Below are 229,696 nucleotides of genomic sequence, written 5' to 3'. Positions count from 1 at the left end.
AGGCGTCGGGCGTCACGGCTTCGAAAGTTACCGCGCGCGAGAAGTGTTCGGCGAATGCCTCGGCCAGTTCGATGCCGGTGATCGCCGGAATCTGTCCGATGTCGACCGCGTCCGGTGCTACGTCGAGAGTCAGGGCCGCAACGGCTGCATCAGCGACGTCGAGATGTGAACTCCATGCGACCGCGAGATCGGCACGTAGTGGGTAACGCAGGACCCCTTCGTCTTTCACCCCCGACAGCACGGTGGGCAGAAGAAGATTCTCGAGGAACAAACGCGGGGTCAGGACGGTCACCGCGATACCTTCGGCGCGGAGTCCGTCGACGAGCTCGGAGAGAACGGGTGTGTTGGGACCGGCAAGCGGCGAAGTAGCGTCGCGGGTCACCGTGCCGCTGGTAGAGATCACGAACCGCGAAGGACCTGTCACTCTTGCTGCTGCCAGAACGTTGTGGGCGTAACCAGCTAGCGTCTCGGTGTCACCGGCGAGTGGCAGGTGGAAGAACACCCCGTCTACCCCGCGATAAGCGTCGGCGAGAGAGTCGACTGACGCATTGTCCGCGACGACGGTGTTCGCACCCTCGAACGTCTGGTCGGGGTTGCGGGTGATTGCTCGGACTTCGGCACCTGTCGATCCGGCGAGAACCGCGACCAATCCCGCGAGAACGGGAGAACCCTGTGCGCCGGTGGCGCCATGCACTGTGTAAGTCATGACGCCTATAGTTCAGATTGGGAACCAGTTACTTCAAGTGAACTAATGGGGAATCGATGAGTGAATCAGGTCACGTGCTTCCGGAGTGCGGCGTCGCGCGCTTTCTGCTGGTTCTGGACGGACCGTGGGCAACGCTGATCGTTCGTGAGCTCACGCACGGCCCGATGCGCTTCACGGAACTACGACGCGCATTGCCCGGCATCAGTCCCAGGACACTGTCCGCCAGGCTCAAGCGATTCGAGGAGTTCGATCTGGTGACCCGGACTGCCTACGCCGAGGTGCCGCCGCGAGTGGAGTACGAACTCACCGCGACGGGGATGGAACTGCGCTCCGTGCTCGAAGCGATGGTCGAGTGGGCGGATCTGGCACTCCCCGTTTCGTGACCCTGCCCTCAGTGCGGGCCCGAAAGTCCAACCCGCAGAGCGCCGCAGGCCTCGAACATCGCATCTTGACCGGTATGGCCGACACCGGTGGTGTTGACGAAGGCATGGATCAATCCACTGTGACGCCTGAGTGCAACCGGGACTCCGGCCTCTCGCAGCCGGTTCGCGTATTCCTCACCCTCGTCGCGTAGTGGGTCGAAACCGGCGACGGCAACGTACGCGGGCGGTAGGCCGGCCAGGTCCGGAGTGAGCAGCGGGGAGACTCGCGGGTCGAGGGCCGAAGCGCCGCCCGACAGGTAATGGGCTGCATACCAGTCGAGTTGGGCGTCGGTGAGAAAGAAGTCGGTGCCGAACATCTTGTGCGAAGGGCGCTTCGACGAAAGGTCCACCCAGGGGAAGAAGAGCAGTTGGAATACTGGTTTGACGTCGTCTTCGGTCGTGGACTGCGCGACGACGGCAGCCAGGTTCCCACCCGCGCTGTCTCCGCCTACCGCAATGGATTTCGGATCTGCACCCAGATCTGTGGCATGCTCGACGCAGTACCGGAATGCGGCGACGGCGTCATCGACCCCGGCGGGGAACGGGAACTCCGGCGCTAACCGGTAGTCCACCGACAACACACTGACCTCGCCGTGGCGGGCCAGGAAGCGGCACACACTGTCGCCGCTCTCGAGGCTGCCGAGGACGAACCCGCCGCCGTGGAAGTACACCAAAAGTGGAGCGGGCGTTGAGACTCCGGCCGGGCGATACAGCCGAGCCGGAATCGCGTGATCCCCGGCCGGGATCTCGAGGTCACGTACCGTCTCGATGTCGATGGGCGTACCGCCGAACAGTCGCGACTCGGCGTCGATCTGAGCCCGTCCCTCTTCGACCGGAAGATGCTCGAAGCTCGTACCTTCGACCGCTGAGAGCAATCTCAGCGCAAGCTGGATCTCGGGGTGCAGAGTCTGCCCGTCGATCTCCTTCGGCTTGCCACCGAGAATGCGCTGCGCGCCGGTCGGTAAGGCGCCGACGACATCGAGCACCACCCGCGCAACACGATCTTGGACAGACATCTTCTCCGTGGACATACTCGCCTTCCGTCGGCCGATCACCCGTCGCTTGTACGTTACGAAAGAACCGGACAAATATCCAGGAATCTCGGCGCTCGCGGTCAGCTTGCCGGCGTCACCGTGACTGTGACGGGGCCCGCGTCGTCCGCGGTTTCCACTGTGAGAAGACGGCTTTGGGGGTTCCAGTTCACGATGTCGGCGCCCGCGACGTCGACGCCGCCGGGAAAGCCGCTCTCGGGTAGATAGATCTCGGTCGGTGCCGTTACCGCGGGGTTCGGGGTGAACGTCAGCTGAAGGCGGTCAACGGTCGAGGACCATTCGGTGGGTGTGCCCGCGACGGCACGCGGATACGGCTTGTTCAGGGTGTCGACGAGGAGTGTCTGCGATCCGTCCGGCAGGTACGGGCCCCAAGGACCTGGATCACTGGACCAGTAGGAGACACCCGCGCCGAGTTCTCGGGCGGTCGTGTAGACGCGGTCGATGTAGTCGGTTGCGCCGGGCAGTGTTGTGTCGAGCCCGAATTCGCCGAGAATGATCGGAACGCCGCCGAGTACGTTGCCTGCGATGTGTTCGACGCTGTCGCGCCAGGTGTCGATGGTCGCGTCGGTGAGTGTGCGTGAGAGGCCGGAGTATCCGTCACCGAGGTCGAGGGGCAGCGGGTACAGGTGTGGGCAGTAGGCGATTCGCTGTTCGCCGGCTCGTGGGTCGTTGATCTTCGTGAGCCCGCTGGGGACACCTTGGTTGACGCCGACGGCCTGCGGGGCCACACACACCCAGCTGTCCTGATCAACTTCCCTGATGGCGTTGGTGGTTCGCTGATACAGGGCAGCGAGGGGCCCACCTTCGAAGGCGGGGCCTTGGAGGGAACCGCCCCACGGCTCGTTCATGAGGTCGTATGCCACGACGGTGTCATTGCCTGCAAAACGTTCGGCCACCGCCTGCCAGGCGTTCGCGTAGTGCTCGACCAGTTCGGGATGTTGGCCGGTGGTGTTCCAGAAGTTGTCGAATGCACGCATCACACCGGGTTGGACGTAGTACAGCTCCCACCGGTCTTGAGGGGTGACCGGAAGGCCGTCCATGTAGGTCGCCCAGGCCGGCGCGCCGTTGCCGATGTTGCCGGCGCCGTTGCCGCTGTTGCCCTCTGGTGTGATCGCGCCGGAGTAGACGTCCTGATGCATGTCGAGCATGACCTTGTACCCGCGTTCGGCGTACCAGCTGACCCGGTCCTCGACGCGGTCCAGATATTCCTGGTCGTACTGTCCCGGCTCTGGCTCCACCGAACGCCAGGAGATCAGGAAACGCACGAAATTTGTTCCCATGTCGGCATGTTCGCGCTCGAGATCGGCTTCGGTGAACTTCGGCATGCCGTCGGGTGCGCTTTTTGCGCTCGACGCCGTGTTGAACCCTCGCAGGATCAAGGAGCGCCCGGCGTCGTCGGTCAGGTACGACGGTGGCACCGACGTGCCATCGGCGCTCCCCGACGTGGGCAGGCTGCCCTGAGCCGCGGCAATTCCGCCGCCCAGTATCAGTGAGCCCGCGACTATCAGTGCTGAGAGCGGGATACGACGCACGGAAACTCCTTCTGGGTGTGTGGATGGATTGACTTGTCCGAATGGGGATTCGGCCCTGGGCTTGAACGCTCGGTGTCGATTCACGTCGGTTGGCTTACGCTGGTCCGCCCGTTTTCGATGTGTCCGACGAGCACGCGCTTGAATTCAGGATCTTCGTCGACCGTCACGGCGGCCTGATACCAGCCGTCCACCGAACGCACCGTCCACTGAGAGTGTGCACCGGCAGCGAGTTTGCGTCGGTTTCCGTCCACATTGACCGTCAGTGCACGACTTCCGGAATTGGTCGCCGTCAGTACAAGCGTGCGCGTCCCTGCGTCGACAGTTGTCGAGACCTCGAGCGAAGCTGCCGCACTGTCGGTAGCTCCGCTGAACTCGCGCCTGAAACCGTTGGGACCCAACAGGGTCAGGCTGTAGACGCGATCACTGAGCGCAACGGTGTCGTCGACCTCGCCGACGACGTCGTAATGCCGTGGCTCGTCGAACTCACCTGCGTACGGGTACATGGCCAGGTGCGTTGATGCGGCGCCGGTATTGGCCAGATGGACCGCCAACGAGCCGGTTTCCGGGTTCACCGTCGTGTAGGCGTCGGGCTGATAGGGAAGTGCCCGTGCTGGTCTAGTGCCGTTCTCCTGCAGAGGCATTCTCTGTTCGGTGGGCGGGGTCGGTGTCCACCGCGGTTCCAGCGGCGGAATGGGTTGCGGGCGCGCCAAAGTCGGTCGACTACGCGGGTTGGCGAAGTCGAACGCCGACGTCAGGTCGCCACTCACCGTGCGTCGCCACGGGTCGATTTCCGGTTGCGTGATTCCGAACCGCTTCTCCAGGAACTGCGTGACGGACGTGTGGTCGAACACTTGTGAACAAACGAAACCGCCAACAGTCCACGGCGAGATGATCGTCATCGGCACCCGCGGGCCGAGACCGAGCGGCTGATTGCCGACCCATTCGGCTTCGACCGAGCGCGGCGGTCGAGGTGGCGGTACATGGTCGAAGTACCCGTCGTTCTCGTCGAAGTTGACGATCACGGCCGTCTTCGCCCACAGATCCGGATCGGACGCGATGGCGTCGAGTACTTGATAGAGCAGTGTTGCGCTCGCTGCCGGTGACGAACCCGATGGGTGCTCCGAATCCACCTCGGACGGAACGAGATAGCTGACTTGCGGCAGTCGACCGGACTCGACGTCTTTCCTGAACTCGGCGGCCAGTGTGCCGGGCCGGGATCGGTACAGCGCGCGATCGTAGAGTTGGCGATCAGCAGGCGACAGTTGGTCTGCGGCATTCGCGAGGGCCAGTACCGCTGCGTCCTGGACCGGCGCCGGCATCGACGGCAGGGCGAGATAGAACCCGGCCAAGGTCTGGAGTTCGTAGGGGAGCAGGCTCGGCCGGCCAAGCAGCCCTGCCGCCACTTTCTTGAAGGCGGTGAAGTATTCGAGGTTGTTGTCTCCGAAGTTGTCCCACTCCTGGTAGGTCTTCCAGGAAATGCCGGCGGACTGCAACCGCTCGGGGACCGTCGTCCATCCGTAACCGGCGTGCCAGGGGTTGTAGGCCGCGTTGGTTACAGCTCGTCCCCCGGGACCGGGTGGATCCGAAGGCAGGACCGACTCGGTTGGATTCGGCGAAAGTGGCTCGTATCCCGTGTATCCAGAGACCCAATAGTTCCGGTTGGGGCTCGTGGACGTCGGAACGGAGCAGTGGTAGGCGTCGCAGATCGTGAACGCGTCCGCCAGTTCGTAGTGAAAGGGAATGTCTTGCCGGTCGTAGTAGGCCATCGTCGTGCCGGTTTTTGCCGCGATCCAACCGTCGTGCCAGCCGTCGGCGAGTGCGGCATGTCCGCCCGCCCAGCTGTGGTCGAGTCCGGTCACGTTCTGGGTGTCCATGCGTTGCGCCGCAGCCGAATCGCGGATAGGGAAGGGGAGCACAGGACCGGTAGGCCCGGGTTGTTCGAAGACGCTGTGGCCGCCGCGCAGACGCAGCGCATTCGGATCCCCGAATCCGCGAACACCCCTCAGTGCGCCGTAGTAGTGATCGAAAGATCGGTTCTCCTGCATGACGAGGACAACATGCTCGATCGAATCGAGCCCGCCGGAGCTGACGGGTGTCGCCAGTGCACGCTGAAGCGACGGCGGGAGAAGGGAAGTAGCGGCGACTGCAGTTGCACCGACCCCGGCGGCGAGAAACGACCGTCGGGAGAGAGGATTCCTAGACACTTGTGCTCCATCGATAAATCAATCGGTTCTGTGACTGCGGCCGTGACATGCTGTTGCCGCTGCTCCGAATCGGTGCAGCGGCAACAGTGTCGAGCGAATTGCGATCAGGATCCGAAGAGACCACTCAGCGAGCCGAGGCTGCCCGAGCCGCCGTCGTCAGGCGCAGCAGAAACCTTGACGACGGATTCGTCCGACGCGGACTGTGTGAATCCACTTCGCCCGGCGTATGACGCCTTGATCCGATGATCGCCCGTCGATGCGAAAGTGTGCGTCAGTCGCGCCACTCCATCGACTCCGACGACAACGGGCTGTCCGATGGGTTGGTCGCCGTCGTAGAACTGAACCGAGCCCCCGCCGGGGTTGGGGGTGACCGTCGCGGACAGTTCTGCCGCGACATTCTGCTTGGTCGTCGCGGGAGCTGCCAGTGAGGTCGAGGTGGTGACATCGGACGGTGCGGGATCAGACACGGTGACCGTTTGAGCGGATGCCATCGACGGCATGAATCCTGTTGCGCCGGAGTAGTAGGCCGAGACGGCATGAGATCCAGCCGAGGTGAAGGCATGTTCCAAGGTGGCTTTGCCGTCAGCGCCCACCGGGATCGGAGCGCCGATATCTGCAGCGCCGTCCTTGAACTGGAGAGTGCCACCGGCGGGTGTCGGCGTGACCTGCGCCCTCAGCGACACCGATATGCCCGTCTTCGCATCGGTAGGAACGTTCACGGCAGTGTCGGTCTGCTTGACGACAGGTGCGGCAGTCACCGTGACCATTGCCTCGGTCGAGTTGGAACTCTGGAATCCGTTGACTCCCTGGAACGTTGCGGAGACCCGCGCGGTTCCGGCGGTGAAGAAGGTATGCGGTAGCCGGGCAGTGCCGTCGGCGCCCGGAGTGACCGGTGTACCGACGTCGGCGCCGTCCACCCTGAACTGCACGTTTCCGTTGACCGGAGCCGGATCCACCTTTGCGACAAGCTCGGTCGGTGTGCTGGCTTGGATCGAGCCGGGCATCTGGATTGTGGTGGTTGTCGGTTGGCTGACGTAGATGGTGGTCAGGGCCTGCCCACCGGCGTTGAGGCCGGAGTTCCTGTTGTCCCGCGGGGAGCAGTTGTAGCGCTCCCAGTAGTTGACTGTGAAGACATCCTTTTCGCGCTGGACGAATGTGAGCGCATTTCGGTCGTCGTCGTAGTTGGCGGAACCGGGATCGGAAACCCTCAGCGAAGGCTTGATCTCGGTACCGGCCGCACCGGCTTTGACCGTGACGTCGACTGCGGGGAGTCGGAACTTGGTGTTGGCACCGACGATGATGCCGTCACTCGATCGAACTGCGGAGGACGGACCGTTTCCGGTGGTTCGATTCGATCCGGAGATACGCAGGTGCGTACCGGATGCCGATGGATTACCGCCGTCGTCGATCCGTGTGACTGTCGGAGTGGCACTGTCGGATCCGAGGCCGTACGCACTGTCCGCCACAAGCTGGGAACTCACGAATTCGACGCCGGACGGGATGTCGAAGTCGTACTTGATACGGGCCCAATGCACGACTCCACGGCTGGCATGGCCGCCGCTGTTTGCCTTCATCTCGTTCGGCTGCACGCGGTAGGTGATGGTCTCACCTGGTGCCGCGGTGGTCGGCGCGGTGATGGTGACTCCCGAGCCGAGTGTCTCGTTGAACGTGATCGGGCTTGCCACACCGTCCATCTCGCGCACATGGCATGCAGTTGTGAAGGCCACGCTCTTGGTCTCGGGGGCAGCCGAGGCGATCCCGCCGCCGGCGATCGAAAACAGGCCGCCGGCCAGTACCGAGACGGTTGCAATCGCAGAGCCGCGCAACAGTTTCGAGTTCATCGAGGAAACCTGGTTTCTGCTCACAGTTTTCACGACCCGAATCCGGGGGTGCCGAGGCTACCGAGGCTCCCGGTGCCAGGCTCGGGCTCGGAAGGTTCGACGACGTTGATCGTCACGGCACCCGACATCGACTCCATGAAGCCGGCAGATCCCGTGTAGTACGCCGTGATGTTGTGGTCGCCCGCTGTTGTCATCGTGCGGTTGGCCTTCGCGACGCCGTTGACGACGGCCACCGGAGCGCCGAGGTCAACCCCTCCGTCGCGGAACTGCACTGTTCCTCCCGACGGCCACGGAGTGACCGTTGCCGTCAACTCCACGGAGTCACCGACGACGGCCTTACCGGGTGCGTCGATTCGCGTCTGTGTCTGAGCGAGGCTGGAGTCGACGTTGATCACGGCGAGCGGCCGGCCGCCGGCGTTCAATCCGGCCGAACGATTGTCGCGTGGTGAGCAATTGGTGGTCAGCCAGTATTTGACGCCGCCGAGCAAGGTCTCCTGCTGCAGGAAGGTCAGGTAGTTGGCGGCACTGTCGTAGGAACCCGAGTTGGAATCGGACACGCGCAGCGTGGGCTTGATCTGGGTGCCGACAGCCCCTGACGTGACGGTGACGTCGACTGCCGGGAGCTGGAACGTCTTTCCTCCACCGACCTCGATTCCGCCGCCGCCGTTGTCGTCGGTGTTGGGTCCGTTGCCCGCCGTGATGTTGTTGCCGGAGATACGAAGATGCGTCCCACTCGGATCGGGTGAACCGGCATCGTTCACCCGCGTGATCGTCGGGGCGACCCCACCCAGATTCGAGCTGGTGCCGGCCACGATCTGCGCCCCCACGTAGGAGGTGCCTGCAGGGATGTCGAAATCGAACTTGAGACGCGTCCAGTTCACGACGGACCTGAGGTCGTAACCGTCCTTGGGGACCGTCATCGGCTTGGGCGCGAGGCGGTATGTGAAGGTGGAGTTCGGCGGGACCACGGCCGGCGCACTGATCGTGACGCCGGAATCACGCGTCTCGTTGTGTGTGATCGGTCCGGGGAACTGCCACCCGTGGCACGATGCCGTGAACGGAAGGTCCACATCAGCGGCGGACGAGGCTCCGGCTCCGCCGATCACGAGGGCAACGCATCCGGTCATCGACGCGGCCACCCCCACTCCTCGGCGCATCAACGTCGACACCATTCACATTCTCCTTGAGTAGCGCTCGACAAGATCGAGCTCTCGGCTTGAAGCCGGGTCCGGGAACCGGCCTCGAGCTGACAGAGAATCGAATACGTCTCGTCGTTTGCTCATCACCAGCTCAAACCCTGGAGAGGAGTAGAACACAGAGCGAGCCGGAGAATATGCGATTCGGACAAATTGTTGGACAAACGTCCAACCGGTGAAATTTCTCCACTTCTCCGACCGCTCTGCACTGCTTTAACGTGGTGTGAAGGGGGCCCGGTAAACGGTCAGGCGATCGCGCGGCGCATCAGGTCTGCCGTCTCCTTGTTGAATGCGACCAGTGTGACCGTCTCGACCTCGGTCTTCGCCGCGCGAATCGCTGAAACGGCCTGTCGGACGGCATCTTCCTTCGGCCAGCCGTAGACCCCTGCCGAGATCAACGGAAAGGCGACGGTTCGCGCGCCGATCGAGTCGGCCACGGCGAGGCTGCGGGTGTACGCCGACCGAAGCAATCCGGATCGGTCCTCGGAGCGCGAATACCTCGGGCCGACGGTGTGAATCACGGCCTTGGCGTGCAGCTTTCCCGCGGTGGTGGCCACGGCCGCACCCACCGGCAGGCCGTCGGGAAGGCTGGTGTTGCGCAATACCTCGCAGGCCTTCAGGATCTCCGGTCCTCCGGCTCGGTGGATCGCGCCGTCGACACCGCCACCACCGAGGAGCCTGGAGTTGGCCGCATTGACGATGGCGTCGACCGTCAGCGTCGTGATGTCACCTTCGACGACTGTAATAGCGGGCATGGATCCTCCTGGGTACCCGACGGCTGTGTGTCCGACGGCCGCGTTTCCGACTGCCGTGTTCCAGAGTTCACGCTTCGGGCGAGCCCACGGCATAGCCGAGCGTACGTCGTAGGGATCACGTCCGATCAACATCGAGTATCGCGCTGCAACCGACGGCGTGCGACTGTGCGCCTGAACGCAATGGAGGAGTACGCGCTTTCCCTCGGCCCGCAACGCCTGGACGGTGCGCGCTGCGTCGTCGAGAACGAACTCGAGGTTGGCGTTGGAATCGTGACCGTCGTCGACCAACCAGAACTCGACGTGATCAGGCGCGACCTGTCGTGTTCCCATGCGGCACAGGCTGACCACGGCGTCGTAGTCTGCAGTGGACACCGCATCGACGCCGCCGAGCGTGACGCCGTCGTCGTGCGGGTGCGTCGTCAGGTGGTGGGTTCCGCGAAACCTCGAGTAGTCGAGTTCTGCCGTCGACGGCCATCCGTTCTTGTCGTCGGTACCGCCGCGAGCAGTCTTTATTGCCAGGCGAATCAGATCGGAGGAACGGTATCCCGGCCAGCCATGCATGATTCGGCGCCAACGGGCGGGAACCGCCGACGCTCCCCAGCGGGCGCCGAGGAGGCCACCCGCGATGGCCGCCGTCGTGTCGGTGTCCCCGCCGGCTCTTACTGCTGCTTCCAATGCGTACTGGAGGTGGCGAGCATCGCCATTGTCCGTGGAAGTGATTGCCCACCAAGCAGTCTGAAGTGCATGCACCACCCAACCGTTCTTGGAGAAGTCCTGCGGGTTCCCGGTTTCGGCCTGATCGAGCAGCGGGCCCCAGTATTCGGCGACGTCCTGATCGGCAACGGAGAGGAAGCCGCGAACACCGTCGAAGTTGCCGGAGACAACGGCATGGCGGATGGCATGGGTCCACAACTCGCACGCCTGTCCGGCACGCGGGTCGTCGTGCGTGAGTGAACTGATCCGGTGCGCTGCCGACCTGGCACCTTCTGCATCGTCCAAGTAGGAGAGGGCGACGGGAGCAGTCCGCATGAGCGAGCCGTTGCCGGCTTTGCGGCCGCTGATCGCCCGCGCACGATCCGCCATCGCCGCTGCGCTTTCGGAGCGGACGGACAACACTGCTCGCGTCTGGTTGCCGATGTCCGCGGGCTTCGAGTCGTACCACCGGATGAACTGTGCTGCAATGGCATCGAGACCGTCAGCGCTTCCGATGTCGATTCCGGTAGCGGCCACCTCGGCGATCGCAACTGCTATCGAGGCGTCGTCGGTCCATTCTCCCGGCGCCCAGTCGAACGGGCCGCCACCGATCATGTCGATCGTGACCTCGGCCTTCGGGTAGGTGAATTCGTAGCCGGCGCCGAGCGCGTCTCCTGCTGCGGTGCCGAGCAGAACGCCGGCCGCTCGATCGGACTGCTGTGCGGTGAGTTTCATAGCCACCTCTTCGGTTCGCGATGATCGTTTGATCAACTTTGCGCTAACCATAGATCATGTTTGAGATAACATGCAAGGGTGAATAAATGGACAGACACGAGCGGCAAGGGATTGACGGACTATCCGCGTCCGTCTGTGGCAGTGGACGTCGCGGTGCTGACGTACAGCGGTGGATCTCTGAAAGTTCTGGTGGTTCGGCACCGTCTCGGTGCGCTGGCGCTACCGGGAACATTTCTGCACGAACGCGAATTGCTCACGGCCGCAGCCGATCGTGCCCTGTCGGTCAAGGCAGAGTTGGCCCAGACGAGCTTCCACCAGTTGGCGATCTTCGACCGACCGGACCGCGACGACCGTGGATGGGTTTTGTCGGTCGCACACACGGCTTGCCTACCGGAATCGGCACTGCCCGATTCGGCGCTTCTCGTCGATGTGTACGACGACGAGGCAGTGAGCGGACTCGCATTCGATCACGCCGACATGGTGCGACTCGCGGTCACGGACCTACGCACGAGGTATGCGTCGTACGTGGATCCGGACGGATTGTCGGGCGGGACGTTCACCGTCGCCGAACTTCGGGGACTCTACGAGGTGATCTTCGATCGTCCGTTCCAGAAGGACAGCTTCCGCCGGCAGGTGTTCGACGCGCTCGAAAGTACCGGCGAGATGAGCAGACCAGGTAACGGCCGACCCGCCGAGACGTACCGGAGGCGGGGTGACGGCGCACTGACTGCGCAGGCAATGGCATTTTTGACCGGATGAAGTGAAACGAATTCTTGCAGTTCTGCTGACCTGACGCGCTGAGCTGGGTAATGTCCGATTGATGGGTGCAGTTTCGAATGAAGCCGAGTCCAAGATTCCGACTGTCGTGTGGGGTACCGGCAACGTCGGGCGTGCATCGATTCGCGCTGTGACAGCCAATCCGGCCCTCGAACTTGTCGGCGTCATCGTTGCGAACCCCGAGAAGGTCGGGCGAGACGCCGGTGACCTCGCCGATCTGGGAGTGCACCTGGGCGTCGCGGCTACCGACGACGCCGATGCCGTGCTCGCAGCGTCTCCCGGCGCGGTGGTCTACGCGGCGTCCGGCGACATTCGGCCCGACGACGCGGTTGCCGACATCACGCGGGCACTGGCCGCCGGAGCTGTGGTGGTCACGCCGTCCGTATATGCGCTGTACGACCCGAAATCTGCGCCTCCCGAACTTCGTGATCCCGTCGAAGCTGCTGCCAAGGCGGGCGGCGGCGCTCTGTTCGTCTCCGGTATCGACCCAGGCTGGGGCAACGACATCCTGCCGATTCTCGTCAGCGGGCTCGCGGGGACAATCGACCAGATCCGGTGTCAGGAAATCTTCGACTACACGACCTACGAACAGCCGGATTCTGTCCGCTACCTGATCGGGATGGGTCAGCCGATGGACTACGAACCTCCCATGGTCGCGCCGACCGTACCCACCATGGTCTGGGGCGGGCAGATTCGGCTCATCGCCCGGGCACTCGGGGTGGAACTCGACGAGATCCGCGAGACCTTGCTGCGCCGCCCGCTCGAGGAAACCGTGTCGACCGAACATATGGGGGAGTTCGCGGCCGGCACCCAAGGCGCACTGCGATTCGAGGTTCAGGGAATCGTCGGCGGGGAACCACTGATCGTGATCGAACACGTCACGCGTATTCATCCGTCCTGTGCCCGCGACTGGCCGCTCCCGCCCGACGGCGGCGACGGCGCGCACAAGGTGATCGTCGAAGGACGACCACGAATCGAGATCAACGTCGAAGCCACCGATGAAGGTGGAAATCGCGCGGCCGGTGGAAATGCCACGGCCGTAGGACGTCTCGTCAACGCAATTCCCTGGCTACGTCAGGCTGAACCCGGTCTCTACGACGCGCTGGACGTTCCGCTCACACCCGGCGTCGGCAAGCTCGGTGCCCGAAACTCGGAGGTACTCACATGAATATCGACATACCCGAAGGCAAGAATCCGATCGGCTACGTGTGGGGAGAGATGGTCCCCGGCATCGGACCCGCGGCCGCCGGGTTCTCCCAAAAGGTCTACACGGACGGCACTCTCGGACTCCGCGAGTTCGAGGCGGCCAGGCTTCGGATCGCTCAGATCAACGGGTGCATCTTCTGTCAGGACTGGCGCACCGAGCGTGACGGCGAGACTGTGGAGTCGACGTTCGATCAGTCTGTCACCGACTGGCGCACCACCGATGCCTTCGACGACAGGACGCGCCTCGCTGCCGAATACGCCGAGAGATACGCCCTCGACCACCACGGACTCGACGACGAGTTCTGGGAACGCATGACCGCTCACTATTCCCAGCGAGAAATCGTCGAGTTGAGCATGTGCCTCGGATCGTGGTTGGCCTTCGGCCGGCTCAACCACGTCCTCGGCCTCGATACTCAATGTGTGTTGCCCGGTAACTGAACTAGTTGCCCAGCGTCGTCAGATCCGGGTAGTTCGAGACCTCCCAGCCGCCGTCGACGACCAGACTGGTTCCGGTGATGTACGAGGCGTCGTCGCTGGCGAGATAGAGGCAGGGGCCCGCGATCTCGTCGGGAGTTGCCGCTCGGGACATGGGGATTCGGCTGAGAAACATGTCGCGGGCGGGTTCGTAGTTCATGACCGGCGCGACCAGTGGCGTGTCGACCAGGCCGGGTAGAACGGCATTGACCCGGATCCCCGACGCAGCCAGTTCGATCGCGGCATTCTTGCTGAACATCTCGACTCCGGCTTTGCCTGTCGCGTATGCGCTCCCGTAGGGGCTCGGCACGTGCGCGTTCAATGAGGACACGTTGACTATCGCACCACCGCGACCGTGCTCTCGGATATGCCGCGCTTCATGTTTGGTGCAGAGGAAGACGCCCTTCTGCACCAGGTCGATGGTGAAGTCCCAGTCGGCCTCGTCGAGGTCGACGATCTGCCCCACCCTCGACGCACCGGCAACGTTGAAAGCCAGATCGATACCGCCGAATTCCGCCGCCGCCGCGGCAAGGGCCTCGGCAACATCGGATTCCTTGGTGACGTCAGTGGGAACGGCGAGGAAGGCCCCGCCGTGCTGGGAGGCTATCTCTTTCAAACCCTCTGCAGCGATGTCGATTCCAGCTACCTGTGCGCCTTCGTCGATAAGCCTTAGTGCGATGGCTGCACCGATACCTGATGCTGCTCCAGTGACGACTGCTGTTTTCCCGGCAAATCTGGACGTGTTAATGGGCACCTGCTTTCAAGAACTTTCCGGTTCGGCGGTTGCCGAGAACGGGTGCTGCTTCTCCGTCGCCGAAGACGTACTCGCCGCCGACGAACACTGCGGTGACGGTCTGGTCGTTGCGATTGACCATGCGGGAGAGGTTGTCGTACTCCACAACCGGGCTTTCCGCGTACGCGTCGAGCGAATCGTCGAGATGAGCGGGATCGATCACAACCAGGTCGGCGCGATCACCTAATCGAAGGTGCCCGGCATCGATGTCGTACCACTCGGCGAGTTCACCGGTGAGACGATGCACCGCTGCCTCGACGGTCATGAACGGACGGCCGACCTTTTGGGCATCGTAGACACGTCGTAGTAGGCGTAAGCCGAAGTTGTAGAACGCCATGTTGCGCAAATGCGCTCCGGCGTCGGAGAACCCGAGTTGGACGCCATTTTCCTGGGCGAACTTGTCCAAAACCTCCGGCCGGTGGTTCGAGATGGTTGTGCGCCAACGCACTTTCGTGCCGTGTTCGAGGACCAGATCCAGGAATGCATCGACAGGGTGGAGGCCGCCACGTTCGACGCCGACCTGCCCGAAGCTCTTGCCGACCAGGGATTCGTCGGGGCAGGAGACGATCTCGGCGTCGAAGAAATCGCGATGCCAAACTTTGACACCGAACTTCTGGTCGTAGTCCTTGCGGAATTGTCGACGGTAATCCTCGCTCTGCATGAGGACGTTGCGTTCCATCTCGTCGGTCAGATGCAGTGCTGCAGCGCCAGATCCGAACTCCTCGAAGACAACCAGGTCGATGCCGTCGGCATATACCTCGAAGGGAACTGGCAGGTGCTGCCAGCGCAGGTCGCCGCCGAGTTGATTGACCAAGTGTGCCAGTGGGCCGAGTATCACCACGGCCAACTTGTTGGACTTGATGTCGGCCGCCGAAAGCATGCTCGTCTTGAGTCGCTTACGCCAGATACCCGCGCTGGAGAACGCCATCGCTCCGGTACTCATCGGGTTGGAGAGGTCAGGTCCGGCCTGAAATACCCGTCCCCGACGGCGCAGGATCGCATTGAGTCGGCGTCGTTCTTTCGTGGTTGCATACGTCGACGGCAGCGTGCGTGAGCGGCAGGTCTCGCCGTCGAGTTTGTCGAACAACAATTGCTGACTGGACATCCCGACGAATCCTGCGGCGAGAGCTTCGGTCAACTGTGCTTCCATCGACGCGAGTTCGGCGTCTGTGGGATGGACGTCCTTCCTGGTAGCACGATCCAGTCCCATCTCGGTGGCCCGCATATCGGAGTGTCCGATGAAGGCTGCAACATTGGGACCTAGCGGAAGCGCCTCTAGTGCAGCAACATACTCGCTCGCAGAGTTCCAGGTCTTGGCACGGTTGAGTGCGTCGACGACGTGCTTACGCGGAATTGCCTCTACTCTGCCGAAGAGATCACCCGCGTCGGAGGGGCTGGCGTGAATGGTGGACAGGGAACACGATCCGACAAAGATCGACGTGACCCCGTGTCTGAGCGATTCGCTCAGTGCCGGGCCTTCGAGGATCTCGACGTCGTAGTGGGTGTGGATGTCCACGATGCCCGGGATCACCCACTTGCGTCTCGCGTCGATGACACGGGGACAGTCGGTTTCGTCGAGTGGATCGAGGGAGATGGCAGTAACCAACCCATCGCGGATACCCAGATTGCGGACAGCTGGTTTGGCCCCGGTGCCGTCGAACCACAGACCGTTGTTGATCACGGCGTCGTAGGTCATGAGAGAACCACCTTTGCACGTATCGTTTTTCCGGTTGCATTGCGGGGCAGAGGAGTTGTGCTCAGTTTCCACTTCACCGGCACCTTGAAGTAAGCCAGTCGTTCGGCGACGTAGTCGCGTAGTTCTTCTTCGCCGGCGGCTCCCTCACTCCGCAAAACGACGACGGCTGCAACTTCTTGGCCGAGGTCTGCCGAATCAATGCCGATCACAGCGCATTCGAGTACGGCGGGATGCTCGTCGATGGTCTGCTCGATTTCGAGAGGGTAGACGTTCTCGCCGCCGCGCAGGATCAGATCGGACCGGCGACCCGTCAGACGGAGCCGGCCGTCCTCGAACACTCCGAAGTCGCCGGTTCGGAGCCATCGATCAGGACCGATAGCGGCTGCAGTCGCGGTCTCGTCGTTCCAGTACCCCAACATCACATAGGCGCTGCGCGCACAGATCTCACCTTCCTCGCCGTCGGGGACTGCAACACCGAAGGGGTCGCGCACCTCCACGCTCACCCCGATGATCGGCCGGCCGAGAGTTCCGGGGAACGCGGCAAGTTCCGGTGGTGTGGCAACTGAAATGCCGGTGGAGGATTCGGTGAGCCCGTAGCTGTCGACCAAGGTGTGCTGCGCAAAAGGCAGTCGTGCGCGCAGTCGGTCCTGCAAGGCCGGAGATGACGGCGCAGACGCGAGCGCAAAGGCGCTCAGTGAGGTCAGGTCGTACTTCTCGAGACTGCCGTACTCGAGGAGACGGGTTGCCATGGTGGGGACCACCGCCCAGTTTGTGACCTTCTCGCGTTCGACGAGGGAAAGGACTTCGTCGACGTCGAAGGCGCCCTGATGGATGACCACCGCTCCGCCCGTCGCGAGTCGTGGGATCGCCAGGTTATGCAGGCTTGCAATGTGAAACAGCGGCGCGGTCAGCAGATACCGCAAGTCACTCGGTCGGCCGTCGCTGGGTTTGCCGGTGAACGCCGCAGCGAGGCGATCGCTGTAGCGGTGGTAGTCGATGACGGCCAACACGTTTCGGTGACTGTGAACAGCCCCCTTGGGGCGGCCACTGGTTCCGCTCGTGTACAGGATGACGGCCGGATCGTCCTCGTTGACGGAAGTACGGGGCAGTGTCGATCCCGAATACTTCTCCATCAAGGTAGGTAGATCTTCTTCCATCGTGAGTACGGGAACATCGGTGTTCAGTTCGGAAAGAATCTGCGCGCGTTTGGCGTCGGCGATCACCACTGTGGGGGTGGTGTGATCGATGCCGTACGCCACCTCGCGGGCCACCCACCACGAGTTGAATCCGACGGCGATGGCACCGAGGGACTGAGCCGCCCAGAAGGTCATCACCCATTCCGGCGTATTGGCAGCAAGTATGCCGACCCGATCACCCTTGCGGACGCCGTACCGCTCGCGGAGCGCCGTCGCCAATGCTGCTACGGCCTCGCCGTGCTCGAGGTAGCTGAAGCGTCGGTCCTTGGTCACCAGATAGTCGCGTGATCCGTAGTCGAAGGATGCAGCGAGCACGTCGCCGAGTGCCTTGTCACGGTTCTTCATGACGGGCATCGAACTGCCCAGTACATCCTCGACTTGCATCTCGAAAGGACCACCGGGGCCGGTCAGCCCGGCCATGACGGACGCGATGAATGCTTGTGTATCAGCGGAAGTAGTCACGTGAAGTGCCTTTCGAAGATTAGGGTACGAGCACTGCGCGTCCGGTGACCTTGCCGTGTTCGAGACGGTCGAGTGCGTCGCGGGCATCAGCGAGGTCGAAGCGGGCTACTTCTACCGTTACCAGACCGGCCTGTGCCAGGGCGATGGAATCGACGAGGTCGTTTCTGGTGCCGCCGTACGACTTCCGGATCGATGCGCCCCACGGCCAGCCTGGTCCGCCGGCAGCTTCGGCAGTGATTCCGGGGTTTCCGCCTCCGAGACCTACCATGCGATACGCGCCGTTCGGCGCAACCGCTTGAACGGACATCTGTGCAGTTGCGTCGATACCGACGAAGTCGAAGATGACTTCTGCGCCTCTGGCCGATGTGAGGTCGAGGATGTGCTGCGCGGTGTCCGGTCCCGATTCGAGCGTGATGTCGGCGCCGCAACGTTTGGCGAGATCGAGTTGATCCTGTCCGACATCGACGGCGATGATGCGCACGGCACTGATTGCGCGAAGTATCTGTACTGCAACGTGACCGAGTCCGCCGACGCCGATCACGACGGCGGTGGCACCGGGCTGGAGATGTTCGCGGGCACCGCGAATGGCGTGGTAGCTCGTCAGTGCCGCATCGGCGAGAGGTGCGGCCTGCAGGAAGTCGAGGTCTCCGATGGGTACGAATGAGCGAGCCGGGATCTTGACGTACTCGGCCATCCCGCCTTCGGGACCAAGCCCGGGGCAGGGCGGCATCGCGGTGCGTCCAGCGGCGAGGCACATATTCTCGTTGCCGCTCATGCATTCTCGGCACTGTCCACATGACCAACAGAGGTAGACGACGCCACGCTCTCCGACGGAACGGCCGTCGACGCCACTCCCGACGGCTTCGATCGTTCCGGCAATTTCGTGGCCGATAGTCAGCGGTTCTTCGCGCATCTTGTACGGAAAGTGCAGGAGATGGAGATCGGAGTGGCAGATTCCAGCTGCGCCCACCCGAATCAGTAGTTCCGACGGGCCGATCTCCGGGACCGGCACGTCGTTGATTTCCAGGAGCCCGGGCCCCATGAGCTGGGCTGCCTTCATGAGCTGACCTCGCTGACCTCGGAGTTGTATGCGGCGCTCAGGTACGCGTTGCTGCGGTCGGATCCGATCAGGCCCGGTGCCATCTTGTTCATGACGTAGGCGAAGGTCATCCGTCGGTCCAGATCGTTGACCAGCATCGAGCCGCCGATACCTGCCCACCAGCAGGTGCGTCCGTCGGGAATCAGTGGCGCGGTAACCGGATGTGGCAGTCCGTAGCCGATGCCGAACTTGAGTGGTGTCATGATCCCGAGATCGATACCGTCGGCTTGGATCTCGAAGATCAGGTCGATGGTGCTCTGCGAGAGCAGCTTCCGGCCGTCGAGCACACCACCGTTCGAGATCAGGGATTGGACCCGAGCGATAGAACGTGCGTTGCCGTGGCCGTTGACTGCGCCGATCTCGGCTTCCCGCCAGGGTGCGGTGTTGACCTCGGGGTAGTCGAGCAGTGGGCAGGTCAGGGTCTTGATGAAGATGCTGTCCTGGTCGAGCGTGGACAGGTCGAACTCCAACGCGGGCGGCGGAACCATGGTGGCGATTCGACCGAAATGCTCTGCGGACGTGCCGATATGGAAGTCGGCTCCCAGTGGACCGGAAAGCTCTTCGGCAAAGAACCTGCCGAGAGTTCGCCCGTCGATGCGACGAATGACCTCACCGACGAGATGGCCGTAGTTGATCGCGTGATAGCCCGACGCCGTACCCGGGGTCCACCAAGGCTTCTGGGTAGCGAGGCGAGCGGTGGACGCCTCGAGGTCGTAGATGTCCGTCAGTTCGATCGGGCGCTCCCAACCGGAGACGCCAGACGTATGCGACAGGAGGTGGCGAACTTCGATGTCTTCCTTACCGTTTGCCGCAAATTCGGGCCAGTAGTGAGCAACTTTCTGGTACACGTCCAATTGGCCGCGTTCGACCAGCAGGAGCGCACACAGGGCCGTCATGGTCTTGGTGATGGAGAACGTGTTGACGATGGTGTCGCTGCCCCATGGAGTGGTACGGGATTCGTCGGCGTACCCGCCCCAGAGATCGACCACGGATTCTCCGGCGACGGTGATGGCAACAGAGCCGCCGAGTTCTTCACCGGATTCGAGTTGAGCCTCGAAGGCGGTGCGGACGGCGTCGAACTCGTTGTCGCAGTGACCGTTCACCAGACTCATGCGCGATCCGCCTTCTCGAGTTCGTGTGCTGCTGCACGCGCGGCAACAGGTAGCTTGTTTCCGGAGGCCGCAGCACGCTTGGTGCCCTTGGCGATTTCCTTGTTCATGTTGCGGACGTAGGGATCGAACTCGAGCTGAATCGTGTGGCGTGGTGACTTGTAATAGGGGGCGAGGAAGTACGCCTCGTCGGCTTTGGTGATCTCCTGCATCTCGTTCGAGGACGGCAGTTGGTATTTACCGGTGAGGTAGGCCGCGACGAGCTTGCTCTGCTGCTCGGCGAAGTTGACGAGCGTCGGCATGGGCTGCGCGAGTCCCATGAAGAAGAGGTTGTCGATTCCGGGCTTCATCATTCGTTTGAACAGTGGGAATCGGTTGTCCTTGTCCGGCAGCAGATTCGGATCACTGAAGAAGGGGAAGCTGATGTTGTAGCCGGTGGCGCAGATGACCACGTCGACGTCCTCGGCGGTGCCGTCCGCGAAGTGAACCTGCTTTCCGTCGAGTTTGGTGATGGCAGGCTTGAAGGTTATGTCGCCTGACCCGGCGCGTCCGAGGAACTCGCCGCTGGCCGACGGGTGGGCCTCGAAGGGGCGGTGGTCCGGCTTCGGCAGACCGTAGCCTTCCATCGTTCCCAGATTCTTGCCGAGGAATCGACGACTCAGGAACAGTCGTAGACCACGCGGCATCCAGGGCGGGGTGATCAGTTTGTCGCCGGGTACACCGCCGAGATATTTCGGCAGTACCCAGACTCCACGGCGAGCCGACACGATGAGCTTGTCGGCGAGGTATCTCTGGCCCAGTTCGGAGGCAATATCCAAGCCGGAGTTGCCCATTCCGACCACGACTACCTTTTTGCCGCGCATGTCGACCGGGTCGAACGGGTCGTTGTAGCTGTGGCTGTGCATGAGGACCCCGTCGAACTCACCGGGGTAGTCCGGGATGTTGGGATCCCAATGATGTCCGTTGCAGACCATCAGGACGTCGTAGGTGCGAACTTCGCCGTCCGAGCGCGTGATGGTCCACAGCCCGTCTGTATCACGTTCTGCTGCAACAACACTGGTGTTGAAGATGATCGACTCACGCAGTCCGAAGTGCTCGACGTAGTCCTTGAAGTACTGGAAGAGTTCGGAGTGGTGCGGGAAGTCGGGAAGGTCAGCGGAGACCGGGAAGTCCTCGAATGCCAAGCGCCACTTCGACGTGTCGATATGCAGGCTCTGGTAGCAGGCCGACATCCCGTTGGGATTCTTGTAGTACCAGTTTCCGCCGACCTCGTCGGACGCTTCGTAGCAGTCGAAGGGTATTCCGAATTCCTTCATTCGCTTGGCCGTCGTGATTCCGGTAGGCCCGGCGCCGATGATGCACACGCTCGGCAAGGGGGAGGGGCTCATTCGCCATCGCTTTCTGTTCTGTCTCGGGCGTGCGAGAAGAAGAATCGAATCCCGAGAAGTGACTTGAGTCATAGTGCGCCACTCGCTGACATTGTGTCAATGAATGACGCAATGTTTTTTGGTGACGGCGAGTCGGTGATTTGCCAGGAGGTTGAAATGCGAGCAAGGTGGGCGACGTGAGCACGACTACGGACGGCCCGAAGAACAGGCGGGGAACACTTCGCGACGAGCAGAAACGCGCGACGCGGGCCAAACTCGTGGACGCCGCACGCACTCTGTTCGAGGAGCGGGGATACGCGGCCGTGACGGTCGATGACATCGCCTCGGTCGTCGGATGCAGTAGAGCCACGTTCTACGTGCATTTCGCCAGCAAAGTGGAGATGCTCAAGACGATCGGCGCGGCCGGGATGGCGGCGAGTGCGTTCGCTTTCTACATCGATCTCGATCGGGTCCTCGACACGAACTCTCGCGTGGAATTCACGGCTTGGCTGGAGCGTGCCTTCGACTGGTTCGACGAGAACAAACGCCTGCTGCCGGCGTGGGACGAGGCCGTGGCACTCGAACCGGAGTTCCGCGAGACAGCGCGAGACGGTATGACCCAACTACCGAATGCCATGCCCAAGTACCTGGGCCGTTGGCCGGAGGAACAGCACGACGAGGCACGGTTGCGCGTCGAACTGCTCGTGAGTCAGTTGGAGCGATTCTTCACACGCTGGGCCGTGCAGGGGACAATCGATGTGACGCGGATTCAGGCCGCCGAAGTTCTGACCGACATCTGGTTCCCGGCTCTGTCTCCGGAATCGAAGGGCGTCGGCGAGCGGTAGAGGCTAGCTCGGATCGATCTCCACACTGATCGCGCCGGTGAGCAGTTCTCGGGCTCGTTCGATGGGGATCGAGCCGCTCAGCCAGCGTTCGCTCAGACCCTCGACCAGGGCGGTGAGTCGTTCGGCGGCGTCGGCCGGGCTTGCCTTCGGATCAGCGAGCCCGGCATCCTGCGCTTGGCGTATCAAGGATTCGACGTCGTCGGCCCACTCTTGCGTCGTGGTGCGTAGCGGTTCGCGCAGCTCGTCGGCGAAGACTGCGCTTGCTCGGAGTTCACCCCAGGCGATGCTGTTCTCTCGAATCTTCGGGGCATTCTGAAACTCCAGCAGGAGCATCTGCTCGAGCTGCGCACGAGGGTCTGTCTCCGTGAAGGCGCTTTCGGTGTACAGCGCGGCGCGATCGTTGATGTGATCGAGGGCCCGGCGCAGCACACCTGCACGGTTCTGGAAGTGGTAGTAGATGAGTGCCGTCGACACTCCGGCCTCGGCAGCGAGCGTCTCCACCCTCAGCCCGCGTACGCCGTGTTGGGCAATGACGCGGACTGCTGCTTCCAAGATTTGCGTTTGGCGGTTCGACACGAGTCCGAATTCTACGAGGGTGGTCGGGACAGGTTTCTAGTCCGCGGGTTCCTGCTGGGTGGTGCAGTGAATGCCGCCACCACCCGCGGCGATGGCGTCGATGTTGATCTGCACGACACGGCGGTCGGGGAAGAGGCGCTCCAATTCACTTCTGGCGGCCTGGTCGGCCTCGGGGTCACCGAACTCGGGTGCGATGACCGCCCCATTGCATACGTAGAAGTTGATATATCCGGCTGCGAAATCGTCCGATTCGAAGTCGGGCCTGATCGCGACCGGCGCCTCGAGGACCACCACTTCCAGCTTCCGTCCCTGTGCGTCGGTCGCGTTCTGGAGAATCTCGAGGTGACGTGCGGTCACGTCGTGGTCGAACGACTCCGGGTCTGTGTCGAGGCCTGCGACCACGACACCTGGGCGTGCGAAACGGGCGTAGAAGTCCGTGTGGCCGTCCGTGATGTCCTTGCCGGCGATTCCCGGTAGCCAGATGATCTTGTCGAGACCGAGCAGGGGGCCGAGTTCGGCCTCGACGTCCGACTTCGACCATCCCGGGTTGCGGTTGTTGTTGAGTACACAGCTTTCGGTGATGATGGCTGTGCCTTCGCCGTCGACCTCGATGCCGCCGCCTTCGAGGATCAGGTCGGTAGGCAATGATTCGACTCCCGCACGGGCGGCAACGAAAGCTGCGACCTGGCCGTCCTTATCAAAATCCTGCTTCTCGCCCCAACCGTTGAAGTTGAAATCGATACCCGCTTTGGTCCCGTTGCCTTTCACGAATACAGGGCCGGTGTCGCGCATCCAGAGGTCGTCGAGAGGCGCGGCGATCAGTTCGACCGATGGGCCGACGAGGGAGCGAGCCAAGTCCAGTTCCTCGGAACGAACAAGCATCGAGACGGGCTCGAACTGCGCGATGGTCTGCGCGATAGTCGCGAGGTTGCGCTGGACTTCGGGCAGGAGGGCTGCTCCCCAGATCGCTTCGCTGGCACCGAACGCCATCCAGGTGCGCTTGTGCGGATCCCCCTCTTCCGGCATCACCCACTCGCGAAGATCGTCGTCTCCATTGCTCCCGCCCGAGGCTGAGTCGGAATCGCCGCAGCCTGCCAAAAAGAGGCCACTGAGCGCAGCGGCGCCTGCCTGAATGAACCGACGTCTTTGCATTGCGGTGACTCCTTGTGCTGTGTGCGTGCGCGCCCGGTCCGCGTCCTGCTTGCATGGAGCGTAAACCTTGACTGAAAATTTAGTCAAGGAAGTAGTGCCAGTTCGAGACCGTTTCGGCGGGCGACACGACGGATCGAAGGACTCATCCGTCGGAAGGTCACGAGTCGATGAGTCCTTCGACCGTTCCCCGCCATCCGCGGCGCTGGTAGTCCCGGGGCGACATGCCGTGGGCACCGATGAAGACCTTGGTGAATCCGGACGCGTGCGCGTAGCCGAGTCGACGGGCGGTATCTCCGGCCGAGAAGCCCTCCTCGAGATAAGCGCGGGCGAGGGTCATCCGCAACTGACCGCGCCAGCGCGGGAAGCTCTGGCCGGTGGCCGCTACGAAGCGTTTGTGGAGCAGGCCCTCGTCGACGCCGAGTCGAGCGCTCCACTCCGGCAGCGTGCGCGAATCGGTGGGGTCCGCGCGGAGTGCGGTAAGGATCGTTTCGACAGGATCGGTTCGGCCGCCGGGTGTCCGCGTCGCCGCGCTGTTTCGGATCAGCCTCGAGATCCTCGCTGGGTCATGGATTTCGGGGCGCAGAAGGGTGTAATTCGCAACGACCGTGTGTAACAGATACGCCTCCGCTTCGCGCGCGAAGTGCAGCACTCGTGGCGGCGGTGCAGTGACGGGAGAGTCGCCAGGCTGGGATCCGAGCGGAAGTAGAAGCGAACCCTCCGCGATCTCGACGCTGTTGCGTACTCCCGCGGGAAGCCACATCGCGTCGCCCCGCCTCAGATTCCAGGTTCGGTCGCCGAAAGTGACCCGGGCGGAGCCTCGGTAGATCCAGACGATGACGTGAAAGTTGTTGACCCTGGCCCACGTTCCGCTTGCGGGAATCGTCGGCGGTATCGGCGCCGAGCCTGAGTGGGCGCCTTCCTCGGACAAGAGTACGACGCTCTGTGCCAAGGTCTCGTTCTCATGGATCGGCGCTGAGCCTTGGTTTGCACGTGTGTAGTCACTGGGTGTCACACCGGTGTGTTCACGGAAGGCACGGGTGAATCCCGCGGGCGTCGCGAATCCGACCTGCCCACCCGTCCATCCGATTTCGCGGCCGGAGTTCAGGTATGCGATTGCTGCCGCGATCCGGGCCGAGGTGCGCCAACGCGCGAAAGGCAACCCCGTCTCCTCCGTGAATCGGCGCTGCAGGGTGCGGACGCCGATCTTGAGTTGCCGGGCGAACTGGGAAAGCTCCGTGTCGTCGGCTGGCGTCCGTAGAAGCGTGCGAGCGATCTCGAGGGTCTCGGCCGAGCGTGGCAAATTCGGTGGGGCGTACGACACCGAAGCGTCGGCGTCGTTGGAATGGGCCCCCGCGACAAGCTCGAGTAGTCCGGCCCCCACAGTCGCCCCACCGCGCAGAAATCCCAAGTTGTGCGCGAACTGGTGGACGAGCCAGTCCTGCCAGGCTGCCGGGATCTCGAAATCGATGATCCGGTTCAACGTGGGCGGCAGGTCGGCAGCGGGCATCGGAATGGGAAACGCGACCGCTCCCGGGTCGACTCGGATGCTGTAGGCGATTCCCGCGGGCACCCAGGTTGCCGCCCCAGCGGTCACGCTGCGGGTGCGGTCGCCGATCTGTAGTTCCGCGTGTCCGGTGTGTACCCAGAAGAGCAGTGGCTCACGTGCATTCGCGATCGAGGAGAGTCGGGACGCGGGGATCTCGGGGACTTCGCCCGCGGAGAACACCAACCGTGGTCCCACGTATGCCCTCCCGATTCAGATGCTTTCTCACGCAGCCACCGATGAGTGTAAGAAGTCGGCACGCACGGATAACCGTAACCGATTAGGGCAGGCTAGCTTTATTCAATGGCCCTCCCGCCGTGATCGAGCGTGGGTCGAACCCCCCGTCTGTGCGCTTCCGAGGAGTCTTTCCGTGCCCCGAAACACCCGTCCGACAACGGCGTACTCAGTCACCTTGCGTGAACTCGAGGTACGTCGGGTGACAGACGTGACGCCGGGCATGCGGAGAGTGACGCTCACCGGAGCGCAGCTCGACACCTTCACAAACGCCGACGGCTTTGCCGAGCCCGCCTTCGTCAGCACCGGCTTCGACGACGACCTCCGATTGTTGTTCGCCTATCCTGGCGAAACCGATCCGGTCTTGCCGGTGATAGTCGACGGCACTGTGACTTTCGCAGCGGGACGCCGTCCACTTGCCCGCGCGTACACCGTGCGCCGTTACGATCCGCGAACAAGGGAACTCGACGTCGATTTCGTCGTTCACGGCGGTGGAGTTGCTACCACCTGGGCGCGCGACGCCGGCCCGGGCGACCGAATGCACATCGCGGGTCCCTCTGTATCGCAGGGACTCCCGGAAGATTGCGAGTATCTGCTCGTCGTCGGTGACGAGACGGCGCTACCTGCGATCGCACGTCTGCTCGAGGAATTGCCTGCCGATGTCAGGGGGCATGTGTTCGTCGAAATTGCGGACTCGGCTCACATTCAATCGGTGCGCGAGTTGCCCGGGGTGAGTGTCACGTGGTTGCCACGCGAGGGGGCGGAGCCCGGCACTAATTCTTTGTTGCTCGACGCGGTCAGTGCAGTCGAATGGCCTGACGGACGCGTATTCGCTTGGCTTGCAGGCGAACAGGCGACGATTCGCTCGCTTCGGCGTCATTTGATTCGTGATCGAGGAATTGCGAAGACCGACATCGATTTCACCGGCTACTGGAAACGCAGCGACACAGTGCGCACAGATTCCTGACCCGGCTCCATCGCTCGGTAAGACCGAAGCGCTCGATAACACCGAAAGGCAGAAATGACAGTCCTGCGCACCAGACGATCACGGATCATCGGACTGATCGGGGCCGCGCTCGCCGCAGCGCTCCTTGTGTCCGGGTGCTCGGCCTCGGCCGAAAACTCGAAAACGGCGTCCACTCCCGGTTCGGAGGGGAACGCCCTTCCCGCTGCGGAAGGAACGACTACTTACCCGCTGACCCTGGAATCGCCATATGGTACAGGTATTCTCGAGAAGCGCCCGGAGCGGGTTGCCGCAATCGTCCCCAATGCCGTCGACACGGAAATGCTCCTCGCGCTCGGCGTCAAACCCGTTCTCTCCTCGTCGATGGTCAAGGAGTCGGCTTCCCAGTCGTACTTGCTGCCTTACGGCGCAGAGGATCTCGACACCTTCGAGTTCGCGATGGGCGGCACACTTCCCGTCGAAGCGATCGCCGCGAGCGAACCTGACCTCATCGTCGCCGTCGGCTGGGCCGACGGCCTGGGTGGTTTGTCGATGGGCGATTACTACGAACGTTTGTCCTCAATCGCACCGGTGGTGACGAGCCCCGACACGAAGTCGCGGATGCTCGTGCCGTGGAAGGAATCGATCCGCGTACTCGGCGAGACACTCGACCTCTCGAAGGCAGCCGAAAAGATCGTGGCGGACCATGATCGGTATTTTGCGAAGGTGCGTCAGGAGAACCCTGAACTCACCGGCCTGACCGCAACCTGGGCGATCTTCTACGGAACCGGCAATGGGCTGCAGTACCTTTCAGCGCCCGATTCGGCTCCGGCAACTTTCTTGGGCGAGCTCGGTTTTGCCGAGAACCCGCGTGCACAGGAGTTCGTCACCCAAAGCACTGTCGGCGAGGAACTTCTCGAGAACATCGATGCGGACTTCCTGCTGATCGGCCGCAGTGCCGCCGGCAGCGAGGAGGATTTCGACAAGCTGACCGGCGGGAAGCTCTTCCAAGCGCTGGGAGCGGTGTCCTCCGGTCGTTGGGTCGCTCTGCCTCCTCGCACCGCCGACGGTGGCGACGTTCTGTGGGCAATCACGAGCGGTGGCCCGATCGGAACGATGTGGGCGGCTGAACATATCGTGCCGCTCATCAGCGCGAAGCTGTAGGCGTACAACTGGAGAACGGAAAGCCCTCACCCGTCGCCACACGATTGTGTGGCGACGGGTCGTTCGTACAGCAGGTGTCCCGGGTTTGGGGGTTGCCTATGCGACGAAGAAGGTTGCGAAACCCGGGGTGACAGGTCCGGCGGCAGGCAATATGGCGACGGCAACTTGCCCGGCTCCAGTCTGCAGGGTTGCCTCTCCCGGGGTTCCTTGGTTGTCGCCAGAAAGCCGACCGGAGCCGGAGGCTCCTGTCGAGAGGTTCATCCAGCGCACTTCCGTCGAAAGCATGCAACCCCACCGCTCGTCTTTGGCGCCGGTGATCGTCACCGTGCCAGGTTGTTCGCCGACTACCGCCACACAGTGGACAGGGGGTGCATCGAAGCTGCCGTTTGGGTTCCCGAAAGGCGCCGGGTTGATTTGGAACGGAACGGTGACCGCCGCGGAGGCAACGGCTGCGGGCGCGAGAACCGAAACGGCCACTATGGATACGCAGGCAGATAATCGGCGTACGAGATTCGTCACGGTAACCTCCGGTAATCGAAGACGGTGTGGTGCCCATGCTCTACCCGGAGCGCAATTACCGCAAGGGGATCCAGTTTTCGAGCCAGCGGCGGTTCATGAATCGCTGAGTGCGTGACCGTTTGTAGAATCGTTGTCCTGCAACGCGTATCGGTTTACGAAGCCTGTATTGGGCGGTGAATAGCCCAATCGTGCTGGGCTCCACCGAAAGTACTAACTTTCCAGCCATCGGCCAGCCGGCTTGCGGTGTAGCTCGACAAAGCTGGTGTTGTTCGCAAGGCGGGCTGAACGATTTCTCAGGGAAGGCAATGGATATGGATGATGCGCTCGTTCCGCTCGAAGATGCACTCCCGCAGCTGTTCTCGCATCTTTCGCGGTTTCACGCTGGCGTGAGGGGTCTGCGGCGTGGGCAGCCAAGCCGCGTTTGGGGGTCGAGCCTCGAACTGTCGAATGATTGCGACAGCAGTGGATTTCGTTGGATAGAAGTGCGGAGACCAATCCTGTGGTGGTGGCTGCGGGTCTCGAAATCACGTTTCATCTACCAAACAAATGCTTGATCGCTAGAGTGTGTGCGACATCGAAAGCCCGACAAAGCTCGATTTCGAAGGAGTTCGTATGGTTGCACCTCAGGCTTATGTCGTCGATGCGCTCCGCACTCCGGTGGGTAAACGGCACGGCTCGCTCGCAGGAGAGCACCCAGCGGACATGGGGGCCCACGTGATCACATCGATTCTCGACCGCACTCGACTGGACCCGATGGCCGTCGACGATGTGATCTTCGGTTGTGTCGACGCTATCGGGCCGCAATCGGGCAACATTGCCCGCACCGCCTGGCTTTCAGCAGGCCTACCGTTGGACATCCCAGGAACGACAGTCGACAGACAATGCGGATCTTCACAGCAAGCCGTCCACTTCGCAGCGCAAGCGGTCATGAGCGGGACCCAAGATGTGGTGCTTGTCGGCGGTGTGCAGAACATGTCCTCGATTCCTATCTCGGCGGCAATGCGTGCCGGCAACGAGTACGGATTCGACACGCCCTTCAGCAAGTCCCGGGGGTGGGCAGCACGATTCGGCGAGGCCGAAATCTCACAGTTCGTCGGCGCCGACCTGATTGCCAAGAAATGGGGTATCAGCCGTGAAGACATGGAGGAGTGGGCACTGCAATCGCATCAGCGTGCCCGTGCTGCCATCACAGACGGCCGATTCGAGCGTGAGACAGTGTCATTGGGCCAATGCGTCGTTGACGAATGCCCACGAGAGACATCCATGGAGCAGATGGCTGCACTGCCCGCATTGAGGGATGGCTCGTTGCTGACGGCTGCTGTGGCTTCGCAGATCTGTGACGGCGCATCAGCGGCCCTGATCGTCTCCGAGAAGGCGCTCGAGGTTCATGGATTGAAGCCACGTGCGCGCATTCATCATATGAGCGTGCGCGGCGACGATCCGATGCTGCAGCTCTCGGCGCCGATACCCGCGACGAAGTATGCACTGGCGAAATCCGGCATGGCGATCGGCCAGATGGATACCGTAGAAATGAACGAGGCATTCGCTTCGGTAGTTCTGAGCTGGTTGATCGAGACGGGTGCAGATCCCTCCCGGGTCAATCCCAACGGTGGTGGAATCGCACTGGGCCACCCTCTTGGGGCCACTGGCACCAAGTTGTTCGCCACGATGTTGCACGAGTTGGACCGCATTGATGGACGGTACGGACTCCAAACCATGTGTGAGGGTGGTGGGACCGCGAACGTCACCATCATCGAGCGGCTGAGCTGAAATCGCCGACTGCGGTCATCACCTGGGTACGACGGGACCGGCAATGTATCCACGCGTGTAAGACAAGCGATGTCAGAGGGTGATCGTGCGGGTGGGCTCCCAGATGGCGGGGTCGCGGTGGGTGACGACGAAGACGGTGGCCGCCAATTCCCGCACGGCGCCGGCGATACGGCGCTCGGTGGCCTCGTCGAGGGCCGAGGTGGCTTCGTCGAGAACCAGGACGGGAGCGTCTTTGAGGAAGGCGCGAGCGATCGCCACCCGCTGACGTTCGCCACCGGAGAGAGCGGCACCCTGGTGTCCGATGTCCTGATGAATGCCGAGCGTCGAGCGGTCGAGAACGGCGCCGAGGGCAGCGCGCCTTGCGGCGTCCTCGATCTCGGTTTCGGTAGCGCCCGGTCTTCCAAGTCCGATGTTCTCCCCGAGGGTGCCAGAGAACACGAGTGGGTCCTGCGGCACGTAGCCGATATGTGCCGCCAGAGCGTCGTAGGGCAAGTCGCGCAATGAAACTCCGCCCAGAGTGACGCCGCCTTGGTCAGGATCGTCGAAGCGCATGAGCAGCCCGAGAAGTGTGCTTTTCCCCGTACCCGAGCGTCCTGTGACGAGAACTCGCTCACCCGCGGGGATCTCAGCGGTGATGCCGCGCAGAACCGGAGCGTGGTCTACCCCGGCGACCTCGATGTCAGTTCCAACAGGGCGCGCGGCGTCCCGGGGTGCTGGCTCGGCCAGTGCGGGAGCCGAAGTCGCTGTGCGGTAGTCGCGAACCGTTGCGCGCAGCTCGTTGACTCCGATTCCGGCCAGGGCGAGTTCGTCGAGCGGCGCAGCGGCGCGGGCGGTGAGGATGACAAGCGCGAGAGCGGCTGCGGGATCGTCGAATCCGGTGGCGGCGAGGAAAATCACCGCACCTGCCAGCGGCACAATGGTGGCGATCGCCGAGATGAATGTCGCTGGTGCCGCGGCGAGATTTGTCCGTGCAAGCGCGGCTTCCTGATTCCGCCAGCTTCGCTCGATTCGTTCGACGGAACGTGTGGGACCGGCTGCCGTACGCAGTAATTCGAGGTGGTCGGTGAGCTCGAGTGTCGACTGAGTTGCTGCGAGCTCGGCTTCGTGTCGGCGCTCGTCCGCTCGGCTGAGCGCACGTTGGGCCAGCGTCTGAGCGACGAGCGACACGGCGAGCAGTCCACCGACGAGCAGCATGACGCCTGGCCCCGCGACGACCGCGATCCCAGGAAGCAGGAGCAGCGGGATCAGCGGTGCAACCAGGAAGGTCTGAAGTTGGTGCGCGGGAACACTCATCAGCGACGGGATACCGCGCCCGGCGACGGTGGCGAGCAGTGCCCGGTTGTCGTCGGTGAACCAGGACAGTTTCGCACGGGCGAAGGCGTCGCCGAGAGCGTCGTAGAGATCGCCGACGAGTCGAGCCCCGGTGAAGTAACCGCCCCGCGAGACCAGGACGGTCACGAAGAGAGCAATGGTGGCCGTGGCCAGGACGAGAACCGGCGACCGGTGATCAGCGATCGAGAGCGCGAGGGTGGTGTACGCGATCGCTTCGAGGACAGCGACGGACACCCAACCGAGTCCGATGGTGATCAAGCGTCGTCGGGCTGCATTGGCGCTGTTCATTATTCGGCTCCAGTTAGGGCTGCATTGTGCGAGGCAGACTCGTTCAGGTTTCGACCGCCGAGGTCGAGTCGATCGTCGGCATCGTCTGCAAGAGCGGGGTCGTGGGTGACGATCACGACCGTCTTTCCTTCGTCGTGCGCGAGGTGCCGCAGTTCTTTCAGCAGTTCTGCCGCTGTCCGATCGTCGAGTGCACTGGTCGGCTCGTCGAGCAGCAGTACTGCTGCGGGCGAGAGGAACACCCGAGCGATCCCGACTCGCTGACGTTCTCCGCCGGAGAGTGAAGCTGCGTGGGCGTCGAGGCTGACGTCGATCTGTGCCCGGCGTAGTGCGGCGGTGTATTCCGCGTCCGTTGCATCGGGGGCGGCCAGCGCGATGTTCTCGCGCACCGTGGCAGGTAACACGTCTGCGCCCTGGGGTGTGAGCAGAAGGGACTGTGGCCGCAGGTTCGTGTCGATCGCGGTGATGCTACGACCTGCGTAGCGGACGGTACCCAGTTCCGGGATCTCGAAGCCGGCCAATGCTTTCAGGAGCGTCGTCTTGCCTGCTCCACTCGGTCCCGTGATCGCAGTGATCGTGGCTGGGCGGAATGCATGCGTGACGTCGTCGACGACTCTGCGGTCCGCGATCGTGACAGTCAGGTTGACGATCTCCAGTCGATCGGAGGGACTCGAGGCCGGAACGGTTGGCGCTTCACCGGCAGGGAGGGTGGGTTCGTCCAGGGCAGCGGCGAGCCGGCCCGCAGCAGAGCGTCCAGCAGCGACGTAGTCGAGGCCGTGCCCGAGCCGCAGGGCCGGTGTCACGATTGCGAGGCTGAAGAGAATGGTGGCGGCCAACGTCGTCGCATCCCAGTGAAATCCGACGGCATAGGCGATCGCGAACGTCGCTGTCGCCTGCATGAGGGCAACGGCGACGGCCGCAGGGGTAGCCACGAGTCGAACGCGCTCCTGCATTCCCCGGGTGAACCGTGCTGTCGATTCTGCATAGTCGGCGGCAGCGCCGGTCTGCGCGCCGTAGATCCGGCAGACGCGGATGCCGCGGGCATAGTCGTCCACGGCAGTCACGATGTCGCCCATGACATCCGCGCTTTCGGCGCTGTGCCGAGCGGCCATTCGGGGGATCACGACCAGGTAGAACAGAGCTGCCACGATGCCGGGAGCCAGAGCGAGAAGCGCCACGGGGCCGGCTGAGGCAACCAACGCCGCGATCGTGACCGCGGGGACCACGATGAGTGTGGCGAACTCGGCCGGTAGGTGCGCAGTCATATGGTGCAGCGCCGAGATGTCGTCCGAAACGAGCCTCCTCAGCGCGTCTCCGCTGTAGCGGGACAGCGTGCTTGCCGGTAGGCGAACGAGGTGGGCTGCGAGTTGGCGGCGAACCCTTGCCTCGAAAAGCGATTCCGCGTGGTGCGAGAGCCACGACGATGTGGCAGCGAGCGCGACGCCCACGAGCCACAGCGCACATGCCCACCCGGCCCAGCTCATCGACGGTTCACCGATGAGTTGCACGACGCACCAGAGCGCCCCGAGCATCGCGACCCCCGACGCTGCGGCCGCGACGACCCCGGCAGCCAATGCAGGCAGCGCCGGGCGCAAGGCCGGGACCAGCGACGGTTCGACGAGAGGGCGGGGCATGGATAACTCCTTGAATCAGCGCCAGGGTGCAGGCACGACAAATGACCGAGACCTAAGGTTAGGGGTCGATGGCTCCATATGGTTATCGCCGTACGCCGATTTCTTACACTCGCACAGCATCTGTCGGTGTCAGGATGCGGCCGAGATGGAACTCATGACGTCTTCCCACACGCCCATGACTGCGGGTTCGGTTGGACCCGTTTGGGTGAAGACTGCCACGCATTTGCGGCGGAAGTCGTACATCTCGATCGAGCTGGTCAGGCCGTGAACGCCGTGGGTGCGAGTCAGCCAGCACTCCGAGACACCATTCAGGTCGATCATCGTCCGGCAGGTGTCGGACGCCAAAGTCAGCGTCCCCCCGAACATGGCTGCGGCGTCGAGGTCACCACGGTGGATCTGCAGGCATCCGTTCCCGGCGACGACGGTCGTGACGGGAAGTTGGTGGTAGGACAGGTGCTCCATCCCGGCAGCCACGAGGTGAGGATCGACTCGCCGGTAACCGAGGGCGCCCAGAGCGACCAGGCCGCTACGACGTTCGCTGCCGCCGTCCGCGAGGATGAAGTCGAGCTGTGTCAGCTGATCGGCTTCGGCCCAGAATGCGGGCGTATTCGACGTCTGGATGGGAGGGCTTGTTTCCCTCGCAGTGCTCGGCGCAGTTCGCATCGCTTCGAAGGCGAGACGATCCGAGGCCGGGGTCAAATACGTGGTGTGTGAACTTGATCCGTGGATGTCGAACATGCGGAGCGTCGGCGGTAGGTGCTGCTCTGCGTCAGTGGTCACCACCGAGCCGAGGGAGGCAACGTTCAAACGTAGAGCGACGAGCCCGGGCGCGCAGACCAACGGATCGCCGGGAACTGTCGGAACGGAGTACTTGCCCGAGTCGTTGACAGCCACCGGGCCTGCGACGGTGATTGCTACCGTGTCGTCCAAGAGCGGCAACATTTTGCCGACTACGTCAGGTGCGGTGTCGATCAGTCCACCACGGAACCCCGGACGCGCAAGCAGTGCGTCCAGGTCCGACATGCGTGCCAAAGCTGCGCAACGACATTCGCCACGGTGCGGGCACATCTCAGTAGACATCCCTTAGGTACCGCTTCGATCGTTTGAGGTTGTTGACGTAATCCTCAGCGGCGTCCGCATCCAACCCACCGTGCTCGGCGACGACCTCGTGCAATGCGTCGTCGACGTCCTTTGCCATCCGAGTGGCGTCGCCGCAGACGTACACGTGCGCACCGTTTTCGAGCCAGTCGAACAAGTCTCGGCCCTGCTCGCGCATACGAGTCTGGACGTAGATCTTCTCGGACTGATCGCGCGAGAAGGCCAGATCGAGGCGAGTCAGGACACCGTCACGGGTCAGCCCGTTCAACTCGTCCTCGTAGATGAAGTCGCTCGACTGATGCTGATCGCCGAAGAACAGCCAATTCTGCCCCGACGCGTTGCGCGCGCGACGCTCGTGCAGGAAAGCGCGGAAGGGTGCGATGCCGGTTCCGGGGCCGATCATCACGACGGGAACAGCGTCATCGGCGGGTAGGCGGAACGAATTGTTCTTGGAGACAAAAACTCCGACCCGATCTCCCTCGCCGACGCGGTCCGCCAGGTACGTCGAGCAGACGCCGCCGCGGTCCCGCTCGCCCGAGCGGTAGCGCACACTCGCTACCGTCAGATGGACGGTGCCGTCGTGGGCCAGCGGGCTGGAGGAGATCGAATAGACCCGATGTTGCAGCGGGCGAAGAAGTGTAAGCAGATCCTCGGGATTCAGGCGAATGCTGTTGTCCAACTGGAGGAGATCGAGAACGTCCTTGCCCCACAGCCACGCATCGAGCGCTTCCCGATCTTCCGTGTCGAGAATATGCTGCAGTTCGGCGTCGCCGCTGCGTCGGGCGATGTCTTCGATCAAATCGCGCGAGGGAATGGAGATCTCGTAGTCGCTGGTCAACACCTGGTCCAACGGTGCGGACGAGCCGTCTTTCGCGGTAACCACGTAATCGCCGCTGACACCGAGCTGATGGATGATCGCCTCGACGAGGGCGGGGTCGTTGATCGGGCGGATGCCCAATCCATCTCCGGCCTCGTAGTCCAGACCGTCCTCGCCGAGCGCAAGGGTGAAGTGGCGGACTTCCTTGGCTGAGTCCTCGCCGGACAACAGCCGGTTGGCGAGGACGGTTGCAGGATAGGGGTTCTTGCGAGTCCACTGGGGCTTGGTCTTCGTCTGAGCGGGCGCAACCGGCGAGGCAGCGGCCCCCGCATCACCGTCGACACCGGCCACCGCAGCGACGGCCCGAACGATCCACTCGGCCGCCGGATCCTCGTAGTCGACGTCGCAATCGGTGCGGTCGACAACCCGGGTCCCGCCGAGCGCTTCGAAGCGGGCGTCGATGTTCTTTCCCGACTGGCAGTACCCGTCGTAGCTGGTGTCACCGAGTGCGAGTACTCCGAAGTAGAGACCCTCCAGCCGGGGCGCACTCTCGGATTCGACTGCATCCCAGAACAGCTGCGCGTTGTCGGGCATCTCGCCCTCGCCGTAGGTGGAGGTGATGACGAGCACCCGGCGCATGGCGGAAAGTGCATTGATATCCACGGTGTCCAGACTCGCGACAAGTGGTTCGAGACCGTGGGCACGAGCAGCTGCGGCTGCGTCTTCAGCCAAGGACTCCGCGTTGCCGGTCTGACTTCCATAAAGGATGTGCACGGCTGCGCCGGCAGCTCTCTCCACTGTCGCTGTTGCAGTACCGGTTTGACCGGACATGACAGTTCGCGAGTGTAGACCGGCCAGGAATCCGGAAAGCCACGCGCGCTGGTCGCCGGTGAACGGTGCGTATTCGGGGATGTACGGGATTTCCATGATTTGAAGCTCACCTACTTTCAGGGGAGGAGGTCAGGACACCAGGTCGGGGATCGTGCGCGATGCGAACAGTTCGTCGAAGTTCGGCAGTGATCCGAGCTTGTCCCGATTCTTGTTGTCTTGAAACAGAATCCACCCGTACGTCGCCGGGCTGTCCATGGCCAACACGTTGCGTAGGCTCAGCGCCTGCTTGTAGTCGTCGACCCGCTTGGCTGCAATCAGCGCAGCCAACTGTTCGTCGTCGTAGTCGGCCAGAATCTCTTTCGAGTACTTGACCAAGTGCTGGACGAGGGCGAAGTCCTCGGTCAGCACCAGGTTTCGGGCCGCTTTCTGCACTGCTGGATCGTCGGGTCCGGACGCACCCGGCGTGCGGGCGGTGGCGAGTTGTTGCGCGAAGTGAAGCACGGTGTACTCACTGAGCAGCGCATACATCGTCGCCGTATCGGTCTCGCCGTAGGCAGGGACTGCTCCGTTCAGTGCAGGGCGCCCATCGCGCACTGCGAGTTTGAACGTGCGGACCTGACGTGCTGCGATGGCGGACGCCAATTCTTCGAGAAGCTCTTTGTGCGACTTCGCAGCCAGGATTGCATCGCTGTCCTGGTAAAGCATCAATGCCTTGGGCATGGCGTAGACGAACGAGTGCTGTTCGACTTCCCAGTTCTCGAGTAGTCGGGTTCCGAGCGCGGATCCCGTTGCTTCCACATGCAGTTCGAGCAGGAGTTGTACCGCGTGGTTGTGGACGGCGGCCAGAGGATCGGTCGCAGCGGTGATCGAACCCAGCAGTACGGAATCGGTACTTGCTCGCAGTGCCAGTTCGCCGCGAGGGTCGTACTGGTAGAAGAACCCGCCGCTCATGCCGTTGCCGACACCCTTGCCGAACTCGCCGAGATTCACGACAGCACCGTTAGTCATGTACTCGCCGGCGAAGTCTCCGACACCTTCTACGACAGCACTGGCGCCGGAGTTGCGAACTGCGAAGCGATCGCCTGCTTCACCTTCGACGAACACTCGTCCACCGGTGGCGCCGAAGAGCGCGAAGTTGCCGATCAACACGTTTCCACCGGCGTCACTGGAGCCGCCGCCTGGGCTGCGCACGGCAATCACGCCGCCGCTCATGCTCTTTCCTACGCCGTCGTTACATGTCCCGGTGTGTTCCAGGTGCATGCCGTCGTTGCAGAATGCGCCGAACGACAGGCCCGCAGATCCGGTCGTCAGGACGCGCACGCTGCCCGGCGCCAGGTAGCGACGCCCACGCTCGTCGGTCAGTACTCCCGGAGCGAGAAGGCCGGGCGCTCCGTAGTTGAGCTCGCGTTCGAGGTCGATCGCCAACTGACCACCGACGCTCTTGTTCCGGTTACCCAGGTGCAGTGCACCTTCGGCGAATTCAGGTCCGGACACGGCGACCGAGGCCTCGCCACGGTTGAAGAACACCGTACGAACCTCGTCCATGATCTTCTCGTCGAGCGCGTACTCACGTTCGAGGTACACAGGATTGTCGATGGTGATGTTCGGAGCGGACTCGAACATCGCGTCCAGCTTCAGATTGCCGACGATGGACGGGTGATCGAGCAGATGCAGGAGATCCGTTCGACCCCGCGCTTCCTGAAGGGATCGCATTCCCAGATTCGCGAGCAGTTCCCGAGTTTCGTGAGCGATGTTGAGAAGGTACTGCGCCATCGCGCGGGGATCGCCGTCGAACAGTTCCGGGTTGGTGGTCAGACCGGCGGGGCACTTGATGTTGCAGTTCTTGGCCATGACGCAGCCCATCATCATCAGCGCCGACGTACCGAACTCGAAGCTGTCTGCGCCGAGTAGGGCGGAAGTGATGATGTCGCTGCCGGTCTGATGCGCGCCCGAGCATCGCAGAACGACTTTCTGGCGAAGGCCGTTGGCACACAGAGCTTGATGGACCTCGGCGATACCGACCTCGGCCGCACGGCCCGCGTACTTGAGGCTGGTCACCGAAGCGGCGCCGGTGCCACCGGTATTTCCGGCGACGTTGATGACGTCGGCGCCGGCCTTGGCGACACCGACGGCGATGGTGCCGATTCCTTCCGAGGACACCAACTTCACGATCACCCGAATGCGAGCTGCCTTGCAGTCGTGGATGAGCTGAGCGAGGTCCTCGATGGAGTACGTGTCGTGGTGAGGCGGCGGCGAAACCAGTTCGACCCCGGGCGTTCCGCCGCGGGCGGCAGCGATGTCGACGGTGACCTTGGCGGCCGGAAGCTGCCCGCCCTCACCGGGTTTTGCGCCTTGGCCGAGTTTGATCTCGATCTCTTCGAGCATCGGATCGGCGAGGTAGCCCGCCCAGATTCCGAAGCGTCCGGATGCAAACTGCTTGATGCGCGATGCACGAATCGTGTCGTAGCGCGAAAGGTGTTCGCCGCCTTCGCCGCTGTTGGACATCGCACCGACCATGTTCGTGCCGTGCGCGACGGCTTCGTGCGCCGGAGCGTTCAGTGCGCCATGGCTCATGGCACCCGACGCCAACTTCGGGGTGATGTCGCTTGCACTCTGTACCTCGGAGAGAGGTACACCTGCCGGTGCGACCCTCAGCTTGGACAGGAACTCTGCCGCAATACCGGTTGCATTCAGCACCAGATCCGGGTCGGTGGCCTCGATGGTGACGTCGTCGGCAAAGGCGACGGAAAGAGCATCGCCGAGTGCTACCACCCGAGCGGTGTCGTCGGCCAGTGGACCGTCCAGGCTAAGTGTGTACCGGCCGTCCGCGGCAGATTCACACCGGATTCCACGCATCACGATCGTCTTATTGCCGCGCACCGAGAATCGGCTGATCTGGTCGGTGAACTCGGCTGTCGTCACCGCAAATGTGACATCACCGGGCACGGAGATGACATCGCGCAACGCGGCGGGACGACGCGATCGTTCCGCAGCCATGACAGTGGAAAAGTCCCGGTACCCGGCGGTGATGTCGAAGTCGTCGATCTGCTCGGTGGTCAACCGGTCGAAGCTCGTCGCCCGGTATGCCCCGGCGTCGAGGCGGAAGGCGTCGTCGAGCCGTCCGAGCGGCAGTAGACGTAGAGCCTCGAATTGTTCTGTTCCGGAGGGACTGTCGAATGCGATCTTCTCTTCGGTGAGTTCGACGTACTTACGGACCGCGGTGGTACCGAACGAATGCCCTGCGCCGTCTGCACGCTCCTTGAACAGGCCGAGCAGTGGCAGATCCTTCTCGCCCCCGACTGCGCTCGCACGCTCGTGCCACTGCTTCGAGGTCACCGCGACGGTGTCGAAACCGACGCCACCCACCGGTGACTTCATGTTGGGGAACCACTGGCGCAGAACAGGGTCGGAAGTGTCGAGGAAGTTGGGTTCGAAAAATTCTCCGCCGATGTAGCTTTCGACGGTGCACAGACCGACGCGTCCCATCGTCTTCATCAGGGACTTCTCGGCGGCCTTCGCGAAGCGTCGGAACGCGGCGTCCGGGTCAGCGGCGAACTTCTCCTCGGCTCTCAACTGAACGGACAGCGGGTAGACGGCGGAAGCGCCGAAACCGAGTGCGGCCGCAACGTGGTGTGAGGACTCGATCTGGCCGCTCTCGACGATGAGAGAGACGCGCAATCGCAGGCCCGCGTCGATGAGGCGTTGGTTCAATGCTCCGACGACCATGATCGCGGGAAGTGTTGCGCGCTCGTGAGATACGTGGCGGTCGGTCAGGACTGCGATTCCGCCCTGTTCGGCCGCGAAGGCTACAACAGCGTTGCCGAGCGCGGTCATCGCGTCGACCATTGCCTGCGCGTCACCCTCGGCGGGGTAGAGCATTTCGAAGCGGCGGTGCGGAGTGTGGTTCTGTTCGCGGATCTTGAGCATGTCCAGGTGCCCGAGGATCGGCGAGGCGATGACGATCTGCTTGCCCTGTCCGGGGGACATCTTCGCACCCAATGCAACCCTGAGAGTCATACCGTCCGCTTCCCGGATGCTGTCGAGGGGAGGGTTGGTGACCTGGGCGAATCGCTGCGAAAAGTAACGAGCCACGCCGCCTTCGCGGTCGCTGAATGCGTTGATGGCGTTGCCGTAACCCATGGCGGAGACCTTTTCGGCTCCGTGCGTGAGCATCGGATCCATCAGGAATTTGAAACTTTCCTGATCCAGGGAGTACGCCATGTAGCGCTGATGAACCTCGAAGGTGCCGTTGTAGCGGGTCGGGGAGCTGACTTTCTCCGCTGGCACGGTGGGAATGTCTTCGATCAGGATTCGCGATTGCTCCAGCAACGACTGGTAGTCGCGCTGAGCGGCAATCTTTTCCAGAGCTTCGCGGGCAGTGTAGGTATGGCGGTCTCGATGATCGAAGTACAACATTCCGCCGGCCTCGACGCGGCCACGGTGAATCACCGTCTCGGGTGCGAACGCGATCTGTCCGGCTTCGGAGAATGCGCACACGTAGTCGTGCGTCTCGATCGTGCGTAGTGGACGCAGACCGAGGCGATCCAGGCGCGCACCGATGATGGTGCCGTCGCCGAACACCAGCGCTGCCGGTCCGTCGTTCTTCTCCTCGTACAGCGAGAAGTACTCGAACATCGCACGCACTGCGGGGGAGAGAGTGGTGTCGTTTTCCCAGGCCGGCGGCATCATCGAGACCACAGCCGTCACCAGGTCGACACTGTCCTCGATGACGCGTGCTTCCAGGGTCTGATCGAGTCGGCAACTGTCGGACTGGCCGGGCGGACGGACGATCGCACGTCGTTTTGCACTGGCGACAGCAGCTTCGGAGAGCCGATTCTTCTTGTCCGTGTTCAGTTCTCCGTTGTGAGCCATGAACCGGAACGGCTGCGCCATCGTGGGATGCGGGTCCGTGTTGGTCGAGAACCGCGTATGGAAGTACATCGTGTGCACGGCGTGATCGGGGTCGACCAGGTCGCGGAAGTACGGGATCACTTCGTCGGAGTTCAAGCGACCCTTGAGAACCTGAGTTCGCGCGCTGAGCGAGAGTGGGTACAACCCGCGTAGTGCAGGGGTGTTGTACGCGATTGCCTCGATGGCGAGCAGAGCTTCGTGCACGAGGCGATCGACTACCGCAGGCTCGGGGCGAGGAGTGGGCACCTCGAAAATCCACTGCCTGACCGGAAGTTGATGCGCGATCGCGGCCGGCCGAATCGCCGAGTTGTCGACCGGGACGTCGCGCACTGCGAGAGTGGTGAAACCGCGATCGAGAAGTTCACGTTCGACCAGGGCGGCAGCGCGAGCGTGCTCGGCGTCGTCGTCCGGAAGGAAGAAGTTGCCGACGCAGAAGCGTCCGGCGCGAAGGTCGGAGCGCCCGGTTACCTTGCGGAAGAACCGGAGGGAGAGGTCCACCGAGACGCCGCCGCCGTCGCCGACGCCCTCGGAGGACATACCGCCGCGGTGCGGAACCGAGCAGAGCGCTTCGCGGCCCTTGATCAGGACATCGTGGGTCTGCACGCCGTCCTTGCGCGTGATGAACCCGACCCCGCAACTGCTCTTGTCATCTGCGGGGTCGTACAAACCGACGATGGACGTGCTCACTGCAGCAACCTTCTCCCTGTCCTGGTTGCCCGGAGATTGTTCGACCGGGCAGATACGACGGCATGTATTCCGTCAGGGCAGGGCGTCGCTGCTTCGATGAAGCGGCACCCGAATGGGTTCAGACTACTGAGTAGAGGCTTACCTTAGTCAAGTCTGCTTGGTGTGACTTGGATCTGAGCAGGTCAGAGGGTTGCTTTGTAGGCAAGTGCGTAGGCGATCTTGCCCGGCTTGTCGTCTGTGTACGGCTTGGACAGCTTTGCGAACTCGCCCTTGGACTCGGCTTTGCCGTCGTTCCAGGCCGACAGGACGCCAAGATCGGTGGCAGTGAATCCGCTGTCGACGACGGCATCGCCTGTCAACGCTGTCTGTGCTTTGGTCACCGACTTCACGGTGCCCAGGTAGCTGGAGAGATCATCGCGATTCCAGTTGGTGAGGTCGACGGGCGCGGTGTCGCGGACCCAGGCGCCCCAGTAGAACTCCTGGAACGGAATCGTGCCTGCGGCGAATCCGATGTCGCGGGAGAAGTACATCAAGCTGCGGTACTTGTCGTCGGCGAAGTTGGCCAGGCCGACGCTCTTCGGCAGAGCCTGGACCGGTACCTGGTTTCCGTCGACGTCACGCGACCAGACCCACTTGTTCTTCTCCATCTCGGTCCAGAAGGCACCTTCACTCAAGCCGCTGAGGTTGCCGAGAACCCGCAGTCTCACGTGAAGGTCGGGACCGCCGTCGGCCGTCTCGATGAAGGACGTGAGGGTGTGGTGACCGTCGGTCAGATAGAGATCGCCGCGGGGTCCGACGACCACGGTCTTCATGGGCGCGATGCTCTCGGCGGTTTCCTGACCCACTGGAATCTGGCAGGTGAAGGACGACGGGTCCTTCAGCGTCGACGCCGCAGTAGCGGTCGCGGCCTGGATCTGGCCGTTCGCCTCACACCAGTCGTCGAACTTCTTGTTGATCGTGTCTTTTCCGAGCGTGTATCGCCCGAGCTTGTAGTACACCTCGTCGTAGCCGAGTGACGGTTGTGTCGCGTGAACGTCGCCGATGCGCACGTCCAGGAGATCACCTTCCTTGGCGCACAGGTACTCCGATCCGCCGGCGGAGCCTGAGAACGAACCGGTGGAGATTCCGCCACACGCGAGGGGAGCGGCGACAGCGGGTGTGCTGACCAATGTTCCGGCGCCGAGCAGTGCCAGTGTTGTGAGTGCCGAGATGGCGGAACGACGCATGTGGGGATCTCTCCTGATGATGGGTTCGCACGTGAAGAAGCTTGCGTCACAATCGCTCAGGGTGGTTTCGGACTTACTGACAACAGACGTCCGCGCGGTGGCTACCACGTGAATTCACGTCGTAACCACCGCGCGGTGAGCCGGTTGGTTGATCAGCCTTGCAGTTGATCAGCCCTTGTAGTTGTAGAAGCCCTCGCCGACAGCAACGCCGAGCTTGCCCTCGTCGATGTAGTTCTTCTTGATGTAGTCGGCGAATTCGCGCTGCTTCTCGCCGCCCTGGGAGGAGATGTTGTAGACGGTGGTCAACCCGACGACGTCCATGATCTGGAAGGGGCCGAACGGGGCTCCGGTGCCGATACGCCACGTCTTGTCGACCATGTCGGGATCGGCGATGCCGTCGATCAGCAGGTCGGAGGCCGCGTTGAGGAGCGGGACCAGGAGCGAGTTGAGTACGTAGCCCGCCTTCTCCTTCTTGAGTTCGATCGGCACCATGCCGATGTTCTTCGCGAACTCGACGACCTCGCGGTACACGGCGGGGTCGGTGGACTCGGTGCCCATGACCTCGGCAGTGTTGTTGACCCACACGTGATTTGCGAAGTGCAGTGCGAGGAACTTCTCGGGGCGGCCGGTGAACTCCTTGAGATCGCTCGGCAGAAGCGTCGAGGAGTTTGTGGCGAACACCGTGTGCTCCGGAGCAACCGTGGCAAGCTTCTCGTAGGTGTCGCGCTTGATGGCGATGTCCTCGGGAATTGCCTCGATGACCAGGTCGGCCTTGGCGACGGATTCGGCTAGATCGTACGAGTACGTAATACGTTGCAGCGCTTCGTCAGCCTTGCCTTCCTTGGCGCCCTCGACGTTCTCGGCCTTGTAGGCCGCGGCCAACGAGTCGAACCGAGCCTTGGCCTTTTCGATGACCTCGACGTTGATGTCGTACGCGACGACGTCGAAGCCGTGATAGGCGGTCTGATAGGCGATCTGTGAGCCGAGAACTCCGGTACCCAGAACGGTGATCTGCTTCAGTTCAGTCATTTTCGATCCTCAATCCTATTCGGTGGGTAGTCCGGCAAGCGTCAATCGGACCTGTGCGGCAACGATGTTCGTGAGTTCGTCAGCCGTGATCCGGTCCAATGCCGCGCGGGCTATTTCGAAGTGCAGCACGTTGGAAATCGTTCGCGCTGCAGTGGTTGTTCGGGTGGTGTGGTTGGGGTGTGCCTCGTGCAAGATTTGCGCAATCCGCGTTTGCAGGCGCTGCGAGAGTTCCAGGCCTTCGGCCCGGAAACACTCGCTGGGCTCACCGAACAACACCTCGCGTTGGTAGATGCCGGTGTTCTCGTCGTTTCGGCGACTTGCGATCAGCAGGGGTGAAACCAGCTCGAGCACACGATCTTCTGTGCCGGTCGACTTGGCTTCACGCTCTTCTCCCAATTCGATCTGCTTGCGGTATTCCGCGTTGTACACCATGAGCAGCAACTCGGCTTTGCTTGCGGCGTAACGAAAGAGAGTGCCGCCGGCTACATCGGCGCGGTCGGCAATTTCTTGAGTTGTGACTGCGCTGTAGCCCTTTTCCGCGAACAGTTCGGCAGCGGCGTCGAAGATGCGTGTCTGCTTCTCGAGTTTGTTGCGTTCGCGACGGCCCAGCTCTTGGTCCGGCTTCGTCATCCCGCTCACCTCGTTCCATTTCGGATCACGCTCATAAATGAGTCTACTCCGAAATATCGGGAGGGTGGAGTCTCCTCCGTCACATCACCGCAGTCCGCTGACCCAACCGGCGAACACGTCTGAGAACACGTCCGCTTCGCACGCATGCGCCGATTCGGGATAGGCGCACTCTGGGTATCCGGCGACGACGGCGGCAAGTTCGACGTTGCAACACTGCGCCAAGAGGCCACGCAGGAGATCCGCAACCGACCAACCCGCGACGGATACCGCAGGGATTCCCTCTTCCTCGTACACCTTCACCAGATCGGCGTGCCTCCAGGACAATTCCTCGGCCACCAGTGCATCAGGGTTGAAAGACATGGCGCGGTCGAGTGATCCGCGCAGAAGTGAGTGCGGATCGTCCTCGCCGCGAAGCCTGGTCGCGAGGTCCGCCGGCGCCTTCTGCATGACGAACATCCAAGGTTTGCCGTCGGGAAAGACTCCACCGAAGCCTGCCACGTTGAACGGTAGGTGGCTACTGAGAAAATCGGTCTCCACGTCGACGTGTTGATCGTCGCCCAGATGAATGAAGTGGCCGGAGGCAATTTCCTCGCCCATTGCCGGCTCAGCCCATGTGTTGTTCCACAGATCGGTCATCCGACTGCCTTCGGGAAAATCGAGAACCTCGAAGAGAAAACCCATGTCTCTACAACTCCCCGTCGAAGTGGGTGGTTACTCCACCGGTCAGTCGAGAAACCGTCTGCGCCGAGGTCGCGAGGACGACTCGGCTTGTCTCGAAGGTCATCTCGTCGCGTTCGGTGTCCTCCGATTCGGGATCTTCGGCGAGTGAGAAGTCGAGTTCCACCTCTCGATCGGTGCTGGAACAGACCGAGATCATCAGCCCGAGTCGTTCGTCGGTGAACGCCGGAAGCGATTTCTCGGGATGGAAGTCTGCGGCCGCGTGAAAGAAGAACGCCGCCAGCCGTTCGACGAATCCGTCGTCCGTATGTCGGCTGAGATACTGATTGAAGCGGTCGGGGCTGAGCAGCCCGACGTCGAAAACGAGTGTGGGTACGTCGGATTCGAAGACAGTGGCGGGAACCGCATGACTGCGAAGGAAGACTGCGGCGCCGCCGTATCCCGGCAACCTGAACCCATCACGCATCTGGTGTACTCCCGTCGCAGTGGTGTCCTGTCCACGCTAGGCCATTGCTCGGCCGCGTGCTGCCTACTCGAGTAGGCAGCTTGATGGAAGAATCACCGCCTATGACTGCTGTCCTGTACCCGCCCGTCGAGCCGTACGAGTCGGGGCTGTTGGAAGTGGCGGACGGTCAGAGTCTCTACTGGGAGACAGTCGGCAATCCGGCGGGCATTCCGGTTCTCTACCTACACGGCGGTCCTGGTTCGGGATGCACTGTCGGCGCCAGGCGTTTCTTCGATCCCGAAGTCTTTCGCGCAGTTCTGTTCGATCAGCGAGGCTGTGGGCGCAGTCTTCCGCTAGCGAGCAGTCCGGACGTCGATCTGACCGTGAACACCACGGCGCACATTGTGGAAGACATCGAGCGTCTTCGTGAGCATCTCGGTATCGAGCGATGGATCGTGACGGGACTTTCCTGGGGCGTGAGTTTGGGTCTGGTGTACGCGCAGGCGTTTCCCGCGCGGGTGCAAGCGATGGCCCTGGGCGCGATCACCGGCGGGACGAGGGTCGAAATCGAGTGGATCACCCGTGCCATGGGCCGGGTATTTCCGCGTGAATGGGAAGAGTTCGTGGCGCCGTTGCCGGTGGACGAGCGTGACGGAAACCTCCCCGCGGCGTACGCGCGACTGCTTGCCGATCCGGATCCTGTTGTGCGCGAGAATGCCGCGTTGCAGTGGTGCCGTTGGGAAGACGTGCACGTGTCGCTGATGCCGGGGTGGACTCCGAGTGTTCGATACCAGAATCCGGACTTCCGCCGGGTGATGACCAGGCTGGTTACGCATTACTGGGGTAACGACTGCTTCCTGGCGCCGAATCAGATATTGGACGGAATGGACCGTCTCGCTGAGATTCCCGCGATTCTCGTGCACGGACGGTATGACATTTCCGGGCCACTCGACACTGCCTGGGCGATCCACCGGCGTTGGCCGGGTAGTGAGTTGGTGGTACTCGACGACGCCGGGCATGGCGGCAGCGGATTCAACGAGGCAATCGTGGAAGCGCTGAATTCACTGGCTCATTCGGCCTGATCGAGTGCCCCGGCACGGGCCGCAGCCAGCGCGCCGGCAGCAGCACGATCGGCAACCGACTGGTCGACGGGTAGATCGGCGACCAGCAGGCGATAGTAGATGGGTGCGGCGACGGCCGCCAGAAGATCAGCGGCCGAGACCTTCTCGGAGATCTCCCCGCGCTCGACTGCTCGGTGGACGACGATGTCTGCCAGTTCGTAACGTGCGGAATAGAACTCGCGCTTGAGTCTCGCGACCTCGGGCGTGCGGACCGCATCGGAGAACAGTGCAGCCACCAACGCGCCGCCCGACTCGCTGGTCACCAGTGCGACTATCGATCTGGCCATCTCGCGCAGGTCGGATTCGATGGAACCGGTATCCGGGATGGGGACGGTGGTTGCCGATACCTCGACCGCCGCGTCGGCCACCAACTGGGACAGCGTGCTCCACCGCCGGTAGATCGTGGTCTTGTGGACTCCGGAGCGGGTGGCTATGTCCTCGATGGTCATCGCGGCGAATCCGCGTTCGGACAATTCGGCCGCCGTGGCTGCCAGGACGGCCTCGCGCACCCTGGCACTACGCCCTCCGGGCCGTTGTGGTGTCGAAGTCATAAGCCAACCTTATCGCAACAAGGTGTTGTGTTAGCTGGAGGCACGTGGTTCACTGAGCTAATGCAACTGATCGTTGCATTAGAGATGAATTGAGGGGTGTTTTCCCATGTCATACGAATTTCCTGTCAATCACCGAGGTCTCTTCGAAGAGCGCGCAGGACAGTTTCTGAGCTTCGGGCTCCCCGTCTCGGATCTCGAGGAACTGCGCGCGTCCATCCACTCGACCTGGGCCGACGCGCCGGGTGGTTGGTCGTACGAGTGGTCGGCGTTGGCAGCAAAGTACTCCGCCGACGGCAATCATTCACTCGCGGCGATGATCTACGGAATCGCCAAGTTCCCCGTCCTGACCAACGATTCGCGGCGCCGGGCCCTGCAGAATCAGGTGGACGAATACGTCAAGGCAGCAACGGGATTCGGGCTCGAGTTCGAGCGTCGAATCCTGTCCCTGCCCTACCGAAACGGCGAGATCGAGCTACCGGTACACATCCTCTCGGCGGACGGACGGTACGAAGACGCACCCGTCCTGTTGCTCAGCGGCGGCGTCGACGGCTGGAAGATGGACATGCATCCGTTGGTCAGTGCGTTCGCGAAGAACGCCGGAGTGACTGTTGTTGCCTTCGACCAGCCGGGAACTGGTGAATCACCGGTTCCTCTCGACGCTTTCGGTGACGAGGTGATCGACGGACTGGTGGCGACGGCTCGCGCCCTCGGCAATGGCCAGGTGGCACACCTGGGAGTTTCCTTCGGTGGCAACTTCGCCGTGCGGTCGGGGTTGACCGGCGCCGTCGATGCGGTGATCAACATCGGCGCCCCGGTCAAGGGCGCGTTCGAGACCGCGAACGCGGAGCGCCTGGTCTACGGCATGGGTGACATCGTCGGAAACGCACTGGGTTTCGATGCGCCGGCAACCAAAGATGCACTGGTACAAGGTCTCCGTGCTTTCGATCGCAGTGCCTTGATGACCGCAGACGACGGCCGGACCCCGATGCTTGTGGTCAACGGGGCCGACGACGTTCACATTCCGCTCTCGGACACCACTCTCTTCGAGGAGCGCCCGAACACGCAGGTACACGTCATCCCGGATGCGGGGCACTGCGCAGTGACCAAGCTGCCCGAGTTGACGCCGATGATGATCGACTGGCTACGAGATGCCCTGTCAGGAACCGCTCCACGAACCGGTCGATGATCCGCCGCCGAAGCTGGCAAAACGATACGTCGCAAGAACGGCTTTGTGATCGGTCGGCCACGGCGTCGGCGAAGCGATGAAGTTGTCCTGGGAGTTCTCTTCCACTCTTTGGTTGTGCACGATCGTCTTTCGCGGGCCGATGATCCCGACGGATCCCAGCTTCAGGTCCGAAGCGCGATCGGCGAAGATGTAGTCGATCCGATCGCGTTCGTCTGCCTCGGGTGCCCAGGTGAGCTGTGAGGTGTCGACGTCGGGATTGTCGGACGGCCAGGTGAAGCCCGGGTGTGTGGCCGGGTTCGGGTACTTACTGCGGTAAGCGTCGACGAATCCGGCTTGGTCGAGCAGGCGGGTGGATTCCCAAGGAACGACTACACCGTTGTGGTCGAACAGATTTCGCGTGCCGTCGGTCCAATCCAGGGCCGACGGTTCGTTGAAATCGCCACCGAGGATGACGGATCTGCCCTTGGCCCGTTCTTTTGCCGCATCGTCGACGAACGTCGAAATTGCCTTGGGTCGTCCCGAATTGATGTTCACGCGCTGAACCGTCTCGGGGTCCGTGACCGGACCGGACGGCATCTTGTTCCAGCCGAACTCGGAGAACTCTCCGGGCTTGGGAACACCCGCGCCGTATCCGCGCGGTAGATACGTCGCGTAGGACGTGTAGGCCAGATGTGCCGAGTAGGCGGCGATTTGTTTGCCGTCGACCGTCACGACTGCCTTGATCATCGAGTTCAGGTCGGCTGTTTCCTCGATCGGAAACTTGGAGAGAATCCCCACGTCGGAGGACGCTGCTCCGTAGAAGGTGGTTCCTGATTTGGTCAGCATGTCCGCCAATGCAGTTGTCGCAGTGCCGGCTTCCGACAGGAGAACTATCGACGCCTGTGTCGAGATGATCATGTCGGCGATCAGCTGCAGGCCACCGTTGATCTTGGTTCCGCCGTGCCATGTGTTGAGGGAGAGCACTTTGATCTCCTGCGCGGGGCTCGCCCCCGCGACGGAGGTATTGGCACCCAATGTAAATGCGCTCGCGGTGACTGTGCCCGCGGCTACCGCCATCGCCTTGACCATCTGGCGGCGCGTCAATCCATTCATCAAATCCCGGCTCTCGTTGTCGTGTGCTCGAACCCCCGGAAGATAATTACCATCGCTACCTAAACGGACAGTTAACCAATTGTAAAATGGCAGATTTCCACAGAACGCCGTGCGGGCAATAGTCTTCTGATCGTGGTACTCAGTGAGCGTTTCCCCGGTAACAAGACCTTCGCGAAGGTTCGTGTCCTGCCGCCGGTGGTGAAGCTGCTCCTCCTCTCGATGGTGCTGTTCAACATCGGGTTCTATCTGGTTGTCCCCTTTCTGGCGGTGCACCTTTCGGAGGACCTCGGATTTGCGGCCTGGATTGTCGGCCTGGTCCTCGGATTGCGGATGTTCAGTCAGCAGGGCATGTTCTTCATCGGTGGAAGCCTCGCCGACAGGTTCGGCAAGCGTCCGATCATCCTGCTGGGCATAGCCGTTCGTGTAGTCGGTTTTCTGATGCTCGGTCTGGCAGAAAGCATGAGCGCCGTGATCGTCGGCGTGCTCCTGGTCGGCTTTGCTGCCGCGCTCTTCGCGCCCGCAGTGGAGTCGGCCAACGCGGAGTACGGACGCGAACTCGAGTCCGCCGGAGTTATGCGTCGTACCGATTTGTTTGCAGTGGAACAGATGTGCAGCCGCCTGGGAACAGTGATCGGTCCGGCGCTGGGAGCTGCTCTCCTGATGTTTCCGTTCTCGTGGACGGCGTCGAGCGCCGCGTTGCTCTTCGCGATCATGTGGGTCGGGTTCTTCATCTGGTTCCCCCGACCGGGCGATGCCCACGACGGCCCGGTGTCGACCTATACGCTGCGCGACGTCTGGCGAAGTGTCCTGACCAACAACAACTTTCTGCTCTTCGCGACGCTCTGCAGTTTTCAGCTGGTTGCGTACAGCCAGCTGTACCTGATGCTTCCGGAACAGCTCGAGCGCGGAATCGGTTCGCAGTCGGCGCTGGGATGGTTCTACGTGGGCGCGGCGGTGTTGGTGATCGTCGGGCAGGGACCGACGGTCGCGGTTGCCCACCGCATCGGGCATCGGCGCGCGATCACCTTCGGGCTTGTGCTCATTTCGGTGTCGTTCCTGGTTCCGCTGGTCACCGGCGTCGACTCCGCAGCTTCGGCGTCGACGCAGATAGTCGGTCTGGCGGTGTGGATCGGGCTGCTGCACCTGGGACAGATGTTGATGGTGCCGCCGATGCGAGACACCATCGCGATCCTCGGTCGTGAAAGCAACCTCGGAGCGCACTTCGGCATGCTCAACACGATCGGCGGTCTGCTCGCGCTCCTGGGAACCGTGGGAGTCGGATTCGTGTACGACCTCGTCGACAACGGCCACGCAGCGCCGGCGTCACCATGGGTGATCGTTGCGCTCTGCGTGGCCGTGTCGGCTGTGGTGTTGTGGGTGTGGTCAGGCCGAACGAAAGTTATCGACCAGCGATCGTCTGATTGATCTTTGCGACGAAATCTTCCAGCACAAACGGAATGGTGAGTGGGTTCGGCATGGACACCGCGTCACTGACGATGGGGTCCAAGCTGATCAGGCCTCCGGTCTCGACCACGTTCAGATTGGTGAACGCCGGCTGCGACTCCATCTCGGCGCGAGCCTTCTCGTAGTTGTCGAAGAGCAGGTAGTCGCACTCGAGGAGGTCGTAGTTCTCGGCGGAGATCTCGTAGTTCAGCTTGCCCGCGAACCGATCCTTCAGTGCGGCAGGCGCCGTGAATCCCAATTGCGTGAGCAGCTGAGCCCGCGCTGCCTCGGGGCTGAACGCTCGCAGATTTCCGTCGCTCCAGCGAATGACGAGAGCTGCTGTCTTGCCTTCGAACTGGGGGTTCTCCGCGCGGGTGCGAACGATGAGGTCTTCGACTTCCTGGACCTCCTTCTTTGCCTGCGCGGGAACGCCCACAGCCGTACCGATGCGGGTCGTGACTTCCTGCCAGGGCAGAACCCAATCCGTCTGATCGGCGGCGTGCAGCACCGTCGGCGCGATGGCGCTGAGCTGCTTGTACAGATCCTCGTCGATCGCGTTGTTGACGGCGATGATCAGGTCAGGCGCTGCAGCCACGATCGTTTCGATGTCGAAATCGGTGGTGGCGTTGGCCAATGGCGTCGGCTCGGCGCCCTGGACTGCGGAGTCGGCCCAGACGCCGATTCCGTCGTCGGTCGATCCCTTCCACACCGGGACCAGGACGGGCGTCAGCCCGAGGGAAAGCAAAACGTCCGCGTCGCCGATACCGACCGCTGCGATGCGGCTGGGTGCCTGCTCGATGGTGGTGGAGCCGAACTTGTGGTCGATCGTCACAGGGAAGGCGTTGGCCTCGGCGTGAGCACCTTCGGTGCCGGGAGTGGATTCGTCCTTCGCGCTGTCGCCACAGGCAGCAAGGGCGAAACCGGCTGCTGTTGCGAAGGTGACGGACAGCATGGCACGGCGGCTCAACATAGGGTTCACGGCAACCTCGGGTTTCATGGTTATGGGACCCTAACCATAGTGGAGTTGCTGTGTCGGCAGTGTTTGTTAACCTCCGCCCATGACGGCGGTTCTCGACTACACATCAGCAGGACCGTTCACCCGCATCGACGGGGTGGACATGCTCGCCCTCGAGTCGCTCCCCACCGACCCCATGCAAATATGCCGGGTAGTGCCGTACCTGGTGGTCCAACCCACCGATGCACGGTCGCTGAATCTGCCCACCGACCGATTCGACGAAAACCAGATCCGGCCGGCAAGCGTTCTGCTTCAACGCCTGCTTGCGCTCGATCCGGCACCGGTGACCTCCGCCCGAGAACCCGACAAGCGGCTCGTCGGAACCTGTCGGCACTTTGCTGTTTTGAGTTGTGCGTTTCTGCGCTCTCGCGGAATTGCCGCTCGCGTCCGCTGTGGTTTTGCCACCTACTTTCAACCGGGACAGGGCGTGGACCACTGGATCACCGAGTACTGGGACGACGCCGGCAAGCGGTGGATCCGCATCGATTCGGAGATCCTCGGACAAAACGTCCTTCCTCACGCCCATAACCTGCAGCCGGGAGAATTCCTCAGTGGTGGTGAGGCGTGGCTGGCGTATCGACGCGGCGTGATCGACGGGTCCCAGTTCGGGGTGTACGGCACCGAGAACTGGGGGCCTGCCGAGATCCGCGGCAACGCAGTGAAGGATCTTGCCGCGATGAACAAGGTCGAAACTCTGCCGTGGGACGAGTGGGGTCGTATGACGGCCGCCTACGACGGAAAGACAGGCGCCGACTACGACCTACTGTTGGACGATGTCGCCGCGGTGTGCGCCGCCGACGATCCCGTTGCCGTGCGAGCACTGTACGAGCACGATGACTTGCGCGTGCCGGACAAGCTGATTCGTTTCTGAGATGCTGGTGCGATGAATCCGGAGCATCGCCAACTCGATTACGGACTTCGATTCGACTGGGGGTTGCGCGGCGCCGAAGCGATTGCTGCCGGCGTCGATGTGGCAGTGGTGGTAGACGTTCTCTCGTTCACGACGACGCTGAGCGTTGCCGCCGACGCGGGAATCGACGTACTTCCCTTTTCCTGGAACGACGAGCGCGCGGTCGATTACGCGCGTGATGCCGATGCGGTCCTGGCGGTGAGGCGGAGCGTAGCCGCGGAGGGTCAGATCAGTCTGTCTCCCAAGACGATTCGCGAAGCCGAGGTGTCGAGTCGGCTGGTGCTGCCGTCGCCGAACGGGTCGACTATCGCGTTTGCGTTGGCGTCTCAGGTTGCGGTGTGTGTCGGCGCTTCGTTGAGGAACGCTTCCGCCGTCGCGGATTGGATTGTGCACGAACATGGTTCGAGATCGAGGGTTGCGATAGTCGCGTCCGGTGAAAAGTGGCCCGGTGGAGAGTTGCGTCCGGCGGTGGAGGATCTGTGGGGCGCCGGTGCGGTTGTCACGGCGTTGACCGCGAGTGGTTGGGAAGGGTCCCCATCGCCCGAGGCGCAGATGGCGGCGACTGCCTGGACGGCGGTGTCGGATTCGTACGAGGAACGGTTACGGGACTGCGCCTCAGGGCGCGAGTTGATCGTCATGGGGTTTCCACACGACGTCGCCATCGCCTCGGAACTCGACGACAGCGACACCGTACCTGTTCTCGAAGATCGTGTGTTTCGAGGTCAGCGCACCGGGCGTCGGTTGAACAAACTCCGCGCCCAGAGGTAGGAGAGGAAGGTGATTGCGACGCACCATCCGATCGCGAGTATCGCGTTGTTCCCGATAGCTTCGCCGAGAAGAAGTCCTCGAAGAGTCTCGATGATCGGAGTGAACGGCTGATACTCGGCAAACCATCGCAACACGGTCGGCATCGAGTCGGTGGGGACAAAGCCGCTTCCCAGGAACGGCAAGAGGATCAACACCATTGGAAGGTTGCTGGCCGTCTCGACACTCTTGCTGACGAGGCCGAAGGCGACCGACAACCAGATCATGGCGATGGAGACCAGGACGAGGAGTGCAAACGTCGCGGCCCACTCCACGAAGCCTGCAGTGGGCCGGAAGCCGACGGCTATCGCTACGGCGATGACGACAACGAGGCTCACGATCGTCTGAAGGAGGCTGCCGAGAACGTGACCGGTCAGGACGGACGTGCGCGTGATCGCCATCGTTCGGAATCGTGCAATGATCCCGGCGGTCATATCGGTTGCGACGGAGATGGCAGTACCTTGTGCCGCTGATGCCACGGTCATCAGAATGATCGCCGGTGCAACGTAATTGACGTACTCGGCTCGACCGCCACCGCCGGGGCCGAGGCCGTTCCCGAGCGTTCCGCCGAGCACGTAGACGAACAGCAGTAGGAAAACGACTGGCATTCCGACGAGCATCACCGTCATCGACGGATATCGAAGGATGTGTCGAATACTGCGACGCAGCATGGTTTTCGAGTCCTGATAGGCAAGCGTCATGGTGGTCATCGCGCGTCGGTCCTTTCGGTGGCGGTCAGAGTCAGGAACACGTCGTCCAGGTCGGGTGTGTGCACGGAGAGTTCCTTGACGTCGATCGAGTGAGCGTCGAGTTGGTCGAGAAGAGAGCGCAGCGAGCGGACACCCCCGTCGCTGGGGACCTGGAGGACATAGGCGGCATCGTCACGTGAAGATTCGTCGAAAACAGCTGCAGCAGAATCGAGCTGATCTCGGTCGAAGAAGTGAAGACGAATGTGGCCGCCGGGGATGTGCCGTTTGAGTTCCGCTGCCGTACCTTGGGCGACGATCCGTCCCTGATCGAGGACGGCGATGTGGTCGGCCAGTTGATCAGCTTCCTCGAGGTACTGGGTCGTGAGGAAGATGGTGACACCGCCCTCGACCAACTCCCGGATGATCTGCCACATGGTGCGTCGGCTCCGGGGGTCGAGGCCGGTGGTGGGCTCGTCCAGGAAGATGATCTCCGGTCGTCCGATCAACGTCATTGCCAGGTCGAGCCGTCGACGCATGCCGCCCGAGTAGGTCGACGCCAGCTTGTCCGCGGAGTCGATCAGATCGAACTTCTTCAGGAGTTCTTCAGTGCGCGTTCGACGTTCGTCCTTGCCGAGATGGTGCAGGTCGGCCATGAGGAGAAGGTTTTCCTCACCGGACAGATAGTCGTCGACTGCTGAGAACTGCCCGGTGACGCCGATGCGCGAACGCACCGCGTCGGGATCGTCGGAAGGGTTGTACCCGGCGATGCGGATGTCGCCGCCGTCTGCGGGAACGAGGGTCGAGAGGATTTCCACGATGGTGGTCTTGCCGGCGCCGTTGGGGCCGAGGAGTGCAAAGACGGTTCCGCGGTCGACGGAGATGTCGATTCCGTCCAGTACCGTCTTGTCGTCGTAGGCCTTCTTCAGGCCCGTCGCGGTGATGGCTGGTTTACGGGACATCAGCGTTCCTTTCGCTAGATCTTCTTGTTGGATTCTTCTCGAGGCTCCGAACGTCGAATGACGATGTCGCCGTAACTGGTGTGTGCCCGGACGTCTACCCGGCGTTCAGTGGAAGCCGGACCGTGCGTGGCATTCATCTGGTTGTCGACGCGGCCGAAGGACGTATGAGCGTCGAATCGCGCGGCGGTTCCGGATCGAACACCGATATGGATTCGTCCGGCGGCCGTCTTGGCGGATACGACTCCACTCTCGATGGCCTCGAAGCGGATGTCGCCGTTGGCGGTTGCGGCGCTCGCATCGGATTCGGCATGCTCGACGGCGACGCTTCCGTTGGCGGTCTTCGCCTTCAGTGCGCCGGTGATCGTGCCGATGTTGATGTCGCCGTTGGAGTTCTTGACCTCCGCGTTGCCGTCGACGCGGCCGATGCGGATGCTTCCGGACCCGGTGCTCGTGTCGATGTCACCGGCCACGTGCTCGACGATGATCGCGCCGGCCCCGGTGCTGATGTTGAGCGGCCCGGTGGTTTCCAGTGTGCAATCGCCCGCGGAAACCTTCACCCGTGATCGTCCGAGAGTGCCTTCGCTACGGAGGTTGGCAACTGCGGCAGTGCCTTCGAGTTCCGAGCCGGAGGGAAGCTGAACGGAGATGTCCACAGATCCTGTCTTCCCGAAGATGCCGAGGCCGCGCTGTTTCGGAGTCTTGATCTGCAGCCGGCCACCTGCGAATTCGACGCGTGTTTGTTCGGCGACTCGAACGTCGACCTCGCGAGACGAGTTGCTGGGCAACACTTCCACGACAGTGTCGTTGCGGCTGCTCGCCGTGATCCGGATGTGTCCGACTGCCACGTCGAAGTTCAAGGTGATGGGGTCAGGTGTGCTGAATGTAGGCATGGTGATACTCCCGATGAGGTTGTCTCGGTTGATGAAAGAGGGTGGTGCGAAAGATGAAGCCGGTGTCAGTGCACCCAGCCGCTGAAGCTTTCGGAACCTTGGGACGTGCGCTGTCTCGGAGTGCTTCTGTTCGCGCCGCCTTCCAGAGCCGTTGCAGCCGAGCGAACCAGCCACGCGTTGACGGAGATCCCGGCTTCCCGGGCCGCCGCCTCGATCCGGTCTTTGAGGTCTTGCCCCAGCCGCAGGTTGATTCGAGTCATCGAGGCGTCGTCGGACTCCGTGACGGGGCGCGGTGCCGGAGTCGGGTCCTCTTCGACGGGGGCTGGAACCGGTTCACTGATGGCTGGTGCCACCACGAATTCGGGTTCGCGTCCCCGCAGGCGCAGGTCCACCGAACCCGGGGCGAGGTCACGCGTGATCTCGGCGGCTGCCGCAGACAATGCGTCGAGAAGGGTGAGTCGCACTGCTGATTCCAGCGGTGCGGTCAAACGATCGGCGAGTGCCTTTGCGTCTTCTCCGCCTGCTTCGGCCGCCACCGCGAGTTCGTGGCGAAGGTTGTCTACGTACGGTGTCAAGTCCATGGCATCACTATGGCACCACTTTGGTGCCACCGCAATAGTTTGGTGGCACATTCGTGTGAATTTGGTGAGAATTGCCAGGTCATCGGGGTGGTTGGCGATTCGGTCCGCGGCAGGCTGGCACACTCGTAAGGGTGAGTCCTGCCGAATCGAACCGCCGACGCCGCATCGTGCTCTGGATTGCCGGGGTGCTCGGCGTCGTGATCGTGGTTGGGGTGGTGGTCGTCGCGATCGCACCATCGCGGTACCTGCCCTGGGACACGGCTGAGTTCCCGGCGGTGGACGCGAGTGCGCTCACGTCTGATCAAGGTCGGGTGCTCGAGCTACTGCAATCCGAGCATGAGCAGGACCGTCCGGGCACCTTCTATTCCGACGGCATCGACGAAGAGTGGTGCGCCGACTTTGTCAGCTGGATCATGAGGGAAGCGGGTCGACCGTTGTCCAACCCGAACTCCGGAAGTTGGCGCATCCCGGGGGTGTACACCTTGCAGGAGTATTACCAAGGGATCGGCGCGTACGCCGAGAACGGCAGCGGGTACACCCCGAATGTGGGTGATGTGGTGATCTACGACAGTTCGAGATGGGTCGGTCAGCACACCAACATCGTTGTGGCAGTGGACGGCAACTCTGCGGTCACGGTTGGCGGCAACGAGTTCGGCAAGGTGCGGGTTCATGATCTGGACTGGCAATCCGACTCTGCCGTCGTGGGATTCGGAAAACTTCACCCCTGATCGTTGCTCTTCGGAGACAAGGCGAACCACCGCGCCGACGCACGTGCCTCGTCGCCTGCGTCGATGTGCAGCGTGTTCGTGCCGGTTCGCACGCTCACCTGCTCACCTCTCTTGATGGGCTGGGTGTACTCGATGATCGCGCGAAAGGGCCCGCTTCGTAATCTGTCGGGCAGCGCATCTTCCACGGGCTGCCAGTAGATTGCGTTGTTCACGTGATCGAAGGGGTCGAAATCGCTCGAGCGCAACGGGAACGGCGTATCCGCTGACGGCGTCGTGTCCGGGGTCGGGTCGATCCACCGACGCCAGTGAAGATGCTGGTCCACGGCCGTCGATGCCAGGGCAGCGGTGAACTTCTCACTGATGGATGCCGGCATTCCCGTCTTCGGGTCGATGTTGATCCAGAACGCCTCGGTTTCGATCAACCCGCCGCCATCGGATCTGATGCGAACTCGCATCGAACACCACTTGTTCGACAGGCCTGAACACCAGCGCTGCAGGTGAACTCGATCCGGCCAGACGACCGGTTCGAGTACATCGATCACCGTTCTTCGTACCATCCACAGCGGGTGTGTATCCATGGCGCCGCGGTCGACGAGATTGTCGAAGCCCGCGTCTTGGAGGTAGCGCGCGATCGCGTCGAGGCGCAGTTGTTTGTCGGTGTGGATGTCACCCGTACGCACCGGCCACGAGGCCTGGAAGATGCTTCCGGTTGTCGGTAGTTCGGCCATCGCTACGTGGTCGTCGACTTTTGTACGGTTCATCGGATGTGGGCTCCCGGTGTTCGCTTGGTTGGGTGGCTTCACGCTTGCGTTACCCGATGGTGGGATCTTGAACCATCGGAGTTCATCGTTTTCTGAATCCAGTTTTCGATGTACTGTCGCACGTATGGATATCGAGGGCGTAGATGTGGTGACCAACGTGGCGGTGCTTGCGAGGTTCGGGCATGCACTGTCCGACGAGACTCGGACACGGATACTGCTCGAACTGAAGACCGCACCGCGGTATCCGTCCGACCTCGCTGAAACGCTGGCTGTGACCAGGCAGAAGCTGTCCAACCATCTGGCGTGCCTGCGCGGTTGTGGCTTGGTGGTGGCCGTCCCGGAAGGGCGCCGGACCAGATACGAACTCGCCGATGTACATATCGGTCGGGCCCTCGACGACCTGCTCGGGGTCGTACTCGCGGTGGATCCGTCGTACTGCCCGGACAGCGAATCAGAGGGGTGCTGCTGATGGTTGCGCCCGTTGACGGTGTCGGGCTCTCGACTGACCGGCGTGCGCTCTTGTCGAGAAGAATTCGCATCTTCGTGGCGATCACGATCAGCTACAACGTCGTCGAAGCGATCATCGCGCTGGCGGAGGGCACACGAGTGTCGTCCGCAGCACTGTTCGGTTTCGGCCTCGATTCGGTGATCGAAGTGTCCTCGGCGGCAGCTGTTGCCTGGCAGTTCTCGGCGCCGGATCCGACGAGCCGTGAGAAGGCGGCACTGCGAGTGATCGCATTCTCGTTCTTCGGGCTCGCTGCGTACGTCTCGTTCGACGCGATTCGGTCGCTGTTCGGTCTGGGGGAAGCTCGGCACACGAGCGTCGGAATACTCTTGGCTGCGGTGAGTTTGGCGATCATGCCGGCCCTGTCCTATGCGCAACGCCGAGCCGGTCGGGAGTTGGGTTCGCTGTCGGCGGTCGCGGATTCGAAGCAGACGCTGCTCTGCACTTACCTCTCTGCTGTCTTGTTGGTCGGTTTGCTGCTCAACTCGCTGCTCGGCTGGTCGTGGGCGGATCCGATTGCGGCACTGGTCATCGCCGTCATCGCGGTGAAAGAAGGCATCAACGCGTGGAAGGGTGATCCGTGCTGCCCGGTTGTGGCTGTGCCCGAGAGCGGTGACGAGTGCGACTGCTGCTGAGTGAACACAGGTTTTGTCGAGTGAGCACTCGCTGCGGTGCGTCAGAGCGGGTGTTCACTCGATGAAAGGCGTGCCGACTTCTGCGCGGCCCTTGATGTGCGCGGCGCGTTGCTCGAGAAGGCGCCGCAGATACGGGCCGACAGCCAACCTCAGCGCCAGGTGTCCGAGCGCCCCGAAGGGGGCCGTAACCGTGAAGCGGTCATGCATCCGCGTCCACCCACCCGGCTGAACGTCGAAGACGTGCTCGTGCCGCATTGCGGCAAACGGGCCGCGGACCTGCTCGTCTGTGAACGAGTACGGACGGTTGTACTGCGTGATCCGGCTTGTCATCGAGAATCTCCACCCGAGATGCCGAGCAGTGAACGACACCTCGTCGCCCTCTCCCAGCGTCGATCTACCCGTACTCGTGACTGCCACCTCATCTGTTGCGCGGAGCGAGGCCGAGTGTTCGTCCATGTCGAGTTCGAGATCGAAGATCACCGCCGGTGGAGCATAGATATCGGTGATCACGACTACGGTGTGTTGCACAGTGCCAGTCTGCCAACATTGGTTTGCGATCCCGGCAAACGGGTACGGGTCGGTGACCTGCGGTTCATCCGCGACGGGTGATGTTTTCGCCTTCCAGCCCCTCGAGACTGAGTAAGGGAAGTGCATTCTGTCGAAAGGAACGCTGATGACTGCTCCACCGCGGGAACCCGCGAATCACCCTGTCCGGCAGGGTTTCGCGGTAGGTACGACGTTTGCAGCAGCAATCCTGCTGCTCACCGCAGGCATTGTCGCTCTGCTTCAGGGCATCGCGGCCGTTGCCGACAACAATCTGTTTGTCGTGGGTATCAACTACACGTACAAGTTCGACATCACGACGTGGGGTTGGATCCACATCATCTTGGGCATCATCGGGATCGTGGTGGCCCTCGGCCTCTTCACCGGTGCAGTGTGGGCCAGGGCGGCGGCAATCGTCATTGCGTCGCTCTCGATCATCGCCAACTTCTTGTGGATGCCGTATTACCCACTGTGGTCGATCCTGGTCATCGCGCTCGATGTCGTTGTGATCTGGGCGGTCGCGACCTGGGACAGGGACAGAGTCTAGGCACCGAACAACCCGAGAGCAGTTGGTCCCGACCGAGTCGACTCGGTCGGGACCATCGCTCGTGCGTGGGACATTTCGACAGGGTGTGGCTCGGATCAGTCTGGGAGTCGACGCATTTCGGCGACGGTCAGGCCGAGGGAATCGAGACGGGCCATGATGCTCCGCATAGCCGTGTGGTCCGCGACGGGTCCGTACAAACTGGTGAACCCGCCGGCCGCACTGGCGACACTGAGTTCAGGAAATGCGGCCTTGACGCGGTCCGACACTTCGCCGTCGATGAGGAATTGATACCGAGTGGGAGCATTCATCAGTATCCGCTCCATTTCGTAGGGCCATGAGGTTCGAGAAGGCAGCGCTCCGAGCCTCGAAATCGCATGTCGTCAAGTGCAATCGGCGTCGCTGCCCGATCCAGGACTCCGCATCCGTGGGATCCAGTCTTACTCCCGTACGCGCTCGGGGCGTCATCCCCTACGGGTGAATGTCGTCGCGGGTCCGTTCATCCCTTTTGTGTGAGGCTCCGTAGAGTCGCCACCCCTAGTGTCGACCGGGAGAGAGAGAAGAGGTCGGCATGGGATCTGTCATCGGGGATCTGTTACCCCTCGCGGTCGGCGTTGCGGTATCGCCGATCCCGATCATCGCGGCAATCTTGATGTTGTTGTCCAAGCGTGCCGGCAGCACGAGCGTCGGGTTCGCGCTGGGCTGGATACTGGGAATCGTCGTCGCCACCGTGATCTTCGTGCTTCTGTCCAGCAAGCTCGGTGACTCCGAAGGTGATCCGTCAGCGACAGTGTCGTGGATCAAGCTGGCGTTGGGTGTATTGCTTCTTGCGTTCGGAGTCAAGCAATGGCGCGGACGCGGAGGCGAGCACGAAACCCCGAAGTGGATGCACGCCATCGATGACATGACCGCTGTCAAAGGCCTCGGCTTGGGCTTCGCTCTGGCTGCGATCAATCCGAAGAATCTGATGATGTGTATCGCGGCCGGAATCTCGATCGGATCCGCGTCATTGGGCTCCGGAGAAGTTGTTGTCGCCATTCTGGTTTTCACGATCATCGCGGCCTGCACAGTGTGCGTGCCCGTGATCGGCTACCTCGTTGCCGCGGAGCGACTGCGTGGTCCGCTGGCCAAGCTGAAGGTGTGGTTGCAGGAAAACAACGCCACGGTGATGAGTGTGTTGATCCTGGTTATCGGTGTTGTTCTCATCGGCAAGGGCATCGGCGGTCTCTGACAACTGGAGGTAGTTATGGGATCGCTGCTACTGCAACAGATCCCGCTGGCGCTCGGGATCATCATGAGCCCGCTGGCGGTTGTCGCCGTTGTGGCCGTACTGTTTTCCGAACGAGCGCGTATCAACAGCATTGCGTACCTGATCGGGTGGTATCTCGGAATAGTTGTCGCGCTGGCCGGTTCGTACGTCATCTTGACCGCACTCCAGGTTCATCAGCGCACACACCCTCCGCTGTGGGTGCCCGTCATCCATCTCGTTCTCGGGGCAACTCTGCTGGCGGGTGCCTGGTTCGTCTACTCACGCAGTCGTCGCGGGGTTCAGGCGATGGCGGCTGCAGTTGCCCCTGGCGACGTTGTGGCTGCGGCCCCTCAGCTGCCGAAGATGCTGCAATCGGTTGAGCACTTCCAACCAATGCGATCCGGTGTGCTCGGTTTCGCGCTGTTCGTTCTCAACCCCATCGACATGTCGTGTGCCATCGCAGCAGCGATGAACCTTCGTCTCAGCACCGTGGCACCGACGTCGCAGATCGTCTCGGCCGTGATCTTCTCGCTGGTGTCCGTGACCTCGGTCGCGGTACCTGTTGCCCTCCTGCTGATCAAGAAGGACGAGGCAACCGAACCGCTGCTGAAGATCCGCACCTGGATAGCCACCAACACGCACTTGCTGAACGTCGGGCTCCTCGTCCTGATCGCGGCGATGCAGATCAGTAAAGGGGTGCAAGGACTATGAGTGCTCCGCACACGCGGACCTGGTGGGTCTTCGGATCGTTGTCCGACTATCAACGCGCTTGGCTTCGCCCCGACATCATTGCGGGCCTTACGGTGTGGGCTGTCCTTGTTCCGGAAGCGCTCGCGTACGCCACCATCGCCGGAGTTCCGCCGGTGGTCGGGCTTTATGCTGCGGTTCCGTCATTGATTCTGTATGCAGCAGCCGGCAGTTCGCGCCATCTGATCGTCGGGCCGATGTCGGCGACCGCAGCGTTGTCCGCGGCGATGATTGCGCCATTGGCTTCAGGAAACGACGGCCGATTCATCGCGCTGTCGGCGGCATTGGCGATCGTGACCGGGCTCGTCGGATTGCTCGCAGGATTCATGCGCCTCGGATTCATCGCGTCCTTCATCTCCGAGCCGGTTCTCAAGGGATTCATCGTCGGTCTGGCGCTCACGATCATCATCGGTCAAGTACCCAAACTCCTGGGCGTGGACAAGGGTGAGGGAAACTTCTTCGTCCAGACGTGGACAGTGGTGAAGGAACTGGGTGAGGTCGACCTACCGACCGTGATCATCGGATTGCTCAGCCTGGCAATGGTCCTGGGCGTCAAGCGATGGCTTCCGCTCGTACCGGGTTCGCTCCTCGTCGTGCTGCTGGGCATTACCGCAGTAGCGTTGTTCGGCCTCGACGATCGTGGCATCGACATTGTCGGACACATCGACTCGGGCCTGCCGTCGATGGGCCTGCCGAACGGTGTGGGAGCTGAGGACTACCTCGACCTGGTCGGACCGGCGGTCGGCGTTCTGCTCATCGGTTTCGCCGAAGGTCTTGGCGCTGCAAAGACATACGCGGCCAAGGCCGGCTACACCATCGACGCCAATCGTGAACTGGCAGGACTGGGTGCGGCCAATCTCGGATCGGGTCTCTGCTCGGGAATGGTGGTCAACGGCAGCCTGTCGAAGACCGCTGTCAACGGAGGAGCGGGCGCCAAATCTCAGGTCAGCGGACTGGTGGTCGCGGCACTGACGCTGGTGACACTGCTGTTTCTCACTGGCCTGTTCGAGAAGTTGCCAGAGGCGACGCTCTCGGCTGTGGTCATCGCAGCAGTGATCGAACTGGTCGATTTCTCCTCCCTCGCAGCGCTGTACCGGGTGTGGACGAAGAGGTTGGGCAGTATCTACGGGCACGCTGCCCGGGCCGATTTCGCCGCGGCGATCGCGGCGATGTTCGGGGTTCTCCTCTTCGACACGTTGCCCGGTCTGATCATCGGAATCGCCGTCTCGATGTTGCTGCTCCTGTATCGAGTCTCCAAACCGCACGTGGCTGCTCTGGTCAAGGACGGTACGCGCTGGGTCGACATCAGTGGGCATCCTGATCTGAAGACACTCGACGGCGTCGTAGTGGTCAGGGTCGAAGCGGGGATGTTCTTCGCCAATGCCGATCACGTGCGTGATCAGATCACCGGTCTGGTGACCGCCGGCACCACCATGGTCGTTCTCGACGCCGAGACGTCACCGTTCATCGACGTCAGCGCTGCGCAGATGTTGGCTCAGCTTCGAGATTCGTTGGCACGCAGGAATGTGAGCTTCCGAGTGGCACGCGACATCGGGCAGTTCCGCGACGTTCTGTCCGGTGCCGACCAGGGCGCGCTGAAGGTCGACGTCTATCCGACCGTCTCGCAAGCGCTTGCAGGTCGAGACAACACCTCAGCGTGATGTCCATAGCCAGATTCCCAGGGGACCGGAATCTTTGGCCACTGATCCGACGATCGACGACGCGACAACCACGATGGCCGAGAAGATGAACAGCCAGCCGATGACGGTGAACATCACGCCCAGAAGACCGAACTCGTCCTGCGACGTCTTTGTCATTCGGGGGAGGAAAAGAGTGCCGGCCACGTGCAGTCCGGTCAGGCCCGTCGCGGTGAGCAATCCTGACCCGACGCACATTCGAGTGGTCATGCGATTGGCCGTCAGCAGCATGGGCACGGCTGTCCACACGAGTGCCCACACGACGTAGACCGCTGTGAATTCCAGGACTCTGCCCACTCCCGGAACACCATTCAGTTCACGGCACAGGGCCGCACCGACCACCGACGCGGCCACGACGCACACTACCGCGAACCACCGCCACGCCTGACGGAGTGTCGCCGTCGGCACGCTCCAGATCCGTCCGTACATCCGGCCGAGAGCGCGAGCGTAGGACGTGGAACTGATCAGCAGCATGAGCAAGCCGACAATCCCGAACGCTGCCGCGGTAGAGGTACTGGTCAATACGGTGTCGGGGAGTTGGACGCCGAGGTCGTCTTTGGCGGCATCAGCCAACGGCTTCAGCTTCTCCAAGGTCGACGCTGCAATCATGACCGGGAGCAATGACGTAAAGGCCTGGGCCGCCAAAGTCATGGCGCTGTCCACGAGCCCGACTTCGAAGACCCCGATGGTTGCATCAGTCGCCAACCGTCGACTGGGTGTACGTCTCGCCCACACGGTCAATCGATCGCGCGTATCGGAATACAGCTTCGGGGGCATGGAAGCAGTCTTGCTCAGATGAGTCCGCCGCGTCGTGCAGCCTTGAGCGCGTCGCGTCGGTTGCTCACTTCCAACTTGCGATAGATCCCGCGAAGATGCGTCTTGATGGTGTTGACGGAAAGGAACAGCGTGTCGGCAATGGACTCGGTGGTGTCTCCGGAAGCCAGTTCACGGAGCACGGTGTATTCGCCTGGCGTGAGGATCGGTGCACTCACCAATTCTTGTGGGCGAATGCGGCTACGTACCTGTTCGGCAAATGCTTCCTGATCGCCGAAATGTCCACTGAACTCGTCGAACACCGGTCGCAGGGATGCGCTGTAGTCGAGGAAGGGGCGTAGCAGGCTACCGGCTTCCGCGGCGCGCAGCGCTTTGTGGAGGGAGCGAAACGACTTGCGCTCGTGACCTGTTGCAGCGTGGATCCCGGCTTCGAGTGTCCAGGCGTAGACGTGATGTGCGAGCAACGGGATTTCGGAGGACCCGAGAGCTTCGGAAACTTCGACGAGTGCTTCCGCGAACTTGTTGGACGAGAAGGCGACGGCACCCCGTGCGAGATGTATCTCCGACGTTTCTCCGAATTGATCGGCTGCGTCACGCACGAGTCTCGCTGCCCATTCCACTTCGCCGACGGAAAGGCATGCGTGGACGACGGGTGGTAGAAGAGCCAAGGTCGCGAACGCAAAGGTACGTAATTCGATCGCGCTGAGCATCGCGTCGCGAACATCGGCGGCGGTCGAGCGTCGGTCGGTCGAGCCGTCGAGACTGTGAAGGCCGAAGGTTACGACGGAGTGCCACCCGAACACCGGCGCGCTGGCGCCGAGAACGTCTGTGCTCCGGTAGTTTCCGATTGTCGGGATGCGGTACGGGAGTTCGCTCGAAGCGCAGAGATATGTGGCAAAGGCGGCCACCGACGCGGACAACTCGTACTCCGCAGTCGTCGTGATGCGATGTTCGACCGCGTAGTCGAGAGCGTAGACGGAGTGAGCCCTCATCGCCCCGATGTCTCCGCTGAGAGAAGCTACGTAGCCCAGTCCGGTCAGCGACTTCAAGACGAATCGCGCCCTGCCCCGTATTGTCCCGAGTGCGACGGCTTGAGTGTATTCGACAGTCGCCCTGTCGAACTCACGTCGCAGTAAGTGTGCCGTCGCCAATTCCATGTGTGCGTAGGCTTCGATGTCGGAGTGGGTGCTTTTCTGCCGCCGCTCCAGACGTGCCGCCAGCGGCTCGTTGTCGGAAGTCGCCGTAACGCAGGAGATTTCCAGGCTCATCGCCAGGAACAATGGATCTTCTGCAATCGGTGGATGAGTTGCCTCGAGAAGATCGAGGCACGTGGTCGCCGAGGTCACGTCACCGGAGTGGAGGGCGGCCGCCGCCAGCACCAGTCGGGTGATCGGGGATTCCGAGACCTGCGTCGACACGGATTCCAGGACTCGCACGACGTCCCCGCAGTGCCCGTCGAGTACGAGGCCCAGCCCGCAGCGTTCGAGAAACGCGAGAATGCGGCATGGGTCTCCGATCGACACCTCGAGTTCGAGCGCCTCGAGTTCGAAGTGATTGCTTTCGAACCAGCTTGCTGCTCGCAGGTGTACGCGGTTTCTCTCGACGTGATCGACGCGACGGAACTCTGCCCGAAGGTGCTCGCGCAAGAGAGGGTGATAGCTGAACCACGTTGTGTGGTCGGCGGAATCGGTACGGGTCACGGGGAAGTTGAACTGAATCAGCGAGTCGATCTCGGATAGAGCGTTCGAGTCCGTCAGAGTTTCCGCCAGTTGGGCGGAGAAAGAATCGACTACCGATGTTCGCAACATGAACGAGGTGACATGTTCGGGCAAGGACGTCAGTACCTCGTCGACGAGAAAGTCGGCGATCGGGCGGGGTGTGTGCGTGAACTCGTTCAGTGCATCGCCGATGTCACTGCGGCCGGCCAGAAACGCGGCGGTCAGCCGAACGACGGCGCCCCACCCCTTGGTGAAGTTCTCGACGATTGCGAGTTCGTCGTCGCGCAGCGTGATGTCGTACTCGCCGAATATCGCGGTGATCTCGGAGCGATCGAAAGCGAGATCGGTGGATGCAAAGCGGGTGAGTCGGCCGTCGAGAGCCAGACGATGCCAGGTGAGCGGTGGTTCGTAGCGGGCGGCAACGATAATCGACAGGTTGCCCGGGGTCTGTGTGAGTATCCGATCGAGGAGACCGATCGACATCGGATCGTGGAGGGTGTGAACGTCGTCGAGGATCAACGTTGTTCGGCGCTCGTGCGTTTCGAGGGTTTCCGCAAAGTGCGCGAGCCACTGCTCGACGGGCGGCCTGGATCCGGTCTGCACGGGGAGCCTCTGGCCGGCCGCATCGACCGAGGTCGCGATCGCCTCGGCGAGGGATTCACACAGTATCGACACGTTGTTGTCGCGCTCGGCCAACGTCAGCCAGGCCAGCGCAACATCAGGGGAGGCTCGAGAATATTCGCGAGCCCAATCGGCCAGAAGTAGGGTCTTCCCCGCACCGGCCGGAGCCGAGAGCAACCCGACAGGCCCGGGGCCTGAGCCTTTGGTGGCAGTGGATGCGGTGAGTTTGCGGTGCAGGCGCGGACGCGCGACCAGTCCTTTCACGGCAGTTGGCGGGTGAAAACGACCGTTGAGTGCGGCGCCTGGCACGTGCGCTTGCCCGACGCGGTGAGCCGCGTCGAGCGTTACTGCAGCGGCATCACGAAATGGGCTGCTCATCCGACTCCTGTTCGACTGGCTGCACTGGACGTGACCGCTGGATCGAAATTTTGAACGAGTTAGATGATGTGAAACTACCCAATTCGGACACCAAATAAGCGTCCAAGTCGAAAATTCGGACCAAAGTCCCTGATTTAGTGGAGTGAATTTCGAACAATGAATGGTGTCGCCAGTTCTACCGCCCGAACGGCGGGGTGCGAGCAAACCTCGAATAGCGGTCGAATACCTTTTCCAGGCCCACGAGATCCGGATCTGACAACAAGGCTGCCAGAAGTACACGTGCCTGCCCGGCTCGAAGATCGGTGGAAAATACAGCGCCTGCGGCGATCAAGTCGTGCCCGCCACCACCGCCACCGTAAACCGGGGAGATTGGCCCCGAGGGCACCCGAGTTGTCACGGCTACCGGAATGTGAGCGCCTACGCAGTCTCGTACGGCCTCGACTATCGTCGGATTGGCATTTCCCGAACCGAGTCCGTCGAGAACAAGTCCCTGCGCCCCGGCGTGCACGCAGGCGTCGATTTGTACGCGGTCTGCCCCGGGATACACGGCGATGATGTCAACGCGGGTGTCCGAAATCGGATGCCACGGCAATGGTTCGGGATTACGCAGCAGGAGCGGATCGATGTGCACGCGGCGGAAGGCATCGAGTGCCGTCGTATCGGACTTTCGCGTACCTGCGGCTGGATGGACCGAACCGCCGAAGGCGATGAGGACACCACGCCCGTGTGACGAGATGTCCAGTCCGGCTGAGATCGCCGCGGCGAGATTCGAACGAGCGTCGGATTCGGGATGGTCGAAAGTGCGCTGCGCGCCGGTGAAGACCACCGGGCGTTGGTCGTCGTGGTGCAGGTCCAACAAGAACGCAGTTTCCTCCATCGTGTCGGTGCCGTGAAGCACGACCACCGAGTCGAGTTCGGGATCTTTCAATTGATCGGCTACGGCGTCGCGAACACGATCCATGTCCGCGAAGGTCATGCTCGAGCTGTCCTTCGACATTACGTCGACGACTCGAAGCTCGATGTCGGTCTGCTCGTTGCCGACCAGATCTGCACCGGTGATTGCGGGCCGGCTGATTCCATGCGCATCCCGGGTGCTGGCGATGGTGCCACCGGTAGTGACAACTGCGACTTTCGACACTGTGGTCCTTTCACGTCAAGCTGCGGGGTGGTGGATGGCCAACTCGCGAATACGATTCCTGGCGGCGTACCAACCAATCATCAAGAGCGGTGCGATGATCGCGATGGATCCGACGGTCCACGTTCCAACAGGGTTGTCGAATGCCATCAACACGATAACGACCGCAAGAAAGACCAGTGTCGCGATCCCGGTGTACGGTGCGCCGAATATGCGGAAGGCAGGGCGAGTGACTTTGCCTTGTTTCGCAAGTTGCCAGAGCCTCAACTGGCACAGCACAATTACCGCCCATGCACTGATGATGCCCAGTGCCGCAAGATTGAGGACTATTTCGAAGGCTTGCGCTGGGACAACAGCATTGAGCCCGACGCCGAACAGGATGACCACGCCGGTGAGTGCGATTCCCCCGTACGGCACTCCGGCTTTGTTCATTCTGGCAGCGAAGGCAGGCGCCGAACCGGCCGTCGCCATCGAATGGAGTATTCGTCCGGTCGAATACAACCCGGCATTGAGGGAAGACAACGCCGCCGTGAGAACGACCAGATTCATGATCGCATCTGCGCCTTGGATGTTGATCGAACCGAAGAATGTGACGAATGGACTTTCACCGGCGTGGTATTCGGTGTACGGGAGCAACAGCGAGAGCAGCAGGACCGACCCCACGTAGAAGACGAGGATCCGAAGGATCACTGTGTTGATCGCCTTGGGTATCACCTTCCGGGGATTTTCGGTCTCTCCAGCCGTGGTCCCCACGAGTTCAATTGAAGCGTAGGCGAACACGACGCCCTGAATCACCACGACTGCCGGCAGTATTCCGTTGGGGAACAGCCCACCGTTGTCGGCGATCAGGCTGAATCCGGAGGAATGCCCTTCGATGGGTGTGCCGAAGAGTACGAAATAGACACCGAACCCGAGGAATGCGGTCAAGGCCACGACCTTGATCAACGCGAACCAGAACTCCAACTCTCCGAAGACTTTTACGGACACGAGATTCAGTCCGAGAACCAGCAACACCGCGATCAGAGCGAACATCCACTGATCGATGTGTCCCAGTGGCGCCCAGTACTTTTTGAAGAAGTTCATGTACAACGCCACAGCCGTGACGTCGACCACGGCAGTCATTGCCCAGTTCATCCAGTACAACCAGCCCGCAGCGAAAGCCATCTTTTCGCCGAAGAATTCGCGTGCGTAGGAAACGAAGGATCCGGAAGTCGGTCGGTGCATCACCAGTTCGCCGAGCGCCCTCAGGATCAGGAACGCGAAGAATCCGCACAGCGCGTACACGAGAACCAAGGCCGGGCCCGCCTGTTGTAGTCGCCCTCCCGCCCCCATGAAAAGGCCGGTTCCGATCGCGCCACCGATCGCGATCATCTGAATTTGTCTGGGGCCGAGCGCCTTCTGATATCCGAGATCCTCCTCAGTGGCAACTTCGGCGCGGCCTGTCTCTTCCCGTTCGACGGTCATCAAACCTCCTCCGCAACAGCGGTGGCATGAGGCTTCTCCCCCGAAACGCGGAGATTGGCGAGATGTTCGGGGCTGAGCAACCGATCGAGTTCCTCGCGGTCGAGCAGGCCGGCTTCGATTACGAGATCGGCGACGCGACGCCCGGAAATCAACGCCTCCTGGGCGATCCGAGTGGACGCGGTATATCCGATGTAGGGGTTGAGCGCGGTGACGAGGCCGATGGAGTCTTCGACTCGGGCGCGCAGCAGTTCAGTGTTAGCCGTGATGCCGAGTACGCACCGGTCCGCCAAAATGCGGCAAGCCGCACCGAGGTGTCGCATTCCTTCGGACAGTGAGTGCACGATGATCGGCTCGAAAGCGTTGAGTTGGAGCTGACCGGATTCCGCAGCCATCGTGATCGTCACGTCGTTGCCGATGACTTCGTACGCGACCTGATTGAGGACTTCGGGAATGACAGGATTGACCTTGCCCGGCATGATCGACGAACCTGCCTGCACCGGTGGAAGATTGATCTCGTTCAATCCGGCTCGCGGGCCCGAAGAGAGCAGCCGGAGATCGTTGCACACCTTGGACAACTTCACAGCGACCCGCTTGAGGACGCCGGAGAGGTGGACGAACTGGCCCACGTCTTGGGTCGCTTCGACAAGATCCGTTGCCAACACCAGCGGCAGTCCGGTCAGTGCGCCCAGGTCGGAACAGGCCACCTCGGCGTAGCCGGCGGGTGCGTTGAGGCCAGTGCCGATAGCAGTCGCACCGAGGTTGATCTCGTGAACGAGAAGAGCGGCCTCAGCCAGACGCGCCCGATCCTCCTCGATCATGACCGCGTAGGTCCCGAACTCCTGACCCAGGGTCATCGGCACGGCGTCCTGCAGTTGGGTGCGTCCCATCTTCACTGTGTCGGCGAACTGAAGAGATTTGGTCGTGAATGCGTTCTGGAGTGTAAGAAGTGCATCCAGCAGGTCATCGATCGCGAAGATCGTCGAGATATTCACGGCCGTGGGGTAGACGTCGTTGGTCGATTGGCTCAGGTTCACGTGTTCATTGGGGTGAAGCCGTTCGTAGTCGCCGCGCTGGTGGCCGAGGATTTCCAACGCGCGATTGGCGATGACCTCGTTCGCATTCATGTTCGTCGACGTGCCGGCGCCACCCTGGATGACGTCCACCACGAACTGTTCGTGCCACCGCCCGTCCACGATCTCCTTGCATGCCTGTGAGATGGCCTCCGCGCGCGGGCGGTCGAGGATGCCCAGCTTTTCGTTTGCGCTGGCTGCGGCCCACTTGACGTAAGCGATGCCGCGGATCAGATGCGGGTTCGTGGAGATTGTTCGACCAGTGATCGGGAAGTTCTCCATTGCGCGCAAGGTGTGGATACCCCAGTACGAATCGGCTGGAACCTCGCGATCGCCGAGCAGATCGTGTTCTGTTCGCGTTTCGAGCACTTGATCAATTCCTCGTGTCTCTTCGCGCAAGCATCACTCTGCGCGGTGGGTGTATTTCGGGATCGCAGCGCTGACGGTCGAGTTATAGTCCCGCCCAGCTATCGGGCTATCAGGCTGTCTGACAGGTGTAATTGTTACCTCGCTCACTCCGGCACGTCAACCCTTCATCAAGTGCGATGTTTGACGCGGGTCTTCGGCAGTCGCAACAATGACGGCATGAACCTGTCAGACAGCTGGGCCACCAGGCGACCCGTCGCCTCGCGGGTGAGTGCTGCCGAGGCGGTTCTCGCCGACCTCCGTGCCGCAATAACCTCCGGCGAACTGGCAGTCGGAGAGCGTCTCCCGTCCGAGGCGTCCCTGGCCGAAAGACACGGGGTCAGTCGATCGGTCATCCGTGAAGCCCTGCGCTCGTGCCATGCCCTCGGGCTCACCGAGACGAAATCCGGGCTCGGCACCTTCGTCGTCAGCGATTCGATAGCGCGAGACCTCGACTTCGGCAGCTACGCGGCCAACGAGTTGGTCGAAGCGCGGCCGCATGTCGAAATTCCGGCCGCAGGATGGGCTGCCCAACGGCACACAGGGGAGGAGCTGACGGCCCTCCGCGGACTGGTCCAGCAGATGCGTGACGAGGATGATCCGCTCGTATGGGTCGCACTCGATGCGCAGTTCCACGGACTGATCGCGAAAGCCAGTAGGAATCGGGTCTTCGAGTCGGTAATCGTCGATATCCGTGAAGCGTTGACAAGGCAGTCCGAGACACTCAATCTTGTTGCCGGTCGCCAGGAAAGGTCGAACGAGGAACACGAACGAATAGTCGAAGGAATCGCATCCGGCAGTTACGACCACGCCTCCAGAGCGATGGCCGAACACCTGGACGCCGTCAGGATGACGCTCGAAACACTTGTCCAAGAAAGTAATCCGCTGTGACGGCGCTTCCGGGTAGGTCTGTCCTCGTCTGCGCAATCTTCGCGGTATCAGTGACCGGGGCGTTGGCCGGCTGCAGTTCGTCCGACACCCCGCTGACGCCGACAACCGCGGCGTCAGCACCAACAACGGCAGCTGTACCGCCTACGGGTGTAAATCCACCATCGACGCCGGAATCCGAACGCGCGCTCTTCGATGCTGTGGACCGCAATGATCCCGCAGCTGTTACCGCGGCCCTGACTGCCGGCGCGAACATCGAAGCGCGCGGCGAGGGCGAACGGACTCCACTCGTCGAGGCCACCAAGAACAACGCCGTCGCTGCGGCTTCTACGTTGATTCTTGCCGGCGCTGACGTGAACGCGAAGGACTCCATGCAGGATTCGGCCTTCCTGTATTCCGGAGCCGAGGGTTTGAACGAGATTCTGGCGCTCACGCTCGCCCACGGCGCGGACGTCGACAGCGTGAACCGTTACGGCGGTACGGCGCTGATTCCGGCGAGTGAACACGCGCATGTCGAGACCGTCCGGATGCTGATCGCTGCCGGGGTTCCGGTCAATCACATCAACGATCCCGGGTGGACGGCGCTACTCGAAGCCGTTGTGTACGGCGATGGTTCGGCGCGCTATATCGACGTGATCACTCAGCTTCTCGACGCGGGGGCAGATCCCTCGATCCGCGATGCATCGGGGAAGACCGCGTTGGACAATGCCGAAAGTCGTGGTCAGTCAGACGTTGTGGCGCTGCTTCAATCGCGGAGCTGACGCCAACGAGTCGGGCTCAGCCCGTAGGCCTGTCGAAAGCGTCGGCTGAAGTGTCCGGCGTCGACAAACCCCGCCCGGTGCGCAACGGTCGCGATCGGCAGATCGACGGTAGCGGGTCGAGCCAGTTCGTCCCGAGCCTTCTGCAGGCGCTGGGTGATGATCCACTGTTCGATCCGAAAGCCGTTGTCCGAGCAGATCTTGTACAGCTGTCGCAGTGAGATGTTGTGGGCGTGAGCAATTCGTGCGGGGTTCAGTGTCGGATCGTGAAGGTGTTCACGGATGTATCGACGGATCGAAGTCATGGCAAGGGCCGATCTCGGAGCGGATGCGTCAGGATTCGCATGTGCGATCGAAGCGACCAAAGCACGTGCGAGTTCGATCGAGGCCTCGCCCAATTGTTCGGCGGCAGGATCGGTCTCCAACAGAGCGGCGCTGCGGAACAATTCACGAACGTGCGCGATCATCACGGGGTACAGATTGCTGTGATGAGGCCGGGTAGCTGCGTCCCGCACGGTGTCGATCGGCAGTCCCAGCCGATCCATCGGAACGTAGAGGCACTGGGAAGCGCCCGTTCCCGGCCAGGAGAAATCGTAGGTCGACGTCAGGTCCGTCATCAACAGCTCACCGGCGGGCACTCTGCGTTGTTCGTCGTGCTGATCTAGATGGCCGATCCCGATCTCCTGCAGGGCAATCGCAAGGACGGGCATCGACGCGGACCGGACGTGACGTGGTGTTCGGGTCAACCGCATACCGGTCGACTCGGAGCGGAACAGTGATGCTGCACCGAGGTTCCACACGTTCATTCTCGCGCTCACCCGTTCCGGGTTCTCCAAGTGGATTGCACACGGGACCGAGGCACGACCCATCGCGTCGACAAAGGCGTCCGCGCGTTGGTCAGGCTCCAACACGGAAGTATCCAGGAGCAAAGCCATGCAGCCCTGATACCCCGCGATGCGGACGCTCAACCAGAAGTTGTGCAGTGTGAGCTCGAAAGTCTGCACGGACAGTCACGTCCGTCGCAGCAGGTATTTCTAGGATCGAAACGGGCGTGTCCCGGCCTACCGCAGTTTCTCGCTTTTCGACGAGAGTGAAGGAAACGCATGAAGATCTCACGTGTATTCACCGCAGTTCTGGCGTTACTCATGACAGTCGCGGCTGGAGTGATCTTCGGCTCCGGCGCTGCGGTGGCGAGCCCCAAGCCAACCGTCGTTCTCGTCCACGGCGCTTTTGCCGACGCGACCAGTTGGGACGGCGTTGCCGCCGACCTACGTTCGCGTGGCTATCGCGTCGTGGCGCCGGACAATCCTCTACGCGGGCCCGCTTACGACGCGTCCGTGATCGAGAAGACGGTTGCGGACATCGACGGACCTGTCGTGCTCGTCGGACACTCGTACGGCGGCGCGGTGATCACCAATGTTCACGACCCGAAGGTGCAGTCGTTGGTGTACATCGCGGCGTTTGCTCCGGTTCAGGGTGAGCCGGTGCAGATCACGATCGATCCCATCAGGTTTCCTGGCAGCCAATTGCTTCCTCCGGCTCTGGGATTGAAGATCGTCGACGATCCTCACGCGATCGGCGGGAAGAACGTCGACGGCTACGTCACGGACGAGTATTTCCATTCCGTCTTCGCTCAGGATGTTTCCGACGAGACAGCGGCAACGATGTTGGCGCATCAGAAGTCTGCGGCTTTGTGGGCGAACCTCGAGCTCGGCGGGCCACCGTCGTGGGCGAACACACCGAGCTGGTATCTGGTTGCCGGTGAGGATCGCGTGATCCCCGCATCGGCGCAGCGGTTCATGGCAAACCGGATGGGCGCGAACACCAGCGAACTCCCGACCTCCCATGCCTCGCTGGTCTCACAGCCAGGGGCAGTGGCAGACGTGATCGTGGCGGCCGCTCACGGGTGAGTGTGCGACCGCCACGAAAGTAGAACAGGGTCAGGCGGAAACGATTACCGAGGAGCCGTGTCCGAACAGACCTTGGTTGGCGGTGATACCGATGCGGGCGCCTTCGACCTGACGGCCTTCGGCCTGTCCGCGAAGCTGCCAAGTGAGCTCGCACACCTGCGCAAGTGCCTGTGCGGGAACGGCTTCGCCGAAGCACGCGAGACCGCCGGACGGATTGACCGGGATGCGGCCTCCGATACTGGTGTCACCCGCACGCAGGAGGTGCTCGGCCTCGCCCCGCTTGCAGAGGGCAAGGTCTTCGATCCAGTCCAGTTCCACGGAGGTAGCGAGGTCGTAGACTTCGGCGACGTCGACGTCCTCGGGAGAGATCCCGGCTTCTTCGTATGCGGCGTAGCCGATGGATTCCTTGAACGTGCGCTCCGGAGCGGGAACGGCGGAGCTGGAATCGGTGGAGAAGTTCGGCATGTCCATGATCGTCTGGGGGAACGTCGGCGTGACCGTCGAAATAGCCTTGATGCGAACAGGTTCCGCGATGCCCATCTTGCGGGCGTATTCCATCGACGTCAGCAAGATTGCGGCGCCGCCGTCGGACGTCGCGCAGATGTCGAGCAGGTGAAGGGGATTGGACACCACGGGGGAGGCCAACACGTTCTCGACGGTGACTTCCTTGCGGTAGCGCGCATTCGGATTGCTCAGCCCGTGCCTGGCGTTCTTGACCTTCACGTTGGCGAAATCCTCCGCGGTGGCGCCGTAGAGGTCGATGCGACGACGCGCGTTGAGCGCGAAGTACGCCGGGTTGGTCATACCCATGAGGCGGAAGCGCAGCCAGTCCGGGTCGTCCCAACGCTCACCGGCGACGGGAGCGAGGAAGCCCTTCGGCGTGGTGTCGGCGCCGACGACCAGGGCAACTTCGCTGAGGCCGGCCAGGATTCGTGCGCGAGCGGTGTCGAGTGCCTGGGCTCCCGTCGCACACGCGGCGTACGACGTGGCGACGCGAGCGCCGTTCCAGCCGAGTGCCTGCGCGAAGGTGGCTCCGGCGACGTATCCGCCGTACCCGTTGCGGACGGTCTCGCCGCCGACGATGAAGTCGACATCCTGCCAATTCACACCCGAATCGGCGAGCGCGGCGCGAGCGGCCGCAACGCCGTATTTCACGAACGACTGCCCCCACTTGCCCCAGGGGTGCATACCGACACCGAGTACTGCGACGTCCTTGCTCATGACTGCGACTCCTGATCGGCGGCGACAGGCTTCCAGCGCCACGTCGTACGTACTCCGGTTTCGTCCGTGTACAGCGGCTCGACAACCAATTCGACGGTATTGCCGACCTTGAGATCGTCGACGCCGAATCCGTCGGCCACCTGGCCGAGGATGACGATGCCCTCGGGCAGTTCGACTGCTGCGAGAGCAAAAGGCTCGTACGGATCCGAGCGCGGGATGTACGGCGGCGGGGGCTGGTACTGCGCGTCGGTGTACGACCAGACAGTGCCGCGGCGGGAGAGTTCCACATCGTCGAACTCCTCGCTGAAGCAGCTCGGGTTCTTGCAGAACGTCGCCTCACGAGGGAAGGAAATGGTGCCGCAGGATTGGCACTTCGTGCCGATCAGAGCAGGTTCGTCGCCGGTGGTGAACCAACCCTCTACTGCAGGCGTCACACTCCCGTTCGGCGCCGGCGTTGCAGTCTCGCTCATGCAATCCTCATCTGGTTGGCGAGCCTGATCCGGGGGATCGTGGGCCCGCTGTGCCGCTTACTGGAACAGGTTGCAGTATTACACGATTTCGGCCGCTGACGGGCAAAAATTTTCGCTGAGTGGGACGCTGCCGGAACGCAGACGGCCCCGCCGGGCAGACGAGTCTGCAGGCGGGGCCGTGTGCGTGAAAGTAGCTGTTTAAGTAGCTGTTTACCTGTAGCGGATCAGCGAGCGCGAACGGGTCGACCGAATCGACGCGCCGGTTTCACCCGGGCCGCAGCGTCGAGGATGGAGGTGATCTCGACCTGATCCAGAACCTTTTCGCGGACACGGTCGTGCGCAGCGCCGCGTTCCAGTTCCGCCTTGTCGATGGCATGCCAGCCCTCGCGGTCGACGACGTCGGACTGTCGCGCCCGGACCAGACGATCGACTGCGGAGTCGTCGGCGACCGGGTTGGTCAGGCGTCCGTCGTTGAAGTCGTCGACGAGCATCCTGATCGTTTCCTGCGCGCAGGACTTGTTGGTGCCGATGAACCCACTCGGTCCGCGCTTGATCCAACCGGTCGCGTAGACCCCGGTGGCGGGATCACCGTTCGGAGCTTCGAGGACTCGGCCGTTCTCGTTCGGAATGACCGACGCACGCTCGTCGAACGGGACGCCGGGGATGGGCACTCCGCGGTAGCCGATCGAGGTGAGGACCAAGCCGGTATCGATGGTCTCGGTATCGCCGGTTGCTTCGATCTGCACGGTTCCGTTGGCGTCGACAAGAGCGTTGCGCGCGAACTCGATTCCGCTGACCTGATCGTCGCCGGTGATCGAGGTCGGCGTGAGCAGGTAGCGCAACGTGATGCGCTTGTTGCCGACGTCGACGTGATCGCGGTTCTTCAGGGCTTCGAGGAGACGCAACTTCTGCTCGACGGCATGCGGGAGTTCGCCGCGTTTTGCCAGTTCTTCGGTGGCCGAGTCGAGAACCATGTCGTCGGGTCCGACAGAGAGTTCGATGTCCGGCAGTGCCATCAGGCCGGTGAACTCGGGGACCGTGAACGCGGACTGCGCGATTCCGCGTCGACCCACGATGACAACTTCTTCGACGCGACTCTTCCGCAGAGCGGCGAGTGCGTGAGCGGAGATGTCGGTACCGGCCAACTTCTCGGGATCGGCCGTCAGAATGCGAGCGACGTCGAGCGCGACATTTCCGTTTCCGATGATGACCGCGCGGCGATGTGAGAGGTCGAAGACGTCGTCGGCGTGATCGGGGTGGCCGTTGTACCAGGCTACGAAGTCGGTGGCCGAGGCCGTGCCAGGCAGATCAGCGCCCGGAATGCCGAGACCACGGTCGGACGAAGCGCCGACTGCGTAGAGCACCGCATGGTGATTTTCGAGCAGTTCGCTGTGCGAGATGTGCTTGCCGATCTCGACGTTGAGGTAGAACTCGAAACCCTTTTGTGCGGCGATTTTGTCGAACAAGCGAGTGACCTGCTTGGTCTTCTGATGGTCCGGAGCAACGCCGGCGCGAACCAAGCCGTAAGGCACAGGAAGGCGATCGAAGACGTTGACCTGCACGTCAGGCTGAGTCAGCAACTCGTCCGCGGCGTACATCGCCGACGGTCCGGAACCGACGATCGCAACGCGCAACGGCGGTCGGCCCTTGTCGACGTGGGCTGCCGGGATGACCTTGGCGAGAAGCGGCCTGGGTCGCTCTTCCTTGTAGAAGTCCGCATTGATGGACAGGAAGACTCGCTGCGGGTCGGTCAGCTTCGACTCGGGGACGATGGCGTCGACCGGGCAGGCCGAGACGCATGCGCCACAGTCGACGCAGGCCTGCGGATCGATGTGCAGCATCTCGGCGGTGAGGAAGTCCGGCTCGTCCGGCGTCGGATGGATGCAGTTGACCGGGCAGGCGTAGACGCACGAGGCGTCGCTGCAACAGGACTGCGTGACTACGTGTGGCATGGCGCTATGAGTCCGATCTCGACTGTCCGGGAGCTACGCGGCGGCGTTGTGCGAGCTGCGGTGAGGTTCGCTACGGAAGCGTGATGCGCGGCCGTCCATCTTGCAGGCCTTCCACACCAGGCGCGAGGCACGGTTCATCAGGCCGGTGTCGGTGGCCAGCATGCGGACGTCACCGAAGTAGTTGCGCAGGGTCTGGCGCGACTCGGGCAGATCCCAGAACAGGTCCTTCTTCACGGACTTCGGGATGTCGAACTGCTTCCAGAAGGACTTCGGCGGGATGACGATGGCGTCACAGAGAATGCGCATGACGATCGGGAACAGCAGCGAGAGGACGAACCGGTTCGGGCGTGACATCAGCGGGATGCGACGGCTCAGAAGCTTGTGCGCGAACGAGATATGACGCGCTTCCTCGGCTACGTGGATGGCCATGACCGACTGCATGATCGGGTGGATCTGGCCGCCGGCGCGCAGGATGCTCTTCTGAATGTGGTCGATCGGCTCTTCACCGGCGAGGACACCGACGAAGAACAGTTCGGGGAACGGACCCGCAGCGAGGGGGATGAAGGGTGCAAGCATCTTCATCGGACGGCTCATCCCTGGAGCGTCGGCACCGATGCGGTTGACCATCTCCTGGAACATCATCGTGTGGTTGCACTCTTCGACCGACTCGTGCGTGCAGTAGCGCGCCTCGGCCGAATCGTTGGGCAGTGAGAAGACGTACTGCATCATGCCGCGGATCAGGATGTTCTCGAATTGGAGACCGACCTTCGCGACATTGGCCTGGCGCCACATGCCGATTTCGATCTGCCTGGCCTCGGACTGCGACTGGTACCACGGGTGTGCGCCCAGCGGGTCAGTCTCGGCCGGGAGGATCCAGCGGCGATCGTTCGGGACGACGGCAAACTCGGGGGAGTCCCAGTCGATGTCGAGGTACGGGTCGAAGTGCTTGTGCACCGAGCCCTCGGACAGGAGTCGAAGCGTCTCGTTGTACGAGTCGTCGGATGCTTCTCCGCGCTTGTCGAGCGGCGATGTGAGCGTCATGGCGTCTCCTCTTCGTTTCGGTCACCGCTGGTATTTCTCGCGGTGTTCGGTGGAATCGAGGGCCGGTTGTGTGATCGCTGGCACTCGGTCTGGATTTAATGTAACCCGAGGTATCAGGAAAAGCTAGTGGCAGATACTCCTGAATCCCGACGAATTCTTGACACGGCCGAAACGGCGCCATAACTTACTTTTGAGTAATTTCCGCGGTGCGTCCGAAGTGGGCTGTTCAGGGACGGGTTCGCACCGAATCGCACGCGAAGATCGAACCGAGGCCGACGTGATCAGATCGATTCTCAGCAATCTTGCATTGAGTCCGCCGACGCGTCTGCGCTCCCTTGTTCCGTCACGCGGCGTCACGCTCTCCGACAAGACGATCGTTCTGACAGGAGCTTCCTCGGGGATAGGTGAGGCGACAGCTCATCTCTTGGCTCGTCGGGGAGCCGAGATGATCCTGGTCGCGCGCGGTGAGGAAAACCTCGAACACGTACGGGACGAGATTCACCGCAGGGGAGGATGGGCACACATCGTGCCTGCGGACCTCTCCCGCGGTGAAGCCGTCGACGAACTCGCGGAGACGATCGCGGATCGATTCGGGTCGGTCGACATCCTCGTCAACAATGCGGGTCGCTCGATCCGGCGTACCGCGTTGGATTCGGTCGACCGATTCCATGACTACGAGCGCACCATGGCGCTGAACTACTTCGGGCCGACAAGACTGACGTTGCGGCTACTGCCCGCGATGCTCGAGGCGAAGTCCGGACACATCATCAACGTCGGAACCTGGGGAGTCACTGCGGGCGTGATGCCGAGGTTCAGTGCCTATCACGCGTCGAAGTCTGCTCTCAGTGCATTCGGCCGAAGCCTCGGCGCGGAATGTCACGGCACCGGTGTCGATGTCACCACAGTGCAATTCCCACTCATACGAACACCGATGATCGCGCCGACGGCGGATTACGTGAGCCAGCCGGCGCTGACGGCCGATCAAGCTGCATCGTGGATCTTGAGGGCGATCAATACGCGTCCCGTCGAGCTGTATCCGCGGTACGCGGGGCTGTTACGAGCGATTGACGTTGTATCCCCTTCTGCCACTGACGCTCTCGTGCGAAGGGCTGGGATCTGAGGGGCTGGGATCTGAGGGGTTGGGATTTGAGGGGTTGGGATCTGACCAGAAACGTGCACCAGCACCGGGGCATGGTTCGTCCCCGGTGCTGATGTATTCGATTGTCGCGGTTCAGGCGGCTGTGGGTGGGCTGTTCCCGCCGATCGGCTGTTGATACGGATCGATCGACATCGGTGGATAGAACACCGTCTTCCGATCCGGGCCGATCTCGACCCGCCACTCGGTGTGATGCAGCGTCCGATGATGATGACCACACAACAGAATCAGATTATCGAGATCTGTTGGGCCACCATCGTTCCAGTGAACAATATGATGGGCATCGCACCACCCCGACGGTGTCCCGCACCCCGGAAACGCACACCCACCATCCCGAACCGCAAGAGCCCGCCGCTGCGGAACGGTCGCCGTTCTCGCTTCCTTACCGCAGTCGAGCGGAACACCATTCTCACCCAGGAGGATCCGGGTGACTGTGCAGTCGCACGCCAACATCCGGGCGGTGTCGATGCTGATCGGGCCCACCCAATCCGTCCACGCAAATCCCAACTCCTCGGTCGACGGCAGCAAGTCCTTCAACGCTTGGAGGTCGGTCATGTCTTTTGCGCTGGCGGTGACCGTGATGTGCGGTTTCACCCCGCCTTCGATCGGACCCAACCCCGCCCGCTCATACCGCCGCAACAATTCGCAAAACCCGTCCGCCCGCCGTAATGCCGGCGTACGCGTGTCCTTCACGCCGTCCTTCTCCGGTGTCGGCGCAGACAGGCTCGACAACAACGTGATCAGACGCGCCCCGTTCACAGCATCCAAGTCACCCTTCACAGACACACGCCCGTACAAGCCTTTCGAGGCGTAGAACTCGTTACGTTCGGAATCCTCACCCACCGGAACGCCGTCCTCACGCTTGCCGTACTGCTTCTCGATCCGCCGAATCGCCGCCCGCACCGCATCACAATCAGCAATGTTCTTCGACGCCAAACCCAACAGAATCCCGCGAGCCTTGTCCACATCCGCCAGGGTCATGTTCTTCGGTGGATGCTGACAAAACGACGCCACCTGCCGCGCCTTCAACGCATCCACGTCACCACGATGAAACGCATCCGCGACAACAGGTTCGAGCATCAACAACCGCGCCAACCCGACCAGCAGACTGCACTCACCGATCTCCAGATTCGTCGAACCATGCAACCACTGCGCGATCGCCCGAAAACCCTTCCCGCCGAGAACCTCACGGGAAAACATCTCCACGATCAGCAACACCAACCGCGACTGCAACTCGTGCCGGACACGCACCAGATCCAGAACCTCCCCCTTGAGGCTCTCGCCATCCAGCTGCCACGCATCCCGACTGTCCATGCCGAAAGCATAATCGAACAAAGTTTCGAACGCAAGAGAATGTGGGTCGAAAATTGCTGCTATCAAATCGATTTCGACATTTCGGACAGTCGGCTATAGGCGGGTCGCCGACGTAGTCCACGTGCGCCGACGAGTGCGAGCGCCACCATCAACCCGGAGCGCAACAGCATCACGTCGGAATTGTCTGAGCCCCAGCACATTGTGTAATCGGCGTCGATCATGTTGCCGCCTGTCCCCGGCAAGCGCATGGGTCCAGCCGAGCACCAGGCCCAGGAGTGTCATCGCCAGCGTGATGGGAACGAAGACCACCAGGACCCGCAAGAAATGCCCTCGAACAAGGCTGGTGGATTCGCGAAGATCGACGAGTAGTGGAAGCGCCGGACACGACGGACACCGATTTATTACTCATCGGTCTGGTGTCGAGTGCGCATCTGCAGTCCCGAGCCAAAACCAATCTTCAGCGCTTCCGGCGGCCGAACAATACGCCGACAGCCGAGATCATGATCAGCGCCACAAGAACGACGACGATGTACGACCTGTCCGCGGCCGGTGCCATCGTTTCGCTTTCTTTGGTCACTGCATCAGTGAATGTACAGCTTATGCCTGGAGGGAACCATCCCCAGAAGTCTGTAATTCCTGCCGCTACCCTCTCCGCCCGGTCGGGAAGGAGATAATTGAATCGTGATGGGATTCCATAGTGATCAATGCACCAGCTGGGCTGATGTTGGAGGCGCAAAGAAAATGCGTCCAACAAATAGACCAAGGTTAGTGCGATCAGCGCTATTGCTAAAGACGCTTGGCTTGCTCGTAATAATCGAATCTTCACGACTCGCCCGCAACAGTCACGTCATCATGGGGTGACGATGGTATTGGTTGCTGCGATCCACCGAATCCAGCCGTGCTCAAAATTGACCTGTCGACTTTGGGAGTCGCCGAGCTCTCCTGACATCGGTAGTTCAAATCGACCATCCTCGCAGCCCTGCCTCCCATAGTCAGCAAAGATGGCACCGTGGACACTTTCTCCGTGCCGAGAAACAATCGATCGTGAGATCGGGGAAGTGGTTACTGCTAGTCCGCGACAAACAGCTCGCTATTCTCATCGAATGGATCAGGCAGTGTCGAACTCGCAGGCAACGAGAAGGTCCGGTGCTCTTCGTTGGGTTGTTTTGGTAAACGCACTTATCGCAGCGTCGGCGTCGGCGATGTATGTCGCAGCGAAATGCCATCTCGCCTGGCCCGAACCTGCGGATAGTGCACTCTCGATCGCCGGTGCGGTCGTTCTCTGGGTCCTCACGGCGAGTGTTGCAATCGTGCTGCTAGGAGTGTGCTGGTGGCAGCGACGCCGATGGTTGTGGTCCGATGTCGCTGTTCCGGTTCTCGTGGTGATCGCACTCGGGATCGCGGCCGCGGGGCAGCCACATTTCGATCAGTATCGGGCAGACTTCGAAACCGTTGCACAGCAACTACTTCAAGAACCTGACGATCCCTATTCCGATGGGTATCATCGTGATCTACGAATCGGCAGATTCGATATCTCCTATGCCAACGTCAGCAGTGAAGGTCACGTCTATTTCTATGACGCACGAGATGGATTGGACATCTTGGACAATCCCGGCTGGGTGTACGCACCCGATGGTGTGTCCGACAAGACCTTCAATCAGCTCCGGCTGGAAGACATCGGGGGCGGATGGTACCGATTCCCTCATCTTGTCGTTGACAGCTATTGAAACTCAAACCACCAGACCCTCCGCTCGAAGTCTCGGGCGAATGTGGTGACGCCGACCAGCATTCCTGAGGCGAAGGGAAGTAGGAGTACGAAAAGCGTCGTGAAGGTCAAGGCGGTGGCGGCGCGGCAACCGCCACCCCCCGTCGTACCAGCGCGAGCAGATGTCCCCGAAGTCCCAACTCTCGCCCCAACGCTGAACGAACCAGCCCGAAAGTGCGGCTGTCAGGATCAGTAGGAATATCGTCGCCAGTGACCATGCGATCTACCCTCGGCATTGCCGCCAGGTCGCACACATCATCGGCGAATACAGCTCGGTGAAGTGCGGATGCGTCTCATGATGAAACAATATTGTTCGTCTGATGATCCGCACGGATTCCGAAAGCCGATACCCCGGACTTGCTCCGAGGTATCGGCCTGAGGTCAGAGGCAGAAGAAACTGAGCGAACTGATTGCCGCGTTCTGCTCGAGTTGGCCGGCATCTCCGACGTTGCCGGCGGCGACTGACAGATCTTGAAGGGAGAGAATAGCGTCCATTGTCATTTCCTTTGTTGATCGGCGTTCTTGCCGATGGATTTGATCGATCGAGTTTGCTTGCGGTGTTGATTTAATTCCAGGTTTTTCGCCTGGTACTTCTGTGCTCCAATCTTCCGTGGGTGATAACTTCCGAACAATTAGGCGATGTGGCAGTTCGACGCGCACATCAGTGGAAACGACTGTCGGACAGTTGGCAATCCGGCATGACGGAGCAATGCCAGTATTCCCGCGGATCCGGTTGCCCAGTCTGTCGAGAGTCTCAGGTTCTGTTCACCTGGAAAGTGCAGGCCTCCTGCGTGATTGAGGCTGTGCAAGCCCAGAAGCTGAAACTGCTGTGCAAGCGTCTGTTCACAATCGGCGCCGGCGTATGGAGTCTTGGAGAGTTCGCTGAGAAACAGAATCAGCCCGGCTCGCCCGTTGAGTAGTCCGGCTTGGGCAGTGAATTCGACTGTGGCGGCGCGGGATATCGCACGCACCGCAGCTGCGTAACGCGGTTCGTCGACATGGCGCAGAAGTTGTAGAAGTACCAGGCCCACACCGACAGACCCGGATCCGAGATACGGCATCGTCCGGCGCTCCTCTCTCAGCTGCATCGACCCGTCAGGGCACATCGACATCACAGACAGATCGATGTCGACGAGCTGGCGTGCGTGTTCCAGCGATCGAGGATCACCACTCAGTTCGTAGTGGCGAGTCCAGAACAGTGCTTGTCCGCTCGGTCCCCGCATCAGCCCACCTCGGCCGGCCACTGCCCAAGGTGTTCCGCCGGCGTCGCGGACATGCAAGCGAGCAGCTGAAATTCGTTCGCGCAGAGTCTCGGTCACGACAGCGAGAGTGGGTGACACAGTCGGTCGTGAAACCGATTCCTCGAGTAGGAGGCAACCGATTCCGGAAAGGCCGCTGAAAAGGCTGGAGTCGATGTCGTCGAGTGGGGCTCGACGCAAAGTCTCGACCCACCTGTCGGCTGTCGAATGTCGCCCGTGATGCCGAAAGGTGTGCACCGCACCCGCGAGCCCGTCGAAGAAACCGAACTGTGGTTGCGTATCCGAATCAACCTGATGTTCAGTCCATTCCAGGACTGACTCCAAGGTGTCGGTGGGAAGATCATCGGCGAGCAGGTTTCCGCACGAGCCGTGCGCAATGCCGTAGCCGTTCACCTCGAACTGGGCGATGTCGCCGGGAAAGAGTCGATCAGCGCGGGCGAGATCAAGCGAGGCGAGGATGCCGCAGCGCAATAGAGCGGCCGTGCGTTGCAAGGTTTCGTTCGACGACGTGTCCCAACGATGCGGGCGATTCTTCGGCGCCGGCGCCTGTACGTCGAGCATCGAATAGAGCGAGGCACCGAAGGCACGAGGAAGATCGAATCGAGACACCGCATAGTCGATGAGTTCGGGAATCTTGTTGCAATCGAGAGGGAACAATGTAGTAAGTGGGACAAAGAGTCCCAGCTCGATGCATCCCAACGAGTATCGATCCGCCGCGATTCCTGTCAACTGTCGAGGTGCTGTGTATCCGGGGGCTCCGGTGGACCGGGGCGGATGCTCGTCGATGTTGTGGGCCATCTCGAAGTCGATGATCCGAATACCGGACGGTGAGCACATGACGTTGCCAGGGTGAAGATCGGCATGAACGATTCCGGCGTTGTGGAAGCTCTCGACTGCGGTAGTCAACTGTTGTGCAATGTCGAGTGCCCAGGTTCTGTATTCCGTTCGGGAACTGAGTGTCTGGTCCGCACGTATCAGTGGGTGACGGAGCGCAACTTCCTGATTCAGGGGAGTGCCGGCAGCGCGCTCGGTGACAAGGAAGTGGTGTCCCTCGCGCTCGAACAACCTGATCGCAGAAGGTGTGTACGGGTTGTCGGCAAGGTGAGTCAACTTGTCGTACTCGTTACGGATGCGGTCGATTGCGTACCGGCCGTTTGCGTCCGGGGCGGTAAAGGGACGGCCTTCTTTGATGACCAGATCGATGCCGGCGTCGTCGAATGCGGAGTAGATCCCCCCGCTGTTGCTGAAGTGCAGGGCTTCATTGATCGAATAGGGGAATTCGTCATGTGATTTCAGCTTGTCTTGCTGCGCGCGAACGAAGTCCGGGATTTGTACCCAGTCCGGAGTTCTGAAGGAAGTGCCGCGCACATCGGGTTCGAGCGATCCGTCAGGACGCCGAATTGCCGGGACGCGATCGCCGAATGAATCGTAGGTCTGCATGGGCAGATACGCGCCGTACCGTAAGTAGAGCGGTCCCCGGTTCCATCGCACATCGCTGAGGATGTACGGCCCGTCGGCACCGGCGACAAGCTTGTCCAGTTCGGTGATGACACGTTGTGTGGCAACACCATCCGCCGGATAGATCGTGATGAATTTTCCGCTGGAAGTTCGATTGGCCTGCTTGCTGTTGGACAACATGAGGTCTGCTGCCGTCCGAAGAAATTTGAACGGCACATGATTGTGACCGCAATACACGGAAACGGTATCGAGCAGCTCCTGCGCATTGGCTCGGGTAGCGGAGCAGTGAATCTTCCATCCTTGTTCTGGCAGCAGACCGTCGGGCGGTTGGAAGTAGTTCCACGGTCCACTTTGGGGACCGCGCCGCCAGAGCGACCAATCCACCGACTTCGCGGGGATAAAGTGCTGGTCAGTTAATGTATCTGGTCGGGTGACCGTTCTGATTCGGTCGTAGAAATGCGGGTCGGCACGCGTGAAGGCAACGTATCGCAGGTCCACGCCAAACCTCCCGGTCAGTCCCCCTGCGGTTGTCATCGATTGGTGCCACGCCCCGAATCCCCTGTGGCTTGGATTGCTTGTGGCGGAAGGTTATCCGATTCCGGACATTTCGGGCGAAGATTGAAAACCTATCATTCGAAAGTACTAATGAATGGCGTGGGCCAGGCGAGGTCACTGATCGCCCAGCTTTTAGTCGGCCGCATTTGTTTCGAGTTCGGAGGCCCCCTCTTGACGAGAGGATCAAGTCGGTGGTAGTTCTTTAGCGAGCGCTAAGTCAGGGTGCTCCCTCGATCTCGGTCCGGTACCCGGCGCCACGAAACACGGGTGCCGGACCGCCCCAGCAATGCACGTCCTCGAAGGGAACGAAGATGACCAAGGCAGTGATCGTCGATGTAGTCCGGATCGCGTCCGGCAAGGGAAAGCCGGGCGGAGCACTGTCCGGGACGCACCCTGTCGAACTGATGGCCCACGTTCTGCGTTCCATCACCTCGCGAAACGGCCTCGACCCCGCCCTGGTGGACGACGTGATCGGCGGTTGCGTCGGCCAGGCCGGTGAGCAGGCGCTCAACATCACCCGCAGCGCGGTCCTGTCGGCAGGGTTCCCCGAGTCGGTACCCGCCACCACGATTGATCGCCAGTGCGGATCAAGTCAGCAAGCTGCGCACTTTGCGGCGCAGGGCGTGATCGCCGGGGCCTACGACATCGTGATCGCGGCAGGCGTCGAATCCATGAGTCGTGTCCCGATGGGTACCACGACGATGGGGAAGGACGCTTCCGGTCCGGGCGTCGCGGCTCGCTACCCCGAAGGCCTGGTCAACCAGGGAATCTCTGCAGAATTGATCGCCGCCAAGTGGAAGCTTGACCGCGACGCTCTCGACGCATTCTCCGCGCAGTCCCACCAGCGGGCAGCAGAGGCAGCGGCGAAGGGGCTCTTCGACAAGGAGATTCTGCCGATCTCGGTGACCAACGCCGCCGGTGAGACCGTCTCGCATATCGTCGACGAGACGGTTCGCGCGTCTACCACCGCCGAGGGACTCGCCGGTTTGAAGCCGTCGTTCTACTCGGAGAAGTACGCGCAGCGCTTCCCCGAGGCGCAGTGGTCGATCACTCCCGGTAACTCGTCGCCGCTCACCGACGGCGCGTCCGCAGCACTGATCATGAGCGAAGAAATGGCGTCGAAGCTAGGGCTGACGCCGCGAGCTCGTTTCCATTCCTTCTCCGTTGCGGGCGATGACCCGATCTTCATGCTCACCGCACCCATCCCAGCCACCCACAAGGTGCTCGCTCGCGCGGGTCTGAGCATCGACGACATCGACACCTACGAGGTCAACGAGGCATTTGCTCCCGTTCCACTCGCCTGGGCTCACGAGTTCGGCGCCGACCCGGCAAAGCTCAACCCGTGGGGCGGCGCGATTGCACTCGGCCATGCCCTGGGGTCCTCGGGTACTCGTCTGCTGACCACGATGGTCAACCACCTCGAGGCCACCGGCGGACGCTACGGATTGCAGACCATGTGCGAGGGCGCCGGCATGGCCAACGCCACAATCATCGAACGCATCTGAAACACATAACCTTTCGAAAGGAACTCTCATGATCGTCAACGACAGCGTCGCCGTCGTCACCGGTGGAGCATCCGGCCTCGGCCTGGCTACGACCAAAGCCCTTCTTGCCGACGGTGCCAGCGTCGTCATTATCGACCTTCCGTCGTCCAACGGTGAAGCCATCGCCAAGGAACTTGGCGACCGGGTCCGCTTCGCGGCTGCAGACGTCACCGACGAGGCTGCGGTCACCGCGGCACTCGACGTGGCCGAGTCCCTCGGACCCCTGCGCGTGGCAGTCAACTGCGCCGGAATCGGCAACGCAGTCAAGACGGTCAGCAAGAAGGGCGCTTTCCCGCTCGACGCGTTCAAGAAGGTCATCGACGTCAATCTGATCGGCACCTTCAACGTCCTTCGTCTTGCTGCGGAACGTATTTCGAAGACCGAGCCGATCGACGGTGAACGCGGCGTCATCATCAACACCGCTTCGGTCGCAGCGTATGACGGCCAGATCGGGCAGGCTGCGTACTCCGCGTCGAAGGGCGGCGTCGTCGGTATGACGCTTCCCATCGCCCGTGACCTCGCGTCGCTGCTGATCCGCGTCAACACCATTGCACCCGGCTTGTTCAAGACCCCGTTGCTGGCCGGACTGCCCGAAGCAGCCCAGGCGTCGTTGGGTCAGCAGGTGCCTCACCCCTCTCGCCTGGGTGATCCCAGCGAGTACGGCGCGCTTGCTGCGCACATCGTTTCCAACCCCATGCTCAATGGTGAGACGATCCGCCTCGACGGTGCAATCCGTATGGCACCGCGGTAATTTCGGTTATCACATGACTGGCGAGGTGGAGTCGGTGAGCTCGGTGGCAGTGGACTGGAGGTCCTTCCCGCCGCTGGTGATGACCGACATCCTGACGGCTTCGCTCGAACTGTTCGACGAGAACGGTTACCACGGCACGACGGTGCGCCAGATTGCCAATCGTGTCGGGGTAACCGTTCCCGCGCTCTACTATCACCACGCGAACAAAGAGGCAGTTCTCGTCGCTTTGTTCGAGATCTCGATGAGTGAGCTGAATACCAGAACCGAAGCGGCAGAAGCGGAGGCCGGCGAAAATCCGGTACGACGCTTCGCCTTGGTGGTGGAGGCGATTGTTCTCTATATGACCCACCGGTCGCGGCATGCTGCGTTGGACACCGAGATCCGGCATGTCTCACCGGAAAGTCGAAGTCGGTACGCCGCCAGTCGTAAGCGGCTCGAGTTGCTGATGCGCAGGATCGTCGACGACGGTGTGGCATCGGGCGATTTCGCGGTCACCGATACCGAAGAGACCGTCCGGGCAATACTCGGTATGGCGCAGTCACTGCCGCGTTGGTTCCAGACCGGCGGTCCGATGTCGCCGTCGCAATTGGCGCAGAAGTACGTCGACATCGCTTTTCACACGGTCGGCTATCGGCCGTAAAGTGCATCGCTCGTGAACGAAGGTGGGCAACAGGTCGAAAACCTGTTGCCCACCTTCAGTATTCAGACTTCGACATTCACTCCGTGTCAGAGTCGCGTAACTTCGAGTCCGCCCTCGTGGTAGTCGGCGCGAAGGCGTTTCTTGTCGAACTTGCCGACGCTCGTCTTCGGGACTTCCTGAACCACGGCCCAGTTCTCGGGCAGCTGCCACTTGGCAACCTTGTCCGAAAGGTACTGTTGCAGTTCGGACATGGTGGTTTCGGAACCGGCGCGAAGGACAACCGCAACCAACGGGCGCTCGTCCCACTTCTCGTCCGGCACGCCGATGACGGCAGCTTCGGTGACGTCGGGGTGACCCATGACGGCGTTCTCGAGGTCGACCGAGGAGATCCATTCGCCGCCGGACTTGATGATGTCCTTGGAGCGGTCGGACAGGCTCAGGAAGCCGTCGGCCGTGATGGATCCGACGTCGCCGGTCTTGAGCCAGCCGTCGTTGAACTTGTCTTCCGCGTCGACGCCGTAGTACGACCCGGTGATCCAAGGGCCGCGCACTTCGAGTTCGCCGACGGAAACTCCGTCGTGTGCAACAACTTTGCCGTCGTCGTCGATGAGACGCGCCTCGACGGATGCCGGGAATCGACCCTGCGAGTAGCGGTACTTCCACATCGCGTCGCCGGTGACACCGGCCGGCGGACGGGCAACGGATCCGAGCGGGGAGGTTTCGGTCATGCCCCAGGCGTGCAGGACGGAGACGTTGTGATCGGCTTCGAATGCGTGCATGAGGGCGGGCGGTACCGCGGAGCCGCCGATCAGAACCTCGCGCATCGAGGAGATGTCCTGCGGGTTCTGCTCGAGGTAGAGGTGCAGGCCCTGCCAGATGGTGGGTACGGCCGCGGCGAACGTCGGCTGCTCGCTGGCGATGATCGCAGCCAACGGGGCAGGCTGGAGGAAGCGGTCGGGCATGATCAGCGAGGCGCCGATCATGAACGCGGCGTAGGGAAGTCCCCACGACATGGCGTGGAACTGAGGCACCACGGCGAGCGCACGATCGCCCTGGGCGAGGTTGGGGCCGTCGCTCATGCAGACCTGCATGGAGTGCAGGTAGATCGAACGGTGGGAGTAGACGACGCCCTTGGGGTCACCCGTGGTGCCGGACGTGTAACACATTGCGGCAGCGCTCAGTTCGTCGACCTCGGGCCAGTCGAACTCGGTGGGCTGATCGGCGATCAAGCCCTCGTAGGTGTGAACCTGCACTCCCTCGGGAGCTTCGAGTCCTGCAGTGGAGGAGCCGGTGACGACGATGTGTTTGACGGTGGTCAGCGACGGAAGCTGCGGAGAGAGAAGCGGAATCAGGGACGGGTCGACGATGATCACGCGGTCCTCGGCGTGATTGGCGACATGGATCAACTGCTCGGGGAACAGACGAATGTTCAGGGTGTGGAGCACAGCGCCCATCGAGGGGATCGCCAGGTACGCCTCGAGGTGCTCGGAGTTGTTCCACATGAACGTGGCGACTCGCTCGTCACCCTCGACGCCGAGCCCGCGCAGGGCGTGCGCGAGCTGAGCACAGCGCTTGCCGACGTCAGCGTAGGACACACGGCGCGGGCCGGACTCGGTCCACGTGACAACCTCGGAGGCGCCGTGAACGGAGGCACCGTGGCGGAGAAGTTGAGCAATGGAGAGGGGGGCGTCTTGCATGGTGCTCAGCATGGGCTGCTCCTGTGTGGTGTGTGAGACCGGTGCTTTTGCCCACGGGCCGTCACAAACGATGTGCTGTGGCTGCCAGATTAGTCACAGCCCCGAAGTGCTCGCTAGTGACCCACTGCACTGGCGAAGAACCACGCTATGAGTAGCGCTCCCGGATCGACTACTCCGCGAGCGGCTTCGCCCACATAACTTGCACGTCCGCGGTTCGCGAGCATGGTTTCGGTCGACTCCGCCCCGGCCGCTGCGGCTTCCGCTGCGCTCGCCAGCGCAGCATCTCGATCGGCTTCCGAGCTCACGGATTGCTCCAACGACTCGACCGCCGGAACTATCGCGTCGACCATCGTCTTGTCGCCGACGCGTGCGCCGCCGAGCGAGGTGATGTTGTCGAGTCCCGCTCGCGCTGCAGCCGCGATCGCGCCGAGGTCGAGTTCGGAGTCCGCCGAGTCTGCGGCAACGCGGAAGAAATGCCGGAACCAGATGCCGAACAATGCGCCGGAGGTGCCACCGGCGTGGCCGAGGTACGCCTGTGAGACTGCATCGAATATCGTTGCGGTGGGGTACGTGTCACGGATCGCCGAGATGTCGAGTTGATCCAGTGCGGCCACCATGTTGGTCCCGAAATCGCCGTCGCCCGCTCGTCGGTCGAGATCGGTCAGTGCCGGTTCCTGATCCAGTACCTTCTCGGCCCAGTCTGCAATCCAGCTTCCGACGAAACTGCTTTCGGCAGTGAGTGAGGTGTCGGGTGTGAATGTGGGACCGAATGATTCGCGCGTGCCCATTCCGCTGTACTCACGCGCGATAGCATTCGGCCAGGCGGGCGCTTTTGTTGGTGCGTCCCATAATTCGAGGATTTCTTTGTCTGTGCGAACAAGGGTGATGGACGCGCCTGCCATGTTCAATGCAGTGACGAACGTTCCGATCAGTGTCCGCTCGATGTGAATTCCCTGTTCGTCCAGATAATCTCCGAGTTCGGCGAACAGTAGTTGCAACTCCAGCGGGTGGGTGGCGCCGAGACCGTTGACGACGGCGATGACGCGGTCACCTTCGGCGAGACTCAGGGACTTGATGATCGGGTCCGTCAGCCGCCGCACCAATTCCGGTGCGGGCAGGGCGTCCACGCGTTCTGTGCCGCGTTCGCCGTGGATGCCGATACCGAGTTCCATCTGACCCGCCGGCAAGTCGAACGACGGCTCGTCAGCCCCCGGCAAAGTGCATGGGCGAAGGGCGACGGCCATGCTCCGAGCGGAGTGCGCGACGTGTTGTCCGATCCGGGTCACCTCGGCCAGGTCGTCGCCGCGGGCGGCGGATGCGCCGCAGACCTTCTCCACCACGATGGTTGCCGCAGTACCGCGTCGCCCCGGGCCACTGCCGTCTGCGCGTTCGGTCGCGACGTCGTCGTCGACCAGGACGACGTCCGTATCGATCTTGTCCTCGCGTAGCAACTCTCGGGCGATACCGAAGTTCATCACGTCGCCGGTGTAGTTCTTCACGATGTGAAGGACGCCGCCGCCGGCGTCGGCAGCCTTGGATCCCTCGTGGATCTGAAGTGCATTGGGTGAGCTGAAGACCAATCCGGGGCAGACGGCTGTGAGCATTCCTTCGCCGATGAATCCGGCGTGCATGGGTTCGTGGCCTGAACCGCCGCCGGAGACGAGCGCGACCCGTCCGCGGGGAAGTGGCCTTGCGCGTGTGAGGTACCCAGGGTCGGGATTCCACGCGATGTCGTCGGTGGATGCGATCAAACCACGGAGTGCGTCGGGAACAAATGTCTTTGCGCTGCGCATGAACATCACTTCAGAGTAGGTCTAACGTCGACTTCGGGCACGGATCACGATCGACGAGAGGTGGACGGCGTGAAATTGGGGTTGGTACTTGCCGGTGGCGGCGTTGCGGGAATCGCCTGGGAAACAGGTTTTCTGTTGGGCCTTCAGGACAAATCACCGGACACTGCCGCTGCGCTGCTGACGGCGGACGTGTTGATCGGCACTTCCGCAGGTTCCACGGTGAGCGCTCAGATAGCGAGCGGCGTGACACTGCAAGAGCTTTTCGACGCACAAACAGCGGAGGCCACCGGGGAGCTCGACCCGAAGGTCGATGTCGAGGTACTCGGTCAGATGTTCGTCGACGCGATCGCAGGATCGCAGGACCGGGCCGAGCAGCTCCGTTTGCTCGGCGAAGCAGCGATGAGAGCCGATACCGTCGAACCTGCCGTGCGTCGCGCGGTCATCGAGGCGAGGCTGCCCAATCGGTTGTGGCCCGACCGGGAGTTGCGCATCCCGGCGATCAACGCACAGACCGGTGAGTTGAGGGTGTTCGGCAACGCTGACGGCGTAGAACTGATCGACGCAGTCGGAGCAAGTTGCGCCGTACCAGGGGTGTGGCCGGTAGTCGTGATCGAGGGCGAGCGGTACATGGACGGCGGAATGGCGAGTGGCTCGAATGTTCATCTGGCTGCCGACTGCGATGTGGTCGTGGTTCTTTCACCCGCAGCCGGCCCCGCCCCGAATCTTCTGGGCGGCAGTCTACGAGAGGAAATCGACGTGATGGCGCCCTTGCCCGTGCTGCCTGTCTTCGCCGACGACGCCGTCGTCGAAGCGATCGGAACGAACTCGCTTTCACCGACAACCAGGCGCCCCGCAGCCGAACTCGGCCGCGAACAGGGCCGTCGAACCGCCGACGAGATCGCCGCGTTTCTGGTGACGGCATGAGCGCCGCACGGATTGCCGTCGTCGTGCGCCCGGAGCAATCTCCGGAAGATCTGGTTCGACATGCCAGGTATGCCGACGAAGTCGGTATCGACGAGGTCTGGTTGTGGGAAGACTGCTTCTTCGGCGGAGGAATAGCCACTGCTGCAACTGTATTGGCTGAGACCGATCGCGTGGGTGTGGCGATCGGTGTGCTGCCGACCCCGATGCGCAACACCGCGATCACGGCGATGGAGATTTCAGCGCTGGCCAGAGTTCATCCGGATCGACTACGGGTTGGCTTCGGTCACGGCGTTCAGAGTTGGATGCGGCAGATCGGGGCCAAAGCCGAATCGCCGTTGACCCTCCTACGGGAGCAGTTCGGAGCAGTCGAGCGGCTACTGCGCGGTGAGTCGGTGACGGTGTCCGGTCGATACGTGAATCTCACGGACGTCACGCTGGCGTGGCCACCGGAGACGGTGCCGCAGTTGCTCGTCGGCGCCACGGGGCCAAAGACTTTGGCACTCAGTGGCGAGTTGGCGCAGGGCACCGTGCTCTCGGGTGGGACGACCCCGGACGGCGTGCGTCGGGCGATCGCTCACATCGGGGCGTCGGATCACGAGGTCGTCGTCTACGTCATCTGTGCTTTCGGTTCCGGCGGTCGTGAGCGCGCCCTTGCCGAGGCCGCAGCGTCCGGTAGCGAGTCGCCGGAGGATGCGATTGCCGTGGGCAACGCGGCCGAAGTCGCGGCAGCAGCACGGCGATGGGTTGCAGCAGGTGCAACCACCGTGGTACTCCAACCGACTGTTGACGAGGCGGATGTCCGCGAGTTCATTCGCTTTGTCGCGCAGGAGGTTCAACCCCTGGTGGCGTAGTTCAGAAGGTTACTCTGGACAGAACCGCGTCGATGTCGGCAGTGCTCACGTCGCGATGTGTCACGAACCGAACCTTCCCGGCAACGGTGACCGCGCCGACATCGACAGCGGCGAGCTGAGCAACGGTGACCGACGGATCGGCTGTCGCGGCCAGAACGATGTTGGTGGCAGGTTCGTCGACGGCCCAACCGCGTTCACGAAGCCCCGACGCGAGGCGCTGCGCGTTGTCGTGATCGTCGGAGAGGCGAGCTTGTGAGCGCAACGCGACGATGCCGGCTGCGGCCAGCACTCCGCCCTGACGAACGCCGCCGCCGAGCATCTTGCGGATCCTTCGGGCTTCGGTGATCAATTCGGGTGATGCGGCGAGTATCGAGCCGACCGGTGCACCGAGTCCCTTACTCAGGCACACCTGAACGGTATCGGCGCCGGAAGTCAATTCGGTGGGCGAAACATCGAGTGCGGCAGCGGCATTCCAGAGACGGGCGCCGTCGAGGTGAATCTTCAAGCCGCGTGATCGCGCTGCGTCGACCAGCTTCGTCCATTCGGTCGGATTCATGACGGCACCGCCGGCGAAGTTATGAGTGTTCTCGAGACAGAGCAGCGTGGTGTTCAACGCGAAGTACGGGCCGGGGGAGCCCGCCGCCTTCACGACAGTCTCGGGGGTGGGACGTCCGGGTCCGCCGTCGTGCGGCAACGCCATCGGCATTCCCTGGGCGAGCCAGGCAGCGGTGCCCAATTCGGAGCCCAAGACGTGAGAGTGTTCCGGTGCCAGAAACTGATCGCCGCGGTGAAGGTGCAGCATCAGCGCAATCAGGTTGCCCATCGATCCGCTCGGCACCCACAGTGCCGCCGGTAAACCCAGAGTGTGCGCCACCTCTTCCTCGAGCGCCGCCATGGTCGGGTCGTGATCGAGGACGTCGTCACCGACCTCGGCGTCGGCCATCGCCTTCCGCATCTCCGCATCAGGCTTGGTGACGGTGTCCGAGCGTAGGTCGATGTACGACGAAGTCATGGCTCATTCGATCAAGCCGCGTGTTCCGGCGTCAAACCGCGGTATTTCCAGGACGGCTCTTCCGGCCTGATAAATCGATATCGCTGAGGATGCCTTCCGTGTGATGATGAGCGCCGGCAATCGCCGGTGACGAGAACAAGAAGTGGAAGGGGACAGGCATGCGCGACTGGAAGCAAGCGTTGCACCTGCGCGGGCACTCACCCCGCGGTATTTCCCATCCCGCATTCGGGGAACAGAGCGGCGCTGGATATATGCCGTTCCCCATTTCTTGCATTTGCTCCTGACCCGCCTTCGTGTCGAGGAGTTTCACTCCTCGACACGAACTGAGAACTCTCATGCGGAACCCGAACCGCGCACTTGCTCACAGTTGGATGAACCGCCCCGTCCGGGTACTCAACGCCACGTACGAGTACCTCGGTGAAGTGAGCGCCGATCGTGCGGTCGTCCTGATCGCCACCGGCTCCGCGCAGTCCACCGAAGACGTGACCCCGATATTTCCGGTGCGCTCCAAGCACGTCGAAATCCCACTGCCGAGGACGATCCTGCTCGCCGAGTACGTGTACGTTGCTCACCGGGTGACGGTCACCGATTCCAGTCGGGCCACTTTTGCCGGTGTCTTCGACCGGGACGGTCGTCGATGTGCGTACTGCGCCGCCCGGGCAACGACCATCGACCATGTCCAGCCGCGGAGCCGTAACGGGCCCAACACGTGGGGAAATCTGGTGGCGTGCTGCAGTTCCTGCAATCAGCGCAAGGCGGATCGCACACCGGCCGAGGCCGGTATGCGTCTGCTGTGGGAGCCGAAGGCACCTCGGCGCATCGAGAAAGTGCAGCAGGAGATCTGGCGTGAATTGAGTCGGACGTGACAGTCGAAGGGAGCCAGTGATGTGCGCTGACGAAATCTCCAATTTGGCTGAGCTTTTGCCGATCTCGGACGACCGGACGTGGTGGCAGGCGGAATGCCGAGGAGACCCCGAGCCGGACCGGTGGTTTCCCTTTCCGTCCGAGGGATACGACTACGCGACCGACGTGTGCAACAGGTGCCCGATTGCGGAATCGTGTCGCGAATTCGCCTCTGCCACTGGCCAGACCGGAATCTGGGGAGGAGTGAAGTTCGAGCAGGGCAGGATCGTCGCGGCGTGAGGGATCAGATTCCCGGCTCCGCGGCGATCGTACCGGCCGATACCGCCCGGCACAGAGCGTCGTGGTCACGTTCGGTTTGATCGGCGTAGAGCCGAGCAAACCGGGTGAGGGCGGTATCGACCGCGTCCGAGGTTCCCAGGTAACCGGAAATCAGTGACGCGCCGCTGGTTCGTGCATGCCCCTTGGCCAGTAGGCGGCCGCAGATCGCGACGTAATCGGTCAGCGCTGCGGCGTCGATATTGTTCAGGTCCACAGAACCTTTCATGTTCCGGAACTGACGGACGTAGTACTGGCGGTCGTCCACGGTGCACCAACCGAGCAGTGGATCACTGACCGTCTGGAGAGCTTGCTGGTATTCCGCGACGCGTCGTCCTTGGTGGTCGTGCCAGGCCGAGTCGCCGTGCACGAAGGGCGCAACTACGGATCGGCGAGCCTGTTTGAGCTGCAAGAAGATGACGTCGTCCGGGATGCTCCCTTCGCACAGGGCGACATAGGCGCGCAGAGCGACACTCCCGACTCCGACAACCCGGTGCGCGACGTCGATGACGTTGTATCCCGAGACGACTCGGCGCCAGTGTGGTGCAAGGGTTTCGAGATACTCGTCCAGACCCTCCAGGAGGAAGTCGGTGTCCTGCGGCGTGAGTCGTGTTGTGAGCGGCGGGTTCTCGACCAACTGGCGCCGTCCGTGATCCTCGACGGTGAACCGCGGCACCGCATGGTCACTCGTACGCCGCCGGGCGCGCTCCGCGGCGCGCCTGATCTCGGCCAGCAACCCAGGATCTGTGACGTGGTCGGTGAGTCCGTCGAGATCGACCCGGTCGAAGGAGCGATCGAACAGTGGACGCTCGGACAGCTTCGCCAAGTGGAGGCGATACGCGGACACACACGAGGTTGTTGCTGTTTCGCATTGAGCTTCGGTGAGACCGTTCTGCCGACCGGCCACCCAGATGCTCGCAGCCAGCCTTCGTAGATCCCATTCCCAGGGGCCGGGATGTGCTTCGTCGAAATCGTTGAGGTCTATGACAAGTTCGCGTTCCGGAGATCCGTAGAACCCGAAGTTTCCGACGTGCGCATCTCCACAGATGACGGGAGTGATGCCGGTGGACGGCAGCTGCGCCATGTCCTCTGCCATCAATCCCGCGGTACCGCGCAGGAATCCGTATGGCGAAGCGACCATTCGCCCCACACGGATCGGAACCAACCAGTCGAGTCTTCCCTCGTGTGCCGTGTTGACCTGATCGACCGGGTCACGTCGATCGGGTGGGGGCGTCCAGTCGCCGAGCGACGATCGCGCCACTCGCTTGCGCAGGCCTTTCCCGATCTTGCGACGCTCACTGCGGGGCGTCTGACGCGCCCGCAAAGTCGCCCTGCCGTCCGGTTCGTTCTCGAGAGCCAGCTGACCGGCAGGCCTGTTCAGCGGGTCCATGTCGGGCTCTCTTTCGTCGGGCGTGCGAAACTCGCGCTCGATCTTATGCCCGCCGGATTGTGCGCCGCGCGACGAGTTCCCTAACTACCCGCCTGGGCAATCAACTCGACAGCGCGGTCGGCGCACAGTTCCGGATCCGGCATTCTCCCGATACCGAGGCATTCGACAACGGCGAACGACGCATCCGGTGTGGTTTCCACGCCGAGCGCCCACCCGAAGTAGTGATTCCAGGCGAGTACGGCTCGGTGGCCACTGTGCTGCGGAATCTCGCTGCCCAGAACGAGTACTGCGTCGAACGCGGGGCCGTCGCACCAGATGACCGATTCGGCGAAGGTGGAGCTGGCGACGGCGACTACGTACCTGTGACAAGTCGATTCACTCGGAATGGCGATGTGTGCCCGCATGGTCGCTCCTCCGGCTCGGTTGCGATCGGAGGGTTCCCCGTTGCCGGCGCCGAAAAAACGCTTGTCAGATTACGTCCCGGCCACAGATCTACGACGCAGACGGTGCCTGAGATGTTTTTGTGCTGCCCGCGCGACCGAGCGAGTCGAGAGATACTGTTCGGCCGGTATCAACCGGGAACCGAACAAGTAGAACCTTCGGGCTTCGTCGTGGTCGTGGGTGGCCGCGGAGATGAGCAGACGTTCGATCGCGGTGAACTTTCGCCCACCGGCGTAACCACTCATGTAGTCGATGTGATTCGTCATACTCGCTCTGGCGCTACGGTATTCGGTCAATGCAGCGTTCACGTTCCGATGTGAGTCGAGTGTGTCTGCCGGCGTCTCCGTCAGCATGTGCGCGGTCGCATCGACCAGCATCTGAGCGGTCTCGAGTGCCCACGAGCATCCGATACCCCACAACGGGTCGTTGGTTGCCGCAGCGTCGCCGATGAGTGCGAACCCGTTACCTACGGGTTCGGTGAGGGTTGTGGAGAAGTGTTTGGTACCAACGATCTTCCCGACGATGTGCTCTCGCCGAACAAGCGGAGCGCCGGGTAATGCGTTGGCGTACTCGAGGAAAGCAGTAGACAGGTCGTCAGCGAACGAGCCGAGCTTGTCGAGGGCAGGGAAGACGACCAGCACGCTGATTCCGCCGTCGTTGGGGAGCAGATAGGCGACGTCGGGATCCATGAACCACGACAATGACGTTTCTCCGCCGGGTCGTTCGAGTCCGGAGAGTTGGGCGAAATAGCTGAAACGCCCGTTGGATGCAGTCACGGAGTCGCAACGAGCGGATCGTGCGACGGTCGAATCCTTGCCGTCTGCTCCGACGGTCAATCGTGCTCCGACAGTGAAGGCCGAACCCTGTTCGGTGCCGTAGACGCCTGCAGTAGTGCCGTTCTCGGTCAGTAGTCCGGAAACGCGATGCCCGAGAAGAAGGTCGACGTTCGGGTAGTCGTTCGCGAGTTGGCGCAGTAGGGGGTCGAGAGTTTCCCTTCGGACGTTGAACCCAGGTGGCGGTGAGTTCTCTGCGGCATCAGGGGTGATCATTCCCCACGGGGTCCAGAATGTCGGAACGGTCTCCACCATTCCCAGGGCGAGCAGTTTTTCCGTGGCGCCGAGTCGTTGCAAGATCGGGGCACCGCACGGTTGCAGGTGGTGAGTGCACAGGACTTTGTGCGCCCGGATGTCGGAGCGAGCGTCGAGAAGCGCTATCCGCAGACCTTGCTGGGCGTACATGATTGCGGCCGCGCATCCCGCGATGCTCGCGCCGACAATCACAACGTCATACTTTTCCCGTGCCTTCGAAGTCACTCGATCAGCATAATGCATAAGGTTATAACTTAAATATGACTGGATTCAGTCATCGTGTTCGGGCGTTAAGTCCCGAACTGCGGCCCGGATGGACTGTTCACGAAGCTCGTTCTCTCTGCGCAGTTCACGACGCCGACGCCCGGCCTCGAATCGCTGCCTCGCGATTGTTCCGGTCGGCCGGAGTTGGGGTACCTCAGCCGGTTTCCCGTCGCTTCCCATCGCCACCATCGTGAAATAGCAACTATTGGTGTGTCGAGATTTTCCGAGAAGAATGTCTTCGGTTTCGACTCGAATTCCGATTTCCATCGAGGTGCGCCCGGTGTAATTGACGGAAGCGCTGAACGTGACGAGTTCGCCGACATGCACCGGTTCGCGGAACACCACACGATCCACCGACAGGGTCACGACGTACGTCTGGGCGTATCGACTCGCGCACGCATAGGCGACCTGGTCGAGAAACTTCAGAATCGTTCCGCCGTGAACGTTGCCCGAAAAATTGGACATGTCCGGCGTCATGAGGACGGTCATGGACAAGGTTTGTTTCGATGCTTGCTGCGATGCTTGCTTCAATTCGGGCAGGGAGTTCGATTCGGACATCGAGCGGGCCTCTTCGGGTCGGTGGACGGTGAAGAGACCGTATCCGGCCAAGAGGGTTACCCGCGCGTTCGGAAGAGCGCGGTGTCAGAGTTCGGGACAGTGCCAACGTGGAGGATGTATTCGCTGGTGGCGACGGGGCCGGCCGCGCTCGACCTGAGATAGGGCTCGAGCGTCGAGCGGAGGTGCGCTGACATCGAAGCCCAATTCCCTGTGCTTCGAACGGCCTCGCGAAAGTTCTTCAACGCCGGTGCCTGGTCGCACAGTTCCTCGACGGGATCCGATCCGGCTGGTAGTTGCCACTCGAGCAGGTGGGAGGCCGAGCTCACCGACTCCAATCCGGCTGCTGCCTTCTCGAATTCGCTCGAGCTCGACCATGTCGTCGGTAGTGGTGTGATGCCATTCCACGCCGAGGCGGCCTCCCGGCGGAGTGCTGCTGCCCACCCGTTCTCCGACCACGTTGCGACGCAGATCTTTCCGCCTGGCCGGGTCACCCGCATCATCTCTGCGAGGGCAATCGAGGGGTCGGGACAGAAGATGATCCCGAAGATGCTGACGCAGGCGTCGGCACTCGAATTCGGCCAGGGTAAAGACTGCGCATCGCCGATCGTGAAGTTGGGTTGGGTAGTGCCGGGGTGGGGAATCCAGCGTTCGCGTGCGACCTCGAGCTGGCTGGCGGAGAGGTCGAGTGCGTGGACCGTCATGCCTGACTGAGCCGCCGGGAGCGCAAAGTTCCCGGTTCCGGCGCAGACGTCGTACACCGTGCTCACATGCCCGATCGAGCGCAGTGCCTCCGTCGATGCCGGTGAGAGTTGCTCGGCAAGAGGCGAATACGTCGTACCGTTCCAGTTTCCCTGATTCACGCCAAGCTCCTTTCGACGGTGTCGATGACCGTATCGAGCGCTGCGCCCGCCGCGCGCGCTGCTTCGTCGGGGTTGCGTTCCTCGATGGCTGCGATCAAGGGTCGGTGCTCGTCGACGTGGAAACCTTGACCGACACTGACTGCGGACAGCGAATCCGTCACGGCGGCAAGGACTCCCCGGTAGACGTCGATCAGTGCGGAATTGTGGGACGCCTCGACGATCGAAAGGTGCAGGGCCATGCCGGCTTCGACAGTGAAGCCGCCGACGTGACCGGGGTGGGCATTCCAGGCTGCATGTATCCGCGCGAGATCTTCGGGGGTGTGGCGCTGCGCTGCAAGTCGCGCGGCTTCGACCTCGAGTCCGCGTCGCAGGCTCAGTACGTCGAGAACGTCACCTCTGGCGAGCCTGCGCCCGAGTAGTCCTTCGACCGGCGACGCCGCCATGACGTACACGCCGCCACCGTGACGAACGGACAGAACTCCGGCGTGTGCAAGCGCCCGTACCGCTTCGCGCATGGTGTTTCGGGCGACTCCCAATTCCTCGACCAGTGCGGTCTCCGGCGGGAGTTTCGATCCGACGGGCCATCGACCGGTCGAGATCGCCTCCTCGATCGCCGCGGCGACGATATCTACCTTGCGTCCGGAGTCGGACATGTGTGCCACCTCGGGTAAGTGAGTCAATGACTTTGTCCGAGGTTAGCGTGCTCTCACGAGTGGGTCAATGACTTGGGAATTATCCGCGTACGTCCAGGCTGCGGGCGTAGTGCTCCTTGAAGACCTCGAGATGCGCCCACGATTCCAAGCCGCTGACACCGTCGATGCCCCGGATTCGCTCGGACAGGGCATGGAGGTCGTTGGACGAGTTGGCGGCGACCGTCGCGATCACGTCGTACCGTCCCAGGGTCCGCGCGAGGAATTCGATTCCGGGCAGGGACTCGATCTCCGATACCGCGTTGTCGTCCCGTGAGCCCAGATTGACGCCGATGCCCATCGCCAGCGTCCGGCCACCACCTCGCCGCTTGACGACAGCGCCGACGCGCAGTGCCGTGCTCGCGATCAGGTGATTGACGCGATTGCGCACAGCGCTCGGCGACAGGCCGGTGTGTTCGGCCAGCTCGAGAAAGGGCATGCGCCCGTTGCGTTCGAGCAGTTCGATCAAGGTAACGTCCGTCGAATCGAGTCGGATGTCGGCTTGTAAAGCGGTCTCGGGCATGAAGATTCCCTTGATGACGTCGACGTAGACCAGCGTGCTCACGGATCGAACGCCACGTTGTGAGCGGAGTTCGGCGATGGCACGGTACAGATCGTCGTGACTGGGTACCCGAAGTTCCGCAATCACGTTGTACTGCCCGCTGACTGCCGAGATGTAGACGGCGGCCTCGGATGCGATCAACGCGTCCAGCACCGGGGTCATCGGTCCGGACACTGCGATCGAGACGTGTGCAAGCGCCTTCAATCCGAGAAGTTCGGGGTGCGCGACGGCGACTACGGACACCGTTCCCGAGTCGAGTAGCGCCTGCACTCTGGTGGACACCGCCGCTCGTGGGGCGTCGACCGCCACGGACAGTTCGCGGTACGTCGCTCGCCCGTTGCGCTGAAGTGCGGCAATGAGCTTGGAATCGAGATCGAGCGTCATGGTTGCCCCAACTTTTCCAGAGATTTTTCTGTATGAGCTTCTTATTAGAACAGTCGCATGTGGCCATGGATGATGTGGATAAGTGCAGAAATGCTCGAAAACTCATACAAAAAAGTTATATACCGCCTGGTCTGAAACTTTGATGCATTGCATAGCTCCAGGTCAGGGCGTAGTTTTCGCTCAACACGCAGTGACCTGCACCACCATCTCGACGAAGGACCACCATGCGCAAGTTGCACACGCACGAAGCCTCGCCTCTCGACGCCACCGGCACGATCTTCACCGGTGCCAAGATCCACACCGTTGACGACAACACGGCAGGCGCTGAAGCGTTCCTGGTGTTCGGAAACCGCTTTGCCGCGGTGGGAACACTCGAGGAATGCCGCACCGAGGCGCGTCGGCTGAGCACTCGCACGACCGCGGTGGTCGAACTCGACGGCGCCACCGTCGTCCCCGGCTTCGTCGATCCGCACGCACACCCGTTGATGTACGGGCAGATGCTCAGCTGGGTGGACTGTGGGCCGGAGAAGGCACATTCCATCCCCGGAATCATTGCGCTACTTCAGGAAGCGGCGCTCACAGCTCCTGCGGGTGTCCCGATTCGTGGCTACGGCTACGAGCACCGCAACCTGATCGAAGGGCGCCATCCACTCAAGGAAGAGCTCGATCAGGTGGCCACCGATCGCGAGGTCTACCTCATGAACGCGAGCGGTCACGGCGGCGTCGTCAACTCCTTCACTTTCGACAAGCACGGCATTGACGCGAGCACCGAGAATCCTGCCGGTGGCGAGTTCTTCCGAGATGCAGACGGTGAACTCACCGGTGAGCTCTCTGATGCCGCGTGCAACATCCTCACCGGCGTCAACGGAGTGAAGGTAGGTCATCACGGACCCAACTTCCATCTCGAGGACGAGCCGGAAGAACACCTTCGTCAGCTGTCGGTCGCTCAGGACAAGTTCCTGGCCGGCGGCGTCACCACCATCGGCGACTGCCAGGTGACCCGTCGTGAATTCGACATGTACCTGCGTCTGGCCGAGCAGGATCAACTCAAGACCCGCGTCAGCATGTACATGCTCAGCCACCTCCTCGATCACGTCATCGACACGGGAATGCACGGCGCCTTCGGCAATTCGCGGCTCGCGTTCGGCGGCATCAAGTTCTACGCCGACGGCACTCTCGGCGGCTGGACCGCATACTTCCCCGACGGTTACGTCGGGGACCCGTGCCGCACCGGGCAGCTCTATCACGAGCCTGCGGACTACTCGGATCTGATTGCCAAGGCGCATTCGGTGGGTCTGCAGACCGCCACGCACGCTCAGTCTCCGACCGCCATCGACATGGTGCTCGATGCCATCGAAGCTGCGCAGAAGGCTCACCCCGACGCCGACGCTCGTCACCGCATCGAGCACTGCGGTCTCCCGACTGCCGAGCAGATCGCCCGGATGAACCTGGCCGGCGTCTACCCGGTGAACCAGCCGCAGCACTACTACAACTGGGGCGAGGGCGTCACTGCTGCGATCGGTACGCCGGGTGAGCGGTTCAACCCCCTCGGCGAGTTCATCGCTGCCGAGGTTCCGGTGACCATCAGCTCCGACGCCCCCGTCGCCGAGCCCAAGCCGCTCGAAGCAATTCAGGCAGCCGTGACTCGTGTCACGCGTCAGGGCCATCAGCTCGGCTCCGATGCACTCCGCATCACCGCCGACCAGGCATTGCAGGCTCACACGCTCAACGGTGCGCGTGCGCTGGGCCGTGAAGCAGAGCTGGGCAGCATCTCGGTCGGCAAGCGGGCCGACTTCGTCATTCTGGGCGCGGATCCCCTCGAGGTTCCGGCCGACGCGATTGCGCAGATCGAGGTCCGAGAGACCTGGATCGACGGCGAACTCGCACATTCAGGTCATAACCACCTATTGTCGAGCACTTCGACCACCGAGGAAAAGTAATGAACCGAGAGCAACAGATCGTGAAGGCCCGCAAGGCGGGATTTGCAGCCTTCGTCGGTACAACTATCGAGTGGTACGACTTCTACGTGTATGCCACGGCAGCAGCCCTGGTGTTCGGTGACATCTTCTTCCCACCTGGAACCGACCGCCTGACCGGCGTTGCGGCGGCGTTCGCGACATACGCCGTCGGTTTCTTCGCTCGCCCGCTCGGCGGAATCGTGTTCGGCCATGTCGGTGACAAGATGGGCCGACGCACCGCATTGGTTGTGACTTTGACGCTGATGGGTGCAGGCACGTTCCTCATCGGCATGTTGCCCACTTACGCGTCGATCGGGTTCTGGGCGCCGTTACTGCTGGTACTGCTCCGCTTCGTCCAGGGCTTTGCCGTCGGCGGCGAATGGGGCGGCGCGGTCCTGATGGCCGTCGAGCATGCACCCGAGGACAAGAAGACCTTCTACGGCGGTTTCGCTCAGCTGGGCAACCCGGCCGGCGCGCTCCTGGCCACAGGTTTCTTCAGCATTCTCTCCACCTTCGGCGACGACGCTCTGCGCGAGTGGGCTTGGCGACTGCCGTTCCTCTGCTCGGCGCTGCTGATTCTCGTCGGCTTGGTCGTTCGCCTGAAGGTCGAAGAGTCCCCGGTTTTCGAATCCGAGGTGAAGTCCGCGGACGTACCGGAAATGCTCCCGCTCAAGTACGCGCTGGTGACCAACTGGCGCCCGATCATCCTGGGCATCGGCATTCTGCCCGTCGCAGTCGGCGGCTACTACCTCGTGACGACCTTCATCACGGCATACGCAACCGACCCCGATGTCGGATTGTCGGAGACGTTGATTCTCAACGCGCTCAGTGTCGCTGCAGTGGTCGAGTTGATCGCGACTCTCGGCGTGGCGTGGCTCGGCGACAAGGTGGGACGCGTCCGCGTCGTCATCTGGGGCCTTGCGGCAGTCGCGATTCTCGCAGCGCCGCAGTTCCTGGTGCTGAAGTCCGGATCCGTGTTCCTGATCTTCCTGACCTTCGCTGTCATGCGACTGGTGCTGGCGGCCACGTACGGCCCGATCGCCGCCGTCCTGTCGCAGATGTTCAAGCCGCAGGCCCGCTACACAAGCATTTCGTTGGCGTACCAGGGTGCAGGCGCGATCTTCGGTGGGTTGTCTCCGCTGGTGTCGACGCTGATGTACAAGGCAACCGGCAGCATCTGGCCGGTCATCGCACTGCTGATCGGCATGTGCGTCCTGAGCATCGTCTGCCTGCTCTTCGCTCCGCAGCATGTGGACGAGGCGACAGATACCGACGGTGCTCCGCAGGGCCTGAACAAGGAATCGGCTTCCGCCTGACAACTGAAAACACAACAGCCGGGGCAGTACACGATTTCCGTGTACTGCCCCAGCTGTCGTTTCAGGTCAGTTGTCGCTCAGCGCCGGTTACGCGCCGACGAGATGGCGATGAAAATGATCGCTGCGGCGGTGCGCCTGGCTGAGATTTCTGATCTCACGCAGCCAGAAGTGAGACGCCAGCGCGTTGTTGCTTCCATAGCCGGTGCCGGACGTGTCCTCGTCGATCAGGGCGACAAGCGCTTTGATCAGGCTGGTGACCTTGAGGTTGTTGGTCTGAGAATGTCGGACTAACAGCTCGGCGGCTTCGTCGGTGCTGCAACGGTAGAGGGTGCAGACGATTTCGATGGCGCGCTCGCGGATCCGGCCCGAAGTAGTCGGGATCCGTAGACCGTTCGTCGAGTTGCCGTTCGCCTGGTTGTTCGTGTCGTTGGGGTGAATCATGGTGTTGATCAAGGTATTCCTTTGAACCGCATGGGTTTTGGGCCCGTGCGGTGTGTAGCGCATGTTGATACTGGTGCAGTCGGTACGCGATTGGCGGCGGACTCCGTCGGAGTCTTCGGCCTGGTCAACAATCTGCGGGACTGATGAAAGTGCGTAGTGATCAAAGGCGCGGGTTTGCACCGAACTGGAAGTCTGCCCCTGGAACGAATACTGGAACTGTTGTCCCGGGCGAAGCGACCGGCTGCCTGACTGACGGCTGCCCTCTGATAACCCCACCGTACGTCATGGAGTTGGTTTCAGCTAATCCTTTTGCGGGCGATCGTGCTCACAGTAGGCGGTTTTACCTGCTCAGGGAGTGTTTACGCGGTCGATTATTGCTTGCTTGGTGATAGCCCAGGCGTCGCTTGTCGGGTTGCCGAAGTCGCCGTGGCCGACGCCGGGTAGTTCGATCAGGTCGACCACGTCGCCTGCTGCTCGGGCTGCACGGGCGTAGCGCCGACTCTGTTCGATCGACACGACCTTGTCTCCGAGCCCGTGGATCGCTGTGACAGGGAGGCCGGTGGGGAGGTGTTCGATCGGTGATGCGATGCGGTAGCGATCAGGATGATCGGTAGGCATGCCGCCCAGAAGATTTCGAACAAAACGATCTTTGCCCGCGGTTGCGGCGAGCGTCATGTCGAAGACGCCGGCCATGATCGTCGCCGAGCGAACCGGCACCGAGAGGTCGGGTGCCGGAGCATCTGCACCCTGTTGTGAACGCGACGCCACCCAGGCGGCCAGTTGCCCACCCGCGGAGTATCCGGCGATGTGTACACGGCTCAAATCCAGTCGCCCGGAAGCCTTTTCCTGCACGATGTCGGCCAGAGCGTTGGTAGCCGCAACGGTATCGGACAGCGTCGTCGGCCAACCGCCCTGTCCACCCACGCGTCTGTATTCGATGTTCCAGACCGCAATTCCGTAGGGGGTCAGCGTTTTTGCCCACGCACCCGCGTACTCGAGATTGCTCTTCTGCGCCCAGCCGCCGCCGTGGATCAATACGACGACCGGCAGATCGTCCTCCGACCCGGCTGGAAGATACAGATCGCCGAAAGTGTCTGCGGCGGCGGAGTATGCGATGCGCACCGGAGCGACGTTGCGGTCGAGGCCGGTTGCGCTGCTGACGGATGCGAGGAGGGCGAGTACACAGACGAGCACTACGGCGAGATACCCGGCCAAGCGGTCGCGGGAGCGGTGCGCGATGACCTGATTCCTCTCGGCAGGCGACGGACGATAATTCGTAAATCAGTCTATCGGTGCCAGGTGAATTTATGGTGTGAGCGAATGGGCCGTGCTCGCGCGCACGCGGAGTTCGCTACGCGTATAGCTCTGAACTGCGGGTTCGTCACCGTTGACCAGAGCCAACAGCGCATGCACGGCCGCTGCCGCCTGTTCTTGGGGGAAGAAGTCGAAGGCGGTGATCGGGGGCTGGGAAACCAGCAGGGCGGGTTCGTCACTGTCCTGTGCAATCAAGACGTCACCCGGAATCGACAGCCCGAGATCGAGGGCCGCTCGCGCCGCTGGCGGGGCGCAACCGAGAATCAACGACAGGATCGCGTCAGGCGGAGTCGAGGAGTCGAGGGCCTCGCGGGTGGCCGCATACGCGGCGCCGATGAGGCCCTCGACGGTGCTGGCGCCCGGAAACGACGTCAAATCCTCGCTGGTGCGTGGTGCCACTCCCCGGGCGCGGCACCACTCGAAGTAAGCGAAAGTCGTTGCGCGGGTCCACTCCGAATGCATTCCGGGAGTGAGGACGAGAATGTCCCTTGCGCCACGTTCGGCGAGGTGGTTCAGAAGAGTTTCCGTGGTGGAGACGAGGTCCGGTGAGGTGGAGTATCCGAACTGCCCGGAGTGTCCAGGACCCACTGCGACAGAGGGGATTCCGATCTTCTGCAGAACCTCGACGCGTGGGTCGACGACCATCGGGTCGACGACCAGTACGCCGTCCATCTCGATGCGCCGCAGTCCGTTCGGATCTTTCATCGACGGCAGTAGTAGGAGTGAGTGATCGGCGTGGAATGCAGCCTGGGTCGCGGCGGTCGCCACACGCCCGTACCAGTCGAAATTGAGGTACTCGGCCGATGACAGTTGGTCGGGAGCGGGGAGCATCAGCCCGAGGGTGGCAGTCCGACCCGACCTGAGATTCTGGGCCGACCGATTGGCACGGTATCCAAGGCGGTCGGCAACCTCTTGAACCCGAGCGCGAGTGGCCGCGTCGACCCGGCCCTTGCCGTTGAGTGCATAGGAGACCGTGGACACCGCGACGCCGGCGGCGCTCGCGACATCGCGAAGCGTCGGAGTGTTCGGCGTGGACATCGGGGTCGTTCCTCTACTCGCTGGTCGGTTTCTACCCAAGAGTAACGCCCGAACAAACGGCGCTGCTGCAGTTGGTGGACCGTTGCCCGAAGAAGGCGAATGCCGAATCGTTTCATCGCAGCTATTGACACTGCTGAAACGATTGGGCACGCTCATGGAACGCCAGTCGAAGGCCGAATGATTTTCCTGGACACACATGGCGCACTCGTTCCAGTCCAAGCGCATAATTGCGATAACGCACGGAGTCACTCCATGACCGACAACACCGACCCGCGAAGGGTGGGCACAGCTCCCGACCCGCATCCGCCCGGAGCCACTCCGGGGCTTCGTAGGGGGACGATCAACAGCAGACATCTGGTCTTCTTCGTCATCGCCGCAGCGGCACCGCTGACGATCCTTGTGGGATTCGCGCCACTGGGTCTGATGGTTTCCGGCGCTGCGCTTCCGGTGGGGTACGTCGTTCCCGGGATCGTCTACCTACTGTTCGCCGTCGGCTTCACGGCGATGAGCAGGCATATCCGTGGTGCGGGTGCGTTCTACGCCTACATCACCGAAGGGCTCGGAAAGACAGTCGGCGCGGGGTCCTCCGTAGTGGCCTACGTCGGGTACCTCGGCGGCCAGATCGGGTTCGTCGTCGCATGCGGCATCTTCACCTCGTCGACCTTGGACAGTCTGTTCGGCATATCCGTGCCCGTCTACGCATGTGCACTGACAATTGCTGTTCTGGTCGCTGTCGTGGGATACAACCGGGTGGACATCGGCGCCAAGGTGCTTGCAGTGCTTATGGCACTCGAGCTCGGCGTGCTCGCCGTCTTCTGCATTGCGGTCCTTGTCAAAGGCGGACACGAAGGGCTCTCGCTGACCAGTTTCTCGCCCTCCACCTTCCTGACCGCCGGCTTGGCCAGCGTCTTTGTTCTGACCTTCACGTCGTTTGTCGGTTTCGAGCAAACAGCGATCTACAGCGAGGAGGTCGTCGATTCCAAGCGCACGGTCTCCCGCGCGACGTACACGGCGGTGATCGTCCTGGCGGTTGTCTATTCCTTCTGCGCCTGGGTGATCGTGCAGGCTGTTGGACCGAGTCGGATGGTCGACTTCCTCGGCGGTGATCCCTCGGAGCTGATCTTCGACCTCAACAGTGAATTCGCCGGAGAGACGATGACCGACGTCATGCACCTGCTCATCGTGACAAGCTTTTTCGCGGGGTGCCTGGCACTCCACAATGCGTGTAGTCGCTATCTACTGGCCATGGGCCGTGCGCGAATCTTGCCCGTGGTTCTGGCGAAGGTGTCACCGACGACTGGTACGCCCAGCGTCGCCGGAATTGTTCAGGGCGTTCTGGTGTTCGTCGCGATCGCAGGATTTGCGCTGACCCCGGCAGATCCGTACACGGAGGTTGTTCTGTGGACGAATACCCCCACCATCATCGCCGTACTTGCTCTGCAGATCCTGACCTCGATTGCCGTGGTCCGATTCTTCTCGACGGGAGCTAGGGGAGAAGGCTTGTGGCAGAGGCTGATCGCGCCCTCGCTCGCTGCCGTTTCGCTCGTCGTGGCTCTCGGATTCCTGCAAGTGAACATGGGCACCGTGACTGGGTTGACCACAGCTCGGAATCTGTTGTTCGTGGTGCCACTGGTCGCTGCTTTCGCAGTGGGGGTCGTTCGGAGCCTGTGGGTTCGTAACCACTCGATCGAGGTGCTGTCGGTATGAGCGAATACGCATGGTCGGTCCCCGGAGGGTTGGTCGAACGTCCCGGAATTGTTCCGGGCGCTCCAGAGATATGGGTCTATGCGGACAGGTTCTCGTACTTCGGTGGTGACACCGTCTCGATCCGAGTGCATACCACCGCAGAAGAATACGACCTCGAAATTGTTCGAGACGGCACCCGGCCGCAACAGGTCGCGCAATACTTCGGTCTGCCGGGCAAGCAGCAGCAGACGCCTGCCGATGCGTACGCAGTGGGCTGCGACTGGTCGGAATCCCTTGCTGTCGAATTAGATCCGAAGTGGACGTCCGGCATGTACTTGGTTTTGGTCCGGATGCTCCACGAAGGGGTGACTATTGAGCGGGAGGGCTTCTTCGTCGTCAAGGCGCGCGAACCCGAGCACGCCGACTTCGTACTCATTCACACCACCAGCACGATGTTGGCTTACAACGACTGGGGTGGGGCAAACCACTACCGAGGTGTTCCGGACGGCTCCGGCGATGTGCCGACACCGATTTCCTCGACGCAGCGTCCTGTCGCGCGGGGGATGTTGCGCAAACCCGAGGGCGCAGCACGCAACATCCACACCGACACACCGGGAATCGGATGGATACCCCGTCACCCGCCGTACGAATGGGCGTGGGTGAACGGCTACTCGCGTCACCATGCGGACGCCTTCTGGGCCACTTACGAGAGGCCGTTCACGGTCTGGGCGGAAGAGCAGGGGTTCCGCGTCCACCACGTGACACAACACGATCTGCATAACGATCCGTCAGCGCTGCAGGGATATTCATGCGCAGTTGTCGTCGGTCACGACGAGTACTGGTCCTGGGAGATGCGTGACTGCATAGACGATTTCGTCGAAGAGGGTGGTGGTCTGGCGCGATTCGGTGGGAACTTCCTGTGGCAGGTACGCCTCGAAAACGACGCACAAGTCTGTTACAAGAATCCGTTCGACGATCCGATGCGAGAAGTCGACCCGACCCGGGTGACGACGGCGTGGGATTCGCCCGAGGTTGCCCGACCGGGAGCGTGGACGATGGGTTTGACCGGCATGGCCGGTGTCTACAATCGTTACGGTGCAACAACTCCCAGGTCTTCGGGTGGTTTCACGGTATACCGGCCGGATCATTGGGCGTTGAACGGAACCGACCTGTACTACGGAGACAACTTCGGGATCGCCCCGATCTGTGTTGCCGGATTCGAGATGGACGGCGTGGATTTCACGTTCCGGAAGGGCCAGCCGTATGCGACCGGCGTCGACGGCGCTCCCGAGGATCTGGAGATCATCGCGATGGCGCCGGCAGTTTCGGGTTCGCGGGACAAATGGAACGGGAAAGTTCCGATCGGTGCGCCTTTCGCCGAAGTGCAGGGAATCATCGAATGCTTCTACGGCAGTGAGCCTCCAGATCACCTTCGTGATCTCGAATACGGATCGGGAATGGTCGCCTGTCACAAGCGAGGTCTCGGCTCCGTGTTCAACGCAGGTTCCACCGAATGGGTGAACGGGCTGATCCATCACGATCCGTTCACCGAACGAATAACTGCAAACGTACTGAATCTGTTTGCTGCACGAATTTCCAGCTCCAACACGAAGGAAAAATGACATGAGTGTCAACGACATTCGAACGTTCGGGCCAGGGCAGGGGACGCGGTTCATCCCGGAGTGGGGTGACGACGCGAGCCCGAACTGGTCGGAATCCGAATGGAGGTCATTCGGAGATCCGAACGGGGAATACTTCGGCGGTGGTTGGGAGGGCGAGCCCGGCACGCTCTTGTGCGACCCGTATCCGTACGACGAGGTCTGCATCATGATCAGCGGCCGGGTGGCGCTGATCGACCTCGATGGAAACCGTCGCGAATTCTCTTCTGGGGAAGCATTTTTCGTGCCGCAGTCGTTTCGCGGTACCTGGGAGACGGTTGAGCCGTCGAAGAAGTTCTTCGTCGCGCTCCCCGGATCGCGCTCATGACGGTGGAAACTTCGATGACTGTCGCAGCGTTTGGTCACGTGATCGACGGAACGTGCGAGAGCCCGGCAGGTAGACTTTCCGTGCTGGTCGATCCGGTGACCGACAATCCATATGCCCGTGCTGCCGTCGGTTCCGCCGATGACGTCGATCGAGCCTGCCGTTCGTCCGAGAAGGCTGCGCGGTCCTGGCGCCGGTCCACCCCTGCGCGCCGTCAGGAGTTGCTGCTGGCCCTTGCGGACGCGCTGGAAGCAAACGCGAAATATTTCCTCGAGGTCGAATGCCGCAGTACTGGAAAGCCTCTCAGGCAGGTGCGAGACGACGAGATCCCGCAGTGTGTTGACTTTCTGCGGTACTTCGCGGGTATTGCCCGCTCTCTGCCGGGCGTTGCCGCAATGGAGTACACGGAGGGTGCTACGTCTTATGTCAGACGTGAACCCATTGGCGTGATCGGTGCGATCGCTCCTTGGAACTACCCGTTGATGATGGCGGTCTGGAAGATCGCGCCGGCACTCGCGACGGGAAACACCCTCGTGCTCAAGCCGGCCGAGGAGACGCCGGAAACCGCGGTGATGCTGGGAGTGCTCGCAGCGCAGATCTATCCGCCCGGGGTGTTGAACGTAGTGTGCGGCGATCGCGATACCGGAGCCGCGCTCGTCGCTCATCCGGTTCCTCGGATGATTGCGCTGACGGGATCGACGAGAGCGGGTATTTCGGTCGCAAAGGCCGCGTCGGAAGACGTCAAGCTGTTGCATCTCGAACTCGGAGGCAAGGCACCCGCCGTTGTTTTCGCCGACGCGGACCTCGACGGCGCAGTCACGGGGATTGTTGCCGGAGCCTTTTACAACAGCGGTCAAGATTGCACCGCTGCGACGAGAATTCTCGTTCAAGAGGAGGTTGCGGAGGATTTCACCGAGAAGTTGACGGCTGCGGCCGCGGACTTGAGGTTGGGAGGACCGGAATCGGGCGATTGTCTCGGCCCCCTGGTCAGCCGCGCTCACCGTGATCAAGTGGCGGAGTTGGTAGAGAGACGCTCAGCAAATACGAACGTATGTATTGGCGGGGGAAAGCCAGCTGGACCTGGGTTTTTCTATCTGCCGACTGTTATTTCCGGGGTGCAGCAGGAAGACGAGTTGGTCCAGGAAGAGATATTCGGGCCGGTTGTCACCGTACAGTCGTTCTCCACCGAGGCTGAAGCGATCGAACTTGCGAACGGGACCAAGTACGCTCTCGCGTCGAGCGTGTGGACGTCCGACCACGGCACCGCGATGAGGATGACGGCCGAACTGGACTTCGGCTGCGTCTGGGTGGGAGCCCACGGAATGCTCGCCGCTGAGATGCCTCACGGTGGCTTCGCCGGGTCGGGTTACGGCAAGGATCTGTCGGAGCTCGCACTGGCGGAGTACACGAGGGCCAAGCACGTCATGCATGTGACGAGCGTCTGACTCCTCGGCAATATACAACGACGGCCATCTGCCCGCGCTGCGGGCCGGTGGCCGTCGTCGTGTCTCGGTGGACCTGCAAGCTACTGTTTAAATATGTTGCAGTGCAACGTATGTGGAGACAGTTTTCGTTGATCTGCGTCGCGAATGCCGATAAAGTGACGTGTGCAACATTGCGCACTTCGGCGCACATTCAACCCCACTTTCAATTCTGACTCCAGGAGACTGTCATGGGTTCATCCGACACCGATCTCAAAGCGCTCGACAGCGTTATCACCGTCGCCGGTGCATTGGCGGCGATATTCGGCGGAATCGCCGGAGTTGCCGGGCTGGCAACTTTTCTCGGAACCGGCGGCGGTTCTTAGGTTTTCAGCTGACATCACTGAGTCTTGGACCGTTCGATTCTGACGATCAGATCCGCGCGTGACCTGACTGCGCTGATCAACTCGGCGTTCGGCTGATCTACCCGTTTCACCCACTCGGCAGCCGCTTCGGAACTCTTTCCGAAGCGGCTGTGGCGTTTCACCAAGCGCTTCGTCCGAGTTTCCTCCGGAACGTCGAGATACCAGACCTCGTCGAGTGCTGCTCGCACTTCCTGCCATCCACCACTGGGTAGGAGGAGATAGTTCCCCTCGGTGACTATCAGCGGTGTACATGGGTCGACGGCCGTTGTGCTGCCTATCGATTCGTCGAACTCGCGATCGAAGACCGGAGCATAGACCGTCGAGTTCGAGGCTCGGAGTCGGCGTAGTAGAGCTGCGTACCCGTCGACGTCGAAGGTGTCCGGTGCACCTTTGCGTTCATGCCTGCCGAGTCGGTCGAGTTCCCGATTGGCAAGATGAAAGCCGTCCATCTCGACGATGGAGCAACGAGAACCCAATTTCCGCACAATTGCCTGTGACACCGTCGACTTTCCGGCTCCCGGTGCGCCCGTGATGCCGAGGATTCTCCGACCGTCGTCGGTGATCAGGGAAGCAGCGCGTGAAGCAAGTTGGTCGAGCGTCAGCGAGACGGTCGGCGGTGAGGTCGTCACGTGTTGCTCCGATCAGTCCGAAGGGCCGGTGCATCGAGAGTACGCCGGAGGCTTTCGGCCATTGACAGTCTGAATGGACTGTGAAACTGTGAGCCATGCCACTCGAGAAGTTGGAGGTGAGACCGTGACCCTGCGCGATGCGCAGCGCGAAGCGACGCGCCACCGGATTCTCGATGCGGCAACGGATTTACTGATAGCGGACGGTTATTCATCTCTGACGACGCAGTCGGTGCAAACCGCTGCCGGAGTCAGTCGGGGCGCTCTGCTGCACCACTTTCCGAACATGCAGGAGCTCACTGCGGCGTTGGTGTCGAACATCGTCGTACGGAACGAGGTGGCGGTAAGAGCTGCCATGTCTCGGCAGGATTCGTCGGTAGACACGATCGAGAACTCGATCTCCGCTCTGTATTCGGCGTTGACTCAGCCGCCATTTCAAGCGGAACTCGAACTGTGGTCCGCAGCGCGGACGGATCCGGTGTTGGCCGAGGTGCTCCGGGAATCGGAGCGAATCGCCGGACGGGATCTGCGGCGAGTTGTCCACGACGCTTTCGGTCCCGAAATTGTTGCTTCCGAGAACTATTCGCAGATTGCAGATCTGACGGTGCTGATGCTCCGTGGTTTGGCGCTGTCCCGGGCAGTGCAGAAGAGCGACGCGTCTGCGCGTCGTTCGATCAGTCAATGGGCAGGCGTCGTTCGCCTGCTCCTCACCCAGAACTAGCGCAACTCGTTCCGAGCGAGGCGCGCTCTGTCGACAGGACCGATGATGACGGATTTTGCGACCCTGAAGTACGAGACGTCCGGTGGTAAAGCGTATATCACGCTCAACCGCCCCGATCGGCTCAACGCGATCGACGACCGGATGCCGTCGGACATTCGAAACGCGGTGGCAGCAGCCAATGACGACGACGAGGTCCGTGTGATCGTCTTGCAAGGTGCGGGCAAGGCGTTTTGTGCCGGGTACGATCTCAAGAAGTTTGCCGAAGGCGACCTTGACGGAAAGTGGAACCAGGGCCCGGTCTGGGACCCCATCAAGGACTTTCGCGGGATGAAGCAGAACACCGACGACTTCTTCACGCTCTGGCGATCGCTCAAGCCGACGATCTGCAAGGTTCAGGGATATGCGATTGCCGGTGGAAGTGACATCGCACTGTCCTGCGACATGCTGATCATGGCCGACGACGCTCGCATCGGATACCCGCCTGCGCGTGTGTGGGGTTGCCCGACGACGGCAATGTGGGTGTACCGGCTCGGCGCCCAGCGTGCCAAGCGAATGCTGTTGACGGGAGACACCATTGACGGTGTCACTGCGGCTGACTGGGGATTGGCGCTCGAAGCGGTGCCGGCCGACGAATTGGACTCGGCGGTGGAAGCGTTGGCGGATCGCATCGCCGGTGTTCCGCTCAATCAGTTGGCCATGCAGAAGATGATGATCAACCAGGCGTACGACAACATGGGATTGCAAGGCACCCAGGTGCTGGCAACCCTGTTCGACGGAATTACGCGTCACTCCCCGGAGGGGCGCTGGTTCAAGGATTTTGCCGAGCGCGACGGATTCCATGCCGCGGTTCAGTACCGCGATTCCGGACGCAAGATTCCAGACGGAGGCGGGCCGCTCCCCGCGTCCGACACCCCTCCTCGATAGAAAGTGGATGTGAGATGAGCAGTGTTCTCGAAACGTCGTACTTCCCCGCTGACGTGTCGGACCCGATTGCGGAACAAACGGTGGGCGGGCTGCTGCGAGAGTGCGCCGCGGACTCGCCGAATCTGGTTGCAATCAGAGAAGTAGTTCCGGCGCAATCGCATTCGTTGTCCGGGGCCGCCGAAACCGATCGCACGTGGACCTTCGCGCAACTGCTGGACGAAGCGGAGGGGTGTGCGCACTACCTCTTGTCCCAGTTCGATCGCGGAGACAGGATCACCGTCTGGGCTCCGAACGTTCCGGAGTGGATGATCCTGCAATACGGCGCCGCGCTCGCCGGGATGGTTCTGGTGACTGCCAATCCGGCGTTGGGTGCGGAGGAACTCGCGTACGTCCTGTCGCAGTCCCAGTCCCGCGGGCTCTTCCACACCGGAAAGTTCCGCGGCGGTGACATGGCAGCGGTGGCGTCCGAGGCGATTTCGAGTGCGGGAGAGGAGGTTCTGGCAGTCAACTTCGAAGACTGGGATCGTCAGGTTCGAGGTTGGACGGGCGAGCGAGGCGCTCTGCCGGAAGTCTCTCCCGATGACAATGCGCAGATTCAGTACACGTCGGGAACCACCGGAGTTCCCAAAGGTGCTCTGTTGCATCACCGCGGATTGGTCAACAATGCCGATTTCGTGAGTCGGAGAGGCCGATTCCCTGAGCGGGGTTCGGTTGTGTCGGCCATGCCGCTGTTCCACACCGCCGGGTGCGGGATCCTGGTTCTCGGCGCCGCGCAGCGAAGAATGTCCATCGGCCTGATCCAGTACTTCGATCCGACTGCGGTTCTCGATGCGGCGGAACGCTTTCACGCTGACGTGGTCAGTGGAGTGCCGACGATGCTGATCGCGATGATCAACGACGCCAGCTTCGCGAGCCGCGACTTCTCGGCCTGTTCGGTAGTCGTATCCGGCGGGTCGTCGGTCCCGCCCGAACTCGTCAGCACGGTGGAGTCGGCCTTCGGGGCGGGGTTCAGCATCGTCTACGGACAAACCGAGGCCAGCCCCGTCATCACACAGACCAGCCCGGCCGACACCCACGAAGACAAGTCGGAGACGGTCGGACTCGCGTTGCCGCAGGTCGAGGTGAAGATCTCCGACGTCGTGACCGGGGACAGCGTGCCGCTCGGCGAACAAGGCGAGATCTGCGCGCGCGGGTACCTCGTCATGACCGAGTACTTCCGTAATCCGGAGGCTTCGGCCGACACCGTGGACAAGGACGGTTGGTTGCATACCGGCGATTTGGGGACGATGGACGAACGTGGATACGTCCGGGTTACCGGCCGCCTCAAGGACATGATCATCCGCGGCGGTGAGAACATCTATCCGCGTGAGGTCGAGTCCGTGATCTTCACACATCCGAAGATTCTCGACGTGGCGGTCGTGGGTGTGCCCGACGAGGTGTGGGGTGAGCGAGTTGTCGCCGTCATCCGCTGGAAGGACGAGTCCGACCAACCGACCGCCGCTGAACTGGTCGAGTTCTGCACCGAGCGACTGGCGCGCCACAAGGCGCCCAAGGAGTGGTTCAGCGCGGAGGCGTTCCCACTGACAGGGTCGGGCAAGATCCAGAAATATCGAATTGCGAGCCTGGTCGGCGAAGGCGTGTACGGCGTCGTCAACTGATCGGTGCTCATAGCATGTCGGAGCGATTCTGTCTGGGTTATCCCCGTAAATCGCTTCGACGTGCCCTGTTTATCCTGGTGCCGTGAGTTCAACCTTCGGTGAGACCGGACACAACGCCACCTCCAACCGCATTCGCGCCACAGCGTTTGCGTCGAAGGTGATGTCCGCGTCCGACGCCGTGAAGTTCATCAACCCGGGCGACACCGTCGCGATCAGCGGTTTCGCAAGCGCCGGTACACCAAAGGTTGTCATTCCGGCCCTGGCCGAGCGCATTCACCGGACCCGCGGCAACGGATCGAACTTCACGATCAATCTCCTGACCGGCGCTTCTGTGTCCACCGAGACCGAAAGGCTGCTCGCGGAGGTCGACGGAATCGCGCTGCGCATGCCGTATCAGTCCGAGGCCACCGCACGTCGCCGGATCAACGACGGTCGTATGGACTACGTGGACATCCATCTCTCCCACGTGGCTCAGCAGGTGTGGGAGGGCTACTACGGCAACGTAGACGTCGCGGTGGTCGAGGTCGCCGGTATCACCGAATCAGGGGAACTGATTCCCTCCGCGTCGATTGGCAACAACAAGACCTGGCTGGACGTCGCCGACAGGGTCATCCTCGAAGTCAACTCGTGGGTGCCCGAGGCGATGGAAGGTATTCACGACGTCTATTACGGCACCGCGCTGCCGCCGCATCGCAAGCCGCTCGAGATCATTCGTGTCGAGGACCGGATCGGCCAGACCACGTTCCGAGTGGATCCCACGAAGGTTGTGGCCGTTGTCGAGACCAACTGCCGTGACAGCGCGAGCCCTCTCACTGCACCCGACGCCGTCAGTGAGGCGATCGCCGGGCACGTCCTGGAATTCTTCGACTTCGAGGTGCGCGCCGGACGGATGCCGGCCGATACGTTGCTTCCGCTGCAGGCGGGCATCGGCAATGTCGCCAACGCGGTGCTCGGAGGGCTCGATCGGGGGCCGTATCGCGGCCTGACCTGCTACTCCGAGGTCATCCAGGACGGGATGCTGAAGCTGATCAAGGACGGAACGGTCGCGCATGCGTCTTCGACGGCTTTGGCGCTCACCGAAGAGGGCATCGAAGAACTGACCGCGAACATCGACTTCTACCGCCACCACATCACTCTCCGTCCGCAGGAGATCAGCAACCACCCGGAGGTGGTGCGCAGGCTCGGAATCATCGCCATGAACGGCATGCTCGAGGCCGACATCTACGGCAACGTGAACTCGACGCACGTCATGGGGACGAAGATCATGAACGGAATCGGCGGCTCGGGGGACTTCGCCCGCAACGGCTACGTGTCCATGTTCCTGAGCCCGTCGACGGCCCGCGGCGGTGAGATCTCGGCGATCGTGCCGATGGTTCCGCACGTCGACCACACCGAGCACGACACTCAGGTGTTGGTGACCGAGCAGGGGTTGGCGGATCTGCGCGGTCTGTCGCCGCGGCGACGCGCGCGCCTGATCGTCGACAAGTGTGCTCACCCGGAGTTCCGGCCACTGCTCCACGATTACATCGCTCGCGCCGACGCTCAACCGGGTGCGGGGCAGACGCCGCACATCCTGGGCGAGGCATTCTCGTTCCATCAGCGGTACATCGACACGGGTTCGATGCGCCTTTCGTGACGCCAGGCAATGCTGCCGGCAGTGAGAGAATGCGAGGGTGAGCCGAACCGGGGTACCTGACGACGCCATACGCCGGGTTGCCGCGGCGGGGGCCGATGACGCCGGTGGCCTGCCCGTCGAACTGCTGGGTGATTTCCTCGACGTGCTCAGCGATGCTGTCTGTGAAGGGAAACCGCTGCAGCGTCGCCAGCTGCACCGCTTCCGCGCTCGCGGGGAAGAAGCAGCGCAGCAAGGTGTGGCCCTGCGAGCCCTGCTCGATCTGTATCTCTCCTCGGCCTGGCGTCTGTGGCGTGAACTGCCTGCTGTTATTGCGGCACAATCGGATCCGAATGCCGTCGTCGCGGCCGGCGAAGTGATGCTGCGTGCCGTCGACGATGCCGTCGCCGAACTGGCCGAAGGGTTTCAGTTGGCCAGACGTTCTCTGGTCCGCTCGCAGGTATCGGCACGCCGCGAGTTCGTCGACGACTTGTTGACCGGCGGCGCTGACGTCGTCGGATTGTTGGATCGCGCTTCAGGATTCGGTCTCCACCTCAGTGGTCCGCATGCCGTGGCGGTAGTGACCGCCGCCCGTGAGTTCACCGACGACAACCCTTTGGTGCGCGCCGTCGAACGTGCCGTTCTGGGTAGCAAGGGTGACGCCGATGCGTTGGTCGCCAGCAAGAGCGGCAAACTGGTGGTCGTTTTCGCGGCGCCGGATCGCGATGCCGTCGACCACGTGCTGGCAGGGATTCGGTCGGCTCTCGGGCCGGGGACCGATGACGACGGGCGAGTGCAGTTGCAGCGGCGTCCTTTGGACGGCACGTGGCAGATCGCTGTCGGGCGCCCTCGAACCACCGCTTCGGGCGTGGTGGCGTCGTACCGGGAGGCGCTGGACGCACTGGACCTGGCGCAGCGCCTGTCGTTGACCGCACCGATCATCGATGCTCGTGACCTGCTGGTCTACCGGGTTCTGGTCAACGACAGACCGGCGGTCACCGACCTGATCCACACCCTTCTCACACCGCTGCTCGAGGCGCGTGGTGGCGCTGGACCGATGATCGACACACTGCTCGCGTACTTTTCCGCCGGCGGCAATACGGCTAAGACCGCCCGAGACCTGCATTTGTCCGTCCGCGCCGTGACGTACCGGTTGGACCGTATCCGTGAACTCACCGGTCAGAACGTCAACGATCCCAACGACAGCTTCGCGCTCCACGCTGCCGTACTGGGTGCGAAGCTGCTCGACTGGCCGGCCACCGAGCTGACCTGATCAGCTTGCGCGGGCGCGTTCTTCGTAGGCAGCACGTGCCGCGGTGTCGACGTCGCCGAGAAACTGCGTCTCGACGCCGAACAGTCGGCTCAATGCCTCGTACGGCCGCCGGGGGAAGAAGCCCTGTGCCTGCACGAGCAGCCCGGACACCCGCGTAATGCGTACGCGTGGGCGCGGTTTGGTGATCAAGCCGACGACGGCTTCGGCGATTTCCTCCGGCTGAACCTCTCGGAATCCCTTCATTCCCGAAGTGCCCGAGGTGAGTTGGGTGTTGGTGAGCGTCGGCAGCACAGACGAGATGTGAACTCCGGTGGCACGAACTTCCTTGCGGACAGAATCGGTGAAGCCCAACACCGCATGCTTGGCGCCGCAGTACGTCGACAAACCGGGGCACGGGAGTTCGCCTGCAAGCGAAGCGATGTTGATGACGTGTCCACGTCCGCGCGGAAGCATCCGCCGTAGTGCGAGCTTGGTTCCCGTGATCACGCCGAGGACGTCGATCTCGATGATGCGTCTGGTCACGGAGTCGTCCTCGTCGACGATCCGTCCGACCGGCATGATGCCCGCATTGTTGACCAGCACGTCGATCGGGCCGAGTTCACCTTCGACGGTGTCGAGGAAGTCGAAGAACGAGGCGGGGTCGGTGACGTCGAGGCGCCCGAACGTGCGGATGCCCAAATCCTTGGCTGCTTGCGCGAGAGTGGCTTCGTCGATGTCGCCGATCGCGACCGTCGCACCCAGGCTGATGAGCCGCTTCGCGGTGGCGTATCCGATGCCCCGGGCGCCGCCGGTGATGACCACTACCTGACCGTCGAAAGGTTTGTTCATTTACTCCAGCGTCTCCAAAGACAGGGGTTGGTTGCAGTGAGATTAATCTGCAGTGAGATGTGATTGTGGACCAGTCGAAACCGGGTTGCTAGGGCTTCTTGGCCGAAGTGAGACGATAGATTTGTGACTAAGTCACAATCAGGGTGACAAGTCGGGGAGGCGCTATGGACACATCGGAGTTGGACGGCTGGATTGCAAATCTCGCACCCATCTATCTCCAGCCGGAGGTGATCGACGGTTTCGTTCAACGCATCGACGACGCCATTGCGGTGGCCAATCCTGAAGTGGCGGCTGACCGGGAGCTACGACGCGATGTGGATGCGAGCACTGCGGCGCAGCTTCGCGTCATCGTGGCCGCGATCGCGGGCGGTTCCCAGGAGGTCACGCCGCCGCCGGAGTCGGTTGCGCTTGCACTCACCGTTGCCAGGCGCGGTATGGATCTTCGAGTCCTGCTCAAGATCTACGGTGCCGGACGCCTCGCGATGCTGGGCTTCGTCGACGAGTCGATAGAAGCACTCCCGATCGGTCCGGAACTCAAGCGCGCACTTCTGGTCCGAGTGTGGGGTTCGGCCATGAGATGGCTGGAAGTGACCACCGAATTGTTGGTGGCAACGTATGCGAAGGAGCGTGAGAGCTTGGCGCGCGGCGCTTTTGCGCGTCGGTCCGAGACGGTGCACGCGATTGTCGCAGGCGAAGCACTTCACTCCGATGAGGTGTCGCAGATTCTCGACTACCCGATGCGGCGCCACCACACTGCGTTTGTTCTCTGGACGGACGACACCGATCCGGCCGCCGACGTATTGGCCCGATTGGACTCGTATGCGCGTTCCTTTGTGGACGAGTCGAACGCCGAGCGCGTGCTGACGCTGCCTTCGGGGGCGCGCGAGGTGTGGTCGTGGGTCGCGCATTTCGACGACCATGAGTGGGCGGCGCTCGATCGTGCTCGGAATTCGGATCTTCGTGTCGCGGTGGGGGCCAGCGGTTACGGAATGGAAGGATTCGCGCGCAGTCACCGCGAGGCTCTCGCCGCGCAGCGCATCGCGGTCCGTTCGACGCGTTCGCCGGGGGTCACCGTCTACGAAGATGTTCAGGTTCCCTGTCTGCTCACCGAAGATCTGGACGAACTGCGTGCGTTGGTGGCTCGGGAATTGAAAGGCCTCGCCGGCGCGGACGGTGTCACGACGCGTATCCGTGACACCGTTCGGGTCTATTACGAGAACAATTGCACTGCAGCCGCTACCGCCGTGGCGCTCGGTCTGCACAAGAACACCGTGCGGTATCGACTCGATCAGGCCGAAAAGCTGTTAGGCCGCAGCGTGGACCAGCGTCGGCTGCCAACAGAGTTGGCGCTCATCGCGCTGGAGAGCTACGGAGCCGCCCTCCTGGCGAACCCGTGACTCGCTACTGCATGTCGACGAGTCCGGGGAGCGAATAGCCGGAGCTGTCATCCCAATCGGCGGGGGTGTCGTCGAGTGAAACGTCCCAGTCTGCGTCGGGAACCGCTCGCCGGAGTTCAGTCAGAGCGTTGAACCAGTAGACGAGCGAAGGGATTACCTCGGTCGGGTCGCTCGAGATCTTTGTCGAACCGTTGAGCAGAGTGTTGGGGATATCCGACGGATAGAGGTCCAGGACCTCGTAGTCGAACGGAAATTCGTCGTTGTGGACGGCGATGAGTCGGTCGACTTCGGCCTTCTCGTCGTCGGTCAGCGGTGTGGTGCGGACGGCGGAGTAGTACAACGAGGTGCTCATGCCTGCCAGGCTAGAACAAGATGCCGTCCAGCGGCGGTTTCGGACGCAACACCCTCAGATTGCATGGTCTCGGCAACTTCAGGTGTGAAAGTCGTCGATATTTCGACCGGGATGGATAGAAGTCGGCAAGGAACACTGGAGAAGACGGCGAGACGGCCGTCCGAACCCAGTGAAGGAGCTCCCCGTGACCGCAGTCATCAGTGCCATTCGGGTAGGTGGTCAGCGATGAACGTTCCCATGTGGGCGTGGGCCGCGTTCGCCGCAGTCATCGTCGTCATGTTGCTCATCGACCTGCTCGCCCACCGCGGCGCGCACGTCATCGGCTTCAAGGAAGCGGCCTGGTGGAGTGCACTCTGGGTCGGTTTGTCTCTCGTGTTCGCGGTGGTTGTCACCCTGACCTTGGGGGTGAACTCGGGCGTCGAATTCACCACGGCCTGGCTGTTGGAGAAGAGCCTCTCCGTCGACAACCTCTTCGTGTTCGCCCTGATCTTCGGTTACTTCAAGGTGCCCCGTGAATACCAGCACCGCGTGTTGTTCTTCGGTGTCATCGGCGCCCTGATCTTCCGCGGTATCTTCCTCGCCGCCGGCGTTGCCGTGGTCAGCAAGTTCACGGCCGTGCTGTTCGTCTTCGCCGCCATCCTGCTCTACAGCGCCTACAAGCTGCTCAAGGACGACGACGAGAACTTCGATCCGGGAACCTCGCTGGCGGTTCGCCTGCTGCGCAAGATCATGCCGGTTCGCGAGGAATACGCGGGAACCAAGTTCTTCGTCAAGGAAGCCGGAAAGCGCGTCGCAACACCGCTGTTCGCCGTCGTCGTCGCCATCGAAGCTGCCGACCTCGTGTTCGCAGTCGACAGTGTCCCGGCAGTGCTGGCAGTGAGTGACGATCCATTCATCGTGTACTCCAGCAACGCGTTTGCGATCTTGGGTCTGCGTGCCCTGTACTTCCTGCTCTCGGGCCTGCTCGAGAAGTTCCACTACCTGTCCAAGGGTCTGTCGATCATCCTCGCCTTCATCGGCGTGAAGCTGATCATGCAGGCCAGCCACAAGGTGATCAGCACGTCGATCCCCGAGATTCCCTCACTGGTCAGCCTCGCGGTGATCATCGTGGTGTTGGCAGGCTCGATCATCCTGAGTCTCAAGAAGCCGCTACCGGAAGAGCCTGAGGCCGAAGAGGTTGCGACCGGTGATGCACCGATCGACCTCGAGAAGTCAGGTGCTGACGGCAGCATCGAGAAATCCGGCGTCCAGCTCGCAACCGGCGAGCGCGACGACGATGACGACAAGGTAGATGCTCGGCCCAGAGGCTGACGCCTGATCGGCTGAACGAATCGAAAAGGGAGACCACACAACGACGTGTGGTCTCCCTTTGTCAAATCATCACCAACTGCTTCCCCCGGTTGTGCCCCGAAAGCTGCCCGATCAAGGCCGCTGGGGCATTTTCGATGCCCTCGGTGACATCGTTGCGGTAGCGCAGTCCACCTTCGGCGATTCGAGCGGACGCCCACGCCCGGTACTCCGGGTACCGGTCGTAGTGGTCGTAGCAGACGAACCCTTCGATGCGTAGACGTTTGCGTAGTACAGGGCGTAGGGGAGGCCCGACTTCGCTTTCATCCTGGTTGTATTCGCTGATCATTCCGCACACGACGACCCTTCCGAAATCGGCCATGCGATCGAAAACCGCTCGCGTGATCGAGCCTCCGACGTTGTCGAAATAGACGTCGACGCCCTTCGGACACAATTCGTCCAACTGCTCGCCGATGTTCGCCGTCTTCCTATCTATGCAGGCGTCGAACCCCAATTCCTCCACAACGTATTCGGTCTTCTCACCCCCGGCGATTCCGATCACCCGGGCGCCCGCCAGCTTCGCGATTTGGCCTGCAACCATGCCGACTGCTCCGCCGGCCGCCGAAACCACGACTGTGTCTCGCTCTCGGACGTCGGCGACCAACCGCATTCCGCAGTGTGCGACAAATCCTGGCTGTCCTAGAATTCCGAGTTCATCTCCTAGGGAAGCTCGATTCTCCCTCGGTATGCGGTCCAGGGCAGCGCCTTTGATTGTGTGATAAACCTGCCAGTGCGTGCCGCCTCGAACCAAATCACCTGCCGCAAAGTCAGGATGCCGCGAAGAAATCACTTCGCCGACTGCGATGCCGTCCAAACCGGAGTGCGCAGGCACTACTCCAGCCAAGACGACGTCGCCGATACCGGCAACAGCTCCCAACGGCCCGGGGGCAGAGCTGGTGGACGGTAGGCGTCTTCGTATCGCCGGATCGATCGAAAGATAGTGGGCGCGGAACAGAACTTCGCCGTCCGCGGGCGGCCGGATCGGAACCTCGTCGATCTGAAAATCTTCTACGACAGGCAAGCCGCGGGGAGCTCGAACGACTCGCACAGCGCGGTTCACATATTCGGTCATGCGCAATTTCCAATCTGCTTCGACACCGGTTCGCATCACTTCTCGGGACGATTTCCCGGAATTGATCTCGCCGCCTTACTGATTCACGGCGAAGACGTCTGGGAATTCTGTCCTCGAGCAGCAAGGAGCGCACCTTCCCGCCCGCTCAGTGAGAATGTGGCAACCCGACGTCCGGAGCGCGACTTCATTTCCCATACAGCGGGCGGTTTGTTGGTTGCCTCGTAGTCCGACTGTGAAGCTCTGCGCAGTTCAGTTCAGCGCAGCGCTGACGCTCGTCACCAGTGGTATTCGGCTGTGGATTTTTACGAGGGCGTCAATGATCTGCCAGATCTTGTGTGAGTGATTTTGTCGAGGACGAGAGGTTGACTATGACTTCGCCGGTGGGTTCGGAGCGTGCGGTTCATGACACAACGGATTGGCTCAGAACGGGATTGGTCGATCCAACGGAGCCAGGCTTCCTGTCCGATCCGTACGCGCGGTACGCGATTGCGCGAGAAGTTGCTCCGGTACAACAGCATTCGAATGGCGTATACATGCTTTTCGCCTACGACGACGTGAAACGCGCACTGGCGGACAAGTCGCTGAGTTCGTCGGAACAGTATGCACTCGAGGCACCGCGCAATATGCGGATCAAGGCGGCCGGTGGCAGCGACGCCTACTTGTTGCGCCCATCGTTGTCGAAGCTGGATCCGCCGGACCATCTGGCATTGCGCAAGCTACTGGCGCGCCCGTTCACGCCCAGGGCAATCAAGCGTTACGACGCGCGGGCGAAGGAAATCGTCGACGAGTTGCTTGCCGATCATGGACGGGGCTCCGAGATCGAGCTGGTGACGGAAGTTGCTCATCCGCTACCGATTCGCCTTGTCTGCGAAATTTTCGGTATCCCCGTACCTGCCGACACCGATACGATGTTCGAGTGGACCCGTAAGGGACTCAACCTACTCGATCCGTTTCTGACTGCCGAGCAGACCAGCGACTACATTTCCGCTCAACGTGATTTCTCGGCACACCTTCAGGACGTTATCGCTTGGAAGCGCAACAATCTTGGCGACGACATCCTGTCGGACTTCATCTCCGCCGGCGACGAAGGCGAGATAATCGGGCCGGATCAAGTTGCCGCTACCGTGCAGACTTTGGTCATCGCCGGACTGGACACCACAGTCAATCAGGTCGGTCTCACCATGAATGCACTTATGGGCCATCGTGATCAGTGGGAACGACTCGTCGACGACAGGGCACTGCTCGATCACGCGGTAGAAGAAGTCCTGCGCTATGAGCCGACGGCGCAGTTGATGATTCGCATTGCTCCCGAGGATTACGCGGTGAGAGATGCGGTGATTCCGGCCGGAAATCACATTGTGACGTGGCTGGCGTCGGCAAACCGCGATGAAACTCGATTCGGTCCGAACGCGGACAGATTGGACTGGTCGAGGTCAAATGTCCGGGACCACATCACGTTCGGTCACGGTGCGCACGCTTGCCTCGGTGCGTGGTTGGCCCGGCTGGAGATCAAGACCATCCTGAATGCGTTGATCGACAAAGCGCCGAAGACCGAGCTCGTCGACGGTGGAGTGACGTGGGGTGGCACGGCCTTTATCCGCGGTGTCTCCGAACTGCGATTGAACCTTTTCTGATTGCACGAATTCGTGAACAGACCACTCGGTGGGCAAGTCGGTGTCAGATGGTCGACGTCTTGTTAGTCTGGGCCGGTGCCTGATCCCGCAACTGCGTGTTACCCGGCATTGCCCGCGACAAGTTGGGCAGTGCTGGGAATGCTCACATTCGGAGAAGAACTCAGTGGCAGCGATCTGAAAAGCTGGGCCGACTGGAGCATCGGGTTCTATTACTGGAGCCCGTCGGTGAGCCAGGTCTATACCGAGCTCAAAAAGCTGGAAACGCTGGGATTCGTCAGTTCGCGGGAGGTTTCGGAATCGGGTGGGCGTCGTCGACGAGTGTTCACGATAACCGAATCCGGAATCGAGGCTCTCAGATCATGGTCACGCCGATCGGAGATCGAAACCCCCGTTCTCAAACATGGAGTGATGTTGAGACTGTGGGTCGGCCACCTCAACGACCCCGATCAGCTCAAGTCGATAGTGCTCGATCACATCGACAACCTCGAGGCAAAGAAGCTCAATGCAATCGAACACGCCGATAACTCGGAGAATGAACCCGCCTGGGCATTTACCGAGATGAGTCTGCGATGGATAGGCCGCCATTTTCAGATGGAGATCGACCTCGCCGCTCAGTTGCTCGATGACATCGATGAGGCCGCCGCTCGATTCGCGCAAGGCGACGCCAACGCTCTCGGCTTGCCGCAGCCCGTCAATGCCGGTAGTTGGAAGTTGATCTGAGCGTGCGGAGGTACAACTCTCCAGATTCTGCCCCACGCCAATAGAATTGTGCTGTCGAGGTTTTCGTGCCCAGTCTTCGTGCTTAGTCTTCGTGCCTAGTCTTCGTGCCTACTGAGCTCGCATGCTTTCGGTGGTCCGGACGCCCGCATTTCGCCACAGGGAAGCGGCTGTTTCCCGAAGAAGCCCGGTGAGAGGCGAGTTCCGCTCGTCGAGCGGCATTTGTCGGAGCGGTCCGCAGATCGACAGCGCGGAGGTCGCGACGCCGATCGGGCCGATCGGAGTGGCGATCGTGCCGAATCCGTCGATCGGCGTGTCACGGCCGTATCCCACGCCGGTTTTTCGGACCTCGTCGGCCGCCTCTCCTCGCTCGTTGTTGAAGGTGTGGAGGACCCTGCCGACGAGGGTTCCGTCTGCGCGCGTGCTGAAACCGATCCGATTCGGAATCATGCTGGCGAAACGACCTGCCATGTGGGCGCGGCACACCACATTTGAGCCGTCGAGAATCGTCATCTCGACGATCAGTCCGGTACGCCGGTGCAATTCGTACAGGTGCGGATGCGCAGCTGAGTGAAGTCTGTCCTGGTACACGGCCAACGAGCCGAGTTCCACGAGCCGCAACCCGAGCGTGTAATCGCGGCCGCTGCGGTGCAGCCACCGAAGTTGGACCAGATGGTCGAGTATGCGGTGGGCTGAAGACCTTGGAAGCCCGGTTCGTCGGACAATCTCGGCGAGGGTGAGACGATCTCGACCGCCGAACGCATCCAGTAGCAGAGAGACTCGGTCGAGGAAGGCGTTCGGCGTTGCGGGATCGACCTCGAGCTGGAGCGACATGTGTTCCCTCTGCTATCCCGTAGTCAAGTTGGACAACTGCCCTGGACAAGGCTATTTCGATTAGGAATGATGACATGTTTTTTCTGCTTTGTGAAGAAGGCCACCCTGTGGATCGGACGCCTCCGGTGCTCGTCGGCGGAAACGGACCACTGATCGGGAGAGCGGGTTCCTTGCTTGGTGGTGGGCGATCTACGTTGACGTGATCACACGCCAAGTGGACAAACGCGGATGCCGGCGCAGACGTAGCGCCACCCGCCGGGCTGAGAGACCAGGAGACGATATGACGATTCAAGCGGAAGTCACCACGATGCTTGCAACCCTCAACGCTGGATTCCCGGATGTCACCAGTGTCCCGCCGTCGGAGCTACGAACTCTGATTCGGAACCGACGTGCGCCGCTGACGGGTCTTCCCGACATGCTTTCAGTCGAGAATCACGTAATCGACGGTCCCGGTGGAGATCTGGCAATTCGCGTCTTTCGTCCGCATGGAACCTCGAACGACGTTCCTCTCGTGGTCTTCGCTCACGGGGGCGGTTTCGTGTTCTGCGATCTGGACAGTCACGACGAATTCTGTCGATCGATGGCGCAGGGAGTCGGCGCAGTAGTGGTTGCCGTCGACTATCGGTTGGCGCCGGAGCATCCGGCACCGGCAGCCCACGACGACGTCTACGCCGCGGTGGCGTGGGCCAGCGAGCATGCTGCCGAATACGGTTCCGACGCAGGTAAAATCGCACTTGTGGGCGACAGTGCGGGAGGGAACCTCGCGGCGACCGTGGCTATTGCCGCTCGGGATCGGGGTGGTCCGGAAATTGCCCTTCAGGTTCTCATCTACCCCGTGATCGACGACGACTTCGAAACCGAGTCGTATCGGCTCTACGGCACGGGTCACTACAACACCACCGCAGCGATGGAATGGTACTGGCAGCAGTACGCGCCTGAAGGTCGCGACGACGCCCGTGTGATTCCTACGCGTGCGGAGACGCTCGCCGGTCTTCCGTCGGCTGTCGTCGTGACAGCCGAACTCGATCCGCCGTGTTCGTCAGGTGACGCGTATGCGCAGATGCTCGCGACGGCTGGCGTTTCGGTGCGCCATCATCGCTTCGAAGGATTGTTCCACGGCTTCCTCACTATCCCGTCTTTGTCACTGACCGAGCCTGCGCGACAGAAGCTTTGGGCGATGACGCGCGAGGCGCTCGGTAGCGAGTAGGCAGATCACTTCACTGTCAGGAGTCTCTCGGTGAGATTGCCGAACGTGTGACAGATTCTGTCGTGGACCACTGCCTCGGGACATTCGGGGTCGAACCACCGGTCCACCACTGCCCAGTGAATCGGATGATCGAGGTACTGGGTCTGCAGTGAGCCGAGGTCGGTGAACTCCTGCTCCCAGACATGAGTCCATGGTGTGTGCCCGGTCGCTGCGTCGACTCGGCTGAGACGCCAGGCGCAGATCGACGAGATATGGGTAGGCATCCTGAGCAGATCCCGTTCGAATTCCTCGAGTACGTCCTGGGGTGTGCTGGGGGATACCCGGATGAACAGCGCTCGGTACACCTGACCGGCGGCTTCGGCGCCGGAACGTCCCGTGGTCCCGGACGAGTACTCGGCGCCGTGGAAGTGGTCGACGGTGGCGCAGCGCAGGCTGTCGTCGACCGCATCTCGGGCTGTCTGCCAAGCCATCTCGTCTTCGAACTGAAGATGGACGATCAGATCTCCGCCGTTGATGACGCCGGGAAGTGTCGTACAGACGAGACGACGTAGCGCGTTCGACGATTCGGCAACTGCGGCAATGTTCTTCACTGCAGCGGTCCACTCGTCGGCGCCCGCCCCGTTGGCGGCGTGCACGACTCTTGTCACGTTATACATTGCTCAGTCCTTCGATGTCCTTTGCTGCGGCGGCCATGGAGCGACTCCGTTCGATTATGAGCGGAGCCATTGCATCCCACCACTGTCTGAGGGTGGAGTCTCTGCGGCCCTGGCGCGTCATCGACCACCAGCCGGCCGTGCCGTCGACCGTCCAGGTGACGGTCAAGGTGTTCGGGTCTTGATCGCACCACAACGGAGGGCTGACGAGTACGTCGGCGAGTGTCATGCCGCGACGCTGTGCACTCGGCAAATACTGGTCGAGTAGCGCGTCGACGAACTGTCGACCGCATCCCGGTTTCGTGACTATCCGATCGATCACGTAGAGCGTTTCATCTGCCATTGGTGAAGATTACTTTCCCCTAACCCGTTGTGATGCTTTCGATCTCACACAGCGGGAGATAGCGGATTTGGTCATGTGCCCGGCATTTCGACACCTCCCGTCAGGCGGGAATCGTTGCTGTGCAACAGAATCGGATGATGCAACATGGCGGACAACGATTGCGTGAAATGCAGTCGAACTCAGGTCGAACACATACGTCATGTGTTCGATGTCGTGAAGTGGAAGAGGCTTGGAGGAGCAGTTGAATCACTCGCTGGTAGGGAAGACCGCGCTGGTGACCGGGAGCAGTCGAGGCATAGGCAGGGCGATCGCCAGGCGACTGGCGGCAGAGGGGGCAACCGTGGTCGTCACCGCACGGTCGACTCGGCCTACCGCGGCAGTCCGTGCCGACAGTAATGTCGTCATCGGCGGTACGTTGTCCGAGACCGTCGAGATGATCGAGTCGCAACACGGTCGTGCACTTGCCATTCCGGCCGATCTCGAGGATTCCGAGGCTCGCGACGGATTGATCGAGAAGGTCGTCTCGCGGACCGGAGGTATCGACATCCTCGTGAACAATGCCGGGTTTGCCGACTACGCGCCGATCGAGAAGATGTCGCTGGCGACGTTCGATCGGACCCTCGACCACTACATTCGCGCGCCGTTCGCCCTGTCGAAGGCAGCCATCCCCTACATGCGAGAGCGCGGCGCAGGCTGGATCGTGAACATCGGTTCCTCGACGGGACTGAATCCGATCAGGCCCTTCCGCGACTACAACAAGACGTCGGGTGACGTGATTTACGCGTCGATGAAGGCAGCACTGCACAGGTTCACACAGGGCCTCGCCGCGGAGGTGTTGGACGACAATATCGCGGTCAACTCGGTGGGGCCTTCCACTGCGATCTCGACTCCCGGCGCCGACGCACTCATTCCGGATGGATACGAAACCGAGCCCGTCGAGTATCTTGCCGAGACGGTACTGGCCATGTGTTCTCTTCCCGCGGCCGAGCGGACCGGCCTTGTAGCCTTCAGTCTTCATTTTCCCTGGTATCAGGATCTGGTCGTGAAGGCGCTCGACGGGCAAGGGCTGATGCCCAGACGTGAGCCACCGACGTGGTGCAATCCCAACATTCTGCCCGAAGGAATCTGAAGTCTTTGTCGAGCAATAGTTTCGGCGACACAACCCGAGGAGTGGAGATGTCCCACGCTGAACGCCGGTTCGGCACCGGCACGGCCGTCGTGACCGGTGCGGGGGCCGGTATCGGTGCAGGGTTCGCCCGTCACCTTGCGCGGCTGGGAATGACGGTGGTCGTTGCCGACATCGACGAGGAGCGTGCGTCGCTCGTCGCCGAGGACATTCGCGCGGCCGGTGGGAGAGCTGACGTCCATGGGGTGGACGTAGCGGATGCCGATGCCGTGAAGAGGATGGCGGACAATGTGTTCGATCGTCACGGCAGCGTCGAGTTGCTGGTCAACAATGCCGGAGTGGAGACGGCCGGGTTGCTGTGGGAAGTCAGTGGTGCGCGGTGGAGACGGTTGATGGAGATCAACGTCGACGGCGTCTTCTATTGCCTTCGTGCTTTCGTGCCATTGATGTTGAAGGTGGGTAAGCCGGCGTGTGTGGCCAATCTGTCTTCTGTCGGCGGGATCAACAGCGCCGCGGTGCAAGGACCGTACATCGTCAGTAAGTTCGCGGTGCTGGCGATGACCGAGAGCTTGCACCAAGATCTGTCGTTGGTCGACTCTCCGATTCAGGTCAGTGCTGTTGTTCCACACTCGATCCGGAGTGAGATCTTTCGTGCGGCCCAGCGTGACGCGCCGACTACGAACGTCACGGCAAACGCTGTCTTCGATGCAATGCAACAGGCGAACGTCGAATCCGGACTCGACCCGCTCGATGCCGCCGAGCACATGACCGAAGCAATAGCGCGTGGGGACTTCTGGGTGTTCTCCGACGACGACGCGTGTCGGCAGTTCACCGACCGCCGAGCCGCTCAGCTTCGAGACCTGTTACCTCCCGCCGATCCTCGCACAATGCTCACACGCATGGGCATCTCGTGAATGTGGAGCTGTTCGGAGCAGGTCTGTTCACGCGCTGCCGTTGACAGACGTCGACGCACTCTTGGGGAGGCCTGACCAACCCACCAGGCCGACCAGAGCGAAAGCTACGGCGGCAGTGACGAAGGTGACGGTGAAGGCGGATTCGCTGGGCAGAGCGGATACGCCCTCTGGCAGGTTCGCGATGGTCATCGAGGCGAGAATCGTAGTCACCACTGCACTGCCCATGGCGCTGCCGGTGGAACGGGAGATCGAGTTGATGCCGTTGGCTATTCCACTCTGGTGTCGCGGAACGCTCGACATGATGATCGCGGGCATGGCCGCGTAGCCCAGGCTCACGGCGGCGCCGATCACGATGCCGGCACCGATGACCGACGCGGTGTGCGTGTGGTCGTACGCGAGCCAGGCGAACGGCACCGCACCACAGATGGCGGTGAGTCCCAGGACGAAGCGTGGCCCACGCACTCTGATGAGCCGCCCACCGATCGGTGCTGCGATCAGCGAGGCAATCGCACCCGGCAGCAGGAATTCCACCGACGCACGCAGAATGCTGGCGTCGAATCCGTATCCCGTGAGGGCGTGGGGAAGCTGCACGAGATAGGAGATGCCCAGGAAGTTGGCGAACATTCCGAAGCCCAGCATGACCCCCGCCAGATTCGCCATCATCACGGGCCGGTGGACGAACATTCGCATGTCGACCAGTGGTTCGTCGACGATCTTCTCGATCCAGACCCAGACTGCGAACATCACGATCGAGCCCAGGAAAACACCGATGGTCACGGGTGAGAACCAACCCCATTGGTGGCCTTGCGAAATCGACAACAGGAGCAGAAGGAGTGCAGCGCCCAGGCTCAGCGCGCCGATGACGTCGACGCGCCCGCCGCTCTTGTGCTTGGTTGCCGGAACCAGCGTGATGACGGCGACGAGGGCAAGCAACGCGAACCCGGTGGCCATCCAGAAGGCGTTGCGGTAGTCGGCATCCGGAGCTGATGTGAGAAGTCCGGTGGCTACGAGGGCGAGCCCGCTGCCGAATGCGAGAGTTCCGCTGACCAATGCCATCGCGCCGGGAAGCTTGTGTGGGCGGACCTCTTCGCGCAGGACCGACAGAGCCAGCGGGAAGATGGCGGTGGCGGTCCCCTGGAGGACGCGTCCGAGGATGAGAAGTGGCAGATTGTGTGCCAGTGCGGCGACGATCGAACCGATGACCATGACGACCAGAACGCCGACCAGCGTGCGCTTCTTGCCGTGCTGATCGCCGTAGCGGCCCAACAGGGGAGTGAAAACGGCGGCCGACAGCAACGTCGCCGTCGTCACCCAACTGATGCCGGCCGCGGATGCGCCCAGGTCGGACTGAATACGCCCCAAAATCGGGACGGGCAGTGTCTGCATCATCGAGACGATCATCGCGGCCAGGCTGAGCGCCCCGATGATGACGGCCTCGCGGCGCGGCGATGTTACGACGGATCGATCCGGGGTGTCGTGGACCGTTGGCTGCGCAGCGCTGTCGGTCGTCACTGAATTCGTCAAGTGGGTCCTTCTCGGGAATTACAAGAGAAATTGCTTAATGTGGCGAAGTAATTTTCTCTGGATGGTAAGTCCGCGAGATCGATCCCGTCAATGCTGGTCAGTGAGCCCCTGGGGCCAGCTCGGTGTATTCAGGACCAACTCGGCGTGTTCCGGACTAGAAGGGGTAGACCGGGAGTGCGCTCTGCGCAGTCACCCACTGCGTTTCGGTGAAGGCGTCGAGGTTTGCGCCGATACCGCCGACGCGGCCACCGTTACCCGAAGACGCCATACCGCCGAACGGGATGACTGCTTCGTCGCCGACGGTCTGATCGTTGATGTGTACGAGGCCGGTGGGGATTTGTTGGGCGAGCTCGAGCCCTCGTATGGCGTCGGAGGTCAGAATGCCCAGTGACAGTCCGTACTCGGAATCGTTGGCCATGGCGACGGCCTGTTCGACGGTGGCGAAGGAGGTGACCGGTGCGACTGGCCCGAAGACTTCGTCGGCGAATGCCGGCGCGGTGAGTGGGGTGTCGGCCAGCACGGTGGGCCGGTAGAAGAGATCCTCGTAGGTGCCGCCGGCCGCCAGTTTTGCTCCGGCCGCGATGCTTCCGGTGACCAGGGAGTGGATGTGGTCGCGTTGTCCGGCGTCGATGATGGGTCCGAGTGCGACCTGACCGGTGAACGGGTCGCCTACCGGAAGCTTGTCGGCGCGTTCGGCAAGGAGTGCGGTGTAATCGGCGGCGATGCTTTCGTGGACGAGCTGGCGGCCGGTGGTCATGCAGATCTGCCCCTGGTGCATGAAGGATCCGAAAGCGCCTACAGATGCGGCCTTTTCGAGGTCGACGTCGTCCATGACGATCAGTGCGTTGTTTCCCCCGAGTTCGAGGTGTGCTCGTTTGAGATGGCGGCCCGCCAGTTCACCGACAGCGCGTCCTGCCCGGGTCGACCCGGTGAATGCGATGACGCGAACGCTCGGATGAACCACGATTGCCTCACCGGCGTCAGCGCCACCCGGCAGCATGCCGAACACTCCGGCAGGCAGACCGGCTTCTTCGAAGATGCGGGCAAGAACCACACCGCCACAGATCGCCGTGCGCGGATCAGGCTTGAGGATCACCGAATTGCCCAGTGCCAGTGCGGGAGCGACTGCACGGATCGACAGAATGATCGGGAAGTTGAACGGTGCGATGACGCCGACGGTGCCGACGGGGACGCGACGAGAGAAGCTCAGCCGCGGTTGCTCCGAGCGCAGCACCTCGCCGACGGGGTGTGCGGCCAAAGCTGCTGCGTTGTAGCACTCTTCGGCAGCGGTGTGGGTTTCCAGTCCGGCTTTGGCGGGAATGCTGCCGGCCTCGCGGATTACCCATTCGCCGATTTCGTCGGCGTACTGCTCGAACAGTTGACCGGCGCGGCGTAGAACGGCGGCTCGTTCGGTGTACGGCCTTGCTGCCCAATCCTTCTGAGCGGCACTAGCTTTTGTTGCAGCGGCTGCCACGTCGTCTGGTGTTGCCATGCCGACCGTCGTCAACTGCTTGCCGGTGGCCGGTTCGACGACAATACGATCGTCGGCGCTACCGCGAACCCATTCGCCGTCGAAGATCTTCGATTCCCACACAGGTTCGCTCAGCAAACGCGTCATGGCCGCTCCTCGGTAAAGGGATGCAACCGCGCGCCGCATCACATGGTTGTGCACCACGTTGCTCCGTGAGGGGAGTCGATCGCCATCGCACTTTCACTCAGTGAAAGACGGATTCATGGCGTCCTTGAGCGCTTGGATCAGATCGGCGAACTCGGTCGAGTGGGTGGCGCCGCTGCGGGTCACTCCCGAGACGGGAATTCGCAAGCGGCCGTGCGATTCTCGCATGAAGCTGATGCCGGCGCGTGGAGATTCGCCTGCGGTGATCGAATACAGCAGGGTCCAGGCGCGCGGGTTGGTGATCACGTCCAGCGTGGCTGTGTGATCGCTCGGAATTGCAGGGCCCAGTTGGACGCGTCGATCTATCTCGCGGAACGCGTCCTCGACCACCTTGTGAATGAGCACCTGGCTTTGGCGCGGCGGCAGGAGCAGGGGGTATGCGGCCAGATCATTGAGGTCGACGCTTTGTTGGCCGGCCAGGGGGTGCCGGCTCGACATGACGACCAGCAGATCTTCGACGCCGAGGTCCAAGGGTTCGAGTCCGGGGCGGTCGACGCCGCCGCGAATCAGCGCGATGTCGGCGTCACCGGAGGCCACGGCATCCATGCGGTGGGCAAAACTCTTGATGACGAACTCGACGTCCAGGTCCGGATGACGTTCGCGCACGTGTGCGATGGCGTCCAGCGTCTGAGCGGCGAAGCTCATGTTTCCGGTGATCCGGATCCGGGCTCGTGGGTCGCGTGCGACGGAGTAGGCCATCGTTTCGAGGCTGAGGACTTGCTGCGCGATGGGCACGAGTCGCGATCCTGCCGGGGCAAGACGAACGGCTCGGGTCGAGCGTTCGAAGAGTGTCGCGCCAAGCTCCTTCTCCAGTCGGGCGACCTGATGGCTGATCGCCGACTGCGAGATGAAGCAGCGCTCGGCAGCGCGACTGAAGCTCAGTTCCTCGCTCACGACGAGGAAGTACTTGAGTTGGCGGAAGTCCATGAGGACAGCTTACTTATGAGCAATCGAGATAACAGTCTTGCGAATACTCCAGCTAGCTGGACCCGACCCATGATCAGTCCATACCGTAATAGTCATACTTTCAATTTGGTTGAGGAGATTTGTTGTGGATAGAACAGCTGCGGGTCGCGCTGACATCGACGCGACTGGACACGAGCAGACTCAGGTAGTCATCGTCGGTTCGGGATTCGGAGCCCTCGCCGCGGCCAAGACCCTCGCGAAGTCCAAGACGCCGTTCGTCCTCATCTCCGCCACCACCGAGCACCTCTTCCAGCCGCTGCTCTACCAGGTGGCGACTGGTGTTCTGTCGGCAGGCGAAGTTGCTCCGCCCATCCGCACGATCCTGCAGAAGTACCCCAACGCCGACGTGCGTCTCGGTCGCGTCGTCGAGGTCAACGCCGAAGAGAACACCGTCGTCTACGAGGCTTCAGGCACCCGCCACACTCTCGGATACCGCTCGCTCATCGCAGCCACCGGTGCCACCCAGGCGTACTTCGGTCATGACGAGTTCGAAAAGGTCACCTACAAGCTCAAGACCGTCGAGGATGCCGAGGTCCTGCGTAAGCAGATCCTGCGTTGCTTCGAAGAGGCTCACACCACCAACGACGCGCTGGTTCGCCGCAACCTGCTCAGCTTCGTTGTCGTCGGTGCAGGCGCGACCGGCGTCGAGCTCGCCGGACAGATCAAGGAACTGGCGCGTCGCTACTTCGCCAAGTCCATCAACAACATCAGCGCCGACGAGGTCACGGTCACCATGGTCGAGGGCGCGGGCGTTGCGCTTCCGGCCTTCGGCGGCAAGCTCAGTGAGTACACACAGGCCTCGCTCGAGAAGTCGGGTGTCGAGGTTGTTCTCAACACCATGGTCACCGCCATCGACGAGCACGGTGTCACCGTCTCTTCGGCAAAGACCAAGGAAGAGAAGCGCATCGACGCCGAGACCGTCATCTGGTCGGCCGGTGTTCGCGCCAACGACTTCGCAGCAGTGCTCGGCGAGGCGACCGGTTGTGAGAGTGACCGTGCAGGTCGTCTGCTCATCAATCCGGACTTGACCGTCGGCGGGTTCGCCAACGTCTTTGCCATCGGCGACATGACTTCGCTGAACGGTCTGCCGGGTCAGTCGCCCGTTGCAATGCAGGGTGGCCGTCACGCAGCGAAGACTGTGAACGGAAAGGTCAAGGCCGGAACGCCTTTCAAATACTTCGACAAGGGCAGCATGTCGATCATCAGCCGATTCAGCGCTGTGTGTCGCGTCCGCAAGGTCGAGTTCAAGGGCACGATCGCCTGGTTCATGTGGCTGGCCGTGCACGTGATGTATCTGGTGGGCTTCCGCAACCGGTATGTCGCTGTGATGTCGTGGTTCGGTTCGTTCATCGGTCACCGTCGTCCGCACTTCCACTACGCGCAGGAGCCGATGAAGATCGAGGCCACGCCGCCGGTGACCGAACGCGAACCGGAATTGGCGCACTCCGCGTAGCTCCGCACCGCCTGAACACGTTTCGCCTGATGTCAGTCACACTGTGTGAATGGCATCAGGCGAGCGTTCGTTGATCGGCCGGGCATTTATCGTGCTCGGTGCCTTCGACGCGAAATCGCCGCGGTTGACGCAGTCGGAGATCAGTCGTCGCAGCGGTTTGCCTCTGCCCACCGTCCATAGACTGTGTGGGCAGTTGGTGGCTGAGGGCGCACTCGAGCGTCGGAGTGACGGCAAGTACCAGGTCGGAGTCCGGTTGTGGGAGATCGGCGCTCTCGCTCCCGGCGCTCACGGCCTACGGCAGGTGGCGTTGCCGTTCCTCGAAGACCTGTACGAGGTCACCCGAGAGAACGTGCAGTTGGTCGTTCGTGAGGGCACCGAGGCTCTGTACCTCGAGCGCTTGTCCTCGCGTAGCGCCGTCACCGTGGTCGGCCGTGCCGGCGGAAGATTGCCGTTGCACGCGTCCAGCGGTGGATTGATTCTCCTCGCGCACGGCGGAACCGAGCTTCTCGACGACGTCCTTCGCGCCGGCCTCGAGTCGTTCACTCCCAAAACCATTACTTCCGAGCGGATTTTGCGAGCGACTCTCGACGAGATCAGGCGCGCCGGATTCGTGGTCTGTCGTGAGTATCTGAACGTCGGAACCCTTGCCGTCGCCGCTCCTGTCCGCGAAGCCGGGGGCAGTGTCGTGGCAGCGGTCTCGACAGTTGTTCCGGTGGAGCAGGATCCGGCTCCTTTACTGCCGGCGTTGGTCGCGGCCGCCCGTGGAATATCACGCGGGCTTGGTAGCGGTGGGTTTCGATAGCTCGTTTCGGTCTTTCACTGAGTGAAATTGCAGCTGTTCAGAGGAGTGATCGTGGTCGAGGGTGGTCTCAATCGTCACTCACCTCAGGAGCTCTCTGTATGTCTTCTTCACGCACCCAGGTCGGAATCGTCGGTGGTGGTCCCGCCGGGTTGATGCTCTCGCATCTGTTGCATCTGAAGGGAATCGATTCGGTTGTCCTGGAATGCCGCACCCGCGAAGAGGTAGAAGGCACCATTCGTGCCGGCGTGCTCGAACAGAACACGGTTGATCTCATGGTCGAGACCGGACTCGGTGATCGACTGAAGCGAGAGGGCCTCGAACATCACGGAATCGAGTTGCGATTCGGTGGACGAGGGCACCGAATCGCGTTCGACGAACTGACCGACGGGCGAGCAGTCACGGTGTATCCGCAACACGAGGTGCTCAAGGATCTGATCGCGCGGCGTCTCGCTGACGGCGGGGACATTCGATTCGGAGTGTCCGACGCGCAAGTACACGATCACGAATCGGATCGCCCGAGTATCACTTTTGTCGACTCGGACGGAAATGATCAGAAGCTCGAGTGCGCCCTGGTGGCCGGTTGCGACGGTTCACGCACCGGAACGCGAAAGCTGATTCCCGAACCGTCGATCCGAACGGATCATTTCCGCCAGTATCCCTTCGCGTGGTTCGGCATCCTGGCCGAGGCGCCGCCGTCGTCCGAAGAACTGATCTATGCCAACCATGAGCGCGGGTTTGCGCTGATCAGCACACGGACGCCCGAGGTACAGCGTCATTACCTTCAGGTCGATCCGGACGACTCCGTGGACAACTGGTCCGACGATCGAATCTGGGACGAGCTGCACATGCGCGTCGACGGTGAGGGGGCGGAGATCAAGGACGGCAAGATCTTTCAGAAGTCGATCCTCCAGTTCCGCAGCTTCGTGTGTGAGCCGATGCAGCACGGCAACCTGTTTCTTGCCGGGGATGCGGCGCACACCGTGCCGCCGACCGGCGCGAAGGGAATGAATCTCGCGATCGCCGACGTTTACGCACTGGCGAAGGCAATGGACGGTTTCTTCACCTCGTCCGAACGAAAGATGCTGGACGGGTACACCGAAACGGTGTTGCCGCGTGTGTGGCGGACGCAGCACTTCTCGTGGTGGATGTCGTCGATGCTCCATCGCTTACCAGACGACAGCGGTTTCGGGCATCGCCGACAGTTGGCCGAGTTGGACATGGTCACGCGTTCGGTGGCCGGACGAACCCTGATCGCCGAGAACTACGTCGGAACTCCCTTGCATCAGTAGGCCGATTCGCAGGTTGCACGGTGCGAAATCAGGGGGAGTGGGGTGCCAGGTGTCACCAGGACCTCGAAGTTCTTCGTATGTGTCCGCCTGGCGGGAAGCTTCCGAGCCGAAGTAGCGGGAGCTTTGTAACCTCGAACACGTCCTTGTCCAACCGAGGGTGGCTGATGCTTCGACCGCACTGCGGGGGAGTTGTCGTATGACTGAGCGTCGCAAGAAGTGACTGTTCAGGATCCACTGTCTCCCAGGCCGATCGGTGCGAACCGTCGTCGAGCTCATCGAGGCACTTCAGTCGCTCCGGTCAACTGAACAGAGGGATCTTCCGATGAAGTTCAGCCTCGCCGTGGCGATGATTCCCCTCTCTCAACTCGTTGCACTTGCGAAAGTGGCCGAAGAATGCGGCTTTTCTTCGATCACGATGCCCGACTCACTGTTCTTTCCCGAGCGGGGCGCTACCGGGTATCCGTATACCGCTGACGGTGTGCGTATGTGGGACGCGAAGACACCATTTGTAGACCCCATGATTGCCGCGGCCTTCATGGGACCCGGAACGTCGAAGATTCGCTTTTATCCGCAGGTGCTCGAGCTCAGCTCACGCAATCCTCTGCTGCTGGCAAGCCAGGTGGGGTCGGTCGCGAATCTGACAGGAGGCCGCTTCGGTCTCGGGGTCGGTGTGGGCTGGGCGCCAGAGGAATTCGAGTGGTGCGGCGCTTCCCCGAAGGATCGAGGCCCGCGAGTCGACGAGATGCTCGAGGTACTGCGACTGGTTCTAGGCGGCGGTATGGTCGAACATCACGGCAAGTTCTTCGACTTCGACAGGCTGCAGATGAGCCCGGCGCCGATCGATCCCGTCCCCATCTACATCGGAGGACATTCCGCGGCCGCATTGCGCCGTGCAGCGCGAGTGGGTGACGGTTGGACCTCGGCTACAGTCTCTTTCGCTGATCTGCAAGCTCTCATCGCGAGGATCGGCGTCCTGCGGGTCGAGTACGGGCGCGCCGAGTCCCCGTTCGAAATTCAGGCCGTCTGCGCCGATCGCTTCGGTCTCGACGGTTCCTTGGAACTGGCCGATAGCGGAGTGACGGAATCGATCGTCATTCCTTGGGCCATGTACGGCCTCGGGTTCGACTGCGACCTGGAAGCGAAGAAAGATGCGGTACGCAGGTTCTCCGAGGAAGTCATCTGCAAATTCTGAATTCACGTAGCGCGCCCGTGCTGCAATAACCCGTGTGCGGGGATCAATCCGTATGCGGGCGTTGCGGCTCCAACATCCGTTCGCGCAGACTGTCGTAGATAGGTGCCGACCCTGCCGACGTGGTGACGAATACCGCTGCCGCAGTGGCAGCGAGCATCGGGACCAGCGTCGACGTCACCGCGGTCATTTCGACCACGATCACGATGCCGGTGAACGGTGCGCGTACTACGGCGCCGAAGAAGGCCGCCATACCGACGGTGGCCATGGTGACCGTGAGCCCGGCGTCCACTCCGGGCACGAAGCTCGACAGTCCGGTGAAGATCGACCCCCAGAGCGCGCCGAGAGCGAGTAAGGGAGCGAACAGTCCGCCGGGAGTTCCAGCGGCATACGAGAGCGGGCCGGTGAAGAACCGAACCACCAAGTACAGCAGCAGGATCGGCAGTACGAAGGTCCTTCCGCCGACGATCATCTGTGCAAGAACGTCGCCGCCCCCACTGGCCAACGGGTCGAGGAACAGCGTCAGGCCGATGACGGCGCCGATCGTTGCGCCGATGACAGTCGGTGGGATCTTGTCGAGCCGTGCCACGATGTCGAGTAGTCCTAGAATCAGGCGGTTGTACGCAATACCCAGTAGCCCCGTGAGGATTCCGAAGACGACGAACAGTGGCAAGAATGCGAGTTGCGGTGTCGGGACGGTGCCGACCTCGAAATCGGGTTGATCACCGATGACGATCCGTGCACAGCCCACCGCCACTGAAACACCGAAAAACGTTGGCAGCACGGTGCGCAGCCGGAACGAGTGCGTCACCTCCTCGCAGACGAACAGTGCCCCCGCGATCGGCGCGTTGAATGCGACAGCGAGACCTGCTCCGGCCGCGGATGTTTGCAGCATGGCGACGTCGGGTTCGGTGAGGCGGGCTCGCCGTCCCGCTTCTGCTCCGATCGCCGCACCCATGTGTACGGTGGGGCCTTCACGGCCGAGAACCAGACCGGAGCCGATCGCCAAGAGGCCGCCGATGAATCTGGCGGGCACGAGACTGATTCCCGGCGGTTTCGCTTCACCGCGGGACACCGCCTCGACGTGCTGGATGCCGCTTCCCTTTGCGAGGGGCACTCGTCTGACGATCAGTACGGCAAGTACGGTGCACAGGGCCACCAGGAGGACCGGCACGAGCCACCCGACGTACGGAACGTGATGCGCCCAGTTCACGATCGCCTGACGAAGTTCGTCGGCCCTGATCAGACACCAACGGAACGCGCCGCCGACAAATCCGACCCCGACGCCGGCGACCGCAGCGAGTAGACACAGCAAACCCAGTCCGCGGTTGGAGTCACGCGGTTCGGTGCCGCCATCGTCCTCGGTCATCGTGATCAGCCCTACCTGATGGTCACAACTCGCGACAGGTGAATTGAGCTTCCTCACCTTGGACGGTAACCCATCGCGCTACCCGCAGGGTCGGATCGAGGTTGTGCAGCCTGGTCACAATTCGACAAGCAGGCTGATTCCGAGAACTGCCATCATCACGGCGATCAGAGCATCGAGAACCCGCCACGCGTTGGGTTTCGCAAAAAGCGGCGTCAGCAGACGTGCGCCGTAACCGAGGGCGCCGAACCAGACCACACTTGCCGTGATGGCACCGGCGGCAAACCACCAACGTCCGATCTCGCCGCGACCGTTGGCGATAGAACCCATGAGCACCACGGTGTCGAGGTACACGTGTGGATTGAGCCAGGTGAGAGCCAATGCCATCGTGACGGCGGCAAGCCTCGACCCGTTGCCATGTCGATCCGGCGCCAACGTCTGGGGGTGAAGTGCCCGCTTGGCGGCGAAGAGCGCATAGCTGAGGAGGAAAACGGCGCCGGCGATACGAACGAACGTGATCATCGACGGTGCGTGTTCGAGGAGGGTCCCGATTCCGCTGACGCCCGCGAGGATCAGAATTGCGTCTGACAACGCGCACACTGCGACGATCGGGAGTACGTGCGATCGCGTCAGACCTTGGCGAAGAACAAACGCATTCTGGGCGCCGATTGCGACGATCAATGACAGTCCGACTCCGAAACCGACGAGGGCCGACGCAGGGTCGTTGGTGCTGAGCATGTTGTCGAGCCTGCCGCGCAGATATCATTCAGTCCAGCTAATGATTCTAAGGACACATCAGAGTAGCTTCAGATTATGTTGGATTTCGAGCAACTGAGGGCATTGCACGCCGCGGTCGACGAGGGAACCTTCGAGGCGGCGGCGCGGAAACTACACATCACGCCTTCGGCGGTCAGCCAACGAATCAAAGGTCTCGAGACCTCGGTTGGCCGGATCCTGGTGCAGCGCACCAAACCCGTCCAGGTCACCGATTCCGGGAGAGAAGTCCTGCGTCTTGCACGTCAGATAGACGCTTTGTCGCGTGACACCGTGCGAGAGCTCGGCCTTGAAAATGGTTCAGGGATGTTTGCGCGTGTCTCGATCGCGGTCAATGCCGATTCGCTGTCCACCTGGGTTCTCGGGGCCCTCGCGGAGTTCACGCAAGAAGTCAGTTTCGATTTTCATCTCGACGATCAAGACCACACCACCGAACTGCTGCGCGACGGTTCGGTCATGGCTGCCGTCACGTCTGTTGCGTCACCGATTCAAGGGTGTACCTCCAGTCGGTTGGGCATCATGCGGTATCGGCCGATGGCGAGTGCAGAGTTCTGCCGTCGTTGGTTCGCAGACGGTGTCACGGCCGAATCCCTTTCGGAGGCGCCGCTGGTGGTGTTCAATCGCAAGGATCTGCTGCAGGATCGGTACCTCGATCAAAAGGTCGGCCACCCCGCCGATCCGCCCCGTCATCTTGTTCCTTCATCGGCAGACTTCGCGGACGCCGTCAGGCGGGGATACGGCTGGGGATTGATACCGGACCTGCAGCGCGGCGACGACGATCGCTCCGGCGTGCTGATCGGATTCGATCCGGACTTCGTGGACGACGTTCCGCTGTACTGGCAGCAGTGGAAACTGTCGTCACCCGTCTTGCGCCGGATCTCCGAGGTGGTGACCAGACGCGCCCACGAGGTGTTGCATCAGCCGTCTAGCTGATGTGCACCGCACGTGCGGTGTTGTGCTCGGGCGGTGTTGTGCTCAGGGAACAAAGAACCTGGACAAGTTGATCCCCTGGGACCGTTTCTTCGGCCGCAGGACGCCGATAGTGTTTTGAGTCACACACGAATGAAAGGTGCTGACTCTCGTGGCGAACATCGGATATCTGGCTTGGGATCTTGCAGAGAAGTACGGGCAGAAGCCGTGCTTGCGGGACGACCACGTCGAACTCACGTATGAAGAGTTCGCAGATCGCACAGAAGCTGTTGCCGCGCAATTGGCTGGACTCGGAATCGGCCTCGGTGACGTGGTGGCGATCATGCTGCCCAATCGCGTCGAGTTGCTGATCGCGATCATGGCTGCCTGGCGCATCGGTGCTGCCGCTACACCCATCAATCCGATGTTCACCGCGAACGAAGCGGACTACCAGATCGCGGACTCCGGGGCCGAGTTGGTCATCACCGCCACTGCCGACGCACCCTCGGGCGGCCGCGCAGTGTTGGCCGTCGAGGATCTGGCGACAGTGCCGCCGACCGATCCCCGACCCGGAATCGATGTTGCAGCAGACGATCTGGCGTTGCTCATCTACACCAGCGGCTCCACCGGACGGCCCAAGGGAGTGATGCTCACACATGCCAACCTGCAGTTCATGGCTTCGTCGATGGGCAAGAACATCGGTGTTACCGGCGCGGATCACTGCCTGCTGATTCTGCCGCTGTTCCATGTCAACGCGATCTGCGTCAGCGTCTTGACGCCCTTACTTGTCGGCGGACAGGTGAGTGTCACCGGGAAGTTCTCGGTTTCGAGATTCTTCGACGACGTCGCGCGACTTCGCCCCACGTATTTCTCGGCGGTGCCGGCAATCTACGCGATGCTGACCTCACAGCCGGAAGACTCCTCGATCGACACGTCGTCCTTGAGGTTTGCCGTGTGCGGTGCGGCGCCGATCAGCAAGGAACTCCTCGAACGCGCTGAGCGGCGTTTCGGTTTCGTGATCGTGGAAGGTTACGGACTCACCGAGGGGACCTGTGCGTCGGCCTGCAATCCTGTGGACGGCGTGCGCAAACTCGGTACGGTCGGCCCGGCGTTGCCCGGCCAGCAGATTGCCATTCTTGCCGAGGACGGAACCTTTGCGCCCGCCGGGACTGCCGGAGAGGTGGTCATCAAGGGTGGCAACGTGATGCGTGGCTATCTGGGTAAGCCGGAGGAGACTGCGAAGACCGTCAAGGATGGTTGGTTGCATACCGGTGACGTCGGAGTCCTCGACGAGGACGGCTACCTGACCCTGGTCGATCGCATCAAGGACATGATCATCCGTGGGGGAGAGAACATCTACCCCAAGGAGATCGAAAATTCGCTCGCTACACATCCTTCCGTGCTCGAGGCAGCCGTCATCGGCGCTCCGCACCAGGTCTACGGAGAGGTGCCAGTTGCCTATGTTGTCGCCTACCCCGATGCGCCCGTCACCGAAGACGAACTGCTCGAACATGTCACGGCCTTGCTCACCCGAGTAAAGGTGCCAGTGGCGATCTACGTCGTCGATGCGCTTCCCCGAAACCCGGTGGGCAAGATCGACAAACCTGGAATGAGACGAGCTTTGAGCGCAACTCCCGCTCACTAGTCACTTCCCCGTAATACCAGCACAGCTCGACGACGTCCGTCGAGTCGATCCGTCATGCCCACATTCCGTATTTCAGGAGCAAATCATGGGATTCAAAGAAGGAAACTTCCCTCCCGTCGATCCGGCAACGTTCATGGACAAGCCGTTTCTCGAGCGTCTGCGTGACATGTCCACGCACTGGGTGGATTACGGCTTCGGTACGCCGAAGATGGTCCACACCGTCTACATCATGAAACTGTTGTTCCTCTACCTGGCGGCTGGAACAGCCGTTGCCACTTTGACTTCCGGCCTCTCGTGGTTCGACATCGGATCGTGGTGGAACCAGCCGATCGTCTACCAGAAACTCATCATCTGGACGATGATGCTCGAGATGCTGGGCTTGGCAGGATCCTGGGGACCGCTCGCCGGCCACTTCAAGCCGATGACCGGTGGAGTTCTCTACTGGCTCCGCCCCGGCACCATTCGTCTGCCACCGTGGCCGGGCAAAGTGCCGCTCACCTCGGGTGACACCCGCACGGTGTTCGACGTCTTCATCTATGCCGCCGCAGTCGCCAATCTCCTTGTTGCCGCTGTTCTCCCCGGTGTTCACACCACAGGAATCGATTCGGCAATCGCTGACAATGCCGGACTGGTGCGTCCGACGGTCTTGTACTCCTTCCTGGTACTCATGGTGATTCTCGGGTTGCGGGACAAGGTGCCCTTCATCGCTGCCCGTAGTGAGCAGTACCTGCCGGCGATCTTCTTCTTCACATTCCTGCCGTTCGTCGACATGATCCTGGCGCTCAAACTGCTGATCGTCATGGTGTGGATCGGTGCCGGTGTCTCGAAGTTCGGTCGCCATTTCTCGCTGGTGGTTCCTCCGATGCTCAGCAATACCCCGTGGATCCCGTCGAAGAAGATCAAGCGCGCCCACTACCGGAATTTCCCGGAGGATCTGCGGCCTTCACACCTGGGCGGCGGCGTCGCACACGTGGCCGGAACGATGGTCGAAATCGTCACCCCGTTGATACTGCTGTTCTCGACGAACAAGACCCTCACGATCCTCGCCGTGATCCTCATGGTCGGATTCCATCTGTTCATCGCGTCGACCTTCCCGCTTGCCGTCCCACTCGAATGGAATCTTCTGTTCGCCTACGCCTCGGTCTTCCTGTTCCTGGGATTCCCGGCATGGGACGGCTACGGACTCGGCGCCATGTCCTCACCGTGGATTACCGCGGGAATTGTTGCAGCCCTTGCCTTCTTCCCCATTCTCGGAAACCTTCGACCCGATCTGGTGTCCTTCCTGCCGTCGATGCGTCAGTACGCCGGCAACTGGGCATCCGCGACGTGGGCATTCGCGCCGGGCGCTGAAGCCAAGATCGACCAGTTCATCAAGCGTCCGTCGCCGGATACGCGCAATCAGTTGATGACGATGTACCCCGAAGATGTGTCCGATGTCGTTCTGCATCAGCTGTTGGGCTGGCGTTCCATGCACAGCCAGGGGCGTGCGCTGTTCTCTCTGATGATCAGGCACCTCGGCGACGACATCAACACGTACTCACTGCGGGAAGCAGAGTTCATGTGCAACTCCATCGTCGCCTTCAACTTCGGTGACGGGCACCTGCACGACGCGAAGTTGATCGCAGCCATTCAGCGTCGCTGCAATTTCGCACCCGGTGAGTTCCTGGTGACCTGGATCGAATCGCAGCCCATCCACAAGGGAACGCAGGAGTACCAGGTGATCGATGCCGCTCTCGGTGTCATCGAACGAGGTACTTTCAAGGTCGCCGACGCAGTCGCCGAACAGCCGTGGTTGCCGAACGGGCCCATTCCGTTCGACGTTCAGTGGACACTGGACGTACGGGCCGACCGCGCGGCAACGGATCCGCAGGTTGTCTCCGAACCGAAGATGCGTACGAGGGTCAGCGGTAGCGAGCAAGAGGTGAGTAAGTGACAAAGGCCGTAGTCGTCGGCAGCGGGCCCAATGGGCTCGCTGCCGCGGTACACCTCGCACGTAGCGGTGTGGACGTGCAGGTGCTCGAGGCTGCCGACCAGATCGGCGGAGGCACCCGCTCCGGTCCGATCGACGTGCCGGGGTTGATCCATGATCACTGCTCGGCGTTTCACCCGATGGGTATCGGCTCGCCGTACCTGTCCAAGCTGGACCTCGAGCGATACGGGCTGATCTGGAGATGGGCAGAGGTGGACTGCGCGCATCCGCTCGACAACGGGGACGCCGGGGTTCTGTACCGCTCGCTGGAGCAGACGGCTGCGGGGCTCGGCGCTGACGGGCCTCGATGGCAACGCATGTTCGGTGACTTGTCGACTGGGTTCGATGCGCTGGCGTCCGATCTGATGCGCCCGATCGTCAATGTTCCGCACCATCCGCTGCGGCTCGCAGCTTTCGGTCCGCGAGCGCTGCTTCCGGCAACGGTGACCGCCAAACTGTGGAAGACGGACAAGGGGAAGGCGCTGTTCGGCGGGGTTGCCGCACACGCCTTCTATCCACTCAACCGTCCGGCCACCTCGGCGGTGGGATTGATGATCACTGCTGCTGGTCACCGCTACGGTTGGCCGGTTGCCGAGGGAGGTTCGCGGTCGATCACCGACGCGATGGCTGCGATGCTCCTCGATCACGGCGGCAAGATCGACACCAGCGTTCGGGTTCGTACGGCCTCCGAGATTCCGGACGCCGATGTTGTTCTGCTGGATGTCAATCCGGGGGGTGCGCTCGAAATTCTGGGCGATCGACTCCCTGGTCGAGTGGCGAGGGCCTATCGAAAGTTCAAGCAGGCTCCCGGAGCATTCAAGGTCGATTTTGCGATCGAAGGTCATGTGCCGTGGACCAATCCGGACTGTGCTCGGGCCGGAACTGTCCATCTGGCAGGTGGTTTCGACGAAATCGTGGCCGCTGAGCGTGAGACGAATTCAGGCCGTATGCCGGACCGGCCGTTCGTGCTGCTAGGTCAGCAATACCTGGCTGATCCCACCCGATCTGCCGGGAACATTCATCCGCTGTATGCCTATGCGCACGTGCCTCACGGTTACGCCGGCGACGCTACGGAGGCGATCATCCGTCAGATCGAGAGGTTTGCGCCAGGATTCCGGGATCAGATCGTCGCGACATCGAGCAGTGGTACAGCTGACCTGGCACAAGACAATCCGAATCAGGTAGGCGGCGACATCATCGGAGGTGCCAACACCGAACTGCAGGTTGTCTTGCGTCCGCGCGTCGCAGTCGATCCGTACAGCACGGGGATCGCGGGCACTTACCTGTGCTCGGCCTCGACCCCGCCGGGTGCCGGAGCACATGGAATGTGCGGGTACAACGCAGCCGAATCGGCTCTGAAGTACCTGCGACGAAAGGGTGCGGAAGTTCTGTGAGTAGTCCATCGCACAAGGAGCGAGGCGCCGGTGCGATGCGGCGCCTCGCCCGAGTGCCTGCAGCCGCGGAGCCGGAAGTGCTTGCGGTGGTTGCCGAGTTGGCACGACGACTCGACGAGCGCAGCGCCGACATCGCGCGTGAGATGGCCTTCATGATGGCTCACGAAATCGACCAATTGGATGCAGACGCCAAATTGCTCGAAATGCTCGAGGCCAGCGTGCAGGGAAACATCACGACGATCATCCACGTATTGGCCAACGACATTCCGATCGATCATCTCCAACCCACCACTGCTGCAGTGGAATACGCTCTGCGTCTGGCGCAGCGGGATGTCCCGTCCAACTCCCTTGTCCGGGCCTATCACATGGGCCAAGGCGATCTGATGCGGATCTGTCACGACGAGATCAGCACACTGGATATTCCGGCGCGACTCACTTTGGCTGTCCTGAAACACACTTCGGACGTGGTCTACAGCTACATCGACTGGATCACGCTCTACGTCTTCGACGCGTACGAGCGGGAACGCAGTCGATGGATGGCAGCGCAGGGAAACCTCCATTCGGCCGCAATCCACGCCCTCCTGTCCGGCGCCAACGCAGATACCGCTGCTTTCGAAGCGGAGACCGGGTACCGCCTCGGTCAGAACCACGTCGCCCTGGTGGTCTGGTCGACGTGGGATGCCGACGTCATGGGCATCAATACGCTGGACCGACTCGTACGTGATCTCGGCGCAGCGGCGGGAGCGGACAAGCCGCCGATCATCACCGCCATCGATCGGCGCACGGTGTGGGCGTGGCTGCCGTTCGGTCGCCGGGTGCCTGCGCCGGATCCGGAGGTTCTCGCGGCGGCAGTGCCGTTGGACGGCGGGGCGCGGGTGGCAATCGGACTGCCGGGGTCAGGGGTCGACGGTTTCAAACGGTCCCACGAACAGGCAACCGCCGCCTATTCGGTTGCTGCCGTCCCGGATACACCGCAGCGACCTGTGGTGAGCTTCGGAGACCGCGGCGTCGCTGTGGTTTCACTTCTGTCCGAGAACATCGATTCGACGAAGTCATGGGTCTGGGAGGTGCTTGGCCCGTTGGCGGAAGATACGCCCTCTGCTGCATCCTTGCGGACGACGTTGAGTGTGTACTTTGCACATGGTGAAAGTCATCTGCACACTGCCAATCACATGAATCTGCACCGGAATACGGTGAAGTATCGCATCAACAAGGCGCTCGGCGATCCAGTTGCTGCCGGCCGAGACAAGTTGGATCTTGCTCTGGCCCTGCAGGTTTGTGAGTTGTTGGGTAGATCGGTCTTGCGCCCGGCCAAATCGTCGTGAGTCGTGGATGCGACACGGCCTGTGGGCTCCGTATCGGGGTTTGATGTCCGATGCGGAGCCTGGCCGTGTTCTGTTGTGCCTGAGGTTCTTCTCAGGTTTTGAAGGTGGTGTTCGCCGGCCGCGGGTGCTGCTGCGGGTCGATCGAGGGTGGCGGGATGAACCAGGGTTTGTTGTCGACTCCTATTCGGATTTCCCATTTGCCGACGAACCCGGATTTGCGGTGCATCAGTCGGTGGTGTGAACGGCACAGCAGGACCAGGTTGTTCATCACCGTCGGGCCGCCGTTCGCCCAGTGCCGGATATGGTGCGCATCCGTCCAGGCAGGCACACATGAACACCCCGGGAACGCGCAGCCCCTGTCTCGGGCGATCAACGCCACTCGCTGTTCGGGGGTGACCAATCGTTTTCCGGGTTTCGCATCGAGCGGTGCGCCGTGATCGTCGAGCAGAACGGTGGAGAGGAAACAATCACACCCGAGAAGTCGGGTCTGCGACACCGACAGTGGCCCGAGCCAGGGCATGTGCCCGACATCGAGATCCGACAAGTCCAGATCGGGTGAGCCTTCGTCGTCCACATCAGAAGGCGACGCGGCGCAATCCCGATGCTCCGCCAGATCCCGAGCATTGATGTGCACGTTCACATGCGGACGCTGACCACCATCGGTACCGGTTTTCGCGCAGTCCAGATACCGGCGGATCAGTTCGGTGAACCCGTCCGCGGTGCGTTTCGCCGCCGACCGAGCATCGGGCGTCCCGTCCGGTGCTGGGGTCGGCATCGTCAGACTCGACAACGCCGACAGCAACATCTCCCCGGTGAGAGCGTCGAAATCACCACGCACCACCACTCGACCGTTCAAGGTCGACGCGATCCGCAACTCGTTGAGATCGACATCCTCGGCGGGCGGAATCTCATCCGATTCGAACAACCGCTCCAAGGTCGCGATCACGTTCCGCACCTTCGTCGTCGTCGCCTCCACACCCGACGCAGCAGCCAACAACAAATCGATGCACTTCGGGAGCGCCTCCTCCGGCATCCCCTTCGGCGGTGACTCGCAGAACGCCACGATCAACACAGCATGCTCGAACGAACAGTCCCCGCCATCGAACCGAGCCGCCACCGCCGGAAACGGCCGCAAAGCCGCACCCAACGCGGCGATCTTCTTCCCGTCCCGAACCTGCAGCATCGTGTTGGCCGCCAACCACGCACCCACCCCGCGGCTGGCAATCACCTGATCATCCGGGCGCAACGACAACTCGTCGACCACAGCCACTCGAACGGCTTCCAGGCGCAGAATCTCCGCGCTCGCCGACACCGCAGCCGCACGTAACTCAGAAGCAGGTAACTGCCACAGACGTCCGCGTAACCCCACCGCAGAACCAGACACCACGTCCGACAACAAGACAGTCATTGAATCCCCCGATCCCCTCCCCAAAATCATATTCGAATATGTGTTCGAGTCAAGGGGTAATTCACCAACGAATCGGCCTGGCTCTGTGATGTCAGCGGGTTGTCATACTGTGGTCGAGTGACTTCGCCGTGGACAGCTGGGCAGGTGGCGTCGGTAGCTCCGGACGCCGCATCGCTAGCCGCTGCGCGCAAGTTGGCTGGTACGTGGAGCCATGCCGGCAACAGGGGTCTCGCGCTCTGGGGGCTGTGTCAGGGCAGCGGCTCGAAGCCGTATCAAGCAGTGGTCGACCTGAGGGGCCCTGCATACAAGTGCTCGTGCCCCAGTCGAAAGTTTCCGTGCAAACATGCTCTGGGGCTGCTGGTGGAATGGTCGGAAGGGCGTGTGCCGTCGACGGACGAGCCCGCCGACTTCGCGGCAGAGTGGTTGTTGCGCCGCGAGGAGAAGGCCGAGACCCGCGGCGAAAGGGCTGAGACCGGCGACGAGGCCCCCAAGAAGGCTCCCGACCCGGCGACAGCGCAGAAGCGCGCCGACCGCGTTGCGAGCGGGCTCGTCGAATTGGACCTGTGGATCACCGATCAGATCCGCAGTGGTCTGGCAGCGATGGACACATCCTGGGCGGGCTTCGACGCAGTAGCTGCTCGAATGGTGGATGCTCAGGCGCCTGGTGTCGCAGGCACACTTCGAGCCTTGGCGGGCACCGTTGCGTCTACCGAGAACTGGCCCGAGAAAGTCCTCGACGAGTTGGCTCGGTTGCACCTGCTGGTTGCTGCGCATCAGAAGCTGTCCGAGTTGCCGGAAGATCTTGCCCATTCGGTGAAAGCACACGTCGGCTATCCGGTCTCAACCGAGAGTGTGATGGAATCGATTCCGGTGAAAGAGAACTGGATGATTCTCGGTTCCGGGATCACCGAGGAGAAGCGACTGTTCACCCGAACGGTGTGGATGCTCGGCAGGAATTCGAAGCGGTGGGCCATGCTGCTCGACTTCTCCCACGGGTCACCCAATTTTGCCACCGAAACGCCGCCAGTCGGGTTTCTGCTCAACGCCGATGTTCATTTCTATCCCGGTGCCGCGGCATTGCGGGCGCGGATAGGGGTCACGCACGGAGAACCGGAGCCCTTCACAACCATGCCGTTCGGAAGCATCGACACTGCGTTGCAGCAGTTTACCGATGCCCTCGCCGCGGATCCATGGTTGCGCTCGTGGCCGGCAGTGATCAGTTCGGTGGTCCCGTCGTTCGTCGACGGATCATGGTTTGTCGTCGACGAATCGGGCACAGCGCTTCGGGCAGAGGGTGATTCGGATCTTCTGTGGAAGTTGCTCGGCATTTCCGGCGGTTACCCGGTCACAGTCTGCGGAACGTGGAACGCGCTGGCTCTTACTCCGATCTCGGTTTTCACGGGAGGGCAGGTGATCGAGCTGTGAGTACATTGATCTCAGCGGCGCTCCTTGGGACAGCCAGAACAGCAACAACATTCGAGGAGCTGCCGGCTGAAGTGCGTGGCTACGCTCGCGAACTCGACGGCGATCCTGCCGAGATGCTTCTCGCAGGAGCAGCGTTGGAGAGGGCGTACCGCCGTGGCGGTGCGGGCTCCACCACGGCGGCGGTGCCGACACCTGCGCCAGACGATGTTCGATTCACGCTGCCGGAATCCTCATCGGCGCATCTGCTGTCGATGCTCGCGGCCAAGGCGACCTTGCTCGACGAATGGTTCGCAGTCGCGTTGGAGCACAATTACCGTGCGCCTGATCATCTGGTCGCCGAGTTGCTTTCCTTTGCACGTGCAAGTGAAGCTCACCGGGAGAGCATCCTGCAGATTGTCGGCGAGCGTGGTCGATGGCTTGCCGCGCAAAACCCCGAGTGGAGCAAACTCGTCCGAACCAGGGATGCCAGCCCGGACGTGTGGCGTCACGGAAGTTCGTCGCAGCGCACACAGTGGCTGATAGACACTCGTCGAACAGATCCCGCGCTGGCGCTGGCCGAACTCCGAAAGTCCTGGGGCACCGAGCGGGGCGAACAGAAGGCTGCCTTCGTCGCGGCGCTGGCAAACGGACTGAGTGCGGATGATCAACCATTGTTGGAGGAAGCCCTCGACGACCGTCGCAAGGACGTGCGACGCGCGGCAGTGGAAGTACTCGGACAACTCCCCGAATCGGAGTTCGGGGAGAGAATGGCTGCTCGGGTTCGGAAATGGGTGCGGGTGGAACGGAAACTCGTTCGGTCCACGCTCGTCATCGTCCCGCCTGAGGAAGTCGATTCAGCGGCGAGGCGAGACGGCATCGAAGACCGGCCGAATCCACACACCGACTATCGTGCCGAGTATGTGCGTCAGGCGATCAGTTCTGCGCCGTTGTCTCTGTGGAACAACATGATCGGTGGACCAGGCAAGGCCTTGGGGATGAGCGTTGACGAAGGCTGGGAGCCGATCCTTCACGACGCGTGGTCCACCGCCGCAGTCGCGCAGAACAATACGGAATGGGCGCTGGAACTCATTCGTATGCGCGGCACCGCCACCGATCGACGCGTGCTCCCGTTGGTGCCGGCCAAGGCGCTGGCTGATCTGTTGAGGTCCGGAAACGGCGACGCCAATGTTCTGCACCCGGGCCGGGCAGCGATCTACGACGCTCTGCGAGGTCCATGGCCCGAGGACATCACCCGGGCAGTGGTGGCCCAGTGGGAACGAGTTGCGGCCAGACGTGCCGACGGAGGCGCCAAGGCCGACGAATTCTCACGCTACAAGTACGTCGCATCGCTGCGCCTGGCCGAGGCTCGATTTCCTTACAGCGCAGTAACTTTGCTGGAGCGTGCTGCGGAACGTGCACGTGACCCGGACTGGCGGCAGGCCTTCGCCAGAACTGCCAGCGCCATCACCCACCGCAAGACCCTGCTCGAGGAGCTCACATGACTGACAGCGTAACCGTGCCCACCACGGAACCGGAAAAGCTCGCGCAACCGGCAAGGCTGATGCGGCCCCACGCAGAGCAGGAGTACGCGCTCGAACTCGAAGCACTGGCCGCGCAGGACACTCGTCCGCGTCCACCGTCGTGGAACTTGTCGCCCTGGTCCGTCGTGACGTATCTGTTGGGTGGCACTCTCGACGACGGAACCGTCATTTCGCCGAAGTACGTCGGTCCACGGAGGTTGATGGAAGTGGCCGTCGCAACTCTTGCCACCGACCGGGCGCTACTGCTGTTGGGGGTTCCCGGTACGGCCAAGACCTGGGTCTCCGAACACCTTTCGGCCGCAATCTCGGGTGCGTCGACGCTCCTGGTTCAAGGCACGTCGGGTACGCCCGAGGAAGCTATCCGCTACGGCTGGAACTACGCACGTCTTCTCTCCGAGGGGCCGACCGCCGGTGCGCTGGTGCCTTCTCCCGTGATGACGGCGATGGAAACCGGGAAGATCGCCCGCGTCGAAGAGTTGACGCGTATTCCGGCCGACGTGCAGGACGCCCTCATCACCATTCTCTCCGAGAAGACGTTGCCGGTGCCGGAGCTGGGCATCGAGGTGCAGGCAGCCAAGGGCTTCAACCTGATCGCTACCGCCAACGATCGCGATCGCGGTGTCAACGATCTGTCGTCCGCACTGCGTCGACGGTTCAATACCGTAGTCCTCCCTTTGCCGGCCAGCGAGGAAGACGAGGTGGCCATCGTGGCACGTCGAGTCGAACAGCTGGGCGCAGCACTGGAATTGCCGACAACCCCCGCAGCAGCCGAGGAAATTCGCCGGGTCGTCACCGTGTTCCGGGAACTGCGATCAGGCACGACCACCGACGGCCGCACCAAGTTGAAGTCCCCGTCCGGAACTCTGTCGACGGCGGAGGCGATCTCGGTGGTCACCAACGGTTTGGCGTTGTCTGCGCATTTCGGGGACGGCGTACTGCGGGCATCCGACGTCGCTGCCGGAATCCTGGGCTCGGTGATCAAGGATCCGGTCGCAGACAAGGTGGTGTGGAACGAGTACCTCGAGGCAGTAGTGCGTGAACGCGGCGAGTGGTCCGACTTCTACCGGGCGTGCCGCGAGGTCACCGGGTGACCATCGTGATTCCGGACCTGCGTGTCCGGGTCTTCGGTATCCGTCACCACGGCCCGGGATCTGCTCGTTCGGTTCGGCAGGGCCTGGAAGAGTTCTCGCCTGACGTCGTCCTGATCGAAGGGCCTTCGGACGCAGACCCGTTGGTGATGCTGGCGGCGTCGGAATCGATGGAACCACCGATTGCGTTGCTCGCGTACGCCACTGGCGAACCGTCGAAGGCGGCATTCTGGCCGTTTGCGGTGTTCTCACCCGAATGGCAAGCGCTGCAGTGGGCTGCGAAGAACGGTGTGCAGGCACGGTTCTGCGATCTGCCCGCCTTCAACGTGTTGGCGGATCAGGGGATTCGTACTGTCCGCGAGGGCGATCCTCTGTCGGAACTGGCCGCGGCCGCGGGTTTCGACGACACCGAACGCTGGTGGGATTCGGTGATCGAATCTAGCTCGGGCGCAGATTCTTTCGATGCGATCACCGAGGCGATGGAGGCGCTGCGTGAGACAGTGCCGATCGACGAGGAGACAGCGCATCGCGAAGCGTATATGCGTCAGGTGCTGCGAAAGACGTTGAAAGATGGCGCTGAGCGGGTAGCGGTCGTCTGCGGAGCCTGGCACGCGCCGGCGTTGGTCGGAGCCTTGGGGCCGGCGGCACCCGATGCTCGCATCCTCAAAGGAATGTCCAAGGTCAAGACCTCGCTGACATGGGTTCCCTGGACTCACTCACGCCTGGCGTCGGCATCGGGTTACGGCGCCGGAATCACCTCGCCGGGCTGGTATCACCACCTGTTCACCGCGAACGACAAGACGATCACGCGGTGGCTCACCAAAGTTGCGCGGGTGCTCAGGGACGAGGACCTTCCGATCTCGAGTGCTCACGTCATCGAAGCTGTCCGGTTGGCAGATACGTTGGCGGCACTGCGTTCTCGACCCTTGGCGGGATTGTCGGAGGTCACCGAGGCAACGAGGTCGGTGATGTGCGATGGAAACGACGTTCTTCTGGATCTGATCACGCGAAGATTGGTTGTGGGCGAAGCGCTGGGCGCGGTGCCCGAAGAAACTCCGACGGTTCCGCTCGAAGCAGACCTGCGAGCACGTTCGAAGACTTTGCGGCTCAAACAACAAGCGGGAGCCAAGAATCTCGATCTGGACCTGCGACGCGATATCGACGTCGAGCGTTCCCAGTTCCTGCACCGACTGGGGATCCTCGAGATCGATTGGGGAACCCCGGCCGACAGTGAGGTCCGTTCCACCGGAACGTTCCGGGAGACTTGGGCGCTGCAATGGAAGCCCGAATTCTCGGTCTCGGTGATCGAGGCGTCGCTGTGGGGCACGACGGTGGCTGCAGCGGCAACATCACGTGTCGTCTCGAAGGTCAACGAGCCGGACATCTCTCTCGCGTCACTGATCGGACTACTGGAGAACTCGCTCCTGGCAAACCTGCCGGCAGCGTTGTCCGCTGTGCTGGAAAGTGTGAAAACGGTTGCGGCACTGGATCATGACGTGTCGCACCTGATGGCGGCGCTGCCCACGCTGACGCGAACGCTGCGGTACGGCGATGTGCGCGGAACCGACGTGTCGGCATTGGTCGACGTCGCCGACAGCCTGTTGATCCGCATTTGCACCGGCCTCGCAGTCGCCGTCACGGGCCTGGACGATCCGAGTGCCGAGGAGTTTCGCGATCACCTCGACAAGGTTCACTCGGCAATCATGGTCCGTGACGATCGCGATGCGAGCGCACGATGGCTGCAGACCATGGCTGGCGTGATCGACCGTGACGACGTCAACGGATTACTCGTCGGCCGGATGGTGCGGCTACTGCGCGACAGCGGTTCGATCACGGAAACCGCTGCAGCCCAGCGCTTGTCTCGGGCCCTGTCCGTGGGAAGCACGCCGACCGCCAAAGCCGGGTGGGTCGACGGGTTTCTCGGTGGAGGAGGGCTTGTGCTCGTTCACGATCGAGCGTTGCTCACGCTGATCGACACGTGGGTTCGCCAACTTCGTGAGCAGGACTTCATCGACACGCTTCCACTGCTTCGACGTACGTTCGGAGCGTTCGAGGCGGGGGAGCGTCGAGCGATCGGTCAGGCGGTCAGAGGTGGACGACGCGTCGAAACGACAGTGGAGACCGATGCTCGACGCGGCAGAGCGGCAATGGCGGTCGTTGCGGACATCTTGGGGGTGGGCGCATGAGCGACGACGATCAGCGCCTTCGACGCTGGAGACTGATGCTCGGGGAATCCGCCGAAGAATCGACGGGTGGGCTGGGCCAACCGGGCGAGCGTCGAATGGATGCAGCTCTTGCCGCACTCTACGATTCGTCCGGCCCGACCAAGGGGCGACGCCGCTCAGCCGGATTGGGGGCGTCGGCTCCGTCCGTCGCCAGATGGCTCGGCGATATCCGGACGTACTTTCCCAGCACGGTGGTGCAGGTGATGCAGAAGGACGCGATCGACCGACTGGGTTTGGCGCAGTTGCTGCTCGAACCGGAACTGCTCGATGCCGTCGAGCCCGATGTGCATCTGGTCGGGACGCTGCTGAGCCTCAACCAGGTCATGCCGGAGGCCAGCAAGGCAACTGCTCGAATGGTCGTCGGCAAGGTGGTTCGGGAAGTCGAAGAGCGAATCGCGCAAAAAACGAAGGCCGCGGTGACCGGGGCTCTCAATCGTTCGGCCAGAACGTCGAATCCGAAGTTGCGTGACATCGACTGGGACCGAACCATCCGAGCAAATCTGTCGCACTACCTTCCGGAGTATCGAACCGTCGTCCCCGAGCGGCTCGTCGGATACGGCCGCAAGTCGAAATCCGTGCAGCGCGACGTAGTCCTGGCGATCGACCAATCGGGTTCGATGGCGTCCAGCGTCGTCTACGCATCCGTGTTCGGCGCGGTGTTGGCGTCGATGCAGGCGCTGAAGACTTCGCTTGTGGTTTTCGACACTGCCGTCGTCGACCTGACGGACAAACTGTCCGATCCAGTCGACGTCCTTTTCGGGACCCAACTTGGTGGGGGCACGGACATCAACCGCGCTATCGCGTACAGCCAGTCGCTGATCTCGCGTCCTGCCGAGTCGATGTTCGTTCTGATCTCGGACCTCTACGAGGGCGGTATTCGCAACGAGATGTTGCGCCGCATGGCCGCCATGAAGAACTCCGGCGTTCAAGTCGTGGTTCTACTGGCACTCTCGGACGACGGGGCACCGTCGTTCGATCACGACAATGCAGCGTCGCTGAGTGCCCTCGGGATTCCCGCGTTTGCGTGCACGCCGGACAAGTTTCCGGAACTGCTGGCGGTGGCTCTGGAACGCGGGGACGTGTCGGCTTGGGCGGATCAGCTCACCCTCGAACAGCACTGACCGGTCTGCTTCGAGGACCTGAACACCGGGTACACCCGCACGATGGGTGACGGACAGGTTGCTGGTTCGACGACGCAGGCGGGTTCAGGACTGGTTCTCACGGTGTTGGCATCCAGCCAATTCCTGATGACCTTGGACAGTTCGGTCATGAACGTTTCGATGGCAACCGTCGCCGAGGACGTCGGCACGAGCATCACCGGCATTCAAACCGCGATCACGCTGTACACCCTGGTCATGGCGACGCTGATGATCACGGGCAGCAAGCTGGGGTCGATGATGGGTCGTCGCCGAGCCTTCGCGGTCGGCTTGATCATCTACGGCGCAGGTTCTCTGACAACGGCGCTCGCTCCCAATCTTGCGGTTCTGCTGATCGGATGGTCGTTCCTCGAAGGCGTCGGTGCGGCACTCATCATGCCCGCGATCGTCGCGCTCGTCGCCACCAACTTTCCGGCGCAGAAGCGCCCGGCTGCCTACGGTCTGGTCGCTGCCGCCGGCGCGATGGCCGTGGCGGTCGGGCCGCTGATCGGCGGCGCCGCGACGACATTTGCGTCATGGCGTTACGTGTTCGTCGGCGAAGTCGTGATCGTTGTCCTGATCTTGCTGGTGCTGAGCAAGGTGGTCGACGTCCCACCGTCGAAGTCGCGCCTCGATTACGTCGGATCGATCTTGTCCGTGGTCGGGCTGGGCATGATCGTCTTCGGCGTACTGCGCTCGAGCGAGTGGGGTTGGGTGCAGGCCAAACCCGACGGACCGCAGCTGGTCGGGCTTTCCCCGGTGGTGTGGCTGCTGATCGCCGGGCTCCTGGTCGTGTACGGATTCCTGCGCTGGGAGGGACGCCTGGCCGCTGCGGGGAAGGAGCCGTTGCTTGATCCGGCGATGCTGCGAAACCGCGAGCTCAGTGGCGGACTTTCCATGTTCTTCGCGCAGTTTCTGGTCCAGGCGGGCGTGTTCTTTGCGGTCCCGTTGTTCTTGTCCGTAGTTCTGGAGCTCAGTGCCCTGGAGACGGGAGTTCGCATCCTGCCGTTGTCGGCGGCGCTCGTGTTGGCTGCCATCGGTATTCCGAAGCTGCGGCCTACCGCGAACCCGCGGCGCGTGGTCCGAGTCGGATTGTTGGTCATGATCTTCGGCATCTTGATGCTCGTGGCGGGCATGGACCCCGGAGCCGACGCGGCGGTCGTGATGATTCCCATGCTGTTCATGGGTTTCGGCTTGGGCTGCCTGTCCTCGCAGCTCGGAGCAGTTACCGTGTCGGCGGTCCCGGACGACCGCAGTACCGAGGTCGGCGGGCTGCAGAACACTGCCACGAACCTGGGCGCCTCATTGGGAACCGCGCTGATCGGGTCTGTTCTCATTGCCACTCTCTCGAGCTCTGCGATTGCCGGGATCGAAGACAACCCGGCGGTTCCGACATCGGTGCAGCAGCAAGCGAGCACCGACCTGGCCTCGGGCGTGCCGTTCCTGTCGACGACGCAACTTCGATCAGCTCTCGGTGACGCCGGCGTCGCCGAGTCGACGGCGGACGCGATCGTGGGTGTGAACGAAGACGCCAGGCTGGACGCGTTGCGTGTCGCCTTTGCCGTGGCTGCGCTGCTCGCGATCGCAGCGTTGTTCCCGACCGCTCGAATCCCTAGCGTCGCAGTCGGCGACAAACGTGGGTCGAGCTAAGAATCAGCAATCGCAGATCGACCTGGAAGATCGAGGGATCGACCTCTGGATATAGTGATCTGCGCACAATCGATTCGTCAGATGGCTACCGTTGTGAAGGAAACAAGCAGCGAGTCTGAAACACTGACGTTTCACCGGATAAGGGTTCGGTGGGGAGCCAGGGGAGGTTCGGATGGCCAGGCGAGCGGATTCGACGCCCGCTGATGGCGCCTGCGCAGATGTCGGAATGCCTCGCTGATGAACCGTCCGAGTCGATTGGGCAGGCAAGATCCTGCTTCGGAGGCCGACTGCAACAGCCTGTTTCGCCGTCAGATAGACGAAGCTGCAGCCGTCGCGCCGTTCGCCAATCTTGCGTACATGGCGAGTTTGGTCGTGATTCTGACCTACACCGTCCCGCCCGGACGTCAGACGCTCAGGTGGTTGGGTGGCGCCCTCATCTTTCTCGTCCTCGCGAATTCGATCCGAGTATGGATTCCCCTTCGCTGGCGACCGTCGAAGCACACCCCGCGCTACGACTACGTGGGTCTGCTCGTCGAAGTGATCGTGGTCGCGACCCTCGACGTCACACTTTTCGCTCTGCTCTTTCACGACATGGACGTCTTCCGCGACTTGGTTCTGATCGCGACGATGGCCGGGATCATGGGCGCCGGGACCGTGACGTTCTCGAGTCTGAGATCGGTGAGCCTGACCTGGATCTACATTCACGGCCTCGGCGTCTTCACTGTTCTCGTCGTCCACGCCGAACCCCACTTTCGCATACTTGCGATTCAGTTGTGCATCTACATGTTTGCGCTCACCGTAGGGGCGGTCTATCTGTCGGCCTCTTTCCAGAGACGTTGTCTCGCAGAGTTTCAGGCGGAATCCGAGCGTCAGACTGTGGCGTTGTTGCTCGACGGTTTCGAGGGCGGTTCTCGCGACTGGCTGTGGGAGTGCGACACCAACGGCCGGTTCTCCCACACCTCGGCACGTCTCGCCGAGGTCGCAGGTATGACGGTGGACGAGTTGCAGCAACTCACCTTCGGACAACTCCTCACCAGACTCCAGATCGCATCGAGTCCGGAGGGGCGTGCGGCCGCGGCCCAGATGATCGACAAACTCGAATCGAGTGCTCCCTTCCGGGACACTGTCGTGCCGGTGCATGTCGACGGTAGGCGACGCTGGTGGTCTCTTTCCGGCAATCCACGGGTCCTCGAATCCGGCGCGATTCTGGGTTGGCGCGGTGTCGGTTCCGACATCACGGAGAGGTATGTCCACGAGCAGGAGATCCTTCGCCTTGCGGCCACCGACTCGTTGACCGGGTTGCCGAACCGTCGTGCGTTCGGAGTGGCGCTCGAGGAAGCGATCGATTCCCGCGCGCCGGAGAAGCAGGTTCTCGTCGGGATTCTCGACCTCGACAACTTCAAATCGGTGAACGACACCCTTGGCCATCCGATCGGGGACCAATTACTTCTCGAAGTCACGAAACGCCTTCGCAACGTGATCGGTTCGGACATGTGCTCGCGGATGGGCGGTGACGAATTCGGGCTGATCGTCTGTACGTCTTCGCGCGACGATCCCGGTGTGATCTTCGATCGGTACCTGGAAGTGCTGCACGAACCATTCTTTGTCGAAGGCAATCGGATCGAAGTGCGGGCCACGATCGGTTACTCGAGCGCGCCCGAGGATTCGACGGACGCCGACGGATTGGTGATGCTGGCGGATCTGGCTCTGTACGAGGCGAAGTCGACGGGACGCAATCGAGTGGGCAAGTTCTCACCGCTGCTGCGGGCGAGGGCATCGGCGCGGGCGACGGCGTTGCACGAGCTGGACAGAGGGATCGAGGAAGGGCAGTTCGATCTCCATTACCAGCCTCAGGTCGACACTCAGACCGGTGAAGTGGTGGCCTTCGAGGCTCTTCTTCGGTGGAACCATCCCAGCCGCGGCCTCATCGGGCCCAGCCAGTTCATCTCGGTGGCGGAGGAAACCGGAATGATCATTCCCCTCGGTGCGCAGGCAATGGCGATGGCGACCGCCGCTGCTGCGGGGTGGCCGACCGGAATCGGCGTCTCGGTCAACGTTTCACCAGTGCAGTTGGTGTCGCGAGAGTTCGGTGCGATGGTGAAGAAAGCGCTGACGGATTCGGGCTTGCCTCCGCAACTGCTGCAGCTCGAAATCACCGAGACAGGTGTTGTGGACGATCGCGCGATCCGGGATCTCTACAAGCTGCGTGAGCTCGGGGTTACCGTCGCACTCGACGATTTCGGCACCGGCTATTCGTCCTTCGCCACGCTCCAGAGACTTCCAATCGACGTTCTCAAGATCGATCGCATGCTGGTCACCGACTCGGACGATCCGAAGATGTCCGTGGTGAAGTCCATTGTCGAATTGGCCGCGGCCCTCGGTATGAAATCGTTGGCCGAGGGCGTGGAGACCATCGAGCAGTTCCGCCGCGTCCAGTGGGTCGGGTGTGACCTGGTCCAGGGTTACCACATCAGCAAGGCTCTGACCGCTGAGCGCGTCGATGTGTATCTTGCCGCGACGGACACGGAAACCGGGCGCAGCGTCCACCCACTTACGTGGCTGTGAATCAGATCTGAGCCGAGCGGATCGTATTACCGCCTGCCGCTTTCGCTTGATACATCATCGAATCCGCGACATTTGTCGCCGCCAGGATTGCGGAAGCACCGCCGCTCCACGCCTTCGATTCGGCGGTCATCATCACCGCTCCGACGCTCACCGTTGTGGGGATCGCGTCGGAACAATCCGACAGCGCCGCGTTTATCCCTTCGATCAACAGGGTTGTCGATTCGGGATCACCGGCAATGACAGCCAGATATTCTTCTCCGCCGGTTCGAGCGATGACTCCGCGTTCGCCGAGATGTGTGCTCAATCGGTTCGCGGTTCTCCTGATGACATGATCGCCTTCGGCATGACCGTGAAGATCATTCACCGTTTTGAATTTGTCGATATCGACGACGATGAAGGCGAGAGATGAAGAATCGTCTCGGGTGCTCTCGAAGAGATCGCCGACTGCCCCTTCCAGTCCCCGACGGTTGAACAGTCCAGTGAGGGGATCCCGGTCCGAATACTGGGCATCGCGGTAGAGAGTGCGCCAAGTCAGGTGCGCAAAAATGGGAACGAGTGTGACAGCTCCGAAAAGAACGGTGCCGCGGGCCAGAAGCGTCGTGATATCGACGTCGCCTTCTAGATAGGCAAGAACGAAAACGGTAGTCGTGACGGTCGTCGACCAAACGACATGAGCGACAAGCCACCTTGCGCTGACAAAAAGCGTCGCAAAGGTTCCGGTGACCGCGAAGACGATGCAACCGAACGTCCCGGACGAGCGATCCGGCACCAGGAGGACGGCGGCCGCGATCCCGAGATCTGCGAATATTCCGAATGCAAGCAACCCCCGGCGTCCGGGAAACGGTTGTGTGAACCAGCATGCGGCGATTCCCACACACGTACAGATCATGAAAATCGAAAGAGCTTTGCCGGGTGTGGTCGGCGGCGTATCCGGACCGATCAATTTGTAGAAAGCGGACAGTCCGAAGATGATCGTCATCATTCCGAGCAAGGTTCGGAAGATCGGAATGATTGCCCGGCCGGATCTCTGGTGCTTTATCCACTCGTAGTCGTGTGGTTCGTTGAACCATTCGTGAAGTGTTCGCCAAGAACTGTGCCCCTCGGAGGCGATGACAGGGCTCGGCATGCTGTCCATTTTGCCTTGAATTTAGGTAAAGAGAAAATCTATGTTCGACCGCTTCCATCGGATCGACTCTTTTCGGGGAAGAGGTTCAATTATCGAGTCGAGTGCTTACTCGATGCTTGTTTCAAGCCTTCTTCGAACTGCTGTGTGCGTTGTTCGAGCCGGTCGCGAACGATCCGACTTTTCGCGTACGAGACTTTCTCACGCCGTAAGCGGCGAGGATGACCCCCAGCGCGACCAGGCTTTGGACGAATTCCGCGCGCGTGGGTTCGTTGAGCCCCATTCCCACCAGGATCACGAGAATCAGACCAGTGACCACTATCGGCAGGCCGGGGTACAACCAGACACGGAATTTCAGAATCTCGGGGCTTTCGCGTTCCCATCGGCGTCGGAGGCGTAGTTCGGATACACAGATCAGGATGTAAACGAACAAGCAGATCGCGCCCGACGAATTCACGAGGAACAAGAAAATCGTATCCGGCCAGATGTAGCCGGCCGCGATACAGAAGTACCCGGCCACGGTGCAGGCGAGTACGCCCTTCACCGGCACGCCGCGGCTGTTGGTCCGTGTCATCCAGGCCGGCGCGTCGTTGTAGACGGAGAGTGCGAAGAGCATCCGCGACGCCGTGTACAGGCCGGAATTGAGGCAGGACAGCACCGCGACCAGAACCACGAGATTGAGAATGTCGGCGGCGCCGGGAATTCCGAGCAGGTCGAGTGCGGAGATGAACGGAGAATCGCCGACGACGAACGAATCCCACGGCAGCATCGTCACGAGGAGGAAGGTGGCGACAACGAAGAAGGCGAGAATGCGGAAGACGACCGTGTTCGTGGCCCGCCTGATCGCTCCGGCGGGTTCGGCGGATTCCGCTGCGGCGATCGTGACCAGCTCGGCTCCGGTCATGGAGAAGATCACGGCGACAACGCCCACCAGTACGGGGGTGAAGCCGTTCGGCAGAAATCCTCCGTGGCCGGTCAGATTGCTGAAATCGACTTCACTGCCGGGCCAGATGCCGAAGACGAACAGACTGCCGAGCACGATGAAGCCGATGATGACGGCGACCTTGATACCCGCAAACCAGTACTCGGCCTCGCCGAAGTTGCTGACGGAGAGAAGATTGACCCCGGTCATCACCAACAGGAGTACCGCTGACATGAGCCAGAGCGGGACACCATGGATCCACCGGGAGAGCAGGGTAGCTCCGACGACGGATTCGATGCCGACGACGATCACCCAGAAATACCAGTAGAGCCAGCCAGTGGTGAAACCCGCCCAGTCGCCCAACGCCATGCGCGCGTATTCGGTGAACGATCCCGTACACGGCTTGGCCACGGCCATTTCGCCGAGCATGCGCATCACCAGGAACACGATGATGCCGCAGATCGCGCACGTGATGACTGCGCCGGGGCCCGCCTGGTTGATGATTCCGCTCAGCCCGACGAAGAAACCGGCGCCGATGACGCCGCCCATGGAAAGCATGGTCAGGTGACGCTTCTTCAAGCCTGTTTTGAGTGTCGAATGAACGCTGGCGGCTTCGGCTGTTTCGGTGCTGCTGTCGGGCATCTGGGCTCAGCTCCTATTGCATGGCGCGATCAGTTCTTTCGGAGAGACGCTAAGCTCATCGTGTGATCCAGAACATGGACTTGATGTACAAATCTGAACTGGAAACTGTCAGTTCTGTCCACTGCCCATTTATCCACTGCCTTTCTATTCACTGCCTTCGGAGGTTCCGGTAATGCCGATGACTGTCCGGCGCCTGGCGGCCACCACTTCGCTCGGCCTCGCGATCGTTGCCGGTCACGACGACGTGGATCTGTCGATCAGCTGGGCGCACGCAATCGAATTGCAGGATCCGACTCGTTGGCTCGCCGGTGGAGAGCTTGTCATGACGACGGGGCTGCACCTACCACGTTCGGCGACAAAGCAATACGAGTACGTCGAGCGCATCGCGCAGACCGGTGCGGTGGCACTGGCGTTCGACACCGGCACCGTGCACGAAAGGGTGCCGGACGCGATCATCAGGGCCGGCGACGAACTGGGTTTTGCCGTGCTTTCCGTCGCCAAGGAGACGCCGTTCATCGCCATTTCGCGGGCCGTGATCGACGAACTGACCGCCGACCAGATACGAACGGTGCAGGCGGTGGTCGACGCGCAGGAGAAGTTGGCGCGTGCTCTGCTCGACGGGGTGCCGGCTCTGATCACTGCCCTGGGTCGAGCCGTTCACGCAGCAGTCTGTGTTCTCGATCGGGACGGCGCGGTGCTGGCTCTGACGGAAGGTGCGAGTTCGTCTCTGCCCGAACGCATCAGGGAGCGATCAGGTAAGGAGCGCAGCCGGATCGTGGTGGACGACGACGGTCACCTGGCCATTCACCGCCTTGCTGTGAGCGGCACGCTGGCCGTGGCGTCCGACGCTGCCTTGGATCAGTCCGAGCGATTGTTGGTGGGCCACACGGTGTCGCTGTTGACCATCGAGCTTGCCAAGCCGTTGCGGGTTGTCGATGCCGAACAGCGGCTGAGGTTGGCGGTTACGACGATGGTGCGCCAGGCCGGCGGTGACGTCGACGAAAGTCTGTTGCGGTACTTCGGATTCGAATCCGAAACCACGGTGGTGGCAACTGCCTTGACCGATGTCGGACCTTTGCTTGCGGCCACCGACATCACTTCAGCGGCCCTGGAAGAAGAGTCGGTGCCGTACCTGTTGGCCCCGCTGAATGACGGAACCGGTGTGTGGTTCGTCGTGAAAAGTGAAGTTGCGGAGAAGGTCACGCGCAGTGTGTATGCGAGAGTGCGGGAGAATTCACGCCGGAGTATCAACGGTGGAATCGGTGGCGTCCGGCCGATGAGCGGTGTAGCAGCCAGTCTGCGCGAGGCCGTCTCTGCTGCCAAAGTGGGGCAGGTCGAAGGGCACACGCTCGTTCCGTTCTCGGAACTCGGGACTTTCAGTCTCTTGTTGAGTGTGCAGTCGAGCGATGTTCTGCAGTCGATCGCGGCCGGCGGTCTCGGTGTGCTGGAAGGCTACGACGCCGAGAACGGTTCCCGTCTGGTGGACTCGATCGAAGCGTTCCTGCACCACAATGGTCAATGGGAATCCGCTGCAGCGCAATTGGGTGTTCACCGGCACACGCTGCGTAACCGCATGGACAAGGCTGCCGAGTTGATCGGCCGAGATCTCGATTCCGCCCACACCCGGTCCGAGTTGTGGATCGCACTCAAAGCTCGTGAACTGCTGCAGGCGGAATCGAATTCAGATCATGCTCGGCCGCCCCTGAGATAGACGGTGGTGGTGTGAGTGAAGAACTCTCGTGCCGCGTCGCCTTGTTCCTTGGGCCCGTATCCACTCCTCTTCGCGCCGCCGAAAGGTACGTGGGGATCAGCGCCCGCCGATTCCGAATTGACGTGCAGGATCCCCACGTCCAGATCGTCGATACCGGCAAGTGCACTGGTCAGGTCTTGCGTGAACAATGCTGCGGACAAACCGAATTCGCCCTCGTTCGCCAAGCGGAATGCGTCTGCGGTTGTTGCTGCCCGCTGCACCGCCAGTACCGGGCCGAAGAGTTCCTCGAACCACAGTTCGGTGCTCGCCGGTAGTTCCAGCACTGTCGGCTGGACGTAGTAGCCCGACTGCGGCGCTTCGGCGGTGGCCACAACCCTGGCGCCGCCGTCGACGGCTCGATTGATCCCCTCGATGATCGACTGCTGCGCGTATGCGCTGACCACGGGACCTGTCGTGACGTCGGGATCGAGTGGATCTCCGACTCTCAGTTGCTTGACTTCGACGGTCAGCCTGGCCAGGAATTCCTCGGCGATGGATTCATGGAGCACCAGACGTGAAGTGGCCGTGCATTTCTGGCCGGTTGACCGAAATGCGCCCAGCATGACCTGCTCGACCGCAAGCTCGAGATCTGCGTCGGCAAGTACGACGGCTGCGTTCTTTCCACCCATTTCCGCCTGTACCGGAACTCCGCGCGCCGCAGCAGATCCCGCGATCTTTCGGCCGACGCCGGTGGAACCGGTGAAGGTGACGGCGTCGAGGTCCGGGTGATCGACCAGCGCTTCACCGGCCGCGCTGTCGGCGAGGATCATGTTCAGGACTCCGTCGGGTAGGCCCGCTTCGGTCAATGCCTGCGCGAGACGGAAGGCCAGAAGGGGCACCGCGGCAGCCGGTTTCCAGACGACGGTGTTTCCGTACACCAAGGCAGGCGCAATCTTCCATGCCGGGATCGCGATCGGGAAGTTGAACGGCGTGACGACGCCTACCACGCCGAGAGGTTTGCGAGTGACGAGAATCTGCTCGCTGCTACGTGGGGAGGAATACACCGTTCCGGTCTCGCGGTCGGCGGCGTTGCCGTAGTAACGCAGAATCTGCGCTGCGCGGCGCACCTCTCCGATACCCTCGGCCAGCGTTTTCCCTTCTTCGCGGGTGAGTTCTTCGCCCCAGGCCTCAGCGTTGGAGTCTATGATTTCCGCTGCGCGAGTGAGGTATGCGCCGCGTGCGGACATCGGCAGGCGGGCCCAGTCGTTCGCGGCGATGCGGGCGACGCGAACACCGGTCGCCATTTCGGAGGCACCGGCGCGGCCTCCGGTGGCGACAACCTCGTCGGGACGCGCCGGGTTGGTGTCCGTCAGTGTGCCGTCGCTGCCCGTGACCCAAGCTCCGCCGATCAAGCTGCGCACTGCGACGCTCATCGGACTGCGGCCACAGCGTCGCGAAGAATACCGAGTCCTTCGGTCAGCAACTCGTCGGAGATGCTCAGCGGTGGGAGGAAACGGACGACGTTTCCATAGGTGCCGGCGGTGAGCAGAAGGAGACCGTGCGCGTGGGCGTAGCTGACGATCTGGGCGACGGCCTCGCGATTCGGAGCCTTGTCCTCGTCGTGGACGAGTTCGATTGCAATCATGGCGCCGCGTCCACGAATGTCGCCGATTATGTCTGTGTCCGAAGCGATTTCGGACAAACCTGTGGTCAGAATGTCGCCGATGTCCTTGGCGCGGTCGAGGAGCCTTTCCATCTCGATCGTCTCGAAAACTGCCAAGGCGGCCTCGCAGGCAACGGGATTGCCGCTGTACGTACCGCCGATACCACCGGGATGCGCGGCGTCCATGACGTCGGCACGGCCGGTCACGGCGGCGAGTGGCATTCCGCCGGCGAGACCTTTTGCGGTTGTGATGATGTCGGGGACGAAGTCCTCACTCTCGCTGGCGAACCAGGCTCCGGTTCGTGCGATACCGGTCTGGACCTCGTCCGCGACGACGAGAATGCCGCGCTCACGGCAGAATTCCGAGATTCGCTTCAGGAATCCCGGAGCGGGAACGATGAAACCGCCCTCACCCTGAATCGGTTCCACGACCACAGCGGCTACCGATTCGGCGCCGATCTGAGTGTCGATCGCAAGACGGAACTGGGCGAATGCTTCGTCGGCCGCGTTTTCGGGGCCGCTCGGCCAACGGTAGGGGTATGCCATCGGAACCCGGTAGACCTCTGGTACGAACGGGCCGAATGTGGCCTTGTACGGCTGGTTCTTGGCTGTCATCGTCATGGTCATCAACGTGCGACCGTGGAATGCGTGGTCGAAGACGACAACTGCCGGGCGACCGGTGGCGGCACGTGCGTATTTCACGGCGTTCTCGAGCGCTTCGCTGCCGGTGTTGAACAGCGCTGTTCGCTTCTCGTGATCTCCGGGGGTCAGGCGGTTGAGCGCTTCGCAGACCTCGAGGTACCCCTCGTAGGGGTTTGCGAGGAAACACGTATGGGTGAACTGACCGAGCTGGCGCGTGGTGCGTTCGACCACGCGCGGCGCGCTGTTTCCGACGGTGGTCACGGCGATGCCGCTGCCGAAGTCGATGAACGAGTTGTCGTCGACGTCGACGACAACTCCTCCGCCCGCTGCGGCAACGTAAATGCTGGATCCGCTGGTCAGCCCGGCCGGCAGTGCGGCGCTCCGGCGCTTTGCCAAAGCGCGCGAGTTGGGGCCGGGCACTTCGGTGACGAGGCGTCGTATCTGGGGAAGGGTCGGTCCACCGATACACGTTTCCGTGCCGTGCTCGAGAATGGTCATCGCAGTGCCTCCAGTCGTTTTCCGAACTGTAGGACGGCGATGAATAATCCGGACATGGCCGGATTGTCGAGTGGCTTCTATCTCATAGGACGCCGCGTCCAGCAGGTTACTGTGCGAAACTGGCGAGGAATCGTTGCAACAGTGGGTTGTACACCTCAGGGGCTTCCCAGAACGCTGCATGCCCCACACCGGGAATCACGTGATACGTGCCCTCCCAGAGATTCGCGAAGGTCAACGACGCGACATACGACGTGTTCACGAACGGGTCCTCGGCGCCGTCGATCACCGCGAGAGGCACAGACGCCGTTGCAACCAGAGCCTTCTGATCCGATTCGCGGCCGGCGCCGAATGCGTCGAACATGATCTTGCGAGCGCGCCCGTCCGTGCGTATCGCGGCGTCGAGGGCAGCCTGCTCGAAGGGAACGGCGGTCATTCGTGCGTAGAGTTCGGCTTCTTGCGCGGTGATGACCTCGGTGCCGCCGATGGACAATCCGTCGCCGGCATTGAAGGCGTCGCCGAGCGTCTCGGGATTTGCCGGCGGCGTACCGGTGATGACGATTCCGGTGAGCCCGGGGAATTTCGCGATCAACTCGAGAGCGATGTGTCCGCCGAGCGACCAGCCGACGACAACGGCTCTTTCGACGCCGAGTTCGGTCAGAACATCGACGATGGCGTCGGCGTAACCGTTCTGCGTGTATGCGGCTTCGGGATCGCTGGCGTCCTCGGAGTCGCCGTGGCCGAGTAGGTCCAGAGTGATCATGCGGTAGTCGCCGGCCCAGTCGGCGTCGACCTGATGACGGAAGATGGAGCGGCTGGCCGAGTTCCCGTGGATGAAGACAACCGGAAAACCGTCGGTGGCACTGTCGTCGACTGCCATGACGCCATGCCGGGTTTCGATCTTGGTGGTTGTCATCGGAATCCTCATCGTTCGAAGTGCACGGTCAGCGGGTATCCACGCTACCGGGCACATGCGGCATAGAGTTCACCCGTGGACTTCGCATTGCGCTCGTGCAGTTGGCACGGTCACGAGACCTACGCTCCGGACGAACCGGAACTGCGGGATCGACTACATGTGGATACTGCGGTGGGTCAGGCGTGGCGGTGCCTACGTTGCGGCAACTTCGTCCCGGGAGCGCCCCGAGCATCGGGACCGGCGGACGCCGCCCCCGAGGTTCCGCGGGGGAGGCTGCTTCGCGACCGGTTGATCATGCGACTTCTCGCCACCGAGAGATTGTTCCGCGCTCTGGGTTTGGTTCTTCTGGCGATCGGTGTGTTCGAACTGAGATCGTCGAAGGGTCGCGCCGAGGACGCCTTCGAGAACGAATTGCCGTTGATCAGGCCACTTGCCCGTCAATTGGGCTGGAACATCGACGATTCCAAACTGGTCCATCACATCGAGCAGGCGTTTTCGTTGTCCGCTACGACGCTCACCTGGATCGCAGTCGGGCTGTTGGTCTACGCCGGCCTTCAAGTGATCGAGGCAGTCGGCCTGTGGATGGTCGAACGCTGGGGCGAGTACTTCGCGGTGGTGGCGACCAGCTTGTTCCTGCCCCTCGAAATCTACGAATTGACCGAGAAGATCACGTGGTTGAGGGCCGGGTTGCTGCTGGTGAACATCGCTGCCGTCGTATGGCTGATCTGGAGCAAGCGACTCTTCGGTGTCCGCGGCGGCGGCGCGGCGTATCACGCCGAACATTCGGAGGAGAGCTTGCTGACGGTGGAGAGGGCCGCGGTCAAGCAGGCTTCGTGAGACCAGCTTTCGACGCGGCAGCACCCGCCAGCGTTGCTGCACCGATCGTGATCATGGCGGCGAGGAGGATGGCTGCGGGTTCACCGTCGCGCATCACCCCCAATTGAGTGCCCACCGTAACTGCGGCAACCGGTACTCCCAGTTGCGCGGCGGACAGCACGCCGAGAGGGAGCGGGAGACCGAGGGCGCGTATCGCGGCGTGAACCACGAGAGTTGCTCCGCCCAAGACCAACCCGAGCCAGATGGCGGACGGATGGGTGACGAGGTCGCGCAGATTGATCGCCGCTCCCAACCAGACGAAGAAGAGGGGAGCGAAGAAGCCGTCGGTGATGGCGAAGAGCTGTTTGGCGAGGCGGCGGGGTTCACCGATCGCGGCAAGAACGAGCCCGAAGGCGAAGCCCGCGAGCATGATCGACACGTGAGTGCTCGACGCCAGCGCTGCCAGAGAAAAGAGGATCACCAGATTGATCCGGAGTTCGAGTGCAAACTTTCGTTTCTCCGAGAATTTGTGGAGCCTTCGCCAATGGCCGGACCGGTGGAAGGCTCGCAGTACGAAGAACAAGGCAACCGCACACGCCGCCACAGCCAGTGCGCCGACACCGGCACGAGGGGCATTGTCCGGATCGATCACCAAAGGCAGCGCAACAATGCAGACGGTGTCCGCGATCGCGACCTGGGCAGTCATCTGCAGAACCGAGGTTCCACCGAGCCCCAGCGAATCGACGATGGGGAGAATCAACGCCGCGGACGACGACGCGATCAGGACCGCGTACAGCGCGGCGTGACCGGTGCCGAATGCCGTCGCCGCACCGTAGCCGGCAACAACCGACAGAAGTCCGACGACAACCGAGCGAACGGCACCCTTGCCGATTGCCGCACGGACTGCCGGATCGCGGACCGGGACGTGTGAGCCGGCCACCATCATCGTGAGCGCGAATCCGATATCGGCCAGGAACGTGAAAGTCTGGTCCGAAGAGTCGAGCAGCCCGAAACCGGTGACACCGAAGACGACGCCCGCGGCAAGTTCGCCGACCACCACGGGGACATGCCAGCTGACGCGAGCGCCGAGCAGCGGGCCGAGAATGCCGGCCAGCGCGACGAGGGCAAGGATGCCGAAGGTCATCGACGACCTACGAGTTAACTGTCGAGGGTGCGATCTTCGCGGGGATGGCGGTGTTCTCGTCCACGTGGTAGCTCGCACAGACACGGTGGTAGCCGTCGGCGATCTGCGCCGGTACTCCGGCGCGGAAGTCTCCCTGCACCAGCAGGATCGGCGACAGCGCGATCCCCTTGCGGATCTTCAACAGGTCGGCAGCAACGTGTGGGTTGTCGACCGGAAGCAGAGGGAGCCCAGCAGCCCGCAGGATGTCTTTGGCCTTCTTCGAGACCAGCGTCGCCGTCTTGAGGGCGTACACGAGAGCTTGGACCTGAACCGGCGTCGCGCCCAACTGGAGGTAATCGCGGGCTGCCGGGTAGTCGTGCTCGTCCGGCAGGTCCTTCCAGAGAACGGCGGGAGCCTTCTCGGCTACCTTCGGCTCTGCTGTCTTGGGAGCCTTGGGCTGCGCTGCCTTCGACGCCTTCGGCTGGGCTGCCTTCGACGTTTTGCTCTTGGCCATCTGTGCTGTTTCCTTCAGTGTCGGTCCGCGAGTGGAGCTGGTGCAGAAATCGTGCACTATCAGCGCCGCAGGCACCACATCGGAGCTGTTTGGCCCCCTAGGCGGCGGGTAATCAGCAGACTGCGGGGGAACGAGCAGGAGGCGAAGCAATGAAGCGGATTCTCGCAGTGCTCGCAGCGCTGATCCTGGCGGTGTTCGCACTGACCGCGTGCAGTGACAACAACGATTCGTCGGACAACGATTCGGCCGATCACGACGGCATGGGGATGACCAGTATGCCGATGACCAGCATGCCGACCAGTATGTCGATGCCGAGCATGCCTCTGGGTATGTCGACGCCGGGAGCGTCGTCGATGGGAATCGTGATCAGCGGTTTCGAATATTCGACGCCGGAGTCGGTGATGCCCGGACAGGTACTGACCATTCAGAACAACGACACCGTCGAGCACTCGGTCACGTCCGATACCGCGGGGTTGTTCAACGAGGACATCGAAGCGGGTGAGACGGAAACCATCACGGTGCCGAACGAGCCTGGAACGTACACGTTCCACTGCACCTACCACCCGAGCATGCACGGCACCTTGACGGTCAAGTAGAGGTCGGCTCGGTCTGGCGTGACTTTCGCGAGAAAACGTTGGCGGCACGCGCCGGATTGAGCTGGTGGAGAACAGATCCGGGTGTACGGTTTTCAGGTGCGCCGGAGAACAGCGATCAGTGTCGTCACGCTCGTGGTTTGCGCCCTCGGCTTTTCGCCGCCGGCGCTCGCGGATTCACCGAACGGCTCGTATTCGTCACAGCTGCTGTACTTCTCGGTCGATGTCGGGCCTGAACTCTCGACGCCGTGCACCGTCGTCGGTGAACTCTTTGTTCCCGATGGTGTCGACTCTGACAACCCAGCTCCCGCGATCCTGACCACCAACGGGTTCGGCGGTTCGTACAAGGACCAGATTCCTGCCCTGCAGAACTTCGCCGAGAACGGGTATGTCGGACTGACGTATTCGGGATTGGGTTTCGGCGGCACGAGTTGCAAGATCACACTCGACTCTCCCGCATACGACGGTGTCGCCGCTTCCCAGTTGGTCAGCTTCCTCGGCGGCCAAGAAGGGATTGCCTTCACGGATCAGGCTCTGACGCAGCCCTATCCGGCGCTCACCACGGTGGTTCAGGACTCCGTCGATCACACCGGTGCACCGTCGACGAACGACCCGCGAGTCGGAATGACGGGTGGCTCTTACGGCGGCGGCATTCAATTCGCCGCCGCGAGTGTCGATCCCCGCATCGACACCATCATCCCCATGATCACCTGGAACGATCTCTCGTATTCCTTGGCGCCCAACAGCACGGGAATCATCTCCGGTGTGTCGACAGCGGAGCCGGGAGCAGCGAAGGTGCTCTTTGCATCGCTGCTCTTCGGCGCGGGCATCGCGAATCCCGGTGTGGACGGTTACATCGCAGATCCCGCACGGCTACCCGGCTGCCCGAACTACGTCCCTTACATGTGCAACGCGATCGCCGAGGCAGTGGTGACCGGCGACATCGGACCGCAAGTAGTGAGTGAGCTACGAGCGTCATCGGTCTCGTCGTTCGTCGACCGGATCAATATCCCGGTACTGCTTGCTCAGGGGCAACAGGACACCCTGTTCGATCTGAACGAGGCAACCGCGACTTACGACGCGCTGAAGGATCGTGGCGTCGATGCCAAGATGATCTGGCATTCGTGGGGGCACAGCCACTTGGCCGCTGCGCCGGGCGAGTTCAGCTTCTCCGCACCCGACGAGGATACCCAGTACGAGACCGGTCGCTTCATGGACTGGTTCGATCACTACCTCAAGGACGAGAACACCGAGACCGGCCCGGAATTCGCGTATTTCCGCAACTGGATCGACTACGAGGGAAACGCGGCACCGGCCTACGCGACGTCCGACACCGTCGATGTCGGGACCGCTCGCGCCTTCCATCTGTCCGCTGACGGGGGACTGCTACCGGACGGCACGCCGGTGATACCGGGTTCGAAGACGATCGTCACCGCACCGGCTGGGCTGCCGACGGGCGTAGAGCCACTCAATATCAATCCGGCCGGAAACATTCCGAATGCACAGATTCCGGGAACCGAGGCGCTCTGGACCACTGCGCCGATGACCGAGGCTATGGACGTGGTGGGAGCCCCCACTGTGACGCTGCGTGTTGCGGCGCCCGGACAGCCGGTGGTGTTCGCGAAACTCTACGACGTGGCTCCGGACGGAACTTCCTCGCTGATCAACGGACTCATCGCGCCCATACGCATCAGTGATCCGTCGCAGCCGGTGCCGGTGACGATGCCGGCGATAGTGCACCGATTCGAGCCAGGGCATTCCGTGCGTCTCGCGATCACCGGTGGCGACATCAGTTTCCGTGGGGGACTGCAAGGTATGCCGGTGACGATCTTTGCCGACGGTTCCGGCCCCCTCGAACTTCCCGTCGTGGGCTGATACACCGTGGGCTGAATTTCAGCGGGTGATGGTTCGACTGTCGCCGCGGAACTCGGCCACGACGGTGTCGCCATTGCGAACGGTCACGTCGTAGATCCCACTTCGGCCGCCTCGAGCCTTCTCGGTGGCGATCGCGGTCAAGGTGTCGCCCAGACGGGTCGGACGCAGAAATCTGATGTCCGCGCGCGCTGCAACGGCTGAATCCTCGTAGCCGTTGCAGGCGAGCGCAAACGCGGTGTCCGCGAGCAGGAAAACATAACCGCCGTGTGTGATTCCGTGACCGTTCACCATGGTTTCGCCCACGGTGACGGTCACGGTTGCGCTACCGGGCGCCAGCTCGGAAATCTCGATACCGAGTGCCTGCGACGCCTGGTCCGCGTCGAACATCTCTCTCGCGGTGATGCTTCCTGTACTCACGAGACAACTCCTGTGGGATCGGGAAATTGCAGGGGTCTAGAGGACCGAGACAACTTCCTGGACATACATGTCGACCGTGCCGGTGGCAAAGTTTGCGACATCTTTTCCAGCGGCGCCCATCTCCGGGGACTTCAGGCCGCTCTGCATAGTCTCGAGATCGGGAAACTCGAGGTTGGCGACGGCATAGAAGACTGGATCGGAGCCGTCCAGCGTCGAGCACTTGCTGAACGTGAAGTCCGAGAGCCCTGGCACTGCGCTGGCGAGCGGGACGTGGATCTCGTTGTAGTACTTGTCGAAAGCCTCCGGATCGGTGGGGCGTCCGTAACACACTGCTACTCGATAGGTCATGTGCTTTCAATTCCCTTCGGGGCGAGTCTTGGCTACCAGAGTCAGGACGTCGTATGTCGCGACCGGATCGTTGTCCTGGTTCGTCACCACGGCGTCCCAACGAACCTCACCGTAGTCGGCGCTGCTGCGAGGTGTGATGGTCTTGGCTGTGAGGGTGACCGTCAGGCTGTCTTCGGCTTTGACCGGAGTCAGGAACCTGAGGCTGTCCACGCCGAAGTTCGCGAGAACCGGGCCGGGAGCCGGGTCGACGAACAGGCCCGCAGCGAGTGAGACAACAAGATAGCCGTGCGCGACGATGCCGCCGAAGAGTGGATTCGCCGCAGCGGCCACCGGATCGGTGTGAGCGTAGAAGGTGTCACCGGTGAACTCTGCAAAATGATCGATGTCTGCGAGTGTGACCTGGCGCGGACCGCCGACAACAGTGTCACCGATCTTCAACTCGGCGAGACTCTTTCGGAATGGATGTTCGGATCCGGTCGTGCGCTGCGATCCGGTGAACCAGCGCTCGCCGACTGCGGTGAGGACGTCGGGTGTGCCCTGTACGGCGGTCCGCTGCATGTGGTGCAGAACTCCGCGGATGCCACCCAGCTCCTCACCGCCGCCGGCACGGCCGGGACCGCCGTGTACGAGGACTGGAAGGGGAGAGCCGTGGCCGGTGGATTCCTTGGCGTCGTCGCGGTTCAGCACGAGCACTCTGCCGTGAAAAGCTGCGAGACCCAGCACCAGTCGACGTGCGATGTCGGTGTCGGCAGTGACCACCGAGGCGACGAGGCTTCCCTCGCCACGGGCCGCGAGTTCGATCGCATGATCGATGCCGTCGTATCCGATGACGGTGCTGACGGGTCCGAAGGCCTCCAGTTCGTGTACCTCGTGCGCATTCTCTTCCGCCCGGAGAAGGACTGGGGAAAGGAAGGCTCCTGACTGGCCGTCGGCACCGACCACGTCCACGTTGTCCGGGTCTCCGAATACGATGGTTGCCGACTTCGTCAGACCGCGAATGGATTTCAAGACCTCATCACGCTGTTCGATGCTGGCGAGAGCTCCCATAGTGACGCCATCAGCATCGGGGTGTCCCACGACAACTTTGTTCAGTCGCTCGGATGCGGCATCGACAACGGCGTCGACCAGCGAGAGCGGGACCAGGGCGCGCCGGATCGCCGTGCACTTCTGGCCCGCCTTGACCGTCATCTCGGTGACGAGTTGTTTGACGTACAAATCGAATTCGGGCGTTCCTGGTATGGCGTCCTCGCCGAGGATCGACGCGTTGAGTGAATCGGCTTCGGCATTGAAATGGACACCCTTGCCGACGACGTTCGGGTGAGCACGCAGCGTTGCTGCGGTGTCGGCGGATCCGGTGAATGCCACTGAGTCCTGCCCGCCGAGGTGATCGAGGAGGCCGCGTGCACTACCGGAGAGCAGTTGGACGGAACCCTCTGGGAGCAAGCCTGACTCGATGATGCGCCGGAAGACGAGTTCGGTGAGATATGCCGTGGAACTGGCAGGTTTGACGATGGACGGCACCCCCGCGATGAATGCCGGTGCCAGCTTCTCCAGGAACCCCCACACCGGGAAATTGAAGGCGTTGATCTGCACGGCGACGCCGCGACGTGATGTATAGATGTGTTGCCCGAGGAAGGTTCCGCCCTTGCCGAGAGGCTCGACGTTTCCGTCCAGAAAGACTGTGCTGTCGGGCAATTCGCGCCGAGCCTTGCTCGCGTAGCTCAGCAGGGTCCCGAATCCGCCGTCGATGTCCACCCCGGAATCTCGCGTCGTCGCACCGGTGGCAGTGGAGAGTGTGTAGAACTCGGCTTTTCCTGCCATCAACGTGAGGGCGAGAGCCTTGAGCGCGCCGGCACGTTCGTGGAAGGTCATCGCGGACAGTGCAGGCCCGCCGACCTCGCGGGCGTACGTAACCATCTCGGCGAGGTCGATGCCGGTTGCGGAGATCCGGGCCACCTCCGATCCGTCCACTGCGCTCGGCAACGGGGTACCTGCGTCCGGTGCGGCGTACCACTGACCGGCCACATAGCTTTCCAACAGTCTGCTCACGACAACTCCATCTCACCGTACGTTCGGTCGGTAATTACGATCGCCCGGTAACGCCGCGTTGTCAAGGATTCGGCAGAACTGCCTGGAGTCAGGCCTTGCGAAGTCCGTCGAAAGTGACGGCGACGACCGCGTCGGCGATGTCGGAGACGGACTCACCCGCTCGGGGTTTGTACCACTCGATCAGTGAGTTGACGGTGCCGAACATCAGCTTGCTGGCGAGGGCTGGTTCGATGTCCGGGCGCAAGTCTCCCTCCGCTGCGGCGGACGCGACGAGACCTCCGACGAAGTTGTCGAATTCGCGTCGACGAGCTAGCGCGGCGCGCTCGACCGTCGTGTTGCCGCGGACGCGCAGGAGCAGGGTGACGTATGGAAGCTCTGCGACCAGCACCTCTACGCTGCGCCGGACCAGGTATTCGAGCCGGTCGATGTACGGACCGGTGGTGGCGCACTCTTCGGTCGTGACCGCAAACAGGGCGTTGAGTGCACGCGAAAGGGCGAGTTCGAGAAGTTCTGACTTTCCGGACACATGGTGGTAGATCGAGGACTTCGTGATGCCGAGTTTCTTGGCGAGCACCTCCATGCTGGCGCCGTCGTAGCCCTTGTCGTTGAACACCTTCACGGCCACGGCCAGGAGCGAATCGAGGTCGTAGCCGGGACGTCCGGGGAGGCCGGTGCGTCGAGTGGGGCGTGCCGTAGTCATGTCCCCATCTTCTCAGTTCGGGCAAAGCTGTGCACCATCCTCGTTCTCACCCTTGCCAAACGACCGAATGTTCGGTTACTAATGGAGAAGAGCGAGAAGGAGCGAATGTGAACACCCTGCACGTGGACGAGCGCGAGGATCGCGTCGTGGTCACCCTCGACAGGCCCGCGCAACGCAATGCGATCAACGCGGAAATGATCGACGAACTGCATCAGGTTTGTGGACGCCTCGAACGGGATCCGAAGCTGCTCATGCTTGCGGGGCGCGGCGACCACTTCGCAGGCGGCGCTGACATCGCGGAGCTCCGAGAGCGCGGACGAGAGGAAGCGTTCGCGGGTATCAACCGCACGCTGTTCGACCGAATCGGAAAGCTCCCGCTTCCCACCGTGGCCGCCGTGAGCGGCTACGCGCTCGGCGGTGGGGCAGAGTTGACCTACGCCTGCGACATTCGCATCGCGACAACGACGGCGGTCTTCGGGAATCCGGAGCCCAATCTCGGCATAATGGCAGCCGCCGGCGCCAGCTATCGATTGCCGAAGCTCGTCGGCGTCTCGATCGCGAAGCAGGTGCTCCTCGGTGCCAGAAACCTCGACGCCGAGCAGGCGCTACGAGCGGGCCTGGTTGTCGAGGTAACCGAACCGAACTGCCACGTCGACGCAGCGCATCGGCTGCTCGACCGCATTTCCCGACTGTCCCCGCTGGCACTGCGATTGACCAAGATCATCGTCGATGCGCCGGGATCGCATCCGTTTGCCGACGACATCGCCCAGGCCGTCCTGTTCGAGAGTTCGGACAAGCGCGATCGCATGACGGCCTTCCTGGAGAAGAAATCATGACTGAAGCAGTTGCACCGAAGACCGTCGGAGTCATCGGCGGTGGACGCATGGGTGCGGGTATCGCCCAGGTGTTCGCCAGTCTCGGCGGGGCGGTCACCATCGCGGAGAGTGGCGACACCGCGGCCGCGTTGCAGCGTGTTTCCGCCGGCCTCGACAGAGCTCACGAGCGAGGGAAACTCGACGACCAGGACCCCGCGACGGTGCTGGCGCGCGTGAGCACCGTGGACGCAGTGACCTCGTTGCCACCGTCGCTCGACCTGATCGTCGAGGCGGTCCCGGAAATTGCGGCCCTCAAGGTCGAGGTGCTCGCCGCTGCGGAAACCGTTGCCGGAGAAAGCACCGTGATCGCCAGCAACACCAGTTCCATGTCGATCGCCGAACTCGGCGCAGCGCTGACGGATCCGGGCCGGTTCATCGGTATGCACTTCTTCAATCCAGTCCCGGCGTCGCTGTTGGTCGAGATCGTCCGGGCGCCTCAGACCCGCCCCGAGGTTGTCGACTCGGTACGAGCATGGGTGTCGATGCTCGGCAAAGCCGAGGTGCTCGTCAACGACTCACCTGGTTTTGCAACCAGCCGGCTTGGTGTCGGTCTCGGGCTCGAAGCCATCCGCATGCTCGAAGAGGGTGTGGCGGACGCGGAATCGATCGACCGAGCAATGGAATTGGGGTATCGGCATCCGATGGGCCCGCTGCGTTCGACAGATCTGGTCGGGTTGGATGTGCGCCTGGCGATCGCCGAACACCTCGCGAGCACGCTCGGTGATCGATTTGCACCTCCAGCACTGCTGCGAGAGAAGGTGGCTCGCGGCGAGTTGGGGCGCAAGACGGGACAGGGTTTTCACACATGGAGCTGAACCGAACTTCCTGCGAAAGGAACATCGATGACTGACGTGATTCGCTTGGAGATCGAGCGAGGTTTGGCGACAATCACTCTCGACCGACCCAAGGCCGCCAATGCCGTCAACGGCGAAATGAAGTCTCAGATGCTCGAAGCGTTGCTGCAGGTCCACGCGGACGCAGAGGTTCGAGCGGTGTTGATTCTCGCCGAAGGCAAGAACTTCTGCGTCGGTCAGGATCTGGGCGAGCACGCCGCAGCGTTGGATGCTGATCCTGCGCACGCGATGGATACCGTCGAGGCGCACTACAACCCCATCGTCACGGCGCTGTCGGCGCTCTCTGTCCCGGTGGTGGTGGGTATCGGCGGAGCCTGCGTCGGGGCCGGGTTGGGAATCGCGTTGGCCGGAGACATCCGTGTCGTGGGGGCTCGCGCGAGCTTTGCGACGGCATTCACCGGCATCGGTCTGGCCAGTGACTCCGGGCTCAGTCATGCGCTCGTGCACGCGCTCGGACCTAGCCGCGCCAGTGGCCTGATGTTGCTCGGCGACAAGTTCGACGCGCAGAGTGCGCTGGAGTGGGGCTTGGTTCATCGCGTGGTGGCCGACGAGGACGTCGCAGCTGAGGCTCGGGTACTCGCGCGTCGGCTTGCCGACGGACCCACCGCGGCCTTCGCCCACGTGAAATCGCTGATCCGTGCCGTTGCTCCTGGGCTTTCCCGGACGCTGGCGGCCGAGGCGAACGCACAGGTGGAGCTGGGTTCCACGGCAGATCATCGAGGCGCAGTCACGGCTTTCCTGTCGAAGCAGAAGCCGGTTTTCGAGGGCCGCTGATTTCTGGTGCGGCGAAAGATTCTCTTGTGTGCTGGGACACCTCGGTGCATACTAGTTACCAACCGATCATTCGGTAATAAAAGGTAGGTACGATGACCAACGTGGAAGCTCCACAAGACCTGCAGAACCTGTTCGACGAGACGATCGCGGCAGACCAGCGCATCGAGCCTCGCGACTGGATGCCGGACGGCTACCGCAAGACTCTGATCCGTCAGGTTGCCCAGCATGCGCACTCCGAAATCATCGGAATGCAGCCCGAGGGAAACTGGCTCACCCGTGCGCCTTCGTTGCGACGCAAGGCGATCCTGATGGCGAAGGTCCAGGACGAAGCCGGGCACGGTCTGTATCTCTACTCCGCGGCCGAGACGCTCGGTGCCGATCGTGGCGATCTGACCACCAAACTGATCGAGGGAAAGCAGAAGTACTCCTCGATCTTCAACTACCCGACACTGACCTACGCCGACGTGGGTGTGATCGGCTGGCTGGTCGACGGAGCCGCTATCTGCAATCAGGTTCCGCTGTGCCGCAGCTCCTTCGGGCCGTATGCGCGCGCGATGATCCGTGTGTGCAAGGAGGAATCGTTCCATCAGCGGCAAGGCTTCGAGCTGTTGGCGACGATGATGCGCGGCACGGAAGCTCAACGGGCAATGGTGCAGGAAGCCGTCGACCGATGGTGGTGGCCCGCTCTGATGATGTTCGGACCGCCGGACGACGAATCGCCGAACACCGAGCAGTCGATGAAGTGGCGCATCAAGCGGCACACGAACGACGAACTGCGGCAACGATTCGTGGACATGTCGATACCGCAGGCCGAGATACTCGGTGTGACCTTCCCTGATCCCGACCTGCGCTGGAACCCCGAGCGTGGCGCACACGATTTCGGCGAGCCGGACTGGAGCGAATTCATGGACGTGGTCCGCGGCAACGGAGCGGCGAGCGTCGAGCGGATCACCAATCGGAAAGCCGCACACGACAACGGGGCCTGGGTTCGCGAGGCCGCGTACGCCTTTGCACAGCGCGAGAGACTCGCGCACGATCGCACGACTGGGGAAACATCATGAGCGAGAACGATCAGGTACAGCGCGATCAGGTGCGGGGCGAATGGCCTTTGTACGAGGTATTTCTGAGGGGAAAGCGCGGACTGAACCACGTGCATGTCGGATCCCTGCGCGCGGCAGACGATCAGATGGCCCTACGCCACGCGCGCGACGTCTACACCAGACGTAACGAAGGCGTGAGCATCTGGGTCGTGCCGTCAGCGAACATCGTGGCTTCGAGTCCGGCAGAAAAGGATCCGTTCTTCGCGCCGAGCGGCGACAAGGTCTACCGGCACCCGACTTTCTACGACATCCCGGACTCCGTTCCGCACATGTGAGAATCACTTCGACTTCGAGGACCAACAGATGAACGATCACGACAGTGCCTACGACGGCCTGGTCGACGGCGACGGCCACGGTCAGTGGGCGTTCGGAACCAGCTTCGACGACCCCCTCGCCGGAGTCGACACCACGGTGCCGGATGACGTCGATCTCGGTGCGCTGGCGCGCTACTGCCTCATGCTCGGCGACGACGCGCTCGTCAGTTCGCAGCGCCTCGCCGAATGGTCGACGCGGGCACCGGAACTCGAAGAAGAGGTAGCTCTCGCGAATGTCGGTCTGGATCTGATCGGACAGGCCAGGCTGCTGCTGGCTCGCGCGGCAGCAGCCGATTCCACTGTCGTTCCGTTCATCTCGGACACGTCGCCGGTGCCGGCTGAAGATGCGCTTGCCTTCTTTCGTGATCAGTTCGGTTTCCGCAACGTGAGACTGGTGGAGCTCGCCAACGGCGACTTCGCGCACACGGTCGTTCGGCTACTCGTGTTCTCGACCTGGCGGCTGGCGCTGTTCGATCGGCTCCGCACATCGCGGGACCCGGTCCTCGCGGCCGTGGCGAACAAGGGCGTCAAAGAACTGACCTACCACCGCGACTACGCGGCAAGATGGGTTGTCACGTTGGGCGCCGGCACGGCAGAATCCAAGCGTCGGACTGCCGCGGCCCTGCTCGAGATCTTCCCGTTCGTGGACGAACTCTTTGTTCCCACCCAGGACGAACTCGTTTTGGCAGAAGTTGGCGTCGGAGTGGATCCGCGTACTGTTCGGCCGGAGTTCGACGCTGTTCTTGCCCAGGTCCTCCATGCAGCCGAAATGGAAGAGCCCCCTTCGCGTTTCTCCGGTTTCGTCGGCGGCCGCGGCGGGCGTGCCGGACTGCACACCGGGGCACTGGGGCTACTTCTCGCCGAAATGCAGAGCGTCGCTCGGGAGCATCCGGAAGGGGTGTGGTGACCGTGACTGCCGCTACCGTCTCTTCGGCGCAGGAGATCGTCGCCTCGGTGATGGATCCGGAGATGCCACTGTTGACCTTGGCCGATCTCGGCGTCATCCGATCGGTCGACGTCGAAGCGAACTTGGTCTGTGTGACAATCACTCCCACCTATTCCGGGTGTCCGGCGATGGCGACGATGCGAGACGACATCGAGCACAAGCTGACCGACGCGGGGTACGGCAGCGTCCAGATCAAGACTCAACTGTCGCCGCCTTGGAGTTCGGATTGGATCAGCGAAGAGGGGCTCGCGAAACTTCGGACGGCCGGGTACTCGGTGCCGGGGGCCGCGCCGCGTCGCACCTCCGGCCCGATCGCCTTGACCTTGACGGCCAAGCCGCGCGACATCCTGTGCCCCCAGTGCGGTTCGGCAAACACCAGACTGAGTTCGGAATTCGGTGCGACCCTGTGCAAAGCGCTCTATCGCTGCCTCGACTGCCTCGAGCCGTTCGATCACGTGAAGGAGATCTGAACAGATGAGTACCGCAACGACGGACCGGAACAAACCATTTCACCCGTTGACGGTCGCCGGTGTCGAATCACTGTGCGACGACGCAGTTGCCGTCACCTTCGACGTGCCTGCCGATATCGCCGATCAATTCGACTTCGGCGCCGGGCAGTCACTGACACTGCGGCGGATGATCGATGGCGTCGAACACCGTCGCTCCTACTCGATTTGTGCACCGGTCGGGGCGTCTCCACGTGTGGGGGTTCGCGAAGTAGCAGACGGACTCTTCTCCTCCTGGTTGGTGCGAGACGTCAAGGCCGGGGATCGAATCGACGTCCTGGGCCCATCTGGCAATTTTGTCGCCGATCCGGCATTGGGTGGACGGCACGTTCTGATCGCGGCGGGCTCCGGAATCACGCCCATGTTGTCCATCGCTGCAACACTGCTGGTGAACCCCGAGGCCGATGTCACCCTGCTGTACGGGAACAGGCGCACCCGTTCGGTCATGTTCGCCGAAGAAATCGCCGACCTGAAGGACCGGTACGGTGCACGCCTGGACGTTATTCATGTCCTCTCTCGCGAGCCGCGCGAGGTCGAGTTGTTCTCGGGCCGTCTCGACGCCGACCGGTTGCGCGAGATCTTCACCTCTCTCGTTCCGTGCGACCAGGTCGACGGCTTCTGGTTGTGTGGTCCGTTCGGGATGGTCAACGACGCCCAGGAAGTACTGGCCGGCTTAGGAATTGCCAAGGATCGCATCCATCACGAGCTGTTCTACGTCGACGACGTCGCTCCGCCGGTTGCAGTGCATCGTGAGCCCGGAATTGTGGGACCAGGCAGCGAGGTCACCATCACGCTCGACGGTCGATCGACCACCGCGACACTTCCGCGAGACCAGTCGATTCTCGATGCAGCGGAACAGTACCGATCGGATCTGCCCTTCGCGTGCAAGGGCGGGGTCTGTGGAACGTGTCGCGCCAAGGTCACCTGCGGTGACGTCGAGATGCGCAGGAACTACGCACTCGAAGACTACGAAGTCGACGCGGGTTTTGTACTGACCTGCCAGACCTTCCCTGTCGGTGAACAGATAACAGTCGATTTCGACGCCTGACCGCCCGCACAGCGCCCTCACTGAGCCCACCGGAGACAATCATGACCGAACTCGCCACTGCTACATCGCAAGACATCGAATTTGCCAGTCGGGACCGCATTTCGACGCTCCAACTCGAGCGGATGCAATGGTCCCTGATGCACGCGTACACCAATGTTCCGCACTACCGCAAAGCTTTCGACGACGCCGGCGTCCACCCGAGCGACTTGAAGGATCTGAGCGATCTCGCGAAGTTCCCCTTCACCACCAAAGCGGATCTACGTGAGAACTATCCGTTCAAGATGTTTGCAGTGCCCCAGGACCGGGTCTCGCGAATTCACGCGTCTTCGGGGACCACCGGTCGCCCGACGGTGGTGGGGTACACGAGCAACGACCTGAACAACTGGGCCGATCTCATCGCGCGCAGTCTCTCGGCCGGCGGCGTGCGGTCTTCGGACAAGGTTCACGTGGCTTACGGGTACGGTCTGTTCACCGGTGGATTGGGAGCACACTACGGTGCGGAGCGCTTGGGCTGCACGGTTATTCCCATGTCCGGTGGCATGACCGAGCGGCAGATTCAACTGATCGAGGACTTCGAGCCCGACGCCATCATGGTGACTCCGTCGTACATGTTGACCATCGTGGATGCGATGATCAAGAAAGGCATCGATCCCTCGAAGACCTCACTGAGGGTGGGAGTTTTCGGAGCGGAGCCGTGGACCGAACAGATGCGTACCGAGCTGGAACAGCAACTCGACTTGCATGCGGTCGACATCTACGGACTCTCCGAGATCATGGGCCCGGGTGTGGCAATGGAATGTGTGGAAACCAAAGACGGGCTCCATATCTGGGAAGACCACTTCTACCCGGAGATCATCGATCCGGTCACGGGCGAAGTGCTTCCGGACGGTGAAGAAGGTGAGCTGGTTTTCACCTCTCTCACCAAGGAAGCGCTGCCCATCATTCGCTACCGAACCAGGGACCTGACCCGTCTGTTGCCCGGTACGGCGCGCTCGATGCGTCGGATGCAGAAGGTCACCGGCCGGACCGACGACATGATCATCCTGCGTGGGGTCAATCTGTTCCCCACACAGATCGAAGAGCTGATCCTGACCGTCCCCGCCCTGGCACCCCAATTCCAGTGTGTGCTGGAGCGTCCGGGCCGGATGGATACTCTGACAGTGCGCGTCGAGGCTCGCCCTGACGCGGCAATTTCCGATCATGCGGCAGCGTCTTCGGCGTTGCAGAAGCTGGTGAAGAACAAGATCGGTGTCACGGTCGAGGTGAGCGTTCTCGAACCCGGCGGACTCGAACGCTCGATCGGCAAAGCGCGTCGTCTGATCGACCAACGTCCGAAGGACTGAAACTACTCCAGGGCCATGCGGGTGGCGAAGATTCCGAGAATGCCACCAGCTAGCCATTTCTGAGCCCGCATCCACACCGGACGCGCCATGAGGAAGGTCGACACGGCTGCCGCACAGCACACGATCAACGCGTTGACGGTGACTGCGACCAGGATCTGCACGCCGCCGAGTACGAGTGCCTGTTGCCAGACCGGACCCGCAGTGGGATCGACGAACTGGGGGATCAGGGCCGCGTACATCAGCGCAATCTTGGGATTGAGCAGATTGGTGGTCAACCCCATCCCGAACAGACGGCCGCTACCGTGGCGGTCGACCTCGCCCACCTCGAAAGCGGACTTCCCACCTGGTCGGAGTGTCGACCAGGCGAGATAGGCCAGGTACAGGGCACCACCGATCTTCACCGCGGTGAACACCGTTGGTACGGCGAAGAGAACCGCCGTCAGCCCTGCCCACGTGGCGGTGAGGTAGACCAGGAAACCGGTTGCGACTCCGCCGAGCGAGATCAAACCCGCCCGGCGGCCCTGGCTGATGCTGCGGGACACCAGATAGATCATGTTGGGGCCCGGTGTCAGAACCATCGCCAGGGCGATCAGCGCGACTCCCGTCATCGACGCTGACGTGATCATGTCGGTCTCCCACTACTCGAGTGCGTATGTTTCGTCGAGTACACAAGGGTTTGCAGTCGCGCGCCAAGGTCCAGTTCGCAGGCAGTGGTCCGCTCAGGTGTTGGCCCAGCTGTCGGGCCCGAAGACCTCGTAGTGGATATTCTGTGCCGGGACGTCCCTTTCGAGCAACGATGCGCGCATCGCCAACATGAACGGCATCGGCCCGCAAAGGAAGGCTTGGGTATCGGGCTCCACTGCAATACCTTGCAAATCCGCCCGTCCTTCGTGAACCGATCCGAACGCAACGTGCGTGCCGAGATCCTCGTACCAACGGTGCAGGGTTGCGGCGGGAATCTGGTCGACGAGTGTGCTGAGTTCTGCGCGGTGCGCGTGATCCGCAATGGATCGATCCGCATGGATGACAGATACCGAACGGTCAGCGCCGGTGTCCACGAGATGATTGAGCATCCCGATCATCGGTGTGCAACCGATTCCGGCCGACGCGAGCAGGAGCGGTGAGTTGTCGTCCGGCATGGTGAGATCGCCGAAAGGTGTGGTGACGGAGAGTTCTTGACCTTCGAATACGTTGTTGTAGAGGAAGTTCGACACTTCGCCATCGGGAGTTCCGGAGATTCGCTTGACGCTGATCCGCCAGTCTGCGCTGCTCGGTATCGAACACAGGCTGTATTGGCGGATCTGGCGGGCGCCGTCGGGCAGCGTAACCCCGACCGAAAGGTACTGTCCGGGAGCGAAGGTGGGGAGTGCGCTACCGTCGAGCGAGGTGAGCGTCAGTGAGACGGTGTCGGCGGACTGAAGAACTCGTTCGCTGATCCTTACCGTGCGCCAGACGTCACCGGCGTCGACGCCGGCGAGTTGGTAGAGGCCACGCTCCATCGTGATGAGGGTTTCCGCCATCAGCCAGTAGACCTCGTCCCAGGCTGCCGCGACGTCGGGAGTGACTGCATCGCCGAGTATTTCGACGATCGCGGCAAAGAGGTGTTCGTGCACGATTGCGTACTGGTCGGGCGTGATTCCCAGCGACGCATGCTTGTGCGCGATGCGTGAGAGTATGAGATCGACCTTGGCGCTGTCCGGCTCGAGCTGAAGCGTCGCGAATGCCGCGATGGCACCGGCGAGAGCCTTCTGCTGTTCGCCCTGTTTCTGATTGCCGCGATTGAACAAATCACGTTCGAGTTCAGGATGTGCGTCGAACATCTTGCGGTAGAACAGGGTTGTGATATCGCCGATGGCAGCGCCGACCACGGGAAGGGTGGCGCGAATGACCTCGGTTGACTGTGGGGAAAGCATGAGCTGCTCCGTTCGGTCGAAATTCGATTGATCAGCCTGCTTCGTCGCTCCGGGTGGTGAGGCGTAGCAGGACAGTTTTGGACGGCTGCCGGATGACGTCTTCGATCGTGACCGCGTCGAGTGAAACGAAAAACGCTTCCTGTGCTTCGCGCAACGCACTTCGAAGGAGGCAACCTCCGCGCAATGGGCACGGTTTGTCGCCTTCGCAGTCGACGACTTCACCCGGGCCTTCGAGGCGTCTGGCCAGCCAGCCGATGGTGGCGGTGCGGCCGAGTTCGGTGATGGAAAGCCCACCGCCGCGGCCGCGCCTGGTTGTCACGATGCCGAGCTCTCCGAGCCGTGTAACCACCTTGGTGGCATGGGAGTACGACACGTTGAGCTGCTGCGCAACATCCCGGGTACTGGGGGAGGCATCCGCGTCGAGTACGGCCAACCGCATGACGACGCGCAATCCCAGATCGGTGAACTGCGTCAGTTGCATGATCTGAACCTACATAATTCGCATCTGAGATGACTATTTATGTGAGGGGGATCTCGAGGCGCCCCAACCAGGGCGAACGGTACGTTCGGCGCCTCCAGTGCGCTGAACGTGCCGTTCGCTCAGAGACGGGCGGCCGAACCCCCGGCAACGACGCCGAGAAAGTGTGGTGCTCGCCAACCTCGCGCCGCAAAGTCGCGGCTCACCGACGCGATGACCTCCGCTCCGCTTCCTTCCGGAACCAGCGCGATGGCTGAGCCTCCGAATCCGCCGCCGGTCATCCGCGCACCGATCGCGCCGCCGCGTCGTGCTGCGGCAACGGCGACGTCGAGTTCATCGCACGAGACCTCGAAGTCGTCGCGCAACGAGGCGTGCGAGTTGTCGAACAGCTCGCCGACGTCACTGAATCTGCTGCTGCGCAGAAGTTCTGCGGTCTTCCGCGTCCTCTCGATCTCGGTCACGACGTGCCGTGCCCGCGCCCGGAGGATCGGGTCTCGCACTGTCTCGGCCTGGTCTGCTGTAGCCTCTCGCAAGCTGCCGACGCCGAGAGCTGCTGCTGCAGCGACGCATTGAGAGCGCCGCATTCCGTACTGTCCGTCTGCGAGCGAGTGTTTGACCCGGGTGTCGATGACGATCAGTTCGTACCCTGCACCGTGGAGTTCGAAAGGTATGGGTTCGGTGGATCCGTCCTGGCAGTCCAGCAGGAGCGCAGTCGAGGGCTGAGCAAAGAGGGCAATGGTTTGATCCATCCCTCCGGTCGGTGCGCCGACGCCGTCGTTCTCGGCCTGGATGCACACCTGTACCAGCTCATCGCGGGCGAAAGGTGAATCATGAAGTTCGTTGACGGCCAACGCAACCGAACAGGTGAGGGCAGCGGAGCTCGATAGCCCGGCCCCGACCGGTACCGACGAGTCGACGGCAAGATCGATTCCTTCGATCGGGAGGCCTCTGCGCGCAAGAGACCACAGAACGGCTGTGGGGTAGGCGGCCCACCCTGTGGCGATGTCGCCGAGGGGCCCGGTGTACGTCTCGGCGGATTGCCGACTGTGCACGCGGACGACCCCGTCGCTGCGCAGTGCGACGGCAACCAGTGTTCGCTGCTCGAGAGCGACCGGTAGGCACAATCCACCGTTGTAGTCCGTGTGTTCACCGATCAGGTTGACTCGACCGGGTGCCGCCCACACTCCGGTTGCCGGATAGCCGTAGGTGGCGTGAAACTGTTGGAGCACAGAATTGTTCGAGACGGTATCCACTATTTCAACTCCCGTAGACGGGCCGCGACTGCCTCGGGAACGGTGTCGTTCACCCAGGCGCCCATGGCGGACTCGGACCCGGCGAGGTATTTGAGTTTGCCCGGTGCGCGCAAGATCGAGAACAGCTGAAGATGCAGTCGGCCCAGAGGTCGGTTGATGCGGACGGGAGCTTGGTGCCAAGCCGCGATGTACGGTACCCGGTCGACGCCCGGATAGAAGCGATCGATACGGCGTAGGACATCTTGGTAGACGACCGCAAGCTCCTCGCGCTCTTGGTCGTTCAGCGAGGGGAGGTCCGGGACGTCTCGGTGCGGTGCCAGGTGAATCTCGATGGGCCATCGTGCGGCGGTCGGGACGTAGGCGCTCCAGTGATCTCCGTCGTAGATCAACCGGGCCTTGTCCTCGCGCTCGAACGCCAGAACATCGCCGAGTAGTGAGCGACCGGTGCGCTCGAAGTGTTTGTGCGCCTGCGTCAGCATCGATCGGGTGCGTGGCGTGACATACGGGTATGCGTAGATCTGTCCGTGTGGATGGGTGAGTGTCACCCCGATTTCTTCGCCGCGGTTCTCGAAGCAGAACACTTGTTCCACAAGCGGATCCGCCGACAACTCTTCGGTCCGAGAAATCCAGGCACCCACAATCGTGCGCATGCGTTCGAGTGGAAGCTCGGCGACGGACGCCGTGTGATCGCTCGAGAAGCACATCACTTCGCAGTGACCGGCCGCTGGGCGATCGCCCGCACCGTCTCCGGGACTGTCAATGTCTTCCTCGGGCGCCGCGGCAAAGCTCGGAAACCGATTCTCGAACACCGCGACGTCGTAGTCTCCGTCGGGTATCTCTGTGGGCGTGCGTGTTTCGTCGGTCGGGCACAATGGACATTCGGCGGCGGAGGGGAGATGTGTCCGTGTCATGCGATGCGAAGCCATGGTGATCCACTCCCCGGTGAGAACGTCGAATCTCATCCGAGACGAGTGGTCGAGAGCCGGCAATTCGCGGGAATCTCGCGCAGAGTGGGCGCGGGCACTGCCGGCATCGTCGAAGTAGAAGATCTGACGCCCGTCGGCGAGGGTGCGACGGGTCGGATCCTGCTTGGGTGTCATGCGTCGACTTCCCATTCCAGAACACCCTTGCTGACAACGGGTTTCCACACTCCGATCGTTGATCCTGTTTCCAGCGCTACGGCATGGGCGGCCAGCATTACCGAGATGGACGCCCAGATCGGACCGCCGTTGTCAGTGGCGTCCGAGGCATACTCGGTCACACAATGGTGGAGTGCGCCGCTGCGGGTGTCCACGAAGTAGTGGTACTCGTCCAGTCCGGCGAAGGGAACGAACGAGGGGATGAACATGGTTGCGGCAGTGCCTGCGTCGCGTTGATCGTGTCGATCCATCTCGTCCTCGGCGTAGAGGTCTGGATTCTCGTAGATCGTCTCATCCCACGTTTCGAGCAGAGTGAGACGAACTTCTGTTGCGACGTCGATGGGGTAGAAGAATTTGTCCGGGAGCACGCTGCCGAGAAAGAGGCCGGTCCGGTCGTCGTGGGTCAGGCTGCCGTTGTGGACCCGATACAGGTCGCGAAGTTCCTGGGGCCACGTGACGCCGGTCGAGGCTTCGAATTCCTCGATAACGGCGTCACCGAGTCCTGGTTGAAACGCTGCAGCCGTCACCGGTGCGTGTGTACGGCACCACGCTTCGATTCGGCTCCATTCGTTTGCAACGCTCATGGGCTTTACGATACGTCCGAGTCAGGACCCGTGAATCAGGTACTGCAGTGTGTCCACGAGCTTTCGGTCCGAAGCCTCGGACTTTCGGCCGGTGATTCCCGATCGGAGAATTGCGGAACCCTCGAGCAAGCTCACGATGGTCTGCGCTGTCGCGCCAAGTTCCGCCGCATCCAGCTCCGGTTGTGCACACGCGACTGCGCGCTCTACGTGTGCGATGTACTGGGCGTAGAAGTCTCGAAGCACGACCGCGACTTCTTGGTCCGCCGCTGCAATGGCCCATACTTCGACGTACAGACGCACCGTGGCCTGGTCGTCCTGTGCTCCGAGCAGGACTCCGATGAAGTGTTCGGATTCCTCGCGGGAAAGGCTCTGATCCGTATCGGGGACGACGGCAAGGCGATCCAGTGAGCGGGTCAATGCACGTGACATCACTGCGCGTATCAGATCTGCACGGGTGGGGTAGTAGTGCTGCAGATGTCCTACCCGCACTCCGGCCGCGGCTGCGAAATCGCGCATTGCCGAGTTGGCATTGCCCTGAGTAGTGAGGACCTGTTCTGCTGCGTCGAGAAGTGCTGCCGCACGGGCGGCGCCCTTGGAGAGGGTCATGGTCGCAATACTGCCACCCCGAAGCTCTCCAACTCGGAGACGGTGCGGCGAGGGTTCGGAAGCGATTCGGGGAAAGTGACTCCAGGCCGGGCATCGTCGGCCAAGGCTCGTCTGACGGCCAGCGCGCCGCCCACCGCGGTGAGGTGAGCCTGGCCCTGCCGGTCGACGATTGTCGCGCTTGTCGTGCCGCTCGGGCCGGTGACATCGATGCGTACTTGCGCGCTCCCGCCCTTGCCCGGCGAGTACAGGAGTCCGCGTCGTAGCGGTGTGAAGCGGTCGCCGCGACCCCAACGGAACAGACCCACCTTCTTGGCGGCGAGCAGCGCAGTTGTGGATGCATTCGAACTGAAACCTATTCGAGTGCTGGCAGTTTCGGCGCCCAAGGTCATGGGGAACGTGAATTGTTCCGGAGTGTCGATTCTTCCGACCTTGGTGCGCGATCCGGGGAAGTCGACCCAGCGTGTATCCGTCAACGGGCTGACGGTGATCGGGTTTCCTTGCTGCATCACCTCGAAATCCTGCCCGAGCCGATCGATGAAGTCGACGGAGTCCAGCCCGGCAATGTCGTTGACGTCGTAGCGAATCGAGACGTCGATCGTGCTCGCGCCACCCAGTTCCTCGGCCAGCGCTGCGGCGACGATATTGGTGACTCCGCCCATCCATCCGGACGACAGGTACACCGGTGCGCTCGGCGACTTCTGACCCGCCAGAGTGGCGGCGCGAGCGACGCGGGTTGTCCAGCGGGTGATGTCCACGTACGGAATGCCGGCCTCGACGGCGGCGGACAGGACACGATCGTGGGGATCGTTGACCGTCGAAACGACCGCGCGTACGGACGCGTCGAAGGGTGTCGGGTCGAGGAGGTCCCAGCGGCGGACGGAAGCGCCGTGACGGCCGGCCAGTTCGTCGCCTCGCTCGGGGGTGCGTCCGGTGAGGAGTAGTGGGAAGTCGGGGGCGAGCAACGCTGTCAGGGCGCTGCCCACGGTTCCGTATCCGCCGGCCACGAGGATCGGGCCGTCGGCTGAATACTGCAATGAATCGGTCATGCACCTAACTTTAGGTCAAATGACCTAAAACGTCGAATGGGGTTCTTTCCGCTGCTCAGTCCCGGTGTCGCACGATGTTGACGACGTTGCCATCGGGTGCCCGGACGAGGAATCGGCGAACACCCCACTCTTCGGTCGTTATGGGGTGCACGATTTCGTAGCCGAGCCTGCGGGCCTCTTCGTAGGCGCCGTCGACGTCGTCCGTGTGGACTGAGATGACCGAGTCCTCGGCTGCAGTGGCGTCGTGCGTGACGAGCTGTACGTTCGCGCCGGTGTCGGGAGAGGTGTAGCGAGCGACCCACCCCATGTTGAACTCTTCGGTGCTCAGGCCGAGAAAGTCGGAGTAGAAGCTCTTGGCGGTTCCGACATCGGCGACTTTGAGATTGGCGGTGATGCGTCGAGCGCGCATGTGGTTCTCCTACCCTCGGTAACAGATGCGCTCGATGATCGTCCGAAAGCGGAGCCATGTCGACTGTGCCGTCCGAAGATGCGGGCCGCCTGGTTGATTCGATCTGTCACTGCGGATCGAACGAGCTCACAGTTCCCCACCGTGAGAAGGGAAGGACGATCAATTGAACCTTGCCGATGACATTGTCGATCGGCACCGTTCCACTGTGTTCGTCATCGAGATGGAAACGTGAATCCTTCGAATGGGCGCGGTTGTCGCCCATCACCCACAGGTTCCCGTCGGGAACCGTGACCGGCCCGAAATACCTTCCTTGACAAGAGGTATCGTTGCCCGGAATGCGCTTGTCGATGTACGGCTCGGTCAGCGGCTTGCCGTTCACCCGAAGCCCCTCTTCCTCGGACAGACACTGTACGGTTTGGCCACCGACCGCGACTACCCGCTTCACGAGGTCGTTTTCGTCCGGCGGGACCAAGCCGACGATGGACCCGAGTCCCTGAAACGCGCGAACAATCGAATTGTCGGATCGAATGGATTTGTACTCGTCGTTCCAGGACTCGGGTCCCTTGAACACGACCACATCCCCAGGTTGCGGATCCCCGAATCGATAGCTGATTCTGTCGACGAGGATCTTGTCTCCCGTGCAGCCGGTGCATCCGTGAAGTGTCGGTTCCATGGACTCCGACGGGATCAGAAAGATGCGTCCGACGAAGTTCTGAATGACAACACTCAGGACAAGTGCGACGACAACGAGGATCAGAATCTCACGCCACAGTGGACGTTTCCTCGGGTGATCGGCCACTGCCGATTCAGTGGAGTCGGTCGAGTCCTCGTGGGCGTCGGATTCCGTCACACTCCCGACAATAGATGGCGCAACCAGTCGTCGGCCCGATACGAATCTTCTCGGTTCGTGGGTCTGTCTGTCGGCTGACATGCTTCGGAATTGGATCACATCACGCGCGAAGATCCGGTCGAGATCGGCAATCCGCGCAGTCCTGACCCAAACATCGTGCCGACGAATACCTTTCGCAGAAGCAGGTTGAACAACTCTCCGAGATTCAAGCGTGCAGCACGCCGGCGCCTCTGTTGATCGATTGGCACAATCTTTTGCGAGAGATGGGCATTCTCCCACTGAAGCGTCGGTGCGAGACAGCGCCTCGTAAGGACGACTGTACTTCCGGGCAATTTCTCTCGAACTTGGATTGACCGCACGAAAACCTGATGTTTGGGGGACAATCATCTGGGGCGATCACCTGGGGCGACAAGTCGAGGAGATGCAAATGTCCGAGGCCAAATCCGAAAGCACTGAGTCTTTTTCTGAGACGACACCGCCGGCGGAGCCGTCGAAACAATCAGTGCTCAGGCGGTACTACCCGGCTGCGGTGCCCGTCGTCCTCGGCTTGATCATCTATTTCATGCCTGTTCCGGACGGTGTGGATCCCAAGGGCATGCACATGCTCGGAATCTTCGTCGGCACCATCGTGGCGTTGATCTTGCAGCCGCTGCCGACGGGTTCTGTGGCGCTGGTAGGCCTGTCGATCGCCATGATCACCCAGACCGAGACGCCGACGGAAGCGTTGTCCGGCTTCAGTAACACCACGATCTGGCTGATTGTCGCATCGTTCTTCATTGCCGAGGGCTTTCTGGTCACTGGACTCGGCAAACGGGTTGCGCTCATGTTCGTGACCAAACTCGGCAAGTCGAGTCTCGGATTGTCCTACGGAATGGCGTTGACGGACTTGATACTTGCTCCGGCGACGCCGTCGAACACCGCCCGTGCGGGTGGCGTCGTCTATCCGATCATCGTCTCGCTGAGCAAGTTGGAGGACTCCAATCCCGAGCCCGAGGACTCTCGCAAGAAGCTCGGAGCATATCTGCTGCTCACGTCGCTGCAAGTCAACGTCGTGACCTCCGCGATGTTCATCACCGCCATGGCGGGTAACCCTGTGGCCGTCGATGCGGCTGCCAAGATCGGCATCGACATCTCGTGGGGCAAATGGGCGCTGGCAGCATCGGTTCCGGGAATTGCGAGTCTGATCGCGATCCCGTGGGTGATGTCGAAGATCTTCCCGCCCACGATGTTGAAGACTCCGAAAGCACCCGAGCAAGCCAGGGAGGAACTGCGCAAGGCAGGTCCGATCAGCCGCAACGAGAAGATCATGGCCGCCACCTTCGTTCTGCTGCTGGTGCTCTGGTGCCTGGGCTCGCAGCTCAACGTCAATGCCACTACAACAGCATTCGTCGGAATCGGCATCCTGTTGGTGACCAAGGTGCTGACGTGGAACAACCTGGTCCACGACACCGGGGCGTGGCAGACGCTCGTGTTCTTTGCCGTTCTGGTCGGTATGGCAAGCCATCTCGAAGAACTCGGCGTGATCTCGTGGATCGGAACCCAGGTCTCCTCGAGCGTCGACGGTTTGCCGTGGATCTGGGCTTTTGCGATCCTGACCTTGGTGTACTTCTACGCGCACTATCTGTTTGCGTCGAACACCGCGCAGATCGTCGCCATGTACGCGGTGTTTCTCGGCGCGGCGGTGGCAACCGGTGCGCCGCCGCTGTTCTCGGCCCTGGTATTCGGCTTCATCGGCAGCCTGTTCGGCGGTATCTCGCACTACGCGTCCGGTCCGGCCGGAGTGATCTACGGTTCCGGATACATCAAGACCTCGGAGTGGTTCCGAATCGGTTTCGTGATGAGCGTCGTGATCATCCTGATCTGGACGATCATCGGCGGCGCGTGGATGAAGCTGATCGGCGCCTGGTGACGATCAGTTGTCCTTGCGCCGCAATCCGAATCGCATCGATTCCTTGTTGACAGCGGCAATCGCGGTCAGCGGTATCTCCGCGGGACACACCTGCGCACATTCACCGTAGGTCGAGCACGGCCCGAAATCGGCCTCCATCTGGTGCGACATCGCTCGGGCCCGCTTGCCACGTTCGTTGCGGCCCTGCGTGACGAGAGACAGGTGGGTCAGTTTGGACCCGGTGAAGAGGTGCGCGGCACCGTTCGGGCAGGCTGCCACGCAAGCGCCACAGCCGATGCACGCGGCGAAGTCCAGTGCAGCTTCGGCACTTTGATGCGAGAGCGGCTGACTGTCTGCGTCCGGCGCGGTTCCTGCATTGACCGAAACGTATCCACCGGCTTCGAGCACCCGGTCGAGCGCAGAGCGATCGACGACGAGGTCTCGGACCACGGGAAAGGCCGCGGAGCGGAACGGCTCCAGTTTGATTCGGTCACCGTCGGAGAAGCTGCGCAGGTGCTGACGGCACGTGGGAGTGTTCGCAACCGGCCCATGGGGAACGTCGTCGACGGTGATGCCACAGGACCCGCAGATCCCTTCTCGGCAGTCGGAATCGAAGGCGATGGGTTCGTTGCCGCTCTCCACGAGTTGGTCGTTGAGTCGGTCGAGGAGCTCCAGCAGCGACATCTCCACCGTCGCGTCGTCTATTTGGTAGGTGTCGAATGCGCCGGACGACTCAGGTCCGGATTGGCGCCACACGTCCACGGTGATTTTCATACGTAGTTCCTCGTCTGCAGTGGAACAGCGGTGAAGGACAACGGCTCGTCGTGTCGAACGTGTCTGCCGTCCTGGGCGGTTTCCCACGCGGAGACGAAGCACCAGTCCTGATCGTTTCGCTGCGCTTCGCCGTCGGGAGTCTGATGTTCGGCACGAAAGTGCGCTCCACAGGACTCGTCACGATCGAGAGCATCGACGCACATCAGTTCGGCGAGCTCGAGGAAATCGGCTACCCTGCCGGCCCTTTCCAACTCCTGGTTGAACTGGTTTCCGCTGCCGGCAACTCGCAGGTTCGACCAGAAATCGGTTCGCAGTGCGCGGATTTCGGCGATCGCCTTGGTCAAGCCCTCGGCCGTTCGGGTGACACCGCAACCCGCATAGAGGATCTCGCCCAGTTGTCGATGGAACCTGTCGGGGCCGTGTGTTCCGCCGACCGAGAGCAGCAGGTCCACCCGACCCCTCACGTCAGTGAGCGTCGACGTCACAGCGGGATCGGACAGTTCGAGTGGAGTGGATCCGAGTAGCGGCGCAAGATAATTCGGAATCGCGTACGGGAGGGTGAACCAGCCGTCGACGCATGCCGAGAGCAACGAATTGGCGCCGAGGCGGTTGGCTCCGTGGTATCCCCAGCCTGCCTCACCACCGACGAACAAGCCGGGGATGGAGGTCATCTGGTCGTAGTCGTTCCACAGTCCTCCCATGGTGAAGTGGGCTCCGGGGGCGATGCGCATCGGCACCGTATAGGGGTCTTCGCTGGTGGCGTCGCGATACATCGAGAACAGATTTCCGTATCGCTCCTCGATGGTCTTGCGGCCGAGCCGTGCCAACGCATCGCGGAAATCCAGGTACACACTGTTTTTCAGAGGGCCGACGCCGTGACCGGAGTCGATTTGCTCGCGGGCGGCCCGTGAAGAGACGTCGCGGGGAGAGAGGTTCCCGAACGCCGGATATTTGCGCTCGAGGTAGTAGTCGCGTTCGTTTTCGGGAATGTCGCCGGGCTCACGATCGTCTCCGGGCTTGGCCGGTACCCAGATCCGGCCGTCGTTGCGCAGGGATTCGCTCATCAGAATGGTTTTCGACTGCCACTCGGAGTTGACGGGAAGTGCCGTCGGATGGAATTGGATGAACGAGGGTGAAGCCATCAACGCACCGCGTCGGTGCGCTCGCCAGGCGGCCGTGGCGTTGGAATTCTTCGCAAGTGTGGACTTGTGGAATACGGTTCCGTAGCCGCCGGATGCCAGTACGACGGCATGGCCTGTGGTGGCGCCGATCTCACCGGTCACGAGATCGCGTGTGACTATCCCTTGTGCTCGCCCGTCCGAAACGATGAGATCGAGCATCTCGGTTCGGGTGTGGAGGTTGACCGTTCCGGCTGCGATCTGACGTTGCAGTGCCTGCGACGACGCTATCTGCAACTGCTGGCCTGTCTGCCCGCGCGTGTAGTACGTGCGCGACACCTGAACGCCGCCGAAGGATCGGGTGGCCAGAGTGCCGCCGTACTCGCGAGCAAACGGTGCCCCGATGGCATTCATGTGATCGATGACGCGTACGGATTCTTCGGCGAGACGGAAACAGTCGGCCTCACGGCCCCGGAAATCACCGCCCTTGACGGTGTCCTTCACGAAGCGGGCGAGACTGTCGTTGTCCACTTTTCGAGCGCGAGCAGCGTTGATGCCTCCTTGCGCGGCGACACTGTGTGCACGGCGGGGTGCATCGTGGAAGGTGAAGGACTCGACGTGGTAGCCCAGTTCACCGAGGGAGGCGGCGCAGGCCGCGCCGGCGAGGCCGGTACCGACGACGATGACCGTGAACTTGCGCCGGTTGAGTGGGCTGACGAGCTTGTAGTCGAGTTTGCGAGTGGGCCAGGCCGTCGCCGGATCGCCGGCCGGGACCTTACCGTCCACCGGTGTCCCGATGCTGCGCAGATCGTCGAGTTCGATGCTGTTCACTTATGACGCTCCTGTCTTCGAGATGGCGCCGGTCATGACCGCGATGGGGATCGACATGTTTCCGACCATCACGACGAGCGCAAAGATTCCGGAGAGTGCAACGCCAATCTGGCGCAGTCGTTGGCCGGTCACGCCGAGATCGTTGACCGCGCTCCAGAGCCCGTGCGCGAGGTGCATTGCCAGCAGAGCCATCGCGACGATGTAGAACGCTGCCACCAGCGGACGCTCGAAGCTGGCAATCAGATTGTCGTATGCGTAACTCTGTGTGCGCGTGGCCGCTTCGTACTCGCTGCTGCCGATGGGGCGGGTTCCGGTCGTGAGGTCGAGTATGTGGAAAATGACGAATAGCAGCAGCACAGCTCCGGTGACGGGCATCGTGCGCGCTGTAAAGGACTTGATTCCCAGACCTTTACGTCGAAATTTTCCTCGAGCTCGGCGTCCGCGGACGGTGAGCAGCCAGGCACACCAGACGTGTGCGACCAATGACGCGAGCAAGACGATGCGAAGAATCCACAGAAGTCCCTCGTAGGGCAGGAAGGGTTCGAACACCGTTCGTAGCCAGTGTGCGTAGTCGTCGAAGTGATCGGCACCGGTGTAGACTTTCAGGTTTCCGATCATGTGAACGAGAACGAAAGCGGCGAAGATCAGTCCTGTCACGGCCATCAGAATCTTGCACGTGATGTTGGACGGCCGCGCTCGAGCTTGGAGTGAATCGCCGGTAGCTCGCGATACACGGGTCGGAGCACTCACAGACAAACCTCCCACGCCAGACTTGCCGGACAGGTGCCGTCAGCCTAAGCCCGATCGAGGTTTTCGGCCAACGGATGGGTGCCCGACTTGTCTGTTAATGCAGGTGAATGGGAGTGTAGGGGTGCTCATTACCCGAAAGTAAGGAACTCGTGAACGATGTTTGACTCGACGTGGCGACGGTGGTCATGGCGCGCCGGAACGGCATCGGCCCTGGCAGTGGCCTTGTTTGCGGTGGGGTCGCCGGCTGGTGCGCAGGAGACCGTCGACCTGGCCGACGTGTTCAACCCGTTGGTCGTGAAGGCACTCCAAGGCGCTGACATTTCCACCGAATTGACTCCACTCGGGCTCTCGTCCGATGATCCGTGGTTCGACGAACCCGAAATCGAGCCGGGTACCGCCCCCGGCACACTTCTCAAAGCGCGTCCGGTCAGCGTGCAGGTCTACCAGGTCCGCCCCGACGTGGTCTCGGCTCATCAACTGATGTACACCACCACTGATCACTTCGGTCGGCAGGTGATCAGCACCGGAATTCTGATGATTCCCGAGGACGGAACTGCGCCAGGTGATCGCAAGATCATCGGATACGCCGAGGCGAACGACAGCCTCGGCGCGAACTGCGCACCAAGTCACCAGTGGACCGGCGGCAATCAGAGCGACCCGGCGATGTTCTCGGCGCTCGGCCCGGTGGCTCAGATGTTCGGCCACGGCTGGGCAGTGATGATGAGCGACGTCGGCAACGACGGCGACACTGCTCCCCATCCGTTCTCGATCGGACAGTTCTCAGGGAAGGCAACGCTCGACGGCGTTCGGGCAGCACTCGCGCTTCCGGAAGGTGGCCTCGAATCAGACACCCCTGTCGGCATCTACGGTGTCGCCGGAGGCGGTGTCGCAGCGGGCTTTGCCGCGGAACAGGCCCATGAATATGCGCCGGAACTGAACGTCCAGGCCAGTGCCATTCAGGCGATGATGATCGACCCGGCAACGTTCGAGGAAACAGCGGCCGGTGGGATCGGTTCCGGATTCGTCTTCTCGAGCATTCTCGGATTCGACGCGGGCTACCCCGACGTTCGGCTCGACGATCATCTGACTCCGATCGGTCACAACGTCGCCGCAGCCTTCCGCGCGTCCTGCCAGGCGCTCTACCTCGGACTCCCATTCGTTCCATTCGACGTCCTACTCACCAACCCTTCGCCCCGAACGATCCCTGCGCTGGCCGCGGCGTACGCGGACAACACGTTGGGAAAGCAGGCGCCGGCTTCCAAGCTTCTGATTTCTTCCTGTGAGGACGACTTTCTCGTTCCCTTCAGTGAGGCAGAGCAATTGGCGCAGACATATCGAGCAGACGGCGGCAACGTGGACCTGCTCCCGTCGCAGTGCGGGCCGCTCGATTACGTGACCAACCTGTACAAGACGGTGACCGATCAGCTGGGTATGCAGGACATCGCCTGGCTGGCAAAGACGTTCGACGAAGCCGAGGGGCGATGAGCTTGCGGAAGTCTCTGACGCGCAGGGATTTTGCGCGCACGGTTCTCGTTGCTTCGGCAGGTATCGGCGGTGCCGTCGTACTGGGAGGCAGGGCGTCCGCGGGTACTGGTGAGCTCGACAGGTACCTCGACCTGGAAGCAGTGAACGCAAACGCCGAAGCCACGGGCGGTCTGCATCCTTCTCTGCCATCGGATTCCGCGACGCTGCGGTCTTTGGTGGATACCGCCCGAGCCTCGGGAGTGGATCCGCATCGCTATCAGACACTGCTCAAGCAGTACTGGCTCGCGGTCGGGACGGAGTCGGCAGGTATCGATCTCGCTACGTGGACTCCGTTCGACGGTGTGCACGCGAATCTCGGAAACCTCACCAACACTTTCCAGTTCTACGAGCGACTCCAGCTCGAGCATCGAGAACTGCAGTGGGCAGGTATGGGAGGAATGGTCGGGCCCGCTTTCGCCGGTGGACTCCTCGACTTGGACTACGGGCGAGTTGTGCTGGAAGTCCAAGCGATCAGCGAGGCGATGGCACTGGTGTGGCGAGAGATCGACCGCATCGGGGCGCCGGTTGCATCGTCGATGGGAGCACCCGAGGACATTGCGGCACTTCTCGAGGTCGGCCACGAGATTCGCCCCGAGGACGTGATGTGGTTCCAGGGGAAAGTGATTGCGATGAGCAAACACATCTTCTCGGACCTGATTCCCATGCACATGGCGTGGGTTCACGACGGCGTCGACGGCATCGCCGAACTCGATCGCGCAGGGCTGCTCGACGAGAACGCCCGTATCGCGTGGAACAACATTGCTTCGGGGACAACGGAATCGGTCTTCGACGGCAATGTGCGTCTGCTGCGAAGGGAGCAGTACCAGTCGGTGGGTGATCAGTGGGACGAGGCGAAGGCCTACCGCGGCAGTGTTGGTCGCTCGTTGACCTACCTGACCACCTTCGCCGCATCACCGTCGATGCCTGGCGTCGTGCCGCCACGCGAGTCGAACCCGCTTTCGTTCGAGGTGGGCAATGCTGTTGTGCAAACGCCGCTTCCGGACTTCAACTGGGCGGACCGGGATGGTCGTTGGACCTACATCAACGATCAGTTGCTCCCGGTCTACAACAACCTGATGAAGAATCAACCGGAACTGTGGCGAGCGACGCTGGCCGCGCCCGTCTCCGTTCGGATAACCGAGCAGCGAATGATCGCTCGCTTGCCGGACATGTTGCGGTCCATGTTGTCGACTCTGGCGATTACGGTCAACTGAACTCGGCGGTGGCGGGGCCTCAGGGTCCCGCCACCGCCCGTGAACTTGTCGGTCAGGCCTGGCTCAGCTCCGCTTGCATGCGCGCGGAGTCCTTGCCGACAGTGCGGGTAGCCAGGTAGATGAATACCGCGGTGAGTGCCAACATGATCGGCACGAGATACATGGCCGAGTTCAACCCGTCGCCGGCGTACTGAGCCAACTTCCCGGTACCGGCATCTGCAAGTGCACGCTTGGCGAACCAGTCCGAGATCGCTCCAACGGCAACCGGTCCGGAGAATCCGCCGAGAAGGTACATGGCAGCGAAGAACAACGCAGTCGCAGTGCCGCGGAGCCTGGGAACCACGACGTCGTGAATGGCAGGGTAGACGCTGATGTAGAAGCCGTAGGCCAGAAGCCACCCGGCCGAGAACAAGAGCGTGAACATCACGACGTTTCCGCCGTGTTGCAACAGTGCCAGCGCCGTCAAAGGTGCCGCCAATGCCGAGGTTCCGACACCGATCATCAACCGTGCGCGCGGTGAGCGTGCGCTGGCCTTGTCAGCGTAGCGAGCGCCGAGAAGCAATCCGATCAGGCCCGTGATTCCGACGATGATGCCCGTGACCGATGCCGCCGCAGTCAGTTTCAGGTGGTACTGGCGCATGAGCAGCGGGACGACAAACGAATTCACTGCGTAGGCGGCGAAGTTGAACGTCAGCCCGGCAAGGATGAGCCAACGAAGCGTGGGAATTGCGAGCAGGCGACGGATCGGGCGGGTGATCGGTGCCTGTGAAACAGCGGCTGCGCGGGCCTCCGGACTTTCGGAACCACCACGAACCGGATCTGCCATGCGGTAGAGCACGACTGCAAGCAGGACACCGGGAATCGCCGCGAGGAAGAACGGTGCACGCCAGCTGTCGAATGCCTCGGCGATCTTGCCGACGGTGAAGTAGGCGAGCATGAGGCCAATCGGCAAACCGAGCATGAAGACACCAAGTGCGCGTGAGCGTCGTTCCGCCGGGTAGATATCGCCGATCATCGAGTTTGCTGCGGGTGTGAAGGTCGCTTCGCCCACACCGACGCCGAGACGCGCGAGGATGAACAGCACGTAGCTGCCGGCGGCACCGGTTGCTGCCGTCAGTCCGCTCCACACCAGGAGTCCGATCCCGATGATCTTGGGACGGTTCTTCGTGTCGGCCAACCGGCCCAGAGGCAGTCCTGCGACTGCGTAGACGAGGGTGAATGCAGAGGTGATCAATCCCAATTGCAAGTCACTGAGCGAAAACTCGTTCTTGATCGGCTCGGCAACGACCGAGGGGATCGCCCGGTCGAAGAAGTTGAGCATGTTCGCGAGAAACAGGGCGACGAGTGTGCCGCCGAGAAGTTTGTCACGTGTTCCGACAGGGGCGCCGTCCACGGACGGCAGCGGCGGAGCGTCTCGTTGAATTGACATGATTGTTCCACCCTTTTCGCGAGTGCTGAATGAATTGTGCTGGGGGAGAAGCTCAGGACAGAGCGTCGGCGACCGTTTTCCCGATCGCCTGCATCCCGGCCGCAGTGGGATGCAGTGGAACCGCCGGCTGGGTAGGGACGATTCCCGTGTAGTAAGCAGTGGCAGGGTCCGTGCAGATGTCATGCCCGGCAGTGGTTTCGGTGATGTCGATGTACTCGACGCCGTGACGGGCCGCAGTTGCTGCCATGACCGTGTTGCCGTAGTCGATCACACTCTGGAGATAGTCGGCGTCGCGCGGCCAGAACGGCTGAGTGCCGGGGCAGCCGCCACCACGGATGTATGTTCCGTATCCGACCACGACGATGCGCGCCGACGGTGCTCGATCCTGCGCGACTTCGATCATGGAACTCCAACCTGTGGACGCATTTTCGATCATCTGTCGCTGTTGATCGACGCCACCGGAGGTGAACTTGTCACGGCAGGACGTTCCGGTGGGTTCGGGGAGTGGATTGACGCAGCTCAGAACTGTCGGGAACAACGAGATGTCGTTGGCACCGATGGTGATGGTGACGAGGTCGGTATCAGGCCCCAATGCTGTTGCCTGCGGTGATACTTGACCGGAGAACGTCGATTGTGCGGTGTCCGTGACGTTGGCGGATCGCGCCGACGAGCAGGTCATATCCGTGAGTTGAGCGCCGAGTTCTCGCGCCACCACGGACGGGTAGTTGTCGAGTGATCGTAGACAGCCCGGTGACGACGAGTCCTGCGCGGTGACCAGTGGGCCGGCCGCCGCGGAATCGCCGAGCGCGACGTACTGGATAGTGCTGACCGCTGTCTCGGCACTCGACACACCGGTCCCGAGAGCCGCGATCGAACCGGCAGCCACGACGCCTGCCAGAATGGCTGCGCTGCGCGTTTTCCACGTCACTCGAGGCTCCTATTGGTCGAAGGTGGTACTTCCAGTTACGCCGCCGATTGTGAATTCCTGAGTGGCGTGGGTTACATAGTGATAGGAAAAAGGCAGGTCGGCCTTGTGGTGGCAATTCAATTCTGTGGAGGGTTTTGTGTCAGGAAACAAAGATCTGCCGTTCGAGCCGATCCTGGTTGGTGGCAGATCTCTGGCCGACCGACTGGCGCAACGCACCCATCCACTGGTCATTGAGACAGTCGATCTGGTCCACCGCGACGTCACCTTCTACCGGTTGCTCCCTGACGAGGCATTGCGTAACGACGTCACCACCATCGTGAGGCGCAATCTGGAACTGTTCATTTCGATGCTGCGGACCGGCGCCGATCTGGCGCCCGAGCTGCTCGCCGACATCAGCGAATCGGCTCGCCAACGGGCTCAGGAATTGGTTCCGCTCGGTGAGGTGCTGCGGGCATATCACTTGGCAGCCGGGCTGTGGTGGGAGACCATCAGCGAATGGGCGGTCCCGGAAGACGGTGTCGCACTTGCCCGCACCGGACGACTCCTGAATGCATACACCGCGGCCTCCGCGTCGGCGGTTCTTGCCGGCTACGGTTCCGACCATGCCACCCAGACGGACGAGGATTCTGCGCGAAGGTCATTGTTCGTAGCACTTTCGACGGGTGTCGATGTTGATCGGGTCTCCGACGATGTGGGCATCAGGTTGGCGCGCCTGTACTGGGTGGTGGCGCTGCACGTCGAACGGAATGACGACGAGTCCTCGACCGAGGTGGACACTGCCGTCGCCGAGCGGAGAAAGGTGCGCCACCTGCAACGAGAGCTTGATCAGGTGGGGCGTGACAAAGCGCTCGGGGTGCTCGGGAGCAGTGGCGGAGCCGTACTGATTCCTATTGTGGAATCGGAACCCGCTGAGGGGAACTGGGCGTCGAGTCCGCAGTATCTTTCATTGTGTCGACGATTGGGTGATCTCGAGAAGGTCATCGGTGCATCGACGGTTGCCGCCGTACATGTCGCGGCACCGCCGGCAATTCCCGCAGCGGTGTCGCAGGCGCGCGAGGTGCTGAACGTTGCCCGAAAGTACGGCCGTACAAGTGGGGTCGTGCGTCTCGAGGATCTTGCAGTCGAGTATCAACTGACCCGCCCGAGCGCTGCGCTGCCGATCCTCGCAGATGTGTTGTCGCGGTTGGAGTCCGATCCTGCCGTGCTCGAGACGCTCGAATCTTTCATCGACTCCGGATTCGATCGAGCTACCACGGCTCGGCAGTTGCACGTACACCCGAACACGGTCGTGTACCGCCTGCGTAAAGCGAGTTCCCTGACGGGACTTGACCTGTCGTCACCGAAAGATCTTGTACAGGTCACCATGGCGCTGGGAGCGCGTCGCGCGCTCGGAATGGAGGCTGACTCTTCCCAAACGTGATGCGTCTGTGGTTCTCTGTGAACGTGTCTGATTCTCGGATTGGCAATGCGGCCGGGAGACATGGCCAGACTGGGTCAGCTGATGGTGCAACGAGGCGCGTGGCGTGATCAGACGTTGATCGACTCCGCCTACCTCGACGAGTTGTCCGCGCCCTCTCCGTCCAATGGGGGTACGGCTTCTTGACCTGGGTGAACGCGGGCGAGGACTTCTACTCCGTGAATGCGCCGGTGAGCAAGTATGTTTCGCATCCGGTGTGGCAGAACGCGCCTCGGGATCTCTATCTCCAGGAGTTCTTGCGGCTTGTCGTCGCTTCGATCGTGGACGTTCCACCGCCGCCGTACGTCGGGCCTCCCGTGCATGGGTCGGGTGGTCCGCTCATCGACGATCCGTCACAACTCGTCGGCTTCGCGAACCCCGAATTGATCTTCGACACGATGGTCGGGACGGGGCGAGCAGGAACACCCGGATGCAACATCGTGATCTGCAACAACGAATTGTTGCCGTTCAGTGTCGCCGACCTGCTCGGGGATGCTGCAGCTCAGATCGGTAACGCGGCAGGCGCGTCGATTCGAGATGCTGGTAGATGACGGTTTCGAAGCCAAATCGTTGTGAAACCTTCATGTTTAGTCTGTGTGACGGTAAGTCAACAGTAAAAGTCGCTTAAATCACACAATTCAGACAAAACGTTCGTTACCGTGTGCTGGACAACCGACAACTCATGGGGGTTCGGCTACATGGCAAATGTTCGTAGGTCTCTGACGAAGGGATTGATTACTGCTTCGGTAATCGCCGCAGCCGGAGTGGGATTGTCGCCGGCGACAGCGAGTGCCGACATCACTCCGACGACGGTCGTCAACGGCATCCTGTCGACGGTGGGCGGCTGCCAAACACCGGTGCGGTCTCTCATTCTTGCGTGCACGAGTGCTGAGACGCTGACACGCCAGTCGCCCGTGCTGCTCGACCTCAACCCCGTGGGCACGAACATCGTCGTCTTGGGTGCCGGCCTCTTCGACGACGGCACGATGCGTCCGATGTTGGTCGACCGGCTTCAGGCGGCGCTCCAGCTGGCCCGTCAGTACCCGCAGTCTCCGATCATCACAAGCGGTGGGGCTCCGAAGGCCGGAGTAACGGAAGCCAGGGCGATGCGCGAATGGCTCGTTGCCAACGGCGTCAACCCGGGCCGGATCACCGAAGAGGGAACTTCGTGGTCGACGGTCGAGAATGCGATCAACTCTGCGCGGATTCTCGCCGATCGAGGCGCGACCGGCGTGGTTGTGGTCTCGAGCGCCAATCACGTGGAGCGCGCGATGGTGGACTTCCGCGTTGCAGTTCTCGGCCGGATCCCGGTCGCAGGCGTAATCGCTGCGACCTGACGTCAGTGATTGTGGGAGTTGGACTTTCGCCAGTTCAACGGCGAGGCGTCGAATCGTCGACGGAAGGCGCGGCTGAACGCGGCATCGGATTCGTAGCCGACAGTTATCGCAATGGTCCCGACCGGCTCGGTGGTTTGCACGAGTAGTTCGGCGGCACGGTCGAGTCGGCGCTCGGTGATGTAAGCGCCGGGCGTCTGGCCGACCAGTCGCGAGAAGCGCTCCGCAAAAGACGATCTCGACAGGGTGGACAGCGTCGCCAGTTCGTCGATGGTCCAGTTGCGTGACGGGTCGTTGTGGACGGCCTCGAGGGCCTGCCCGATTCGTGGATCCATTGCTGCGGTCAACCATCCGCCGTTCGATCCGTCCGCTCGAGCCCACGCTCTGAGGATCTGGACGAAGAGAAGGTCGAGAATCCGGGAAACCATCACGGAGGAACCAGGTTTCGGATCGTCCACCTCGGCGCCCAACAGTCGGCTGCTCACCTCGAGCCACTCGACCGGGGTCCCTTGTGTCGCGCGCAGTTCGACGAAGTCCGGCAGAACGGACAGCAGTCGCTGCGCTGCGACGTCGTCGAGTGTGAAAGTACCGAAAAGCCAACGTGTTTCGCTTTTCGCGTGCATCGGCATCGCATTCTCGATCGTATGAGCATGCCCATGGGGTAACAGTACGAGTTCCCCGGGGCCGAGTTCGATCGGGGCTTTGCCCTGCGTTCTGATCACGATGTCACCGTGCTCGGCAATGTGAAGTGCTCGCACCCCAGTGGGTACCTCCACGGTGAAGTTCTCGCCGTGGACGCAGCGATGAATCCGATCACCGCGAAGGTGGACGACTTCGAGAACGTGCGAGAGGGTGTCCCGGGTTCGAGTCTCGTCGGTGGTGGGTACGTACCGCTGTGATGATGTTGTCCTCATGGATCGATCACTCCGATGGTCTCGAGCATTCGGCGTTTCTGCACAAAAACTTGGCAATCTGGTCATGGTTATTGATCCAGGATCCCCTTAACGTGGGTAACAGACAAGGTCTGGGTTTCGAAGGCTTGCCGATCGTCGGATTATTCGTCGCACTGCGTATCTGGAGGAGTTGGTCATGGCAGAGAAGGTAAACATCGTTCTGGTGCATGGAGCCTGGGGAGACGGTTCTCATTGGCGTCACGTCATACCCACCCTGCACAACGCCGGGCATCGAGTGGTTGCGGTCCAGAATCCACTTACTTCGCTCGCCGACGACGTGGACCGGACCAGGAAGGTGGCCGAATCGATGGACGGCCCGACCTTGCTGGTCGGACACTCGTACGGCGGCGCGGTGATCACAGGCGCGGGTCATGCGGAAAATGTTGTGGGACTGGTATATATCGCTGCCTTTGCGCCGGACGAGGGTGACAGCCTGGGAAGTATCTTCGCCCGCACGGATCAGCCGGCGGGCGCGGCGAACATCGCGCCGGACGCCGAGGGCTTCTTGTGGATCGCCCCGGACAAGTTTCAGGAGAGTTTCAGTCAGGATCTCGACGACACCGAAGCATTGGTCATGGCGCTGACGCAGAAACCCATTGCGGGTCAGTGCTTCTCGGACCCGTCAGGGCCGCCGGCATGGCGTGGGAAGCCCAGTTGGTATCAGGTTTCAGGGCAGGACCGAATGATTCCGCCGGAAACCGAGCGATGGATGGCAGAGCGTATCGGTGCCCGCGAGATCGAGGAACTCGACGCAGGCCATGCATCCTTGGCGTCCCACCCGCACGAGGTCACCCAGTTGATTCTGCGTGCTGCTGCAGAATTGTCGTGACGGCGTAAATCGTCCGGCTGTTCGAGTGGGCTGCCCATCACGATTACTTTGTCGTCAGTCCTCGGAACTGCCCAGTCGGTGAAGCAGCGCTGTCAGCGTGGTGATGTCGTCCGTATCCCATTTCGCGAGTCGGGCGCGCCAGCGATCTATCTGGTGATTGCGGATGGTCGTGAGCTTCGTTCGCGCCTCAGGGGTCAGAGCTACCAACTTGGCGCGAGCGTCGTCGGGATCGGGGATCCGTTCCACCAGGCCGAGTCGAGCTGCGGCGTCGATTTGCCTGGTCAAGGTGGACTTCTCGATATCGAGGGTGCAGATCAGGTCGGACATCCGCACCGCATCCGAACGGTTCAGGATGACCAGAACCGGGTAGAGCGCCGGATCGAGTTTGGGATGAATTGCGCGCGCATAGGTGCGCGCCTGGGCGCGTCCTCGTTGCCACATGTCGGCAAGTTCCATCTCCAGGCCCGTGATCGGATCTGAAACCACTGTCGTTTCCCCTTTGGTGCGATTCGTTCGGTGTTCATCAAACCAGAAGGGGGGCCGAAGTGATTTGGGTGAAGTCACGCTGAGCGAAAGGTACGTTCGGCGTACTGAAGGCGTCGGGCGTACCTTTCGCTCGCAAGGTGGGTGGGTCAAGCCACCGCATACGCCCGCACGCACGTGTTCAGGTCGCGGGTGAGATCGGCCGCGGTACTGGTCGGAGAACCGAATTTCACGACGGACCCGTCGCTCCCGTGGAACAACAGCGTCGGAAACGAAGTGGCGTCGAGCCTGCGTGCTCGGACGAAATCAGCGCGGGCGGCATCCTTCGAGGCGGCGGTGAACAGGGAAGACACCGCGGCAGATGGGTCGAGTTCGAGGGATTCCGCGATGGATCGGTATGTCTCGGGATCGGAAAGGCTGCGCCCGTCTCGGTAGAACGCGATCTGCATGGCCTCCGCGATGTCGAGGGCGCGTGTCGGATCTTGCGCGCGCAGTGCGGCGAGTCCGATCGCTGCATCCGTCGAATCCATGACGAACCGCCCATCAGTCACCAGTTGTGAATATCCGTCACCGAAGACAGCGCCGGTCTGGGCGGCGATGGTGGCGTTGGCTGATTTCAGGTACGGAGCCGAAGACATGGGCGCGACGCGCTCACCGGTGAACAGTCCGCCGCTGACCACGGACAAGTCGATGGAATCGGCATTTTGACGGACGAACTCCGTCAACGCAGGGCCGAAGCCGAAACACCACCCGCAATAGGCGTCGAAGACGTAGGTGAGTTGCGTCTTGCCTGCTGTTTCCGAGCGTGATGTCTGCACTGGAAGATTCCTATCCGAGCGTGAACTGATTGATACCCTGACGATATGTCGCATTCGGGTATTCGGTCACGGTGAAGATGAGTCCCGAACTAGTGAAAAACAGACAAGTACCCGTCCGGGACGTCGGGTACGCATCTTCGGTGGCTGACGCGACCGAGATCGAAGTACTCAGCCTGGACACCATTCGCATCAACGGGGGAAGCGCAGAGTTCGTCGGCCCCCAACGTCCGCAATTTCACTTGCTCGCGCTGGTGACCGAGGGCTCGGCGCTACACACCATCGACTTCGTGAACTACGCGGTGAGCCCGGGGACCGTGTTCTGGGTCAGACCGGGGCAGGTGCAACAGTGGGGGCGAATCCAGGACTTCGAGGCGACGGTTGTTCTGTTCACGCCCTCGTCGCTCGATGCCGTCAGCCAGCAGTTGTTGGACGGGAACGCTCGCAGTCGGCAGGCAGCGTGGCAGTTGTCCGGCGAGAACCTCGAGACCATCAGCACGGGTATGAAACACCTGAACCTGAACTACGGCTGCCCGGATACTTCCGCGCCGGTCGTTCGCGCGGCCATTCTGCGGCACACGCTGACAGCAATTCTGTTGAAACTGACTCATCTCGGTGGACAGGAACAGAGTTCCGTGCTGGCACACAATGACGTGTTCGAAAGGTTTCATGCCGTTGTCGAACGTGACTTCGCCACGGTCCGTTCGGTTTCGGAGTACGCCAACAAGATCGGGTACTCCGAGAAGACTGTACTGCGGGCCACCCGAGCCGCTGCGGGAATGACGGCAAAGCAGTACATCGATCAGCGTGTGATTCTCGAAGCGAAACGTCTGCTGTCTTTCGGTACGGACACGGTCACCCAGGTGGCGTCGAAGTTGGGATTCGACGATTCTGCGAACTTCACAAAATTCTTCGCCACCCGGGTGGGCGTTTCTCCGCTGACCTTCCGTCAGGACGTCAGAGCGCGCTGAATGCCGCCCATCGCGCGTCGGCACTGTCGAGGGTTCCGATGCTGTTCTGCCCCTTGCCATGTGCGATGCCGTCCAGATCCTGGATGATCCAGTAGATGGCAAAAGGATGGCTGCCGAACCAGAGATCACCGCTGACGTCCAGAGCGTGCGCCGGATCGGGTGTCAGGTTGTCGAACAGTGGAGTGTTTCGCACGATGGATGCGTCGTACTGCTGCCCGGAAAGTACGGCGACGGTCTGCGCCGCATGCTCGGGTAGGAGTTCCGGCGAGACGGGGGAAATCGTGCCGGTGTCTTGATTGTTGGTCGCGTTGACTTCCGATGCCGGCCTGGTGAATCCGGCCTCGGTGACCAGTGTGGAGATGGGAGTGGTCGGTGGCACGGTGAACAGGTTTCCGCTGTAGCCGAGAAGGATCGCAAGGCTCTGGCCGGCAGCCGCGGACTTGACGCCTTCGAGGCCGGATTCCAGCTTTCCGATCATGGCGGTAGCTTCGCTGCCTCGATCGAGCTGTGCCCCAGCTTGTTCGAGCACATCACGCCACGGCGCCGAGTACGGGAGGACCAAGGTTGGCGCCACGGAATTGATCTGCGCGAACAGGCTCGGTAGTGGACCGGCATTGCTCATCAAGATCTCGTCGGGTTCGACGGACGCGATCTCCTCGACGGCGGGGTTGGCGAAGAAAGTCGGCTTGTCGAGAACTTCGACGCCCTGCTCGCGCAGAATCGACTTGGCGACGTCCGATCGCAGGGTGCTGTAGACGACGGTGGGCTTCACGCCGAGTGCGAGTGCACTCAACCCCGCGTACTCGTCGAGCGCGAGAATGCGCTGCGGTGAGGCCGGAACTTCGACGGTGCCGAGTTCGTGGGTGACGGAGCGAGTTGCAGAGGCGGTGTCGGACTCGGCGGAGCTGCTGCACGCGCTTGCGCCGGCGACGGTCAGGAGAAGCGCCGAGACGATGCCGAATGCGGTTCGGGTGGTGAACATCTGAGGTCAACGATCCATTCGTGGGAAGAAGAAGGACAGGAGGGTACCGGCCAGCAGTAGGCCGGAGCAGACGAAGAGGGCTTGGGAGTATCCGGAAACCAGTGCTTCGGTCGGCGCGCTGTCCGAACGTGCCGTCGAGGAAGCGGCGACGCTCACGAGAACGGCTAGTCCGAGTGAACCGCCGATCTGACGCGATGTACTCAGTAGCCCGGATGCCATGCCGACTTCTTCGGGGGGAGCGTCGGCGGTGGCGACGTTACTGAGCGGCATGAACGACAGACCGATGCCGATGCTCGCCAGAAGCGAAGGCACCAGGATGACGGCCCAGAAGGGACTGTCGAGGTTCATGGTCGAAAACATGAAAGTTCCGATTGCGGCGACTGCTGTCCCGACTACGAGCAGCGGTCGAACTCCGTAGCGCGGAAGGAGTTTGGTGGACGCGAGGATGCCGATCACCAGGCCGAAGCAGAAGGGCAGGAAAGCCAGACCGGTGGTGGTCGGTGAATAGCCCAGCCCGCGTTGCAGGAAGAGTGAGACGAAGAAGAACGCGCTGAACTGTGCCGCGCACACCAGGCACATGATGGCGTTGGCCAGTCCGATTCGGGGTCGAAGCAGGGTGGACAGTCGTACCAGTGGTGTGGCGCAGCGGCTTTCGACCACAACGAAAGCAGTGAGCAGCGCGATCGTGAGCGCGAATCCACCCAGCACGTAACCCGAAGTCCAGGAATGTGATTCCGTGGCGATCACTGTGCCGACAAGGGCGGTGATTCCGGCCGTCGCCAAGATGGCTCCGGGGAGATCGAGAGAGCCGCCTCTGGCGGCTTGGCCGGCCGGCAGGCCACGGGCACCGGCAACTGCGGCGATCAGGGCCACTGGTGCGCCGGCGAACATCACCCATCGCCAACTGAGCCCTTCGGTCAAAATGCCGCTCAGGACGACACCGAGTGCGCCGCCCAGTGCTGACGACATTGCGCCGATGCCGAATGCCTTGGCCCTGGCGCGTCCGGTGGGAAAGGCCTGACTGAGTGCGGCGAGCCCGGCCGGCGCGATCAGTGCAGCGCCGACGCCTTGAAGCGCCCGAGCTCCGACAAGCATTTCGGCGGACACGGAGAAGGTGCCGACGATGCTGACGAGGGCGAACAGCAGAAGCCCGGAAACCAGAACTCGCCGAGTGCCCATCACGTCGCACAGACGACCGCCGAGAAGCAGCAGTCCGCCGAAGGCGAGGGCGTACGCGTTGACGACCCAGGACAACCCGGCGTCGGAAAAGTTCAGCGATTCCTGGATGTCGGGCAGTGCGACGTTGATGACCGACATGTCGAAGGCCACCAGGAATTGCGCTGCCGCGGCGGCTGTGAGGACCAGAGCCGGTGCGGCTACCGCTCGAGTTGTTGTTGTCATTACAGGTACCTAATTTGTATACGCGTTCTCATAAGTAGTTAGGTTTACCTTGCTGGCGACTGAGATGCAAGGGGTTCCCCGGGCGAGGGCGTCGTAGCAAGGGCGCGCACAATCGACGGATGGCCGAAAAGATGGAACCGAGATCACCGCGGCTCGGACGTCCCCCGACGATCACGTCGGAGCAGATAGTCGACGAGGCGAAACGGCAGCTTCAGACCGGCGGTGCCGACGCGTTGAGCATGCGCGCGTTGGCGAAGTCGCTCGGCACCACGCCGATGGCGCTGTACCGGCACGTGGGCGACAAGGAACAGCTGATCAGCGCGGTGCTCGATGTGTACTCACAAGATCTCGGCGCGCTGGTCCTGCCGCAGGATCAGGTCGAACGGCTTCGCACGATCTTCACTGCGATCTTCGAAAAGCTGGCGTCGGAGCGCTGGATCATCGAGTTGCTTCAGCGCGGTGGCCGTGGTGGGAGCGGCGCTGTGGTCTTGGTCGATCGGGCGATGGCTGCGTGTGTCGAACTCGGTATGTCACCTCGTCGCGCACTGTTGGTCTATCGAGCGCTGTGGAACTACACACTCGGCGCATTGCTCAACATCTACGACACCACTACGCGACCGGAAGGCAGCGTGTCACCTCTCGCGGTCAAGATCCGAGAAATCGGGCCCGAGAAACTGCCGGTGCTCAGTGAGGTGCTCGAGGACTGGCCGGGAGGGACGACGACTGAGAGCTACTTGGAAGGACTGGAAGTCTTGATCAGCGGATATATGAACTCCGACTGATGTGTTCACAGCAGCCCGTGCCGCGGTGGGATTGTCCCGGACAGTGTCCACCGGCCGATGTGCTGGACCTTCCACCTCGTCGGATCGTGCAGGGTGTGCGTGCGCGCGTCACGCCAGAATCGGGAGAGGTTCGCCGATTCGCCCGCGCTTCTGGTGCCACCGATCTCGAACAAAGTGCTCGTGGCCGCCAATGACGCCCTGGCGCCGACCACTTTGGCAGTTGCAGCGTCGATGGATGCTCGAGCCGTGGAGTCCTCGGTGGGATCACGACGCGCCACGTCGATCGATCGCGCTGCTTCCGCCAAGAGGGATCTGGCAGCGCGAACCTCGATGGCCGCTTCGCCGGCGAGTTGAACGAGCAGTGGATCCTCCACCGCTGTATCGACTTTCGCCTCGAAGAAGGGACGCGCCTTTGCCGCGAGTTTCACGGATTCACGCAGTGCAGCCGACGCGATGCCGGTGTCGATCGCGGCGTGCAGGATCTGGGCCTGTGCTCCGTAGGTGGTCGGGTGAGTGAAGAGCGACGTGAAGGGTACGACATTGAACTGCGGCACCGAAACGGATTCCAGGGTCACGGTTCCGCTTGCAGTTGTCTTCTGTCCCATGCCGTCCCAGTCGTCGACGATCGACAGTCCGGGAGTATTCCGGGGTAGGTAGACCGCGGATTTCACCTGTGCGCCGGTCTCGGTGAATTGATCCGCATTGGCGGCACGCACCACGATCCAATCTGCGAAAAGCGCTCCTGTGCAATAGAATTTTTGACCTTCGAGCACAAAGTCTTCCCCGTCGGGGGTGAGAGTGGTGCCGTCGATGTCGATGGTCTTGTTGCCGCGCTCGCTCTGGGCGTTGGCGAACTGCTTGCCCGACAACGCTTCGGCGTAGAAGAACTGCTTCTGCTCGTTAGACCCCTGGTACCGGAGCGCTTCCAGGAAAGTGAAGTGGCTGTGCGGAATCTGCGCGATGCTGGGATCGCCCTCGGCGAGTAGGCGGAAGACCTCGGCCAACGTCTCGGTGCTTGCGTCGATGCCACCGAACTCCTTCGGCACCGAGAGTCCGAGCAAGCCGGACCGCGCCAGGGTGCGAACCTCGTCGTGGGGAAGGAGGCGCTGCGCATCGCGGACTCCGGCACCTGCCGCGAACTCGTCGGACAGCTGTGACGCCACCGAGAGCGCCTCGTCCTCGCTGGTGATGCGGTGCGCGATCTCCTGAATGTCCACAGCAGTCATGCTGCCACCGTTTCACAGTCGCAGCACCCACCCAACACTTACAACCTGTGTGATCGCTACCCTGGAAACCACTGGGAACTGCATGTTTGCTGGGTTTCATGTCTACTGAACGTATCGCCGACGAGATCAAGTTCGCCTACTGGGTGCCCAATGTCAGTGGTGGTCTGGTCACCTCCGACATCGAGCAGCGGACCAGCTGGGACTACGAGTACAACAAGAAGCTGGCACAGACCGCCGAGAACAACGGCTTCGAGTACGCCCTGAGCCAGGTACGTTACGAGGCGAGCTATGGGGCCGAATTCCAGCACGAATCCACGAGCTTCAGCCTTGCGCTTCTCCTGGCCACTGAGAAGCTCAAGGTGATCGCCGCGGTGCATCCGGGACTCTGGCAGCCGGCAGTGTTGGCGAAACTGGGCGCTACCGCTGACCACCTGTCGAACGGTCGATTTGCCGTCAACGTCGTCAGTGGTTGGTTCAAGGACGAGTTCACACATCTAGGCGAGCCGTGGCTCGAGCACGACGAGCGTTATCGGCGTAGCGCCGAGTTCCTTCAGGTTCTTCGTAAGATCTGGACGGAGGACGACGTCGATTTCCGCGGCGACTTCTACCGCATCCACGACTTCACGTTGAAGCCGAAGCCTCTCAACACTCCGGAGCGCCCCAATCCCGAACTGTTCCAAGGTGGTAACTCGGCGGCAGCCCGTGAGAACGCGGGCCGGTATTCGGATTGGTACTTCAGTAACGGCAAGGACTACGACGGCGTCACCGAACAGTTGGTCGACGTTCGCCGTGTTGCTCGTGAGAACGATCGGGAGGTCAAGTTCGGGCTCAACGGATTCATCATCGCCCGCGACACCGAGGCGGAAGCAAAGGACACACTGCGCGAGATCATCGCCAAGGCCAACCGCCCTGCGGTCGAGGGATTCAAGAATGCAGTCCAACAGGCCGGCGCATCGACCGCGTCCAAGGACGGGATGTGGGCGGATTCGACGTTCGAGGACTTGGTTCAGTACAACGACGGTTTCCGCTCACAACTGATCGGCACGCCGGAACAAATCGCGCATCGGATCGTCGAATATCGCCGTCGCGGTGTCGATCTGATTCTCGGCGGATTCCTGCATTTCCAGGAGGAGATCGAATACTTCGGGGCCAAGGTGCTTCCGCTGGTTCGTGAACTCGAAGCAGCCGACAGCGACGAGCAGGTGCTCGTCACCGCCGGCTGATCGCCTGATCCCTCAGGACTTCGCGTGGCGTTTCGCCAGCATCCAACGTGAGATCTTCATGTCCCTGGCTTTTCGCTCGATGGTCAGCAGGTCCAGCGGAGCGTTGAACTTCTGAACGGCCAGTGATTTCACACTGCTGAACTCACGCAGCCCATCGGCTCCGTGGATACGGCCGAATCCGGAATCGCCGACCCCGCCGAACGGCAGGGCGGCGATTCCGGCGAATCCGAGAACCGAATTGACCGTGACGACACCGCATTCGAGCTTTTCGGCGATCGCTCGGCCCTTCGACGAACTCTTGGTGAACACCGAGGCGCCCAAGCCGTACTTCGATGCATTGGCGCGCTCGATCCCCTCGTTCATGTCGGCGACCTTGTTCACCACGACGCTCGGGCCGAACGTCTCCTCGGTGATCGCCGTGGAATCCTCCGGAACATCCGTCAGGATGATCGGATCGATGAACGGACCGTTGAACGAATCAAGTCCGCCGAGTACAGCTTTCGCGCCGCGACTGAGAGCGTCTTCGATCTGGCCCCGGACTATCCCAGTCTGCTTTCCCAGCGTCATCGGCCCGTAGGTCGAGCTGTCGGTGGCGCCGGCGTGGGCGTCTCGTAGCGCGGCGGTGAGCTTGGACAGGAAGGCGTCGTACACGGGCGCTGCGACGTAGATTCGTTCGACGCCGGCACAGGTTTGTCCGCCGTTGCCCACTGCCCCGAATGCCGCGAAGCTCACGGCCGCATCGAGGTTGGCGTCGGAGTCCACCAGCATGGCGTCCTTGCCGCCGCATTCGGCGACCAGGGGGGTGAGGGTGTCCGCGCAGGCGGCCATTACGCGCTTTGCGGTAGCGGTCGAACCGGTGAATGCGATCTTGTCGACACCGGACGAACACAGAAGTGCACCGGTTTTTCCGTCACCGGTAATGGTCTGCAGGACAGGGTGTCCGGGTGCGGCGATGTTCCACAGCCGGGCCAATTCGACGCCGACGCCTGGTGAGAGTTCGCTCGGTTTGAAGACTACGGCGTTGCCGGCGGCCAGTGCGTAGCCGATCGACCCCATCGGTGTGTACAGCGGATAGTTCCAGGGGCCGATCACGCCGACGACGCCCATCGGCCGGTAGCCAACGGATGCAGACTGGTTGGCGCTGATCAGTCCTGCACCGACGCGTCTGCGGCGCAACACTTTCTGTGCGTTGCGTGCCGCCCAGTCGAGATGTTCGACGGCCAGCATGACTTCGAGAAGGGCGTCGTCGCTGGGTTTTCCGGTCTCGGCGGAAATGATCGCCGCCATCGATTCGGCGTGAGTGGCGATCGCGGCGCGGAAATTGCCGAGCACCTTCCGGCGGCCTTGGAATCCGAGTTGATCCCACCACTTCGACGCCGTGCGTGCTGCGGCGACCGCTTTCTCGATCTCCTGCTGGTCTGCAATGGGGTGCTGCGCGACCACGGAATCGTTGCGAGGGTCGAGGCTCGCGAAAGTGTGATCGTCCGATCTCGGATCTGTCGACGTGGACGTGCTCTGGCGGCCGAGCTGTTCTGTCATGTTCTTCAGATCCTCCACATGTCGGTGCATCACATATATGTGATGTGATTTACTGTGCTGGTAGTCACAGTATGCGTCGGACCGAGCTCCGACAAGCCTCCAGCCTCATCTCACTCGGGAGTTTTCGATGTACATGGATTTCACGCAGGAGCAGTCTGATTTCGCCAAGTCGGTAGCGTCGTTCTGCAAGAAGGAAAGTGGTACCCGTGAGCAGCGAGACCTGCTGACCGATCATGGCGCCCATAACCACAACCAGGCGTTCTACGAGAAGATGGCGGAATTGGGATGGCTCGGGCTGACTGTCCCGGAGGAATACGGCGGATCCGCCGGAAGCACGGTCGACCTGTGCATCTTCCTGGAGGAAGCCGCCAAGGGCATGGCGCCGATCGGTGGACTCGGCCCGACCGTCATCACCGGGGCTGCATACGAGAAGTTCGGCAGTCCGGCCCAGAAGGAGGCAGTGCTCGGCGGGATCGTCCGTGGCGCGTCTCAGTCGATCTCGATGTCCGAACCCGAAGCGGGCTCCGACGTGGGAAATCTGAGTTGCCGCGCCGAGAAGGTCGACGGTGGGTGGCTGATCAACGGCCAGAAGACGTGGTGTTCCAACGCGCACTTCGCCGAGAACATCCTTCTGGTGGCTCGCACGTCCCGAGGTGAAGGCAAGCACGAGGGCTTGACCATGTTCCATGTCCCGGCCGACATCGCCGGATTGAAGATCAGTGGAATCGACACCATGGGCGGCAAGGAGGTCAACGATCTCTACTTCACCGACACATTCCTGCCCGAGGACGCGGTGGTTGGGGAAGTCGGCAACGGCTGGCGTCAACTCATGGCCGGACTCAACATCGAACGCCTCATCCTCGCGGCGATGATGCTCGGGACCGCGCAGCGCGCTTTCGACGACACCCTCGAATTCGTCACCACGCGTAAGCAGTTCGGCCGTCCGGTCGGATCGTTTCAGGCGCTTCGCCACCGGATCGCGGATCTCGCCACGGAGATCGAATGCGGCCGTCTGCTGGTCTACAGCGTGGCCCGAATGGTCGACGCCAACCCGACCAAGATGTTCCCGCGGGAAGCGTCGATGGCCAAGCTCAAGCTGACCGAGACTGCCAAGAAGGTCGCGCTCGAGGGGATGCAGATGATGGGTGGGTACGGTTACGCGACTGAGTTCGACATGGAGCACCATGTGCGAAAGACTCTTGTGTCCTCCATTTATGGTGGTACCAACGAGATTCAGCGAGACATCATCGGCAAAACGTACGGACTGTGAGGATCGGTTGTGGCAACGTCTGCACGCACTCGGAGAGCGACATCTGAGCTGAGGAGACGTCCACAGTTGTCGGAGGACGTGGCCAACCACGTTCGCAACCTGATCATGTCCGGCTCGGTCCGTCCGGGCGAGTTCGTCAGGCTGGACGAAACCGCGGCCGACCTCGGGGTCAGCGTCACGCCGGTGCGAGAAGCCCTCGTCGCATTACGCGGCGAGGGGATGGTCGAGTTGGTTCCGCATCGCGGCTATCTCGTCTCGCCCCTCAGTCGCCAGGACATCGAAGACATCTTCTGGTTGCAGGGGCAGATCGCGGTCAAGCTGGCGTTGCGGGCGATGGACAGCATCACCGCTGATCAACTCGCGGAACTCACGGAACTCAATGCCGATTTGCGAGCGGCGGTCGACGCTTCGGATGCAGCTGCGATCCAGCAGTGCGAATTCGAGTTCCATCGCCTGATCAATCGCGCTGCGGGTGGTGCGAAGTTGGCATGGTTCCTGTTCGGCGCGATTCGGTACACCCCGGCTCGTCTCTACGCGACGGATCCAGGCTGGGGTGAGCTTGCGGTATCGAGCCACGATGCTTTGATCGCGGCGTTCGAGAAGCACGATCGAGAACAGGTGGACGCGCAGATGAGTCTGCAGTTCTCCGACGGCGCTGCTCGACTTCTCGCTCACCTCGACAACATCGGGATCTGGGACTGAATGCAGGAGCTCAAGACGGCGGCAGGGCGGGTGCGAGCAGGATCGCCGCACATTCGGCGACCAGTTCTTCTTCCGTCACGTCGATGTACCCGTCGAGCCATGCACTGAGGGTCTGCGCCAGGCCTCCGACCAGGAACGTGGCCGTCAGGGTCAGATGACCGCTGTCGTTCAATCGGTAGAAGGTCTTCGCGTTGGCGGCCAGGAGACCGATGAATATCGTCGTCGACGCTTGGCGTTTCTCGGCCAGGACAGGGCTCGTCAGGGCGTTGGAGAACAGTAGACGTCCGCGACGGGGATCGTTCGCGATAGTGCGGACGATGTTCGCGATTCCAGCGAGCGCCTTGCCGCGTTCGGTCTCGGCGGCGTCCACTGCAGCCTGGGTTGAAACGGCGATGTTCGTGATGACGGTGTCGTAGACGGCCGACATCAGAGCATCACGATCGGTGAAGCTCTCGTAGAAGTACCGCGCCGCGACACCGGCCTTCTTGCACACTCCGCGGACCGTCAGTTCAGGTTCGGCCGACCCCATGAGTTCCAGACCGGCCTCGATCAGTGCCTCCCGTCGTTGGGCTACGCGGAGCGCGCCGTCGACGCCACCGTACGAACGCGGTTGGTCATTCATGAAGACCATCTTTGCATCCCGAGATTGCTTGACATCTCGGCATTTCAGCGTTTCACTCATCTGAGAACATGCGTTCGCAGATATGACTTCGAAGGGGTTCTGCCATGACGGTGAGTAGGGATTCGACGGGCGGGCGCGGGGAAGCGGTGGCAGGCGGCATCGGAGCGGTCGGCGTCCAGGCGGTCGACATCGACGCCGAGGTTGAAAAGGCGATGTCCGGGCTCGGACTGTTGGCCGCCGGCGCCAACGTCATCATGCAGTTGGCGCGCCCGGCGGTGGGGTACGGCGTGTACGAGAGCAAGGTCGAGACGGGTCGGTTGGATCGGCATCCGGTGAAGCGAACCCGGACGACGCTGACGTATCTCGCCGTCGCAAGCCTGGCGACGGACGAAGAAAAGAAGCTGTACCGGCGCGCAGTCAATGGCTCGCACAAGCACGTTCGCTCCGATGAGAACAGTGCGGTCGAGTACAACGCGTTCGATCCGGAACTGCAGTTGTGGGTGGCCGCCTGCCTGTACCGAGGCTTCGAGGACGTCTACAAAATCTTGTACGGGGATCTCGATCCGGTAACCCGGGATGCGTTCTATCAGCGCAGCGCCACGTTCGGTACTACCCTTCAGATGCGACGCGACATGTGGCCGGCGGACCGGGATGCGTTCGAGGTCTACTGGAACGAGAACCTCGACAAGGTGGCGATCGACGAGACGATTCGTGAGCATCTCTACGGGATCGCGTCGGCGACCTTCACTCCGAAGCTGTTGCATCCCGTGGTCGGTCCGCTCAACCGATTTGTCACCACCGGGTTCCTGCCCCAAGCCTTTCGTGACGAAATGCGGCTCCCGTGGTCAGTGCGTCAGCAGCGTAACTTCGACCGATCCATGCGCGTCGCCGCGCTGGTCAATCGGTTCAGTCCGAAGATTCTGCGGATGTTTCCCTACAACTTCTATCTCTGGGATCTGCGTCGGCGCATCGCCAAGGGAATCCCGTTGGTCTGAGCCGACTCTGGCACTTGAAGTGATTGACACCACAGGTGAATCGGACACATACTCAACGTAGTTGAAGTTGACGTCAAGTTTCATCATTCCTGTGGAGGCTGTCAGTGGCGAACATCGAAGGCGTTTGTGACCAGCGATTCTCTGGCTTGAAGGAGGCGCTGGCACGCAATCTCGATTCCGGCGAGGACGTCGGGGCAGCGATCGCACTGACGATCGACGGCGAATCCGTCGTCGACATGTGGGGCGGTTGGGTCGACCTCGAGCACACTGCTCCTTGGTCTCGCGACACCGTCACCAATGTCTGGTCCTGCAGCAAGACCGTGACCGCACTGGCCGCGCTCATGCTCGTCGACCGCGGGTTGCTTGATCTCGACGCCCCGGTCGCGCAGTACTGGCCGGAATTCGCAGCAGCGGGCAAGGACCGAATTCAGGTCCGGCAACTGTTGTCGCACACCTCGGGCGTGTCGGGGTGGGATCAACCGTTCACCCTCGAGAACATCTGCGACGACGAATATGCCACCGCCCGGTTGGCGACACAGGCTCCGTGGTGGGAACCGGGTACGGCATCCGGATATCACGCCCTCAACTACGGCCACCTGATCGGCGAGGTCGTGAGGCGCATCGACGGACGAACCCTCGGTAGCTTCATCGACGAGGAAATCGCCGGCCCGCTCGATGCTGATTTCCGCCTGGGCTTGCCGAAGTCGGAATACGGGCGAGTCTCGAATGTGATTGCGCCACCGCCTTTGCCGATCGACATCGCGGCACTCGGGATGGACAACATCATGGTGAAGACATTCACCGCGCCGCCCGCTGACGCTACAGGTTCGTGGACCGACGGGTGGCGCGCCGCCGAGATCGGTGCGGCCAACGGTCATTCGAATGCGAGGGCACTCGCAAGGATCCAATCGGTGATCGCGTGCGGTGGCAAGGTCGGTGACGTTCGCTTGCTGTCGGAGGAAACGATCGACAAGATCTTCGAGGAGCAGTCGTACGGGGTCGACCTCGTCCTCGGCGTGCCGGTCCGCTTCGGCGTCGGATTCGGATTGCCGACGCCCGAGTCCGTCCCGTTCATTCCGGAGGGGCGAATCTGCTTCTGGGGAGGTTGGGGTGGCTCGCAGATCATCATCGACACCGAGAAGCGCATGACGTTCTCGTACGTGATGAACAAGATGGGGCCGGGTCTGCTCGGTTCCGAGAGATCGGCGCAGTACGTATCGGCGGCCTACGACGCTTTGAGTTGATCGACCGATTCAAATCCGGCAGAACGGTTTGTTTGTCTGTCGCCGCTGACTATGCTGCCGGATATGCCAGTGCGCTTCGGGGGGAAATCAGCGAGTCCGTTACGTCGAAGTATGCCCAAAAGTTGCGGAGCAGCATCGGCTGACCGGCGATGAACGGTTTGGTCGACGTTGTCATGCGCTGGTGGCAGTTGCCGGACCAGTTCCACAGTTTCAGCAGGTACCTCGAGGACCGCGGGTTCTTGACTTCCTGTCGGGCGCTGGTCGGCGGAACGGCATTCTGGATGGGGTTGGTGTTGCTGTCGGCGCGATTCAGTGACGTCGGTCCGCAAGGTACGTTCTGGCGAACGGTCAATCTGGCGGTCATCGCACTGTGCCTCGGCGCGGCCCTGATCTGGTGGCTGTTTCCGCCGACGCCGCTGTGGTCGTACACCTTTGTCGTGGGTTCCGACGTCGCGATTGCGGCGGCGGCCGCAACCGACTCGGAACCGCTGGGACGGCTCATCGCGTGCGTCGTTTTCGCGTCGATCGGCGGCTACATCGCGTTCTTCCACAATCCGAAACTGCAAGTCGGTCACTTGGTCTTCGCCTCGACGGTCACAGTGCTTTCGGGGTGGACTTTGTTGTTCGGGCCAGTAGCGGACGTCGGCTTGGGACTGGCGAAAATCGCGGTCGTGATGGCCACCATCATTGTGATTCCCGTGGTGTCCCAAATGGTTCTGGCAGTTCTGGGATCCGACGCCACTACTTCCGACATAGACCCGTTGACTGGTCTGCTCAACCGTCGCGGACTTTCGCGTCGTGTGAAGGATCTGATGGGACCTCCGGTGACCGAGGCCGATGCGGTTCTCGTGGTGGTGATCGACCTCGATCGCTTCAAGACGATCAACGACGTTCACGGCCATGACGTAGGAGACAGCACGATCATGCGAACTGCACTGCGCATCCGTTTGTGGACAACCCAGTCCGCCTTGACTGCTCGTATGGGCGGTGACGAGTTCGTCGTGGTCGAACGGGTACCGGTCAGCGTGATCTCCAGGCTGGAAGGACAGATCCGCTCCGCCATGGACGGAGCGACCGATGATCCTCCGACGAGCGCGAGCATCGGAATGGCGGTCCGCACCGCGCCCCGGAATCCGGGTGAGTCCGTCGACGCTGCTTTTGCCGAACTCTTCCGCGTCGCGGACTCGGTGATGTACGAAGCGAAGCGCGAAGGTGGCAACCAGGTGCGGGCGAGCCTGGTCTGATGTGAGAGCTCAGTCGGCGAAGCTCAGACCACGTTCGGCGAGTGCTTCGCGCAGAATCCTCAAGGCCTTCGGTCCCATCCCGTGCAAAGCGCCGAGTTCCTTCTCGGACACGGACGTCAGCTGCGCGAGATGGGTGTAACCCGCTGCGATCAGCGCGCGCTGTGCGGGAGCTCCCGTCTTCGGGAAGTCGGTTTCCGCTGTGCCCGGATCCGGTTCTGTCACTGGCCAACTCC

General features: G+C 62.0%; 207 protein-coding genes and 1 pseudogene (1 of these 208 only partly in view). 97 read left to right on the top strand and 111 right to left on the bottom strand.

Annotation, left to right across the window (positions count from 1 at the left end):
- Positions 1–706: the 5' portion of an NAD(P)H-binding protein gene (locus P3G66_RS16180; RefSeq protein WP_276116845.1), read on the bottom strand. It extends 179 nt beyond the left edge of the window; 706 of the gene's 885 nt are visible here — the first part of the coding sequence; its start codon is at positions 704–706; its stop codon lies beyond the left edge, outside the window.
- A 56-nt stretch (positions 707–762) separates the two neighbouring features.
- Between P3G66_RS16180 and P3G66_RS16175 the strand changes: the two genes are divergently transcribed.
- Positions 763–1,089: a helix-turn-helix domain-containing protein gene (locus tag P3G66_RS16175; protein ID WP_019745900.1), complete on the top strand. Its 327-nt coding sequence runs from the start codon at positions 763–765 to the stop codon at positions 1,087–1,089.
- Positions 1,090–1,097: 8 nt separating this feature from the next.
- Here the strand turns inward: P3G66_RS16175 and P3G66_RS16170 are convergent, their stop codons facing one another.
- The 7 genes and pseudogenes from P3G66_RS16170 to P3G66_RS16140 form a co-directional block, all read right to left on the bottom strand.
- The gene (locus P3G66_RS16170) at positions 1,098–2,159 is read right to left on the bottom strand and encodes an alpha/beta hydrolase (protein WP_081305499.1); all 1,062 of its coding nucleotides are present in this window, start codon (positions 2,157–2,159) and stop codon (positions 1,098–1,100) included.
- An 83-nt stretch (positions 2,160–2,242) separates the two neighbouring features.
- Positions 2,243–3,712: a cellulase family glycosylhydrolase gene (locus tag P3G66_RS16165; protein ID WP_054188370.1), complete on the bottom strand. Its 1,470-nt coding sequence runs from the start codon at positions 3,710–3,712 to the stop codon at positions 2,243–2,245.
- An 80-nt stretch (positions 3,713–3,792) separates the two neighbouring features.
- Positions 3,793–5,916, bottom strand: a complete 2,124-nt coding sequence (locus P3G66_RS16160) for a phospholipase C, phosphocholine-specific (RefSeq protein WP_276116844.1) — start codon at positions 5,914–5,916, stop codon at positions 3,793–3,795.
- A 104-nt stretch (positions 5,917–6,020) separates the two neighbouring features.
- Complete coding sequence (locus P3G66_RS16155) at positions 6,021–7,757, bottom strand: Ig-like domain-containing protein (protein ID WP_276116843.1); 1,737 nt, start codon at positions 7,755–7,757, stop codon at positions 6,021–6,023.
- A 29-nt stretch (positions 7,758–7,786) separates the two neighbouring features.
- Positions 7,787–8,929: an Ig-like domain-containing protein gene (locus P3G66_RS16150; protein WP_276116842.1), complete on the bottom strand. Its 1,143-nt coding sequence runs from the start codon at positions 8,927–8,929 to the stop codon at positions 7,787–7,789.
- 269 nt (positions 8,930–9,198) lie between these two features.
- Positions 9,199–9,708 carry an O-acetyl-ADP-ribose deacetylase gene (locus P3G66_RS16145; RefSeq protein ID WP_042922970.1) on the bottom strand — a complete coding sequence of 170 codons (510 nt, stop codon included), beginning with the start codon at positions 9,706–9,708 and terminating at the stop codon, positions 9,199–9,201.
- A gap of 585 nt (positions 9,709–10,293) precedes the next feature.
- Positions 10,294–11,136: pseudogene (locus P3G66_RS16140) on the bottom strand (ADP-ribosylglycohydrolase family protein); the annotation flags it as partial.
- Positions 11,137–11,214: 78 nt separating this feature from the next.
- Here P3G66_RS16140 and P3G66_RS16135 point away from each other — a divergent pair.
- From P3G66_RS16135 to P3G66_RS16125, 3 genes are all read left to right on the top strand, one after another.
- On the top strand, positions 11,215–11,895 hold the full coding sequence (locus P3G66_RS16135; RefSeq protein WP_003943269.1) for an NUDIX hydrolase: 681 nt from the start codon (positions 11,215–11,217) through the stop codon (positions 11,893–11,895).
- A gap of 61 nt (positions 11,896–11,956) precedes the next feature.
- Positions 11,957–13,081, top strand: a complete 1,125-nt coding sequence (locus P3G66_RS16130; RefSeq protein ID WP_030536189.1) for a dihydrodipicolinate reductase — start codon at positions 11,957–11,959, stop codon at positions 13,079–13,081.
- Positions 13,078–13,557: a carboxymuconolactone decarboxylase family protein gene (locus P3G66_RS16125; protein ID WP_003943220.1), complete on the top strand. Its 480-nt coding sequence runs from the start codon at positions 13,078–13,080 to the stop codon at positions 13,555–13,557. Before P3G66_RS16130 ends, P3G66_RS16125 begins: the two co-directional genes overlap by 4 nt.
- A gap of 1 nt (position 13,558) precedes the next feature.
- On the opposite strand, the gene P3G66_RS16120 is transcribed toward P3G66_RS16125, so the two are convergent.
- Genes P3G66_RS16120 through P3G66_RS16095 form a run of 6 tightly spaced genes read right to left on the bottom strand, consistent with a single transcriptional unit; the run spans position 13,559 to position 21,336 of the window.
- A complete protein-coding gene (locus P3G66_RS16120; protein WP_030536188.1) occupies positions 13,559–14,347 on the bottom strand; it encodes an SDR family NAD(P)-dependent oxidoreductase in 789 nt (262 codons plus the stop codon).
- Positions 14,337–16,082 carry an amidohydrolase family protein gene (locus tag P3G66_RS16115; protein ID WP_276116841.1) on the bottom strand — a complete coding sequence of 582 codons (1,746 nt, stop codon included), beginning with the start codon at positions 16,080–16,082 and terminating at the stop codon, positions 14,337–14,339. The genes P3G66_RS16120 and P3G66_RS16115 overlap by 11 nt, the downstream gene beginning before the upstream one ends.
- Positions 16,079–17,740, bottom strand: a complete 1,662-nt coding sequence (locus P3G66_RS16110; RefSeq protein ID WP_007730286.1) for a class I adenylate-forming enzyme family protein — start codon at positions 17,738–17,740, stop codon at positions 16,079–16,081. The genes P3G66_RS16115 and P3G66_RS16110 overlap by 4 nt, the downstream gene beginning before the upstream one ends.
- Positions 17,741–17,759: 19 nt before the next feature.
- Positions 17,760–18,800 (bottom strand): NAD(P)-dependent alcohol dehydrogenase, encoded by a 1,041-nt coding sequence (locus P3G66_RS16105; protein ID WP_030536186.1) that lies wholly within the window; start codon positions 18,798–18,800, stop codon positions 17,760–17,762.
- Positions 18,797–19,951, bottom strand: a complete 1,155-nt coding sequence (locus P3G66_RS16100) for a serine hydrolase domain-containing protein (protein WP_054188272.1) — start codon at positions 19,949–19,951, stop codon at positions 18,797–18,799. The genes P3G66_RS16105 and P3G66_RS16100 overlap by 4 nt, the downstream gene beginning before the upstream one ends.
- Positions 19,948–21,336: an NAD(P)-binding domain-containing protein gene (locus P3G66_RS16095; RefSeq protein WP_197494271.1), complete on the bottom strand. Its 1,389-nt coding sequence runs from the start codon at positions 21,334–21,336 to the stop codon at positions 19,948–19,950. The genes P3G66_RS16100 and P3G66_RS16095 overlap by 4 nt, the downstream gene beginning before the upstream one ends.
- 167 nt (positions 21,337–21,503) lie before the next feature.
- Here P3G66_RS16095 and P3G66_RS16090 point away from each other — a divergent pair, with 167 nt between their 5' ends.
- A complete protein-coding gene (locus P3G66_RS16090; RefSeq protein WP_058038401.1) occupies positions 21,504–22,160 on the top strand; it encodes a TetR/AcrR family transcriptional regulator in 657 nt (218 codons plus the stop codon).
- A 3-nt stretch (positions 22,161–22,163) separates the two neighbouring features.
- On the opposite strand, the gene P3G66_RS16085 is transcribed toward P3G66_RS16090, so the two are convergent.
- The 3 genes from P3G66_RS16085 to P3G66_RS16075 form a co-directional block, all read right to left on the bottom strand.
- Positions 22,164–22,736 carry a TetR/AcrR family transcriptional regulator gene (locus tag P3G66_RS16085; protein WP_007730294.1) on the bottom strand — a complete coding sequence of 191 codons (573 nt, stop codon included), beginning with the start codon at positions 22,734–22,736 and terminating at the stop codon, positions 22,164–22,166.
- A gap of 36 nt (positions 22,737–22,772) precedes the next feature.
- Positions 22,773–23,888 carry an agmatine deiminase family protein gene (locus tag P3G66_RS16080; protein ID WP_050654997.1) on the bottom strand — a complete coding sequence of 372 codons (1,116 nt, stop codon included), beginning with the start codon at positions 23,886–23,888 and terminating at the stop codon, positions 22,773–22,775.
- A 157-nt stretch (positions 23,889–24,045) separates the two neighbouring features.
- Complete coding sequence (locus P3G66_RS16075) at positions 24,046–25,629, bottom strand: helix-turn-helix domain-containing protein (RefSeq protein ID WP_065351584.1); 1,584 nt, start codon at positions 25,627–25,629, stop codon at positions 24,046–24,048.
- Between the two features lie 172 nt (positions 25,630–25,801).
- On the opposite strand from P3G66_RS16075, the gene P3G66_RS16070 reads away from it, so the two are divergent.
- Together P3G66_RS16070 and P3G66_RS16065 are read left to right on the top strand one after the other, a co-directional pair.
- Positions 25,802–26,632 carry a siderophore-interacting protein gene (locus P3G66_RS16070; protein ID WP_064443569.1) on the top strand — a complete coding sequence of 277 codons (831 nt, stop codon included), beginning with the start codon at positions 25,802–25,804 and terminating at the stop codon, positions 26,630–26,632.
- Between the two features lie 54 nt (positions 26,633–26,686).
- Entirely contained in the window at positions 26,687–27,772 is a 1,086-nt protein-coding gene (locus P3G66_RS16065) for an ABC transporter substrate-binding protein (protein WP_050655000.1), read from the top strand.
- Positions 27,773–27,868: 96 nt separating this feature from the next.
- Here the strand turns inward: P3G66_RS16065 and P3G66_RS16060 are convergent, their stop codons facing one another.
- Positions 27,869–28,249, bottom strand: coding sequence for a hypothetical protein (locus tag P3G66_RS16060; RefSeq protein WP_276116898.1), 381 nt, complete (start codon positions 28,247–28,249; stop codon positions 27,869–27,871).
- Between the two features lie 654 nt (positions 28,250–28,903).
- Between P3G66_RS16060 and P3G66_RS16055 the strand changes: the two genes are divergently transcribed.
- The gene (locus tag P3G66_RS16055; RefSeq protein WP_030536178.1) at positions 28,904–30,061 is read left to right on the top strand and encodes an acetyl-CoA C-acetyltransferase; all 1,158 of its coding nucleotides are present in this window, start codon (positions 28,904–28,906) and stop codon (positions 30,059–30,061) included.
- 72 nt (positions 30,062–30,133) lie between these two features.
- Here P3G66_RS16055 and P3G66_RS16050 read toward each other — a convergent pair whose 3' ends face one another.
- The 10 genes from P3G66_RS16050 to P3G66_RS16005 form a co-directional block, all read right to left on the bottom strand.
- Entirely contained in the window at positions 30,134–31,681 is a 1,548-nt protein-coding gene (locus P3G66_RS16050) for an ABC transporter ATP-binding protein (protein WP_065456516.1), read from the bottom strand.
- Positions 31,681–33,312, bottom strand: a complete 1,632-nt coding sequence (locus tag P3G66_RS16045; RefSeq protein WP_261255667.1) for an ABC transporter ATP-binding protein — start codon at positions 33,310–33,312, stop codon at positions 31,681–31,683. The genes P3G66_RS16050 and P3G66_RS16045 overlap by 1 nt, the downstream gene beginning before the upstream one ends.
- A gap of 129 nt (positions 33,313–33,441) precedes the next feature.
- Positions 33,442–34,335, bottom strand: coding sequence for a hypothetical protein (locus tag P3G66_RS16040; protein ID WP_065456546.1), 894 nt, complete (start codon positions 34,333–34,335; stop codon positions 33,442–33,444).
- 46 nt (positions 34,336–34,381) lie between these two features.
- Positions 34,382–36,154: a sulfite reductase subunit alpha gene (locus tag P3G66_RS16035; protein ID WP_261255664.1), complete on the bottom strand. Its 1,773-nt coding sequence runs from the start codon at positions 36,152–36,154 to the stop codon at positions 34,382–34,384.
- 33 nt (positions 36,155–36,187) lie between these two features.
- Positions 36,188–41,656: a glutamate synthase-related protein gene (locus tag P3G66_RS16030; RefSeq protein WP_261255663.1), complete on the bottom strand. Its 5,469-nt coding sequence runs from the start codon at positions 41,654–41,656 to the stop codon at positions 36,188–36,190.
- 182 nt (positions 41,657–41,838) lie between these two features.
- Entirely contained in the window at positions 41,839–42,882 is a 1,044-nt protein-coding gene (locus P3G66_RS16025) for a ParB/Srx family N-terminal domain-containing protein (protein WP_007730324.1), read from the bottom strand.
- Positions 42,883–43,050: 168 nt separating this feature from the next.
- Positions 43,051–43,911 carry a 3-hydroxyacyl-CoA dehydrogenase gene (locus tag P3G66_RS16020; protein WP_276116840.1) on the bottom strand — a complete coding sequence of 287 codons (861 nt, stop codon included), beginning with the start codon at positions 43,909–43,911 and terminating at the stop codon, positions 43,051–43,053.
- Between the two features lie 15 nt (positions 43,912–43,926).
- Positions 43,927–44,541 carry a TetR/AcrR family transcriptional regulator gene (locus tag P3G66_RS16015; RefSeq protein WP_030536169.1) on the bottom strand — a complete coding sequence of 205 codons (615 nt, stop codon included), beginning with the start codon at positions 44,539–44,541 and terminating at the stop codon, positions 43,927–43,929.
- 84 nt (positions 44,542–44,625) lie between these two features.
- The gene (locus P3G66_RS16010) at positions 44,626–45,222 is read right to left on the bottom strand and encodes a hypothetical protein (protein WP_007730333.1); all 597 of its coding nucleotides are present in this window, start codon (positions 45,220–45,222) and stop codon (positions 44,626–44,628) included.
- A gap of 4 nt (positions 45,223–45,226) precedes the next feature.
- Complete coding sequence (locus P3G66_RS16005; RefSeq protein WP_003942982.1) at positions 45,227–45,685, bottom strand: hypothetical protein; 459 nt, start codon at positions 45,683–45,685, stop codon at positions 45,227–45,229.
- A 101-nt stretch (positions 45,686–45,786) separates the two neighbouring features.
- Here P3G66_RS16005 and pip point away from each other — a divergent pair, with 101 nt between their 5' ends.
- Positions 45,787–46,746, top strand: a complete 960-nt coding sequence (gene pip, locus P3G66_RS16000; RefSeq protein ID WP_058038393.1) for a prolyl aminopeptidase — start codon at positions 45,787–45,789, stop codon at positions 46,744–46,746.
- Here the strand turns inward: pip and P3G66_RS15995 are convergent.
- A complete protein-coding gene (locus P3G66_RS15995) occupies positions 46,734–47,336 on the bottom strand; it encodes a TetR/AcrR family transcriptional regulator (RefSeq protein WP_238592613.1) in 603 nt (200 codons plus the stop codon). The two genes, pip and P3G66_RS15995, sit on opposite strands and share 13 nt — an antisense overlap.
- A gap of 106 nt (positions 47,337–47,442) precedes the next feature.
- Here P3G66_RS15995 and P3G66_RS15990 point away from each other — a divergent pair, with 106 nt between their 5' ends.
- Entirely contained in the window at positions 47,443–48,522 is a 1,080-nt protein-coding gene (locus P3G66_RS15990) for an esterase FrsA (RefSeq protein ID WP_261255655.1), read from the top strand.
- On the opposite strand, the gene P3G66_RS15985 is transcribed toward P3G66_RS15990, so the two are convergent.
- Positions 48,493–49,614, bottom strand: coding sequence for an endonuclease/exonuclease/phosphatase family protein (locus P3G66_RS15985; RefSeq protein WP_064075055.1), 1,122 nt, complete (start codon positions 49,612–49,614; stop codon positions 48,493–48,495). The genes P3G66_RS15990 and P3G66_RS15985 overlap by 30 nt on opposite strands.
- A 132-nt stretch (positions 49,615–49,746) precedes the next feature.
- Here P3G66_RS15985 and P3G66_RS15980 point away from each other — a divergent pair, with 132 nt between their 5' ends.
- Positions 49,747–51,039, top strand: coding sequence for an MFS transporter (locus tag P3G66_RS15980; protein WP_007730351.1), 1,293 nt, complete (start codon positions 49,747–49,749; stop codon positions 51,037–51,039).
- Here the strand turns inward: P3G66_RS15980 and P3G66_RS15975 are convergent.
- Positions 51,014–52,027 carry an ABC transporter substrate-binding protein gene (locus P3G66_RS15975; RefSeq protein WP_007730352.1) on the bottom strand — a complete coding sequence of 338 codons (1,014 nt, stop codon included), beginning with the start codon at positions 52,025–52,027 and terminating at the stop codon, positions 51,014–51,016. The genes P3G66_RS15980 and P3G66_RS15975 overlap by 26 nt on opposite strands.
- Positions 52,028–52,115: 88 nt before the next feature.
- Between P3G66_RS15975 and P3G66_RS15970 the strand changes: the two genes are divergently transcribed.
- Positions 52,116–52,943 carry a transglutaminase domain-containing protein gene (locus P3G66_RS15970; protein WP_064443576.1) on the top strand — a complete coding sequence of 276 codons (828 nt, stop codon included), beginning with the start codon at positions 52,116–52,118 and terminating at the stop codon, positions 52,941–52,943.
- Between the two features lie 12 nt (positions 52,944–52,955).
- The gene (locus tag P3G66_RS15965) at positions 52,956–53,750 is read left to right on the top strand and encodes a 2-phosphosulfolactate phosphatase (RefSeq protein WP_064443577.1); all 795 of its coding nucleotides are present in this window, start codon (positions 52,956–52,958) and stop codon (positions 53,748–53,750) included.
- Here P3G66_RS15965 and P3G66_RS15960 read toward each other — a convergent pair.
- From P3G66_RS15960 to P3G66_RS15945, 4 genes are all read right to left on the bottom strand, one after another.
- Positions 53,705–54,496 carry an ABC transporter permease gene (locus P3G66_RS15960; protein WP_054780764.1) on the bottom strand — a complete coding sequence of 264 codons (792 nt, stop codon included), beginning with the start codon at positions 54,494–54,496 and terminating at the stop codon, positions 53,705–53,707. The genes P3G66_RS15965 and P3G66_RS15960 overlap by 46 nt on opposite strands.
- Complete coding sequence (locus P3G66_RS15955; protein ID WP_064443578.1) at positions 54,493–55,434, bottom strand: ATP-binding cassette domain-containing protein; 942 nt, start codon at positions 55,432–55,434, stop codon at positions 54,493–54,495. The genes P3G66_RS15960 and P3G66_RS15955 overlap by 4 nt, the downstream gene beginning before the upstream one ends.
- Before the next feature lie 14 nt (positions 55,435–55,448).
- Entirely contained in the window at positions 55,449–56,324 is an 876-nt protein-coding gene (locus P3G66_RS15950) for a DUF4097 family beta strand repeat-containing protein (RefSeq protein WP_208690114.1), read from the bottom strand.
- Between the two features lie 65 nt (positions 56,325–56,389).
- Positions 56,390–56,905, bottom strand: coding sequence for a toxin-antitoxin system HicB family antitoxin (locus P3G66_RS15945; RefSeq protein WP_007730367.1), 516 nt, complete (start codon positions 56,903–56,905; stop codon positions 56,390–56,392).
- Positions 56,906–57,036: 131 nt separating this feature from the next.
- On the opposite strand from P3G66_RS15945, the gene P3G66_RS15940 reads away from it, so the two are divergent.
- Positions 57,037–57,633, top strand: a complete 597-nt coding sequence (locus P3G66_RS15940; protein WP_039973153.1) for a CHAP domain-containing protein — start codon at positions 57,037–57,039, stop codon at positions 57,631–57,633.
- Here P3G66_RS15940 and P3G66_RS15935 read toward each other — a convergent pair.
- The gene (locus P3G66_RS15935; RefSeq protein ID WP_261255641.1) at positions 57,624–58,394 is read right to left on the bottom strand and encodes an acyl-ACP thioesterase domain-containing protein; all 771 of its coding nucleotides are present in this window, start codon (positions 58,392–58,394) and stop codon (positions 57,624–57,626) included. The two genes, P3G66_RS15940 and P3G66_RS15935, sit on opposite strands and share 10 nt — an antisense overlap.
- A 124-nt stretch (positions 58,395–58,518) precedes the next feature.
- Here P3G66_RS15935 and P3G66_RS15930 point away from each other — a divergent pair, with 124 nt between their 5' ends.
- Both P3G66_RS15930 and P3G66_RS15925 read left to right on the top strand, forming a co-directional pair.
- Positions 58,519–58,863, top strand: coding sequence for a metalloregulator ArsR/SmtB family transcription factor (locus tag P3G66_RS15930; RefSeq protein WP_007730375.1), 345 nt, complete (start codon positions 58,519–58,521; stop codon positions 58,861–58,863).
- Positions 58,863–59,534 carry a cation transporter gene (locus P3G66_RS15925; RefSeq protein WP_238704792.1) on the top strand — a complete coding sequence of 224 codons (672 nt, stop codon included), beginning with the start codon at positions 58,863–58,865 and terminating at the stop codon, positions 59,532–59,534. The genes P3G66_RS15930 and P3G66_RS15925 overlap by 1 nt, the downstream gene beginning before the upstream one ends.
- Before the next feature lie 54 nt (positions 59,535–59,588).
- Here the strand turns inward: P3G66_RS15925 and P3G66_RS15920 are convergent, their stop codons facing one another.
- Positions 59,589–60,062 (bottom strand): SRPBCC family protein, encoded by a 474-nt coding sequence (locus P3G66_RS15920; RefSeq protein ID WP_050655037.1) that lies wholly within the window; start codon positions 60,060–60,062, stop codon positions 59,589–59,591.
- Between the two features lie 145 nt (positions 60,063–60,207).
- Between P3G66_RS15920 and P3G66_RS15915 the strand changes: the two genes are divergently transcribed.
- Positions 60,208–60,624, top strand: coding sequence for a hypothetical protein (locus P3G66_RS15915; RefSeq protein ID WP_003943077.1), 417 nt, complete (start codon positions 60,208–60,210; stop codon positions 60,622–60,624).
- 95 nt (positions 60,625–60,719) lie between these two features.
- Here the strand turns inward: P3G66_RS15915 and P3G66_RS15910 are convergent, their stop codons facing one another.
- Entirely contained in the window at positions 60,720–60,932 is a 213-nt protein-coding gene (locus P3G66_RS15910) for a hypothetical protein (RefSeq protein ID WP_003943015.1), read from the bottom strand.
- A 260-nt stretch (positions 60,933–61,192) separates the two neighbouring features.
- Here P3G66_RS15910 and P3G66_RS15905 point away from each other — a divergent pair, with 260 nt between their 5' ends.
- From P3G66_RS15905 to P3G66_RS15895, 3 genes are read left to right on the top strand one after another with little or no spacing between them, the layout of a single operon-like run.
- On the top strand, positions 61,193–61,852 hold the full coding sequence (locus P3G66_RS15905) for a GAP family protein (RefSeq protein ID WP_007730384.1): 660 nt from the start codon (positions 61,193–61,195) through the stop codon (positions 61,850–61,852).
- Positions 61,853–61,867: 15 nt separating this feature from the next.
- Positions 61,868–62,581, top strand: a complete 714-nt coding sequence (locus tag P3G66_RS15900; protein ID WP_058038384.1) for a GAP family protein — start codon at positions 61,868–61,870, stop codon at positions 62,579–62,581.
- Positions 62,578–64,278: a SulP family inorganic anion transporter gene (locus tag P3G66_RS15895; protein WP_209910300.1), complete on the top strand. Its 1,701-nt coding sequence runs from the start codon at positions 62,578–62,580 to the stop codon at positions 64,276–64,278. Before P3G66_RS15900 ends, P3G66_RS15895 begins: the two co-directional genes overlap by 4 nt.
- Here the strand turns inward: P3G66_RS15895 and P3G66_RS15890 are convergent.
- The 5 genes from P3G66_RS15890 to P3G66_RS15870 form a co-directional block, all read right to left on the bottom strand.
- Positions 64,270–65,091 (bottom strand): hypothetical protein, encoded by an 822-nt coding sequence (locus P3G66_RS15890; RefSeq protein WP_276116839.1) that lies wholly within the window; start codon positions 65,089–65,091, stop codon positions 64,270–64,272. The genes P3G66_RS15895 and P3G66_RS15890 overlap by 9 nt on opposite strands.
- Before the next feature lie 14 nt (positions 65,092–65,105).
- Positions 65,106–67,805, bottom strand: a complete 2,700-nt coding sequence (locus tag P3G66_RS15885) for a LuxR C-terminal-related transcriptional regulator (protein WP_276116838.1) — start codon at positions 67,803–67,805, stop codon at positions 65,106–65,108.
- 175 nt (positions 67,806–67,980) lie between these two features.
- Positions 67,981–68,943 (bottom strand): asparaginase, encoded by a 963-nt coding sequence (locus P3G66_RS15880; RefSeq protein WP_276116837.1) that lies wholly within the window; start codon positions 68,941–68,943, stop codon positions 67,981–67,983.
- A 15-nt stretch (positions 68,944–68,958) separates the two neighbouring features.
- Positions 68,959–70,404, bottom strand: a complete 1,446-nt coding sequence (locus tag P3G66_RS15875) for an amino acid permease (protein WP_276116836.1) — start codon at positions 70,402–70,404, stop codon at positions 68,959–68,961.
- Positions 70,404–71,843: an aspartate ammonia-lyase gene (locus P3G66_RS15870; RefSeq protein WP_058038379.1), complete on the bottom strand. Its 1,440-nt coding sequence runs from the start codon at positions 71,841–71,843 to the stop codon at positions 70,404–70,406. The genes P3G66_RS15875 and P3G66_RS15870 overlap by 1 nt, the downstream gene beginning before the upstream one ends.
- A gap of 216 nt (positions 71,844–72,059) precedes the next feature.
- Here P3G66_RS15870 and P3G66_RS15865 point away from each other — a divergent pair, with 216 nt between their 5' ends.
- Both P3G66_RS15865 and P3G66_RS15860 read left to right on the top strand, forming a co-directional pair.
- Complete coding sequence (locus P3G66_RS15865) at positions 72,060–72,770, top strand: FadR/GntR family transcriptional regulator (protein WP_047272293.1); 711 nt, start codon at positions 72,060–72,062, stop codon at positions 72,768–72,770.
- Positions 72,767–73,528 (top strand): ankyrin repeat domain-containing protein, encoded by a 762-nt coding sequence (locus P3G66_RS15860; RefSeq protein ID WP_276116835.1) that lies wholly within the window; start codon positions 72,767–72,769, stop codon positions 73,526–73,528. The genes P3G66_RS15865 and P3G66_RS15860 overlap by 4 nt, the downstream gene beginning before the upstream one ends.
- Here the strand turns inward: P3G66_RS15860 and P3G66_RS15855 are convergent.
- Positions 73,513–74,529, bottom strand: a complete 1,017-nt coding sequence (locus P3G66_RS15855; RefSeq protein ID WP_230691778.1) for a helix-turn-helix domain-containing protein — start codon at positions 74,527–74,529, stop codon at positions 73,513–73,515. The two genes, P3G66_RS15860 and P3G66_RS15855, sit on opposite strands and share 16 nt — an antisense overlap.
- Positions 74,530–74,628: 99 nt before the next feature.
- Here P3G66_RS15855 and P3G66_RS15850 point away from each other — a divergent pair, with 99 nt between their 5' ends.
- A complete protein-coding gene (locus tag P3G66_RS15850) occupies positions 74,629–75,435 on the top strand; it encodes an alpha/beta hydrolase (RefSeq protein ID WP_007730412.1) in 807 nt (268 codons plus the stop codon).
- 30 nt (positions 75,436–75,465) lie between these two features.
- On the opposite strand, the gene P3G66_RS15845 is transcribed toward P3G66_RS15850, so the two are convergent.
- The 4 genes from P3G66_RS15845 to P3G66_RS15830 form a co-directional block, all read right to left on the bottom strand.
- Complete coding sequence (locus P3G66_RS15845) at positions 75,466–76,656, bottom strand: lipid-transfer protein (protein WP_030536146.1); 1,191 nt, start codon at positions 76,654–76,656, stop codon at positions 75,466–75,468.
- Positions 76,653–77,126, bottom strand: a complete 474-nt coding sequence (locus P3G66_RS15840; RefSeq protein WP_161120541.1) for an OB-fold domain-containing protein — start codon at positions 77,124–77,126, stop codon at positions 76,653–76,655. The genes P3G66_RS15845 and P3G66_RS15840 overlap by 4 nt, the downstream gene beginning before the upstream one ends.
- A 224-nt stretch (positions 77,127–77,350) precedes the next feature.
- On the bottom strand, positions 77,351–79,078 hold the full coding sequence (locus tag P3G66_RS15835; RefSeq protein WP_064113617.1) for an FAD-dependent oxidoreductase: 1,728 nt from the start codon (positions 79,076–79,078) through the stop codon (positions 77,351–77,353).
- A 33-nt stretch (positions 79,079–79,111) separates the two neighbouring features.
- Positions 79,112–80,119 (bottom strand): diiron oxygenase, encoded by a 1,008-nt coding sequence (locus P3G66_RS15830; RefSeq protein WP_003943163.1) that lies wholly within the window; start codon positions 80,117–80,119, stop codon positions 79,112–79,114.
- A gap of 217 nt (positions 80,120–80,336) precedes the next feature.
- On the opposite strand from P3G66_RS15830, the gene P3G66_RS15825 reads away from it, so the two are divergent.
- A complete protein-coding gene (locus P3G66_RS15825) occupies positions 80,337–81,239 on the top strand; it encodes an SDR family oxidoreductase (protein WP_003943031.1) in 903 nt (300 codons plus the stop codon).
- 111 nt (positions 81,240–81,350) lie between these two features.
- On the opposite strand, the gene P3G66_RS15820 is transcribed toward P3G66_RS15825, so the two are convergent.
- Positions 81,351–82,589, bottom strand: a complete 1,239-nt coding sequence (locus P3G66_RS15820; RefSeq protein WP_276116834.1) for an HNH endonuclease signature motif containing protein — start codon at positions 82,587–82,589, stop codon at positions 81,351–81,353.
- A gap of 1,103 nt (positions 82,590–83,692) precedes the next feature.
- Here P3G66_RS15820 and P3G66_RS15815 point away from each other — a divergent pair.
- Complete coding sequence (locus P3G66_RS15815; protein WP_064443584.1) at positions 83,693–84,316, top strand: hypothetical protein; 624 nt, start codon at positions 83,693–83,695, stop codon at positions 84,314–84,316.
- Positions 84,317–84,986: 670 nt separating this feature from the next.
- Here the strand turns inward: P3G66_RS15815 and lanKC are convergent.
- Positions 84,987–87,605, bottom strand: coding sequence for a class III lanthionine synthetase LanKC (lanKC, locus tag P3G66_RS15810; protein ID WP_276116833.1), 2,619 nt, complete (start codon positions 87,603–87,605; stop codon positions 84,987–84,989).
- Positions 87,606–87,937: 332 nt separating this feature from the next.
- Between lanKC and P3G66_RS15805 the strand changes: the two genes are divergently transcribed.
- From P3G66_RS15805 to P3G66_RS15795, 3 genes are read left to right on the top strand one after another with little or no spacing between them, the layout of a single operon-like run.
- Entirely contained in the window at positions 87,938–89,131 is a 1,194-nt protein-coding gene (locus P3G66_RS15805) for an acetyl-CoA C-acyltransferase (RefSeq protein WP_030536138.1), read from the top strand.
- A gap of 28 nt (positions 89,132–89,159) precedes the next feature.
- The gene (locus tag P3G66_RS15800) at positions 89,160–89,921 is read left to right on the top strand and encodes a 3-hydroxyacyl-CoA dehydrogenase (protein ID WP_003942978.1); all 762 of its coding nucleotides are present in this window, start codon (positions 89,160–89,162) and stop codon (positions 89,919–89,921) included.
- 13 nt (positions 89,922–89,934) lie between these two features.
- Positions 89,935–90,561: a TetR/AcrR family transcriptional regulator gene (locus tag P3G66_RS15795; RefSeq protein ID WP_054186993.1), complete on the top strand. Its 627-nt coding sequence runs from the start codon at positions 89,935–89,937 to the stop codon at positions 90,559–90,561.
- Positions 90,562–90,647: 86 nt separating this feature from the next.
- Here the strand turns inward: P3G66_RS15795 and P3G66_RS15790 are convergent, their stop codons facing one another.
- Positions 90,648–92,270, bottom strand: a complete 1,623-nt coding sequence (locus P3G66_RS15790) for a long-chain fatty acid--CoA ligase (protein ID WP_042451581.1) — start codon at positions 92,268–92,270, stop codon at positions 90,648–90,650.
- 101 nt (positions 92,271–92,371) lie between these two features.
- Entirely contained in the window at positions 92,372–94,057 is a 1,686-nt protein-coding gene (locus P3G66_RS15785; protein WP_276116832.1) for a dihydroxyacetone kinase family protein, read from the bottom strand.
- 54 nt (positions 94,058–94,111) lie between these two features.
- On the opposite strand from P3G66_RS15785, the gene P3G66_RS15780 reads away from it, so the two are divergent.
- Positions 94,112–94,975 (top strand): patatin-like phospholipase family protein, encoded by an 864-nt coding sequence (locus P3G66_RS15780; protein ID WP_276116831.1) that lies wholly within the window; start codon positions 94,112–94,114, stop codon positions 94,973–94,975.
- Positions 94,972–95,826: an LLM class flavin-dependent oxidoreductase gene (locus P3G66_RS15775; protein WP_276116830.1), complete on the top strand. Its 855-nt coding sequence runs from the start codon at positions 94,972–94,974 to the stop codon at positions 95,824–95,826. Before P3G66_RS15780 ends, P3G66_RS15775 begins: the two co-directional genes overlap by 4 nt.
- 1 nt (position 95,827) lies before the next feature.
- Here P3G66_RS15775 and P3G66_RS15770 read toward each other — a convergent pair whose 3' ends face one another.
- A complete protein-coding gene (locus tag P3G66_RS15770) occupies positions 95,828–96,838 on the bottom strand; it encodes a GntG family PLP-dependent aldolase (RefSeq protein WP_003942934.1) in 1,011 nt (336 codons plus the stop codon).
- 335 nt (positions 96,839–97,173) lie between these two features.
- Here P3G66_RS15770 and P3G66_RS15765 point away from each other — a divergent pair, with 335 nt between their 5' ends.
- Both P3G66_RS15765 and P3G66_RS15760 read left to right on the top strand, forming a co-directional pair.
- Positions 97,174–97,704 (top strand): HNH endonuclease, encoded by a 531-nt coding sequence (locus P3G66_RS15765; RefSeq protein ID WP_003942825.1) that lies wholly within the window; start codon positions 97,174–97,176, stop codon positions 97,702–97,704.
- Positions 97,705–97,723: 19 nt separating this feature from the next.
- Positions 97,724–97,981, top strand: coding sequence for a WhiB family transcriptional regulator (locus P3G66_RS15760; RefSeq protein ID WP_003943196.1), 258 nt, complete (start codon positions 97,724–97,726; stop codon positions 97,979–97,981).
- Between the two features lie 4 nt (positions 97,982–97,985).
- On the opposite strand, the gene P3G66_RS15755 is transcribed toward P3G66_RS15760, so the two are convergent.
- The 7 genes from P3G66_RS15755 to P3G66_RS15725 all read right to left on the bottom strand — a co-directional run bounded on the left by P3G66_RS15755 (position 97,986) and on the right by P3G66_RS15725 (position 104,253).
- On the bottom strand, positions 97,986–99,407 hold the full coding sequence (locus tag P3G66_RS15755) for a DUF2252 domain-containing protein (RefSeq protein ID WP_003943149.1): 1,422 nt from the start codon (positions 99,405–99,407) through the stop codon (positions 97,986–97,988).
- A gap of 80 nt (positions 99,408–99,487) precedes the next feature.
- Positions 99,488–99,811, bottom strand: a complete 324-nt coding sequence (locus tag P3G66_RS15750) for a DUF6292 family protein (protein ID WP_003942947.1) — start codon at positions 99,809–99,811, stop codon at positions 99,488–99,490.
- A 69-nt stretch (positions 99,812–99,880) separates the two neighbouring features.
- The gene (locus P3G66_RS15745) at positions 99,881–101,161 is read right to left on the bottom strand and encodes an NAD(P)/FAD-dependent oxidoreductase (RefSeq protein WP_003942870.1); all 1,281 of its coding nucleotides are present in this window, start codon (positions 101,159–101,161) and stop codon (positions 99,881–99,883) included.
- 45 nt (positions 101,162–101,206) lie between these two features.
- The gene (locus P3G66_RS15740; protein WP_029256546.1) at positions 101,207–101,689 is read right to left on the bottom strand and encodes an acyl-CoA thioesterase; all 483 of its coding nucleotides are present in this window, start codon (positions 101,687–101,689) and stop codon (positions 101,207–101,209) included.
- Positions 101,690–101,814: 125 nt separating this feature from the next.
- Positions 101,815–102,618 (bottom strand): class I SAM-dependent methyltransferase, encoded by an 804-nt coding sequence (locus P3G66_RS15735; protein WP_003943101.1) that lies wholly within the window; start codon positions 102,616–102,618, stop codon positions 101,815–101,817.
- Positions 102,615–103,271: a FadR/GntR family transcriptional regulator gene (locus P3G66_RS15730; RefSeq protein WP_003943064.1), complete on the bottom strand. Its 657-nt coding sequence runs from the start codon at positions 103,269–103,271 to the stop codon at positions 102,615–102,617. The genes P3G66_RS15735 and P3G66_RS15730 overlap by 4 nt, the downstream gene beginning before the upstream one ends.
- A gap of 79 nt (positions 103,272–103,350) precedes the next feature.
- Positions 103,351–104,253 carry an Lrp/AsnC family transcriptional regulator gene (locus P3G66_RS15725; RefSeq protein WP_054831672.1) on the bottom strand — a complete coding sequence of 301 codons (903 nt, stop codon included), beginning with the start codon at positions 104,251–104,253 and terminating at the stop codon, positions 103,351–103,353.
- A 224-nt stretch (positions 104,254–104,477) separates the two neighbouring features.
- On the opposite strand from P3G66_RS15725, the gene P3G66_RS15720 reads away from it, so the two are divergent.
- Entirely contained in the window at positions 104,478–106,193 is a 1,716-nt protein-coding gene (locus tag P3G66_RS15720; protein ID WP_003942831.1) for an amidohydrolase, read from the top strand.
- Entirely contained in the window at positions 106,193–107,527 is a 1,335-nt protein-coding gene (locus P3G66_RS15715) for an MFS transporter (protein ID WP_003942898.1), read from the top strand. Before P3G66_RS15720 ends, P3G66_RS15715 begins: the two co-directional genes overlap by 1 nt.
- 87 nt (positions 107,528–107,614) lie before the next feature.
- Here the strand turns inward: P3G66_RS15715 and P3G66_RS15710 are convergent, their stop codons facing one another.
- From P3G66_RS15710 to P3G66_RS15700, 3 genes are all read right to left on the bottom strand, one after another.
- Entirely contained in the window at positions 107,615–108,148 is a 534-nt protein-coding gene (locus tag P3G66_RS15710; protein WP_232508961.1) for an ANTAR domain-containing protein, read from the bottom strand.
- Between the two features lie 168 nt (positions 108,149–108,316).
- Positions 108,317–109,183: an alpha/beta hydrolase gene (locus tag P3G66_RS15705; RefSeq protein ID WP_276116829.1), complete on the bottom strand. Its 867-nt coding sequence runs from the start codon at positions 109,181–109,183 to the stop codon at positions 108,317–108,319.
- 90 nt (positions 109,184–109,273) lie between these two features.
- Positions 109,274–110,320, bottom strand: coding sequence for a LacI family DNA-binding transcriptional regulator (locus P3G66_RS15700; RefSeq protein WP_276116828.1), 1,047 nt, complete (start codon positions 110,318–110,320; stop codon positions 109,274–109,276).
- A gap of 252 nt (positions 110,321–110,572) precedes the next feature.
- On the opposite strand from P3G66_RS15700, the gene P3G66_RS15695 reads away from it, so the two are divergent.
- The 5 genes from P3G66_RS15695 to P3G66_RS15675 all read left to right on the top strand — a co-directional run bounded on the left by P3G66_RS15695 (position 110,573) and on the right by P3G66_RS15675 (position 115,796).
- Positions 110,573–112,027 carry an APC family permease gene (locus P3G66_RS15695; RefSeq protein WP_276116827.1) on the top strand — a complete coding sequence of 485 codons (1,455 nt, stop codon included), beginning with the start codon at positions 110,573–110,575 and terminating at the stop codon, positions 112,025–112,027.
- A complete protein-coding gene (locus P3G66_RS15690) occupies positions 112,024–113,628 on the top strand; it encodes a N,N-dimethylformamidase beta subunit family domain-containing protein (RefSeq protein ID WP_276116826.1) in 1,605 nt (534 codons plus the stop codon). The genes P3G66_RS15695 and P3G66_RS15690 overlap by 4 nt, the downstream gene beginning before the upstream one ends.
- 1 nt (position 113,629) lies before the next feature.
- Positions 113,630–113,992 (top strand): cupin domain-containing protein, encoded by a 363-nt coding sequence (locus P3G66_RS15685; protein WP_042921486.1) that lies wholly within the window; start codon positions 113,630–113,632, stop codon positions 113,990–113,992.
- Complete coding sequence (locus P3G66_RS15680) at positions 113,989–115,434, top strand: aminobutyraldehyde dehydrogenase (protein WP_276116825.1); 1,446 nt, start codon at positions 113,989–113,991, stop codon at positions 115,432–115,434. The genes P3G66_RS15685 and P3G66_RS15680 overlap by 4 nt, the downstream gene beginning before the upstream one ends.
- 227 nt (positions 115,435–115,661) lie before the next feature.
- Entirely contained in the window at positions 115,662–115,796 is a 135-nt protein-coding gene (locus P3G66_RS15675; protein WP_003942853.1) for a hypothetical protein, read from the top strand.
- A gap of 14 nt (positions 115,797–115,810) precedes the next feature.
- On the opposite strand, the gene P3G66_RS15670 is transcribed toward P3G66_RS15675, so the two are convergent.
- The gene (locus P3G66_RS15670) at positions 115,811–116,464 is read right to left on the bottom strand and encodes a nucleoside/nucleotide kinase family protein (protein ID WP_276116824.1); all 654 of its coding nucleotides are present in this window, start codon (positions 116,462–116,464) and stop codon (positions 115,811–115,813) included.
- 124 nt (positions 116,465–116,588) lie between these two features.
- On the opposite strand from P3G66_RS15670, the gene P3G66_RS15665 reads away from it, so the two are divergent.
- The 5 genes from P3G66_RS15665 to P3G66_RS15645 all read left to right on the top strand — a co-directional run bounded on the left by P3G66_RS15665 (position 116,589) and on the right by P3G66_RS15645 (position 122,649).
- Positions 116,589–117,182 carry a TetR/AcrR family transcriptional regulator gene (locus tag P3G66_RS15665; RefSeq protein ID WP_003943069.1) on the top strand — a complete coding sequence of 198 codons (594 nt, stop codon included), beginning with the start codon at positions 116,589–116,591 and terminating at the stop codon, positions 117,180–117,182.
- Positions 117,183–117,227: 45 nt separating this feature from the next.
- A complete protein-coding gene (locus tag P3G66_RS15660) occupies positions 117,228–118,106 on the top strand; it encodes a crotonase/enoyl-CoA hydratase family protein (RefSeq protein WP_223304467.1) in 879 nt (292 codons plus the stop codon).
- Positions 118,107–118,120: 14 nt separating this feature from the next.
- Entirely contained in the window at positions 118,121–119,764 is a 1,644-nt protein-coding gene (locus P3G66_RS15655) for an AMP-binding protein (protein ID WP_276116823.1), read from the top strand.
- Positions 119,765–119,846: 82 nt separating this feature from the next.
- A complete protein-coding gene (locus P3G66_RS15650; RefSeq protein ID WP_007730514.1) occupies positions 119,847–121,400 on the top strand; it encodes an acetyl-CoA hydrolase/transferase family protein in 1,554 nt (517 codons plus the stop codon).
- Positions 121,401–121,437: 37 nt separating this feature from the next.
- Positions 121,438–122,649 (top strand): helix-turn-helix domain-containing protein, encoded by a 1,212-nt coding sequence (locus P3G66_RS15645; protein WP_007730515.1) that lies wholly within the window; start codon positions 121,438–121,440, stop codon positions 122,647–122,649.
- Here P3G66_RS15645 and P3G66_RS15640 read toward each other — a convergent pair whose 3' ends face one another.
- A complete protein-coding gene (locus P3G66_RS15640; RefSeq protein ID WP_276116822.1) occupies positions 122,650–123,477 on the bottom strand; it encodes an SDR family oxidoreductase in 828 nt (275 codons plus the stop codon).
- 164 nt (positions 123,478–123,641) lie between these two features.
- On the opposite strand from P3G66_RS15640, the gene P3G66_RS15635 reads away from it, so the two are divergent.
- Positions 123,642–124,874, top strand: coding sequence for a helix-turn-helix domain-containing protein (locus P3G66_RS15635; protein ID WP_276116821.1), 1,233 nt, complete (start codon positions 123,642–123,644; stop codon positions 124,872–124,874).
- 4 nt (positions 124,875–124,878) lie between these two features.
- On the opposite strand, the gene P3G66_RS15630 is transcribed toward P3G66_RS15635, so the two are convergent.
- Positions 124,879–125,226, bottom strand: coding sequence for a hypothetical protein (locus tag P3G66_RS15630; RefSeq protein WP_054825100.1), 348 nt, complete (start codon positions 125,224–125,226; stop codon positions 124,879–124,881).
- Between the two features lie 225 nt (positions 125,227–125,451).
- Here P3G66_RS15630 and P3G66_RS15625 point away from each other — a divergent pair, with 225 nt between their 5' ends.
- Complete coding sequence (locus P3G66_RS15625) at positions 125,452–126,537, top strand: TerC family protein (RefSeq protein ID WP_003942925.1); 1,086 nt, start codon at positions 125,452–125,454, stop codon at positions 126,535–126,537.
- Positions 126,538–126,598: 61 nt separating this feature from the next.
- Here the strand turns inward: P3G66_RS15625 and P3G66_RS15620 are convergent, their stop codons facing one another.
- Positions 126,599–127,645: an NADP-dependent oxidoreductase gene (locus P3G66_RS15620; RefSeq protein WP_276116820.1), complete on the bottom strand. Its 1,047-nt coding sequence runs from the start codon at positions 127,643–127,645 to the stop codon at positions 126,599–126,601.
- Between the two features lie 368 nt (positions 127,646–128,013).
- On the opposite strand from P3G66_RS15620, the gene P3G66_RS15615 reads away from it, so the two are divergent.
- Complete coding sequence (locus P3G66_RS15615) at positions 128,014–129,279, top strand: cytochrome P450 (RefSeq protein ID WP_099697170.1); 1,266 nt, start codon at positions 128,014–128,016, stop codon at positions 129,277–129,279.
- A gap of 138 nt (positions 129,280–129,417) precedes the next feature.
- Complete coding sequence (locus tag P3G66_RS15610) at positions 129,418–129,999, top strand: PadR family transcriptional regulator (RefSeq protein ID WP_081604840.1); 582 nt, start codon at positions 129,418–129,420, stop codon at positions 129,997–129,999.
- A gap of 108 nt (positions 130,000–130,107) precedes the next feature.
- Here P3G66_RS15610 and P3G66_RS15605 read toward each other — a convergent pair whose 3' ends face one another.
- Positions 130,108–130,830: a helix-turn-helix domain-containing protein gene (locus P3G66_RS15605; protein WP_007730520.1), complete on the bottom strand. Its 723-nt coding sequence runs from the start codon at positions 130,828–130,830 to the stop codon at positions 130,108–130,110.
- Positions 130,831–131,110: 280 nt separating this feature from the next.
- On the opposite strand from P3G66_RS15605, the gene P3G66_RS15600 reads away from it, so the two are divergent.
- Positions 131,111–132,037 (top strand): alpha/beta hydrolase, encoded by a 927-nt coding sequence (locus tag P3G66_RS15600; protein WP_007730522.1) that lies wholly within the window; start codon positions 131,111–131,113, stop codon positions 132,035–132,037.
- A 5-nt stretch (positions 132,038–132,042) separates the two neighbouring features.
- Here P3G66_RS15600 and P3G66_RS15595 read toward each other — a convergent pair whose 3' ends face one another.
- On the bottom strand, positions 132,043–132,693 hold the full coding sequence (locus tag P3G66_RS15595; protein ID WP_276116819.1) for a Dabb family protein: 651 nt from the start codon (positions 132,691–132,693) through the stop codon (positions 132,043–132,045).
- Complete coding sequence (locus P3G66_RS15590) at positions 132,686–133,033, bottom strand: hypothetical protein (RefSeq protein WP_007730530.1); 348 nt, start codon at positions 133,031–133,033, stop codon at positions 132,686–132,688. Before P3G66_RS15590 ends, P3G66_RS15595 begins: the two co-directional genes overlap by 8 nt.
- 241 nt (positions 133,034–133,274) lie before the next feature.
- Between P3G66_RS15590 and P3G66_RS15585 the strand changes: the two genes are divergently transcribed.
- Entirely contained in the window at positions 133,275–134,162 is an 888-nt protein-coding gene (locus P3G66_RS15585) for an SDR family NAD(P)-dependent oxidoreductase (protein WP_042921616.1), read from the top strand.
- 47 nt (positions 134,163–134,209) lie between these two features.
- Positions 134,210–135,073: an SDR family NAD(P)-dependent oxidoreductase gene (locus P3G66_RS15580; protein WP_007730535.1), complete on the top strand. Its 864-nt coding sequence runs from the start codon at positions 134,210–134,212 to the stop codon at positions 135,071–135,073.
- A gap of 27 nt (positions 135,074–135,100) precedes the next feature.
- Here the strand turns inward: P3G66_RS15580 and P3G66_RS15575 are convergent, their stop codons facing one another.
- From P3G66_RS15575 to P3G66_RS15565, 3 genes are all read right to left on the bottom strand, one after another.
- Complete coding sequence (locus tag P3G66_RS15575) at positions 135,101–136,597, bottom strand: MFS transporter (protein WP_276116818.1); 1,497 nt, start codon at positions 136,595–136,597, stop codon at positions 135,101–135,103.
- A 154-nt stretch (positions 136,598–136,751) separates the two neighbouring features.
- Positions 136,752–138,215, bottom strand: a complete 1,464-nt coding sequence (locus P3G66_RS15570; RefSeq protein WP_276116817.1) for a benzaldehyde dehydrogenase — start codon at positions 138,213–138,215, stop codon at positions 136,752–136,754.
- Positions 138,216–138,308: 93 nt separating this feature from the next.
- On the bottom strand, positions 138,309–139,199 hold the full coding sequence (locus tag P3G66_RS15565; protein ID WP_095972371.1) for a LysR family transcriptional regulator: 891 nt from the start codon (positions 139,197–139,199) through the stop codon (positions 138,309–138,311).
- Positions 139,200–139,323: 124 nt separating this feature from the next.
- Here P3G66_RS15565 and P3G66_RS15560 point away from each other — a divergent pair, with 124 nt between their 5' ends.
- From P3G66_RS15560 to P3G66_RS15545, 4 genes are all read left to right on the top strand, one after another.
- The gene (locus tag P3G66_RS15560; RefSeq protein WP_003942969.1) at positions 139,324–140,691 is read left to right on the top strand and encodes an NAD(P)/FAD-dependent oxidoreductase; all 1,368 of its coding nucleotides are present in this window, start codon (positions 139,324–139,326) and stop codon (positions 140,689–140,691) included.
- Positions 140,692–140,740: 49 nt separating this feature from the next.
- Entirely contained in the window at positions 140,741–141,493 is a 753-nt protein-coding gene (locus tag P3G66_RS15555) for an IclR family transcriptional regulator (RefSeq protein WP_003943227.1), read from the top strand.
- A gap of 98 nt (positions 141,494–141,591) precedes the next feature.
- A complete protein-coding gene (locus P3G66_RS15550; RefSeq protein WP_162114096.1) occupies positions 141,592–142,782 on the top strand; it encodes a 4-hydroxybenzoate 3-monooxygenase in 1,191 nt (396 codons plus the stop codon).
- A gap of 322 nt (positions 142,783–143,104) precedes the next feature.
- Positions 143,105–143,974, top strand: coding sequence for a TIGR03619 family F420-dependent LLM class oxidoreductase (locus P3G66_RS15545; protein WP_007730547.1), 870 nt, complete (start codon positions 143,105–143,107; stop codon positions 143,972–143,974).
- 43 nt (positions 143,975–144,017) lie between these two features.
- On the opposite strand, the gene P3G66_RS15540 is transcribed toward P3G66_RS15545, so the two are convergent.
- Positions 144,018–145,340, bottom strand: coding sequence for a ClC family H(+)/Cl(-) exchange transporter (locus P3G66_RS15540; protein ID WP_276116816.1), 1,323 nt, complete (start codon positions 145,338–145,340; stop codon positions 144,018–144,020).
- A 114-nt stretch (positions 145,341–145,454) separates the two neighbouring features.
- A complete protein-coding gene (locus P3G66_RS15535) occupies positions 145,455–146,075 on the bottom strand; it encodes a LysE/ArgO family amino acid transporter (RefSeq protein WP_042451547.1) in 621 nt (206 codons plus the stop codon).
- Positions 146,076–146,150: 75 nt separating this feature from the next.
- On the opposite strand from P3G66_RS15535, the gene P3G66_RS15530 reads away from it, so the two are divergent.
- The 5 genes from P3G66_RS15530 to P3G66_RS15510 all read left to right on the top strand — a co-directional run bounded on the left by P3G66_RS15530 (position 146,151) and on the right by P3G66_RS15510 (position 153,353).
- Positions 146,151–147,044 (top strand): LysR family transcriptional regulator ArgP, encoded by an 894-nt coding sequence (locus tag P3G66_RS15530; protein ID WP_007730552.1) that lies wholly within the window; start codon positions 146,151–146,153, stop codon positions 147,042–147,044.
- 148 nt (positions 147,045–147,192) lie between these two features.
- On the top strand, positions 147,193–148,665 hold the full coding sequence (locus P3G66_RS15525) for an AMP-binding protein (protein ID WP_003942992.1): 1,473 nt from the start codon (positions 147,193–147,195) through the stop codon (positions 148,663–148,665).
- A gap of 85 nt (positions 148,666–148,750) precedes the next feature.
- Positions 148,751–150,598: a DUF3556 domain-containing protein gene (locus P3G66_RS15520; protein ID WP_064075024.1), complete on the top strand. Its 1,848-nt coding sequence runs from the start codon at positions 148,751–148,753 to the stop codon at positions 150,596–150,598.
- Positions 150,595–152,028, top strand: a complete 1,434-nt coding sequence (locus P3G66_RS15515; protein ID WP_276116815.1) for an NAD(P)/FAD-dependent oxidoreductase — start codon at positions 150,595–150,597, stop codon at positions 152,026–152,028. Before P3G66_RS15520 ends, P3G66_RS15515 begins: the two co-directional genes overlap by 4 nt.
- A 35-nt stretch (positions 152,029–152,063) precedes the next feature.
- Positions 152,064–153,353 (top strand): helix-turn-helix domain-containing protein, encoded by a 1,290-nt coding sequence (locus P3G66_RS15510; protein ID WP_054187007.1) that lies wholly within the window; start codon positions 152,064–152,066, stop codon positions 153,351–153,353.
- A 91-nt stretch (positions 153,354–153,444) separates the two neighbouring features.
- On the opposite strand, the gene P3G66_RS15505 is transcribed toward P3G66_RS15510, so the two are convergent.
- Positions 153,445–154,761 carry an HNH endonuclease signature motif containing protein gene (locus P3G66_RS15505; protein ID WP_276116814.1) on the bottom strand — a complete coding sequence of 439 codons (1,317 nt, stop codon included), beginning with the start codon at positions 154,759–154,761 and terminating at the stop codon, positions 153,445–153,447.
- A 117-nt stretch (positions 154,762–154,878) separates the two neighbouring features.
- On the opposite strand from P3G66_RS15505, the gene P3G66_RS15500 reads away from it, so the two are divergent.
- The 7 genes from P3G66_RS15500 to P3G66_RS15470 all read left to right on the top strand — a co-directional run bounded on the left by P3G66_RS15500 (position 154,879) and on the right by P3G66_RS15470 (position 166,370).
- Complete coding sequence (locus P3G66_RS15500) at positions 154,879–156,186, top strand: SWIM zinc finger family protein (RefSeq protein ID WP_276116813.1); 1,308 nt, start codon at positions 154,879–154,881, stop codon at positions 156,184–156,186.
- Complete coding sequence (locus P3G66_RS15495) at positions 156,183–157,667, top strand: DUF5691 domain-containing protein (RefSeq protein WP_276116812.1); 1,485 nt, start codon at positions 156,183–156,185, stop codon at positions 157,665–157,667. The genes P3G66_RS15500 and P3G66_RS15495 overlap by 4 nt, the downstream gene beginning before the upstream one ends.
- Entirely contained in the window at positions 157,664–158,797 is a 1,134-nt protein-coding gene (locus P3G66_RS15490; protein WP_276116811.1) for an AAA family ATPase, read from the top strand. The genes P3G66_RS15495 and P3G66_RS15490 overlap by 4 nt, the downstream gene beginning before the upstream one ends.
- Entirely contained in the window at positions 158,794–160,980 is a 2,187-nt protein-coding gene (locus P3G66_RS15485) for a DUF5682 family protein (protein WP_276116810.1), read from the top strand. The genes P3G66_RS15490 and P3G66_RS15485 overlap by 4 nt, the downstream gene beginning before the upstream one ends.
- Positions 160,977–162,140 (top strand): VWA domain-containing protein, encoded by a 1,164-nt coding sequence (locus P3G66_RS15480; RefSeq protein WP_003943178.1) that lies wholly within the window; start codon positions 160,977–160,979, stop codon positions 162,138–162,140. Before P3G66_RS15485 ends, P3G66_RS15480 begins: the two co-directional genes overlap by 4 nt.
- A 42-nt stretch (positions 162,141–162,182) precedes the next feature.
- Complete coding sequence (locus P3G66_RS15475; RefSeq protein WP_193594824.1) at positions 162,183–163,805, top strand: MFS transporter; 1,623 nt, start codon at positions 162,183–162,185, stop codon at positions 163,803–163,805.
- A 237-nt stretch (positions 163,806–164,042) separates the two neighbouring features.
- Positions 164,043–166,370 (top strand): EAL domain-containing protein, encoded by a 2,328-nt coding sequence (locus tag P3G66_RS15470; protein ID WP_276116809.1) that lies wholly within the window; start codon positions 164,043–164,045, stop codon positions 166,368–166,370.
- Position 166,371: 1 nt separating this feature from the next.
- Here P3G66_RS15470 and P3G66_RS15465 read toward each other — a convergent pair whose 3' ends face one another.
- Together P3G66_RS15465 and P3G66_RS15460 are read right to left on the bottom strand one after the other, a co-directional pair.
- Positions 166,372–167,496: a GGDEF domain-containing protein gene (locus P3G66_RS15465; protein ID WP_230359180.1), complete on the bottom strand. Its 1,125-nt coding sequence runs from the start codon at positions 167,494–167,496 to the stop codon at positions 166,372–166,374.
- A gap of 121 nt (positions 167,497–167,617) precedes the next feature.
- Positions 167,618–169,057 (bottom strand): amino acid permease, encoded by a 1,440-nt coding sequence (locus P3G66_RS15460; RefSeq protein WP_276116808.1) that lies wholly within the window; start codon positions 169,055–169,057, stop codon positions 167,618–167,620.
- A 178-nt stretch (positions 169,058–169,235) separates the two neighbouring features.
- On the opposite strand from P3G66_RS15460, the gene P3G66_RS15455 reads away from it, so the two are divergent.
- Positions 169,236–170,768, top strand: a complete 1,533-nt coding sequence (locus P3G66_RS15455) for a PucR family transcriptional regulator (RefSeq protein WP_230359179.1) — start codon at positions 169,236–169,238, stop codon at positions 170,766–170,768.
- Here P3G66_RS15455 and P3G66_RS15450 read toward each other — a convergent pair.
- From P3G66_RS15450 to P3G66_RS15440, 3 genes are all read right to left on the bottom strand, one after another.
- Positions 170,744–172,180 (bottom strand): aldehyde dehydrogenase family protein, encoded by a 1,437-nt coding sequence (locus P3G66_RS15450; RefSeq protein ID WP_276116807.1) that lies wholly within the window; start codon positions 172,178–172,180, stop codon positions 170,744–170,746. The two genes, P3G66_RS15455 and P3G66_RS15450, sit on opposite strands and share 25 nt — an antisense overlap.
- A complete protein-coding gene (gene gabT / locus P3G66_RS15445) occupies positions 172,177–173,550 on the bottom strand; it encodes a 4-aminobutyrate--2-oxoglutarate transaminase (RefSeq protein ID WP_276116806.1) in 1,374 nt (457 codons plus the stop codon). The genes P3G66_RS15450 and gabT overlap by 4 nt, the downstream gene beginning before the upstream one ends.
- Before the next feature lie 106 nt (positions 173,551–173,656).
- Positions 173,657–174,463, bottom strand: a complete 807-nt coding sequence (locus P3G66_RS15440; protein ID WP_276116805.1) for an alpha/beta hydrolase — start codon at positions 174,461–174,463, stop codon at positions 173,657–173,659.
- Positions 174,464–174,538: 75 nt separating this feature from the next.
- On the opposite strand from P3G66_RS15440, the gene P3G66_RS15435 reads away from it, so the two are divergent.
- Positions 174,539–175,300: a DUF2127 domain-containing protein gene (locus P3G66_RS15435; RefSeq protein ID WP_276116804.1), complete on the top strand. Its 762-nt coding sequence runs from the start codon at positions 174,539–174,541 to the stop codon at positions 175,298–175,300.
- Here the strand turns inward: P3G66_RS15435 and P3G66_RS15430 are convergent.
- Together P3G66_RS15430 and P3G66_RS15425 are read right to left on the bottom strand one after the other, a co-directional pair.
- Positions 175,284–176,423: a cation:proton antiporter gene (locus P3G66_RS15430; RefSeq protein ID WP_276116803.1), complete on the bottom strand. Its 1,140-nt coding sequence runs from the start codon at positions 176,421–176,423 to the stop codon at positions 175,284–175,286. The genes P3G66_RS15435 and P3G66_RS15430 overlap by 17 nt on opposite strands.
- A gap of 7 nt (positions 176,424–176,430) precedes the next feature.
- On the bottom strand, positions 176,431–176,793 hold the full coding sequence (locus tag P3G66_RS15425) for a hypothetical protein (RefSeq protein ID WP_042446474.1): 363 nt from the start codon (positions 176,791–176,793) through the stop codon (positions 176,431–176,433).
- A 272-nt stretch (positions 176,794–177,065) separates the two neighbouring features.
- On the opposite strand from P3G66_RS15425, the gene P3G66_RS15420 reads away from it, so the two are divergent.
- Together P3G66_RS15420 and P3G66_RS15415 are read left to right on the top strand one after the other, a co-directional pair.
- Positions 177,066–177,512 (top strand): cupredoxin domain-containing protein, encoded by a 447-nt coding sequence (locus tag P3G66_RS15420; RefSeq protein WP_042446430.1) that lies wholly within the window; start codon positions 177,066–177,068, stop codon positions 177,510–177,512.
- 96 nt (positions 177,513–177,608) lie between these two features.
- Complete coding sequence (locus tag P3G66_RS15415) at positions 177,609–179,384, top strand: CocE/NonD family hydrolase (protein ID WP_276116802.1); 1,776 nt, start codon at positions 177,609–177,611, stop codon at positions 179,382–179,384.
- An 18-nt stretch (positions 179,385–179,402) separates the two neighbouring features.
- Here P3G66_RS15415 and paaI read toward each other — a convergent pair whose 3' ends face one another.
- The 4 genes from paaI to P3G66_RS15395 form a co-directional block, all read right to left on the bottom strand.
- Complete coding sequence (gene paaI / locus P3G66_RS15410; RefSeq protein ID WP_050794025.1) at positions 179,403–179,771, bottom strand: hydroxyphenylacetyl-CoA thioesterase PaaI; 369 nt, start codon at positions 179,769–179,771, stop codon at positions 179,403–179,405.
- Positions 179,772–179,837: 66 nt separating this feature from the next.
- A complete protein-coding gene (locus tag P3G66_RS15405) occupies positions 179,838–180,149 on the bottom strand; it encodes an EthD family reductase (RefSeq protein WP_007730606.1) in 312 nt (103 codons plus the stop codon).
- A 6-nt stretch (positions 180,150–180,155) separates the two neighbouring features.
- Positions 180,156–182,198, bottom strand: a complete 2,043-nt coding sequence (gene paaZ / locus P3G66_RS15400) for a phenylacetic acid degradation bifunctional protein PaaZ (RefSeq protein ID WP_047269395.1) — start codon at positions 182,196–182,198, stop codon at positions 180,156–180,158.
- 88 nt (positions 182,199–182,286) lie between these two features.
- Positions 182,287–182,898 carry a TetR/AcrR family transcriptional regulator gene (locus tag P3G66_RS15395; RefSeq protein ID WP_276116801.1) on the bottom strand — a complete coding sequence of 204 codons (612 nt, stop codon included), beginning with the start codon at positions 182,896–182,898 and terminating at the stop codon, positions 182,287–182,289.
- A 107-nt stretch (positions 182,899–183,005) separates the two neighbouring features.
- On the opposite strand from P3G66_RS15395, the gene P3G66_RS15390 reads away from it, so the two are divergent.
- The 9 genes from P3G66_RS15390 to paaK all read left to right on the top strand — a co-directional run bounded on the left by P3G66_RS15390 (position 183,006) and on the right by paaK (position 190,658).
- Positions 183,006–183,734 (top strand): enoyl-CoA hydratase/isomerase family protein, encoded by a 729-nt coding sequence (locus P3G66_RS15390; RefSeq protein WP_276116800.1) that lies wholly within the window; start codon positions 183,006–183,008, stop codon positions 183,732–183,734.
- Positions 183,731–184,588 (top strand): 3-hydroxyacyl-CoA dehydrogenase family protein, encoded by an 858-nt coding sequence (locus P3G66_RS15385; protein ID WP_007730617.1) that lies wholly within the window; start codon positions 183,731–183,733, stop codon positions 184,586–184,588. Before P3G66_RS15390 ends, P3G66_RS15385 begins: the two co-directional genes overlap by 4 nt.
- A 27-nt stretch (positions 184,589–184,615) precedes the next feature.
- Entirely contained in the window at positions 184,616–185,401 is a 786-nt protein-coding gene (locus P3G66_RS15380; protein ID WP_276116799.1) for an enoyl-CoA hydratase-related protein, read from the top strand.
- A 92-nt stretch (positions 185,402–185,493) separates the two neighbouring features.
- Positions 185,494–186,462 (top strand): 1,2-phenylacetyl-CoA epoxidase subunit PaaA, encoded by a 969-nt coding sequence (gene paaA / locus P3G66_RS15375; protein ID WP_029256502.1) that lies wholly within the window; start codon positions 185,494–185,496, stop codon positions 186,460–186,462.
- Positions 186,459–186,776: a 1,2-phenylacetyl-CoA epoxidase subunit PaaB gene (paaB, locus tag P3G66_RS15370; RefSeq protein ID WP_007730622.1), complete on the top strand. Its 318-nt coding sequence runs from the start codon at positions 186,459–186,461 to the stop codon at positions 186,774–186,776. Before paaA ends, paaB begins: the two co-directional genes overlap by 4 nt.
- Before the next feature lie 28 nt (positions 186,777–186,804).
- Positions 186,805–187,722, top strand: coding sequence for a 1,2-phenylacetyl-CoA epoxidase subunit PaaC (paaC, locus tag P3G66_RS15365; RefSeq protein WP_029256501.1), 918 nt, complete (start codon positions 186,805–186,807; stop codon positions 187,720–187,722).
- Positions 187,723–187,724: 2 nt separating this feature from the next.
- Positions 187,725–188,231 carry a 1,2-phenylacetyl-CoA epoxidase subunit PaaD gene (gene paaD / locus P3G66_RS15360; RefSeq protein ID WP_037130654.1) on the top strand — a complete coding sequence of 169 codons (507 nt, stop codon included), beginning with the start codon at positions 187,725–187,727 and terminating at the stop codon, positions 188,229–188,231.
- Positions 188,232–188,235: 4 nt separating this feature from the next.
- Positions 188,236–189,315 (top strand): 1,2-phenylacetyl-CoA epoxidase subunit PaaE, encoded by a 1,080-nt coding sequence (gene paaE, locus P3G66_RS15355; RefSeq protein ID WP_276116798.1) that lies wholly within the window; start codon positions 188,236–188,238, stop codon positions 189,313–189,315.
- 41 nt (positions 189,316–189,356) lie between these two features.
- Positions 189,357–190,658, top strand: a complete 1,302-nt coding sequence (paaK, locus tag P3G66_RS15350) for a phenylacetate--CoA ligase PaaK (RefSeq protein ID WP_276116797.1) — start codon at positions 189,357–189,359, stop codon at positions 190,656–190,658.
- A gap of 2 nt (positions 190,659–190,660) precedes the next feature.
- Here paaK and P3G66_RS15345 read toward each other — a convergent pair whose 3' ends face one another.
- From P3G66_RS15345 to lepB, 10 genes are all read right to left on the bottom strand, one after another.
- Entirely contained in the window at positions 190,661–191,284 is a 624-nt protein-coding gene (locus P3G66_RS15345; protein WP_276116796.1) for a LysE family translocator, read from the bottom strand.
- A gap of 93 nt (positions 191,285–191,377) precedes the next feature.
- The gene (locus tag P3G66_RS15340) at positions 191,378–192,571 is read right to left on the bottom strand and encodes a globin domain-containing protein (RefSeq protein ID WP_064075004.1); all 1,194 of its coding nucleotides are present in this window, start codon (positions 192,569–192,571) and stop codon (positions 191,378–191,380) included.
- 31 nt (positions 192,572–192,602) lie between these two features.
- Positions 192,603–193,052 carry an Rrf2 family transcriptional regulator gene (locus tag P3G66_RS15335; protein ID WP_003943059.1) on the bottom strand — a complete coding sequence of 150 codons (450 nt, stop codon included), beginning with the start codon at positions 193,050–193,052 and terminating at the stop codon, positions 192,603–192,605.
- Positions 193,053–193,171: 119 nt separating this feature from the next.
- On the bottom strand, positions 193,172–194,302 hold the full coding sequence (gene galK / locus P3G66_RS15330; protein ID WP_099697153.1) for a galactokinase: 1,131 nt from the start codon (positions 194,300–194,302) through the stop codon (positions 193,172–193,174).
- The gene (gene galT / locus P3G66_RS15325; RefSeq protein ID WP_047269402.1) at positions 194,302–195,402 is read right to left on the bottom strand and encodes a galactose-1-phosphate uridylyltransferase; all 1,101 of its coding nucleotides are present in this window, start codon (positions 195,400–195,402) and stop codon (positions 194,302–194,304) included. Before galT ends, galK begins: the two co-directional genes overlap by 1 nt.
- On the bottom strand, positions 195,399–196,025 hold the full coding sequence (locus P3G66_RS15320) for an SMI1/KNR4 family protein (RefSeq protein ID WP_042446400.1): 627 nt from the start codon (positions 196,023–196,025) through the stop codon (positions 195,399–195,401). Before P3G66_RS15320 ends, galT begins: the two co-directional genes overlap by 4 nt.
- A 21-nt stretch (positions 196,026–196,046) precedes the next feature.
- Complete coding sequence (locus tag P3G66_RS15315) at positions 196,047–196,631, bottom strand: TetR/AcrR family transcriptional regulator (protein ID WP_276116795.1); 585 nt, start codon at positions 196,629–196,631, stop codon at positions 196,047–196,049.
- A complete protein-coding gene (locus P3G66_RS15310) occupies positions 196,628–197,677 on the bottom strand; it encodes a saccharopine dehydrogenase (protein WP_042921555.1) in 1,050 nt (349 codons plus the stop codon). The genes P3G66_RS15315 and P3G66_RS15310 overlap by 4 nt, the downstream gene beginning before the upstream one ends.
- A gap of 55 nt (positions 197,678–197,732) precedes the next feature.
- A complete protein-coding gene (locus tag P3G66_RS15305; protein WP_003942961.1) occupies positions 197,733–198,086 on the bottom strand; it encodes a glyoxalase superfamily protein in 354 nt (117 codons plus the stop codon).
- A 106-nt stretch (positions 198,087–198,192) separates the two neighbouring features.
- Complete coding sequence (gene lepB / locus P3G66_RS15300; RefSeq protein WP_042446389.1) at positions 198,193–198,936, bottom strand: signal peptidase I; 744 nt, start codon at positions 198,934–198,936, stop codon at positions 198,193–198,195.
- A 427-nt stretch (positions 198,937–199,363) separates the two neighbouring features.
- On the opposite strand from lepB, the gene P3G66_RS15295 reads away from it, so the two are divergent.
- Entirely contained in the window at positions 199,364–200,845 is a 1,482-nt protein-coding gene (locus tag P3G66_RS15295) for an anion permease (RefSeq protein WP_042446385.1), read from the top strand.
- A 3-nt stretch (positions 200,846–200,848) separates the two neighbouring features.
- Here P3G66_RS15295 and P3G66_RS15290 read toward each other — a convergent pair whose 3' ends face one another.
- From P3G66_RS15290 to P3G66_RS15280, 3 genes are read right to left on the bottom strand one after another with little or no spacing between them, the layout of a single operon-like run.
- Positions 200,849–201,598, bottom strand: coding sequence for a succinate dehydrogenase/fumarate reductase iron-sulfur subunit (locus P3G66_RS15290; RefSeq protein ID WP_042921559.1), 750 nt, complete (start codon positions 201,596–201,598; stop codon positions 200,849–200,851).
- Positions 201,595–203,547 (bottom strand): fumarate reductase/succinate dehydrogenase flavoprotein subunit, encoded by a 1,953-nt coding sequence (locus P3G66_RS15285; RefSeq protein ID WP_276116794.1) that lies wholly within the window; start codon positions 203,545–203,547, stop codon positions 201,595–201,597. Before P3G66_RS15285 ends, P3G66_RS15290 begins: the two co-directional genes overlap by 4 nt.
- The gene (locus P3G66_RS15280; protein WP_007730765.1) at positions 203,548–204,297 is read right to left on the bottom strand and encodes a succinate dehydrogenase cytochrome b subunit; all 750 of its coding nucleotides are present in this window, start codon (positions 204,295–204,297) and stop codon (positions 203,548–203,550) included. It lies immediately after the preceding gene.
- A 156-nt stretch (positions 204,298–204,453) separates the two neighbouring features.
- Here P3G66_RS15280 and P3G66_RS15275 point away from each other — a divergent pair, with 156 nt between their 5' ends.
- A complete protein-coding gene (locus tag P3G66_RS15275) occupies positions 204,454–205,782 on the top strand; it encodes a lipase family protein (RefSeq protein ID WP_030536062.1) in 1,329 nt (442 codons plus the stop codon).
- Positions 205,779–207,035, top strand: coding sequence for a Tat pathway signal protein (locus tag P3G66_RS15270; protein WP_276116793.1), 1,257 nt, complete (start codon positions 205,779–205,781; stop codon positions 207,033–207,035). Before P3G66_RS15275 ends, P3G66_RS15270 begins: the two co-directional genes overlap by 4 nt.
- A gap of 52 nt (positions 207,036–207,087) precedes the next feature.
- On the opposite strand, the gene P3G66_RS15265 is transcribed toward P3G66_RS15270, so the two are convergent.
- Together P3G66_RS15265 and P3G66_RS15260 are read right to left on the bottom strand one after the other, a co-directional pair.
- Positions 207,088–208,464 (bottom strand): MFS transporter, encoded by a 1,377-nt coding sequence (locus tag P3G66_RS15265; RefSeq protein WP_003942962.1) that lies wholly within the window; start codon positions 208,462–208,464, stop codon positions 207,088–207,090.
- Between the two features lie 52 nt (positions 208,465–208,516).
- Complete coding sequence (locus P3G66_RS15260; protein WP_003943089.1) at positions 208,517–209,392, bottom strand: SGNH/GDSL hydrolase family protein; 876 nt, start codon at positions 209,390–209,392, stop codon at positions 208,517–208,519.
- 136 nt (positions 209,393–209,528) lie between these two features.
- Here P3G66_RS15260 and P3G66_RS15255 point away from each other — a divergent pair, with 136 nt between their 5' ends.
- From P3G66_RS15255 to P3G66_RS15240, 4 genes are all read left to right on the top strand, one after another.
- Complete coding sequence (locus P3G66_RS15255; protein WP_003943177.1) at positions 209,529–210,812, top strand: PucR family transcriptional regulator; 1,284 nt, start codon at positions 209,529–209,531, stop codon at positions 210,810–210,812.
- 45 nt (positions 210,813–210,857) lie between these two features.
- Entirely contained in the window at positions 210,858–210,995 is a 138-nt protein-coding gene (locus P3G66_RS15250; protein ID WP_156888948.1) for a hypothetical protein, read from the top strand.
- Positions 210,992–211,399, top strand: a complete 408-nt coding sequence (locus P3G66_RS15245; protein WP_144245833.1) for a hypothetical protein — start codon at positions 210,992–210,994, stop codon at positions 211,397–211,399. The genes P3G66_RS15250 and P3G66_RS15245 overlap by 4 nt, the downstream gene beginning before the upstream one ends.
- Before the next feature lie 147 nt (positions 211,400–211,546).
- On the top strand, positions 211,547–212,185 hold the full coding sequence (locus P3G66_RS15240; protein ID WP_151098370.1) for a YdcF family protein: 639 nt from the start codon (positions 211,547–211,549) through the stop codon (positions 212,183–212,185).
- Between the two features lie 2 nt (positions 212,186–212,187).
- On the opposite strand, the gene P3G66_RS15235 is transcribed toward P3G66_RS15240, so the two are convergent.
- Positions 212,188–212,991, bottom strand: coding sequence for an AraC family transcriptional regulator (locus tag P3G66_RS15235; RefSeq protein WP_276116897.1), 804 nt, complete (start codon positions 212,989–212,991; stop codon positions 212,188–212,190).
- Between P3G66_RS15235 and P3G66_RS15230 the strand changes: the two genes are divergently transcribed.
- Complete coding sequence (locus P3G66_RS15230) at positions 212,914–213,081, top strand: hypothetical protein (protein WP_276116901.1); 168 nt, start codon at positions 212,914–212,916, stop codon at positions 213,079–213,081. The genes P3G66_RS15235 and P3G66_RS15230 overlap by 78 nt on opposite strands.
- Before the next feature lie 190 nt (positions 213,082–213,271).
- Positions 213,272–213,964 (top strand): alpha/beta hydrolase, encoded by a 693-nt coding sequence (locus P3G66_RS15225; RefSeq protein WP_003943002.1) that lies wholly within the window; start codon positions 213,272–213,274, stop codon positions 213,962–213,964.
- A 54-nt stretch (positions 213,965–214,018) separates the two neighbouring features.
- On the opposite strand, the gene P3G66_RS15220 is transcribed toward P3G66_RS15225, so the two are convergent.
- Together P3G66_RS15220 and P3G66_RS15215 are read right to left on the bottom strand one after the other, a co-directional pair.
- Positions 214,019–214,450: a MarR family transcriptional regulator gene (locus tag P3G66_RS15220; protein ID WP_003942924.1), complete on the bottom strand. Its 432-nt coding sequence runs from the start codon at positions 214,448–214,450 to the stop codon at positions 214,019–214,021.
- A 146-nt stretch (positions 214,451–214,596) separates the two neighbouring features.
- Complete coding sequence (locus P3G66_RS15215) at positions 214,597–215,265, bottom strand: DsbA family protein (protein WP_003943239.1); 669 nt, start codon at positions 215,263–215,265, stop codon at positions 214,597–214,599.
- A gap of 140 nt (positions 215,266–215,405) precedes the next feature.
- On the opposite strand from P3G66_RS15215, the gene P3G66_RS15210 reads away from it, so the two are divergent.
- Positions 215,406–216,233, top strand: coding sequence for an AraC family transcriptional regulator (locus tag P3G66_RS15210; protein WP_003942951.1), 828 nt, complete (start codon positions 215,406–215,408; stop codon positions 216,231–216,233).
- Here the strand turns inward: P3G66_RS15210 and P3G66_RS15205 are convergent.
- Both P3G66_RS15205 and P3G66_RS15200 read right to left on the bottom strand, forming a co-directional pair.
- Positions 216,220–217,215, bottom strand: coding sequence for an ABC transporter substrate-binding protein (locus P3G66_RS15205; protein ID WP_003943156.1), 996 nt, complete (start codon positions 217,213–217,215; stop codon positions 216,220–216,222). The genes P3G66_RS15210 and P3G66_RS15205 overlap by 14 nt on opposite strands.
- A 6-nt stretch (positions 217,216–217,221) precedes the next feature.
- Complete coding sequence (locus P3G66_RS15200; RefSeq protein ID WP_003942889.1) at positions 217,222–218,616, bottom strand: MFS transporter; 1,395 nt, start codon at positions 218,614–218,616, stop codon at positions 217,222–217,224.
- A gap of 119 nt (positions 218,617–218,735) precedes the next feature.
- On the opposite strand from P3G66_RS15200, the gene P3G66_RS15195 reads away from it, so the two are divergent.
- Positions 218,736–219,398 (top strand): TetR/AcrR family transcriptional regulator, encoded by a 663-nt coding sequence (locus tag P3G66_RS15195; RefSeq protein ID WP_003943078.1) that lies wholly within the window; start codon positions 218,736–218,738, stop codon positions 219,396–219,398.
- Between the two features lie 5 nt (positions 219,399–219,403).
- On the opposite strand, the gene P3G66_RS15190 is transcribed toward P3G66_RS15195, so the two are convergent.
- Entirely contained in the window at positions 219,404–220,624 is a 1,221-nt protein-coding gene (locus tag P3G66_RS15190; protein WP_054825643.1) for an SfnB family sulfur acquisition oxidoreductase, read from the bottom strand.
- Positions 220,625–220,722: 98 nt separating this feature from the next.
- Between P3G66_RS15190 and sfnG the strand changes: the two genes are divergently transcribed.
- Positions 220,723–221,847: a dimethylsulfone monooxygenase SfnG gene (sfnG, locus tag P3G66_RS15185; protein ID WP_007730790.1), complete on the top strand. Its 1,125-nt coding sequence runs from the start codon at positions 220,723–220,725 to the stop codon at positions 221,845–221,847.
- 12 nt (positions 221,848–221,859) lie between these two features.
- Here the strand turns inward: sfnG and P3G66_RS15180 are convergent, their stop codons facing one another.
- Entirely contained in the window at positions 221,860–223,386 is a 1,527-nt protein-coding gene (locus P3G66_RS15180) for an aldehyde dehydrogenase family protein (protein WP_050656790.1), read from the bottom strand.
- 127 nt (positions 223,387–223,513) lie between these two features.
- Here P3G66_RS15180 and P3G66_RS15175 point away from each other — a divergent pair, with 127 nt between their 5' ends.
- Complete coding sequence (locus P3G66_RS15175; RefSeq protein ID WP_276116792.1) at positions 223,514–224,656, top strand: acyl-CoA dehydrogenase family protein; 1,143 nt, start codon at positions 223,514–223,516, stop codon at positions 224,654–224,656.
- 9 nt (positions 224,657–224,665) lie between these two features.
- Positions 224,666–225,358, top strand: a complete 693-nt coding sequence (locus P3G66_RS15170; protein WP_276116791.1) for a GntR family transcriptional regulator — start codon at positions 224,666–224,668, stop codon at positions 225,356–225,358.
- A gap of 10 nt (positions 225,359–225,368) precedes the next feature.
- On the opposite strand, the gene P3G66_RS15165 is transcribed toward P3G66_RS15170, so the two are convergent.
- Entirely contained in the window at positions 225,369–225,989 is a 621-nt protein-coding gene (locus P3G66_RS15165) for a TetR family transcriptional regulator (RefSeq protein ID WP_276116790.1), read from the bottom strand.
- A 95-nt stretch (positions 225,990–226,084) separates the two neighbouring features.
- Between P3G66_RS15165 and P3G66_RS15160 the strand changes: the two genes are divergently transcribed.
- The 3 genes from P3G66_RS15160 (at position 226,085) to P3G66_RS15150 (ending at position 229,463) form a co-directional block, all read left to right on the top strand.
- Positions 226,085–226,975, top strand: coding sequence for an oxygenase MpaB family protein (locus P3G66_RS15160; protein ID WP_276116789.1), 891 nt, complete (start codon positions 226,085–226,087; stop codon positions 226,973–226,975).
- A gap of 104 nt (positions 226,976–227,079) precedes the next feature.
- Entirely contained in the window at positions 227,080–228,219 is a 1,140-nt protein-coding gene (locus P3G66_RS15155) for a serine hydrolase domain-containing protein (RefSeq protein WP_054825644.1), read from the top strand.
- A 149-nt stretch (positions 228,220–228,368) separates the two neighbouring features.
- On the top strand, positions 228,369–229,463 hold the full coding sequence (locus P3G66_RS15150; RefSeq protein ID WP_037130565.1) for a GGDEF domain-containing protein: 1,095 nt from the start codon (positions 228,369–228,371) through the stop codon (positions 229,461–229,463).
- Between the two features lie 9 nt (positions 229,464–229,472).
- On the opposite strand, the gene P3G66_RS15145 is transcribed toward P3G66_RS15150, so the two are convergent.
- The gene (locus P3G66_RS15145) at positions 229,473–229,685 is read right to left on the bottom strand and encodes a DNA-binding protein (protein ID WP_276116788.1); all 213 of its coding nucleotides are present in this window, start codon (positions 229,683–229,685) and stop codon (positions 229,473–229,475) included.
- Positions 229,686–229,696: the final 11 nt, after the last annotated feature.

This window comes from Rhodococcus sp. C3V, assembly GCF_029269915.1.
GTDB lineage: Bacteria > Actinomycetota > Actinomycetes > Mycobacteriales > Mycobacteriaceae > Rhodococcus_F > Rhodococcus_F qingshengii.
This window is presented reverse-complemented; position numbering and strand designations above follow the sequence as displayed.

Bases quoted from the DNA above. Each gene is read 5' to 3' on its own strand.
- sfnG (WP_007730790.1), top strand. From the start codon at position 220,723: ATGTCTACTGAACGTATCGCCGACGAGATCAAGTTCGCCTACTGGGTG.
- P3G66_RS15830 (WP_003943163.1), bottom strand. From the start codon at position 80,119: ATGACGCTCACATCGCCGCTCGACAAGCGCGGAGAAGCATCCGACGAC.
- P3G66_RS15975 (WP_007730352.1), bottom strand. From the start codon at position 52,027: ATGTTGAGCCGCCGTGCCATGCTGTCCGTCACCTTCGCAACAGCAGCC.
- P3G66_RS16055 (WP_030536178.1), top strand. From the start codon at position 28,904: ATGGTTGCACCTCAGGCTTATGTCGTCGATGCGCTCCGCACTCCGGTG.
- P3G66_RS16175 (WP_019745900.1), top strand. From the start codon at position 763: ATGAGTGAATCAGGTCACGTGCTTCCGGAGTGCGGCGTCGCGCGCTTT.
- P3G66_RS15570 (WP_276116817.1), bottom strand. From the start codon at position 138,215: ATGACGCGTTTGCTGAGCGAACCTGTGTGGGAATCGAAGATCTTCGAC.
- P3G66_RS15630 (WP_054825100.1), bottom strand. From the start codon at position 125,226: ATGAGCACCTCGTTGTACTACTCCGCCGTCCGCACCACACCGCTGACC.
- P3G66_RS15200 (WP_003942889.1), bottom strand. From the start codon at position 218,616: ATGACAACAACAACTCGAGCGGTAGCCGCACCGGCTCTGGTCCTCACA.
- P3G66_RS16045 (WP_261255667.1), bottom strand. From the start codon at position 33,312: ATGCCCCGCCCTCTCGTCGAACCGTCGCTGGTCCCGGCCTTGCGCCCG.
- P3G66_RS16125 (WP_003943220.1), top strand. From the start codon at position 13,078: ATGAATATCGACATACCCGAAGGCAAGAATCCGATCGGCTACGTGTGG.
- P3G66_RS15625 (WP_003942925.1), top strand. From the start codon at position 125,452: ATGAACGTTCCCATGTGGGCGTGGGCCGCGTTCGCCGCAGTCATCGTC.
- P3G66_RS15480 (WP_003943178.1), top strand. From the start codon at position 160,977: ATGAGCGACGACGATCAGCGCCTTCGACGCTGGAGACTGATGCTCGGG.
- P3G66_RS15530 (WP_007730552.1), top strand. From the start codon at position 146,151: ATGTTGGATTTCGAGCAACTGAGGGCATTGCACGCCGCGGTCGACGAG.
- P3G66_RS15900 (WP_058038384.1), top strand. From the start codon at position 61,868: ATGGGATCGCTGCTACTGCAACAGATCCCGCTGGCGCTCGGGATCATC.
- P3G66_RS15505 (WP_276116814.1), bottom strand. From the start codon at position 154,761: ATGACTGTCTTGTTGTCGGACGTGGTGTCTGGTTCTGCGGTGGGGTTA.
- P3G66_RS15700 (WP_276116828.1), bottom strand. From the start codon at position 110,320: ATGTCCACGCCGAACACTCCGACGCTTCGCGATGTCGCGAGCGCCGCC.
- P3G66_RS15760 (WP_003943196.1), top strand. From the start codon at position 97,724: ATGTGCGCTGACGAAATCTCCAATTTGGCTGAGCTTTTGCCGATCTCG.
- P3G66_RS16155 (WP_276116843.1), bottom strand. From the start codon at position 7,757: ATGAACTCGAAACTGTTGCGCGGCTCTGCGATTGCAACCGTCTCGGTA.
- P3G66_RS15250 (WP_156888948.1), top strand. From the start codon at position 210,858: ATGCGGCCGGGAGACATGGCCAGACTGGGTCAGCTGATGGTGCAACGA.
- P3G66_RS15935 (WP_261255641.1), bottom strand. From the start codon at position 58,394: ATGAACCGTACAAAAGTCGACGACCACGTAGCGATGGCCGAACTACCG.
- P3G66_RS15225 (WP_003943002.1), top strand. From the start codon at position 213,272: ATGGCAGAGAAGGTAAACATCGTTCTGGTGCATGGAGCCTGGGGAGAC.
- P3G66_RS15605 (WP_007730520.1), bottom strand. From the start codon at position 130,830: ATGTCGCTCCAGCTCGAGGTCGATCCCGCAACGCCGAACGCCTTCCTC.
- P3G66_RS15695 (WP_276116827.1), top strand. From the start codon at position 110,573: ATGACCGACAACACCGACCCGCGAAGGGTGGGCACAGCTCCCGACCCG.
- P3G66_RS15765 (WP_003942825.1), top strand. From the start codon at position 97,174: ATGCGGAACCCGAACCGCGCACTTGCTCACAGTTGGATGAACCGCCCC.
- P3G66_RS15970 (WP_064443576.1), top strand. From the start codon at position 52,116: ATGACGGCGGTTCTCGACTACACATCAGCAGGACCGTTCACCCGCATC.
- P3G66_RS15315 (WP_276116795.1), bottom strand. From the start codon at position 196,631: ATGACCCTCTCCAAGGGCGCCGCCCGTGCGGCAGCACTTCTCGACGCA.
- P3G66_RS15925 (WP_238704792.1), top strand. From the start codon at position 58,863: ATGGTTGCGCCCGTTGACGGTGTCGGGCTCTCGACTGACCGGCGTGCG.
- P3G66_RS15610 (WP_081604840.1), top strand. From the start codon at position 129,418: ATGCTCACATTCGGAGAAGAACTCAGTGGCAGCGATCTGAAAAGCTGG.
- P3G66_RS15875 (WP_276116836.1), bottom strand. From the start codon at position 70,404: ATGACCGTCGAACGGGAAGAGACAGGCCGCGCCGAAGTTGCCACTGAG.
- P3G66_RS15635 (WP_276116821.1), top strand. From the start codon at position 123,642: ATGGACACATCGGAGTTGGACGGCTGGATTGCAAATCTCGCACCCATC.
- pip (WP_058038393.1), top strand. From the start codon at position 45,787: ATGACTGCTGTCCTGTACCCGCCCGTCGAGCCGTACGAGTCGGGGCTG.
- paaE (WP_276116798.1), top strand. From the start codon at position 188,236: ATGAGTACCGCAACGACGGACCGGAACAAACCATTTCACCCGTTGACG.
- P3G66_RS15150 (WP_037130565.1), top strand. From the start codon at position 228,369: ATGAACGGTTTGGTCGACGTTGTCATGCGCTGGTGGCAGTTGCCGGAC.
- P3G66_RS15910 (WP_003943015.1), bottom strand. From the start codon at position 60,932: ATGAATGCTCCCACTCGGTATCAATTCCTCATCGACGGCGAAGTGTCG.
- P3G66_RS15160 (WP_276116789.1), top strand. From the start codon at position 226,085: ATGACGGTGAGTAGGGATTCGACGGGCGGGCGCGGGGAAGCGGTGGCA.
- P3G66_RS15450 (WP_276116807.1), bottom strand. From the start codon at position 172,180: ATGAGCGTCGCAGTGCGCAGCTTGATCGGCGGAGCTTGGGTCACGGGC.
- P3G66_RS15440 (WP_276116805.1), bottom strand. From the start codon at position 174,463: ATGACAACCACCAAGATCGAAACCCGGCATGGCGTCATGGCAGTCGAC.
- P3G66_RS15775 (WP_276116830.1), top strand. From the start codon at position 94,972: ATGAGCGCCGCACGGATTGCCGTCGTCGTGCGCCCGGAGCAATCTCCG.
- P3G66_RS16020 (WP_276116840.1), bottom strand. From the start codon at position 43,911: ATGACTGAACTGAAGCAGATCACCGTTCTGGGTACCGGAGTTCTCGGC.
- paaI (WP_050794025.1), bottom strand. From the start codon at position 179,771: ATGTTCGACGCGGACCAGGCGTCGCAGGCACTCGGTATCGAGATTTCC.
- P3G66_RS16025 (WP_007730324.1), bottom strand. From the start codon at position 42,882: ATGCGTCGTTCCGCCATCTCGGCACTCACAACACTGGCACTGCTCGGC.
- P3G66_RS15840 (WP_161120541.1), bottom strand. From the start codon at position 77,126: ATGAGCGAGACTGCAACGCCGGCGCCGAACGGGAGTGTGACGCCTGCA.
- P3G66_RS15195 (WP_003943078.1), top strand. From the start codon at position 218,736: ATGGCCGAAAAGATGGAACCGAGATCACCGCGGCTCGGACGTCCCCCG.
- P3G66_RS16105 (WP_030536186.1), bottom strand. From the start codon at position 18,800: ATGAAGGCAGCCCAGCTCATGGGGCCCGGGCTCCTGGAAATCAACGAC.
- P3G66_RS15930 (WP_007730375.1), top strand. From the start codon at position 58,519: ATGGATATCGAGGGCGTAGATGTGGTGACCAACGTGGCGGTGCTTGCG.
- P3G66_RS15690 (WP_276116826.1), top strand. From the start codon at position 112,024: ATGAGCGAATACGCATGGTCGGTCCCCGGAGGGTTGGTCGAACGTCCC.
- P3G66_RS15815 (WP_064443584.1), top strand. From the start codon at position 83,693: ATGGATCAGGCAGTGTCGAACTCGCAGGCAACGAGAAGGTCCGGTGCT.
- P3G66_RS16015 (WP_030536169.1), bottom strand. From the start codon at position 44,541: ATGACGAAGCCGGACCAAGAGCTGGGCCGTCGCGAACGCAACAAACTC.
- P3G66_RS15190 (WP_054825643.1), bottom strand. From the start codon at position 220,624: ATGACTGCTGTGGACATTCAGGAGATCGCGCACCGCATCACCAGCGAG.
- P3G66_RS15770 (WP_003942934.1), bottom strand. From the start codon at position 96,838: ATGACTTCGTCGTACATCGACCTACGCTCGGACACCGTCACCAAGCCT.
- P3G66_RS15180 (WP_050656790.1), bottom strand. From the start codon at position 223,386: ATGACAGAACAGCTCGGCCGCCAGAGCACGTCCACGTCGACAGATCCG.
- P3G66_RS15455 (WP_230359179.1), top strand. From the start codon at position 169,236: ATGACTGTCCGGCGCCTGGCGGCCACCACTTCGCTCGGCCTCGCGATC.
- P3G66_RS15175 (WP_276116792.1), top strand. From the start codon at position 223,514: ATGTACATGGATTTCACGCAGGAGCAGTCTGATTTCGCCAAGTCGGTA.
- P3G66_RS15730 (WP_003943064.1), bottom strand. From the start codon at position 103,271: ATGTCCGACTCCGGACGCAAGGTAGATATCGTCGCCGCGGCGATCGAG.
- P3G66_RS16095 (WP_197494271.1), bottom strand. From the start codon at position 21,336: ATGAGCCCCTCCCCCTTGCCGAGCGTGTGCATCATCGGCGCCGGGCCT.
- P3G66_RS16065 (WP_050655000.1), top strand. From the start codon at position 26,687: ATGACAGTCCTGCGCACCAGACGATCACGGATCATCGGACTGATCGGG.
- P3G66_RS15310 (WP_042921555.1), bottom strand. From the start codon at position 197,677: ATGACCGATTCATTGCAGTATTCAGCCGACGGCCCGATCCTCGTGGCC.
- gabT (WP_276116806.1), bottom strand. From the start codon at position 173,550: ATGACCATTCTCGAGCACGGCACGGAAACGTGTATCGGTGGACCGACC.
- P3G66_RS15720 (WP_003942831.1), top strand. From the start codon at position 104,478: ATGCGCAAGTTGCACACGCACGAAGCCTCGCCTCTCGACGCCACCGGC.
- P3G66_RS15305 (WP_003942961.1), bottom strand. From the start codon at position 198,086: ATGCGCGCTCGACGCATCACCGCCAATCTCAAAGTCGCCGATGTCGGA.
- P3G66_RS15750 (WP_003942947.1), bottom strand. From the start codon at position 99,811: ATGCGGGCACACATCGCCATTCCGAGTGAATCGACTTGTCACAGGTAC.
- P3G66_RS15945 (WP_007730367.1), bottom strand. From the start codon at position 56,905: ATGGACTTGACACCGTACGTAGACAACCTTCGCCACGAACTCGCGGTG.
- P3G66_RS15395 (WP_276116801.1), bottom strand. From the start codon at position 182,898: ATGACTACGGCACGCCCCACTCGACGCACCGGCCTCCCCGGACGTCCC.
- P3G66_RS15595 (WP_276116819.1), bottom strand. From the start codon at position 132,693: ATGTATAACGTGACAAGAGTCGTGCACGCCGCCAACGGGGCGGGCGCC.
- P3G66_RS15990 (WP_261255655.1), top strand. From the start codon at position 47,443: ATGTCATACGAATTTCCTGTCAATCACCGAGGTCTCTTCGAAGAGCGC.
- P3G66_RS15550 (WP_162114096.1), top strand. From the start codon at position 141,592: ATGTCTTCTTCACGCACCCAGGTCGGAATCGTCGGTGGTGGTCCCGCC.
- P3G66_RS15865 (WP_047272293.1), top strand. From the start codon at position 72,060: ATGAACCTGTCAGACAGCTGGGCCACCAGGCGACCCGTCGCCTCGCGG.
- P3G66_RS15845 (WP_030536146.1), bottom strand. From the start codon at position 76,656: ATGAGCAAGGACGTCGCAGTACTCGGTGTCGGTATGCACCCCTGGGGC.
- P3G66_RS15380 (WP_276116799.1), top strand. From the start codon at position 184,616: ATGACTGACGTGATTCGCTTGGAGATCGAGCGAGGTTTGGCGACAATC.
- P3G66_RS15715 (WP_003942898.1), top strand. From the start codon at position 106,193: ATGAACCGAGAGCAACAGATCGTGAAGGCCCGCAAGGCGGGATTTGCA.
- galT (WP_047269402.1), bottom strand. From the start codon at position 195,402: ATGACACCCAAGCAGGATCCGACCCGTCGCACCCTCGCCGACGGGCGT.
- P3G66_RS16035 (WP_261255664.1), bottom strand. From the start codon at position 36,154: ATGGAAATCCCGTACATCCCCGAATACGCACCGTTCACCGGCGACCAG.
- P3G66_RS15805 (WP_030536138.1), top strand. From the start codon at position 87,938: ATGACCAAGGCAGTGATCGTCGATGTAGTCCGGATCGCGTCCGGCAAG.
- P3G66_RS16115 (WP_276116841.1), bottom strand. From the start codon at position 16,082: ATGACCTACGACGCCGTGATCAACAACGGTCTGTGGTTCGACGGCACC.
- P3G66_RS15535 (WP_042451547.1), bottom strand. From the start codon at position 146,075: ATGCTCAGCACCAACGACCCTGCGTCGGCCCTCGTCGGTTTCGGAGTC.
- P3G66_RS15460 (WP_276116808.1), bottom strand. From the start codon at position 169,057: ATGCCCGACAGCAGCACCGAAACAGCCGAAGCCGCCAGCGTTCATTCG.
- P3G66_RS15850 (WP_007730412.1), top strand. From the start codon at position 74,629: ATGAAGATCTCACGTGTATTCACCGCAGTTCTGGCGTTACTCATGACA.
- P3G66_RS16080 (WP_050654997.1), bottom strand. From the start codon at position 23,888: ATGCAAAGACGTCGGTTCATTCAGGCAGGCGCCGCTGCGCTCAGTGGC.
- P3G66_RS16040 (WP_065456546.1), bottom strand. From the start codon at position 34,335: ATGTCGGACCTGGACGCACTGCTTGCGCGTCCGGGGTTCCGTGGTGGA.
- P3G66_RS16170 (WP_081305499.1), bottom strand. From the start codon at position 2,159: ATGTCCACGGAGAAGATGTCTGTCCAAGATCGTGTTGCGCGGGTGGTG.
- P3G66_RS15685 (WP_042921486.1), top strand. From the start codon at position 113,630: ATGAGTGTCAACGACATTCGAACGTTCGGGCCAGGGCAGGGGACGCGG.
- P3G66_RS16100 (WP_054188272.1), bottom strand. From the start codon at position 19,951: ATGAGTCTGGTGAACGGTCACTGCGACAACGAGTTCGACGCCGTCCGC.
- P3G66_RS15965 (WP_064443577.1), top strand. From the start codon at position 52,956: ATGAATCCGGAGCATCGCCAACTCGATTACGGACTTCGATTCGACTGG.
- P3G66_RS16005 (WP_003942982.1), bottom strand. From the start codon at position 45,685: ATGCGTGATGGGTTCAGGTTGCCGGGATACGGCGGCGCCGCAGTCTTC.
- P3G66_RS15640 (WP_276116822.1), bottom strand. From the start codon at position 123,477: ATGAACAAACCTTTCGACGGTCAGGTAGTGGTCATCACCGGCGGCGCC.
- P3G66_RS15890 (WP_276116839.1), bottom strand. From the start codon at position 65,091: ATGCCCCCGAAGCTGTATTCCGATACGCGCGATCGATTGACCGTGTGG.
- P3G66_RS16050 (WP_065456516.1), bottom strand. From the start codon at position 31,681: ATGAACAGCGCCAATGCAGCCCGACGACGCTTGATCACCATCGGACTC.
- P3G66_RS15295 (WP_042446385.1), top strand. From the start codon at position 199,364: ATGTCCGAGGCCAAATCCGAAAGCACTGAGTCTTTTTCTGAGACGACA.
- P3G66_RS15615 (WP_099697170.1), top strand. From the start codon at position 128,014: ATGACTTCGCCGGTGGGTTCGGAGCGTGCGGTTCATGACACAACGGAT.
- P3G66_RS15950 (WP_208690114.1), bottom strand. From the start codon at position 56,324: ATGCCTACATTCAGCACACCTGACCCCATCACCTTGAACTTCGACGTG.
- P3G66_RS15265 (WP_003942962.1), bottom strand. From the start codon at position 208,464: ATGTCAATTCAACGAGACGCTCCGCCGCTGCCGTCCGTGGACGGCGCC.
- paaC (WP_029256501.1), top strand. From the start codon at position 186,805: ATGAACGATCACGACAGTGCCTACGACGGCCTGGTCGACGGCGACGGC.
- P3G66_RS15885 (WP_276116838.1), bottom strand. From the start codon at position 67,805: ATGAGCAGCCCATTTCGTGATGCCGCTGCAGTAACGCTCGACGCGGCT.
- P3G66_RS16145 (WP_042922970.1), bottom strand. From the start codon at position 9,708: ATGCCCGCTATTACAGTCGTCGAAGGTGACATCACGACGCTGACGGTC.
- paaK (WP_276116797.1), top strand. From the start codon at position 189,357: ATGACCGAACTCGCCACTGCTACATCGCAAGACATCGAATTTGCCAGT.
- P3G66_RS15545 (WP_007730547.1), top strand. From the start codon at position 143,105: ATGAAGTTCAGCCTCGCCGTGGCGATGATTCCCCTCTCTCAACTCGTT.
- P3G66_RS15340 (WP_064075004.1), bottom strand. From the start codon at position 192,571: ATGCTTTCCCCACAGTCAACCGAGGTCATTCGCGCCACCCTTCCCGTG.
- P3G66_RS15320 (WP_042446400.1), bottom strand. From the start codon at position 196,025: ATGAGCGTTGCAAACGAATGGAGCCGAATCGAAGCGTGGTGCCGTACA.
- P3G66_RS15275 (WP_030536062.1), top strand. From the start codon at position 204,454: ATGTTTGACTCGACGTGGCGACGGTGGTCATGGCGCGCCGGAACGGCA.
- P3G66_RS15270 (WP_276116793.1), top strand. From the start codon at position 205,779: ATGAGCTTGCGGAAGTCTCTGACGCGCAGGGATTTTGCGCGCACGGTT.
- P3G66_RS15620 (WP_276116820.1), bottom strand. From the start codon at position 127,645: ATGACCGAATATGTGAACCGCGCTGTGCGAGTCGTTCGAGCTCCCCGC.
- P3G66_RS15790 (WP_042451581.1), bottom strand. From the start codon at position 92,270: ATGCTGAGCACCATGCAAGACGCCCCCCTCTCCATTGCTCAACTTCTC.
- P3G66_RS15755 (WP_003943149.1), bottom strand. From the start codon at position 99,407: ATGGACCCGCTGAACAGGCCTGCCGGTCAGCTGGCTCTCGAGAACGAA.
- P3G66_RS15955 (WP_064443578.1), bottom strand. From the start codon at position 55,434: ATGTCCCGTAAACCAGCCATCACCGCGACGGGCCTGAAGAAGGCCTAC.
- P3G66_RS15405 (WP_007730606.1), bottom strand. From the start codon at position 180,149: ATGACCTATCGAGTAGCAGTGTGTTACGGACGCCCCACCGATCCGGAG.
- P3G66_RS15820 (WP_276116834.1), bottom strand. From the start codon at position 82,589: ATGGACAGTCGGGATGCGTGGCAGCTGGATGGCGAGAGCCTCAAGGGG.
- P3G66_RS15555 (WP_003943227.1), top strand. From the start codon at position 140,741: ATGGCATCAGGCGAGCGTTCGTTGATCGGCCGGGCATTTATCGTGCTC.
- P3G66_RS16010 (WP_007730333.1), bottom strand. From the start codon at position 45,222: ATGGGTTTTCTCTTCGAGGTTCTCGATTTTCCCGAAGGCAGTCGGATG.
- P3G66_RS15205 (WP_003943156.1), bottom strand. From the start codon at position 217,215: ATGTTCACCACCCGAACCGCATTCGGCATCGTCTCGGCGCTTCTCCTG.
- P3G66_RS15335 (WP_003943059.1), bottom strand. From the start codon at position 193,052: ATGCAACTGACGCAGTTCACCGATCTGGGATTGCGCGTCGTCATGCGG.
- P3G66_RS15385 (WP_007730617.1), top strand. From the start codon at position 183,731: ATGACTGAAGCAGTTGCACCGAAGACCGTCGGAGTCATCGGCGGTGGA.
- P3G66_RS16150 (WP_276116842.1), bottom strand. From the start codon at position 8,929: ATGGTGTCGACGTTGATGCGCCGAGGAGTGGGGGTGGCCGCGTCGATG.
- P3G66_RS15580 (WP_007730535.1), top strand. From the start codon at position 134,210: ATGTCCCACGCTGAACGCCGGTTCGGCACCGGCACGGCCGTCGTGACC.
- P3G66_RS15785 (WP_276116832.1), bottom strand. From the start codon at position 94,057: ATGTTCATGCGCAGCGCAAAGACATTTGTTCCCGACGCACTCCGTGGT.
- P3G66_RS15520 (WP_064075024.1), top strand. From the start codon at position 148,751: ATGGGATTCAAAGAAGGAAACTTCCCTCCCGTCGATCCGGCAACGTTC.
- P3G66_RS15675 (WP_003942853.1), top strand. From the start codon at position 115,662: ATGGGTTCATCCGACACCGATCTCAAAGCGCTCGACAGCGTTATCACC.
- P3G66_RS15490 (WP_276116811.1), top strand. From the start codon at position 157,664: ATGACTGACAGCGTAACCGTGCCCACCACGGAACCGGAAAAGCTCGCG.
- P3G66_RS15960 (WP_054780764.1), bottom strand. From the start codon at position 54,496: ATGACCACCATGACGCTTGCCTATCAGGACTCGAAAACCATGCTGCGT.
- P3G66_RS15420 (WP_042446430.1), top strand. From the start codon at position 177,066: ATGAAGCGGATTCTCGCAGTGCTCGCAGCGCTGATCCTGGCGGTGTTC.
- P3G66_RS15290 (WP_042921559.1), bottom strand. From the start codon at position 201,598: ATGAAAATCACCGTGGACGTGTGGCGCCAATCCGGACCTGAGTCGTCC.
- P3G66_RS15165 (WP_276116790.1), bottom strand. From the start codon at position 225,989: ATGGTCTTCATGAATGACCAACCGCGTTCGTACGGTGGCGTCGACGGC.
- P3G66_RS15995 (WP_238592613.1), bottom strand. From the start codon at position 47,336: ATGACTTCGACACCACAACGGCCCGGAGGGCGTAGTGCCAGGGTGCGC.
- P3G66_RS15470 (WP_276116809.1), top strand. From the start codon at position 164,043: ATGAACCGTCCGAGTCGATTGGGCAGGCAAGATCCTGCTTCGGAGGCC.
- P3G66_RS15680 (WP_276116825.1), top strand. From the start codon at position 113,989: ATGACGGTGGAAACTTCGATGACTGTCGCAGCGTTTGGTCACGTGATC.
- P3G66_RS15660 (WP_223304467.1), top strand. From the start codon at position 117,228: ATGACGGATTTTGCGACCCTGAAGTACGAGACGTCCGGTGGTAAAGCG.
- P3G66_RS15465 (WP_230359180.1), bottom strand. From the start codon at position 167,496: ATGCCGAGCCCTGTCATCGCCTCCGAGGGGCACAGTTCTTGGCGAACA.
- P3G66_RS15835 (WP_064113617.1), bottom strand. From the start codon at position 79,078: ATGCCACACGTAGTCACGCAGTCCTGTTGCAGCGACGCCTCGTGCGTC.
- lanKC (WP_276116833.1), bottom strand. From the start codon at position 87,605: ATGACAACCGCAGGGGGACTGACCGGGAGGTTTGGCGTGGACCTGCGA.
- P3G66_RS15800 (WP_003942978.1), top strand. From the start codon at position 89,160: ATGATCGTCAACGACAGCGTCGCCGTCGTCACCGGTGGAGCATCCGGC.
- P3G66_RS16130 (WP_030536189.1), top strand. From the start codon at position 11,957: ATGGGTGCAGTTTCGAATGAAGCCGAGTCCAAGATTCCGACTGTCGTG.
- P3G66_RS15905 (WP_007730384.1), top strand. From the start codon at position 61,193: ATGGGATCTGTCATCGGGGATCTGTTACCCCTCGCGGTCGGCGTTGCG.
- P3G66_RS15510 (WP_054187007.1), top strand. From the start codon at position 152,064: ATGCGGCGCCTCGCCCGAGTGCCTGCAGCCGCGGAGCCGGAAGTGCTT.
- P3G66_RS15475 (WP_193594824.1), top strand. From the start codon at position 162,183: ATGGGTGACGGACAGGTTGCTGGTTCGACGACGCAGGCGGGTTCAGGA.
- P3G66_RS15655 (WP_276116823.1), top strand. From the start codon at position 118,121: ATGAGCAGTGTTCTCGAAACGTCGTACTTCCCCGCTGACGTGTCGGAC.
- P3G66_RS15725 (WP_054831672.1), bottom strand. From the start codon at position 104,253: ATGACGCTCGATCTCGATTCCAAGCTCATTGCCGCACTTCAGCGCAAC.
- P3G66_RS15895 (WP_209910300.1), top strand. From the start codon at position 62,578: ATGAGTGCTCCGCACACGCGGACCTGGTGGGTCTTCGGATCGTTGTCC.
- paaA (WP_029256502.1), top strand. From the start codon at position 185,494: ATGACCAACGTGGAAGCTCCACAAGACCTGCAGAACCTGTTCGACGAG.
- P3G66_RS15740 (WP_029256546.1), bottom strand. From the start codon at position 101,689: ATGACCGTCCTCATGACGCCGGACATGTCCAATTTTTCGGGCAACGTT.
- P3G66_RS15565 (WP_095972371.1), bottom strand. From the start codon at position 139,199: ATGGACTTCCGCCAACTCAAGTACTTCCTCGTCGTGAGCGAGGAACTG.
- P3G66_RS15795 (WP_054186993.1), top strand. From the start codon at position 89,935: ATGACTGGCGAGGTGGAGTCGGTGAGCTCGGTGGCAGTGGACTGGAGG.
- P3G66_RS15345 (WP_276116796.1), bottom strand. From the start codon at position 191,284: ATGATCACGTCAGCGTCGATGACGGGAGTCGCGCTGATCGCCCTGGCG.
- P3G66_RS15600 (WP_007730522.1), top strand. From the start codon at position 131,111: ATGACGATTCAAGCGGAAGTCACCACGATGCTTGCAACCCTCAACGCT.
- P3G66_RS15540 (WP_276116816.1), bottom strand. From the start codon at position 145,340: ATGACCGAGGACGATGGCGGCACCGAACCGCGTGACTCCAACCGCGGA.
- P3G66_RS15430 (WP_276116803.1), bottom strand. From the start codon at position 176,423: ATGACCTTCGGCATCCTTGCCCTCGTCGCGCTGGCCGGCATTCTCGGC.
- paaB (WP_007730622.1), top strand. From the start codon at position 186,459: ATGAGCGAGAACGATCAGGTACAGCGCGATCAGGTGCGGGGCGAATGG.
- P3G66_RS15915 (WP_003943077.1), top strand. From the start codon at position 60,208: ATGACTGCTCCACCGCGGGAACCCGCGAATCACCCTGTCCGGCAGGGT.
- P3G66_RS15590 (WP_007730530.1), bottom strand. From the start codon at position 133,033: ATGGCAGATGAAACGCTCTACGTGATCGATCGGATAGTCACGAAACCG.
- P3G66_RS15240 (WP_151098370.1), top strand. From the start codon at position 211,547: ATGGCAAATGTTCGTAGGTCTCTGACGAAGGGATTGATTACTGCTTCG.
- P3G66_RS15985 (WP_064075055.1), bottom strand. From the start codon at position 49,614: ATGAATGGATTGACGCGCCGCCAGATGGTCAAGGCGATGGCGGTAGCC.